156 protein-coding genes and 2 tRNA genes are annotated in these 185,194 nt (G+C 61.1%); 74 read left to right on the forward strand and 84 right to left on the reverse strand.

Annotated features, from left to right (window positions below; all coding sequences use genetic code 11):
* Nucleotides 1-1,480 precede the first annotated feature (1,480 nt).
* The 5 genes from CAG47_RS18030 to CAG47_RS18050 all read right to left on the reverse strand — a co-directional run bounded on the left by CAG47_RS18030 (nucleotide 1,481) and on the right by CAG47_RS18050 (nucleotide 8,145).
* On the reverse strand, nucleotides 1,481-2,767 hold the full coding sequence (locus tag CAG47_RS18030; RefSeq protein ID WP_085726199.1) for an FAD-binding oxidoreductase: 1,287 nt from the start codon (nucleotides 2,765-2,767) through the stop codon (nucleotides 1,481-1,483).
* 3 nt (nucleotides 2,768-2,770) lie between these two features.
* Nucleotides 2,771-4,348, reverse strand: a complete 1,578-nt coding sequence (locus CAG47_RS18035) for an aldehyde dehydrogenase (NADP(+)) (protein WP_085726200.1) — start codon at nucleotides 4,346-4,348, stop codon at nucleotides 2,771-2,773.
* Between the two features lie 173 nt (nucleotides 4,349-4,521).
* Nucleotides 4,522-5,469 (reverse strand): dihydrodipicolinate synthase family protein, encoded by a 948-nt coding sequence (locus tag CAG47_RS18040; protein ID WP_085726201.1) that lies wholly within the window; start codon nucleotides 5,467-5,469, stop codon nucleotides 4,522-4,524.
* 57 nt (nucleotides 5,470-5,526) lie between these two features.
* Nucleotides 5,527-6,453 carry a 4-hydroxyproline epimerase gene (locus tag CAG47_RS18045; RefSeq protein ID WP_085726202.1) on the reverse strand — a complete coding sequence of 309 codons (927 nt, stop codon included), beginning with the start codon at nucleotides 6,451-6,453 and terminating at the stop codon, nucleotides 5,527-5,529.
* A gap of 45 nt (nucleotides 6,454-6,498) precedes the next feature.
* Complete coding sequence (locus CAG47_RS18050; RefSeq protein WP_085726203.1) at nucleotides 6,499-8,145, reverse strand: APC family permease; 1,647 nt, start codon at nucleotides 8,143-8,145, stop codon at nucleotides 6,499-6,501.
* Between the two features lie 189 nt (nucleotides 8,146-8,334).
* Between CAG47_RS18050 and CAG47_RS18055 the strand changes: the two genes are divergently transcribed.
* The 3 genes from CAG47_RS18055 (at nucleotide 8,335) to CAG47_RS18065 (ending at nucleotide 11,805) form a co-directional block, all read left to right on the forward strand.
* On the forward strand, nucleotides 8,335-9,129 hold the full coding sequence (locus CAG47_RS18055; protein WP_143515881.1) for an AraC family transcriptional regulator: 795 nt from the start codon (nucleotides 8,335-8,337) through the stop codon (nucleotides 9,127-9,129).
* Nucleotides 9,130-9,205: 76 nt separating this feature from the next.
* Entirely contained in the window at nucleotides 9,206-9,586 is a 381-nt protein-coding gene (locus tag CAG47_RS18060; RefSeq protein ID WP_007980523.1) for a RidA family protein, read from the forward strand.
* 230 nt (nucleotides 9,587-9,816) lie between these two features.
* The gene (locus tag CAG47_RS18065) at nucleotides 9,817-11,805 is read left to right on the forward strand and encodes a U32 family peptidase (protein ID WP_085726205.1); all 1,989 of its coding nucleotides are present in this window, start codon (nucleotides 9,817-9,819) and stop codon (nucleotides 11,803-11,805) included.
* 41 nt (nucleotides 11,806-11,846) lie between these two features.
* Here the strand turns inward: CAG47_RS18065 and CAG47_RS18070 are convergent, their stop codons facing one another.
* Nucleotides 11,847-12,404, reverse strand: coding sequence for a hypothetical protein (locus CAG47_RS18070; RefSeq protein WP_085726206.1), 558 nt, complete (start codon nucleotides 12,402-12,404; stop codon nucleotides 11,847-11,849).
* 137 nt (nucleotides 12,405-12,541) lie between these two features.
* Nucleotides 12,542-12,970, reverse strand: a complete 429-nt coding sequence (locus CAG47_RS18075; RefSeq protein ID WP_085726340.1) for a hypothetical protein — start codon at nucleotides 12,968-12,970, stop codon at nucleotides 12,542-12,544.
* Nucleotides 12,971-13,292: 322 nt separating this feature from the next.
* Here CAG47_RS18075 and CAG47_RS18080 point away from each other — a divergent pair.
* Nucleotides 13,293-13,367, forward strand: a tRNA-Gln gene (locus CAG47_RS18080).
* Between the two features lie 96 nt (nucleotides 13,368-13,463).
* Here the strand turns inward: CAG47_RS18080 and CAG47_RS18085 are convergent.
* Together CAG47_RS18085 and CAG47_RS18090 are read right to left on the reverse strand one after the other, a co-directional pair.
* Nucleotides 13,464-14,126: a glutathione S-transferase family protein gene (locus tag CAG47_RS18085; RefSeq protein ID WP_085726207.1), complete on the reverse strand. Its 663-nt coding sequence runs from the start codon at nucleotides 14,124-14,126 to the stop codon at nucleotides 13,464-13,466.
* 117 nt (nucleotides 14,127-14,243) lie between these two features.
* Nucleotides 14,244-14,750, reverse strand: coding sequence for a DoxX family protein (locus tag CAG47_RS18090; protein WP_085726208.1), 507 nt, complete (start codon nucleotides 14,748-14,750; stop codon nucleotides 14,244-14,246).
* A 375-nt stretch (nucleotides 14,751-15,125) separates the two neighbouring features.
* On the opposite strand from CAG47_RS18090, the gene CAG47_RS18095 reads away from it, so the two are divergent.
* Complete coding sequence (locus CAG47_RS18095) at nucleotides 15,126-16,628, forward strand: aldehyde dehydrogenase family protein (protein ID WP_085726209.1); 1,503 nt, start codon at nucleotides 15,126-15,128, stop codon at nucleotides 16,626-16,628.
* A gap of 100 nt (nucleotides 16,629-16,728) precedes the next feature.
* Here the strand turns inward: CAG47_RS18095 and CAG47_RS18100 are convergent, their stop codons facing one another.
* The 3 genes from CAG47_RS18100 to CAG47_RS18110 form a co-directional block, all read right to left on the reverse strand.
* Nucleotides 16,729-17,058 carry a hypothetical protein gene (locus CAG47_RS18100; RefSeq protein WP_085726210.1) on the reverse strand — a complete coding sequence of 110 codons (330 nt, stop codon included), beginning with the start codon at nucleotides 17,056-17,058 and terminating at the stop codon, nucleotides 16,729-16,731.
* A gap of 524 nt (nucleotides 17,059-17,582) precedes the next feature.
* A complete protein-coding gene (locus tag CAG47_RS18105; protein WP_085726211.1) occupies nucleotides 17,583-18,086 on the reverse strand; it encodes a GNAT family N-acetyltransferase in 504 nt (167 codons plus the stop codon).
* Nucleotides 18,087-18,165: 79 nt separating this feature from the next.
* Nucleotides 18,166-20,115 (reverse strand): DNA topoisomerase III, encoded by a 1,950-nt coding sequence (locus tag CAG47_RS18110; protein WP_256577471.1) that lies wholly within the window; start codon nucleotides 20,113-20,115, stop codon nucleotides 18,166-18,168.
* A gap of 261 nt (nucleotides 20,116-20,376) precedes the next feature.
* Here CAG47_RS18110 and CAG47_RS18115 point away from each other — a divergent pair, with 261 nt between their 5' ends.
* Entirely contained in the window at nucleotides 20,377-20,745 is a 369-nt protein-coding gene (locus CAG47_RS18115; protein WP_085726213.1) for a DUF427 domain-containing protein, read from the forward strand.
* 49 nt (nucleotides 20,746-20,794) lie between these two features.
* On the opposite strand, the gene CAG47_RS18120 is transcribed toward CAG47_RS18115, so the two are convergent.
* Both CAG47_RS18120 and CAG47_RS18125 read right to left on the reverse strand, forming a co-directional pair.
* Entirely contained in the window at nucleotides 20,795-22,417 is a 1,623-nt protein-coding gene (locus CAG47_RS18120) for an MFS transporter (protein ID WP_085726214.1), read from the reverse strand.
* A 139-nt stretch (nucleotides 22,418-22,556) separates the two neighbouring features.
* Nucleotides 22,557-24,206 carry a GMC family oxidoreductase gene (locus CAG47_RS18125; RefSeq protein ID WP_085726215.1) on the reverse strand — a complete coding sequence of 550 codons (1,650 nt, stop codon included), beginning with the start codon at nucleotides 24,204-24,206 and terminating at the stop codon, nucleotides 22,557-22,559.
* A 132-nt stretch (nucleotides 24,207-24,338) separates the two neighbouring features.
* Here CAG47_RS18125 and CAG47_RS18130 point away from each other — a divergent pair, with 132 nt between their 5' ends.
* Nucleotides 24,339-25,229 (forward strand): LysR family transcriptional regulator, encoded by an 891-nt coding sequence (locus tag CAG47_RS18130; protein WP_085726216.1) that lies wholly within the window; start codon nucleotides 24,339-24,341, stop codon nucleotides 25,227-25,229.
* Between the two features lie 130 nt (nucleotides 25,230-25,359).
* Here the strand turns inward: CAG47_RS18130 and CAG47_RS18135 are convergent, their stop codons facing one another.
* Nucleotides 25,360-26,457 carry a DNA alkylation repair protein gene (locus tag CAG47_RS18135; protein ID WP_085726217.1) on the reverse strand — a complete coding sequence of 366 codons (1,098 nt, stop codon included), beginning with the start codon at nucleotides 26,455-26,457 and terminating at the stop codon, nucleotides 25,360-25,362.
* Nucleotides 26,458-26,596: 139 nt separating this feature from the next.
* Nucleotides 26,597-28,405 carry a monovalent cation:proton antiporter-2 (CPA2) family protein gene (locus CAG47_RS18140; protein ID WP_085726218.1) on the reverse strand — a complete coding sequence of 603 codons (1,809 nt, stop codon included), beginning with the start codon at nucleotides 28,403-28,405 and terminating at the stop codon, nucleotides 26,597-26,599.
* A gap of 157 nt (nucleotides 28,406-28,562) precedes the next feature.
* On the opposite strand from CAG47_RS18140, the gene CAG47_RS18145 reads away from it, so the two are divergent.
* A complete protein-coding gene (locus CAG47_RS18145) occupies nucleotides 28,563-29,477 on the forward strand; it encodes a LysR family transcriptional regulator (protein ID WP_085726219.1) in 915 nt (304 codons plus the stop codon).
* Here CAG47_RS18145 and CAG47_RS18150 read toward each other — a convergent pair.
* From CAG47_RS18150 to CAG47_RS18160, 3 genes are all read right to left on the reverse strand, one after another.
* A complete protein-coding gene (locus tag CAG47_RS18150; RefSeq protein ID WP_085726220.1) occupies nucleotides 29,467-30,243 on the reverse strand; it encodes a substrate-binding domain-containing protein in 777 nt (258 codons plus the stop codon). The two genes, CAG47_RS18145 and CAG47_RS18150, sit on opposite strands and share 11 nt — an antisense overlap.
* Before the next feature lie 26 nt (nucleotides 30,244-30,269).
* Nucleotides 30,270-31,574 (reverse strand): MFS transporter, encoded by a 1,305-nt coding sequence (locus CAG47_RS18155; RefSeq protein WP_085726221.1) that lies wholly within the window; start codon nucleotides 31,572-31,574, stop codon nucleotides 30,270-30,272.
* Nucleotides 31,575-31,726: 152 nt separating this feature from the next.
* The gene (locus CAG47_RS18160; RefSeq protein ID WP_085726222.1) at nucleotides 31,727-32,800 is read right to left on the reverse strand and encodes a sensor domain-containing diguanylate cyclase; all 1,074 of its coding nucleotides are present in this window, start codon (nucleotides 32,798-32,800) and stop codon (nucleotides 31,727-31,729) included.
* 173 nt (nucleotides 32,801-32,973) lie between these two features.
* Here CAG47_RS18160 and CAG47_RS18165 point away from each other — a divergent pair, with 173 nt between their 5' ends.
* The 3 genes from CAG47_RS18165 to dmeF all read left to right on the forward strand — a co-directional run bounded on the left by CAG47_RS18165 (nucleotide 32,974) and on the right by dmeF (nucleotide 34,703).
* Complete coding sequence (locus tag CAG47_RS18165; RefSeq protein WP_085714702.1) at nucleotides 32,974-33,312, forward strand: FKBP-type peptidyl-prolyl cis-trans isomerase; 339 nt, start codon at nucleotides 32,974-32,976, stop codon at nucleotides 33,310-33,312.
* Between the two features lie 169 nt (nucleotides 33,313-33,481).
* Complete coding sequence (locus CAG47_RS18170; protein WP_046037323.1) at nucleotides 33,482-33,757, forward strand: metal/formaldehyde-sensitive transcriptional repressor; 276 nt, start codon at nucleotides 33,482-33,484, stop codon at nucleotides 33,755-33,757.
* Between the two features lie 13 nt (nucleotides 33,758-33,770).
* Nucleotides 33,771-34,703 (forward strand): CDF family Co(II)/Ni(II) efflux transporter DmeF, encoded by a 933-nt coding sequence (dmeF, locus tag CAG47_RS18175; RefSeq protein ID WP_085726223.1) that lies wholly within the window; start codon nucleotides 33,771-33,773, stop codon nucleotides 34,701-34,703.
* Between the two features lie 225 nt (nucleotides 34,704-34,928).
* Here dmeF and CAG47_RS18180 read toward each other — a convergent pair whose 3' ends face one another.
* From CAG47_RS18180 to CAG47_RS18200, 5 genes are all read right to left on the reverse strand, one after another.
* Complete coding sequence (locus CAG47_RS18180; RefSeq protein ID WP_085726224.1) at nucleotides 34,929-35,948, reverse strand: branched-chain amino acid aminotransferase; 1,020 nt, start codon at nucleotides 35,946-35,948, stop codon at nucleotides 34,929-34,931.
* Between the two features lie 257 nt (nucleotides 35,949-36,205).
* Complete coding sequence (gene lpdA / locus CAG47_RS18185) at nucleotides 36,206-37,588, reverse strand: dihydrolipoyl dehydrogenase (protein WP_085726225.1); 1,383 nt, start codon at nucleotides 37,586-37,588, stop codon at nucleotides 36,206-36,208.
* A gap of 3 nt (nucleotides 37,589-37,591) precedes the next feature.
* On the reverse strand, nucleotides 37,592-38,863 hold the full coding sequence (locus CAG47_RS18190; RefSeq protein ID WP_085726226.1) for a dihydrolipoamide acetyltransferase family protein: 1,272 nt from the start codon (nucleotides 38,861-38,863) through the stop codon (nucleotides 37,592-37,594).
* Nucleotides 38,864-39,922: an alpha-ketoacid dehydrogenase subunit beta gene (locus CAG47_RS18195; protein ID WP_085726227.1), complete on the reverse strand. Its 1,059-nt coding sequence runs from the start codon at nucleotides 39,920-39,922 to the stop codon at nucleotides 38,864-38,866.
* A gap of 1 nt (nucleotide 39,923) precedes the next feature.
* Complete coding sequence (locus CAG47_RS18200) at nucleotides 39,924-41,159, reverse strand: 3-methyl-2-oxobutanoate dehydrogenase (2-methylpropanoyl-transferring) subunit alpha (protein ID WP_085726228.1); 1,236 nt, start codon at nucleotides 41,157-41,159, stop codon at nucleotides 39,924-39,926.
* Between the two features lie 185 nt (nucleotides 41,160-41,344).
* Between CAG47_RS18200 and bkdR the strand changes: the two genes are divergently transcribed.
* Nucleotides 41,345-41,833: a Bkd operon transcriptional regulator BkdR gene (gene bkdR / locus CAG47_RS18210; protein ID WP_007976593.1), complete on the forward strand. Its 489-nt coding sequence runs from the start codon at nucleotides 41,345-41,347 to the stop codon at nucleotides 41,831-41,833.
* A gap of 117 nt (nucleotides 41,834-41,950) precedes the next feature.
* Here the strand turns inward: bkdR and CAG47_RS18215 are convergent, their stop codons facing one another.
* A complete protein-coding gene (locus CAG47_RS18215; protein WP_085726230.1) occupies nucleotides 41,951-42,814 on the reverse strand; it encodes an MBL fold metallo-hydrolase in 864 nt (287 codons plus the stop codon).
* 103 nt (nucleotides 42,815-42,917) lie between these two features.
* On the opposite strand from CAG47_RS18215, the gene CAG47_RS18220 reads away from it, so the two are divergent.
* The 6 genes from CAG47_RS18220 to nahK all read left to right on the forward strand — a co-directional run bounded on the left by CAG47_RS18220 (nucleotide 42,918) and on the right by nahK (nucleotide 50,770).
* Entirely contained in the window at nucleotides 42,918-43,259 is a 342-nt protein-coding gene (locus CAG47_RS18220) for a helix-turn-helix transcriptional regulator (protein ID WP_007976596.1), read from the forward strand.
* 166 nt (nucleotides 43,260-43,425) lie between these two features.
* Nucleotides 43,426-44,670 (forward strand): FAD/NAD(P)-binding oxidoreductase, encoded by a 1,245-nt coding sequence (locus tag CAG47_RS18225; protein WP_085726231.1) that lies wholly within the window; start codon nucleotides 43,426-43,428, stop codon nucleotides 44,668-44,670.
* Nucleotides 44,671-44,679: 9 nt separating this feature from the next.
* Nucleotides 44,680-45,486, forward strand: coding sequence for a sulfite exporter TauE/SafE family protein (locus CAG47_RS18230; RefSeq protein WP_085726232.1), 807 nt, complete (start codon nucleotides 44,680-44,682; stop codon nucleotides 45,484-45,486).
* A gap of 209 nt (nucleotides 45,487-45,695) precedes the next feature.
* Nucleotides 45,696-46,880, forward strand: coding sequence for a porin (locus CAG47_RS18235; RefSeq protein ID WP_085726233.1), 1,185 nt, complete (start codon nucleotides 45,696-45,698; stop codon nucleotides 46,878-46,880).
* 154 nt (nucleotides 46,881-47,034) lie between these two features.
* On the forward strand, nucleotides 47,035-48,198 hold the full coding sequence (gene nosP, locus CAG47_RS18240; RefSeq protein WP_085726234.1) for a nitric oxide-sensing protein NosP: 1,164 nt from the start codon (nucleotides 47,035-47,037) through the stop codon (nucleotides 48,196-48,198).
* Entirely contained in the window at nucleotides 48,128-50,770 is a 2,643-nt protein-coding gene (gene nahK / locus CAG47_RS18245; RefSeq protein ID WP_085726235.1) for a hybrid sensor histidine kinase/response regulator NahK/ErcS', read from the forward strand. The genes nosP and nahK overlap by 71 nt, the downstream gene beginning before the upstream one ends.
* 90 nt (nucleotides 50,771-50,860) lie before the next feature.
* Here the strand turns inward: nahK and CAG47_RS18250 are convergent, their stop codons facing one another.
* The 6 genes from CAG47_RS18250 to CAG47_RS18275 all read right to left on the reverse strand — a co-directional run bounded on the left by CAG47_RS18250 (nucleotide 50,861) and on the right by CAG47_RS18275 (nucleotide 56,072).
* Nucleotides 50,861-51,526, reverse strand: coding sequence for a response regulator transcription factor (locus CAG47_RS18250; protein ID WP_085726236.1), 666 nt, complete (start codon nucleotides 51,524-51,526; stop codon nucleotides 50,861-50,863).
* Nucleotides 51,527-51,582: 56 nt separating this feature from the next.
* Nucleotides 51,583-52,140 carry a PQQ-dependent catabolism-associated CXXCW motif protein gene (locus CAG47_RS18255; protein WP_085726237.1) on the reverse strand — a complete coding sequence of 186 codons (558 nt, stop codon included), beginning with the start codon at nucleotides 52,138-52,140 and terminating at the stop codon, nucleotides 51,583-51,585.
* A 241-nt stretch (nucleotides 52,141-52,381) separates the two neighbouring features.
* A complete protein-coding gene (locus tag CAG47_RS18260; RefSeq protein WP_085726238.1) occupies nucleotides 52,382-53,173 on the reverse strand; it encodes an ABC transporter permease in 792 nt (263 codons plus the stop codon).
* Nucleotides 53,170-53,901: an ABC transporter ATP-binding protein gene (locus CAG47_RS18265; protein ID WP_085726239.1), complete on the reverse strand. Its 732-nt coding sequence runs from the start codon at nucleotides 53,899-53,901 to the stop codon at nucleotides 53,170-53,172. The genes CAG47_RS18260 and CAG47_RS18265 overlap by 4 nt, the downstream gene beginning before the upstream one ends.
* Nucleotides 53,898-54,857 carry a YVTN family beta-propeller repeat protein gene (locus CAG47_RS18270; RefSeq protein WP_085726240.1) on the reverse strand — a complete coding sequence of 320 codons (960 nt, stop codon included), beginning with the start codon at nucleotides 54,855-54,857 and terminating at the stop codon, nucleotides 53,898-53,900. The genes CAG47_RS18265 and CAG47_RS18270 overlap by 4 nt, the downstream gene beginning before the upstream one ends.
* 30 nt (nucleotides 54,858-54,887) lie before the next feature.
* The gene (locus CAG47_RS18275; RefSeq protein WP_085726241.1) at nucleotides 54,888-56,072 is read right to left on the reverse strand and encodes an ABC transporter substrate-binding protein; all 1,185 of its coding nucleotides are present in this window, start codon (nucleotides 56,070-56,072) and stop codon (nucleotides 54,888-54,890) included.
* Between the two features lie 227 nt (nucleotides 56,073-56,299).
* On the opposite strand from CAG47_RS18275, the gene pedF reads away from it, so the two are divergent.
* From pedF to CAG47_RS18340, 13 genes are all read left to right on the forward strand, one after another.
* Nucleotides 56,300-56,761, forward strand: coding sequence for a cytochrome c-550 PedF (gene pedF / locus CAG47_RS18280; RefSeq protein ID WP_085726242.1), 462 nt, complete (start codon nucleotides 56,300-56,302; stop codon nucleotides 56,759-56,761).
* A gap of 3 nt (nucleotides 56,762-56,764) precedes the next feature.
* The gene (locus tag CAG47_RS18285) at nucleotides 56,765-57,640 is read left to right on the forward strand and encodes an ABC transporter substrate-binding protein (protein ID WP_085726243.1); all 876 of its coding nucleotides are present in this window, start codon (nucleotides 56,765-56,767) and stop codon (nucleotides 57,638-57,640) included.
* 9 nt (nucleotides 57,641-57,649) lie between these two features.
* On the forward strand, nucleotides 57,650-58,411 hold the full coding sequence (locus tag CAG47_RS18290; protein ID WP_085726244.1) for a quinoprotein dehydrogenase-associated SoxYZ-like carrier: 762 nt from the start codon (nucleotides 57,650-57,652) through the stop codon (nucleotides 58,409-58,411).
* A gap of 16 nt (nucleotides 58,412-58,427) precedes the next feature.
* Nucleotides 58,428-59,354, forward strand: coding sequence for a quinoprotein relay system zinc metallohydrolase 1 (locus CAG47_RS18295; RefSeq protein WP_085726245.1), 927 nt, complete (start codon nucleotides 58,428-58,430; stop codon nucleotides 59,352-59,354).
* 239 nt (nucleotides 59,355-59,593) lie between these two features.
* Nucleotides 59,594-61,369, forward strand: coding sequence for a PQQ-dependent methanol/ethanol family dehydrogenase (locus CAG47_RS18300; RefSeq protein ID WP_085726246.1), 1,776 nt, complete (start codon nucleotides 59,594-59,596; stop codon nucleotides 61,367-61,369).
* A 282-nt stretch (nucleotides 61,370-61,651) separates the two neighbouring features.
* The gene (locus tag CAG47_RS18305; protein ID WP_085726247.1) at nucleotides 61,652-63,172 is read left to right on the forward strand and encodes an aldehyde dehydrogenase family protein; all 1,521 of its coding nucleotides are present in this window, start codon (nucleotides 61,652-61,654) and stop codon (nucleotides 63,170-63,172) included.
* A 246-nt stretch (nucleotides 63,173-63,418) separates the two neighbouring features.
* Nucleotides 63,419-63,490: a pyrroloquinoline quinone precursor peptide PqqA gene (gene pqqA / locus CAG47_RS18310; RefSeq protein WP_003253598.1), complete on the forward strand. Its 72-nt coding sequence runs from the start codon at nucleotides 63,419-63,421 to the stop codon at nucleotides 63,488-63,490.
* Nucleotides 63,491-63,545: 55 nt separating this feature from the next.
* The gene (gene pqqB, locus CAG47_RS18315; protein ID WP_085726248.1) at nucleotides 63,546-64,460 is read left to right on the forward strand and encodes a pyrroloquinoline quinone biosynthesis protein PqqB; all 915 of its coding nucleotides are present in this window, start codon (nucleotides 63,546-63,548) and stop codon (nucleotides 64,458-64,460) included.
* Nucleotides 64,461-64,603: 143 nt separating this feature from the next.
* A complete protein-coding gene (pqqC, locus tag CAG47_RS18320; RefSeq protein ID WP_085726249.1) occupies nucleotides 64,604-65,356 on the forward strand; it encodes a pyrroloquinoline-quinone synthase PqqC in 753 nt (250 codons plus the stop codon).
* A complete protein-coding gene (gene pqqD / locus CAG47_RS18325; RefSeq protein WP_085726250.1) occupies nucleotides 65,353-65,625 on the forward strand; it encodes a pyrroloquinoline quinone biosynthesis peptide chaperone PqqD in 273 nt (90 codons plus the stop codon). The genes pqqC and pqqD overlap by 4 nt, the downstream gene beginning before the upstream one ends.
* Entirely contained in the window at nucleotides 65,603-66,745 is a 1,143-nt protein-coding gene (gene pqqE / locus CAG47_RS18330; protein WP_085726251.1) for a pyrroloquinoline quinone biosynthesis protein PqqE, read from the forward strand. Before pqqD ends, pqqE begins: the two co-directional genes overlap by 23 nt.
* 214 nt (nucleotides 66,746-66,959) lie before the next feature.
* Nucleotides 66,960-68,123 (forward strand): alcohol dehydrogenase-like regulatory protein ErcA, encoded by a 1,164-nt coding sequence (gene ercA, locus CAG47_RS18335; protein ID WP_085726252.1) that lies wholly within the window; start codon nucleotides 66,960-66,962, stop codon nucleotides 68,121-68,123.
* On the forward strand, nucleotides 68,107-69,843 hold the full coding sequence (locus CAG47_RS18340; RefSeq protein ID WP_085726253.1) for a NahK/ErcS family hybrid sensor histidine kinase/response regulator: 1,737 nt from the start codon (nucleotides 68,107-68,109) through the stop codon (nucleotides 69,841-69,843). The genes ercA and CAG47_RS18340 overlap by 17 nt, the downstream gene beginning before the upstream one ends.
* 61 nt (nucleotides 69,844-69,904) lie before the next feature.
* Here the strand turns inward: CAG47_RS18340 and CAG47_RS18345 are convergent, their stop codons facing one another.
* From CAG47_RS18345 to copC, 5 genes are all read right to left on the reverse strand, one after another.
* Complete coding sequence (locus CAG47_RS18345) at nucleotides 69,905-70,792, reverse strand: SMP-30/gluconolactonase/LRE family protein (protein ID WP_085726254.1); 888 nt, start codon at nucleotides 70,790-70,792, stop codon at nucleotides 69,905-69,907.
* A gap of 35 nt (nucleotides 70,793-70,827) precedes the next feature.
* Complete coding sequence (locus CAG47_RS18350; RefSeq protein ID WP_085726255.1) at nucleotides 70,828-71,652, reverse strand: NAD(P)-dependent oxidoreductase; 825 nt, start codon at nucleotides 71,650-71,652, stop codon at nucleotides 70,828-70,830.
* 403 nt (nucleotides 71,653-72,055) lie between these two features.
* On the reverse strand, nucleotides 72,056-73,351 hold the full coding sequence (locus CAG47_RS18355) for an OprD family porin (RefSeq protein WP_085726256.1): 1,296 nt from the start codon (nucleotides 73,349-73,351) through the stop codon (nucleotides 72,056-72,058).
* Between the two features lie 182 nt (nucleotides 73,352-73,533).
* Entirely contained in the window at nucleotides 73,534-74,391 is an 858-nt protein-coding gene (gene copD, locus CAG47_RS18360) for a copper homeostasis membrane protein CopD (RefSeq protein WP_085726257.1), read from the reverse strand.
* A 3-nt stretch (nucleotides 74,392-74,394) separates the two neighbouring features.
* Complete coding sequence (gene copC, locus CAG47_RS18365; RefSeq protein ID WP_085726258.1) at nucleotides 74,395-74,760, reverse strand: copper homeostasis periplasmic binding protein CopC; 366 nt, start codon at nucleotides 74,758-74,760, stop codon at nucleotides 74,395-74,397.
* 135 nt (nucleotides 74,761-74,895) lie between these two features.
* On the opposite strand from copC, the gene CAG47_RS18370 reads away from it, so the two are divergent.
* Nucleotides 74,896-75,516: a TetR/AcrR family transcriptional regulator gene (locus tag CAG47_RS18370; RefSeq protein WP_085726259.1), complete on the forward strand. Its 621-nt coding sequence runs from the start codon at nucleotides 74,896-74,898 to the stop codon at nucleotides 75,514-75,516.
* Between the two features lie 124 nt (nucleotides 75,517-75,640).
* Here the strand turns inward: CAG47_RS18370 and preA are convergent, their stop codons facing one another.
* The 3 genes from preA to hydA all read right to left on the reverse strand — a co-directional run bounded on the left by preA (nucleotide 75,641) and on the right by hydA (nucleotide 79,879).
* Complete coding sequence (preA, locus tag CAG47_RS18375; protein WP_085726260.1) at nucleotides 75,641-76,915, reverse strand: NAD-dependent dihydropyrimidine dehydrogenase subunit PreA; 1,275 nt, start codon at nucleotides 76,913-76,915, stop codon at nucleotides 75,641-75,643.
* Complete coding sequence (locus CAG47_RS18380) at nucleotides 76,916-78,283, reverse strand: NAD(P)-dependent oxidoreductase (RefSeq protein ID WP_085726261.1); 1,368 nt, start codon at nucleotides 78,281-78,283, stop codon at nucleotides 76,916-76,918.
* 156 nt (nucleotides 78,284-78,439) lie between these two features.
* Nucleotides 78,440-79,879 (reverse strand): dihydropyrimidinase, encoded by a 1,440-nt coding sequence (gene hydA, locus CAG47_RS18385; protein ID WP_085726262.1) that lies wholly within the window; start codon nucleotides 79,877-79,879, stop codon nucleotides 78,440-78,442.
* A gap of 433 nt (nucleotides 79,880-80,312) precedes the next feature.
* On the opposite strand from hydA, the gene CAG47_RS18390 reads away from it, so the two are divergent.
* The 4 genes from CAG47_RS18390 (at nucleotide 80,313) to CAG47_RS18405 (ending at nucleotide 86,681) form a co-directional block, all read left to right on the forward strand.
* A complete protein-coding gene (locus CAG47_RS18390) occupies nucleotides 80,313-81,797 on the forward strand; it encodes an NCS1 family nucleobase:cation symporter-1 (protein ID WP_085726263.1) in 1,485 nt (494 codons plus the stop codon).
* Between the two features lie 134 nt (nucleotides 81,798-81,931).
* The gene (locus CAG47_RS18395) at nucleotides 81,932-83,212 is read left to right on the forward strand and encodes a Zn-dependent hydrolase (RefSeq protein ID WP_085726264.1); all 1,281 of its coding nucleotides are present in this window, start codon (nucleotides 81,932-81,934) and stop codon (nucleotides 83,210-83,212) included.
* Between the two features lie 104 nt (nucleotides 83,213-83,316).
* Nucleotides 83,317-84,813, forward strand: coding sequence for a helix-turn-helix transcriptional regulator (locus CAG47_RS18400; protein ID WP_085726265.1), 1,497 nt, complete (start codon nucleotides 83,317-83,319; stop codon nucleotides 84,811-84,813).
* 524 nt (nucleotides 84,814-85,337) lie between these two features.
* Nucleotides 85,338-86,681: a hypothetical protein gene (locus CAG47_RS18405; protein WP_085726266.1), complete on the forward strand. Its 1,344-nt coding sequence runs from the start codon at nucleotides 85,338-85,340 to the stop codon at nucleotides 86,679-86,681.
* A gap of 184 nt (nucleotides 86,682-86,865) precedes the next feature.
* Here the strand turns inward: CAG47_RS18405 and CAG47_RS18410 are convergent, their stop codons facing one another.
* The 5 genes from CAG47_RS18410 to CAG47_RS18430 form a co-directional block, all read right to left on the reverse strand.
* Nucleotides 86,866-87,633 carry an SDR family oxidoreductase gene (locus CAG47_RS18410; protein ID WP_085726267.1) on the reverse strand — a complete coding sequence of 256 codons (768 nt, stop codon included), beginning with the start codon at nucleotides 87,631-87,633 and terminating at the stop codon, nucleotides 86,866-86,868.
* Nucleotides 87,634-87,785: 152 nt separating this feature from the next.
* On the reverse strand, nucleotides 87,786-88,853 hold the full coding sequence (locus CAG47_RS18415; protein ID WP_085726268.1) for a phosphotransferase family protein: 1,068 nt from the start codon (nucleotides 88,851-88,853) through the stop codon (nucleotides 87,786-87,788).
* A 144-nt stretch (nucleotides 88,854-88,997) separates the two neighbouring features.
* A complete protein-coding gene (locus tag CAG47_RS18420; protein ID WP_085726269.1) occupies nucleotides 88,998-89,963 on the reverse strand; it encodes a 2-hydroxyacid dehydrogenase in 966 nt (321 codons plus the stop codon).
* 147 nt (nucleotides 89,964-90,110) lie between these two features.
* A complete protein-coding gene (locus CAG47_RS18425) occupies nucleotides 90,111-90,722 on the reverse strand; it encodes a TetR/AcrR family transcriptional regulator (RefSeq protein ID WP_085726270.1) in 612 nt (203 codons plus the stop codon).
* A 28-nt stretch (nucleotides 90,723-90,750) separates the two neighbouring features.
* A complete protein-coding gene (locus CAG47_RS18430) occupies nucleotides 90,751-91,134 on the reverse strand; it encodes a tautomerase family protein (RefSeq protein ID WP_085726271.1) in 384 nt (127 codons plus the stop codon).
* A gap of 371 nt (nucleotides 91,135-91,505) precedes the next feature.
* On the opposite strand from CAG47_RS18430, the gene CAG47_RS18435 reads away from it, so the two are divergent.
* Nucleotides 91,506-92,786, forward strand: coding sequence for a serine/threonine transporter (locus CAG47_RS18435; protein ID WP_085726272.1), 1,281 nt, complete (start codon nucleotides 91,506-91,508; stop codon nucleotides 92,784-92,786).
* Nucleotides 92,787-92,880: 94 nt separating this feature from the next.
* Nucleotides 92,881-94,521: a SulP family inorganic anion transporter gene (locus CAG47_RS18440; protein WP_085726273.1), complete on the forward strand. Its 1,641-nt coding sequence runs from the start codon at nucleotides 92,881-92,883 to the stop codon at nucleotides 94,519-94,521.
* Between the two features lie 185 nt (nucleotides 94,522-94,706).
* On the opposite strand, the gene acnB is transcribed toward CAG47_RS18440, so the two are convergent.
* Nucleotides 94,707-97,307 carry a bifunctional aconitate hydratase 2/2-methylisocitrate dehydratase gene (acnB, locus tag CAG47_RS18445; protein ID WP_085726274.1) on the reverse strand — a complete coding sequence of 867 codons (2,601 nt, stop codon included), beginning with the start codon at nucleotides 97,305-97,307 and terminating at the stop codon, nucleotides 94,707-94,709.
* Between the two features lie 455 nt (nucleotides 97,308-97,762).
* Between acnB and CAG47_RS18450 the strand changes: the two genes are divergently transcribed.
* Nucleotides 97,763-98,233 carry a DUF1289 domain-containing protein gene (locus tag CAG47_RS18450; protein WP_007937731.1) on the forward strand — a complete coding sequence of 157 codons (471 nt, stop codon included), beginning with the start codon at nucleotides 97,763-97,765 and terminating at the stop codon, nucleotides 98,231-98,233.
* Between the two features lie 97 nt (nucleotides 98,234-98,330).
* Here the strand turns inward: CAG47_RS18450 and CAG47_RS18455 are convergent, their stop codons facing one another.
* The gene (locus tag CAG47_RS18455) at nucleotides 98,331-99,194 is read right to left on the reverse strand and encodes a universal stress protein (protein ID WP_085726275.1); all 864 of its coding nucleotides are present in this window, start codon (nucleotides 99,192-99,194) and stop codon (nucleotides 98,331-98,333) included.
* Nucleotides 99,195-99,355: 161 nt separating this feature from the next.
* Between CAG47_RS18455 and CAG47_RS18460 the strand changes: the two genes are divergently transcribed.
* Nucleotides 99,356-99,964 (forward strand): tRNA-(ms[2]io[6]A)-hydroxylase, encoded by a 609-nt coding sequence (locus CAG47_RS18460; protein WP_085726276.1) that lies wholly within the window; start codon nucleotides 99,356-99,358, stop codon nucleotides 99,962-99,964.
* A 105-nt stretch (nucleotides 99,965-100,069) separates the two neighbouring features.
* Here CAG47_RS18460 and CAG47_RS18465 read toward each other — a convergent pair whose 3' ends face one another.
* Nucleotides 100,070-100,558: a GFA family protein gene (locus CAG47_RS18465; RefSeq protein ID WP_085726277.1), complete on the reverse strand. Its 489-nt coding sequence runs from the start codon at nucleotides 100,556-100,558 to the stop codon at nucleotides 100,070-100,072.
* A gap of 71 nt (nucleotides 100,559-100,629) precedes the next feature.
* Entirely contained in the window at nucleotides 100,630-102,132 is a 1,503-nt protein-coding gene (locus CAG47_RS18470) for a serine protease (RefSeq protein ID WP_158091320.1), read from the reverse strand.
* A 270-nt stretch (nucleotides 102,133-102,402) separates the two neighbouring features.
* Between CAG47_RS18470 and CAG47_RS18475 the strand changes: the two genes are divergently transcribed.
* The 3 genes from CAG47_RS18475 to CAG47_RS18485 all read left to right on the forward strand — a co-directional run bounded on the left by CAG47_RS18475 (nucleotide 102,403) and on the right by CAG47_RS18485 (nucleotide 105,597).
* Nucleotides 102,403-103,287 (forward strand): LysR substrate-binding domain-containing protein, encoded by an 885-nt coding sequence (locus tag CAG47_RS18475; RefSeq protein ID WP_085726279.1) that lies wholly within the window; start codon nucleotides 102,403-102,405, stop codon nucleotides 103,285-103,287.
* A gap of 100 nt (nucleotides 103,288-103,387) precedes the next feature.
* Entirely contained in the window at nucleotides 103,388-104,497 is a 1,110-nt protein-coding gene (gene aguA, locus CAG47_RS18480) for an agmatine deiminase (protein WP_085726280.1), read from the forward strand.
* A gap of 2 nt (nucleotides 104,498-104,499) precedes the next feature.
* Nucleotides 104,500-105,597 carry an extracellular solute-binding protein gene (locus CAG47_RS18485; RefSeq protein WP_085726281.1) on the forward strand — a complete coding sequence of 366 codons (1,098 nt, stop codon included), beginning with the start codon at nucleotides 104,500-104,502 and terminating at the stop codon, nucleotides 105,595-105,597.
* 110 nt (nucleotides 105,598-105,707) lie between these two features.
* Here CAG47_RS18485 and CAG47_RS18490 read toward each other — a convergent pair whose 3' ends face one another.
* Both CAG47_RS18490 and CAG47_RS18495 read right to left on the reverse strand, forming a co-directional pair.
* On the reverse strand, nucleotides 105,708-106,325 hold the full coding sequence (locus tag CAG47_RS18490) for a DNA-3-methyladenine glycosylase (RefSeq protein WP_085726282.1): 618 nt from the start codon (nucleotides 106,323-106,325) through the stop codon (nucleotides 105,708-105,710).
* Between the two features lie 40 nt (nucleotides 106,326-106,365).
* On the reverse strand, nucleotides 106,366-107,448 hold the full coding sequence (locus tag CAG47_RS18495) for a bifunctional transcriptional activator/DNA repair enzyme AdaA (RefSeq protein ID WP_085726341.1): 1,083 nt from the start codon (nucleotides 107,446-107,448) through the stop codon (nucleotides 106,366-106,368).
* Between the two features lie 205 nt (nucleotides 107,449-107,653).
* Here CAG47_RS18495 and CAG47_RS18500 point away from each other — a divergent pair, with 205 nt between their 5' ends.
* On the forward strand, nucleotides 107,654-108,799 hold the full coding sequence (locus CAG47_RS18500; protein ID WP_085726283.1) for a sensor histidine kinase KdpD: 1,146 nt from the start codon (nucleotides 107,654-107,656) through the stop codon (nucleotides 108,797-108,799).
* Nucleotides 108,800-108,858: 59 nt separating this feature from the next.
* Nucleotides 108,859-110,415 carry a sensor domain-containing diguanylate cyclase gene (locus tag CAG47_RS18505; protein WP_085726284.1) on the forward strand — a complete coding sequence of 519 codons (1,557 nt, stop codon included), beginning with the start codon at nucleotides 108,859-108,861 and terminating at the stop codon, nucleotides 110,413-110,415.
* 87 nt (nucleotides 110,416-110,502) lie between these two features.
* On the opposite strand, the gene gfa is transcribed toward CAG47_RS18505, so the two are convergent.
* From gfa to pcaQ, 4 genes are all read right to left on the reverse strand, one after another.
* Nucleotides 110,503-111,081 carry an S-(hydroxymethyl)glutathione synthase gene (gfa, locus tag CAG47_RS18510; RefSeq protein WP_085726285.1) on the reverse strand — a complete coding sequence of 193 codons (579 nt, stop codon included), beginning with the start codon at nucleotides 111,079-111,081 and terminating at the stop codon, nucleotides 110,503-110,505.
* 203 nt (nucleotides 111,082-111,284) lie between these two features.
* Entirely contained in the window at nucleotides 111,285-111,887 is a 603-nt protein-coding gene (pcaG, locus tag CAG47_RS18515) for a protocatechuate 3,4-dioxygenase subunit alpha (protein ID WP_085726286.1), read from the reverse strand.
* 12 nt (nucleotides 111,888-111,899) lie between these two features.
* A complete protein-coding gene (gene pcaH / locus CAG47_RS18520; RefSeq protein ID WP_085726287.1) occupies nucleotides 111,900-112,619 on the reverse strand; it encodes a protocatechuate 3,4-dioxygenase subunit beta in 720 nt (239 codons plus the stop codon).
* A gap of 126 nt (nucleotides 112,620-112,745) precedes the next feature.
* The gene (gene pcaQ / locus CAG47_RS18525; protein WP_085726288.1) at nucleotides 112,746-113,669 is read right to left on the reverse strand and encodes a pca operon transcription factor PcaQ; all 924 of its coding nucleotides are present in this window, start codon (nucleotides 113,667-113,669) and stop codon (nucleotides 112,746-112,748) included.
* A gap of 273 nt (nucleotides 113,670-113,942) precedes the next feature.
* Here pcaQ and kynB point away from each other — a divergent pair, with 273 nt between their 5' ends.
* Entirely contained in the window at nucleotides 113,943-114,596 is a 654-nt protein-coding gene (gene kynB, locus CAG47_RS18530; RefSeq protein ID WP_085726289.1) for an arylformamidase, read from the forward strand.
* Between the two features lie 80 nt (nucleotides 114,597-114,676).
* Here kynB and antC read toward each other — a convergent pair whose 3' ends face one another.
* Genes antC through antA form a run of 3 tightly spaced genes read right to left on the reverse strand, consistent with a single transcriptional unit; the run spans nucleotide 114,677 to nucleotide 117,600 of the window.
* The gene (gene antC / locus CAG47_RS18535) at nucleotides 114,677-115,699 is read right to left on the reverse strand and encodes an anthranilate 1,2-dioxygenase electron transfer component AntC (protein ID WP_085726290.1); all 1,023 of its coding nucleotides are present in this window, start codon (nucleotides 115,697-115,699) and stop codon (nucleotides 114,677-114,679) included.
* 18 nt (nucleotides 115,700-115,717) lie between these two features.
* Nucleotides 115,718-116,209 carry an anthranilate 1,2-dioxygenase small subunit gene (gene antB, locus CAG47_RS18540; protein ID WP_085726291.1) on the reverse strand — a complete coding sequence of 164 codons (492 nt, stop codon included), beginning with the start codon at nucleotides 116,207-116,209 and terminating at the stop codon, nucleotides 115,718-115,720.
* Nucleotides 116,209-117,600, reverse strand: coding sequence for an anthranilate 1,2-dioxygenase large subunit (gene antA, locus CAG47_RS18545; RefSeq protein ID WP_085726292.1), 1,392 nt, complete (start codon nucleotides 117,598-117,600; stop codon nucleotides 116,209-116,211). Before antA ends, antB begins: the two co-directional genes overlap by 1 nt.
* A gap of 374 nt (nucleotides 117,601-117,974) precedes the next feature.
* On the opposite strand from antA, the gene CAG47_RS18550 reads away from it, so the two are divergent.
* Nucleotides 117,975-118,997, forward strand: coding sequence for a helix-turn-helix domain-containing protein (locus tag CAG47_RS18550; RefSeq protein WP_085726293.1), 1,023 nt, complete (start codon nucleotides 117,975-117,977; stop codon nucleotides 118,995-118,997).
* Nucleotides 118,998-119,332: 335 nt separating this feature from the next.
* Here CAG47_RS18550 and CAG47_RS18555 read toward each other — a convergent pair whose 3' ends face one another.
* Nucleotides 119,333-119,806, reverse strand: a complete 474-nt coding sequence (locus CAG47_RS18555) for an Lrp/AsnC family transcriptional regulator (RefSeq protein WP_085726294.1) — start codon at nucleotides 119,804-119,806, stop codon at nucleotides 119,333-119,335.
* A 212-nt stretch (nucleotides 119,807-120,018) separates the two neighbouring features.
* Between CAG47_RS18555 and kynU the strand changes: the two genes are divergently transcribed.
* The 5 genes from kynU (at nucleotide 120,019) to CAG47_RS28595 (ending at nucleotide 125,406) form a co-directional block, all read left to right on the forward strand.
* Entirely contained in the window at nucleotides 120,019-121,269 is a 1,251-nt protein-coding gene (kynU, locus tag CAG47_RS18560; protein ID WP_085726295.1) for a kynureninase, read from the forward strand.
* 100 nt (nucleotides 121,270-121,369) lie between these two features.
* The gene (locus CAG47_RS18565; protein ID WP_085726296.1) at nucleotides 121,370-122,683 is read left to right on the forward strand and encodes an OprD family porin; all 1,314 of its coding nucleotides are present in this window, start codon (nucleotides 121,370-121,372) and stop codon (nucleotides 122,681-122,683) included.
* 86 nt (nucleotides 122,684-122,769) lie between these two features.
* Nucleotides 122,770-124,170 (forward strand): amino acid permease, encoded by a 1,401-nt coding sequence (locus CAG47_RS18570; protein WP_085726297.1) that lies wholly within the window; start codon nucleotides 122,770-122,772, stop codon nucleotides 124,168-124,170.
* A gap of 314 nt (nucleotides 124,171-124,484) precedes the next feature.
* The gene (locus tag CAG47_RS18575; RefSeq protein WP_085726298.1) at nucleotides 124,485-124,904 is read left to right on the forward strand and encodes a glycine zipper domain-containing protein; all 420 of its coding nucleotides are present in this window, start codon (nucleotides 124,485-124,487) and stop codon (nucleotides 124,902-124,904) included.
* Between the two features lie 331 nt (nucleotides 124,905-125,235).
* Nucleotides 125,236-125,406: a hypothetical protein gene (locus CAG47_RS28595; protein ID WP_158091321.1), complete on the forward strand. Its 171-nt coding sequence runs from the start codon at nucleotides 125,236-125,238 to the stop codon at nucleotides 125,404-125,406.
* A 61-nt stretch (nucleotides 125,407-125,467) separates the two neighbouring features.
* On the opposite strand, the gene CAG47_RS18580 is transcribed toward CAG47_RS28595, so the two are convergent.
* The 3 genes from CAG47_RS18580 to mexE are packed head-to-tail and all read right to left on the reverse strand — an operon-like array spanning nucleotide 125,468 to nucleotide 131,334.
* The gene (locus CAG47_RS18580; RefSeq protein ID WP_085726299.1) at nucleotides 125,468-126,889 is read right to left on the reverse strand and encodes an efflux transporter outer membrane subunit; all 1,422 of its coding nucleotides are present in this window, start codon (nucleotides 126,887-126,889) and stop codon (nucleotides 125,468-125,470) included.
* Nucleotides 126,889-130,068 carry an efflux RND transporter permease subunit gene (locus CAG47_RS18585; RefSeq protein WP_085726300.1) on the reverse strand — a complete coding sequence of 1,060 codons (3,180 nt, stop codon included), beginning with the start codon at nucleotides 130,066-130,068 and terminating at the stop codon, nucleotides 126,889-126,891. Before CAG47_RS18585 ends, CAG47_RS18580 begins: the two co-directional genes overlap by 1 nt.
* A gap of 12 nt (nucleotides 130,069-130,080) precedes the next feature.
* Complete coding sequence (gene mexE / locus CAG47_RS18590; RefSeq protein WP_085726301.1) at nucleotides 130,081-131,334, reverse strand: multidrug efflux RND transporter periplasmic adaptor subunit MexE; 1,254 nt, start codon at nucleotides 131,332-131,334, stop codon at nucleotides 130,081-130,083.
* A gap of 449 nt (nucleotides 131,335-131,783) precedes the next feature.
* Here mexE and CAG47_RS18595 point away from each other — a divergent pair, with 449 nt between their 5' ends.
* On the forward strand, nucleotides 131,784-132,791 hold the full coding sequence (locus CAG47_RS18595; protein WP_085726302.1) for an Ldh family oxidoreductase: 1,008 nt from the start codon (nucleotides 131,784-131,786) through the stop codon (nucleotides 132,789-132,791).
* Nucleotides 132,792-132,894: 103 nt separating this feature from the next.
* On the opposite strand, the gene abaF is transcribed toward CAG47_RS18595, so the two are convergent.
* The 9 genes from abaF to CAG47_RS18640 all read right to left on the reverse strand — a co-directional run bounded on the left by abaF (nucleotide 132,895) and on the right by CAG47_RS18640 (nucleotide 142,176).
* A complete protein-coding gene (gene abaF, locus CAG47_RS18600) occupies nucleotides 132,895-134,292 on the reverse strand; it encodes a fosfomycin efflux MFS transporter AbaF (RefSeq protein WP_085726303.1) in 1,398 nt (465 codons plus the stop codon).
* 73 nt (nucleotides 134,293-134,365) lie between these two features.
* The gene (locus tag CAG47_RS18605; RefSeq protein WP_085726304.1) at nucleotides 134,366-135,283 is read right to left on the reverse strand and encodes a dihydrodipicolinate synthase family protein; all 918 of its coding nucleotides are present in this window, start codon (nucleotides 135,281-135,283) and stop codon (nucleotides 134,366-134,368) included.
* A gap of 127 nt (nucleotides 135,284-135,410) precedes the next feature.
* The gene (locus CAG47_RS18610) at nucleotides 135,411-136,439 is read right to left on the reverse strand and encodes a proline racemase family protein (RefSeq protein ID WP_085726305.1); all 1,029 of its coding nucleotides are present in this window, start codon (nucleotides 136,437-136,439) and stop codon (nucleotides 135,411-135,413) included.
* Between the two features lie 124 nt (nucleotides 136,440-136,563).
* Nucleotides 136,564-137,286, reverse strand: coding sequence for an amino acid ABC transporter ATP-binding protein (locus tag CAG47_RS18615; protein ID WP_085726306.1), 723 nt, complete (start codon nucleotides 137,284-137,286; stop codon nucleotides 136,564-136,566).
* Complete coding sequence (locus CAG47_RS18620; protein WP_085726307.1) at nucleotides 137,279-137,929, reverse strand: amino acid ABC transporter permease; 651 nt, start codon at nucleotides 137,927-137,929, stop codon at nucleotides 137,279-137,281. Before CAG47_RS18620 ends, CAG47_RS18615 begins: the two co-directional genes overlap by 8 nt.
* A 10-nt stretch (nucleotides 137,930-137,939) precedes the next feature.
* Complete coding sequence (locus CAG47_RS18625; RefSeq protein WP_085726308.1) at nucleotides 137,940-138,605, reverse strand: amino acid ABC transporter permease; 666 nt, start codon at nucleotides 138,603-138,605, stop codon at nucleotides 137,940-137,942.
* On the reverse strand, nucleotides 138,598-140,376 hold the full coding sequence (locus tag CAG47_RS18630) for an aconitase X (RefSeq protein ID WP_085726342.1): 1,779 nt from the start codon (nucleotides 140,374-140,376) through the stop codon (nucleotides 138,598-138,600). Before CAG47_RS18630 ends, CAG47_RS18625 begins: the two co-directional genes overlap by 8 nt.
* 10 nt (nucleotides 140,377-140,386) lie before the next feature.
* The gene (locus CAG47_RS18635; protein WP_085726309.1) at nucleotides 140,387-141,205 is read right to left on the reverse strand and encodes a transporter substrate-binding domain-containing protein; all 819 of its coding nucleotides are present in this window, start codon (nucleotides 141,203-141,205) and stop codon (nucleotides 140,387-140,389) included.
* A 287-nt stretch (nucleotides 141,206-141,492) separates the two neighbouring features.
* Entirely contained in the window at nucleotides 141,493-142,176 is a 684-nt protein-coding gene (locus tag CAG47_RS18640; protein WP_177409031.1) for a GntR family transcriptional regulator, read from the reverse strand.
* A gap of 275 nt (nucleotides 142,177-142,451) precedes the next feature.
* Here CAG47_RS18640 and CAG47_RS18645 point away from each other — a divergent pair, with 275 nt between their 5' ends.
* The gene (locus CAG47_RS18645) at nucleotides 142,452-142,694 is read left to right on the forward strand and encodes a hypothetical protein (protein WP_085726310.1); all 243 of its coding nucleotides are present in this window, start codon (nucleotides 142,452-142,454) and stop codon (nucleotides 142,692-142,694) included.
* 142 nt (nucleotides 142,695-142,836) lie between these two features.
* Here the strand turns inward: CAG47_RS18645 and CAG47_RS18650 are convergent, their stop codons facing one another.
* The 8 genes from CAG47_RS18650 to argH form a co-directional block, all read right to left on the reverse strand.
* A complete protein-coding gene (locus CAG47_RS18650) occupies nucleotides 142,837-144,015 on the reverse strand; it encodes an MFS transporter (RefSeq protein WP_085726311.1) in 1,179 nt (392 codons plus the stop codon).
* Between the two features lie 158 nt (nucleotides 144,016-144,173).
* Nucleotides 144,174-145,523, reverse strand: a complete 1,350-nt coding sequence (locus CAG47_RS18655; RefSeq protein ID WP_085726312.1) for an MmgE/PrpD family protein — start codon at nucleotides 145,521-145,523, stop codon at nucleotides 144,174-144,176.
* Nucleotides 145,520-146,422: a polysaccharide deacetylase gene (locus tag CAG47_RS18660; RefSeq protein WP_085726313.1), complete on the reverse strand. Its 903-nt coding sequence runs from the start codon at nucleotides 146,420-146,422 to the stop codon at nucleotides 145,520-145,522. Before CAG47_RS18660 ends, CAG47_RS18655 begins: the two co-directional genes overlap by 4 nt.
* Nucleotides 146,415-147,263 (reverse strand): polysaccharide deacetylase, encoded by an 849-nt coding sequence (locus CAG47_RS18665; protein ID WP_085726314.1) that lies wholly within the window; start codon nucleotides 147,261-147,263, stop codon nucleotides 146,415-146,417. Before CAG47_RS18665 ends, CAG47_RS18660 begins: the two co-directional genes overlap by 8 nt.
* Nucleotides 147,264-147,412: 149 nt before the next feature.
* Nucleotides 147,413-148,237 (reverse strand): ABC transporter substrate-binding protein, encoded by an 825-nt coding sequence (locus tag CAG47_RS18670; RefSeq protein WP_085726315.1) that lies wholly within the window; start codon nucleotides 148,235-148,237, stop codon nucleotides 147,413-147,415.
* Nucleotides 148,238-148,276: 39 nt separating this feature from the next.
* Nucleotides 148,277-149,041, reverse strand: a complete 765-nt coding sequence (locus tag CAG47_RS18675; RefSeq protein WP_085726316.1) for an amino acid ABC transporter ATP-binding protein — start codon at nucleotides 149,039-149,041, stop codon at nucleotides 148,277-148,279.
* 20 nt (nucleotides 149,042-149,061) lie between these two features.
* Nucleotides 149,062-149,940: an amino acid ABC transporter permease gene (locus CAG47_RS18680; RefSeq protein WP_085726317.1), complete on the reverse strand. Its 879-nt coding sequence runs from the start codon at nucleotides 149,938-149,940 to the stop codon at nucleotides 149,062-149,064.
* Between the two features lie 164 nt (nucleotides 149,941-150,104).
* A complete protein-coding gene (gene argH, locus CAG47_RS18685; protein WP_085726318.1) occupies nucleotides 150,105-151,532 on the reverse strand; it encodes an argininosuccinate lyase in 1,428 nt (475 codons plus the stop codon).
* Between the two features lie 296 nt (nucleotides 151,533-151,828).
* Between argH and CAG47_RS18690 the strand changes: the two genes are divergently transcribed.
* Both CAG47_RS18690 and CAG47_RS28760 read left to right on the forward strand, forming a co-directional pair.
* Nucleotides 151,829-152,794, forward strand: coding sequence for a LysR family transcriptional regulator (locus CAG47_RS18690; protein ID WP_085726319.1), 966 nt, complete (start codon nucleotides 151,829-151,831; stop codon nucleotides 152,792-152,794).
* A 127-nt stretch (nucleotides 152,795-152,921) separates the two neighbouring features.
* Nucleotides 152,922-153,080 carry a hypothetical protein gene (locus CAG47_RS28760; protein ID WP_177409032.1) on the forward strand — a complete coding sequence of 53 codons (159 nt, stop codon included), beginning with the start codon at nucleotides 152,922-152,924 and terminating at the stop codon, nucleotides 153,078-153,080.
* A gap of 74 nt (nucleotides 153,081-153,154) precedes the next feature.
* Here CAG47_RS28760 and CAG47_RS18695 read toward each other — a convergent pair whose 3' ends face one another.
* The gene (locus tag CAG47_RS18695) at nucleotides 153,155-154,069 is read right to left on the reverse strand and encodes a LysR family transcriptional regulator (protein WP_053160139.1); all 915 of its coding nucleotides are present in this window, start codon (nucleotides 154,067-154,069) and stop codon (nucleotides 153,155-153,157) included.
* A 270-nt stretch (nucleotides 154,070-154,339) separates the two neighbouring features.
* Between CAG47_RS18695 and CAG47_RS18700 the strand changes: the two genes are divergently transcribed.
* From CAG47_RS18700 to pgm, 4 genes are all read left to right on the forward strand, one after another.
* Complete coding sequence (locus CAG47_RS18700) at nucleotides 154,340-155,362, forward strand: zinc-dependent alcohol dehydrogenase family protein (RefSeq protein ID WP_085726320.1); 1,023 nt, start codon at nucleotides 154,340-154,342, stop codon at nucleotides 155,360-155,362.
* A 554-nt stretch (nucleotides 155,363-155,916) separates the two neighbouring features.
* Nucleotides 155,917-157,407 carry a hypothetical protein gene (locus CAG47_RS18705; RefSeq protein WP_085726321.1) on the forward strand — a complete coding sequence of 497 codons (1,491 nt, stop codon included), beginning with the start codon at nucleotides 155,917-155,919 and terminating at the stop codon, nucleotides 157,405-157,407.
* A 40-nt stretch (nucleotides 157,408-157,447) separates the two neighbouring features.
* The gene (locus CAG47_RS18710; RefSeq protein WP_085726344.1) at nucleotides 157,448-158,848 is read left to right on the forward strand and encodes a PLP-dependent aminotransferase family protein; all 1,401 of its coding nucleotides are present in this window, start codon (nucleotides 157,448-157,450) and stop codon (nucleotides 158,846-158,848) included.
* Between the two features lie 101 nt (nucleotides 158,849-158,949).
* Nucleotides 158,950-160,596: a phosphoglucomutase (alpha-D-glucose-1,6-bisphosphate-dependent) gene (gene pgm, locus CAG47_RS18715; protein ID WP_085726322.1), complete on the forward strand. Its 1,647-nt coding sequence runs from the start codon at nucleotides 158,950-158,952 to the stop codon at nucleotides 160,594-160,596.
* 230 nt (nucleotides 160,597-160,826) lie between these two features.
* On the opposite strand, the gene CAG47_RS18720 is transcribed toward pgm, so the two are convergent.
* Nucleotides 160,827-161,522, reverse strand: coding sequence for a pirin family protein (locus CAG47_RS18720; RefSeq protein ID WP_085726323.1), 696 nt, complete (start codon nucleotides 161,520-161,522; stop codon nucleotides 160,827-160,829).
* A 278-nt stretch (nucleotides 161,523-161,800) separates the two neighbouring features.
* Between CAG47_RS18720 and CAG47_RS18725 the strand changes: the two genes are divergently transcribed.
* Nucleotides 161,801-164,275: a UvrD-helicase domain-containing protein gene (locus CAG47_RS18725; protein ID WP_085726324.1), complete on the forward strand. Its 2,475-nt coding sequence runs from the start codon at nucleotides 161,801-161,803 to the stop codon at nucleotides 164,273-164,275.
* A 212-nt stretch (nucleotides 164,276-164,487) separates the two neighbouring features.
* Here the strand turns inward: CAG47_RS18725 and CAG47_RS18730 are convergent, their stop codons facing one another.
* Nucleotides 164,488-164,760 (reverse strand): DUF1652 domain-containing protein, encoded by a 273-nt coding sequence (locus CAG47_RS18730; protein WP_085726325.1) that lies wholly within the window; start codon nucleotides 164,758-164,760, stop codon nucleotides 164,488-164,490.
* 267 nt (nucleotides 164,761-165,027) lie between these two features.
* On the opposite strand from CAG47_RS18730, the gene CAG47_RS18735 reads away from it, so the two are divergent.
* From CAG47_RS18735 to CAG47_RS18750, 4 genes are all read left to right on the forward strand, one after another.
* Entirely contained in the window at nucleotides 165,028-165,843 is an 816-nt protein-coding gene (locus CAG47_RS18735) for an AraC family transcriptional regulator (protein ID WP_085726326.1), read from the forward strand.
* A 50-nt stretch (nucleotides 165,844-165,893) separates the two neighbouring features.
* Nucleotides 165,894-167,300, forward strand: coding sequence for an FAD-binding oxidoreductase (locus CAG47_RS18740; RefSeq protein ID WP_085726327.1), 1,407 nt, complete (start codon nucleotides 165,894-165,896; stop codon nucleotides 167,298-167,300).
* A 43-nt stretch (nucleotides 167,301-167,343) separates the two neighbouring features.
* Complete coding sequence (locus CAG47_RS18745) at nucleotides 167,344-167,685, forward strand: cupin domain-containing protein (RefSeq protein ID WP_008050088.1); 342 nt, start codon at nucleotides 167,344-167,346, stop codon at nucleotides 167,683-167,685.
* 71 nt (nucleotides 167,686-167,756) lie between these two features.
* Entirely contained in the window at nucleotides 167,757-168,842 is a 1,086-nt protein-coding gene (locus CAG47_RS18750; protein ID WP_085726328.1) for a polyamine ABC transporter substrate-binding protein, read from the forward strand.
* Between the two features lie 45 nt (nucleotides 168,843-168,887).
* Here CAG47_RS18750 and CAG47_RS18755 read toward each other — a convergent pair whose 3' ends face one another.
* Nucleotides 168,888-169,547 carry a lysozyme inhibitor LprI family protein gene (locus CAG47_RS18755; RefSeq protein WP_085726329.1) on the reverse strand — a complete coding sequence of 220 codons (660 nt, stop codon included), beginning with the start codon at nucleotides 169,545-169,547 and terminating at the stop codon, nucleotides 168,888-168,890.
* Nucleotides 169,548-169,666: 119 nt separating this feature from the next.
* Nucleotides 169,667-169,894, reverse strand: coding sequence for a YgdI/YgdR family lipoprotein (locus CAG47_RS18760; RefSeq protein ID WP_085726330.1), 228 nt, complete (start codon nucleotides 169,892-169,894; stop codon nucleotides 169,667-169,669).
* Between the two features lie 168 nt (nucleotides 169,895-170,062).
* Here CAG47_RS18760 and CAG47_RS18765 point away from each other — a divergent pair, with 168 nt between their 5' ends.
* Both CAG47_RS18765 and CAG47_RS18770 read left to right on the forward strand, forming a co-directional pair.
* Nucleotides 170,063-171,715 carry a VRR-NUC domain-containing protein gene (locus CAG47_RS18765; protein WP_085726345.1) on the forward strand — a complete coding sequence of 551 codons (1,653 nt, stop codon included), beginning with the start codon at nucleotides 170,063-170,065 and terminating at the stop codon, nucleotides 171,713-171,715.
* The gene (locus CAG47_RS18770) at nucleotides 171,712-173,982 is read left to right on the forward strand and encodes an ATP-dependent DNA helicase (protein ID WP_085726331.1); all 2,271 of its coding nucleotides are present in this window, start codon (nucleotides 171,712-171,714) and stop codon (nucleotides 173,980-173,982) included. Before CAG47_RS18765 ends, CAG47_RS18770 begins: the two co-directional genes overlap by 4 nt.
* A 265-nt stretch (nucleotides 173,983-174,247) precedes the next feature.
* On the opposite strand, the gene CAG47_RS18775 is transcribed toward CAG47_RS18770, so the two are convergent.
* Nucleotides 174,248-175,402: a MalY/PatB family protein gene (locus CAG47_RS18775; RefSeq protein WP_085726332.1), complete on the reverse strand. Its 1,155-nt coding sequence runs from the start codon at nucleotides 175,400-175,402 to the stop codon at nucleotides 174,248-174,250.
* 319 nt (nucleotides 175,403-175,721) lie between these two features.
* On the opposite strand from CAG47_RS18775, the gene fdnG reads away from it, so the two are divergent.
* From fdnG to CAG47_RS18815, 7 genes are all read left to right on the forward strand, one after another.
* Nucleotides 175,722-178,787, forward strand: a complete 3,066-nt coding sequence (gene fdnG, locus CAG47_RS18785) for a formate dehydrogenase-N subunit alpha (protein ID WP_143515885.1) — start codon at nucleotides 175,722-175,724, stop codon at nucleotides 178,785-178,787.
* Nucleotides 178,788-179,723 carry a formate dehydrogenase subunit beta gene (gene fdxH / locus CAG47_RS18790; protein WP_085726335.1) on the forward strand — a complete coding sequence of 312 codons (936 nt, stop codon included), beginning with the start codon at nucleotides 178,788-178,790 and terminating at the stop codon, nucleotides 179,721-179,723.
* Nucleotides 179,720-180,385 carry a formate dehydrogenase subunit gamma gene (locus tag CAG47_RS18795; RefSeq protein WP_085726336.1) on the forward strand — a complete coding sequence of 222 codons (666 nt, stop codon included), beginning with the start codon at nucleotides 179,720-179,722 and terminating at the stop codon, nucleotides 180,383-180,385. The genes fdxH and CAG47_RS18795 overlap by 4 nt, the downstream gene beginning before the upstream one ends.
* Nucleotides 180,386-180,388: 3 nt before the next feature.
* A complete protein-coding gene (gene fdhE, locus CAG47_RS18800; protein WP_085726337.1) occupies nucleotides 180,389-181,315 on the forward strand; it encodes a formate dehydrogenase accessory protein FdhE in 927 nt (308 codons plus the stop codon).
* 51 nt (nucleotides 181,316-181,366) lie between these two features.
* Complete coding sequence (gene selA / locus CAG47_RS18805; RefSeq protein ID WP_085726338.1) at nucleotides 181,367-182,797, forward strand: L-seryl-tRNA(Sec) selenium transferase; 1,431 nt, start codon at nucleotides 181,367-181,369, stop codon at nucleotides 182,795-182,797.
* Complete coding sequence (selB, locus tag CAG47_RS18810) at nucleotides 182,794-184,701, forward strand: selenocysteine-specific translation elongation factor (protein ID WP_085726339.1); 1,908 nt, start codon at nucleotides 182,794-182,796, stop codon at nucleotides 184,699-184,701. Before selA ends, selB begins: the two co-directional genes overlap by 4 nt.
* 19 nt (nucleotides 184,702-184,720) lie before the next feature.
* Nucleotides 184,721-184,816 (forward strand) — tRNA-Sec (locus tag CAG47_RS18815).
* Nucleotides 184,817-185,194 lie beyond the last annotated feature (378 nt).

Raw genomic sequence — 185,194 nt, forward strand, 5'->3', positions numbered from 1 at the left:
ATCGAGCAGTTGTCATCAAGAACCATGCTGGCAGCACGTTGCTTGAACTCGCGGGTATAGGTCTTTCGCTCTTGCATGGAACCTCCTGATTGGGCGAATCATATCGCCCTTAAGAGGTGTCCGGGATCATTAGGCCAGTTCATGCTCGCTCCTACAGGGGACGCGTAGCGGCTCACGGCTATGGCGACGTGTGTCTCCCGCGTTCGCCTGGTGCAGTTCAGCCAAGAAAACAGGGTCGACTGTAGGAGCGAGCACGCTCGCGATGGTCGTTAACGAAAACGCGGGCTTACTGGCTAGACGCGGCGTTCTTGAGTCCATCGCGAGCTTGCTCGCTCCTACAGGGGGACGCGTAGCGGCTCACGGCTATGGCGACGTGTGTCTCCTGTGTTCGCCTGGTGCTGTTCACACAAGTAAACAGGGTCGACTGTAGGAGCGAGCACGCTCGCGATGGTCGTTAACGATAACGCGGGCTTACTGGATAGACGCGGCGTTCTTGAGTCCATCGCGAGCATGCTCGCTCCTACAGGGGACGCGTACCGGCTCACGGCTATGGCGACGTGTGTCTCCCGCGTTCGCCTGGTGCTGTTCACCCAAGAAAACAGGGTCGACTGTAGGAGCGAGCACGCTCGCGATGGTCGTTAACGATAACGCGGGCTTACTGGCTAGACCCGGCGTTCTTGAGTCCATCGCGAGCTTGCTCGCTCCTACAGGGGGACGCGTAGCGGCTCACGGCTATGGCGACGTGTGTCTCCCGTGTTGGCCTGGTGCTGTTCACCCAAGAAAACAGGGTCGACTGTAGGAGCGAGCACGCTCGCGATGGTCGTTAACGAAAACGCGGGCTTACTGGCCAGACGCGGCGTTCTTGAGTCCATCGCGAGCTTGCTCGCTCCTACAGGGGGACGCGTAGCGGCTCACGGCTATGGCGACGTGTGTCTCCTGTGTTCGCCTGGTGCTGTTCACACAAGTAAACAGGGTCGACTGTAGGAGCGAGCACGCTCGCGATGGTCGTTAACGATAACGCGGGCTTACTGGATAGACGCGGCGTTCTTGAGTCCATCGCGAGCATGCTCGCTCCTACAGGGGACGCGTACCGGCTCACGGCTATGGCGACGTGTGTCTCCCGCGTTCGCCTGGTGCTGTTCACCCAAGAAAACAGGGTCGACTGTAGGAGCGAGCACGCTCGCGATGGTCGTTAACGATAACGCGGGCTTACTGGCTAGACCCGGCGTTCTTGAGTCCATCGCGAGCTTGCTCGCTCCTACAGGGGGACGCGTAGCGGCTCACGGCTATGGCGACGTGTGTCTCCCGTGTTGGCCTGGTGCTGTTCACCCAAGAAAACAGGGTCGACTGTAGGAGCGAGCACGCTCGCGATGGTCGTTAACGAAAACGCGGGCTTACTGGCCAGACGCGGCGTTCTTGAGTCCATCGCGAGCATGCTCGCTCCTACAGGGGCGCGTACCGACTCACTGCTGTGGCAACGTCAGAAACGATCCAGCCTGTACGGCGCAGTCGCCGGCAGGCTGTGGGGCTGGGTGCCGGTCAACGGGGTGGCCATTTGTGCAATCATTTCTGCCGTGACCGCGGCCTGGGTCAATCCCAGATGCTGATGGCCGAAGGCGAGCAGGACCTTGCCGTCGCACACCCGGTCGATGATCGGCAGGGAGTCGGGCAGGGAGGGGCGGAAACCCATCCAGGGTGTCGCTGCTTCGGCACTCAGATCTTGCTTGAACAGGCCTTTGCTCAGGCGGTGCAACTGCCAGGCGCGTTCCATGGTCGGCGGGCATTCCAGGCCTGCGAATTCAACGGTACCGGCCAGTCGCAGACCCTCGCTCATTGGCGTCATGATGAACTTGCGCTCCAGTGAGGTGACGGCAAACGGCAGGCGCTCGTGTTCGTGGGGCAGCATCAGGTGATAGCCGCGTTCGGTATCCAGCGGCACCTTCTTGCCGGTCAGCGCGGCGGTGAGCTTCGCCGAATGGGCACCACAGGCAATCAATACCTGGCGGCTGCTGAAACGGCCTTGATCGGTGACCAACGACACGCCGTGTTCATCCAGTTGCCCGCCCTCGACCCGCTGCTTGAGGAACTGCACGCCGCTGCTTTTGGCTGCGTGGACCAGTTCACCGACCACCCGGAAGGGATCGAGAAAATGCCCGGTGCGCGGGAAAAACAAACCACCGCGAATCTGTTCGCTGAGTTGCGGCGCCACATCGCGGACGGCCCTGGCCTGCCAGAAGTCCACCGGAACCTGCTGCTGGCGCATGCGCGACTGTAGCGCTTCGATCGCCTGCTGCGAATCGGGACGCTCGAACACCAGCAGCGAACCGTCTTCTTTCATCAACCCTGGACGGTCGATGGTCTCCAGCAACCGGTGCCAGGCACCCAGGCTGCTTTCATTGAGCGCACGGATGCCGGCCACGGTGCGCTGGAACGGTGCCGGACGCAGGTTCAGCAACAGGCGTGCGAACCAGGGCAGGGCCCGGGGCATGTATTTCCAGTCCAGGCGCAGCGGGCCCATCGGGTCCAGGAGCATGGCGGGCAGGCGTTTGAGGATCGACAGGTCGGCGATGGGGAACACCTGCTCCGTGGCGAGGTGCCCGGCATTGCCGAACGAGGCGCCACGACCGGGTTCCTGCTGATCGATCACCACCACCCGCCGGCCCTGACGGGCCAGGCGCAGGGCGCTGGCGACGCCGATGATCCCGGCGCCGATCACGGCAACGTCCGCCGCTGCGTGGGGAGGGTTGAAATGGGATTGGTTGGACATGGCCTAGGCTTCCCTCTGGCCGTCGAGCAGGCGACGCAACTGCAACGGGTTGCCGTGCTTGAGCGCGGCCGGCAGCAAGGCGTCCGGGAAGTCCTGATAGCAGACCGGGCGCAGGAAACGCAGGATGGCGGCGGTGCCGACCGAGGTGCTGCGCGCATCGGAAGTCGCCGGGAACGGGCCGCCATGGACCATGGCATCGCACACTTCGACCCCGGTCGGCCAGCCATTGACCAACAGGCGCCCGGCCTTGCGCTCGAGGATCGGCAGCAACGCCCTGGCGCTCTCCACGTCGCCATCGTCCAGGTGCAGGGTGGCGGTCAACTGGCCTTCGAGGTGTTCGATGACCTGGCGAATCTGCTCGTCGCTGGCACATTGCACGACCAGTGATGCCGCACCGAACATTTCCGCCTGCAACGCCGGGTTGGCGAGAAACTCGCTGGCCCGGGTGACGAACAGGTGGGCCTGGCACTGGTTAGGCGTTTCGCCTTTGAGGCCGACAGCCACTGTTTGCGCGTGGGCATGCTCGGCCAGCGCACCGACGCCAGCCTCGTAGGCGTTGAAAATGCCGGGGGTGAGCATGGTCTGCGCCGGGCTGCGCTGTAGCAGTTGCGCAGCCGACTGGATGAAGCGCTCAAGGTCAGGGCCCTGGCGGGCAATTACCAGACCCGGGTTGGTGCAGAACTGGCCGGCGCCCTGGGTGAGGGAGGCGACGAAGCCTTGCGCCAGCGCTTCGGCGCGCGATTGCAGGGCTGCCGGGAACAGTAGCACGGGATTGATCGAGCTCATTTCCGCGTACACCGGGATTGGCTCGGGACGCGCCTGGGCTGCGTTGCACAGGGCGATGCCGCCGCTGCGCGAGCCGGTGAAACCCACGGCCTTGATGCGCGGATCGGTGACCAGGGCGATGCCCACTTCGCGGCCGGAGCCGTACAGCAGCGAGAACACGCCTTCGTGTAGCCCGCACAGTTTGACCGCACGGGCCACGGCTCGGCCGACCAGTTCGCTGGTGCCCGGATGCGCGCCATGGGCCTTGACGATCACCGGGCAGCCGGCAGCCAGCGCCGAGGCGGTGTCACCGCCGGCCACCGAGAAGGCCAGGGGAAAGTTGCTGGCACCGAACACCGCCACCGGGCCGAGCGGCACCTGACGCTGACGCAGGTCCGGGCGAGGCAGGGGTTGACGCTCCGGCAGTGCGGAGTCGACCCGCACATCCAGCCATTCGCCGGCGCGCACGGTACGGGCAAAGGTGCGCAGTTGCTGGCAGGTGCGGCCCCGTTCACCCTGGATGCGCGCACGCGGCAGACCGGTCTCGGCCACGGCGCGATCGATCAATTCGTCGCCGAGGGCTTCGATTTCGCTGGCGATGGTTTCGAGGAATTCGGCGCGGGCCTCCAGGGACGTCGCGCGAAAGCTGTCCAGGGCAGTCCACGCCAGGGCGCAGGCCTGTTCGACGTGCTCGCTGCCGCCACCGCGGTAAGCCGGTTCAAGTGCAAGATTGGTGGCCGGATCAATGCCGCGAATCGCTTCGCGGTTACCGGTGATGGCCTGCTGGCCGATCAGCATGTTGCCTGTCAGTGTCATGGTCGTACCTGAAAAAAAGAGAGTAGGGCGTTGGCGAAAATAAAAGCGGCGCGCATTGGCTAATGCTGATCAGTTGAACGCCGCAATCCTTGTGGGAGCAAGCTCGCTCCCACAGGTTTAGCTCGTTAACTGATCGGCATTACGCAACCTGGCACGCCGCTGTGTTGGCTGAATCAGGCGAAGTTCTGCTCGGCCGACCATTGCTCGTACCACTGGCGGAACAGCGCGTACTGGTTCTCGGCATAACGACGCTGGGCATCGCTGAGCGCATCGGTCTCGTTGAAGTGCAGGCTGTATTCCTTGTCGCCATTGAGCACCATCAGGTGCTTGTAATAGAGCACCAGGTCGCAGCCCTCATCGAAGGACGACAGCACCGCGAGTGCGGATTCCAGCTCCCGGGCCTGGCGACGCGCCTTGGCATCGCCCTTGGCCGCTTGTTTGCTCAAGGCCACCAGGCGCAACACTTCGCGCGGCAGTGCGTTGCCGATGCCGGTGATGGCACCGGTGGCGTTGCAGTTGACGAAACCATGCACCACCTGGGTGTCGACACCGACCATCAGGGTCACGTCATCGTCCCTGGAGGTGATGTGTTCGGCGGCGTAGCGCATGTCGGCGGCACCGCCGAATTCCTTGAAGCCGATCAGGTTCGGGTACTCGCGACGCAGTTCGAAGAACAGGTCGGCGCGGGTGGCGAAGCCGTAGTAAGGGCTGTTGTAGATCACCGCCGGCAGGCCTGGAGCGGCTTCGAGGATCGCGGCGAAGTGGGCTTTTTGCGCGGTGGCCGAAGCGCCGCGGGACAGCACGCGCGGGATGACCATCAAGCCATGGGCGCCGACTTTAGCCGCGTGTGCCGCATGGGAAACCGCCTCGCGGCTGTTGACCGCACCGGTGCCGACGATGGTCGGAACGCCGGCGGCCACCAGGCGCGCCACGCCTTCCTGACGTTCGGCCTCGGTCAGCAGCGGCCAGTCGCCCATGGAGCCGCAATACACCACCGCGCTCATGCCGATGTCGATCAGCTCGCGACCCTTGGCCACCAGCGCGTCGAAGTCCGGCTTGCGCTCGGCGGTGCATGGAGTCATCAGTGCAGGGATGCAGCCAGTGAAAATGTTGTCGCTCATGTTGTCGTCACTCCTGGAAGCGTTCATTCAGATCGGGTTGGTTAACAGGCGCGGGGCTCAAATGCCCCACGCAAAGGGGTCTTGTTCGTCGATCAGCAAGGTGCTGTCGGCGGTCATGTAGGCGCGGCCGGTGATGAAAGGGATGATGCGTTCGCCTTGCCATTCATAGCGGCCGACGAACTGGCTGGCGGTGATGCTGGCCTGGACCCAGCGTTCACCGGCGGCCAGTTTTCCGTCGGCCGCCAGGCACGCGAGCTTGGCGCTGGTGCCAGTCCCGCAGGGCGAGCGGTCGTAGGCCTTGCCGGGGCACATGACGAAGTTGCGGCTGTCGGCGTGGTCGTCTTCGGCAAACAGTTCGATGTGGTCGATCAGCGCGCCGTCTTCACCCTGGATGCCTTGGGCCTCAAGTGCCTTGAGCATTGCCCAGGTGTATTCGGTGAGGAACTCGACGTTGTCCATCTGCAAGGCCTGGCCGTGGTCGGACACCAGGAAAAACCAGTTGCCGCCCCAGGCGATGTCACCGTATACGCGGCCATGTCCCGGCACTTCGACCGCAACCTGTTTGCGGTAGCGGTAGGCGGGCACGTTGCGCAGAGTGACATTGCCGTCCTCGTGCAGCGTGGCGCTGACCGGACCCACCGGCGTATCGATCTTGTGCTCGCCAGGCTGGATATGCCCCAGGTGATGCAGCGAATTGACCAGGCCGATGGTGCCGTGTCCGCACATGCCGAGGTAACCGGCGTTGTTGAAGAAGATCACGCCGCAGGTGGCATCCGGCGACACCGGTTCGCAATACAGCGCACCCACCAGCACATCGTTGCCACGGGGTTCCAGCAGGCAGGCGCGACGCCATTGGTCATGCTGTTCGCGCAGGGAATCGCGCTTCTCGGCCATGGTCCGGCCGGACAACTGGGGCAGGCCCGACATCACCAGGCGAGTCGGTTCGCCGCCGGTGTGGGAATCAATGACATGTACTTTTTTCATAAACCTTCCCATTAGAGTAGTTCGCAGGCTTTGCAGGCCTGAATGTCAGCGAGAGGTCTGGGCGACCACACCGATCGGACGCTGTCTTGTGGTCGTGCCGCTGTAGACGGGATCGGCTTCAGCTTCACCGTCGTCGTCTTCCAGGCGAACCAGATGCGCCGGCACGCCGGTGGCCGCGCCCCAGTAGTAGATGCCCATGGCGCAGGCCGCCACGGCCAGGGTGTCGAAAGGATGGGTGAGCACGCCCATGCCGCCGAAACTGCCGAGCCAGGACAGCACGATGGTCACGGCGTAGAAGCCGATCAGCCATGCCGAAGAGCGCACTTGCCGGGCCAGGCTCAGGTGTTGGGTCGGCACGAAGCGTCCGCACAGCAGGTACACCACGAACATCAGGATCTGCAGGCCGAGCAGCCAGGACACAGTGCTCCAGCCGGACCAGTAGACGATCAGCGCGGCGATGATGAACGACACCGGACCGAGGACAGCCATGCGCTTGACCTTGAACGGGCGCGGCATGTCGGGTGCATTGCGACGCAGGGCGGCCACCGACACCGGGGCCACGGCGTAGCTCAATACCAGCGCGGCGGAGACCACGTTGATCAGGGCTTCCCACGAAGGGAAGGGCAGGGTCCAGAACACCGACAGGGCAAAGGTCAGCCACAGCGCCGGACGCGGGATGCCGGACTTTTCGTCAATGCGGGTGAAGACCTTGAAGAACGTACCGGTCTGCGCCCAGCCATAGATCACCCGCGGGGTGGCGTTCATGTAGATGTTGCCGCAACCGCTGGGAGAGATCACCGCGTCGGCCACCACCAGATACGCCAGCCAACCCACACCAAGGGCCAGGGCGATGTCGCGGTAAGGCAGGGCGAGTGCCTTGGAGACGCCGGCCCAACCGTTGGCGAGCATTTCGGTGGGCACGCCGCCGAGGAATGCCACTTGCAGCAACACATAGATCGCGGTGGACAGCAGTACGGAGAGGATCAGGGCAATCGGGATGGTGCGTTGCGGATTCTTTACTTCGCTGGCCACCGAGATGATCGGTGTCAGCCCCAGGTAGGCGAAGATAATGCCGCCGGCGGACACCGCCATCTCGACACCGGACAGCCCGAACGGCATGAAGCCCTGGGACTGGAAGTTCTGCGGTTTGAAGAAAGTGAACAGCACGCCAATGACCAGCAACGGCACGATGAACTTGAACATGCTGATCAGGTTGTTGGCCTTGGCGAACGTTTTCACGCTGTAGTAGTTGAGCATGAAGAACAGGCACAGCAGGCCGAACTGAACCAGCCAGCCAAGCGCCGTCGGATTGCTGGATCCGGCCTGGGTCAATGCGGGAAACCACGCAGCGGCATACTGGCGCGCGGCGACCACTTCGATGGCGACCAGGCTGGAAAACGCGATCAGCGTGATAAAGCCCATCAGGTAACCCAGCAGCGGGCCGTGGGAGTAGACCGGGTAGCGAATCACACCGCCGGCGCGGGGCAGTGCCGCGCCGAGCTCGCAGTAGACGATGCCCAGCAGCAGCACCGCAAAACCGCCCAGCAGCCAGGAAAAAATCCCCGCCGGCCCGGCGATGGCGGACACGTGACTGGCTGCGAACAGCCAGCCGGAGCCGAAGATAGCCCCCAGTCCGATAAACGTAAGGTCTATCAATGAAAGTTGTTTTTTGAACTTGCCTTGGCCTGACATTACATCGCCTTCTTGTGAGTTATTGGATAGGCAGGTGTGCACTTCAAGTCGCCCCCTTTTCGCTTTTGCCGAGGAGGGCGGTGGCCATAGAGTGAACTTGGCGGCGTGCTTGCGATTGATGTTTTCCTTGGGTGTCGATGACGAAATCAGCACAATGGGCAATGTCTGATTTTTGCGAGGGATGGGTACGTGACTCAGGATGCGTTTGCGTTGATGTGCCAGGGCGACGACTCGAACCGCCCCGAATCCATCGAGCACCTGCTGGCCGGTGTGGCGCTTTTGCTGCCCATGCTCGATGTCATTCCCAATGCGGCGATCTTCATCAAGGATGTGCAGGCGCGCTATGTCATGGCCAATCGCACGCTGGTGCAGCGCTGCGGTTTGAAGCAACTGCAACCGCTGCTGGGGAAAACCAGCGCCGAGGTGTTTCCCGAGCAATTGGGGCCTGGCTATACCGAGCAGGACAGGCGGGTGCTGGAGCAGGGCCTGGTGCTGGAAGACCAGCTGGAGTTGCATCTGTACGGCAGTCGCGAGCCGGGCTGGTGCCTGACCCATAAACGACCGTTGTATAACCGCCACAATGAAATCATCGGTCTGGTGGGTATCTCGGTCGACCTGCAATCGGCCAGCGATACCCACCCGGCGTACCAGCGCCTGGCGGCGGTGGACGAACACATTCGCGCGCATTTCCACCGTCGCATTACCCTCGGCGAGTTGACGCGCATCGCCGGGATTTCAGTGGCGCAACTGGAACGCTACTGCAAGCGTGTGTTCCACCTGACGCCCCGGCAGATGATCCAGAAGGTTCGCCTGGAGCATGCGCATCGGTTGCTCCATACCGATGTGCCCATCACCGAGGTCGCCCTGCAATGCGGCTATACCGACCACAGCGCGTTCACCCGACAGTTCAAGGCCCTGACCGGTTTCACTCCGCGCCAGTACCGCCAGGCCACCGGTCACGAGCCACCGTCCGCTCTGGATTAGCGACGCGCCGGGCACGGCCCTGTAGACTGGCGGCGCACCAGGCACCTGCCTCACCACTTCAAGCAAGAGAGCTCCCATGGCAAACCACGACCTGACCTTTACCCCCGACCTCGATGCCGATTCGATTTCCTCCGACGTCGTCGGTTTCGGCGGTGTGCTGGTCTCCACCCAGATCCCCACCCGCGCCGACGGCAGCCTGGAACTGGGCGACATCACCCTGCAAAGCGAATGCACCCTGCAAGCGCTGAAAGTCGCGCTGGAGCGTGCCGGCAGTTCCATGGACCGCGTCATGCACCTGACCATCTACCTCACCGACATGGCCGACCGCGCCGCGTTCAACGAGGTCTACAAGCGTTACTTCGCCAAACCGTGGCCGGTGCGCGCCGCCGTAGGCGTGGCGTCCCTGGCGGTTGAAGGCATGCGCGTGGAAGTGACTGCGATGGCGGCCAAGGCCTGATCTGCGCCAGGCCTGCGCACAACCCTGTAGGAGCGAGCATGCTCGCGATAGCGGCGGGTCAGTCAACATTGATTCTGACTGATACACCGCCATCGCGAGCATGCTCGCTCCTACAGGGATTCAGGCAGGCCAGATCTACTCAATGCGCCATCGGGCAGCGCACGGGTGCCGGTCAGGCGTTTCGCCGGTACAATGCACGGCTCGACCGTGACAAGCCTGACTAAAAAACTATGTCTTTGCCCAAACATCACCTGGAACTGCTCAGCCCCGCACGCGATGTCGACATCGCCCGCGAGGCCATCCTGCATGGCGCCGATGCCATCTACATTGGTGGTCCGAGCTTCGGGGCTCGCCACAATGCCTGCAACGAAGTGAGCGATATCGCCCAATTGGTGGAATTTGCCCATCGCTACCATGCGCGTGTGTTCACCACCATCAATACGATCCTGCACGACAACGAACTGGAACCGGCCCGCAAGCTGATCCACCAGTTGTACGACGCCGGCGTCGATGCGCTGATCGTCCAGGACCTGGGTGTGATGGAGCTGGACATTCCGCCGATCGAACTGCATGCCAGTACCCAGACCGACATCCGCACCCTGGAGCGGGCGAAGTTCCTCGATCAGGCCGGCTTCTCGCAACTGGTGCTGGCCCGCGAGCTGAACCTCAAAGAGATCCGCGCCATCGCCGACGAAACCGATGCGGCCATCGAGTTCTTTATCCATGGCGCGTTGTGCGTGGCGTTTTCCGGCCAGTGCAACATTTCCCACGCGCAGACCGGGCGCAGCGCCAACCGTGGCGACTGCTCCCAGGCTTGCCGTCTGCCTTACACCCTCAAGGACGAAAAGGGTGGCGTGATCGCTTACGAAAAGCACCTGCTGTCGATGAAGGACAACAACCAGAGCGCCAACATCCGCGCCCTGGTCGAGGCCGGCGTGCGTTCGTTCAAGATCGAGGGCCGCTACAAGGACATGGGCTATGTGAAAAACATCACGGCCTACTACCGCCAGCGCCTCGACGCCGTGCTCGAGGACCGTCCGGATCTGGCCCGTGCTTCCAGCGGTCGCACCGCGCACTTCTTCCTGCCCGACCCGGAAAAAACGTTCCACCGTGGCAGCACCGATTACTTCGTCACTGACCGCAAGATCGATATCGGCGCCTTCGACTCGCCGACCTTCACCGGTCTGCCGGTTGGTGTGGTGGAGAAAGTCGGCAAGCGTGACATGCAGGTCGTCACCCATGAACCGCTGTCCAACGGCGACGGTCTCAACGTGCTGGTCAAGCGTGAAGTGGTGGGTTTCCGCGCCAACGTCGCCGAAGCCAAAGGCGAGTTCGAGGAAGAGGGCGAGAAGCGCTATCGCTATCGCGTCGAGCCCAATGAGATGCCGGAGGGGATGTACAAGCTGCGCCCCAACCATCCGTTGAACCGCAATCTGGACCACAACTGGCAACAGGCCCTGCTGAAAACCTCCGCCGAGCGTCGCATCGCCTTGAGCTGGGTCGTTCGCCTGCGTGAAGACCAGCTCGAACTGACCGCCACCAGTGAAGAGGGCATCAGCGCCAGCGTCGCCCTGGCTGGCCCGTTCGGCACCGCCAACAAGCCGGAACAGGCGCTGGAGCAATTGCAGGACCTGCTCGGCCAGTTGGGCACCACGCAGTACCATGCCATCGACATCAAGCTGGACGCGCCGCAGGCATACTTCATTCCGAACTCGCAGCTCAAGGCCTTGCGCCGTGAAGTCATTGAAGCCTTGACCCAGGCGCGGATCGCCGCGCACCCGCGTGGCGGCCGTAAAGCCGAAACCACGCCGCCGCCGGTATACCCGGACTCGCACCTGTCGTTCCTGGCCAACGTCTACAACCAGAAGGCCCGCGACTTCTATCACCGCCATGGCGTCAAGCTGATCGATGCGGCGTATGAGGCCCATGAAGAGCCGGGCGAAGTGCCGGTGATGATCACCAAGCACTGCCTGCGTTTCTCCTTCAACCTGTGCCCGAAACAGGCCAAGGGTGTCACCGGCGTGCGTACCAAGGTCGCGCCGATGCAACTGATTCACGGCGATGAAGTGCTGACGTTGAAGTTCGACTGCAAGCCTTGCGAGATGCACATCATCGGCAAGATGAAGGGCCACATCCTCAACCAGCCGCAGCCGGGAAGCGTGGTCGGGCACATCAGCCCCGAAGACCTGCTCAAGACCATCCCGCGCGCACCGCACTGAGTGACCGGTGAGCGCGCTGCAACGGCGCGCTCACCTGTTGTTCAAAACCCACTGTAGTTGAAGTAGACGACGGCCACGGCAACGGCGAAGCCAAGCGCTGCCAGGGCTTTCGTTTGTACGGTTGCCTGAAATTCGCTTGGCGCTGGCTCATCGGGTTGCGAGTACGTGGCGGCGTTCCGGCGGCGCTGCAGTATGGCCCGATAGCTGTAGCGCAAGCCGATCAGCAGGGACATGGCCATCAGGCCGAGGATCAGCCAGCGTATCGTTGCCGGTTTTTTAGTGGCGGCCAGGCTGTTCTCGTGCTCACAGATCGCGCTATCGAACTCGAGGACAGTAATGGGCTGGTAGATTGTCGAGGGCTGCTTGGCGTCACTGGGCATCTGCGCCATTTGTTCCAGGTCCAATGCCTGATACTTCCAGAGTGTCGTCGATCCTTCCCGGCAATAAGTGAACGAAACGGGGTTTGAGGCACCGATGATGCACGCGTCGTTGATGCCGATTGTTTTCAGGGTTTGCGTCGCCGACCGTGTGAAGTCCAGTTCGAGAACAGGAATGACGCAGTTGGCAGACGCCGCGACCGACACCAGCAGGCTTGCCATGGCGCAGAGGATGGGTGTTTTCAAAGTCGGGCCTCCTCGTTTTCAGTCGTTTTCTTGTTATAAACGCGGAGTCTGTTTGCTATGGGCTTGTGCTGGAGTCTAGACGCTGGCGACAAACCTGGAGTTGGCGCTCGACACTATCCACAGGTGTCGGCGACGGCTTTTTCGGCCCGTTTGAATTCCTGTTTGATGTCGGTGGGGATGCGTTGCTTCTTGAGTTCCTGGCCGAGGAAGGGTTGATCGCCCCGGGACTGCACTTCTGCATCTTCGGCTGATATCTGCGCTTCGATGGCGGCGGCGTGCTTGTCGATGACGGCATTGACCTCGGCTTCATCCTTGGCCGTATCAAGTGCCAGGACCAACTGGCCGGCCTCGGCTTTTTCGGCTTCGGCATAGGCTTCGACCGTCAACCCGGAAGCCATGGCCCGCGCCTGGGTTTCCAGGCCGTTGAGATGCTCCCGGGCGGCCTTGCAGACAGCTTCCTGTCGCTGGCTCTGGATGTGCTCCCAGGTGTTGAGCCCATAAATCGCAGCCCCGACCACCAGCAGCGTTGCAAAGGTGCCCATCAATTTGCCTTTCACATTTGGCGCCCTCAAATGGCAAAGGAAGGGGGTGCGCATTCGATTTCCGACTTCATTCCTTAATGAAAAAGCGTAGCAGACGAGGTCGGGCTGAACGTGCGCTGATCGCTCCTCCAGGATTCGACTCGGCACTAAGCGTCTGTTTTAAAAAAACAAATTCTTTTAAAGGGGCTTCCCAGGCGAGAAAAAAGTTGGTAAATTGCGGCCCATTCTTGCACAGGCCCTCAGGGAGCCTGTCACGCAAGCAGGCAACCGCGTTTGTTGCCACTCCAGCAAGCGAGTGCCAGGCACTCATCGCAACAGATACAGGGGCGTCGCCAAGCGGTAAGGCAGCAGGTTTTGATCCTGCCATGCGTTGGTTCGAATCCAGCCGCCCCTGCCATTTTTCTTCCCGCGCAATCAGATAACATTCGACCGACGGCCATTATTCGTCGACTCGCTGTTTTTTTGCGTCCCGTTCCCCAGTTGTCCGTTGTCACTACCGAAACCGCTCCGGGATGGCCTCGGCAAACGGATACCAGGAAAACCAGGGCCTTGCCTCGTCGATGACTCGCGCGACCGAGGGTCTGTGGGTCAACCTGTCGAAATAAGCGCTCAAGTGGCGATGATCGTCGGCAAAGGGTACGAGGGTACTGGCGTAGAAGAGCGCCGGGGCGGCGGCGCAATCGGCCATGCTGAACGCCCGGCTGGCCACCCAGGTTCTTGCCGTCAGATGACGTTCAAGCATGCCGTACGCGGTTGTCAGCGCTGCCCGTTCGCGGCTCAGGTCGCTGTTTGCGGCATTTATTCGGTCAGCGACGATCTTCTGCATCGGCACCTGCACGTGAAGGTCGAAAAAGCGATCCCACAGTCGTACTTCCAGGGCGGCCTCCCAATCGTGCGGAATCAACTGCGCCTGTCCGCCATGCAGGTGGTCCAGATATTCAATGATCACGCTCGACTCCGGTACATCTTTTTGCCGGGCGTGATCGCGCAGCACCGGGAACTTGCCGATCGGCCACAGCGCTTGAAGCTCGGCCCGGTCGGCGTCGTTGCCCAGGTCGATGATCCGTTTTTCAAACTCGATATCCAGTTCATAGAGCGCGATCAGTGCTTTGTGGCAGAACGACGAGAGCGGATGGAAATAAAGAGTCAGCGACATCCTTCAAGTCCTCGGTGAGATGCAAACCACTTCATTATCGGTCGCCATCGGCCAGAGCGCGAGGCGCTCCATCCGGGGGACTTGCGTTGCAATCCAAGCCGCGTTGCCGATTTCCTTTCAGCGACGCCAGAAGTAGCGAGCCAACAGCGCATCGATGCTGAGCTTGCCGCCACCGGACAGCAACAGCGGCATGAAGGCTACAAGGTAGATCAAAGGCAGCTTGAAGTTGCCGTAACCCTTGTTGCTGATGGCATAGCCCTGGGCAAGTTCGCTCAGGGTGTGCCAGTCGGCGGGCCAATGGATGGCGGCGGTGGCGACGAGTGTCACCACCATCAGGCTCAACGCCGAAAAACGCGTGCCCAGGCCCAGCAGCAAGGTCATGGAAAAGACCAGTTCGGCCCACATCGACAGTTCCCAGTTCAGGGTCGCTGGAAGGTGGTCGAAGGGAAACGGGAAGCGTTGCTGGATATCGGCGAACCAGTTCTGCCCGTTGAATTTCTCCAGGCCGGACTCAAGGAATTCCCAGGCGAGGAACGCCCGCAGCGCCAGGGGTGCAACCCAGTCGCCGGCACGGTCGAGGTTCAGGTGCAGGCCTTTGACGGCCGAAGAAATGGAGGTGCTCATGGGCGTTGATCTCTTTCAGGTCAGGGATACGGGGACAACGGCATGCCCCGTGAGTTGAGCGCTTCGAACGGCTTGGCCAATCGACAGGCGAATTTGATCAGTGGGGTGTATCTGCGGTGTGTCGTCGTGGCGGGGGTTTTGAGTGTGGGATGTGTCAGGGGCGGGGCTGTATACATTGAGATACGTGACCATGAGATTTTTCATCCAATGCACAACCAGGGTGGGAGCGGCGGTGCGGCGATCCGACTTGCTCGCGAAGAGGGCGTTCCACCCAACATCAATAGCGCCTGACACTCCGCCATCGCGAGCAGGCTCGCTCCTACAGGGAAATTGCTATACATTTTCCGGCCGCCCATTGCATGGTGTAACCGCTTCATGTCTCTTGCGCTCGAACGTCTAGTCGCTGGCACGCCCATTCCTTTCGCCGGCAACCGTGTCACTGTCGTCAGCCCCGAACTGGCGCAACGCTTCCAGCCCGGCGACCACCTGCTGGTGGAGCAGGTCAGCGGCGAGTTGCTGTTGATCCCCGTGGCGGACCAGCAGGCGGCCAACGTCGCGATCGAGCGCGCCCAGGCGGCGTTTACCGCGCTGTCGGCGGTTTCCGATCAAGCCATCAGCGCCTTTTTCGACCTGTTTGCCCAGCGCCTGGAAACCCCGGAGTGTTGGTCGCTGATCGAGGCCGCCAACCTGGCGGACATCGAGCGGGCCAAGGCGCGCGGTCGCTCGACCACCCGCCTGCTCGCCGATGAGCGCATGCGTCGCGACATGATCGCCGGCCTGCGCGCCTGGCGTGATGCAGCGGCCAGCCGAGGCAAGGTGATCAGTTGCGTCGAGCACGATGGCTGGAAAGTCGAGCAAGTGGTCTCGCCGCTGGGCATCGTCGCGTTCGTCTTCGAAGGTCGGCCGAATGTATTTGCCGATGCGGCCGGGGTGTTGCGCACCGGCAACACGGCGGTGCTGCGCATCGGCAGTGATGCGTTGGGCACGGCCCAGGCGATCGTTACCCACGCACTGAACCCGGCACTGGCCGACGCCGGCTTGCCGGCCGGTGCGGTGTCGCTGGTGGAAAGCGTCAACCACGCCGCCGGTTGGGCAATGTTCGCTGACCGGCGCCTGTCACTGGCGGTGGCCCGTGGTTCGGGACGCGCGGTCAGTCAGTTGGGCAGCATCGCGCAACAGGCCGGCACGGCGGTCAGCCTGCACGGCACCGGTGGCGCGTGGCTGATCGCCAACGCCGATGCCGATGCCCGGCGCTTTGCCGCCGTGGTGCGCAATTCCCTGGACCGCAAGGTCTGCAACACCCTGAACGTCTGCCTGATTCACCGCGATCGCGCCGCTGAGCTGGTGCCGCTGTTCCTCGAGGCATTGAAGCTAGCCGGCACCGCACGGGGGCAGGGCTGCAAGCTGCACATCGTCGAAGGCAGCGAGTCGCACCTGCCGCAAGACTGGCTGAGTGCATCCGTCGAGGTGTACCGCGCCGAAGGCTATCAGACCGAGGCGCAGGCCGAGCCCTTGCCGGAAGAGCAATTGGGCCGCGAGTGGGAGTGGGAAGAAACCCCGGAAGTCAGCCTGAAGATCGTCGACGACCTGGACGGCGCCATTGCCTTGTTCAATCGCTACAGCCCGCAATTCACCGTGTCCTTGATCAGTGAAAGCGCCGAGGCTCAGGAGCGTTTCTACAACGCGGTCAATGCGCCTTTTGTCGGCAATGGCATTACTCGTTGGGTCGACGGCCAGTACGCGCTGAACAAGCCGGAACTGGGGCTTTCGAACTGGGAGAGCGGGCGCCTGTTTGCGCGCAGTGCGATTCTTTCGGGTGATGGCGTGTTCACCATCCGTAGCCGCATGACCCAGATCGATCTGGGCGTCAAACGCTGACTTTTGAATCAGGTGAGTCGAAGTTCGCAACATAAAAAAGGGCCTGCTCTTATCAGGAGCAGGCCCTTTTTATTTATTAGTCAGCGATGACTCAATTCAATCAGTAGAGCCGGTCAATCACCTGAACTTCGTTCTGACCCTGCATCGAGGCCCAGGCCTGTTTCAGGGTTTGCAGAACGTTACCGATGAAGTCCTTGTCGGCCGCAGCCTTCTTGCCGACATAGCCCTGGCCGCGACGGTACATCTTCAGGCGGGCCAGCAGGTTCTGGTTGTTCTGCTCGAACTCTGCCTCATGGGCATGCGGCGACAGGCAGTCGATACGAACCTGGCCACACTTGCTGATCCAGAGAATATGGTTGTCGAGGCTGTCTTTTTTAGCAGCGAAGATACGAGCCAGTTCATCGATAGTTGGTTGATTGTTCAGATTCATCATAAAGCCCCTTGACCAATTGGTGATCTTTCAAAGTTGATTCGCTAATACAGGTAGCCCATCGGTTAGTTGATCCCTGGCACCGAAACCAGGACGTCGGCATTCGACCGCCTTATCGGGCGGGGTCCTGCGTCTGTTGCATGTAGTCGTGTTGAATAACTGCTACGCAATAGCGTCACAACGAAGAGAAGCGGCGAAAACCTTAAGGCCACTGCCAACGCTTTCAGGGTCGGCCACAAGCTTCATGAGGATTGCTCGCCAAGACTTCTCGCCCTTGTACTGGACGTTCAGGCCAGGTCAGCTTCTTCAATCTGCCTTGTGGGCAGCGTGTATCCGGAAAAAACAGCTCGGCGGTCAGACGAGCTTGCTCAAACGTGTTGCCTGTACTCCCGATCGGGGAGACGTCTGCATCATGCAAGGGCAAATCGGAGGCGTCAACGGTTTTGTAGTGAATATTTTTAGTCACTACATATTGTCGGACAAAGCCGTTCGGAATTAGGGCGCGGATTCGGGGGGGGGGGCGGTCAAGACGACAGAGGCGGACACTCAAAGCGGTAAAAGGTGCAGGGATGACGGTCAACCTCCTGCTGATGCAAGGTGAGCCCGCCAATGTCGAGCCCCGGCATCACGGCGGCCCAGAACAGTCGTGCCGGCTGGTTCGCGTCGATATGGAAAATCTGCCATTGGCCGGGGAACCGGCTCAAGAGGGTGGATACGACAAATCGCGCGACGCCCCGGCCACGAAAGCGTCGGCTGACAAACAGATAGCCAATGTTGTAGTCGGCACCGGGGAGATGGGTCCGGTTATCCACGGTCACGAAGCCGGCCAGTTCTGTGTCGACCTTGATCAGGAAGGGGCGGGTGGCCGGGTTTCGCCAGTAGTCGGGCATGGGCAGGATGTCGAAGAAACCGTATTCCCCCAGTTTCAGCGGCAACCATTCGCTGAAATCGTAGGTGTAGAACTGCATCAGGTTCTCGATGGTATCCAGCTCATCGCGTTGGGCTGCGTGCAGTTCTATCGAAGGCATACCAAGTGGTTCCTGATCGGCCAGGGGACACGATTGATTATGGCCCGTATCTCCCTCGCCACAGGTTTCACTGCAAGGTTTAAATATTGCTTGCCGGTTTTGCCTTGCGCCTGGTGCCGCTCGCCGGTTTGCGTGCAGTGCCCTTGCGCTTTTTCTTCCAGGGGGCGGCCGCGGCGCTGCCGGTGGGCGGCGGACCGCTGATGGACAGGCTCAGCCCGGCGCAGCGACTGACCTGCTTGCTCATCCACGCCGCCTGTTTGGTGACGAACTCTTCCAGGCTCATTTCCCCGCTTTGCACCATGTCCAGGGCCTGCTCCCAGATCGCCGTGGTGCCCGGATCGGCGATGGCCCGTGGCACGGCGTCGATCAGGCTGAACGCCGCCGGTGTCGCGGCCAGAGCCTTGCCGTTCTTGACCAGATAACCACGGTCGAGCAGGCCCTGGATGATCGAGGCGCGGGTCGCTTCGGTGCCGATGCCGGTGGTGTCCTTGAGCTTTTGCTTGAGCAGCGGGTCTTCCACCAGTTTGGCGACGTTCTTCATGGCCTTGATCAGATCGCCTTCGGTGAACGGCTTCGGTGGTTGCGTCCAAAGGTCCTTGAGTCGCACGTCGGCCACTGCGCACTCGATGCCTTCGACCAGGTTGGGCAGTGTCTGCGGCGCGGGAGCTTCGCGCCCCCTGGCCGGAGCGAGTGCCTCGGGCAGGGCGCGTTTCCAGCCCGGTTCGATGATCTGCTTGCCCACAGCGCGCAGGGCCTGGCCTGCGCAATCGAAATCGGCCTGGGTGCGATCGTATTCGTGATCGGGCAGGAACTGCGCCAGGTATCGGGCGCGGATCAGGGTATAAACCGCGCGCTGTTTGCCCGCCAGCCTGTCGAGATTCTTCGCTGCGGCGGTGGGGATGATGCCGTGGTGGGCACTGACTTTGGCATCGTTCCAGGCCCGTGAGCGTCGTTGCGGGTCCAGGTGATCGTGCAAGGCGTTCAACGCCGGATCGGCCTGGCGCAGCGCCGCCAGAATTTCCGGCGCCTCGCTGTGCTGGCTGAGGGGCAAATAGCCGCAATCGCTGCGCGGATAAGTGATGACCTTGTAGGTTTCGTACAGCGCCTGGGCAATGTCCAGGGTTTCCTGGGCGCCGAGGCCGAGTTTCTTCGAGCAGACCTCCTGCAGGGTGCCCAGGTCGAACGGCAGCGGGGCCACTTCGCGCATCCGTTCGGTGCGCAGCTTGATCACCCGCGCACTGGCCGCGCCGCCCATGGCCTCGGCTGCCTGTTGTGCCAGCGACTGATTCAGGCAGCGCTCCTGGTCGTCACAAAACTCGGATGCCGCGCGCCACTGCGCGGTGAACGCGGTGCCATTGTGCAGTAGCTGCACATCGATGGCCCAATAGGGAACGGGTACAAAGTCGGCAATGCTGCGATCGCGATCCACCACCAGGCGCAGGGTCGGCGTTTGCACCCGGCCCACCGGTAACACGCCTTGATAGCCAGACTGCCGCCCCAGCAAGGTGAACAGCCGACTCATGTTCATGCCGATCAGCCAGTCCGCCCGGGAGCGGCCCAGGGCCGAGTGATAGAGGCTGAAGGTTTCGTTGCCCGGCTTGAGTGCCGCGAGGGCCTTGCGGATTGACGCATCGTCCAGCGCCGACAACCACAACCGGCGGATCGGCCCGCGATAGCGGCAATGCTCCACCAGTTCCCGGGCGATCATTTCGCCCTCGCGGTCGGCGTCCGTGGCAATGATCAGTTCGGACGCTTCGCCAAGCAGGCGCTTGACCGCCTTGTACTGGCTGGCGGTGCGTGGTTTGACGGTCATTTTCCATTTTTCCGGAATGATCGGCAGGTCGGCCAGCACCCAGCGCTTGTAGCGCGCGTCGTACGCATCCGGTGGCGCGGTTTCCAGCAGGTGGCCGATGCACCAGGTCACCGTGACGTCTGTGCCCAGCCAACAGCCATCGCCCCGGCGCCTGGCGCCGAGTACCGTCGCAATGTCCTTGGCCTGGGAAGGTTTTTCACAGAGGTACAGCCGCATATCCACCATCGTCGATCAATGTGTCAGAGGTGCACAGGATGGCGGTTGATGGGCGATGGAGCAATCTTTATCTGTATGGATGTACAGTTTTATGTGTCGCTCCCGTTCGGCTGCGCAGCAGTCGCGAGGGCGAAACTTGGGTTATACCTGATGAATCGTGGTCTCAGGCTTTGGGGCTGCTGCGCAGCCCATCGCGGGCAAGCCACGCTCCCACATCATCACCGATTAGCAGGTCCGTCACCGTCATGAGGAACGTTTTCCATGAAAAGCTCCGGTCCTAGTCCTGTCATCACCATCGCCGAGCAGCCTGGCTGCCTGCTGGTGAAGTTTCACGGTATTCAAGTGGCCGCCTCGGCGCGGGCCCTGGTGTTGCTGGAGGCCAATTACCCCCCGGTGTACTACGTGCCGCGAGAGGATATCGACGAAAAATATTACGCACGCACCGACCACACCAGCTATTGCCCCTACAAGGGCGATGCCAGTTATTTCAGTTTGCAGGTGCCGGGGCATGAAAGCGCCAACGCGGTGTGGAGTTATGAGGATCCCAAGGTGTCGGTGGAACAGATCCGCGGGTATCTGGCGTTCTATCCGGACCAGGTGAAGTTCGAACTGCTTGACGACGAGGTTTGATGTCGATCGCCGCTACGAGGGACTCGCTCCCTCGTCGCGAGCAAGGGTCTCAGTTCTTGTCCAGGTCCACGTTTCGGGTTTCCCGCAGGCACAGCATCCCCACCACCAGGCTCACCCCGGTGATCACCACCGGGTACCACAGCCCGTAGAAGATGTCCCCGGTGTACACCACCAGCGCGAACGACACCGTCGGCAGGAAGCCGCCGAACCAGCCGTTGCCGATATGGTAGGGCAGGGACATCGAGGTGTAGCGGATGCGGGTCGGGAACAGTTCGACCATCAACGCCGCGAGCGGGCCGTAGCACATCGCGGAGATGATGATCAGCGCGACAATCAGTGCAACGATCATCGGTTTGTTGATTTGCTGCATGTCCGCCTGTTGCGGGTAACCGGCGAGGGTCACCGCGCCGCGCAAGGCGGCTTCGTCGAAACCATCGATCTTCACGTCACCGACACTCACCTGTACGCCGCTGCCGGCCGGGGCCGTTGCGCTCTCGTACGGCAGGCCCTGCTTGACCAGGAAGGTCTTGACCTTGTCGCACGGGCTGTCGAATTTCGCCTTGCCCACCGGGTCGAACTGGAACGTGCAGGTGGCCGGGTCGGCCATCACGGTGATCGGCGCCTGGCGGCTGGCCTGGTCGATGGCCGGGTTGGCGTAGTGGGCCAGGGTCTTGAAGATCGGGAAGTACAGCGCGGTGGCCAGCAGCAGACCCAGCATCAATACAGGTTTGCGCCCGACCTTGTCCGACAGCCAGCCAAAAAAGATGAAGAAAGGGGCGCCAATGGTCACGCTGACAATCAGCAAGCCGTTGGCCACCGCCGGGTCCATTTTCAGGAACTGGGTGAGGAAGAACAGCACATAGAACTGCGCGGCGTAGAAGGTCACCGCTTGCCCGGCATTGATGCTGAACAGCGCGATCAACACCACCTTGAGGTTTTCCCACTTACCGAAGGAATCGCGAATCGGCTGTTTGCACAGCTTGCCTTCTTCTTTCATTTTCACGAAGACCGGCGACTCGTGCAGGCTCAGGCGAATCCAGGTCGAGATGCCCAGCAGCACGATGGAAAACAGGAACGGAATGCGCCAACCCCAGACTTCGAACTGGTCACCGGTGAAGTAGCGGCAACCCAGCACCACCAGCAGCGACAGCAGCAGGCCCAGGGTCGCGGTGGATTGAATCCAGCTGGTGTGGAAGCCGCGCTTGCCGATGGGCGCGTGCTCGGCGACGTAGGTCGCGGCACCGCCGTATTCACCACCCAGGGCCAGGCCCTGAAGCATGCGCAGCACCACCAGGATGATCGGCGCAGCGATGCCGATGCTGGCGTAGGTCGGCAGCAGCCCGACGCAGAAGGTCGCCAGGCCCATGAGGACGATGGTGGCGAGGAAGGTGTACTTGCGCCCGATCATGTCCCCCAGGCGCCCGAATACCAGCGCGCCGAACGGCCGCACGATGAAGCCGGCGGCGAAGGCCATCAGGGCAAAGATAAACGCCGTGGTGTCGTTGACCCCGGCGAAGAACTGCTTGCTGATCACCGCCGCGAGGGCGCCATAGAGGAAAAAGTCGTACCACTCGAAGACCGTCCCCAGGGACGAGGCGAAGATGACTTTCTGGGTTTCCTGGCTGGTGCCTGCGCTGCGCACGGCTTCCAGGGTCTGAACGCTTTCTGACATACCGGTATCCCTCACAGTGATTGTTTTTGTTGTTCCACTGGTGTTGCGTGTTCCATTTCAGCGGTAATGCTGTAGGAGCGGGTGCCCGCTTGCGGCTTGCTCGCGATAGCGGTGGGTCAATCAACGAAGATGTTGACTGTCATTGCGTCATCGCGAGCTGGCTCGCTCCTACAGGGATTGTGTTTGCAGCGGAGTCGAGGATCATCTGCGCAGCCTTCTCGGCAATCATCAGCGTCGGCGAGCAGGTGTTGCCCGAGGTGATGCGCGGCATGATCGAGGCGTCGGCAATGCGCAGCCCCGGGATGCCGTGGACTTTCAGTTGCGCATCGACCACGGCGTCGGCGTCGTTGCCCATGCGGCAGGTGCCCACCGGATGGAAAATCGTGGTACCGATCCGCGCGGCGGCTTCGTGCAGTTGTTCCTCGCTTTGCAGGCTGTCGCCGGGCAGGTATTCCACCGGATTGAACGCGCGCAGGGCCGGGGCTGCGACGATGCGTCGGGTCAGGCGAATGGCGTCGGCGGCGACTCGCAGGTCTTCGGGGTGGCTGAGGTAGTTGGGCTGGATCAGCGGTGCCTGTTGCGGGTCGGCCGAGCGGATATCCACCCGGCCACGGCTTTGCGGACGCAAATCACAGACCGATGCGGTGAACGCCGGGAACCCGTGCAGCGGTTCGCCAAAGCGTTCCAGCGACAGCGGCTGCACATGGTATTCAAGATTGGCGCGGGTCTGTTCCGGACCCGAGCGGGCAAAGGCGCCCAACTGACTCGGTGCCATGGACAGCGGGCCGCTGCGGTCATACAGATAACGCAGGCCCATGCCCATCTTGCCCCACAGGCTGCCGGCGATCTGGTTCAGGGTGCGGGCATTTTCCAGCTTGTAGATCAATCGCAGTTGCAGGTGATCCTGCAGGTTGCCGCCCACACCGGCCAGCTCATGGGCGACGCCGATGCCCAATCGCTCCAGCAACGGACGCGGGCCGATGCCGGAGCGTTGCAGGATGCCCGGCGAACCCACCGAGCCTGCACAGAGGATGATTTCCTTGCGCGCCTTGAAGGTTTTCGCCTGGCCTTGCCAGCGGGCGCTGACCGCGCAGGCGCGGCCATTGTCCAGCAGCACGCGGTCGACTTCGACACCGGTCAGCACGGTGAGATTGGGGCGCTGGCGCACCGGTTTGAGAAACGCCTTGGCCGCGTTCCAGCGGATGCCGGCCTTCTGATTGACCTGGAAGTAGCCGCAACCTTCGTTGTCACCCTGGTTGAAGTCATCGATGCTGGCGATGCCGTTTTGTTCGGCGGCACTGCGAAAGGCGTCGAGAATCGGCCATGACAGGCGCTGGCGTTCGACCCGCCATTCGCCCGCAGCGCCGTGAAATTCGGCGGCGCCGGCAAAGTGATTTTCACTCTGCTTGAACAGCGGCAACACGTCCTGCCAGCTCCAGCCAGGGTTGCCGTCGGCGGCCCAGCGGTCGTAGTCGGCGGCCTGGCCGCGCATGTAGATCATGCCGTTGATGGAGGAGCAGCCGCCCAGCACCTTGCCGCGCGGATAGCTCAGGGCGCGACCCTGCAGGCCGGGTTGTGCTTCGGTCTTGAAGCACCAGTCGGTGCGCGGGTTGCCGATGCAGAACAGGTAACCCACGGGGATGTGAATCCACGCATAGTTGTCGCGGCCACCGGCTTCGAGCAGCAACACCCGATGTTGCGGGTTGGCCGACAGCCGATTGGCCAGCAGACACCCGGCCGGTCCGGCCCCGACCACGACGTAGTCGTATTCATCCAGGGAAGTCTGCATCCTTGACCTCGTTTTGTTGTTCTTGTTGTCTGTCATCCTAGTTGTTAGCTTTCGTCAAAAGAATGTTTGTTTTTGCGCAGCCGCTGTGCGTTTTTAAACAGCATCCCATACGCCAATGAACAAGGACGATTCATGTTCGACTGGAATGACCTGCGGTTTTTTCTCGAGTTGCAGCGCAGCGGGCGTTTGCTCACGGCTGCCCGCCGCCTGAACACCACCCATGCCACCGTGGCGCGGCACATCGAGGCCATCGAAAAGAGCCTCGGTACGGCGTTGTTCGTTCAGCATGCCCAGGGCTACGAGTTGACCCCGGCCGGCGAGGCGCTGCTCAAACACGCCGAAGCGATGGAGAACGTGGCGCTGCTGGCTCAGGAGGAAATCACCCAATCCACCGCGCCGCTGGGCAAGATCCGCGTCGGGGTGACCGAAGGCCTGGGCATCATGTTTCTCGCCAGCCGCATGAACGGTTTGTTCGAGCGTTATCCGGGGCTGGAAGTGGAATTGGTGGCAGTCCCGCGTTTTGTCAGCATCCTCAACCGCGAGGCGGAAATCAGCATTCACCTGGAGCGCCCGGCCGCCGATATGCTGGTCACCCGCAAGCTCACCGACTATCGCCTGGCGCTGTACGCCAGCCAGGACTACCTCGACCGTTCGCCGCCGTTGCGCAGTCGCGAGGACCTGGGGCGCCACGCCTGGATCGGTTACGTCGATGACCTGCTGTTCAGCCAGGAACTGATGTTCCTCAACAGTTTCTGCCGCAACCCGCAGGTGGTGTTCCACAGCACCAGTGTGATCGCCCAGCAACAGGCGGCGCGCTCAGGCCTGGGAATTGCCGTGTTGCCGTGCTACATGGCCAGCGCCGACCCGGCCCTGGTGCCGCTGCTGCCGGACGAAAGCATCCAGCGCAGCTACTGGATCAGCACCCGCCGCGAGCTGCACAAGTCGGTGCGACTGCGGGTGTTGTGGGATTACGTGATGGAGTTGTGTGAGCGGGAGCAGGGGTTGTTGTTGGGCGGTGTCTGAACCGGCGCCTTCGCGGGCAAGCCCGCTCCCACATTGGATCTGCTGCGCTACACAGTTGGTGTGAACAGCACAAAACTTGTGGGAGCGAGCCTGCTCGCGAAGGCGGCACAGACAGAATTGATCTTATGGATTAACCGAGAATCTCGAATGCGGTGCTGGCCAGCCGTTCGCCATTGACCATGATATGCACCGCATGACGCCCCGCGTAATGTTTGCGGGTGGTGAGTTCCTTGATGTGCTGACCTCGGCTGACGGCTTCGCTGGCGTTACCGGGCAGGGTCAGGGCCTTGAGCTTGAACACCTTCGCCGAGGTGCTGCCATTGGCCTTGACGTAATCGATGGCATAGTCGATCACCAGGCGCTGGCTGCCTTCTACGGTGGATTTGACGGTAAACGACAGGGCGATTTTTTCGCCCAGGCCAATCACCGGCGGTTCGACCTTCACATCGACGATCTCCACTTCAGGCTTGCCGCCTGCACCGATAATCGCCAGTGCCCGCGGGTTGCCCTGTTTGATCAGGCTGCGCAGGGCGTGCCTGGCGATCCATGCGCTGTGCCGGTTGTCCAGCGACCAGCCTTCGATCAGGTCCAGCACCCAGTCGGGGTGATCCTTGGTGATGTCGTTGAGGTGGTTGGCCACGGATTTGCGCACGTACGGGCTGGTGTCGGCCTTGAGGTTGTCGAGGATTGTCGCGGCAAGTGTCGGATCGGCCTGAACGGGCTCCAGCCGGAATGACCAGGGCAGGCGTGGCCGGCAGCCTTCACTGGCCAGGCGCCGTACATGTTCATTGTCATCCAGCGACCAGTCGTGCATCCGTTCGAGCGTACGCTCGAGGTCGCTGCGCAGGAAATGGCGGATCGCGAACTCCGAGGAGCCGAAGGCAGTGAAGTACTTCAGCGCGTCCATCGACTGATCGAACGCATGGGCGCCGTAGCGGGCGACGTAGTGCGGCAGGCACATGCTGACGAAACCGCTGTTCAGGCGCGGGGCGAGGGCGCGCAGCACCTGTAGCGACGCCTCATAGTCCAGGGAAAGTACGGCGTGCAGGCACTCGCTGACCCGGGCCATGCGCTGCATGACGCTGAGGTCTGCCAGGCCGACCTGGGCCAGTTTCAGGAATTTTTTGCCGTCGAAATCGGGGTAGACCGCCGTCATCTCCGTGGCGATGTGCTTGAGACGCTCGGTGTTGAAGATTTCCTTGAGGGCGGGGGTCGGTTGGTCGGTCATGGGGGGTTCCCTGGTCGTTGTTGATCTGTCACACCGCGTTATCGTTTTTCGCGAGCAGGCTCGCTCCCACACTGGATCTGTGTTCACCGCAGAACTCTGTGGGAGCGAGCCTGCTCGCGAAGGGGCCCTCACGGTCGCCTCAATTCTTGCCCGCTTGCTCTTCCAACTGATCCGACTCAAACAACTTGGCCAATTCGACCCGCGCTTCCTGGGCTGTCTGCATCACTTTCACTGCGTCGTCATACACCGCATGCTGGGCTTCGAGCACTTCTTCGTCGTGCTGCTTGAAGCGTTTGATCCGCGCATCCGCCTGGGCCTGGGTCAATCCCAACCCGATCAGGGTTTGCCGGCTCATTTCCAGGCTCGAATAAAAGGTCTCGCGCACGGCGTGGGCGCCAACGTCCATCAGCCGATGCACATGCTGGCGGTTGCGGGCACGGGCGATGATCTTCATGTCCGGATAGAGCTTGCGTACAAGCTCGGCGGTCTTGATGTTGGTGTCCGGGTCGTCGGTGGCGATCACGAAATACTCGGCTTCCCCGACCTTGGCCGCATTGAGGATTTCCGGGCGCATCGGGTCGCCGTAGAACACTGGCACGCCACCAAAGCTGCGGGACAGTTCGATGGTTTCCACCGAGGTGTCGAGGGCCACGAACTTGATGTTCTGCGCGCGCAGAATCCGCGCGACGATCTGGCCCATGCGGCCCATGCCGGCGATCACCACCCGTGGCGCGTCGGCATCGATTTCGCGGAAATTCTCCGGTACTTCCACCGGTTGCACTTTCGGGCTGACCAGGCGTGCGCAAACCAGCAGCAACAGCGGCGTCACGGCCATGGACAGGGTGATGGTCAGCACCAGCAGGTCATTCAGTTCTGCCGCGAACAACCCGTGATCGCGACCGATCTTGAACACCACGAAGGCAAATTCACCACCGGCCGCCAGCACGATACCCAGGCGGATCGCGCTGACATTCTTCAAGCCGCCGCCCAGGCGACCGACGATAAACAGCAGCGGCAGTTTGATTGCGATCAGCAGCAGGGTCAGGCCCAGCACCGCGAGCGGCATGCTCAGCAGCAGGCCAAGGTTCGCGCCCATGCCGACGCTGATGAAAAACAGCCCCAGCAACAGGCCTTTGAACGGTTCTATCTGGGCTTCCAGTTCGTGGCGATACTCGGAGTCCGCCAGCAGCAGGCCGGCGAGGAAGGCGCCCAGGGCCATGGAAATGCCGGCCAGTTCCATCAACCACGCGGTGCCGATCACCACCAGCAACGCCGTGGCGGTGGAGACCTCCGGCAACGCGGTTTTGGCCACCACGCGGAACACCGGTCGCAGCAGGTAGCGCCCGCCGATCACCACCACCGCGATACTGAGCAGCACCTGCAAGCCGTGGTTGATGTCTTCACTGGCGGTGGTGTTGTGGTCGCCACCGGCCAGCAACGGCACCATGGCGATCAACGGAATGGCGGCGATGTCCTGGAACAACAGGATCGCGAACGCCAGCCGCCCGTGGGGGCTGGTCAGTTCCTTGCGTTCAGCCAGGCTTTGCAGGCCGAATGCCGTGGACGACAGCGCCAGGCCCAGACCCAGGACAATTGCAGTGTTCACCGGTTGGCCAAAGCCCCACAACGCCACCACGCCAATCACCGCACCGGTGAGCAACACTTGCGCCAGGCCCACGCCGAACACGGATTTGCGCATCACCCACAAGCGCCGCGGCGACAGCTCCAGGCCGATGATGAACAGCAGCAGCACCACGCCGAGTTCGGAAATGTTCGCGACACTTTGCGGGTTGTCGATCAGGCCCAGCACCGACGGGCCGATGATCACTCCAGCGAACAGGTAACCCAGCACGGCCCCCAGTTGCAGGCGCTTGGCCAATGGAACGGTGAGCACGGCCGCGAACAGAAACACGACTGCGGCTTGTAGCAGGTTGCCTTCATGGGGCATGGGCGAAACTCCAGGACTCGGGACTGCGGGGGTGACAAGAATAAAGGTTGAGCCTTTCGACGTCAGCAAAGCGCTCGGGTTCAGATGTTACAATTTGCATTAATTAGTTACATTCATAGCGTTAGCTGATCAATCAGCTTCATTGCCGAGTCATGCCATGGCGATCAACTTTGACCTCAATGACCTGCAAGCCTTCCGTGCCGTGGTCGAGCAGGGCAGCTTTCGCAAGGCCGCCGATGCCGTGCGTATTTCCCAGCCCGCCTTGAGCCGGCGCATCGAAAAGCTCGAAGACGCCCTCGGTGTGCGGCTGTTCGAACGAACCACGCGCAAGGTCAGCCTGACCCAGGCCGGACGCGGTTTCATGCCCAGCGTCGAGCGCCTGCTGGACGATCTGGACGTGGCGTTGCTGGGCATCAGCGAAGTCGCTTCGACCCGCCTTGGCCACGTCACGGTCGCCTGTGTTCCGTCGGCGGCGTATTACTTCATGCCGCGGGTGATCGCGCACTATCACCGCCAGTTTCCGCGGATCAAGGTCAAGGTGCTCGATTCCAGTGCCCACGACGTGTTGAGTGCGGTGGTCAATGGCGAAGCGGATTTCGGCCTGAGTTTCATGGGCACCCTGGAAGCCGAAGTGGATTTCGAGCCGCTGGTGCAAGAAGGGTATGTGGTGGCGTGCCGGCGCGATCATCCGCTGGCGGGGCGTAGCAGTGTGACCTGGGACGAGTTCTATCAGCAGGATTACATCTCGCTGGATAAAACCTCCGGCAATCGTTTTCTGCTGGACCAGGCGCTGACCGGGGTGGTGCCGCAGCGGCCGAGTATCTGCGAAACCCGGCATGTGACCACCATGATCGGTCTGGTGGAGGCCGGGTTGGGCGTGGCGGCGGTGCCGCTGATGGCGATGCCGGCAGAGGATCATCCGATCCTGACGCGGGTGCCGTTGACCGATCCGCAGGTGATGCGCAGCGTCGGCCTGATCAAGCGCCGGGGTCGAACCTTGACCCCGGCGGCACTGGAACTGGAACGGCTGGTGGTGGAAATGAAAGTCGTGCAGCCGTCGGTCAACGGCTGACCGAGTCCAGCCCGGTCGCTTTCACATCCGCTTGAGCCTGGGCCGAGGCCAGGTATTGCAGCAAGGCCTTGGCTTCGGCCGGGTGCCGGGCACCTACCGGGATACCGGCGGCAAAGCGGGTCACCGATTGCACGGACTCCGGAATCTTCGCCACAAAACTCACGCCCGGCACCGGCAGCAATTCGCTGACCTGCTGGAAGCCCAATTGATAGTCGCCGGTGGCAACCACCGAGCCCACGGGGATTTTCGGCACCATCGTCGATTTCGGCTTGAGTTGGTCTTCGATACCCAGGCGCTTGAACAGCTGCTGCTCGATATACACACCGCTGGCGCTGTCGGAGTAGGCCACCGATTTGGCCTCGAGCAGAGTCTTTTTCAGGCCCTCGACGTTGCTGATATCCGGTTTCGGCGCCCCTTCGCGCACCACCAGGCCAATGCGCGAATCGGCCAGTTCGACACGGGAAGCCGGGTCGACTTTGCCTTGTTTGATCAACTCGTCGAGGGCGTAGCCGACCATGATCACCACGTCGGCTTGCTCACCGCGGGCCAGGCGATTGGGAATCGCCTCCGGGGCCTTGCCCATGGAGGGGCCGAGCGCGGTGTCGAGGGTGTTGCCGGTGGCGGCGGCGAACTTCGGACCGAGGAGCTTGTAGGCTGCCGTAAAACCGCCGGAGGTCATCACGCGAATCTCTTCAGCCTGGACCAGGTTGCTCAAGCCGAGGGTGGCCGCCAACACGAGGGCGCCGATTTTGAACGGTTTTTTCATGGTCATGTTCTCGATAAAGGGCAGGTTCACGACGCCAGCGGTTGCAGGTGATTCGAAGCTCGGCGATAGAGCATCAGCGTCGCGCACAGCGCACACAGTGCGGCAAAGCTCATCCAGTAACCGGGCGCGGCCTTGTCGCCGGTGTACTGGATCAGCAAGGTCGACATGGCCGGGGTGAACCCGCCGAACACCGCGGTGGCCAGGCTGTATGCCAGCGAGAACCCGGCGACTCGCACTTCGACGGGCATGATTTCCGTCAGGGCCGGGATCATCGCGCCGTTGTACAGGCCGTAGATGAATGACAGCCACAACAGCACCAGCAGCATGTGCATGAAGCTGGGCGCGTTGACCAGAAAGGTCAGTGCCGGATAAGTGCTGGCGATGGCCAGCAAGGCCATGGCGATCAGTACCGGGCGTCGACCGATACGATCCGAGAGAGCGCCGCCGATCGGCAACCAGATGAAATTCGAAACGCCGACCAGCAAGGTCGCCAACAGCGCATCGGAGGTGCTCAGGTGCAGTACGGTCTTGCCGAAAGTCGGTGCGTACACCGTGATCAGGTAGAACGCGGTGGTGGTCAGGGCGACCATCATCATGCCGGCGAACACGATCAGCCAGTTTTGCCCCAGGGTGCGGAACACTTCGCTCATGCTCGGGCGGTGTTTGCGGGTGGCGAACTCTTCGGTTTCTTCCAGATTGCGGCGCAGCAGGAAGATGAAGGGCACGATCATGCAGCCAACGAAGAACGGAATCCGCCAGCCCCAGTCGGCAATCGCACTCGGCGTCATCCACTGGTTCAAGGCGTAGCCCAGCGCTGCGGCGACGATGATTGCCACCTGCTGGCTGCCCGACTGCCAGCTGGTGAAAAAGCCCTTGTGCCCGGGTGTGGCGATTTCGGCAAGGTACACCGACACGCCACCCAGTTCCGCACCGGCGGAAAAGCCCTGCAGCAGCCGTCCGATCAGGACCAGGGCCGGGGCGAACAGGCCGATGGTTTCGTAACCGGGCACCAGCACAATCAGGATGGTGCCGCTGGCCATGATCGACAGGGTCACGATCAAGCCTTTGCGCCGGCCCACGTCATCGATATAGGCACCCAGGACCACCGCACCCAGCGGACGCATCAGAAAACCAGCACCGAACACGGCGAAGGTCATCATCAGCGAGGCGAATTCGCTGCTGGCTGGAAAGAACACGGCGGCGATCTGCGTGGCATAGAAGCCAAAAAGGAAGAAGTCGAACTGTTCGAGGAAATTGCCCGAGGTGACCCGGAAGATTGCGCTGGCCCGGGAGCGACCGGCAGTCGCGGGCCGTTGGATCGATGCTGTCATTGAGCTGTACTCCACCGCTTTTATGACGTGCGCCGGCTGGACGCGGCACACGGTTCTTATTGAGGCGGATAGTGGAGCAGGGGCATCGATATGTTAATTGCATTGTTGGCATGCATTGATGCGTGAGGTGGATCAATGCGTCCAAACAGCCATTACGGGCTGTGCGCCCGCACCACGCTTTCGGTGCCCAGGCGATACTGGTTGTTCCCGCTGCGCTTGGCTTCATACATCGCCAGGTCGGCAATGTGCAGCAGGCGGTCGATGCTCGGCGCGTGATCGGGGAATACCGCGACGCCCAGGCTGGTGCCGATGTGGCGTTGGTCGTTGCCGATGGCGACGGGCGGAGAGAGCTCGACGAAGATTTTCTGGCAGAGGGTGCGCGCTTCGTCCTGCAGGCTTTCACCTTGGGGCAAGTCCTGGAGAATGACCACGAATTCGTCGCCACCGATCCGGGCGACGGTGTCCGTGCCGCGCAGAATGCGCTTGAGCCGTGTGGCGGTCGTGACCAGCACGCGGTCGCCGGCCGCATGACCATAGCGGTCATTGATGGCCTTGAAGCCATTGAGGTCGACAAACACCAGCGCCACTCGCGTGGCGCTGGCGCGCGCCAGCTCCAGCGCTTCGGACAGGCGCTCTTCGAGCTCCAGGCGATTGGGCAGGCCGGTCAGCGGGTCGAAATGGGCCAGGTGCTTGAGGTAGCTGGCCGAGGCCTTTTCTTCGGTGATGTCACGAACCACGCCCATCATCTTGATCGTTTCGTCATGGTCGTTCTTGACCACGTTGCCGGTTTCCCGCAGCCAGCGGATCGTACCGTCGGGCCACACCACGCGGTATTCCTCATCATGGTTTTCGCCGGTTTCCAGGCAACGCAACTCGCCGGCGCGAACCCTGAGCCGGTCGTCCGGGTGCACGCAGGAGCAGAACAGGGCATAAGAGGGGGTTACTTCGCCGATCTTGAAGCCGAACATGCCGAAAATGGCATCTGACCAGTACAAGCGGTCAGTGTCGACATCCCAATCCCAGGTGCCGATGCGAGCGAAATACTGGCTGCGCTTGAAGCGCTCGGCGTCGCCATCCTGATGGATGTTCCGGCTTTCGGACAGGTTGTCGATGATCGTGCGGTATTGCGCCAGTTGCTTTTGCAGCGAGCGTTCGCGCCAGATCAACACGACGATCAGGGCAAGCGCTATTGAACCCAGGATGATACTGGTCCAGAGCATGATCATTCGGGGATGGCCATCAGGGCGTTGAACCGTACGGGTAATAGTTGTTCATTTCAGTTCAGTAAACAGCTTTAAACGCCGCAGGCGGGGACGTCAATGGTTGCCAATCACGGGCAAATCTGGGAAAACGGCGCCCATCAGGCCCTTGAGGGCGAGTGAGCATACGAGTGAATTCAATGAATGACGAGCTTCAGGTAATCGATCTTCAGCCGGGTGACGGAAAAGCCGCCGTCAAGGGCGCACTGATCACCACCCAGTACCGTGGCTGGCTGGAAGACGGGACAGAATTCGATTCCTCCTACAGCCGTGGCAAACCCTTCCAGTGCGTGATCGGCACCGGGCGGGTCATCAAGGGCTGGGACCAGGGCATCATGGGCATGCAGGTCGGTGGCAAGCGCAAGCTGCTGGTGCCGGCGCACCTGGCCTATGGCGAACGCACCATGGGCAAGATCACGCCGAATTCGAACCTGATCTTCGAGATCGAATTGCTGGAAGTGCTGACGCGGGATGATTGACCTTCAGGCTCGGGGTTTCAGGCCGCGCTCGATAGGCTGGACCCGGTTTGAAATCGCGGCTTGAAGAGCAGAGGGCTGGTGTTCTGGCCGACCGACTATCTGCTTGTGCCTTGCCGCGCTCCACTCTATCGGCGATCATGCGCGCCATATAGGGGTAGGGGGTATGGGTATGTCGCACATTCACGAACACAAAGATGACCTGATCAAGCGGGTCAGGCGTATTGCCGGTCAGGTGGAAGCCGTGGAACGCGCGCTCGAGTCCGATGCCGATTGCGCCAAGACCCTCCATCTGGTGGCCGCCATCCGGGGCGCGGTCAATGGTCTGCTGGAGCAGTTCATCGACGCTCACGCCCGTGAGCACGTCGCCCATCCAGACCTGAGCGACGAAGAACGCGCCCAGGGCGTGGAAGACTTGTTGCTGGCCATCCGTCGTTATGCCAAATAGAGGCCTGAATCCCATGACACTGACACCCCAGGCTTCGCGTTTTTCCCACCATCATGTGTTTCTCGGCGCCTCCCATGATGAAAACGCCCGCCGCACCTTATGGGTGGTGGCACTGACGTTTGTGATGATGATTGGCGAAATTGCCGCCGGTTACATCACCGGTTCCATGGCGTTGCTGGCGGACGGCTTTCACATGGCCACCCACGCCGGGGCCTTGGGCATTGCGGCGGCGGCCTACGGGTTCGCACGGCGCAATGCCAATAATGCGCGCTACAGCTTCGGCACCGGCAAGGTCGGGGATCTGGCGGGTTTTGCCTCGGCCATGGTGCTGGGGCTGGTGGCGATCGGCATTGCCGGTGAGTCGGTTTTTCGCCTGTTTCAGCCCACCACGGTGGCGTTCACCGAGGCGACGGTGATTGCAGTGGTGGGGCTGGCGGTGAACATCGTCAGTGCCTGTTTGCTGGCGGGCGGCCATGGCCATCATGGCCACGATCACGGGCACAGTCATGACCACGGCCATCATCACCATCACGACAACAACCTGCGCTCAGCCTATGTCCATGTGATGGCCGACGCCTTGACTTCGCTGCTGGCGATTGCCGCATTGCTGGCCGGGCGGTATCTGGGGTGGGTGTGGCTGGACCCGGTGATGGGCCTCGTGGGCGCCATCGTCATCGCGAAATGGGCCGTTGGCCTGATGCGTGACAGCGCTGCAGTGTTGCTCGATGTCACGGATGCACAGGTTGCCGATGAGATTCGTGAACTGCTCGAGTCGTCGGACGATGTGCGTATCAGCGATCTGCATGTGTGGCAGGTCGGCCCGCAGGCGCGGGCGGCGATTGTCAGCGTTGTGGCGGCGGCCGACGTCAGTGCCGACGCCATTCGCGAACGCCTGGCGCCGGTCCATGAGTTGTCTCACCTGACCGTCGAACATCGCACGGCTTGAGCGGCTTTCGGGGCAGGATGCGATCTGTGGCTGTCCATGCCGAGCCAGGGGATATTCCCTAAAACATCTGTTGCAGTGTTCCAGTCATATCTACGTTGTGTTTGCTGCCGTCATCGCGAGCATGCTCGCTCCTACAGGTGGGAAGGGTGGATTGGTCAGTACAATGCAAACAAAAAGCCCCCCACCGGTTACCCGATGGGGGGCTTTTGTGCGTCTGGCGTCAGGTCAAACCTTGACGATCCAGCCCGCTGGCGCTTCGATGTCGCCGGTTTGCACGCCGGTCAGCTCTTTGTAGAGCTTCTGGGTGATCGGGCCGACTTCGGTTTCGCTGTGGAACACGTGCAGGTGGTCTTTGTAGCTGATGCCGCCGATCGGCGTGATCACGGCCGCAGTACCGCAAGCACCGGCTTCCTTGAAGTCCGAGAGCTTGTCGATCAGCACGTCGCCTTCGATCACTTCCAGGCCCAGGCGGGACTTGGCCAGTTCGATCAGCGACAGACGGGTGATGCCCGGCAGTACCGATGGCGATTTCGGGGTCACGAACTTGTCGTCGTGGGTGATCCCGAAGAAGTTGGCCGAACCGACTTCCTCGATTTTCGAGTGAGTCATCGGGTCCAGGTAGATGGCGTCGGCGTAGTGCGCCTTCTTGGCCTGGGAGCCCGGCATCAGGCTGGCGGCGTAGTTGCCACCGACCTTGGCGGCACCGGTGCCTTGTGGCGCGGCGCGGTCATAGCTGGAGATGATGAAGTTGTGCGGGGTCAGGCCGCCCTTGAAGTAGGCGCCGACCGGGATGCAGAAGATCGAGAAGATGAACTCCGGCGCGGTACGCACGCCGATGTTGTCACCCACGCCGATCACGAACGGGCGCAGGTACAGCGCGCCGCCGGTGCCGTACGGCGGAATGAAACGCTCGTTGGCGCGAACCACGGCCTTGCAGGCTTCGACGAACTGTTCGGTGTCGACCTGCGGCATCAGCAGGCGGGCACAGCTGCGCTGCATGCGCATGGCGTTCTGATCCGGGCGGAACAGGTTGATCGAGCCGTCCTTGCAACGATAGGCCTTCAGGCCTTCGAAGCACTGCTGACCGTAGTGAAGGGCAGTGGAGCCTTCGCTGATGTGCAGAACGTTATCTTCGGTCAGGGTGCCTTTGTCCCACTCGCCATTGCGAAAGTGCGACAGATAGCGCTTGTCGGTCTTGATGTAGTCAAAACCCAGCTTGTCCCAATTGATGCTTTCGTTACCCATGACACCCTCTATCACTTAACAACCGCCGAAACGGTTCAAGGTTTCTGACGTTTTCTGGATGGGGACAACAATACTTCATTCTTGGGCTAAATCGCAGCCCGGACTATCGGATGACAGACAGATAAATTGTGTTGTCCTTGAGAATTCGCGAGCAGCGGACCGCCGCCCGGGCTGCTCCCACATTGAAATGCATTCCACCCTGTGGGAGCGAGCCTGCTCGCGAAGAGGCCAGCACTGCCGCCATCAATCACTCAGAATCACAGGTGCAACGCATGCCCCAACGCACGCAACGCGGCTTCCTGCACCGCTTCACCCAGCGTCGGATGCGCATGGATGGTGCCGCCGATGTCTTCCAGCCGCGCGCCCATCTCCAGGCTTTGCGCGAACGCGGTCGACAACTCCGACACACCGACGCCCACCGCCTGCCAGCCGACAATCACATGATTGTCACGACGGGCGACCACGCGCACGAAGCCGCTTTTCGACTCCAGCGTCATGGCCCGGCCATTGGCGGCGAACGGGAAGCTCGACACGATGCAGTCCAGGCCTGCGGCATTGGCTTCGTCCGGGGTCTTGCCGACCACCACCAGTTCCGGGTCGGTGAAGCACACGGCGGCGATGGCGGTCGGGTTGAACTCGCGGCTCTTGCCGCTGATCAGCTCGGCAACCATCTCGCCCTGGGCCATGGCCCGGTGCGCCAGCATCGGTTCGCCACTGAGGTCGCCGATGGCATAGACGTTGCGCATGCTGGTCTGGCAGCGGTGGTCGATCTTGATCGACGAACCGTTCATGTCCAGGTTCAGCGCTTCGAGGTTCCAGCCCTGGGTGTTCGGCTTGCGACCGACGGCCACCAGCACTTGATCGGTTTCCAGGTTCAATGTCGCGCCGTTCGGGGCCAGAACTTGCAATGTATTTTCTGTTGAATCAAAGCCTTGCACGCTATGGCTCAAGTAAAGTCTTACGCCGAGTTTTCTCAGTTCGTCGTGCACCGGCTGGGTCAGTTCGGCGTCGTAGGCCGGCAGGATGCGCTCCTGCGCTTCCACCACGCTGACATCGACGCCGAGTTTGCGATAGGCAATGCCCAGCTCCAGACCGATATAACCGCCACCGACCACGATCAGGCGTTTCGGCACGGAGGTCGGCGCCAGCGCTTCAGTGGAGGAAATGATCGGCCCGCCAATCGGCAACATCGGCAGGTTCACGCTTTTCGATCCGGTGGCCAGCACCAGGTGTTCGCACTGGATGCGCGTGTCGCCGACTTCCACGGTCTTGCCGTCGATGACCCTGGCCCAGCCTTGAATGACCTGAACCTTGTTCTTTTTCAGCAGTGTCGCGACGCCGGTGGTCAGGCGATCGACAATGCCGTCCTTCCACTCGACGCTCTTGGTGATATCCAGGGTCGGCGCCGAAACGCCGATGCCCAGGGTCGAAAGCTGGTGGTGGTGCCGCGTCTGATGAAATTGCTCGGCGACGTGAATCAGTGCCTTGGACGGAATGCAGCCGATGTTCAGGCAGGTGCCGCCCAGGGATTGGCCTTCCACCAGGATGGTCGGGATGCCCAACTGACCGGCACGGATCGCTGTGACATAACCGCCAGGACCGCCGCCGATGATCAACAGTGTGGTGTTCAACGTTTGCATGACTTACTCCACGAACAAGGTGGCGGGTTGTTCGAGCAAGCCACGAATGGCCTGGATGAATAGCGCCGCGTCCATGCCGTCGACCACGCGGTGATCGAAGGAGCTGGAGAGGTTCATCATCTTGCGGATCACGATTTGCCCTTTGATCACCATTGGCCGTTCGACGATCTTGTTGACGCCGACAATCGCCACTTCCGGCAGGTTCAGCACCGGCGTGCTGACGATGCCGCCCAAGGCGCCGAGGCTGGTCAGGGTGATGGTCGAGCCGGACAGTTCATCGCGGCTGGCCTTGCCATTGCGCGCGGCGCTGGCCAGGCGGGCGATTTCCGCCGCGCTGTCCCACAGGCTGCGGGCTTCGGCGTGACGCACCACCGGCACCATCAGGCCGACGTCGCTCTGGGTCGCGACGCCGACGTGTACGGCGCCGAGGCGGGTGATGACCTGGGCTTCGTCGTCGTAGCGGGCGTTCATTTGCGGGAAGTCGCGCAGGGCGACAACCATGGCGCGGACCAGGAACGGCAACAAGGTCAGCTTGCCGCGCGTCGCGCCATGTTTTTCGTTGAGGTGCGCGCGCAGCTCTTCCACGGCGGTGACGTCGATTTCTTCGACGTAGCTGAAGTGGGCGGCGCGCTGGGTGGCGTCCTGCATGCGCTGGGCAATCTTGCGGCGCATGCCGATCACCGGGATCTGCTGTTCATCGGTGCGCTGGGTGTAGGCGCTGCTGATCGTCGATGCATTCGACTGACCCTGGGCCAGGTAGGCGTCGAGGTCTTCATGCAGCACGCGGCCGGCCGGGCCGCTGCCACGGACCAGGCGCAACTGGATGCCGAGGTCCAGCGCGTGCTTGCGCACGGCCGGGGAGGCCAGTGGGCGTTCGTCCGCTGCACGAGCGACCATCGGGCCCTGGCATGCGGCAACTTTCGGCGCTGGGGCAGCGACCGGTCTGCTTTCCACCACGGCTTCGACTTTCGGCGCTGCGACGGGGGCTTCTTTCACCGGGGCCGGTTGCGCCGATTCCTTAACGTTGCCCGCGCCTTCGACTTCAATGCTGATCAGCACACTGCCGACCGCCATGACTTCACCGGGCTGGCCGCCCAGCGCGATGACCTTGCCGTGAACCGGCGACGGAATATCGACCATCGCTTTATCGGTCATCACATCGGCCAGCACCTGATCTTCGACGACCATGTCGCCGACCTTGACGTGCCATACCGACAATTCAACTTCTGCAATGCCTTCACCAATGTCCGGCATTTTAATGACGTGCGTGCCCATTCAGACCTCCATGACCCGTTTCAATGCCGCGCCCACTCGGGACGGGCCTGGGAAATACGCCCACTCTTGCGCGTGCGGGTAAGGGGTGTCCCAACCGGTGACGCGTTCGATCGGAGCTTCCAGGTGGTGGAAGCAATGCTCTTGCACCAGCGACACCAGTTCGGCACCGAAACCGCAGGTACGAGTCGCTTCGTGCACGATCACGCAACGCCCGGTCTTCTTCACCGATCTGGTGATGGTTTCCAGGTCCAGTGGCCACAGGCTGCGCAGGTCGATGACTTCGGCATCGACACCGGTTTCCTCGGCGGCCACTTGCGATACATAGACGGTGGTGCCGTAGGTCAGGACGGTCACGTCCTTGCCCGGACGGGCGATCGCGGCTACGTCCAGCGGTACGGTGTAGTAACCGTCCGGAACCTGTGCGGCGGGGTGTTTCGACCACGGGGTTACCGGACGCTCGTGGTGGCCGTCGAAGGGGCCGTTGTACAGGCGCTTGGGCTCAAGGAAGATCACCGGGTCATCGTTTTCGATGGAGGCGATCAGCAGGCCTTTGGCGTCGTAGGGGTTGGACGGCATGACGGTGCGCAGACCGCATACCTGAGTGAAGAGTGCCTCGATGCTCTGGCTGTGGGTCTGGCCGCCGTAGATGCCGCCGCCGCAGGGCATGCGCAGGGTCAGCGGCGCGGTGAACTCGCCGGCCGAGCGATAACGCAGGCGCGCGGCCTCGGAAATGATCTGGTCGTAGGCCGGGTACACGTAGTCGGCGAACTGGATCTCCACCACCGGGCGCAGACCGTAGGCACCCATGCCCACGGCGGTGCCGACGATACCGCTTTCAGAGATGGGTGCGTCGAACACCCGCGAGGTGCCGTACTTGTTCTGCAGGCCTTCGGTGCAGCGGAACACGCCGCCGAAGTAGCCCACGTCCTGGCCGAAGACCACGACGTTGTCGTCACGCTCTAGCATCACATCCATGGCCGAGCGCAGGGCCTGGATCATGGTCATGGTGGTCGTCGTCATGGCGGTTTCCAGCTCGATATTGTTGTTGTGATCGTTCATGTCAGATCCCCAACTCTTGACGCTGGCGCTTCAAGTGCTCCGGCATCTCTTTGTAGACATCTTCGAACATGGTCGCGGCGCTCGGAATCTGGCCACCGGCGAGGGTGCCGTACTGTTCGGCTTCTTTTTGCGCGGCGATCACCTGGGCTTCCAGTTCGGCGCTGACGGCGGCGTGTTCCTCTTCGGACCAGTGGCCGACCTTGATCAGGTGCTGCTTGAGACGAGCGATCGGATCACCCAGCGGGAAGTGGCTCCAGTCATCGGCAGGGCGGTATTTCGACGGATCATCGGAGGTCGAGTGCGGACCGGCACGGTAGGTGACCCATTCGATCATGGTCGGGCCAAGGCCGCGGCGCGCGCGTTCGGCGGCCCAGGCGGACGCGGCATACACCGCATAGAAGTCGTTGCCGTCGACCCGCAGGGAGGCAATGCCGCAACCGACGCCACGACCGGCGAAGGTGGTGGCTTCACCGCCGGCGATCGCCTGGAAGGTGGAGATCGCCCACTGGTTGTTGACCACGTTGAGGATCACCGGGGCGCGGTACACGTGGGCGAACGTCAGGGCGGTGTGGAAGTCCGATTCAGCGGTAGCGCCGTCGCCGATCCAGGCCGAAGCGATCTTGGTGTCGCCCTTGATCGCCGAGGCCATGCCCCAGCCCACACCCTGGATGAACTGGGTGGCGAGGTTGCCGGAGATGGTGAAGAAGCCGGATTCCTTGACCGAGTACATGATTGGCAACTGGCGTCCCTTGAGCGGATCGCGCTCGTTGGACAGCAGTTGGCAGATCAGGTCGACCAGCGGTACGTCCCGGGCCATCAGGATGCTCTGCTGGCGGTAGGTCGGGAAACACATGTCGTCGATGTTCAGGGCCAGGGCCTGGGCGCTGCCGATGGCTTCTTCGCCAAGGCTCTGCATGTAGAACGACATTTTTTTCTGACGCTGGGCGACCACCATGCGGTTGTCGTAGATGCGCGTCTTGAGCATGGCGCGCATGCCCTTGCGCAGGATCTCGACCGGCACGTTTTCGGCCCACGGCCCAAGGGCATTGCCCTGGTCGTCGAGCACGCGAATCAGGCCACGGGCCAGGTCAGCCGTGTCAGCCGGTTCAACGTCGATTGGGGGTTTGCGCACCGTACCGGCATCGGTCAGATGCAGGTAGGAGAAGTCGGTTTTACAGCCGGGACGGCCCGAGGGTTCGGGGACGTGCAGGCGCAGCGGTTCATACGCTTGGGTCATGGCTTCTACGCTCGATCTTGTGAATTTCTTGTAGTGAGCTGACAGATTTCATTCGGTAAATGAAATCTTGTCCTACAACAATCATAGGCCCGCCCAAGAAGAATATTTCTCTCTGTTTCGTTGCGCTAAAGATCATTTGCAGATAGAAAACCTGCATAAACAAAAAAAACAGGTGTTTTTGTCTCATGCGCAAACTGGACCGTACCGATATCGGCATTCTCAACAGCCTTCAGGAGAATGCGCGCATCACCAACGCCGACCTGGCGCGCTCGGTGAACCTGTCGCCGACCCCGTGTTTCAATCGGGTCAAGGCCATGGAAGAACTGGGAGTGATTCGCGAGCAAGTGACGTTGCTGGATGCCGACCTGCTGGGGCTGCACGTGAACGTGTTCATTCACGTCAGCCTGGAAAAGCAGGTAGAGGAGGCGTTGCAACATTTCGAAGAGGCGATTTCCGATCGCCCCGAAGTGATGGAGTGCTACCTGATGGCCGGCGACCCGGACTATCTGATCCGGGTGCTGGTGCCGACCATTCAGTCGCTGGAGCGTTTCATGATGGATTTCCTGACCAAGGTGCCGGGGGTGGCGAACATCCGTTCGAGCTTTGCGCTCAAGCAGGTGCGCTACAAGACCGCGCTGCCGTTGCCGGCCAATGGCCTGACTTTGGGCAACTGACACGATCACTCTGTAGGAGCGAGCAAGCTCGCGAAAAACCTGAGGGCGCCGGGGGGTGTCAGGCTTGCCGCGTTTGTCGTTGGCGTTTTTCGCGAGCCTGCTCGCTCCTACACAGGGTCAGAATTTGTTCAGGGGGATCTTCAGGTAAGTCACGCCATTGCCCTCGGCCGGCGGCAGATTCCCCGCCCGCACATTCACCTGGATCGCCGGCAGCAACAGCGTCGGCATGCCCAGCCCCGCATCACGCCGCGTACGCATCTCGACGAACGCGGCTTCGTCGATCCCGTCATGCACGTGAATGTTGCTTTTGCGTTGTTCGCCGACGGTGGTCTGGCATTGTGCCGATCGGCCGGCCGGTGGGTAGTCGTGACAGACGTAGAGCTTCACGCTGGCGGGGAAGGCCAGCAATTTCTGGATTGAAGCAAACAATTGATGAGCGTTGCCGCCGGGAAAATCGCAGCGGGCGGTGCCGACGTCGGGCATGAACAGTGTGTCGCCGACGAGGATTTGCTCACCGTCGATCAGGTAAGCCATGTCCGCCGGGGTATGGCCGGGCACGTGCAGGGCGGTCGCCTTGAGATTGCCGATCATGAACGATTCGTCGGGGGCGAAGAGTTGATCGAATTGCGAACCGTCGACGCGAAAGGCGGGTTCCAGATTGAACAGCGCCTTGAACACGTCCTGCACCTTGCTGATCGACTCGCCAATGGCGATCTTGCCGCCCAGCTCCCGGCGCAGATAGGGCGCGGCGGACAGGTGATCGGCATGGGCGTGGGTTTCCAGCAGCCATTGCACTTGCAGTGTGTGGGCGCGGACGAAGGCGATGATCCTGTCGGCCTGGGTGGTCGCGGTACGCCCGGCCGCACCGTCGTAATCGAGCACGGGGTCGACAATCGCACACTGCCCGCCATCGGCCTCGTAGACCACGTAGCTGTAGGTCGAGGAGGCGGGGTCGAGGAAAGCTTCAATCAGCGCGGGCATGGACACGAACCTGTGCAGGGTTGGAAAAGTCAGTCATGGGTTGCAACACTTTATGTAAAGACATAATGTTCGCAGCTTAAGTGACGTTGAAGGCATCCTGCAAATGCAATCCAGTCTGACCGAATGTGAGGTCGCTCAACTGCGCGCTTCGGCCTCCAAGGCATGCGCGCTGCTCAAGGCCCTGGCCAATGAGGATCGCCTGTTGATCCTGTGCCAGCTCACCCAGGGCGAGCGCAACGTTGGCGAGCTGGAGAAAATGACCGGCGTGCGCCAACCGACCCTGTCCCAACAGTTGGGCATCCTGCGCGATGAGGGATTGGTCGCGACCCGTCGTGAAGGCAAGTACATTTTTTACGGTCTCGCCAGTCACGAAGTGATCCAGGTGATGAAAACCCTCTCCGGGCTGTATTGCGGGGCGGTACTTAAAAGCTGGGTTCAACCTTAAATGCCAGTCAACACACAGAACCTGTGGGAGCGAGCCTGCTCGCGATGACGGCAGTACATTCAGCACGAGTGTTGGCTGATCTACCGCTATCGCGAGCAGGCTCGCTCCCACAGTTGTTTTGTGTTGAAACTGGCAACATCCCTGCGTGCAGCAAAAGGAACAAGCAATGAACGATCAACACTGGGGCCCATCCATCAGTGCAGATATCGTGGTCATCGGCGGCGGCACGGCGGGTATCGGCTTTGTCGCCAGCCTGCTCAAGCGCAGCCCGCACCTGAACATCACCGTGATCGAGCCCGAATCCCGGCACTACTATCAACCGGCCTGGACACTGGTCGGCGGTGGTGCCTTCAACGTGGAAAACACCGTGCGGCCCATGGCATCGGTGATGCCGCGCGGAGCCAATTGGCTGCAGGCTGCCGTAACGGGCATCGATCCCGACCAGCGCCAACTCACCCTCGGTGACGATCGCACGGTCAGTTATCAGCACCTGGTGGTCTGCCCCGGTCTGCGCCTGGCCTGGGAGAAAATCGAAGGCCTGGAGCAAACCCTCGGCCAGCACGGCGTGACCTCCAATTACAGCTACCGGCACGCGACCTATACCTGGGATCAGGTGCGGAAATTGCGCGGCGGCAAGGTGCTGTTCACCCAGCCGGCCATGCCGATCAAATGTGCCGGAGCGCCACAGAAGGCGCTGTACCTGTCCTGCGATCACTGGCGCAAGACCGGTGTGCTGGGCAACATCGACGTCGAATTCAATCTCGCGGGCGCGGCACTGTTCGGTGTGGCGACCTTTGTTCCGCCGCTGATGAAGTACATCGAGAAGTACAAGGCCCGGCTGGCCTTCAACGCCAACCTGGTCAAGGTCGACGGCCCGGCGAAAACCGCGTGGTTCGACGTTAGGGACGCCGATGGCAATGTCACCCGCCAGGCAAAGACCTTCGACCTGCTGCATGTCGTGCCGCCTCAGGTGGCCCCGGATTTCGTTGCCCGCAGTCCCCTGGCCGACGCCGCCGGCTGGTGCGAGGTCGACCCCCACAGCCTGCAGCATCCGCGTTATCCGGAGGTCTTCGCGCTGGGCGATATCTGCGGCACCAGCAATGCAAAAACCGCCGCGGCGGTGCGCAAGCAGATCGTGGTGGTGGCCGAAAACCTGCTGGCCTTGCGCAAGCGCCAACCACTGCCGCTGAAGTACGACGGCTATGGTTCCTGTCCGCTGACGGTGGAGAAGGGCAAGGTGATCCTTGCCGAGTTCGGTTACGCCGGCAAGTTGTTGCCGACCTTTCCCCTTGACCCGACGATCCCGCGCCGCTCGGCGTGGTGGCTGAAGGCGACATTGCTACCGTGGTTCTACTGGAACGGTATGCTCAAGGGCCGCGAGTGGCTGACACGTGTGTCCAGGGTCGACTGAGAACTCCCTATGTTGCTGGCAAGTCTGTTTGGCGTAGTGATGGGGTTGGTGCTCGGCTTGACCGGCGCCGGCGGCGGTATCCTTGCGGTCCCGGCCCTGGTTTTGGGGTTGGGCTGGAGCATGACCCAGGCCGCTCCGGTGGCGTTGTTTGCGGTGGGCAGTGCGGCAGCGGTCGGCGCCATCGATGGCTTGCGCCATGGCCTGGTGCGTTATCGCGCGGCGTTGTTGATCGCCGCGCTCGGCGCGGTGTTCTCGCCGGTGGGTATCTACTTTGCCCATCGGTTGCCGGAAAAAATCCTGATGATCCTGTTCAGCCTGTTGATGGTCATGGTGGCCTGGCGGATGTTGCGCCGTGAACGCAAGGACGAAGGTCCGAGTGACCACGGTCACGCCAACTGGGGCCAGAAGAACTGCATGCTCGATCAACAGACCGGACGGTTTTCCTGGACCGCCAAATGCACCGCGACCCTCGCCGCGCTCGGGGCAGTGACCGGTGTGGTCTCGGGACTGTTGGGGGTGGGCGGCGGTTTTCTGATCGTCCCGGCGTTCAAGCAACTGACCGATGTGCAAATGCGCGGGATCATCGCCACCTCGCTGATGGTGATCAGCCTGATTTCCGCCATCGGCGTGATCGGCGCGTTCCATGCCGGGGTGCGCATCGACAGTGTGGGCGCGACCTTCATCGGCACCAGCATTATCGGCATGATCGTCGGCCGCAAGCTGTGTGCCCTGGTCCCGGCGCGGGCGTTGCAGGTCGGGTTTGCCAGTGTCTGCGTCGTGGTCGCCATCTACATGCTGTTGAGGACCAACGCCTAGCCGGTACCGGCTCCTGTGGATGCCACTCGCGTCCACAGGCTTACACCCTAAGTGGCGAGCCACGCCGACAAGCGGTCGTACACCATAGTGGTCACGCACCGCCGGTCCATCCAAAGCACCTGAAAACCGGCCCCAAGGCAGCGTATGGCACCGCCTGTCAGGTTTCGATAATCGCCTCCGACACTCAGTCCCCCGTATCGGAGCGCGCCATGTACAACAATAAGAACGTCACGCATCGTTTTCTGCCTGCCTTCATCGCCAGCCTGTCTGCCCTTGGCCTGAGCCAGGCGGCCGAGGCGGATATCATGCTGTACGACAAGGACCAGACCACGTTCTCCACCGACGGCTACATCAACGCCTTCTACGTGAACAGCGATGTCGACCGCGCCGGCGAGCAGTTCGACCGTCGGCAGTCGCGGGTCAAGATGGGCTTTTTGCCCAACTACCTGGGGTTCAACATGGGCAAGCAGGTAGATGATCTCAAGCTCGGTGCCCGCGCCTCGTTCTGGGTCACCATCAACGACAGCCAAACCAACGGCACCGACACCGCCATCGATGTGCGACAGTTCTTCGGCACCGTGGCCAACCCGGAATGGGGCGAAGTGCTGATCGGCAAGGATTTCGGGCTGTTCGCCCGTTCCAACATCCTGCTCGATGAAATGCTCGCCGGTTACGGCCAGGTCAGCGATACGTTGGGGCTGGTGGACGGTGGCGGGGTGTCGTTCGGCAACATCGGCACCGGTTACCCGTACCCGTTCCCGACCTCGCAGATTACCTATCGCACCCCGGTGATGGACGGTCTGCGCGTGGCGGTCGGCATCATGGACCCGGTGGACACCAACGACAGCAGCCCGACGGGCAAGGCCTATCAGGAAAACCCGCGTACCGAGAGCGAAGTCACCTATCAGTTCGACCTGGCCGGGGCCAGTATCTATAGCTGGGTCAACGGCAGCTACCAGACTTCGGACAACACCGATTCCACGGTCGAGACCGTCACCTCCAAGGGTGTCGGTTATGGCGTGCAGGCGAAGATGGGCGGCTTGTCCCTTACCGGGTCCGGTTTCCAGGCCAAGGGCATCAACCCGTTTTTCACCAACAATGCCGGCGAGCCGACCCTGCGCAACGTCGACAGCGACGGCTACCTGTTGCAGGGCTCCTACAAACTGGGCAAGAACCGCCTGGCCTTGTCCTATGGCAAGACCAATGACGATGGCAACGGCGTGGTCGGCAGCGGCGCGGACTACGAGACCCGCGGCATCGCGTTGTTCCATGACGTGAACGACAACCTCAAGCTGGTGGCCGAGTACAACCAGTTCGAAATCAACGGGCACGACACCGACGAACAGAACGAAAACACCGACACCTTTGCGGTGGGGGCGGTGCTGACCTGGTAACCCCGGGAGGTGGCCCCGGCCGTGCGCATCGCGGCGGGGGTCGCCACCCGTCTCATCCCATCGAAGCGGCTACCCGCTACCCAAGTAGCATTCGTCGCACCAAACAGACTTCGTACACTCGTGCCTCATACACACGCACCTGCGGGAGGCGATGATGCAGTCGGTCCAGAACGAAGGAATCGTCAGCGCGATGTCCCAGGCCATCGATGCCCGGCAAGTCGCACAGGAACTGGCACGACAGTTGTTGCACCCGCACCTGGGGTTCGTGCTGTTCTTCTGTTCCGCCGAGTACGACTTGCAGGTGTTGGGCCAGGCCTTGCAGCAAAGCTTCGGCGGCATTCGCCTGGCGGGCTGTACCAGCGCCGGGGAAATCACTCCGCTGGGCTACGGACGCAATTGCGTGACAGCGGTGGGTTTCGATCACCGGCATTTTTCCATTGCGATCGAGCTGATCGACCAGATGGAGCACTTCAGCCTGATCGACGCCCAGCAAATGGTCGAGCGCCTGGTCAGTGGCTGTCGCAGCAACACCCTGGCCCCGATCAAGGGCAACAGCTTTGCCCTGACCCTGCTCGATGGCCTGTCCAGTCGCGAAGAAATGGTCCTGGCGGCCTTGAGCGCGGCATTGGGCGATATTCCGCATTTCGGCGGTTCGGCCGGCGACGATAACTACCTGACCCATACCCATGTGTACTTCGATGGCGAGTTCCACAGCGGCGCAGCCGTGGTGATGCTGGTCAATACCTGGCTGGATTTCGAGGTGTTCACCACCCACCACGTACTGCCCCGCACGGAGAAACTGGTGGTCACCGGGGCCGACAGTACCTTGCGCCGGGTCTTCGAACTCAATGCCGAGCCGGCCGCCGCCGAGTACGCCCGTCACATCGGCGTGCCGGTGGCGCAACTCGATCACCGGGTCTTCGCCGCGCACCCGTTGGCGGTGCGGATCAACCAGCAGTACTACGTGCGGGCCATCCAGCAGGTGCACCCGGATCTGAGCCTGAGTTTCTACTGCGCCGTGGAGAACGGCATCGTCCTGACCGCCATGACCCCGGGGCCGATGCTGCCGAACCTGCAGAGCCTGTTCGAGGGGTTGCAGGAGCGCCTGGGCGATTTGCTGCTGACCATCGGTTGCGACTGTTTCCTGCGGCGTCTGGAGCTCGAAGACGACGGCAGTCTTGATCGGATCGGCACGTTTTTGCGCGAGCAACGGGTGATGGGGTTCAACACCTACGGAGAACAGTTCAATGGCATGCACATCAACCAGACCTTCACCGGCGTCGCCATTGCCCGTGGCCGTGCCCCAGGACATCGCTGAGCTGCAGGCCGAACTGGCCAGGCTGCGCCAGGAAAACCATAAACTGCAGCGCATCAACGGTGCGCTGATCGAACGGGTCGAATCCGGGGTGACCCGGGGCAACGACCCGTACGCCGCGTTCCAGCATTCGGTGGTGCTGGCCGAGCAAGTGCGCGAACGCACCGATGCCCTGAACCAGGCCATGGCCGAACTCAAGGCCGGTAATCATTTGCTCAGCGAAGCCCGCTTGCGCGCGGAAACGGCGCATCGACACCTGATCGATGCCATCGAAAGCATTTCCGACGCCTTCGTGCTGTTCGACGCCGAGCAACGCATCGTGCTGTTCAACAGTCGCTTCAAGGCGTTCTGGAGCAGCAGCCGGGTGCGGATCAATGCCGGCATGCGCCTGACCGAGGTCAAGCGACTGATGATGAGCAACGGCCTGTTCACCGAAGAGCCACGTGGGCATGCCGACGAAAACCTGCTTTATCGCCTGCAGGACGGGCGCTGGCTGCAAGTCAGCGAGCGGCCGACCCAGGAAGGTGGGCGGGTGATTCTGTTCACCGACATCACCGACGTCAAACTCAGTGAAACCGTGCGCCGTGAGCAGGCGGTGGCGCAGAAGTCGCACCTGTTGCAACGGGCGGTCGACAACCTTTCCCAAGGGGTGGCGATGGTCAGCGCCGAGGGGATTCTGGAGTTGTGGAACCGGCGTTTCCTGGAGTTGAGCGGCCTGGCGCCGGTGGCGGCCCATCGTCCGTTTGCCGAAGTGATCGCCGACAGTGAGTTGAGCCTGCTGACCCCGGCCAGCCGCGATGGCAACGGTCGACCGATACGCGAATGCGAACAGCGCCTGTACGATGGCCGGGTCCTGGAAATCCGCACCCATCCGTTGCCCGCCGGCGGTTTCGTCAACACCTTCACCGACATTACCGAACGCTACCAGCACGCCGAGGCATTGAGTGAAAGCGAACACTGGATTCGCCTGATCACCGATCACGTTCCGGCGTTGATTGCCTACCTCAATGCCGATCTGGTCTACGAGTTCACCAACAAGGTCTACGAAGAGTGGTACTGCTGGCCCCGCGGGGTGATGCTCGGCCAGAGCCTGCGCGAAGTGCACAGCGAGCAGCACTACCAGCGGCTGGAATCCTATGTGGCCAGGGCGCTGGCCGGCGAGAGCGTGACGTTCGAGTTCGCCGAAACCAACGTCAACAACCAGGAGCGCTACATGCTGCGCTCCTATGTGCCCAACCGCCTGCCCAGTGGCGAGGTGGTGGGGATTTTTGTGCTGATCCGCGATATCACCGAACGTCGCCGCACCGCCGAAGCACTGCATCAGGCTTATCAGAACCTGGAACTGCGGGTATGCGAGCGCACGGCGGAATTGACCACCCTCAACGACCAACTGTTGCGCGAGATCGATGAGCGTCGCCTGGTCGAGTCACGCTTGCGCGAGGCCAAGCAGGAAGCCGAGCAGGCCAACTTGTCCAAGACCAAGTTTCTCGCCGCCGTCAGTCACGACCTGTTGCAACCGTTGAATGCCGCGCGCTTGTTTACCAGTGCCTTGCTGGAACGGCGCGAGCCGATGTCCAGCGAGATTCTGGTGCGCAACGTGAGCAATTCCCTGGAGGACGTGGAGAACCTGCTCGGCACTCTGGTGGACATCTCCAAGCTCGACGCGGGGGTGATCAAGGCCGACATTGCGCCGTTCGCCCTCAGCGAACTGCTGGACAACCTGGCCGCCGAATACACCCAGGTGGCCCGCAGTGAAGGCCTGCAACTGCACTTCATCCGCTGTTCGGCGCTGGTGCGCAGCGACATCCAGTTGCTGGCGCGGATTCTGCGCAATTTGCTGAGCAATGCGATTCGCTATACCTGCAGTGGTCGCGTGGTGCTCGGTTGTCGGCGGCATCGCAAGAGCCTGACGATCGAGGTCTGGGACAGCGGCATGGGGATTGCCGAGCATCGCCTGGAGGAAATTTTCCAGGAGTTCAAGCGCGGAGATGTGCAGCGGCCCGATCAGGATCGCGGCCTGGGCCTGGGCCTGGCGATCGTCGAGAAAATTGCCGGCATCCTCGGGCATCCCATTCATGTGCGCTCGTGGCCGGGGCGGGGCTCGATGTTCTCGGTCGAGGTGCCGTTGAGCGCCACCGCGCCGAAACCGCCGCCGACGTTGCAGATCAGTGAGCCAATGCTTGAGCGTCTGCGTGGTGCACGGATATGGGTGCTGGACAACGACGCGACCATCTGTGCCGGCATGCGCACCTTGCTGGAGGGATGGGGGTGTCGGGTGGTGACGGCGCTGTCGGAGGAGGACCTGGCGCGGCAAGTGGACGACTATCAGGCCGAGGCCGACCTGCTGATCGCCGACTACCACCTGGACAACGAGCGCAATGGCGTCGACGCCGTGGCCCGAATCAATGCCCGGCGCGCGTCACCGCTCCCGGCGATGATGATCACGGCCAACTACAGCAATGAACTCAAACAGCAGATCCGCGAACTGGGCCACACCCTGATGCACAAGCCGGTGCGGCCGATGAAGCTGAAGACGGCGATGAGTCATTTGCTCGGCCAGGGCACCCCCCTGTAGGAGCGAGCATGCTCGCGATGGACGTGAGAACACCGCGGGGTGTCAGGCACCCAGCGTCATCGTTGACCACCATCGCGAGCATGCTCGCTCCTACCTCCGCAGGTAAGCCCCGAAATCGATATCCCCGGCACTCAGGATCGCCTGCACCCGGTTGTGTACGTTGAGCTTGCGCAGGATCGCCGATACGTGGGCCTTGACCGTGGTCTCGGCGATTTCCAGGGTGTAGGCAATCTGCTTGTTCGACTCACCCTTGGTCATGCGCTCCAGTACCTGCAGTTGCTTGCGGGTCAGGGCCTGGAGCAGTTCGGGCGGGAAGCCCGGGGTATCGTTCATTCGCCGGTGGGTGCTGCTTTTGGCGGTGCGGATGATGTCCGGGGGCAGGTAGACATTGCCATTGAGAATCTGCTGGATGGCATCGGTCATCTGGGCGCGGGGTGACGACTTGGTGATAAACCCCACCGCACCATAGGTGATGGCTTGCAGCACGATCTGTTTGTCCTGCTCGGCGGAGACAATGACCACCGGAATGGTCGGCGCTTCGTTACGCAAGTTGACCAGGCCATTGAGCCCGTGCATGCCGGGCATGTTCAGGTCGAGCAGGATCAGGTCCAGGTCATCGTGTTCCCGGGTCAGGGCCAGGGCGCTGTCCAGGTCGGCGGTTTCCATCACTTCGCTGCCGGCAAAACCGTCGCTGACGACGTTGTGAATGGCTTCGCGAAACAGCGGGTGATCGTCGGCAATCAGGATTTTGTACATGGCCTTTCACCTCATTATTTTGATTATGGTGTGGCAACAGCACGCTCGCGTAAAGCTCAGGGAAAGGGTTCGGGCAGGGCTGGCGAAACCGGCAGATTGGCCGCTTGCCAGGCGTCCAGGCCATCGCGATACCAATACAGGGTCTTATAGCCCATGGTGGCTGCGCGCTTGACCGCATTCCAGCTCAACCAGCAGTCGGAGCGACAGTAAAAGACCAGCGGTTGCGTCGGGTCGCCGGCGGTCAGCTTTTTCAGGTTTGCGGCGAAATAGTCCTGCCATTGCGGCGTCAGCTCACCGTCGCCGGTATTGGCCAGCCAATGGCTGCCTGGCAGGTTTTCATGGGGCTGGTCTTCGATGAATTGCCCTCGCAGCCACTGACGGCGGTAGACGTCGATCAGCACCGGGCGCGGGTTTTGTTCAAGCAGGGCCTGCAGGGCGGGTGTGTCGACGATGGTCGCGCCTTGCAGCTGGTCTGGCGTCGGGCTGCGGTACAGGCTGATGCGATAGCCGTCGGCGGAGAACAGCGTTGTGTCAGCCTGCGCGGTACCCAGCAGCAGGTTTAGCGACAGGGCGGCGAGAGCAGGGCGCAGCAGGCAACGTCGGGCACGCGGCATGGGTTCGATCCTTATAGTTATGAACCTATTACATGCCAGTCGTGGTGCGTTGGGAATGCGACGTTAGACAGGTAAAACCAGTACTAAAGTCGTAATTTCCGCCGCTTGATCAAACCCGGCCCCCTGTAGGAGCGAGCATGCTCGCGATGGTCGTCAACGATGACGCGGGATATCTGGCTCCCCGTGGCGCTCTCAGGTTCATCGCGAGCATGCCGCAAGCGGGCACCCGCTCCTACAAGGTTCAGGTGGATTTGCGCAGGGCCGCGTGTTGCGGGTTGAAGGTCAGCACGGCCAGCAGGGCGAACAGCAGCGTCAGTCCCATGCACACCGCCAGCGCCAGCGGATTGAAGCGTTCATACAGGGCAAAGCGCACCAGCTCTACCGCATGGGTAAACGGATTCACCGCGCACAACCAATACAACCATTCGCTGGCCTCACGCATCTTCCACAGCGGATACAGCGCCGAAGACAGGAAAAACAGCGGGAAGATCACGAAATTCATCACCCCGGCAAAGTTCTCCAGCTGGCGGATCGCGTTCGACAGCAACAGGCCCAGCGCGCTGAGCATCAGCGCCACCAGCAGCAGGGCCGGCAATGCCAGCAGCAGCCCCATGGCCGGTGGCCGCACGCCGTAGACCCAGGCAATCGCCAGGAACGCATAAACCTGCAACAGCGAAATCAGCGAGGTGGCCAACAGTTTGCTGCACAGCAGAAAGATCCGGGGCAAAGGGCTGGTGAGCAGCACGCGCATGCTGCCCATCTCGCGGTCGTAGACCATCGACAGTGACCCCTGCATGCCGTTGAACAGCAGGATCATGCAGGCCAGGCCGGGGATGATGTAGACCTCATAGGGAATGTAGGTGTCGTAGGGCTCGATGATCGCGATCCCCAGCGCTGCGCGGAAACCGGCGGCGAACACCAGCAGCCACAGCAACGGTCGCACCAGGGCGCTGAGAAACCGCGTGCGCTGCAACACAAAGCGCAGCCATTCGCGCAGCACGATGCCGCGCAAGCATTGCCAGTAAGCGGTCATTGCAAGGCTCCCGTGGAGGTCAGGCGGGTGAAGGCCGAGCGGAGGTCACCGCCGTGCCGCTGGCTCAGGGCATCGGCTTGTCCGCTGGCCACCAGCCGGCCTTGATGCAGGATCAGCAAGTCATCGCTGGGCTGCACTTCGTCGAGCAGGTGAGTGGTCCAGAGCACGCTCATGCGCTCCTCGCGACACAGGTTGCGGATGTGCTGGTTGAGCGCCAGGCGACTCGCCGGGTCGAGGCCGACACTGGCTTCATCGAGCAGCAGCAGGCGCGGCTCATGCAACAGGGCGCGGGCGATTTCCACCCGGCGACGATGGCCGCCATTGAGTTCACGTACTCGCTCGCGGCGGCGTTCGGTCAGAGTCTGGCGGGCCAGTTCGGCGTCGACCCGAAGGTCGCTCTGACGCCGGGACAAGCCATGCAATGCGGCGTGATAACGCAGGTTCTGCTCGACGCTGAGGTCCAGGTCCAGGGTGCTTTGCTGGAACACCACGCCCAATTGCCTGAGCGCCGGACGTGCCGCGCTGCGCAATGAACAGCCACCGACGCGGATCTCGCCGTGCTGCAGATCATAGAGCCGGGTCAGCAGGGCAATCAGGGTCGACTTGCCCGCGCCGTTGGGCCCCAGCAGCGCAGCGAAACGTCCGGGCTCCAGGCTGAAACTCACCTTGCGCAAGGCCTCTCGGGCGCCGTAGGCAAAGCTCAGGTCGCTGACTTCAAGGGCGTTCATGGCGTCACCACCACACCCCAGGGATAACGCCCGACCTTCACCGATTTGCTCACCTTGAGGCTGTCGACATCGATCACCGAGACATCGCCGCTGACGCCGTTGGTGGCCAGCAATTGCTTCTGATCCGGAGTGAAAGCCATCTGCCAGACCCGTCGGCCCACCAGCAGGTAATCGAGAATCTCGAAGGTCCTGGCATCGATCACCGCCACATGGTTGGCCGGGCCAAGGGCGACGAAGCCGTATTTGCCATCGGCGCTGAGCTTGACGCCGACCGGCTGGACCTTGTCCGGATGCACGCCCTTGATCTGGAAGTTCAGGGTCTTGAGCACGGTGCGGCTGGCCACATCGAGAATGGTCACGGTGCCGCCGATTTCCGCCGAGGCCCAGAGCTGGGTGCCATCGGGGGAGAATTCGACGAAGCGCGGGCGCTGGTCCACCAGGGTGCTGTCGGCCAGGGTCTGGGTGCTGGTGTCGATCCAGTGCAGCATGTTGGTGGTTTCGCTGGTGTTGACCGCCCATTTGCCGTCGGGGCTGACGGCCATGCCTTCGGGCTCGACGCCGACGTTGATCTGGCCGAGCACCCTGGAGGTCTCGGTGTCGATCACCGTGACCAGCGCATCGTCTTCGTTGGAGACGTACAGCCAGCGATTGTTGGGGTGCAGGGCGAATTGCTCGGGGTCTTTGCCCGAGGGCAACTCCTTGATGATCTTGCGCGTGGCCACGTCCATCACCTGGACCCGGTCCGAGTCACTGGCGCAGATGTACAACAGCTTGTTGTCATGGGACAGCAGCAGGCCGCGGGGGCGCTGGCCGACGGGCAGGGTATCGGTGACTTGCAGGGTCTGCAGGTCGATCAGGCTCAGGTTGTTGTCCTTTTCGTTGGAGACCCAGGCAGTGCTGGCAACGACATGGCCAGCGGCGAGCAGCAGGGCGCATGAAAGCAGGGTGCGGCGCATGGCGGATTCCTTGTTGTCTTGATTATCGGATCAGGGAAAGCGGCAGCTGACCTCGGGTTTGTCGTAGCCCAGGCTGTCCATCTCGTTTAACGGGTGCAGAAAACCGTCCTGAGGAGAAGTGCTGACCAGCGCCCGGGGCTGGACGATGGGGATCGGCTGGCGCAATTGGCCGTTCCACGGCCGATAACTGAGCTTGCGGCCCTTGAAACCGTCGAGCGGCAACTGGTCGCTGATCTCAAGCGCACGGATCGCCATCGGGTCGGCCTGGCGCAGTTTGCTCACGGCGCTGGCGATACTGCGCACGGCCATCCAGGCGGCGAAATCGCGGTCGTTCATCCAGCGACCGGCGAGGGTCTCGAAGCGTTTTTGCAGCTGCGCGGCGCCGAAGGTTTCCACGGTCTTGTGCCAGCCCACCGGGGTCAGGCCCTGGGTGCCGGCGACCGGGCGCGGGTACCAGGTCTGGTAGGGCACGTATTCACCGAAGTCGCCGCGTTCATCGGCCACCAGCACCACGTCGTACTCGGCGGTCTGGGTGAACAGCGGCATATCGGCCTGGGCGCTGCGGCGCTGGTCGTTATCGAAGCTCCAGGGTTTTTCCGCCACCCATTGCAAGCCGAAGCGCTTGGCCGCGCGGCGCAAGGCGGCGGCATAGGCTTGATCGTCCGGGGTCGGGCCGACAATCAGCAGCGCCCGCTGCCATTTGCGCAGCACCAGGAACTGCGCCAGCGCATCGGCGAGCATCGCCCGGCTCGGTAGGGTGTGCAGCACGTTCGGCAGGCAATCGGTGGTGCGCAGGTTGTCGTCCGGGCTGCCTGCGTTGAACAGCAGGCTGTCGGGCAGTGCGGCACTGAGTTGGCGCAGGTTGCCTGCAGGTGCGTTCACCACAAACAGGCGCAGGCCTTGTTCGTGCTGAGCCTTCGCCGCTTCGAGCAAGGCCTCGGGGCTGTCGACACTGGCGCTGACCAGGCTGTAGCCGTGATTGAGAAAACGCCCGGTGCTGTTGCTGTCGGTGATCGCCAGTTCGGCGCCGCGCAGTCCGGCATCGGTGGGCTCGGGGATGACGTTCGACAGCAGCGGGCCGGGGTCGGGGCGATAGCCCAGGTAGCCGATCCGCACCTGCAAGGGTGCATCGGCGGCCTGGCTTTGCGTGGCCACGCCAGCGGCGCAGGCAATCGCCAGCAGATACATCAGGGCGTAAGCGGCAAGCTGGCGCATAAGGCTCTCCATTACAGGTAGCGCCAGCATAGGAAGCCCGTGCGAACGTGGAAATATGCAGAAAGTACCGGTGGGGCAGTACCAAGGTAGTAGCTCGCCACAAGCACTACGACCAAGGGAGGAGGCGGCGACCACCAAAGCAGCATGGGGTCTGGGCGAGGCGCTTTCTAAGATTACCGCCATAGCCTCTGCCAAGAGGTTTTGCGTGCAATCTTGAGGGCAAAACAATGACAACAAAACGCAACGCCTTGCTCGTCGCCGGACTGCTGGCCGGCTTTATCAGTGCAGGTTCCGTATGGGCCCATGGCAACGTGGTGCCTCAGGCCGTCGAAACCAAGGGACTGACGCCGATCAAGGATGCCGGCGTGAAAGTCGATGCTGATGGCTGGGCCGCGGCCAACCCTTATCGCAACTCCCCGGAGCACGACAAGGCCGTGGAAATCGGCTCATCGGCCTATAACCAGAACTGCGCGGCCTGTCATGGCCTGGAGGCCAAGTCGGGCGGTATCGCGCCGGACTTGCGCATGCTCGATGCCGGCGACGCGGGTGACGAATGGTTCGTCGAACGGGTGCGCAATGGCGCGGTACGCGACGGCCGGGTGTACATGCCGAAGATGGCCGACTACCTGAGCCAGGAAGCGCTGTGGGCGGTTCGTACTTATCTGGATAGCGTCCGCGTCGAGGAGTGATCCATGCGCCTGCTCGCGGTGTTGATCAGCGCGGTGTGGCTGTGCTGCCAGGCGGCGCAGGCGCAGGTCCGCAACTACGACGAAATGATCGCCGCCGGGGAGCTGAAGGTGGCGGTCTACAAGGATTTCGCCCCCTACAGCTTTGAACGTGACGGCAAACCCCAAGGGGTCGATGTCGAACTCGCCGAGGCTCTGGCCAAGGCACTCGGCGTGCGCCTGACGTTGATCTGGGCGCCGGCCGGGGAAAAGCTCGACGACGACCTGCGCGATTACATCTGGCGTGCCAGTGCCTTGCACAACCAGCAGTTGGCCGACCTGATGATGCGTGTGCCTTACGACAAGGATTACGCGCAGAAGCGCAACGAGTTCGGCGAACTGGTCAACGGCCAGGTGGTGATGTTCGGGCCGTACCAGACCGAACAATGGCAAGTGGCCTACGACCGTCGGCGTCTGGACAAGGTCGCCAGCGTCGCGGTGTTCGAGCAACACCCGATTGGCGTCGAAGTCGACAGCGTGCCGTCGTTCTACCTGACTTCGGTGTTCAACGGCATGCTCGCCGGCAAGACCCATCACTATCCCGGCGTGCCCCAGGCGTTTGCCGCGATGAAGGCGGGCGAAGTCGACGCGGTGATGGCCATGCGCGGCGAAATCGACTGGCAGGTCCATGAAGCGGCTGACCCGCAAGTGGCGCTGGCCGAGAACGCCTATCCGAACATGGGCAAGCAACGGTGGGAAATCGGCATGGCGGTGCACGAAAGCAACCGGCAGTTGGCCTATGCCGTGGATGAAGCACTCGAAGGTCTGATCCGCGAGGGTGCGGTGAAGGCCATCTACGGCCATTACGGCCTGCGCTACGACGTGCCCGAGATGTATCAATAGGAGCAGGCGATGAAATGGCGAGGGAGTTGTCTGTTGGTCTGCTGGCTGAGCCTGGCGGCACAGGCTGACGCGATCGATCCTGGTAAAGACCCGGTGCCTTCGGTGATGTGGGCTTTCTATCGGCAGCAATTGCTGGGCAATGCGCCGTTCGTTTTCGACGAACGGATCAAGCTGATCGCGCCGCCTTTTGCCGAAGATGCCCGGCAGGTGCCGCTGGAAATCGATGCCCGGGCGTTCAAGGGTGAGGTGGTGAAAATTCTCGCCTGGGCAGAGCTGAACCCGTTGCCGAAGATCGTCGACTTCCAGCCGCTGGATTCGGTTCTGCCCTGGCTGTCGTTGCGCATTCGCATCGAACAGGCCACGCCCTTGCGCGCGGCGGTGTTGACCCGCGACGGCGTGTGGCATGTCGGATCGACCCTGATCGACGCTGCCGGTGGCGGCTGCACCGCGCCGAGCGTGGTGCGGACTCAACCGGGCTGGGAAGAACACATCGGTGAAGTGCTGGGCGGTCGTTATCCTCGGGGTGAATTCAGCCGCTTGCGTTTGCAGGTGGCCCATCCCATGGACAACGGCATGGCCAGCGGCATTCCGGAATTCTTCATCAACCATGCCGAGCTGCGGGACCACAACGAGCAAGTGTTGGCCAGGCTGGAACTGTTTCCCGCGGTCAGCGAAAACCCCAGCCTGGCCTTCGACATCGAAGGGGCAGGGCAAACGCGCCTGCTGCTGCGGGACAACAGCGGCAATGAATTCGATGCGTTGATCCCCTGACCCCAAGGAGCGTGGCATGCGCTGGATCCTGTTGATGGTGTTAAGCGTCAGTCTGCCGGTCCTGGCCGATCTCGAGTACTCGCTCAAGCCCCGGCAGATCGCCCAGGACACCTGGCTGCTGGAAGGCAGCACCGATAATTTCGCCAAGGCCAATGGCGGCAACATCGTCAACACCGCGTTCATCGTCACCGAACGCGGCGTGGTGGTGATCGACACCGGGCCGTCCAGGCGCTACGGCGAAGCGATGCGCAAGGCCATTGCCGCCACTACCGACAAGCCGGTGATCGAGGTCTTGCTGACCCATCACCATCCGGACCATGTGCTGGGCAACCAGGCCTTCAGTGATGTGCCGATCGGCGCCTTGGCCGGCACCACCGAGCTGTTGCACCGGCAAGGCGATGCCATGGCCGAGAATATGTACCGGATGGTTGGCGACTGGATGCGTGGCACCGAAGTGGTGTTGCCGACCCGGACGCTGACATCAGGCCTGAAAAGTTTTGGGAATCACGATCTGCGCCTGCTGAGCCTGGGTGGGCATACGGGCGCGGATCTGGCTATTCTCGACCAGCGAACCGGTGTGCTGTTTGCCGGGGACCTGGTGTTTTATCAACGGGCGCTGACTACGCCCAACAGTCCCGGGCTGTCAGTGTGGCTGGCGGACCTGGCAACCCTGCAAGGCTTGCCCTGGACACTGATCGTGCCGGGGCATGGGCCGGTGTCGAGCGATCCACATCCCTTCGAGCAAATGCGCGATTACCTGACCTGGCTCGATCAGTTGATGCGCGAGGGTGCCGCCAATGGCAGTGACATGGCCGAGATGATCCGCAACCCCATCCCCGAACGCTTCGCCTGCATCAAGTTGAGCCGCTACGAACTGATCCGCAGCGTCAGCCACCTGTACCCGCGTTACGAGCGCGAGCGGATGACGCGGGTCGATCGATAACCACACCGCCCCCTGTAGGAGCGAGCATGCTCGCGATGGACGCGAGAACACCGCGGTGTGTCCGGCATCCAGCGTTAACGTTGACGACCATCGCGAGCCTGCTCGCTCCTACAACCCCTACCAAGGAACTAGAAAACTCCACATTGCGGCCAATTGTTGCCAGCGCGGCGGCGCTCAAGAATCTGCACCAGACCGGGAAAATTTCCCGGACATAACAACAATCCGCAGAGGAAGCCGTCATGACTCAACCCGCACGTCGCCAGCCCTTCGTCTTGAGCCTGTTACTCAGTGCCATGCTGTTGTCCGGCCAGGCAATGGCCGGCGTTTCCGACCAGGACATTCTCCAGGATCCCAAGAACCCGGAACAGATCGTGACCAACGGCCTCGGCGTTCAGGGGCAGCGTTACAGCCCGCTGGATATTCTCAACGTCGACAACGTCAAGGACCTGCGTCCGGCCTGGGCGTTTTCCTTCGGCGGTGAAAAACAGCGTGGCCAGCAGGCCCAGCCGGTGGTCAAGGACGGCGTGATGTACATGACCGGCTCCTACTCGCGGGTGTTCGCCGTGGATGCCCGCACTGGAAAGAAACTCTGGCAATACGACGCACGCCTGCCCGATGACATCCGCCCATGCTGCGATGTGATCAATCGTGGTGTCGCGCTGTATGGCGACCTGGTGATTTTCGGCACCCTCGACGCCAAGCTCGTGGCGCTGAACAAGGACACCGGCAAGGTGGTCTGGAGCAAGAAAGTCGCCGACCACAAGGAAGGCTACTCGATCAGTGCCGCGCCGCTGGTGATCAACGGCAAGCTGATTACCGGCGTGGCCGGTGGCGAGTTTGGCGTGGTGGGCAAGATCGAGGCCTACGACCCGAAAAACGGTGATCTGCTGTGGACCCGGCCTACGGTCGAAGGGCATATGGGCTACGTCTACAAGGACGGCAAAGCGGTGGAGAACGGCATCTCCGGCGGCGAGGCGGGCAAGACCTGGCCGGGCGACCTCTGGAAAACCGGCGGCGCGGCCCCCTGGCTTGGCGGCTACTACGACCCGGAAACCAACCTTCTGCTGTTCGGCACCGGCAACCCGGCGCCGTGGAACTCGCACCTGCGCCCTGGCGACAACCTTTATTCGTCGTCGCGCCTGGCGCTCAATCCGGACGACGGCACCATCAAGTGGCACTTCCAGAGCACGCCCCACGACGGTTGGGACTACGACGGCGTGAATGAGCTGGTGTCCTTCAACTACAGCGAAGGCGGCAAGGAGATCAAGGCGGCGGCCACGGCCGACCGTAACGGTTTCTTCTACGTATTGGATCGCACCAACGGCAAGTTCATCCGTGGCTTCCCGTTCGTGGACAAGATCACCTGGGCCACCGGCCTGGATAAGAACGGCCGGCCGATCTACAACGAAGCCAGCCGCCCCGGTGCCCCGGGTTCCGAAGCCAAGGGCAGTTCGGTCTTCGTGGCGCCGGCGTTCCTCGGCGCGAAAAACTGGATGCCGATGGCCTACAACAAGGACACCGGGCTGTTCTATGTGCCGTCCAACGAATGGGGCATGGACATCTGGAACGAAGGCATCGCCTACAAGAAAGGCGCGGCGTTCCTCGGCGCCGGGTTCACCATCAAGCCGTTGAACGAAGACTACATCGGCGTGCTGCGGGCCATCGATCCGAAAACCGGCAAGGAAGTCTGGCGCCACAAGAACTATGCGCCGCTGTGGGGCGGGGTGCTGACCACCAAGGGCAACCTGGTGTTCACCGGCACACCGGAGGGTTTCCTGCAGGCGTTCAACGCCAGGACTGGCGAAAAGGTCTGGGAATTCCAGACCGGCTCCGGCGTACTCGGCTCACCCGTGACCTGGGAAATGGACGGCGAACAGTACGTCTCGGTGCTCTCCGGCTGGGGCGGCGCGGTACCGCTGTGGGGCGGCGAAGTGGCCAAGCGGGTGAAGGACTTCAACCAGGGCGGCATGCTCTGGACCTTCAAGCTGCCCAAGGACCTGGTGGCCAAGCACTGACCCCGACTACACCGCTACCCCCCTGTAGGAGCGAGCAAGCTCGCGATGGTCGTCAACGAAGACGCTGGCTGCCTGACACCCCGCGTCGCCCGCGAGTTCATCGCGAGCATGCTCGCTCCTACAGCAACTACATCGCATAACCCCCTGTAGGAGCGAGCAAGCTCGCGATGGTCGTCAATGATGACGCTGGCTGCCTGACACCCCGCGTCGCTCACGAGTTCATCGCAAGCATGCTCGCTCCTACAGAAAACACACCGTATCGACCCCGACAGAGGCCTCATCATGATCTACGCACAACCCGGAACCCCAGGCGCCGTCGTTACCTTCAAACCGCGCTACGGCAATTTTATCGGTGGCGAGTTTGTCGCTCCGATCGATGGCGAGTACTTCACCAACACCTCGCCGGTCAACGGTGAAGTGATCGCCGAATTCCCGCGCTCCCGCGCCGCCGACATCGACAAGGCCCTCGACGCCGCCCATGCCGCTGCCGACGCCTGGGGCAAGACCTCGGTGCAGGAGCGCTCCCAGGTGCTGCTGAAAATCGCCGATCGCATCGAGCAGAACCTTGAAGTCCTGGCCGTCACCGAAACCTGGGACAACGGCAAGGCCGTACGCGAAACCCTGAACGCCGACGTGCCGCTGGCGGCCGACCACTTCCGTTACTTCGCCGGCTGCATCCGCGCCCAGGAAGGCGGCGCCGCCGAGATCAACGAGCTGACCACGGCCTATCACTTCCATGAGCCGCTGGGCGTGGTCGGGCAGATCATTCCATGGAACTTCCCGCTGCTGATGGCCGCCTGGAAACTCGCCCCGGCCCTGGCGGCAGGCAACTGCGTCGTGCTCAAGCCTGCCGAGCAAACGCCGCTGTCGATCATGGTCTTCGCCGAGCTGATCGCCGACCTGCTGCCGGCGGGCGTGCTGAACATCGTCCAGGGCTTCGGGCGCGAGGCCGGCGAAGCCCTGGCCACCAGCAAGCGCATCGCCAAGATCGCCTTCACCGGCTCGACTCCGGTCGGCTCGCACATCATGAAATGCGCGGCGGAAAACATCATCCCGTCCACCGTCGAACTCGGCGGCAAATCGCCGAACATCTTCTTCGAGGACATCATGAACGCGGAACCCGCGTTCATCGAAAAAGCCGCCGAAGGTCTGGTCCTGGCGTTCTTCAATCAGGGCGAAGTCTGCACCTGCCCCTCCCGGGCGTTGGTGCAGGAGTCCATCTACGAGCCGTTCATGGCCGAGGTGATGAAGAAGATCGTCAAGATCAAGCGCGGCAACCCCCTGGACACCGAGACCATGGTCGGCGCCCAGGCGTCCGAGCAGCAATACGACAAGATCCTCTCGTACCTGACCATTGCCCGGGAGGAGGGCGCCGAGCTGCTCACCGGCGGCGCGGCCGAACGCCTGGAGGGCGACCTGTCCAGCGGCTATTACATCCAGCCGACCCTGCTCAAGGGACACAACAAGATGCGCGTGTTCCAGGAGGAAATCTTCGGCCCGGTGGTGGGTATCACCACCTTCAAGGACGAAGCCGAAGCCCTGGCGATTGCCAACGACAGCGAGTTCGGCCTGGGCGCCGGCCTGTGGACCCGCGACATCAACCGCGCCTACCGCATGGGCCGGGCGATCAAGGCCGGGCGCGTGTGGACCAACTGCTACCACCTGTACCCGGCGCACGCGGCGTTCGGGGGCTACAAGAAGTCCGGCGTCGGCCGTGAAACCCACAAGATGATGCTCGATCACTACCAGCAGACCAAAAACCTGCTGGTAAGCTACGACATCAATCCGCTGGGGTTCTTCTGACCTCTCAAGAACACTGAAAAATCTGTGGGAGCGAGCCTGCTCGCGAAGAGGTCAGCACATTCGCTATTGATGTCGACTGTCAGACCGCTTTCGCGAGCAGGCTCGCTCCCACATGAATTTGTGCGGTACGCACACCCCCTACCAAATCACCCCGCAAACTCCTTCGAAAGTAGCATTCGGGCACTCGATGCCCCGTGCATTAATGGCACTACCGGAATCACCCGGACACAAGAAGAGGAATGACCCATGTGGACTAAACCCGCGTTTACCGATCTGCGCATTGGCTTCGAAGTGACGATGTATTTCGCCAACCGTTGATTGACCACCCGGCCAGCCGTTGTGTTGGCCGGGCCAGCCTTCTGGAGCATCCGCCATGTACATCCGCGTTCTCGGTTCCGCCGCTGGCGGTGGCTTCCCCCAGTGGAACTGCAACTGCCGCCAGTGCACCGGTGTGCGCAATGGCAGCCTGCGGGCACAGCGCCGTACGCAGTCGTCGATTGCTCTGAGTGACGACGGCGTGGAGTGGGTGCTGTGCAATGCGTCACCGGACATTCGCGCGCAACTCGAGGGTTTTGCCCCGTTGCAACCGGCGCGGCGCCTGCGTGACAGCGCCATCGCCGGCATCGTCCTGCTGGACAGCCAGATCGACCATTGCACCGGTCTGCTCAGCCTGCGCGAAGGCTGCCCCCATGCGGTGTGGTGTACCGAGCGTGTGCATCAGGACCTGAGCAGCGGTTTCCCATTGTTCAACATGCTTGAACACTGGAGCGGCGGATTGCAGTGGCAACCGGTCGGTCTCGACCGCCAGCCGTTCGGCATTCCGTCTTGCGGGCATTTGCAATTTCGCGCGATTCCCCTGGTGAGCAACGCGCCGCCGTATTCGCCCAATCGCGGCAACCCGCAGCCGGGCGACACCATCGGCTTGTTCATCGAGGACCTGCGCAACGGCGCCTCGTTGTTCTATGCCCCGGGCCTTGGCCGAATCGACGATGAAGTGCTGGGCTGGATGCAGCGTGCCGATTGCCTGCTGCTGGACGGCACCCTGTGGCGCGACGACGAGATGCGTATCTGCGAAGTCGGCCAGAGCCTGGGCAGCGAAATGGGGCACCTCGCCCAAAGCGGCCCCGGCGGGATGCTTGAAGTGCTGGAGGGCTTGCACCGCCAGCGCAAGGTGCTGATCCACATCAACAACACCAATCCCATTCTCGATGAAGACTCGGCCGAGCGGGCTTTGCTGGAGCGGCGGGGGATCGAAGTGGCTTATGACGGCATGAGTATCGAGCTGTAGCGGCTGGCCCCTTCGCGAGCAGGCTCGCTCCCACAGTGGATTTCTGCTGTACATGAAATTTGTGTTCACACCGAACACCTGTGGGAGCGAGCCTGCTCGCGAAGAGGCCAGCGCAGACACCGCAGAAATCCATGGAGAACAAAATGACTGACAGCCCCATGTCCCCCAGTGAATTCGAAGCCGCCCTGCGCGCCAAGGGTGCCTACTACCACATCCATCACCCCTTCCACCAGGCCATGTACGCCGGCCGCGCCAGCCGTGAACAGATCCAGGGCTGGGTCGCCAATCGCTTCTACTACCAGATCAACATCCCCCTGAAAGACGCCGCGATTCTCGCCAACTGCCCGGACCGCGACGTGCGCCGGGAATGGCTGCAGCGGATTCTCGACCACGACGGCGCTCCCGGCAGCGAGGGCGGTATCGAAGCCTGGCTGCGCCTTGGTGAAGCCGTGGGGCTGGATCGTGAGCAGATTCTGTCCCAGGAATTGGTGCTGCCCGGCGTGCGTTTTGCGGTGGACGCCTACGTCAATTTCGCCCGTCGCGCCTGCTGGCAGGAAGCGGCCAGCAGTTCGTTGACCGAACTCTTTGCCCCGCAGATCCATCAATCGCGCCTCGACGCCTGGCCGACCCACTACCCGTGGATCGACGTCGCCGGCTACGACTATTTCCGCACGCGCCTGAGCCAGGCGCGGCGCGATGTCGAACATGGCTTGCGTATCACTTTGGCGCACTACGTGACGGCCCAGGGACAACAACGGATGCTGGAGATCCTGCAGTTCAAGCTCGACGTGCTGTGGAGCATGCTCGATGCGATGAGCATGGCCTACGAGCTTGCGCGACCGCCGTATCACACGGTCACCGACGACAATGTCTGGCACCGGGGGATCGCCCTGTGAGCCTGATCGATCGCCGGCAGTCACCGGCCTTGCGTCGCGGTTTTCGGCTGCAATGGGAGCCTCGCCAGGAGTGCCACGTACTCCTGTACCCCGAAGGCATGATCAAGCTCAACGCCAGTGCCGCTCTGATTCTCGAGCTGGTGGATGGCCAGCGCAGCGTGGCGTCGATCATTGAAAGATTGAACGCCAGTTTCCCCGGGGTACCCGGGATCGACGAAGACGTTCTGGCGTTTCTGGAGGTGGCCCATGCGCAGTTCTGGATCGAGTGAGACGCTGCCCGGACCGCCACTGTGGCTGCTTGCCGAGCTGACCTATCGCTGTCCGCTGCAATGCCCCTACTGCTCCAATCCACTGGACTTTGCCCGGCACGGCGAGGAGCTGAGCACGCAAGAATGGATTCGTGTATTTCGCGAAGCGCGGGACATGGGCGCCGCGCAACTGGGCTTTTCCGGTGGCGAGCCGCTGGTACGCCAGGACCTCGCCGAACTGATCAAGGCTGCCCGGGACATGGGCTACTACACCAACCTGATCACCTCGGGCATCGGCCTGACCGAGCAGAAGGTGCATGACTTCAAGGTGGCCGGGCTGGACCATATCCAGATCAGCTTCCAGGCCGCCGACGAGGCGGTGAACAACATGCTCGCCGGATCGCGCAAGGCCTTTGCCCAGAAACTGGCGATGGCCCGTGCGGTGAAAGCCCAGGGCTATCCGATGGTGCTGAACTTCGTCACCCATCGGCACAACATCGACCGGATCGCGCAGATCATCGAGCTGTGCCTGGAACTGGAAGCGGATTTCGTCGAATTGGCCACCTGCCAGTTCTATGGCTGGGCCGAACTCAACCGCGTCGGCCTGTTGCCCACCCGCGAGCAATTGCAACGTGCCGAACGCATTACCAACGAGTACCGCCAACGCCTTGAAGCCCAGGGCCACCCGTGCAAGCTGATCTTCGTCACCCCGGACTACTACGAGGAACGCCCCAAGACCTGCATGAACGGCTGGGCCAACCTGTTTCTCGACATCACCCCCGACGGCACGGCGTTGCCTTGCCACAGCGCCCGGCAGTTGCCGGTAGCGTTTCCCAATGTGCGCAAGCACAGCGTCGAGCACATCTGGAACGACTCGTTCGGCTTCAATCGTTTTCGCGGCGATGCCTGGATGAAGGAGCCGTGCCGCTCCTGCGATGAAAAGCACAAGGACCTGGGCGGTTGCCGCTGCCAGGCCTTCATGCTGACCGGCGATGCCGGCAATGCCGACCCGGTGTGCAGCAAATCGCCTCACCACGGCGTGATCCTCGAGGCCCGCAAGCAAGCGCAGGCGCCGGGGTTGGGGATGGAGCACCTGACATTGCGCAACGAGAAGGCTTCGCAGCTGATCTATCGCGGCTAGCCTGGCGACACAAATCCCCTGTAGGAGCGAGCATGCTCGCGATAGCGGTTGAACATTCAACATGTCTGTGACTGACACTCCGGCATCGCGAGCATGCTCGCTCCTACAGGGATTGCGGTGGATTCGAATGGGCTACCCATTGGTCTGATTGCATTCACAGCTGGATGGTTTAGTGTGGTTTGCACCTTCCAAAACAATAAAAACAGGCTTTCAAATGAGCCAGAGTCTCAACCAGCTGCGCAAGTTCGTTTCCCCTGAGATCATCTTCGGTGCCGGTAGCCGGCACAATGTCGGCAACTATGCCAAGACCTTTGGCGCGCGCAAGGTCCTGGTGGTCAGCGATCCCGGCGTGATCGCCGCCGGCTGGGTCGCCGATGTCGAGGCCAGCCTGCAAGCCCTGGGCATCGAATACTGCCTTTACACTGATGTCTCGCCCAACCCGCGGGTCGAAGAAGTGATGTGCGGCGCCGAGATGTACCGGGAAAACCACTGCGACGTGATTGTCGCCGTCGGTGGCGGCAGCCCGATGGATTGCGGCAAGGGCATCGGCATCGTCGTTGCCCACGGGCGCAGCATTCTCGATTTCGAGGGCGTGGACACCATCCGAGTACCCAGCCCGCCGCTGATCCTGATTCCGACCACCGCCGGCACCTCGGCCGACGTCTCGCAATTCGTGATCATTTCCAACCAGCAGGAACGCATGAAATTCTCCATCGTCAGCAAGGCCGTGGTGCCGGACGTTTCGCTGATCGACCCGGAAACCACCCTCAGCATGGACCCGTTCCTGTCGGCCTGTACCGGCATCGACGCCTTGGTGCATGCCATCGAAGCCTTCGTGTCCACCGGCCACGGGCCGCTGACCGATCCCCATGCGCTGGAGGCGATGCGCCTGATCAATGGCAACCTGGTGCAGATGATCGCCAACCCGACCGACATCGCCCTGCGCGAGAAAATCATGCTCGGCAGCATGCAGGCCGGGCTGGCGTTTTCCAACGCCATCCTCGGCGCCGTGCATGCCATGTCCCACAGCCTCGGCGGCTTTCTCGATCTGCCCCACGGCCTGTGCAACGCGGTGCTCGTCGAACACGTGGTGGCCTTCAACTACAACTCGGCGCCGGATCGCTTCAAGGTGATCGCCGAGACCTTCGGCATCGACTGCCGAGGGTTGAATCACCGGCAGATCTGCGGGCGCCTGGTCGAACACCTGATCGCCCTCAAGCACGCCATCGGCTTTCACGAAACCCTCGGTTTGCATGGCGTCAGGACCTCGGACATTCCGTTCCTGTCGCAGCATGCGATGCACGACCCGTGCATCCTGACCAACCCGCGCGAATCCAGCCAGCGTGATGTCGAGGTCGTCTATGGCGAAGCCCTCTGACGAGCAACAACGAGCCCTGGCCGGCCTGCTGGGGCTGGGCAGCCATTCGGCGCGCAAGAGTCATTACCCGGAACTGGCCGCGCGCCTGGATGACCTGGAAGCCGAGCGCAACCGCTACAAGTGGCTGTTCGAAAACGCGGTGCACGGGATCTTCCAGGCCAGCCTGCACGATGGCATGCGCGCGGCCAACCCGGCGCTGGCACGCATGCTCGGCTACCAGGACCCGCAGGAGGTGCTGTTCTCCCTGACCGACCTGGCCAGCACCCTGTTCGTCGACGGCGCGCAAGAACTGGAAACCATCGGCGAAATCCTCAGGCAGCAGCGCAGCCTGCACGGTTATGAAACCCGCTTGCGCCGCAAGGACGGCAGTCACCTCGATGTATTGATGAACCTGCTGCTCAAGCCCGGCCAGGAAGGGCTCGTGGAAGGGTTTGTCTCCGATATCACTGAGCGCAAACTGGCCCAGCAACGTCTGCAGCAACTCAATGACGAACTGGAACAGCGCGTCGTCGCGCGCACCGATGAATTGCTCGAAGCCAACCGTAACCTTCAGCAGCAGATCACCCAGCGTAAACAGATCGCCCGGGCCTTGCGCGACGCCCGCGATGCCGCCGAGGCCGCCAATCACAGCAAGGACAAATACCTCGCTGCCGCCAGTCACGACCTGCTGCAACCGCTGAACGCCGCGCGGCTGCTGATTTCGACCCTGCGCGAACGCAAATTGCCGGAAGCCGAACAGGTGCTGGTGGAGCGTACCCACCAGGCACTGGAAGGGGCCGAAGACCTGTTGACGGATCTGCTCGACATTTCCCGGCTCGATCAGGCCGCGGTCAAACCCGATATTGCCTCGTACCGCCTCGACGAACTGCTCGGGCCGCTGGTGTCGGAGTTCCAGTCCGTCGCCCAGGCGGCCGGCTTGAACCTGCGGGTGCGCATGGCCGATTACGCCATCAGCACCGACTTGCGCCTGATGACGCGGATCCTGCGCAACTTTCTCAGCAATGCCTGCCGCTACACCGATGAAGGCAGCATCCTGCTGGCGGCAAGGCGTCGGGGCGAGATGCTGCGCCTGGAAGTCTGGGACACCGGGCGTGGCATCGCCGCCGACCGGCTCGATTCGATCTTCCTCGAGTTCAACCAGTTGGACGTCGGGCGCGCCGCCGACCGCAAGGGCGTAGGCCTGGGGCTGGCGATTGTCGAGCGTATCGCCAGGATCCTGGGCTACAGGATCGGCGTGTACTCGTTGCCGGGGCGTGGTTCGATGTTCAGCATAGAGGTGCCGATATCCGACGAGGTTCCCTTGCCAGTGAGCCATGCGCTGCCACAACCGGGCACCGGCAATCCACTGCCGGGCCGCCGTTTGCTGGTGATCGACAACGAAGTGAGCATTCTCGAAAGCATGAGCGCGTTGCTCGGGCAGTGGGGCTGCGAAGTTGTGACAGCCACCGATGAAGCAACTGCGCTGGCGGCGTTACGCGGGCAGGCACCGGAACTGATTCTCGCGGACTATCACCTCGATCACGGGGTGGTCGGCTGTGAGGTGGTGCGACATTTGCGCGAGCATTTCCACCATGACATTCCCGCGGTGATCATTACCGCCGACCGCACCGACCATTGTCGACGCGCGTTACAGCGGCTCAATGCACCCTTGCTGAACAAACCGGTGAAGCCCGGTAAATTGCGAGCGGTGTTGAGTCAACTGTTGGGGGTATCGGCCTGAAGCGGCGGGCAGGTAGTGCGCGTTGGTCTATCCCTCGCCACAGAAGCGCCCCCAACGTCACTCAATCGTTGCAGTGTGGTTCCGGCAGACCGTTGACGCCGGGGGCGAGGGCGAACACGCCACCGGCCAGTGATTGCGGGTCGTGGTCGTCAGCGGGGCGGATCGAGGTCACGAACAGCGTGTCCAGTCGAGGGCCACCGAAGGCGCACATGGTGGGTTTCTTCACGGGTACGGCGAGGGAGCGGTCGAGTCGGCCATCGGGGGTAAAACGGTGGATGAGCCCGGCGTCGTTGGCGCAAATCCAGTAGCAGCCATCGGCGTCGACCGCGGCACCATCGGGGCGACCTTCGTGCTGGTTCATGTCGACGAACACACGACGATTCGAAGGCGTGCCGGTTTCGATGTCGTAGTCGAACGCCCAGATCTGCTGGACCTGTGGATGAGAGTCGGACAGGTACATCGTGCGCCCATCCGGACTGAAGCCCAGGCCATTGGGCACGATGAACCCGTTCAGTCGGGCGTCGAGCGGCCCGCGTTGCCCGGCGCTGTAGCGATACAAGGTCCCGACGGCGGCGTTGGCACCCATGTCCAGGACCATGCTGCCGGCCCAGAAACGCCCCTGCCGATCGCAACGGCCGTCGTTCAGGCGCATGTCGGTGCGGGCATGAACGACGTGGGCCAGCGGTTCACTGTCGAGACTGCCGTCATTGCGCGGATGCAGGCGGAAGAACCCGCTTTCCATCCCGGCGACCCAGCCGCCGTCAACATGGCGTGCAATACAGGCGAGCATCTCCGGGGTTTTCCAGGCATCCAATTGCCCGGTTTCGGCACTCCAGCGTTGCAGAGCGCCGGCGGGAATATCCACCCAGTAAAGGGCGTTTTCCTCAGGCACCCAGACCGGGCTTTCACCGACCGCGTTGCGGGCATCGACAATCAATTCGGCTTGCATGGCGACTCATTCCCTGGGTTTTTGTTGTGGAGTGTTCAGTCGCCGAACGGGCCGGCTGCGCAAAAGGCTCCGCCCTGGTACAGCCGGGCCGGATCATCGGCGGCGGGCATCGGCTGGGCTTCGATTTTTTCGCGGAACACTTCGGAGCTGTCTTGCGGGGTAAAACCCAGGACCGAGGCATAGCGGTTGTCCCACCAGATATCCTTGTTGTCGGACATGCCGTAGACCACGGTGTGGCCGACGTCCGGGGTGTACAAGGCGCGTTCGAGCAATTGGGTCAGGTCGCCGAAGCTCAGCCAGGTGCTCAGCATCCGGCGGTTGTGCGGCTCCGCAAACGACGAGCCGATGCGCACGCTGACGGTCTCGATACCGTAGCGGTCGAAATAGAAGGTGGCCATGTCTTCGCCGTAGGACTTGGACAAGCCGTAGTAGCTGTCCGGGCGGTGAGGGGAGTGGGCGTCAATGACTTCGTCCTGCCTGTAGAAGCCGATCACATGATTGGAACTGGCGAAGATCACCCGTTTCACGCCGTGGCGACGCGCGGCTTCGTAGATGTGGAACACACCGCAGATGTTGGCGCCGAGGATTTCTTCGAACGAGCGCTCGGTGGACACGCCGCCAAAGTGCAGGATCGCGTCAACACCTTCGACCAGTTGATGCACCGCTTGCTTGTCGGCGAGATCGCAGGGCATCACTTCTTCGCTGTCATCGATGGCCGGGGCGATGTCGGCGATGTCCGACAGGCGAATCACCTTGGCGTAAGGGCGCAGGCTTTCACGCAGGACTTTCCCCAGGCCACCGGCGGCGCCGGTCAGCAGCAGGCGGTTGAAAGGGATGCGGGCGGTTGCAGTGGTCGTCATGGGAATCCTGGGCACGCGGTTGTTGTTATTGGTTTGTTGTAGGTTGTCGTACGACTATGGAGAATATTGTTAGGGTTTCCGGAGCTTGTCAACGCGACACGGGTGGAAATTGACGGAGGGTCGTTTTTTCCAGTTGAAACAAATCTCCCTGCTGACCCCGAACCTGTAGGAGCGAGCAAGCTCGCGATGGCGGAGTGTCAGCCAGCATCAATATCGACTGATCCACCGCCATCGCGAGCATGCTCGCTCCTACAGGGGATCTTTGGTGAACAGACGGTTTTTTGCATGACAGACATTTAACTGTAGGAGCGAGCAGGCTCGCGATTGCGGAGTGTCAGCCAGCATCAATTTCGACTGATCCACCGCTATCGCGAGCATGCTCGCTCCTACAGTTGCTCTGTGTTTACAGCAGGCTGATCGGATAGCTGATGAACACCCGGTTTTCGTCAAACTCGTTGGTGCTGAAGCTCCTGCGAATAGTTGCGTTACGCCATTTCACGTTGAGGTTTTTCAGCGCACCGCTCTGCACCGTGTAGGCCAGTTCCGATTCGCGACCCCATTCCTCGCCGTCGGTGATTTTCCCGGTGTGCACGTTGTCACCACTGATATAGCGGTTCATCAGGGTCAGGCCGGGAATGCCGAGGGCGACGAAGTTGTAGTCGTGGCGCACCTGCCAGGATTTTTCCCGGGCGTTGTCATAGCTGGAGTTGTAGCTGTCGTTGGCCAGGGTGCCGCCGCTGGTGCCGTTGACCCGCATCCAGACGTCGTCACCGGTGAGTTTTTGCAGGCCGACGTAGAAGGTGTTGCCGCCATGTCTGGCCGAGAGCAGGGCGAACGCGGTCTTGTTGTCGAGGTCACCGGCCTTGGCGCTGCCGTCTTCCTTGCCGATGAAGTAACCCAGGTTGGCGCCCAGGGTCCAGTCGCCGACGGGCTGGCTATGAGTCAGGTTGAAGTACTGCTGCTGGTAGATGTCACTGAGTTCCGAGTACCAGACGCCGACCTGCGTACGCTTTTCATTGAACGCATATTCACCGCCACCGAAGTTGAAACGGTCCGAGGTGAACGCCGCTTTGCCGTTCATGAACATGTCTTCCATGCTCGCGTCGTTGCGCGGGCTGTTTTTCTGGAATTGACCGCCGTACAGCGTCAGGCCACTGATTTCGCTGGAGGTCACCTGGGCGCCCTGGAAGGTCTGTGGCAACGAGCGACCATCGTCGGAGCGCAGGATCGGCAACACCGGCATCCATTCGCCGACCTTCAATTCGGTTTTCGAGACCTTGCCTTTGAGCGCCACGCCCAGCCGGCCGAAATTGTCGGCGGGGCGGCCGTCGTCGTGGATCGGCAACAGCTGCGTGCCACCGGTGCCTTTGCCGCCATCGAGCTTCTGCGAGTAAAGGCCCAGTACATCGATGCCGAAACCCACGGTGCCCTGGGTGAACCCGGACCTGGCGTCGAGGATGAAGTTCTGCGTCCACTCTTCAGCCTTGCCCTGGGGGTAGGCCGGATTGATGTAGTTGCGGTTGAAGTAGGCGTTACGCAGATTCAGCGTGGCCTTGGCGTCGTCGGTGAAACCTTCGGCCTGGCAGGTCATGGGCAGGACGAGGGCCAGGCTGCCGCAGCCGATCAGGCTCAGGGCATGACGACGGGAAAAGTCTGGACGCGAAGAACGGGTGGACGAATGGCGGACGAGCTTGCTCACCGTGAGGCTCCCTTGTTTCTTGTTTTTATTAGTGTCATACGTCGTCGTACAACATCGGCGGCGATATTTGCCGGATTTTTACGAGTTGTCAATCGGAAGTTATACGATGACTTGTGTGGTAGGGACTGACGCCGAAGAAACTAATGTGGGAGCAGGCCCGCTCCCACAAAGGGAATGGATTTTTAGTTGGATATCATGGGGGGCAGGGTGCCCAGTAGCGAGACCGCCGCCACTGCGCCAAGCCCCAGTATCCACTCCAGCATCACACTGGCGCGCAGTGTTTGCAGACGCTGCTCGCAGTCATCGATGCGCAGTCGATTGAACAACGCCAGACCCAGCATCGCCGCTACCAGTGAGGCCTTGACCAACAGGATCAAGGCAAAACCGGTGAACAGCGGCGTTGGCCAGAATGCCCCGGTGAGCACCCGCACATTGATCAGGCCGGTGATCAGCAGTCCGGCGACCAGGCCGTAGCCGACACCGCTGAAGCGTTGCAACATCACGCGTATCGAATGCCCCGCAGGCGCCCGCAGAATCATCACCAGCAACATCAGGCCGCCGAGCCAGGCCCCGACGCAGATCAAGTGAATGAGTTGATTGAGTATCAGCCACTGGCCTGCGGTGCCATCGAGCATGGCGCCGTGACCGACCGGGGCCAGGGTGGCCAGCAACAGGCCGCTGAGGGTCAGGCGCAGGGCAAGGCTGGCGCGCAGTGGGGCCAGCAGCAGTGCCAGCAATACCAGGTTAATCAGCAGATGCCAGCGCCAGACCTGGCCGAAAAAGGTGTTACCCAGCACCAGGCCCAGGGTCGACGGATCGAAGGCCGCGTCCCAGGCACCGGCCATGCTCGCGGTAATCAGCGACAACCAGCAGACCCCGCTGAACAGCGCCACGACAGCCAGCCAACGGGTGGTCCGTGCCAGGCGCTGATCCAGCATGGTCTCGCCATTTGAAAGCAGCGGCCTGAACACCCAGGCCCCGAACAGCATCAACACCACGATGAAATGCAGGAAGCGGCACAGCACCAACGCGCTCGCCATGAACTACTGGCCAACCTTGAAGGCATAGGCACCTTCGCTTTTGTGGGTGTCGACGGACACGGCGTGCCATTCGACTTTGTAGGTGCCGGCGGTCAAAGGCGCGGCGGGGGTGACGATCAGGGTCTTCTTGTCGCTGTCGTCGGTGGTCAACGCTTTCACCGCCACCGGTGCGCCATCCCGGGTCAGGGTGACTTTGCTGAAACTGGCCTCGACACCCTCGGAGAACTCCAGGCGCAATTGCGTTGGCGCGGCCACGGTGCTGTCGGCGGCCGGTGTCTGGCTTTTCAGGTGGGCGTGGGCAAGCACCGATGAAGCGGCGAACAGCGAGCCAAGCAGGGCTGTGATGGTCAGGGTTTTCTTGAGCAGCATCGTGAGTACCTAGGGCAGTTTCCAAGTGCGCTGAGTTTAGCTTTGCGACAGCGGCTGTACGAAGTTTCGTTTTCCTTTGTCGCCGCAGTCCAGAGCGGATGCTAGTCTTGCTCAAGGTTGTTGTCGGGGACCCGCATGGGCAATCACAAGATCGAGATTCGTCGCAGTAACGTCGAGAAAATTCTGCTGGGGGCGGAAAAGGTCTTCGCTGAAAAGGGCTTCGGCAGCACGGCCATGGCCGACATCGCCGCTGAAGTGCAACTGCCGCGCTCCAACCTGCATTACTACTTCAGCACCAAGACCGAGTTGTACAGCGCCGTGCTGTTCGACTTGCTGGAGGTCTGGAAGCAGGACGCGCTGTGTTTCGAGATGTTCGACGACCCGCGGGTGGTGCTCAGCAGTTACATCCGCGCCAAGATGAACCATTCCCGCAGCCGGCCTTATGGTTCGAAAGTCTGGGCCAACGAAATCATCCACGGCGCGCCGACCCTCGGCGCAACGCTGGACGCGAGCCTGTACGACTGGGCCAAGATGAAGGAAGCGAAAATCCGCCAGTGGGTGGACGACAAACGCATCCTGCCGGTGGAGCCGTCGAGCCTGCTCTACATGATCTGGGCCTCGACCCAGCACTACGCCGACTTCGATCACCAGGTGAACATCCTGAACGACCACCAGCCACTGTCGGACATGCAGTTCGAAAAGGCGGTGCAGACGGTGACCAGTGTGATTTTGCGGGGGATTGGGTTGGAGCCTTGATTTTTGTGGAGTAGCGGCTGGCCTATTCGCGAGCAGGCTCGCTCCCACAGTGGATCTCGGCGTTTAGACAATCCCTGTGGGAGCGAGCCTGCTCGCGAAGGCGTCAGTTCAAGCTCAGCCAATATCAAGAGCTGACGTGATACGGATTCCTCGGATCATGATTCCAGTCCAGGAACGGCTTGCCCGTCTCCACCGGCACCATCTCGATGCAGTCCTGCACCGGGCAGGTGATCTGGCACAGGTTGCAGCCCACGCACTCCTCTTCGATCACCTGGTACTTGTGGGTGCCGTCCGCTTGCTTGAGGCTGGCCACGGCCTGGTGCGAGGTGTCCTCACAGGCGATATGACAACGACCACAACCGATGCAGGCCTCCTGGTCGATTTTCGCGATCACCTGATAGTTGATGTCCAGGTATTTCCAGTCCGTGGTGTTGGCCACTGCGCGGCCGGAAAACTCCGCAATGCTGGCGTAGCCCTGACTGTCCATCCAGCGTGACAAGCCATCCTTCATGTCCTCGACAATCCGGAAACCGTGCAACATTGCCGCCGTGCACACCTGCACCGAACCGCTGCCCAATGCAATGAACTCCGCAGCATCGCGCCAGTTGCCGATGCCACCGATGCCGCTGATCGGCAGGCCCCGGGTCTGCGGATCACGGGCGATTTCGGCCACCATGTTCAAGGCAATCGGCTTGACCGCCGAGCCGCAGTAACCGCCATGGGTGCTTTGGTTGCCGACCATGGGGTTGGCGACCATGCGTTCGAGGTTGACGCTGGTGATCGAGTTGATGGTGTTGATCAACGACACCGCATCGGCGCCACCACGATGGGCGGCGCGGGCGGCGACACGGATGTCGGTGATGTTCGGCGTGAGCTTGACGATCACTGGCAGCGAGCAATACGTCTTGCACCAGCGGGTGACCTGTTCGACGTATTCCGGCACCTGGCCGACCGCCGAGCCCATGCCCCGTTCCGGCATGCCGTGGGGACAGCCGAAGTTCAGCTCGATGCCATCGGCGCCCGTGGCCTCCACCAGCGGCAGGATGTTTTTCCAGGACTCTTCGGTGCAGGGCACCATCAGGGACACGATCAGCGCGCGGTCCGGCCAGTCCTTTTTGACCTGGGTGATTTCCCGCAGGTTGACCTCCAGCGAGCGGTCGGTGATCAGTTCGATGTTGTTGAAGCCCAGCACTTCACGGTTCGGGCCGAAGTGCGCCGAGTAGCGTGACGACACGTTCACCGCCGCCGGGTCTTCACCCAGGGTTTTCCAGACCACGCCGCCCCAGCCGGCCTCGAAGGCGCGGACCACGTTGTAGGCTTTGTCGGTGGGTGGCGCGGAGGCCAGCCAGAACGGATTGGGCGCTTTGATGCCAGCGAAGACAATCGACAGATCGGCCATTTACGCAGCCTCCACGTTGAGCATCAGTTGAGCGTTGATCGCCTCGGCGGCGCGCTTGCCGTGTTGCACCGCTTGCACCGTGAGGTCTTGATCGAGGTTGGTGCAGTCGCCGCCGGCATACACGCCGGGGATACTGGTACGCAGCTGTTCATCGACTTCGATGCGCTCGCCCTGACGCTTGAGTTCACGGGCCAGCGGATCGGCGAGGGCGCTACTGTCGAAGGCCTGGCCAATGGCTTTGAAGATTGCATCGGCAGCCAGTTCGAAGGTTTCGCCGGTGGTTTGCAGGCGACCTTCGACCAGATGGGTGCGGGCGAAACGCATGCCGCGCACACGGCCGTGGTCATCGAGCAGCACTTGCTCCGGTTGCGCCCAGGTCATCAGCCGCACCTGATTGGCCTTGGCGATCTCCTGCTCGTGATGGGTGGCCCCCATGTCTTCGGCGCCGCGCCGGTACACCAGATTCACGTCATGGGCACCGAGGCGGGCCATTTGCACGGCCATGTCGATGGCGGTGTTGCCTGCGCCAAGGACAATGCAGTGGTCGGCCAGGGGCAGTTGGCTCAGGTCATCGGCCTGGCGCAGTTCGCGGATGTAGTCGGTGGCGGCGAGCAGGCCTGGCGCGTCTTCGTGGGCCAGGCCCAGTTGTTTGCTGGCATTGAGCCCGAGGCCGAGGAACACCGCGTCGAACTGTTGCTGCAGTTCGCCGAGGGTCAGGTTGTCCCCGAGTTTCTGCCCGTGGCGGATTTCGATTCCGCCGATCTCCAGCAGGAACTCAAGTTCCCGTTGCGCGTAGTCGTCCACCAGTTTGTATTTGGCGATCCCGTACTCGTTGAGGCCGCCGGCCTTTTCCCTTGCCTCGAAAATCACTACGTCATGCCCGTGCATGGCGCTGCGATGGGCGCAGGACAAACCGGCCGGACCGGCGCCCACCACGGCGATGCGTTTACCGGTGGCGGCAGCGCGCTCGAAGGGGTGCGCGCTGAAATGGGCGTTATCCACGGCGTAGCGCTGCAACAGGCCGATCATGACCGGCGCGCATTCGTGGGCGTTGTTGCGCACGCAGGCTTGCTGACAAAGGATTTCCGTCGGGCAAACCCGGGCGCAACTGCCGCCGAGGATGTTGGCCGAGAGGATCTTCTGCGCGGCGCCTTGCACGTTGTCCTGCTGGATGTTGCGGATGAACGAGGGAATGTCGATCTCGCTCGGACAGGCATTCACGCAGGGCGCGTCGTAGCAATACAGGCAGCGTGAGGCTTCGAGATGGGCCTGGCGCTCGTTGAGCGGCGGCGCCAGGTCGGTGAAGTGGCCGGCGAGGGCGGCCGCGTTCTCAACGGGATGCGGGAGGTGGTCCAGGGTCTTGATCACGGTTTTAGCCTCACGGTGATTTGAGGTGCTGCCTCTGCATGGGCATGTTTTTTTGTGTTGTCTGTACCGGCCTCTTCGCGAGCAGGCTCGCTCCCACAGGGGAATGCATTTCAAATGTGGGAGCGAGCCTGCTCGCGAAGGCCGAAGGCCTCGATGTCAGCGTTTCACAGCCTTCGGCTTGTGCATCTCAGCCCGCTTGCTCAGCAAATCAAACACCGCCGGGTACGCCGGCCGTTCGATGTAGCGCCCGGCGCCACGCTCGGCCCGCAGGTCGCCATCGGCCCAGACCACGCGGCCCTGGCTGATGGTGTGGCTCGGCACGCCGCGCACGGTCTTGCCTTCGAAGATGTTGAAGTCCACCTGCTGGTGGTGGGTCTTGGCGGAAATGGTCCGCGTGCCTTGCGGGTCCCACAGCACCAGGTCGGCATCGGCACCGACGCGGATCGCGCCTTTGCGTGGGTAGAGGTTGAAGATCTTCGCTGTGTTGGTGGAGGTCAGCGCGACGAATTGCTGCATCGAAAAGCGTCCGCTGTTCACGCCTTCATCCCACAGCACCGCCATGCGGTCTTCGATGCCGGCGGTGCCGTTGGGGATCTTGCTGAAGTCGTCGCGGCCAGCGGCTTTTTGTTCGGCGCAGAAGCAGCAGTGGTCGGTGGCGGTGGTGTGCAGATTGCCCGATTGCAGGCCATGCCAGAGCGCCTCCTGATGGCCGCGAGGGCGGAACGGCGGGCTCATCACATAACCGGCGGCGGTTTGCCAGTCCGGGTGACGGTAGACGCTGTCGTCCAGCAACAGGTGCCCGGCCAGCACTTCGCCGTACACCGGCTGGCCCTTGCCCCGGGCATAGGTGATTTCGTCCAGGGCTTCCTTGGTCGAGACATGCACCAGATACAACGGCGTACCCAGGGTTTCGGCAATGCGGATCGCACGGCTCGCGGCCTCGCCTTCAACTTGCGAAGGCCGCGACAGCGGATGCGCTTCCGGCCCGGTGATGCCCTGGGCCATCAGCTTGCGTTGCAGGTGAAACACCAACTCACCGTTTTCCGCGTGGACGGTCGGTACCGCGCCCAGCTCCAGGCAGCGTTCGAAACTCGCCACCAGGGTGTCATCGGCGGCCATGATCGCGTTCTTGTAGGCCATGAAGTGCTTGAAGCTGTTGACGCCGTGCTGGCTGACCAGTTCGGCCATTTCCTCGCGGACCTGTTCGCTCCACCAGGTGATGGCGACATGAAAACCGTAGTCGGAGGCCGACTTCTCGGCCCAGCCGCGCCACTGATGGAAGGCTTCGAGCAAGGATTGCTGCGGATTGGGAATCACGAAGTCGATGATCGAGGTGGTGCCGCCGGCCAGGCCCGCCGCCGTGCCGCTGTAGAAGTCTTCGCTGGCCACCGTGCCCATGAACGGCAGTTGCATGTGGGTGTGCGGGTCGATGCCGCCGGGCATCAGGTATTGGCCGCTGCCGTCGAGCACTTCGGTTTGTGCAGGAATATCGAGGTTTTCGCCGATGGCCTTGATCACGCCGTCTGCGCAATACACATCGGCGCGATAACTTTCATCATGGGTAACAACGGTGGCGCCACGAATCAACAGAGACATTCCGAGTTCCTCGCAGGCAATGACCGGTTTATGCCGGTTCTAGGTGTTCTATATGAAAACAGCCGGTACGGAACAAATCCTGTCACTGCTGTCAGGAATAAACGCTAGCTGCACTTTTTCGAATCGGCAAGAATATTTTTCATAAGCTTATTCTTGTATTAACTAATTGATAATTAACGATTAAATGGAAATTTCAGGAAAGTTGTGAGACCGCTCATCATTTTGACGCACTTGACAGGAACCAAATATGGTCAAGATTTCCATGTGAAATCAGCTGTTTGAGTATGGTCTATGGTTGATGCGCAGCCATTGAAACAAGACCAACGCACCAGATTGAGTCCTGACTGTTTCGACAACTTGCCTGGCACTCGGCACGTTTATTGAAGCCGAGTGCCCCTGATGAACAATAATCAAAAAGAACAGTGGAGCGGCCATGCAACAGATCAGATCGCAAGTGACCGAGTGCGACGGCTTGTTTGAGCTGGAAGCCGGCAGCGATGTCCTCGACAGTCCCCGTTACAACCACGACATCGCGCCGACCAGGGTGCGTGAACGCACCTGGAACAAATGGCACATCACCGCGCTGTGGGTGGGCATGGCGATTTGCGTGCCGACCTACACCCTGGGCGGAGTGCTGACCGCGTACTTCGGCCTGACCGTTGGCGAAGCGTTGCTGGCGATTCTGTTCGCCAACATCATCGTGCTGATTCCCCTGACACTTAACGCTTTTCCCGGCACCAAGTACGGCATTCCCTTTCCGGTGTTGTTGCGTTCGTCCTTCGGCGTGCTCGGTTCCAATATTCCATGCCTGATTCGCGCCCTGGTGGCGTGCGGCTGGTTCGGTATCCAGACCATGTTCGGCGGGTTGGCGATTCACCTGTTCCTCGGCTCGGTGTTCGAGGGCTGGAAGTCCCTGGGCGGCACTGGCGAGGTCATCGGCTTCATGGTGTTCTGGGCGCTGAACCTGTGGGTGGTCATCCGTGGCGCAGAGTCGATCAAGTGGCTGGAAACCTTGTCGGCGCCACTATTGGTGCTGGTGGGCGCGGGCCTGCTGGTCTGGGCGATGCCCAACGTGTCGATGACCGAATTGCTGGCGATTCCGGCCAAGCGTCCCGAAGGCGCCAGCGTAGCGAGCTACTTCGCGGCCGGGTTGACGGCGATGGTCGGCTTCTGGGCCACGCTGTCGCTGAACATTCCGGACTTCAGTCGTTACGCGAGAAGCCAGAAGGACCAGATTGTCGGGCAGATCATCGGCCTGCCGCTGACCATGTTCCTGTTTGCGTCCCTGGGCGTGGTGATGACCGCCGCGTCGGTGAAACTGGTGGGGGTCACGGTGTCCGATCCGGTGACCCTGATCGGTCATATCCAGAACCCGGTCTGGGTCGCACTGGCGATGGCGCTGATCATCATCGCCACGCTGTCGACCAACACGGCGGCCAACATCGTGTCGCCAACCAATGACTTCCAGAACATCGCGCCCAAGCTTATCAACCGCACCAACGCTGTGTTGCTTACAGGGTTTGTCGGGTTGGCGTTGATGGCGCATGAGCTACTGAAAAAGCTTGGCCTGATCGTCTCGGACCTCAGTCTGGAAACCGTCTATTCCAACTGGCTGCTCGGCTATTCCAGCCTGCTGGGGCCGATCGCCGGGATCATGGTGGTGGACTATTTCCTGATCAAGAAACAGCAACTGGACCTTGCCGGCCTGTACCGCGATGACGTGTATCCGGCGTGGAACGGGTGCGGGTTCATTGCTTTCGGTGTGCCGGTGGTGTTGACGCTGCTGTCCCTGGGCAGCGATGCGTTCAACTGGTTCTACAGCTATGGCTGGTTCACCGGCTCGGCCCTCGGAGGAGTGATTTATTACGGGTTGAGTGTGATGCGGCCCAGTCCGTCTGTTGCGAAATCTGCGGTGTAGGTGATGACCCCTTCGCGAGCAGGCTCGCTCCCACAGGGGAATGCACTCCAAATGTGGGAGCGAGCCTGCTCGCGAAAGCGCTGGCACAAACACCGACGAATTGCCTGAAGAAAGAACCACCTGAGGAGATCATCATGAACGCGGCCGTAGACGTTCTGCAGTCCAGCCATCAGCACATCAACCGCGACCGCCTGTGGCAATCGCTCATGGAACTGGCCAGGCTCGGCGCCACGGTCAAGGGGGGCGTGTGTCGCCTGGCCCTGACCGACCTCGATCGCCAGGCCCGGGATCTCTTCGTCAAATGGTGCAAAGAGGCTGGCTGTACTGTCGACATCGATGCCGTCGGCAATATCTTCGCCCGTCGTCCCGGGCGCAATCCCGACCTGCCACCGGTAATGACCGGCAGCCATATCGATACCCAGCCCACTGGCGGCAAGTTCGACGGCTGCTTTGGCGTGTTGGCCGGCGTCGAAGTGCTGCGCACCCTCAATGACCTCAACATAGAAACCGAAGCGCCGCTGGAAGTGGTGGTCTGGACCAACGAAGAGGGCTCGCGCTTTGCCCCGTGCATGATGGGTTCCGGTGTGTTCGCGGAAAAATTCACCCTCGAGGAAACCCTGGCCAAGGTCGACGCCGATGGCGTCACCGTGGGACAAGCGCTAAACGCCATCGGCTACGCCGGTCCGCGTCAGGTCACCGGTCATGCCGTGGGCGCCTATTTCGAAGCCCACATCGAGCAGGGCCCGATCCTTGAAGACGAACGCAAGACCATTGGCGTGGTGATGGGCGCCCTCGGGCAGAAATGGTTCGACCTGAAACTGCGCGGTGTCGAAGCCCACGCCGGCCCGACGCCGATGCACCTGCGCAAGGACGCCCTGGTCGGCGCCGCGGTGATTGTCGGAGCGGTCAACCGCGCCGCCCTTGGCCATCAACCCCATGCCTGCGGCACCGTCGGTTGCCTGCAAGCCTATCCGGGCTCGCGTAATGTCATCCCCGGCGAAGTGCGCATGACCCTGGATTTCCGCCATCTGGAGCCGGCACGCCTGGACTCGATGATCGCCGAGGTGCGTGAAGTCATCGAAACCACTTGCGAAGAACACGGCCTGACTTTCGAACTCACGCCAACGGCCGACTTCCCGCCGCTGTACTTCGACAAGGGCTGCGTCGAGGCGGTGCGCGGCGCAGCCCAGGGCCTGGGCCTGTCGCACATGGACATCGTCAGCGGAGCAGGGCATGACGCGATCTTCCTCGCCGAACTCGGTCCGGCCGGGATGATCTTCGTGCCGTGCGAAGGCGGCATCAGCCACAACGAAATCGAAAACGCCGCCCCGGATGACCTGGCGGCCGGGTGTGCCGTGCTGTTGCGAGCGATGCTGGCGGCATCGGCGGCGGTCGCCAAGGGCCAGTTGGCCTAACACCCGACCGGTCAATCCGCTGCAATCGATCCCACAGGTTTTCGCACGATCCGACACGCCTGCGGTCGTACTCTTCACAAGGCCAAAATGCTTGTGGAGGCGCAATGAACCAGGACGTGCTGGCCACGCAAACCCATCGTCGCCAGTTGCAGCAGATCATCGCCGGCCTGTCCGACGGGGTGATTGTGCTCGACCCGGACCAGAGCATCCTGTGGGCCAACGAGGCGGCGCTGACGATGCATGGTGTCGAACGGGCCAGCGATCTGGGGGCCAACGCCGAGGCGTATGCCAAACGCTTCGCACTGCGCTATCGCAACAAACATGGGGTGCCGGTCGACAGCTACCCGATCAGCCGGGTAGCGCGCGGCGAAACGTTCAGCGACGTGCTGGTGGAGGTCACCCCGGCGGAGGACGCAGAGCGTTGCTGGGTCCATCGCGTGCGCAGTCTGGTATTGGCCGACAACCACGGTGAGCCGGAATCGCTGGTGCTGATCATGGACGATGTCACCGACTGGGCCAGCGCCGAGCAGCGCTTCGAGAAAACCTTCGCCGCCAACCCGGCACCCGCGCTGATCTGCCGCCTCCGTGATTTGCGCTACATCAAGGTCAATCCCGGCTTTCTTGAAATGACCGGCTATGCGCGCGACCAGGTGATCGGCACCTCCGCCTATGAGCTGGACGTGCTGGAACAGGCCGAGAATCGGGAGCTTGCCAAACAGTGTCTGCGCGAAGGGTCGACCATTGCACAGATGCGGGCCGAGTTGCGCTTGCCCGATGGCGGCAGCAAGCACGTGATCGTGGCCGGCCAGCCGCTGGAGTTAAACGACGAAGCCTGTATGTTGTTTTCCTTCGTCGACATGGCACTGCGGCACAAAGCCGAAATCGCCCTGCGCCAGAGCGAAGAACGTTTTGCCAAGGCCTTTCGCCTGTCCCCAGTGCCGATACTGATATGCCGCGCGGTTGATCGTCTGGTGCTGGATGTCAACGAAGCGTTTCTCGATACCTTGGGTTATCCCAGTGAAGAGGTGCTCGGGGTCAGCATTGGGCAGATCGATTTCATCGACGATAAAAACGCGCGCGCCCGCCTGTTCGCCGCGCTGGAGAAAACCGGCAGCCTGGATCGCATCGACGTGCGTGTGCGTAGAAAAGATGCGGGACTGATCGATTGCGCGGTGTCGGCGGGCGCCGTGACCATTCAGGACCGCCGGTGTTATCTGCTGGTGTTGGTGGACATCACCGAACGCAGGCGCAGCGAGCTGGAACTGGTGTCGGCCATCGAGGAAGTGATGAAGGATGCCTCGTGGTTCAGCCGCACGCTGATCGAAAAACTGGCGAACGTGAAGAGCGTCAATTCTGCGCAATTGCCCGGCAGTTCCTTCACCGACCTGACCGCCCGTGAGCGCGATGTACTGGGCCTGATTTGCGAAGGCCTGGCCGACAAGGAAGTCGCCGCGCGTCTGAAACTCGCACCGAATACGGTGCGCAACCATGTGGCTGCGGTCTATTCCAAGCTCGATTTACATAGCCGCAGCGAGGCGATTGTCTGGGCGCGGGAGCGGGGATTGTTTTCCAGCGAGTGGCGGCCCAAGGGGCAGGGTTAAGGTGCAATCGCACTAAGGAACAGCCCGCCATGAGCCAGTTGCTGGGCCATGAATGATTCGCAGATATCCATTTTTGTGACAGGTGTGCGGATTTTACGGGCAGGTGGTGTTGTCACAAAAAATGTGTCTATCACTTCTCGCGGGTCAACCTATGAAAATTCCTGGGAAACGCGTTATCTCACCGTTGTCGCTGGTATTGTGCGTGGCGATTCTCGGCGGCTGCTCCAGTCCACCCCCACCTCCAACAGTCACACCACCGCCTCCTGAACGTACCTGTCAGGCCATGGATAAAACCGATGTCCTGGGCGATGTACGGGGTGAAGACGGGCAGAAGACGCGCATCACCACCACGACTCGGTGCGTGACCCAGTAAGCCAGTGTGACGGCCGCGTTGTCGGATGGCGCGGCCATGCACAATGGTCAACCAGGCAAACCTGTCATTTGTGATTGTTTTCGGTGCGTCGATTTTTCCTGATAGTTCACGGGCTGTTTTTTAAGTCCAACGCTGAAAAGGAAACGTCTTCATGACCACCGAATCAAACGCTGCAGCCGCAGCACCAAGTCCTTGGGAACAAGTCACGCTGTTGATCAACGGCAAGAAAGTGGAACGGGGGGCGGAACTCGTTTTGTTCCGCGGGCAGGAGAGCGAAGTGACAGTGGAGGCACCCCCGGCGATCGCCAGGGCGCTCAACCTGGGGCTGGTTGAAAATGGCGGTTTGGAGCCTGTTGCATCGCCCGAGTTTGGCGCTTGGGTGGCTCCCGTCAATGGCAAGTTCCATTGGAAGATCAAGCCGGACGCTGGCAAGAGCGGTCGTATCACCCTGGTGTTTTTCAGCCGGGAAGTGGTGGAGTCGTGGGAGCACCGCAGCCTGGTGATCTCGAGCAACCTGGCGGATGAGGCCGATGTGAGGGTTGGCGGATTCAGTGTGCCTGCCGGAGGCAATTGGTTTATTCGGGATAAGGCGCAAACGGTTACTTTGCACCCCAAATCACGCAGCCCGCTGGCCGGTCTTCCGGTCACACTGACCTGCACCATCAAGGGTGGGCTGGATGTCGCCAACGTCGTGAGCGCACCAGTCTTCGGCAGTGAACAAACAACGTATAGCTGGGCCGTCACGGGGAGGACAAAAAGCGGAACGTTCCAATTGGAGCTGGCGGGCAAAGGCATGACCACGCCGATTACCTTGGCGATCAGCAAACTGGTATCGAGCAACCTGGCGGATGAAGCAGACGTAATGATTGGCGGCGTCCCTGCACTAGCCGAGGGCAATTGGTTTATTCGTGGTAAGGCTCAAACACTCTCCTTGATCCCTAAACAAGGCAGCCCGTTGGCCGGTTTTCCGATCGGGCTGTCGTGCGCTTACAAAAGCGGACTGGATTATGCCAACTTGGTTTGCATTCCAGCCTTCGGTAGTGAGCGATCCACGCATAGCTGGGTCCTCACCGGGAACACAAAAAGCGGAACGTTCCAGTTATCACTGGAGGGCAGGGGCATGACCACGCCTATTACCTTGGCTATCAGCAAGTTGATATCGAGTAACTTGTCGGATGAGGCAGAACTTTATGTCGACGGGAATTTGCCACCCGCAGGTGACGTTGAGTTGCAAAGAGGCGGCGCTCGTCGGACCATCTCCTTAAGGGCAAAAGCCAATAGCCCGATAGATGGCTATCCATTGATGTTGATCTTCAATCGTGGCGAAATTTTACCCGAGGATGTCAGCTGTACTCCACGACTTGGGGAGGTGACAACCAGTCATTCCTGGCTTGTGGGCGCTAAGAGCAGGAGTGGGCGATTTGAATTGGCGGTGACGGACAAAGTTGGAGAAGAGATTCCTACTCAACTAAAGCTGCCTTGCCGAAACGTATAAAAAAGTTCGAGTGTCAGAACAAGGCCAAATGAAACAAAGAAAGGCAGCAATCGGCTTGATGCCGATCAGTCAAGGAAATTGTAGGAGCGTGCCGCAAGCGGGCACCCGCTCCTGCAGGTGATCTTCTTCGCTTAACTGACTGGCATTAGCCAATCGGCTGCCTTTCTTTCATTCGCAAAACGTATCAGGACAAGAAACCCCCATCCACATTCAACGAAACCCCGGTGGTATAGCTTGAAGCATCGCTGGCGAGGTAAAGCACCGCGCCGGCCATCTCGCTCGGATCCGCCACGCGCTTGAGCGGAATCTGCTGCAGCGCGGTATTGAGGATCGACTCGTTCTTCACCAGTGCCGAAGCGAACTTGGTATCGGTCAAACCCGGCAACAATGCATTGCAACGGATCCCGAACTGGGCGCATTCCTTGGCGAACACCTTGGTCATGTTGATCACCGCCGCCTTGGTCACCGAGTAGATGCCCTGGAAGATCCCTGGCGAAACGCCGTTGATCGAGGCGACGTTGATGATGCTGCCGCCGCCGTTTTCGCGCATCAGCTTGCCGGCTTCCACCGACATGAAGAAGTAGCCGCGGATGTTCACGTCGACGGTTTTCTGGAAGGCGCCGAGGTCGGTGTCCAGCACGTTGCAGAACTGCGGATTGGTCGCGGCGTTGTTGACCAGGATGTCGAGGCGACCGAACTGTTCCTTGATACCGGCGAAGACCTGGCTGATCTGTTCCATTTCGCCGATGTGGCAGGCAATGGCGGTGGCTTTGCCACCAGCGGCGATGATCGCGTCGGCGACGTGCTGGCAGCCGTCGAGTTTGCGGCTGGAGACGATCACATGGGCACCTTGCTGGGCCAACAGTTTGGCGATGGCTTCACCGATGCCACGGCTGGCGCCGGAGACGAAAGCGATCTTGCCGTCGAGGTCGAACAACTGAGTCTTGGACATGGGATTCCCCTCTAAAAAGTCTTGTTATCGAGTCAAATGCCGGGGTGACGCTGAGGTTGTTTTGCAGGGCGTCTTGCTGCGTTTGGTCAGAGAACCTGCGTCATCGTTGAAGACCTTCGCGAGCAGGCTCGCTCCTACAGGAGCGGGTGCGGTCAGAGGCTGGATTTCTGGATGACCTGCAAGCTCATCTGCTCCAGCAACTTGTTCATGTGGATGAACTGCGCGAAGCGTTTGTCCTGGGTCTGGCCGTGGTAGAAGCGGTAGTAGATCTGCTGCACGATGCCGGCCAGGCGGAACAGACCGTAGGTGTAGTAGAAGTCGAAATTGTCGATGCGGATGCCCGAGCGTTCGGCGTAGTAGTCGACGAACTCGCGGCGGGTCAACATGCCTGGCGCGTGGCTTGGCTGGCGGCGCATCATCTGCACCGGTGCCGGATCATCGGCTTCGATCCAGTAGGCGAGGGTGTTGCCCAGGTCCATCAACGGGTCGCCGAGGGTGGTCAGCTCCCAATCGAGCACGCCGATGATCTGCATCGGGTTGTTCGGGTCGAGGATGACGTTGTCGAAGCGGTAGTCGTTGTGCACGATGCTGGAGGTCGGATGGTCGGCCGGCATCTTGTCGTTGAGCCAGGCTTTCACCGTTTCCCAATGCGGCGCGTCGGGAGTCAGGGCCTTTTCGTAGCGATCGCTCCAGCCTTTGATTTGCCGTGCCACATAGCCTTCGGGTTTTCCCAGGTCACCCAGGCCGTAGGCGTTGTAGTCGACGCGATGCAGTTCCACGAACTTGTCGATGAAGCTCTTGCACAGGGCTTCGGTTTTCGCCGAATCCAGGCCCAGCTCCGGTGGCAGGTCCGAGCGCAGGATGATGCCGTTGACCCGTTCCATGACATAGAACTCGGCACCGATCACCGATTCGTCGGTGCAGTGCACGTAGGCTTTCGGGCAATACGGAAAACCATCGCGCAGTTGATTGAGGATGCGGAATTCGCGGCCCATGTCATGGGCGGACTTGGCCTTGTGACCGAACGGCGGGCGACGCAGGACGAACTCCTGTTCGGGGTATTCCAGCAAGTAGGTGAGGTTTGAAGCGCCGCCCGGAAACTGGCTGATCCGTGGCAAGCCGCTGAGCCCGGGAATATGGGCCTTGAGGTATGGATCGATCAGGCTGGCATCGAGCTCTTCGCCGGTGCGGATACGGGTGGACTGATCATTAAGCGCCATGCTTATCCCTTCTGCTTATTCTGGAGGCCTGAAACTATTGGCTAATCTAATGCGCACTGGGCGCCCCCACAACCGCGAACGGCTCTTATAGGTGAGCGTGTTGCCGGCCAATCATTGTTTTTGATACAGGTGTTTGAATCGCCGTCACTGGGCGACCTGGCTCATGGTGGGCGGCAAGTCGATCGGCGTCAGCACCGGTAGATTGGAGAAAAACGCCACGAGGTTCTTGCCCACCAACTCGACGGTGCCCTGGGTGGCTTCCGGAGACAGTCCGGCGACATGGGACGTGAGGATCACGTTGCTCAGGGTCTTGAGCGCATTCGGCACTTGCGGTTCGTGATCGAACACATCCAGTGCCGCACCGGCGATCCGGCGTTGCTCCAGGGCGGTGATCAGGTCAGCGGTGGCGACCACGCTGGCACGGGCGATGTTGACGATAAACCCATTGGGTCCCAACGCGTCGAGTACCTGGCGATTGATCAGGTGCTTGGTGCCCAGGCCGCCGGGCGTGGCGACGATCAGGAAGTCCGAGGCGCGCGCCAGTTCGGTCGGGGTCGAGCAGAACGTGTAGGGCACGTCGCTGCGATGCTGGCGGTTGTGGTAGCTGATGCTCATGTCGAAACCGGCGCCGGCACGCTTGGCGATGGCCATGCCGACCGCGCCGAGGCCGAGGATGCCCAGGCGTTTGCCGGCGAGGGAAGGGCGCATGATCTTCGGCCACTCGCCGCGCCGCACGGCGGCATCACAGCGGGGTACGTCGCGCACCAGCGACAGCAACAGCGCCATGGCATGGTCGGCGACAGAAGAGGCATTGACCCCGGCACCATTGGTGACGGTGATGCCCCGGTTGGCGGCGGCCTGCAGGTCGACGTGTTCATAGCCGGCGCCTATCACGCAAATGATCTTGAGCTTGTGCAGCGCGGCGATTTCATCGGCATACAGCCCCAATGGGCCACGGGTGAGGACGGCGTCGATCTGCCCGGCGTGGCGGGTGATGGCTTCGGCGCGCTCGGCGGGCGTCGGGGCCAGGATCAGGTGGAAGCCCTGATGCTCGAGGATAGGCAGGTAATCATTGATGGTTTCAACCAGTACCAGAACGGTGACAGGCATGCTTGGCTCCCTGTGGGCATCGAAAAATCGGCTCGGACGTGATTTGAGGTTGCTGATTCAAGGATAGCTTGGCAGACACTACAGATCGCAGCCTGCGGAAGTTGCCAGGCACGACATCGCGCAGGCTGTGGCAAAGCAGGCGGATTTTTACTGCGCGCCCTGCCTGTCGCCTGGTTTCGATGGCATGAGAGTGGCACGTGCGGCCTGGAGAATCTCGTCCGACAACGGATCGCCGCGGGTGGCCCGGGACAGCATCAGCGCGCCGAACATCAGCGAATATTGCACCAGTACCTGCTGCCGATTACTGGCGGCATCCTCTGTGTCCAGCAGCGTAGCCAGTGAGTCGAGCAGGTTGTTCAGGCCGTGCAGGTAGGTTTGACGCAAACCGCTGTCGGCGGCTTCGTGGCACATATCCCCGGCGAAGGCCACCACCGGGCAGCTGTCGCCCGGGTTGTCCCGGCTCTCGCGAGACAGGTAGGGGTCGACCACGGCGCGGCGGGCGGCGTCCTTGCTGTCATGCTCGGCCACCCGCGCTTGCCAGCGTTGCGCGGCCTGTTCGAAGGCCCGGCCACTGGCTTCCTGCGCCAGGGCCTCCCTGGATTGGAAATGCCCGTAGAAACCGCCGTGGGTCAGGCCCGCGGCAGCCATCACATCGACAACACTGATCCCGTGCAGGCCGCGTTCGCGAAACAGCCGCGTGGCGGCTTCGACGATGGTCTCGCGATTGAGGTCGGCTTGTTTGCGGGAAACTCGGGGCATGGGTTTTCTCGGGGCTGCGGGTTGAAGATCAGAGTGCGTATTGGGCAATTCCGTTGCCGAACGACCAGTTTTCCTTTTTGACTTCCACCAGATTGATGAAAACGTCCTCCAGGCGCACGGCCAGTTCTGTATGAAGGCTTTCGGCGATGGTCTTGTAGAGGAGTTTTTTCTGCTCGATGGTTCGGCCTTCGCTCATGGTGATCTGGATCACCACCAGTTGGTCGGTGCGGCCGATGCCCAGATAACCGGGATCAAAGATGAAGTGCTGCTCATCGTGTTCGGTCAGGATCTGGAAATTATCGTTCTGCGGCACTCCGATGGTGCTGTGCATGGCGGCGTAGATCAATTGGCCGATGCGCTTGGCGTGGGTGGGGTCCTGATGTTTTTTGATGTCGACGCGAACCAATGGCATGGGAAGACTCCAGGAAAGATGCAGGTCAGTTAAAAATACATGACGTCTGACCTTTATCAAGTGCGGACTGCGCTTTGCCGATGGGCCGCAAATCCTTGTGGGAGCGAGCCTGCTCGCGATGGCTGCGGCACATGCAACATGTTCTCCGGCGGATACACCGCTAAAGTCGGAGCGCCGCCCGGAGCAATCTCCCACGGGGGGGGCTCGAGGGATTTTCATCTGTCTGGTACCACCGTTCCTCATCTAAGTCTTTGCTTCTGTTCACTAATCCTCCAGAATCGCGCCCCTGTTTCGGCCAGGGCGCTGCCTGTCGGGTATTCCGACGCGTTCTGGCCGGGTGGCAAGTGACCGGAATGTGGAGATCCCACCGGATGAATGATCAGGCCAATAGCGTCAACAAACGCTATGTAGATGCGACCCCCGCGACGCTTTCGAGCTGGAATCGCCAAGACACCACCTGGATGCTGGGCCTGTTTGGCACGGCGATTGGCGCCGGAACCCTGTTTTTGCCGATCAACGCAGGCCTGGGCGGTTTCTGGCCGCTGCTGATCCTGGCGTTGCTGGCGTTCCCGATGACCTTCTACGCACACCGCGGGCTGACCCGTTTTGTGCTGTCCGGTCGCGAAGGTGCCGACATCACTGAAGTGGTGGAAGAGCATTTCGGCATCAAGGCCGGTGCGCTGATCACCTTGCTGTACTTCTTCGCCATTTTCCCGATCCTGCTGATCTACAGCGTGGCGCTGACCAACACCGTGGGCAGCTTCCTCGAGCATCAACTGCACATCATGCCGCCACCGCGCGCCGTGCTGTCGCTGGTGCTGATCCTCGGCCTGCTGGCGGTGGTGCGTTGCGGCGAACAATTGATCGTCAAGGCCATGAGCCTGATGGTCTATCCATTCATCGTCGCGCTGCTGTTCCTGGCGGTGTACCTGATTCCCCACTGGAACGGCGGCATCCTGACCACCGCCAGCAGCGTGCCGGCACCCTCGGCGCTGTTGCACACCCTGTGGCTGGCGATCCCGGTGATGGTGTTCTCGTTCAACCATTCGCCGATCATTTCGGCGTTCGCCGTGGACCAGAAGCGTCGCTACGGTGAGCAGGCCGAGGAGCGCAGCTCGCAGATCCTGTCTCGCGCCCACTTGCTGATGGTGGTGATGGTACTGTTCTTCGTCTTCAGTTGCGTGCTGACCCTGTCGCCAGCGCAACTGGCTGAAGCCAAGGCGCAGAACCTGTCGATCCTGTCCTACCTGGCCAACCACTTCAGCAATCCGACCATCGCTTTCGCGGCGCCACTGATTGCCTTCGTGGCCATCTCCAAATCGTTCCTGGGCCACTACATCGGCGCCAGCGAAGGCCTCAAGGGCCTGATCGTGAAAAGCGGCAAGCGTCCGTCGGCCAAGACCCTGGACCGCATGACCGCCGCCTTCATGCTGGTGGTGTGCTGGATCGTCGCCACGCTGAACCCGAGCATTCTCGGCATGATCGAAACCCTGGGTGGCCCGGTGATCGCGGCGATCCTGTTCCTGATGCCGATGTACGCCATCCGCAAGGTACCGGCGATGGCGCGCTATCGCGGCCAGGCATCCAACGTCTTCGTGACGGCGGTGGGCCTGGTGGCGATTACCGCGTTGATCTACTCCTTGGCGGCGTGATCGACCGGCCTGCTCGCGCAGCACCGGATTGACAGCTAAAGTGGCCGCTGCACGTGATACGTGCAGCGGCTTTTTTTCGTCTGGAGACACCGGATTGTCGAGCGCCCCAAACGCTGATCCCACCGAGCAACCCAACCGCTGGCAGGACCTGCTGGCCGGATTGTCGATCGCCGGTTTGTTGTTGCCTGAGGCCGTGGCCTACTCAAGCATTGCGGCGTTGGCACCCCAGGCCGGGGTTATCGCCTTGTTTGCCGGTTTGTTGTGCTACGGACTGCTGGGTACCAGCCGTTTCGCCATCGTTTCGGCGACGTCCTCGTCGGCCGCGGTACTGGCGGCGGCGACTGCGATGCTGTCCAATGGCGATCCCGGGCTGCGCTCGACGCTGGCCATCGGGCTGGTGTTGGTGACTGGGGTTTTCTTTGTGCTGGCGGGGCTGTTCAGGCTCGGCAGCGTGACGTCGTTCATCGCCAAACCGGTGCTGCGCGGTTTTGCCTTTGGCCTGGCCCTGACCATTATTCTCAAACAGTTCGCCAGCGTGGTCGGCGTGCATTTGACCGATGCCAACCTGGTGCGCTTCCTGCCGCAATTGCTGGAACAGCTGCCGCAATGGAATTGGGCGGCAGCGGCGGTGGGCGCCGTGTCTCTGGTTTTGCTGTGGCTGTTCGCGCGGTTTCGGCATCTGCCGGGTGGTTTGTTGGTGGTTGTGATCGGTATTGCGGCAGGGCAGTGGCTGAACCTGCCAGCCTATGGCGTGAAGCTGATCGGCGTGATCGACCTGAGCCTGGAGGTGCCGAAGTTACCGGTGCTGCCGTTCGCCGACTGGTTGCGCCTGGGTGAGCTGGCGTTCGCCATGGTGATGATTCTGTACGCGGAGTCTTATGGCTCGATCAGTGCCTATGCGCTCAAGCACGGTGATCGTGTTGCCTCGAACCGGGATTTGCTGGCGCTGGGTGCGTCCAACCTGCTGTCCGGCCTGTTCCACGGCATGCCGGCAGGAGCGGGTTATTCGGCCACGTCGGCCAATGAGGCGGCGGGGGCCACTTCGCGCCTGGCCGGTATCGTGGCGGCGCTGGTGGTGCTGGTCATCGTCCTGACGGTGCTGCCTTACCTCGCTCTTACTCCGGAACCGATCCTCGCTGCCATTGTCATCCATGCCCTGGGGCGCGGCTTGAGCCTGCAGCCACTGGGGCGGTATTTCATCTGGCGCCGCGACCGCTTGCTGGTGACCTGCGCCGTAGGCGCGGTGCTGGTGCTGGGCGTGCTGGACGGCTTACTGGTGGCGGTGGCGATCAGTGTGTTGTTGATGCTCAAGCAGATGTCGGCGGCGGATATCCAGATTCTGGGGCGCATCGATGGCGGTCACGATTTTGTCGACCTGCAGCGCCATCCCATGGCGCAAACGGTGCCAGGCGTGTTGATTGTCCGGCCGGGTGAAGCGTTGTTCTTTGCCAACGTCGAGCGGATTCTTGGCGGTACATTGCGTCTGATCAGGCATTCGCAAGCGCCGATTCATTCGGTGATTCTCAGTCTGGAGGAATCTCCCGACCTGGATGGCACCAGCATCGAGGCCCTGCAAGAGTTTTTTCTGCGGGTGCATCAGACCGGTGCGCGCTTGATTCTGGCGCGCCTCAAGGACGGTGCGCAAACTGCATTGGCGGCGTTGCCGGAGGTGGAGGCCAACGGTGTGGTGTTGAGCGGACTCAGTGTCGATGGCGCGGTGCAACAGAACACATAACCCCTGTAGGAGCGAGCATGCTCGCGATGGCGGTATGGCAGTCAACGAATTGGTTGGAACTGACGGCCTCATCGCGAGCATGCCGCAAGCGGGCACCCGCTCCTACAGGGGATCGTGGTGAATCACAGGCATAAAAAAACGCCGCTCATCTCGCGATGGGCGGCGTTTTTCATTGCGTTGCAACGTTAGGCTTGAACGACCGGGATGTTGGCGTTCGCAGCAGCTTCACGGAACTCGGCGATCTGGTCGAAGGACAGGTAGCGGTAGACATCGGCCGCCATGCTGTCGATCTTGCCAGCGTATTCCATGTACTCCTCGACGGTCGGCAGGCGACCCAGGATGGAAGCCACGGACGCCAGCTCGGCCGAAGCCAGGTAGACGTTCGCGCCGTCACCCAGACGGTTCGGGAAGTTACGGGTCGAAGTCGAAACTACAGTCGAGTTCGGCTCTACACGTGCCTGGTTACCCATGCACAGCGAGCAGCCTGGCATTTCCATACGGGCGCCAGCCTTGCCGTAGATGCCGTAGTAGCCTTCTTCGGTCAGCTGGTGAGCGTCCATCTTGGTCGGCGGCGACAGCCACAGACGGGTTGGCAGCTGGCCCTTGACCTGATCCAGCAGTTTGCCGGCAGCGCGGAAGTGACCGATGTTGGTCATGCACGAACCGATGAACACTTCGTCGATCTTCTCGCCAGCAACGCTGGAGAGCAGGCGAGCGTCGTCCGGGTCGTTCGGCGCGCAGAGCACAGGCTCCTTGATGTCGGCCAGATCGATTTCGATGACTTCGGCGTATTCGGCGTCCTTGTCCGCTTCCATCAGCTCAGGGTTGGCGATCCAGGCTTCCATCGCTTGAGCGCGACGTTCCAGGGTACGTGCATCGCCGTAGCCTTCGCCGATCATCCAGCGCAGCAGGGTGATGTTCGATTGCAGGTACTCGGTGATCGACTCTTTGGACAGCTGGATGGTGCAACCGGCAGCCGAACGTTCAGCCGAGGCGTCGGACAGTTCGAACGCTTGCTCGACGGTCAGCTTGGGCAGACCTTCGATCTCCAGGATGCGACCGGAGAAGGCGTTCTTCTTGCCTTTCTTCTCTACGGTCAACAGGCCTTTCTGGATCGCGTAGTAAGGGATGGCGTGGACCAGGTCACGCAGGGTGACGCCTGGCTGCAGTTCGCCCTTGAAGCGAACCAGGATCGACTCAGGCATGTCCAGCGGCATGACGCCGGTGGCAGCGGCGAAGGCTACCAGGCCGGAACCGGCCGGGAACGAGATGCCGATCGGGAAACGGGTGTGGGAGTCACCACCGGTACCGACGGTGTCTGGCAGCAGCATGCGGTTCAGCCACGAGTGGATGATGCCGTCGCCCGGACGCAGGGACACGCCGCCACGGGTCATGATGAAGTCAGGCAGGGTGTGGTGGGTGGTCACGTCGATCGGCTTCGGATAAGCCGCGGTGTGGCAGAAGGACTGCATCACCAGATCGGTCGAGAAGCCCAGGCACGCCAGGTCTTTCAGTTCGTCACGGGTCATTGGACCGGTGGTGTCCTGGGAGCCCACGGTGGTCATCTTCGGTTCGCAGTAGGTGCCCGGACGGATGCCGGTCACGCCGCAAGCCTTGCCGACCATTTTCTGCGCCAGGGTGTAGCCCTTGGTGCTTTCAGCCGGTGCTTCAGGCTTCTTGAACAGGGTCGAAGGTGGCAGACCCAGTTCGGCGCGCGCCTTCTCGGTCAGGCCGCGGCCGATGATCAGCGGAATACGGCCGCCGGCGCGAACTTCGTCCATCAGGACCGGGGTCTTCAGTTCGAAGGTGGTCAGGACTTCGTCGGTGCCGTGCTTGCAGACTTTGCCAGCATGCGGGTACAGGTCGATCACGTCGCCCATGTGCATGTTGGAAACGTCGAATTCGATCGGCAGTGCGCCGGCATCTTCCATGGTGTTGTAGAAGATCGGAGCGATCTTGCTGCCGAAGCAGAAACCGCCGCCGCGCTTGTTCGGCACGTAAGGCACGTCGTCGCCGAAGAACCACAGTACGGAGTTGGTCGCCGATTTACGCGAAGAACCGGTACCGACCACGTCACCCACGTAGGCAACAGGGAAGCCGCCGTTGCGCATTTCTTCGATCTGCTTCATCGGACCGGTGACGCCTTGTGCGTCCGGCACGATGCCGTCGCGAGCCATTTTCAGCATGGCCAGGGCGTGCAGCGGGATGTCGGGACGGGACCAGGCATCCGGAGCAGGGGAGAGGTCGTCGGTGTTGGTTTCGCCGGTGACCTTGAAGACGCGCAGGCTGATCTTGTCGGCCAGGGTCGGGCGCTTCACGAACCACTCGCCGTCAGCCCAGGATTGCAGCACGGCCTTGGCGTGAACGTTGCCGTTCTTGGCGCGCTCGGCAACGTCGTGGAAGGCATCGAACATCAGCAGGGTGTGCTTGAGTTCTTCGGCGGCAACTGGCGCCAGTTCGGCGTCGTCCAGCAGGGTTACCAGAGTCACGATGTTGTAGCCGCCCTGCATGGTGCCGAGCAGTTCAACAGCGCGCTTCTTGTCGATCAGGGGGGATTTGGCTTCGCCTTTGGCGATGGCGGACAGGAAGCCGGCCTTTACATAGGCTGCTTCGTCCACTCCAGGCGGAACGCGATTGGTGATCAGGTCAACGAGGAATGCTTCTTCGCCAGCCGGGGGATTTTTCAGCAGCTCGACCAGGCCTGCAGTTTGTTCGGCGTTTAGCGGCTGGGGAACGATACCCAGTGCTGCGCGCTCTTCGATATGTTTGCGGTAGGCTTCAAGCACAGTATTACCCTCATCAGTGGTCCCAAATGGGTGTCCGGGACGCTCATCCCGAAATTGCCGTACTCATGCGCTGCATGGCGTTGTGAGCCACTTAGCCAGAATTACCGACAATTCCTTACAGAAGCTGCTTTCAAAGTTTTACGCCTGCAGAACGGGAGCTGATGAGGGTTGGCGTTGGGCTTTTCCCCGCTGGAAAAACCCCTCGCCAACACCGCTCTGAAGGAACGACTGTGCTCGTGACGCTTTGAAAACAGCTTCTAACGGACATTGGCGCCTAAAAAGGCAGGCTGATTCTACGGCAAAAAAAAATTAAAGGTAAGTCAGGTTTTATTGGACTTTGGTGGTGACGGTCAGCGGACCCCGATTCGCCAAAGGCCCTGAACGTTGAGGGTGATCAATGGCGGACAAAGGGCTAACATGCCGGCCTGTTTTGCTTTTTCGCGTTTTGCCTACCTATGCCCAATCAGACCATCAAGACACCTTGCGTCGGCCTCTGCTCCACTGTTTACGGTGACCTGGTGTGCCGTGGCTGCAAGCGTTTCCACCACGAAGTGATCCATTGGAACGGCTACAACGAGGAAGAAAAGCGCGCGGTATGGCTGCGTCTTGAGCAGTTGCTGTCCCAGGTGATGGCCGCCAAGGTGGAAATTTTCGATCCGGCATTGCTGCGAATGCAACTGGAGCAGCGCAAGATCCGCTTCGTGCCCCACCAGTCGGAGTATTGCTGGGCCTACCAGTTGATTGCCCGGGGCGCGCGGGTGATCAATAACCTGGAAGCCTACGGGATGGTATTGCTGCCGGAGTTTCGCGACTGGAACCTGCCGGAACTGCGCGATGCCATTGATCGGGAATTTTTCCTGCTCTCCGAAGCCCACTATCAGCGCTACATTGCGCCGGGTTTCCTGAAAGACGCGTTTGGAGGCTGAGTTTTAAAAGCTTCGCGAGCAGGCTCCCACAGTTGAAATGCATTTCCTTGTGGGAGCGAGGCCGCTCGCGAAGGCGCCCTGACAGTCGCCACAGATTTCAATGCCTGCCGGCAATCTCCTCGAGATGATCCTCGATCTCCTGAGGCTTGAGCACCAATACGTCACTTTCTACCGCATCGAGCACCACTTCGGCCGTATTGCCGATCAGGGTCCCGGACAATCCGCTGCGCGCCACGGTGCCGATGACCGTTACTGCCGCCTGCAGCTTGTGCACCATGAACGGAATCAGCACATCCGCCGGGCCTTCCTCGATGTGCAGGTGCTCATCGTCGATGTCGAATTCGGCCTGGAACGACTTGCATTGCTCGCGGTAGCGTGCCTGGATGGTTTCGCTGAGTTGAAAGGTCGGGTCGGCCGACGACAGCATCGGCGACGGGTGGGCGCTGATCACGTGCAAGTGCGCCCTGGCGAGGGTGGCGATGTCATAGCCATGATCGATGATGGTGTCGTGCAGGTGGCGGTGTTCGGGGTCGCTGTTACCGACATCGACGGCGGCCAGGATCACTTTGTCTCTCCATGAGCCGGCGGTTTTCACCAGCAGTACCGGCGAAGGGCATTGGCGCAGCAGTTTCCAGTCCTCGGGTGTCAGCAGGGCCTTTTTCAGCGCGCTGTCGGGAAAGTGCTGCTTGACCACAAGCCCGCAGCCTTCGGCTTGCTGAACATCGATGATGGTTTGATGAAGGCTCTGGTTCCAGGCTTGCTCAGTGGTGACGCTGTATCCGTCTTGCACTAAAGCGGCCTTGAGCACGCTCAACATGCCATTGTGATCATGCTTGGGATCGCCTACCAGCAAATGCAGATGCGCCTGGGTCACGCCGGCAATCAATTTGGCCCGTTTGAGTGCCAGGCTTTCGGAGTGTTCGGGGTCGATGACCACCAGAATGCTGCGTACGGCTTGCATGATCGGGATCTCCTGAAAATAAAAAGGCACGGCGTTGCACAACTATAGTTGCTGCCTGCGAATCGGGGACTTGATGCATATCAACGGTTGGCGACTGGTGGTCTGCGGGCAGGCCGGTATAATCGGCGCCCTTCGTTTTGAACCTATTTTCCGTGAGCCCCATGATCCTTCCCGAAATTCACGAGTTCCTTGGCTGCCGCACCCCCGACGGCTGGATTCAGGCCGCGCTGGCCGATCAGGAAACCCTGCTGATCGACCACAAGAACTGCGAATTCAAGGCGGCCAGCACTGCATTGAGCCTGATCGCCAAGTATCACTCTCACGTCGATCTGATCAACATGATGTCGCGCCTGGCCCGGGAAGAACTGGTGCACCACGAACAGGTCATGCGCCTGATGAAACGCCGCAAGATCGAATTGCGCCAACTGTCGGCGGGGCGATATGCCTCGGGTCTGCGCAAGGTGGTGCGCAGTCACGAACCGGTGAAACTGGTGGATACCCTGGTGGTGGGAGCGTTCATCGAGGCCCGCAGTTGCGAGCGTTTCGAGGCGCTGGTGCCGCATCTGGACGAAGAGCTCGGCAAGTTCTATTTCGGCTTGCTCAAGAGCGAGGCCCGGCATTTCCAGGGGTATCTGAAGCTGGCTTACCAGTACGGGGACGCCAAGGATATCGCCCAGGTCATCGCTAAAGTCCGTGCCGCAGAACAGGACCTGATTGAATCGCCGGACGTGGAATTCCGTTTTCACAGTGGTGTGCCAACAGCCGCCTGATCCGGATTCCTGCAGGAGCGAGCACGCTCGCGATGAACGCAATGACACCGCGGGGCATCAGGCTCCCAGCGTCATCGTTTACGACCATCGCGAGCGTGCTCGCTCCTACAGGGTAAGCCCCAAACGTTCATGCCACTGGGCGATGGACTCTTCAGGGTAACCGTCGAACTGTTTATCGTTCGGCTGGATTTCCACCTCCACCCAAGGTGCCTTTGAACCGAGCAGCAAATGCGTGTGCTGCGGCGGCACTGGCAGCGGTGTGTCAATGGCCGAGGCAAAGGGGTGGATCAGCTCCGGCCACTCGGGGCTGAACAGCCACAAACCCGAACCGCACACCGAACAGAAATGTCGCTCGGCACTGCTGCGGTGGGCACGCGCTTCGCCTTCACCCTTGAGCAGCGCATGGTAAATCGCGATGTTTTTGCGCCCTCGTACTTTCAGGCTGTCGGCATCGCCTGCGATGTTGATCGCATAACCGCCACCGCCCTGGGTCTTGCGGCAGATCGAGCAATAGCAACGCTGATAAGGGTAGGGGTGGGCGCTGGTCAGGCTGAACGAAACGGCGCCGCAGTGGCAGGAGCCTTCGAGATGCATGGTGGCCTCCAATGGTATGTGAGATCAGGTTCAGCCTAGAAGACAGCGGGGCGAGCGTGGGCGATCAACCGTTATGGCAGCGCCAACAAATCGGTTCGCACATCCGAGTAGCGGCCACTCAAATCTTCATTTCTGCTGCACAGTCTCAACGGCAACTGTTCGGCTCTGAATGTCACCTCTTCAAAGGTTTTCTTGTATTCAGAAGTTTTTATTGCGTCGCAGTCCGTACTCGCCGCCGGACCGGAGTAATAAAGCGTGCCGAAGTAGAGTGGAAGCAAATAGCGCCAGTTGATGGTGTAGTTCCAGTCGGCGCCCAGGGTAATGGTTGGCTCTGGCAAACGAACCGGTGTTCTCTCTACCAGTTGTGCCGGGGTTATCCAGGCGTTTTTCATTAAAGTGGTCGTCGGTCTTTCTTCTGCAGATTCGACACCGATGACGCACAAGTAATGCATGCCAGGTTCACGGCTCAGCGGTGCATCGAGGACTGCATCCCTGGCATGAAGAATACCGCTGTAGTGTCGGGGAGATCTGCATTGCTCGGCTTCCCGTACGGTCTTGTAACGGTAGTAGGTAGTGTTTAACGAGAAATGTGCATTGATTACAGGGTCGGGGCTGGTTGCATCTTTAGGCATGGTCAGATATTGGGTTGGCCAATACTCCAGACTCATGAGTTTGAATGTGGTATCGGATGTACACATGTTCAAAGTATTGGTAAAGACACCGTTCTTGAAGCAGTTCATCAAAAAATCGATTGGATGGGCGTAGTGCGTATCGGGCGACCAGGTTATTTGACCGTTCTTTACCTCGCAGGGCGAATTCTCAAAGCACTGCGTATCCGCTGTTTCACCGTAGGTGCTTGTCGACAGGACACTGAGAATTTCACCGCTTTGTCTGCCAAGTACGGGGCCTCCAGAAGATCCGGGGCGTATGTCGCGACAATCGTTTTTCAAGGTGGCGAGAAAGACCTGCTCGCCCTCGACCAGGGTTGCGCCGGTTGCCTCCTGAGTGCAGGCCGCCAACCGTAGGCCGGTTTGCTCCAGTCTATCGGGAGCCCCGACAATCAGAACATCGGAAGCGGCCTTCGACCATTCGGAGGCGAGAGAAAGCGGGGTAATGCCTTCCTTGATCAAGACCGCCAGTGCGGTATCCAACTCCATGATAGCCAAGTCCGCCTGATGGAAATCCTTCCACACGGTGTCCTTGATTGCGTAAGTTTTATAGGCAGTGGCGGTGTCGTTGAAATAATTGAATTTCACCGTGTCTTTTTCAGTGGGGGCCAGTGGCCGTCGGATAACACCAGGAGCACAATGTGCTGCAGTCAACAAGTAAGCCGGGCCAACGGCTTGATTGTTTTCGTCACGGGTGTCCAGAAGGCTGGCGGTGCAGATGGGTTTATCGTTGAGGAATATTTTCCCAATGCCATTCCAGTGTTTGTAGTCGTTATTCTGGTTTTTCAGTAAAACCGCGTCGGACCCATTTGTGAGTCCTTCTCCAAGATCCGTTGCAAAACTGGCTGTAGATAAAATCAATGTGGATATTAATGTGTATGAGGTATTAAGCAGTATCTGTTTCATAACCATTCCTTGGTTGTAGTGATAGATATCCAAGTGATGTTGCGGTAGTGGAATTCATTGCATGAAGCACATTAAAAGTGCCCGGTATTCGCAGCAAGTTAAAAGATTGAAAAACGACCTTAATTAATTTTGAATTATTGCAAGGGGATAGGGGTGTATGGCGTGAATTGAAATTGTGCAAAGGTATCAAGACCAGACATACCACTATCCCACTGGACGCCCATCGCCCGGCGGGTCAGCATGAGCGCCTCGAATCCCGGACCTGACCCGATGCGACGATTACCTTCCCTGGCAGCCCTGCGAACCTTTGAATGCGCCGCCCGCCACGCCCATTTCGGTCGGGCGGCGGCGGAGTTGTGCGTTACTGACAGCGCGGTCAGCCATCAGATTCGTCAGCTGGAAGAACAATTGGGAGTGTCGCTGTTTGTCCGTGAAGGCCGGCAGATCCGCCCGACAATGGCCGCCGGACGCCTGATGCAAAGCTTGCAGCAGGCGTTCGAGCTGATCGGTGATGCCTGCGATGAATTGCGCGACCCATCGTCCCTGGCGGTATTGCGGCTGGCGGTCACGGCGGAGCTGGCGCAAAAGTGGCTGATGAGCCGTCTCACGGATTTCTATGCGCGCTATCCGCACATCACCTTGCATCTGTACGAGCAACCGATCGACGCCACGGCGCCCGGGGAAGACATCGACCTGGCGATCACCTATGGCACCGGCCCCGTGGACAGCACGGCGTATTTCGTCAGGCCTCTGCCAGCCTTGCAGTTCTTCCCGGTGTGTAGCCCTGGCCTGTTCAATCAGGGTTCGCTCAAAACCCCCAGAGACCTGGCCCGCCATTGCCTGTTGCACGATGACCAGGACGGCAAGACGTGGACCGCATGGCTCACCAGCCATGCCGGTGACCAGCGCCCCGACCGGCAGCTGTACTTCGCCCACGCCGGGCTGGCACTGGAGGCAGCCGCCCAAGGGCAGGGCGTAGCCATGGGCGACAACCTCACGGCCCAGGAGGATTTGCTCAGCGGTCGGCTGGTCCGTCCGTTTACCTCGAGCATGACCGCACTGGGCCAATACGCCCTGGTGTGCGAACGGGTGCGGCTGGAGCGTCCGGCGGTGGCGCAGATGCTGGATTGGTTCAACGATCAGTTGCTCGATTGATGAATTGAATTCAAGTATTCCGAAATAATCATCGTTGGCGGGCCGGTCGCCAACGCCCTTAGCCTGTGGTCATTCCAATCCCTGCCGAAGAGGTTTGACCATGGCCCGTTTGCTCGACACCACTCCCAAACAGGACGGTTTCCGTCTGCCAGGCGAGTTCGAAACCAAATCCGGTTGCTGGCTCGGCTGGCCGGAACGCACCGACGTCTGGCGCAACGGCGCCAAGCCCGCGCAGAAAGTCTGGGTGCAGATCGTCACGGCCATTTCCATGAGCGAGCCGGTCACCGTCTGCGCCTCGGCGGCACAGTTCGCCACCGCACGCCGGCAGTTGCCGCCGCAAGTGCGCGTGGTGGAAATGACCTGTAACGACACCTGGTTCCGCGACAGCGGTCCGTGTTTTGTGGTCAACGACCAGAGCGGCGAAGTACGCGGCGTCGACTTCGAATTCAATGCCTATGGCGGTCTCGATGGCGGCCTGTACTACCCGTGGGACAAGGACGACCAAATCGCGAGCAAAATTCTCGAAATCGAACGTTTCGACCGCTATCGCGCGCCGTTGATCGCCGAACTGGGCGGCATCCAGAGCGACGGCCAGGGCAGCATCCTGACCACCGAGCAATGTTTGCTCAACCGTAACCGCAACCAACACCTGGGCAAGGACGAAGTGACCCGTCGCCTGACCGATTACCTTGGTGCCGAGCAGGTGATCTGGCTGCCCCGGGGCTGCAAGTTCGACGAAACCGATGGCCATGTCGACGATCTCGCGTGTTTCGTGCGCCCCGGTGAAGTGGTGCTGCAATGGACCGATAACCGCGACGATCCACAGTGGGAAATCTATCAGGAAGCCTACGACATCCTGCGCAGCACCCGCGACAGTCGTGGCCGCGAGTTGATCGTGCACAAACTGCCGCAGCCGGATGTGCTGGAATGGACCGCCGAAGAAGCCGAAGGCCTGGACCGGCAGGACAGCACCCATACCCGCCAGGCCGGGACGAAAATCTGCGCGTCGTACATCAACTACTACGCCGGCAACAGGTCGATCGTGGTGCCGCTGTTCGGTGATCGCAACGACAAGGTGGCGCTGGCGACCCTGGCCGAGCTGTTCCCGAATCACAGCATCGTCGGCATTGAAAACTCCCGGGAAATCCTCCTCGGCGGCGGCAACGTCGCCTGCATCACCATGCCGCAGTACGCCGGCAAAGGCGTCTGACCATGGGCCTGCACAAACTGACTCAAGCAATACTGCTGGTGCTTGCACCCCTGTGTGTGCAGGCCGCCGATACCGCCAAGCCGGTGGTCAACCTGTACATCTGGGGCGAGTACCTGGCTCCGGATACCCTGAAGAACTTCGAGGAAAAAACCGGCATCCATGTGGTGGCCGACCACTTCGATTCCCTGGAAACCGTGGAGACCAAGCTGCTCACCGGACGCAGTGGCTACGATCTGGTACTGACGGCGGGGCAGCATCTGTCGCGGGCCATCGAGAGTGGCGCGGTGCAGGCGGTGGACAAACAACAGCTGCCGCACTTTGCCGGGGTTGGCGAGGAGTTCCGCCAGCACATGGCGGTATTCGATCCGGGCAATCGTTATGCCGGGATCTACGCCTGGGGCACTACGGGCGTGGGTTATCAGGAACAAGCCGTCAAGCAGCGCCTGCCGGATGCGCCGACCGACAGTTGGGCGATGTTGTTCGATCCGGCCGTGGTCTCGAAATTCGCCGATTGCGGGGTCAGTTTGCTCAACGATCCCAACGAAGTGTTTGCCGCGGTCATGAAATACATGGGCCTGGACATCAACCGCCAGAGCCTCGATGACCTGAAACTGGCCGAGCAGCAACTGGCAAGGATCCGGCCGTACATTCGCTACTTTGACAACGACCTGAACATCAGCGACCTGGCCAACGGCAACACCTGCGTGGCGATGTCGTGGAACGGCAACGTGGGCATCGCGGCAGGCCAGGCCGAGGCAGCCGGCAAGCCGTATTCGCTCAAGTACCGGATTCCGAAGGAGGGCACGTTGATCTGGTTCGATGCCATGGTCATTCCCAGGGATGCGCCACACCCGAAGGCCGGTCTGGCATTGATGGACTACCTGATGACCCCGGAGGTGATCGCGCCGATCACTGACACCATCCATTACGCCAATGCGATCACGGCGGCGGACGCTTTGATCGACCCGCAGATTCGCAATGATCCGGGGACCTATCCGCCCACCGCGGTCAGGGCGTCGCTGTACAGCAAGAATGACAATGGCAAGGCGTTCAACCGGGCGTTGATCAGGGCGTTCAGTCGGCTGAAGTCGGGGTTGTGACAGGCTTTGGGTTTGTGTTGTCGGTAAGGACGCCATCGCGAGCGTGCTCGCTCCTACAGGTTTTGTAGACCTGTAGGAGCGAGCACGCTCGCGATGAACGATAACGCGGTCTACCGCCCGGGCACCCGCCACAAATACCAGGAGGCCACCGTCCGATGCGGGCTCCACGCCGCCCCGATCTCGATCATCTGCTTGCGCGTCGGCTGCACCTGAAGCCCCTTGAGCCGTCGATAACCCTCACGCACGCCAAAGTCGTCGGCTGGCAGGATGTCCGGCCGCTCCAGGCTGTAGATCAGCAGCATCTCCACGGTCCAGCGACCCACGCCGCGCAACGTGACCAGACGCTCGATCAGTGCTTCATCATCCATGGCCAGCGCCGTGGTGTAGTCCGGCACCACGCCGTCCAGCGATGCCTGGGCGATTCCCTGAATGGTCGCGATCTTGCCCGCGGAAAACCCGCAACTGCGCAACCTGTCGAAATCTGTGCTGACGATCTGTTCAGGCCTGGGGAACGCACCCGAACCGAACAGCGCCAGCAGCCGGCCGACAATCGCATCGCCGGCCCTGGCGTGCAGTTGCTGATAGGCAATCGCCCGCACCAGCGACTCATACGGGTCGCGGGCCGCATGCGGCTGGTGCAGGCACGGGCCAATGGCGTCGATGTGGCGGCACCAGTCGTCATCGAGGGCGGCCAGGAATTCAGTGGCCGCCAGATAGTCGTCAACCATGGGCTCCTGGCTTCCTTCCTTTTGAAAAAGACGTGGGGGATCAGAACGCCAGCTGCTCCGTGAGCTGCACCGCCGCGTTCTCCAGCCTGAGCAAAAAAGCCTTGCGCGGCTGGCCTCCAGCGTAGCCGGTCAACGAACCGTCGGCGCCGATCACCCGGTGGCAGGGCACGACAATCGATAAGCGGTTATGCCCGTTGGCCAGGCCCACCGCCCGGCTGGCGCCGGGCTTGCCCAGGCTCGCCGCAATGGCGCCGTAGGTGGTGGTCCGACCGTAGGGGATTTTCGCCAGTTCGGCCCAGACCCGACGGGAGAACTCGCTGCCGGGCATGTGCAGGGCAACGCTGAACTCAGTGAGCGCGCCGGCAAAATAGGCGGACAATTGCACTTCGATCTGCTGCAGATGCAGGTTGTGCCCCGGTGCCACGGCATAGCCGAAACGGTTTTGCAGCGCTTCAACTTCCGGGCCCAGAGAGGCCTGATCGAGAAACTCGAGCAATACCAGCCCGCGGCGTTCAGCCATGGCAATCATCGGCCCCAGTGGCGTGGTCAGGCGCGTGAACAGCAGTGGCTCGCTGTTGGCGGCGCGGCCCGGGGTGATGTGAAACGACTTCTGAAAAGCATCGCGGAAACCGCTCAGGGACTCGTAGCCGGAATCGAAAGCAGCGTCGTCAATGGAGTCGCCCTGTTTGATTCCACCCAACGCCATGCCCAGTCGCCGGGCGCGCAACCAGGCGTGGAAGGTCATGCCGAAGTGCAGTTTGAACCAGCGGCGCAGTTTCAACGGTTCGATGCCTTCGGCCAGGAGCTGGGCGTCGGTCCAGCGCTGATCTCTGCCTGCGTCTACCGCCTTGAACAGTGTCTGCACCCAGTCCGGCGCGCTGGCGGCGGTGTCCAGCGGTTTGCAGCGCAGGCAGGCGCGGTAGCCCGCCGCCAGGCACTGTTCGGCGCTGGCAAAGAACTCGACGTTCGCAGGTTTCGGACTGCGGGCGGTGCAGCCGGGGCGGCAGAAAATGCCGGTGGTCTTGACCGCCGTGAAAAACACTCCCTCGTAGGAGGTGTCTCGCTCGAGCATGGCGCGAACCATCTCGGCATGGGGCGGAATCAGCGTTTTATGTAGGTTCATGGGCGCAGCATAGATGGCGTCATGGTTGGTCTCCACCGGAAAATCGACAGCGAATTCTTGCTGATGGCCGATCCGAGCCCTGTCGGATAACGCGATTTTTTGAGCGCTGCCAGCAGGACAAGCGCTGTCCCCGAGCTACGCTGGAGTAATCAGCTTATCCCTCACCTCTATTCTTCGCGGGTGCCAGGAGCAGTCAGGAATCGACATGAGATTGTCAAAATTCATCATCGGGAATCTTGAGCCTATTCTGAAAGAGTGGGAAAGATTTGCCCGGACTATCGATACTTCCAAGCAAGCACTTGATTCGAACGGCTTGAGGAACCATGCCGAGTTCATTCTCAGGGCTATTGCACTGGATATGGACACGCCGCAATCGGCGAGTGAGCAAGCAAAGAAATCCCAAGGCCTCGCGCCGGAGAGTCTTGAGCAGACGGCGGCTCAATTCCATGCCTTGACGCGCCTGGCTGCGGGATTTTCGTTGAACCAGATGGTGTCCGAGTACCGGGCACTCAGGGCAAGCGTGCTCAGTTTGTGGTTGAGCCAACAATTCTCCGGGGAACCCCACCAAATAGCCGACATGATGCGTTTCAACGAAGGGATCGATCAGGCACTTACCGAGTCGATTTCTTCGTTTGAAAGCGCGTTGGACGAAACGCGCAACGTGCTTTTGGGGATCCTCGGTCACGACCTGCGTACCCCGCTGGGTGCCGTGTTGATGGGCGCGGATTTGCTGCAGCGATCCGACCAACTGGATGATCGGGAAAAGCGGATATCCTCACAGATATCGGCCAGCACAAGGCGTGCCAATCAAATCGTGAATGACTTGCTTGATCTGGCCCGGTGTAATTTGGGGGCAGGCATTCCGATCAAAAAAGAACTCATTTCACTCAGCGGTGTGTGCCAGATCACCGTCAACGAAGTTCGAGCCTGCCATCCGGAGGCGACGATAACTTACAAGGACAATGGACCGGTAGAGGGCCTGTTTGACCCATTGCGGATGGGGCAGGCGTTCACCAATTTGCTCAGTAACGCGGTGCAGCACGGAGACCCGCAGCGGGCTATCAGCGTGACCCTGGAGGTGACGGCCAACGACGTTTGTTTCACGGTCCATAACCACGGCAATCCGATACCAGCGGAGGTTATGCCCTTGCTCTTCAGTCCAAACGAACGTTACTCGCAATTTTCCGAAAGCGAGCATGGTCCGGCGGCTGGTTTGGGTCTTGGGTTGTTCATAGCGTCTGAAATTGTCGCCGGCCACGGAGGCAGGATCGAGGTCGAATCGACGCTGGAGCGAGGCACAATCTTTCGGGCGAGGTTGCCCGCATCCGGGCAGCGTCTCAAGGAAGAGTGACGGGCCAGCAAGATTCCAAAGGGTCCCGGTGAGTGCCGTCAAAGGAAGTCGAATCGTTCATGAGTAGAATCAACGCGTCGTGGATCGGCCTGCGTGGCCTGATACTGATATTCGTCCTGCTCGCCGTTCTGGCGACCTTGTGCAACAGCCTGTTCGTCGCTTACGGCGTGCAACGTGATGCGCTGGTGCACTCAGCGCTGGAAGCCAATCGCGCCTATGCGTTCAAGGTGGCTTCAAGCATTGATGGGTTCCTGCGTTCAGTGCATGAGCGTTTAAGCTACAGCAGCCAACTGATTGGCCGCGAGTTTCTCGACCGGCAGCTGGTCAAGGCTGAAGCCATCCGCCTGCAAACTCAGGATTCGGAACTCGATACTGTGCTGGTGGTGGACGCTGGGGGCACTATCCTGCAGTCGTACCCCGAGACCCCTGAGATCGGCACGAAAATCAGCTCCGGGGAGTTGCTCCAGGCATTGGAGCAGCAGCGTCCTATGGTCAGCCACGCTTACATGGCCGGGGGCAAGCTGATCGTCTTTATCTCGCAGCCGATCTTCAGCCCCACGGGACTATACCTTGGCATGATCGGTGGGGCGGTTCAGCTCGAGCAGCGCGGAGTCATGTACAGCCTGATGGGTGAACATCAACTTGGCGGTACCTTCGCTTTGGTAGCCGATGACAATCGCCGTATTTTGTATCACCCGGAACAACAGCGGATCGGCGAATCAATCAATTTCAGTGCCACCGTGGATGCTGCCCTGCGCGGCGAACACGGTCATATGCAGGCCATCAACTTCCAAGGCGTGCCCATGTTGTCCGGGTATGCCCAGGTCTTTGATGCTCACTGGGCCGTCATCGCTCAGCAGCCTCGCGATGAAGCTCTGGCACCGTTGCACAAGCTGATGCGCGATATGCTGGTTAAAATCGTTCCGGCGGGGGCGATCGGACTGCTGTTGATCCTCCTGGGAGCCATGTTCATCACACGCCCACTGCGGCAATTGGCTCGGTCTGCGTTGGACCTGTCAACGCCAGAGTCCAATGCGCAACTCACCCATATCAAGGCGTGGTACGTCGAAGCCGCGGCCATACGCCAGGCACTGCTCATCAGTGTGCAACTGCTCCAGCAAAAGATCGTTACCTTGAATCAGGCAGCCGACAGCGACGCACTCACAGGTCTGGCCAACCGTCGCGCGATGGATGCGGCCCTGAAAGCACTCGATGAGGCCGGCACACCCTATGCCGCATTGGCGCTCGACATCGATCGCTTCAAGCGGGTCAACGACACCTTCGGCCACGATATCGGTGACGTGGCGCTCAGGCACATTGCGCAGATCATCGCGGGATGTTCCCGCACCGGTGATCTGGCCTGCCGTGCGGGCGGTGAAGAGTTTTGCCTGCTGCTGCCGGACACGTCTCTGGAAAGCGCCCGGGATATCGCCGAGCGCATACGGTCGCTCATCGCCGACACGCCGATCGAACCAGTCGGCAAACTGACTATCTCGATCGGCGTGGCCTGCCAGGGACTGGATACGCCGGATGCCGCGAGCATTCTCAAACGGGCGGATGAGCGCCTGTACCTTGCCAAGCAACGGGGACGTAATCGTGTAGTGGCGCAAGATTAAAAGGGCCATCGGCGTTGTTATGGGACACACAACATCGACGGTGTATCGGCGCCGCGGTCCGGTATGGAAACCGCGGCGCCCGATCAATCAGGTGGCGGGGAGCAGGCCTTTCTGTTTGGCGACATGGGTCGCCAGTGCGTCCATCAAGTCCGGGGACAGGCAGTCATAGGGTTCCAGGCCGATCGAGCGCAAGCGGTCGCGGATGGCCTTCATGTGCGCTGGCGGTGTGCCGGTTTCGATGATGGAGGACACGAACGCGGCGAATCCCGGCGCTGACCATCCACTCTGTGGCGACAGTTCGGTGTGGACGAAGTCCAGGCCATAAAACGCATGGTCCCTGTTCTCGATGCGTCCAAAGAGATGAGCGTGACACTGCTTGCAGGCGTGGCGCTGGATGGTGGCGGATTCGTCGACAATCGCCAGTTTTTCGCCGTGGGCGATGACGCTGACCTTGTCTCGCGGCACCACGGCGACGACGGAAAATAGGGCGTTTTGCGGTTTCCAGCATTTGCTGCAGCCGCACGCATGGTTATGCAGGGTTTGTGCGTCGATCCTGACCTCGACCTTGTCGGTCGCACACAGGCATTGCAGGGTGCCACCGGTGAAATTCGCTGCGGCGGGTTGGATACCATTGTCCAGGGCAGGGTGAAGTTGCAAGGTGCTCATGCTGGCGTCTCCGTTTCAGGGTGACAGAGAAAAGTGCCTGGGGCGGTGCCCCAGACCGTCGTTCATCAATTCGCAAAGGACACAGTGCGTAGACGAATGGCCTCCTTCGGTGCGACCGGTCGGTTATCCAGATCAAGAATAGTCTGCGATGACCCCTTGAGCGCGGCCTGGGCCAGCGCGCAGGGGGTAGATGTTCTGCAGCGTCAGAAGTCGAAGAACACGGTTTCCGCTTCGCCTTGCAGGTGAATATCGAAGCGGTAGGCCAGCTTTCCATCGACCGTGCAGCGCCTGGCTATCAGGGATTCACGCCGATGTGGCTGCTCGATCAAATTCAATACGGGGTCCACTGCATTCGCCTCGGGTTCGTCGTCGAAGTACAGCCGCGTCTGCAAGTGGATGTTGATGCCCCGGGCGAACAGCGACACATTGATATGCGCTGCCATGGGCACGCCCGAGGCATTTTTCACCAGGCCTGGCTTGACGGTTTCGACCGTCCATTCACCGACATCGGTAGTGGCGGTACGGCCAAAGCAGTTAAAGGGTTTTTCCAGATCGAAACCGTGGTCGTAGTGGCCTTCGTGGTTGGCCTGCCAGAGCTCCAGAAACGCGTCGCGAATCAAGTGACCGTTACCGTCGTAAACGTGGCCCATCAATAGAATGTGCTCACCGGGCGCGCCAGGTTTTGCCATGACGTTCCAGATTTCCTGCTCGCGCGGCGGGTTGCCGGCCGCCTCCAGTGCCAGTCCGATATGGACATAGGGGCCGGCTGTTTGCGAAGGGGTTTCAGGCAGAAGTTGAACGGGCATATGCAGGCCTCCTCAGCGGTTTTCGAAGTGGGTCTTGCGCTGGCCGCGCAGGACGATATCAAAGCGATAAGCCAGGCAATCCATAGGATTGGCCATGCTCATGTCGAGCCTGGCGATCAGACTCTGCACCGCCTCCGGGTTGGCGATCGACTTGACGATCGGGCACATGGGGATGAGCGGATCACCTTCGAAATACAGCTGGGTAATCAGGCGCGTGGCAATCGACGGGCCACTGACGGAGACATGGATATGGGCCGGCCGCCAGTCGTTGGGGCCGTTGCGCCATGGGTAGGGGCCAGGCTTGACCGTGCGGAAGCTGTAGTTGCCATCGCGGTCGGTCAATGCACGGCCGACGCCGCCGAAATTCGGATCGAGGGGCGCCAGGTAACTGTCTTTTTTATGCCGGTAACGGCCACCGGCATTGGCTTGCCACATTTCCACCAGGGTATGGGGAATCGGCTTGCCGTATTGATCGCAGACCCGACCGGCGACGATGATGCGTTCGCCGATGGGCAGGCCGCCGTGATTGAAGTTCAGCAGCAGGTCGTTATCGTGCCGGCCCAACTTCAGATGAGAAAAGTCCGGGCCGCTGGTTTCCGAGACAGACTGGGGAATGCTCACCAGTGCCTGGCGTGGGGAACGCAGGATCGACGTCTTGTAGTCAGGTGTCAGGGCTTTGGGATGCCAGTTACGGTCACGAATGGCGAAGCGGCTTTCATGCGCATCAGACATGTCGTTTTTCCTGTTGTCATGGTTGGACGGAGGCCGGCACTGCGTTGGCAGTGGCGCGTAACCCAGTGTCCTCTTGTGCGATCCAAGCCAAAATTGAAAAAACCGACTTGTTACATGTCCAAATGGTTATGGATATTTCCCTTCGCGATACTCTTGCCCGACCTCGCGCAAGGCCTCCACGCACCACTGGGCCGCAGGTGTCACCGGCAACACCGGATTTGTGCAGAGCCCCACGGAACCACCGGCTTCACGCATTCCCAGTTCCACCAACTCACCTAGCTTCAAGTCTTGTCTGACCGCGTCAAAAGGCGCGACCCAGATGGCCTGGCTGCGTTGTATGTAGCGCCGGCTCAGGGCTACCGACAGGGTTTCCAGGCGTTGGCGCGAAGGTGTGATGCCGTGCTGCACGAACAGGCTGTCGGCGAATTTGCGGATCGTCGTCCCCGCCAGCGGCAGTACCACGGGATAGTCTTCGAGGTTTTCATGCCCCAGTGGATCGGCCAGCAGCGGATGGCCGTTACGTACCACCAGGGTCATGGACTCGCTGTAAAGGTGCTCGAACGCCAGCCCGTGAATCGATGGGCTATCGGTCATTCTGCCCACGACCAGGTCCAGCTCGCCGACCCGCAGTTGCGACAGCAGGTAGGCGCTTGGCCCGGTCACGACACTGACCGCCAGGGCGGGATGGCGCTCGTGCAGACGGCAGACGACTTCTGGCACCAACAGGCTTTCGACGGTGGATAGCACGCCGAGTCGCACGGCAATCGGCTCATGTACGCCGGAACGCAAGCTGCTGACGCCTTCACGCAGCGATTGCACGCTCGGCCCCGCATAGCGCAAAAAGGCCACCCCGGCCTCGGTCAGCGTCGAGCCCTTTTTGCTTCGCTCAAACAGCCTGGCGTCCAGCAGGGATTCCAGCTCCTTGAGGGTTTTCGACAGTGCCGGCTGGCTGATTGCCAGCTTGTCGCAGGCCCGTGCCAGGCTGCCCTGGCGTGCTACTTCGAGAAAACACACCAGATGACGGAATTTGATTCGGGTATCGATGTTCAATCGGCTGCTCCGCCTTCGGGGTGTGGCGATTTGAGTATGAGCGCTATTGGCCGCCGGCTCGTGTCTTCACTGCAACGGCATCGGCCACCGCGGCGAACAATAACAAAGATCAATGTGCAAACGCAGTGACGCCCGCTTTGAAATTTCCTGCCGAAATCGCGCTCATCCATGACGGATTGTGCGAAATTTCGAGCGGTTACCCAGGGTTTTTGCACGAATATTCACCGCGGCCGCTCGTATCATTTCACTCGGTAAAAACGGCGAGCATTTGCGATGACAAAAAATTCAACCTTGTGGGACATCAGCCCGTTCCTGAGTACCGAAACACCGACCTGGCCAGGCGATACACCTTTCCAGGAAGAGCGCGTCTGGACCTACGGCCCCGAGTGTCCGGTGAATGTCGGACGCATTACCCTGTCGCCGCATACCGGCGCCCACGTCGACGCACCGCTGCATTACAGCGCTGACGGCGCGCCGATTGGCGAAGTGGCGCTGGACGTCTATATCGGGCCTTGCCGGGTTTTGCACTGCCTGGACAGCGGTGAGTTGGTGCATCCCGAACAACTGCAAGGGCGTCTGCACGATGTGCCCGAGCGAGTACTGCTGCGAACCTATCGCCAGGCACCGCTGACCGCTTGGGATTCGGGGTTCACGGCCGTTGCCGGGGAAACCATCGACTTGCTGGCGAGCCTGGGTGTGCGCTTGATTGGCATCGATACGCCGTCACTGGACCCGCAGCAATCCAAGACCATGGACTCACACCGTGCCGTGGCCCGCCATCACATGGCGATCCTTGAAGGCATCGTGCTGGACGATGTCCCGGAAGGTGACTATGAGTTGATTGCCTTGCCGCTGCGGTTTGCGCATCTGGACGCCAGTCCGGTCAGGGCGATTCTGCGACCGTTGAGCAGGTCGCAACGCGGCTGAAGTGGACGCCGGAAGCGGGCGCCCGGTTCCGGCGCCCGGTTCCGGCACCCGGTTCCGGTGCCCACTTCCGGTGAGGGGTGTCAGGTATTGCTCTCGGTGAATTTTTCGTAGTACAGGTGCACGCTGTCCGGAGCCTGGGCCTGCAGCCAGGTTTTGATCGACTCGACCATCGGCGGTGGCCCGCAGACGTACATATCGACCTCGCCATCGCGCAGTTCAGCGGCGTCGAAGTGCTCGGCAATGTAGCCGCGCTTGCCAGTCCAGTGTGGCGATGGATCGCTGACCACCTCGGTGTAGCGAAACCCCGGGATGCGTTGCCCATAGGCCTGGATGCGCGCCTGTTCGCAGAGGTCGGCCGCATCGCGCACACCATAGTACAAGTGCACGGGTTGCTCGCAGCCGCGCTCCGCCAGTTCGTCGAGCATGCCCAGCAATGCGGAAAGCCCGGTCCCACCGGCCACCAGGATCAGCGGCCTGGTGACGTGTCGCAGGTAGAAAGCCCCCAGTGGTGCCTCCAGGGCGATTTGATCCCCCACCTGGCAGCGCTCTCGGATGTAGTTGCTCATTACTCCGTCGGGCAACAGGCGAATCAGGAACTGCAACTGATTGCTGACGCTCGGCCGATTGGCGAACGAGTAAGAGCGTTTGTTCCCGGTTCCAGGAATCAGCAGTCGGGCGTATTGCCCAGGCAGGAAGTCCAGTGTTGGCCCGGCCTGACCCAGATCCAGGTGCAGGATCGCGGTGCTGTCCGACACCTGTTTGACGGCGCTGACCGTGGCCGTGAGTTGATCAGGGCCGGCGGCATTGCACAGGCTGGAGGCGAAGTCGAAATAGAACGCCGCGTCGGATTTGACCCGTGTCTGGCAGGTGAGCATTTTGCGTTGTTGCAGGTCCTGGCTGGAGAGGGCTTCCTCATCCACGTAGTCCTGGCTGTAATCGCCTGACTCGCAGCGTCCCTGGCAGGTTCCGCAGACGCCTTCTCGGCAATCCAGGGGAATGTTGATGCCATTGCGCAGGGCGGCGTCGAGGAGGATTTCGTTGGGTTGTACGGGAAAGAACAGCGTTTTGCCGTCGGCAAAGCTGAACGCGACCTTATGGTTCATGCCCCGGTCTCCTTGGATTCAGAGGTGGTAGAAATCGAGTACCGAGTTGATGGTGTCGTTGAGCAGCAGCACATGCTTGCGGGTGATCAACCAGCTATCGGCGTGGGGCTTGAGGTGATAGGTCGCACGGCCATAGAACTGCTCGGATGTCGCCAGACGGTAGTACAACGTCTGCCAGTTCAGGCGCACCTCCAGTTCCCCGTCTGCAAGCGTGTCGATGCGCACGTTGTCGATCTGATGCAGGGTGCGCGGCATCGGCGTCGAGGAGGCGGACTTGCCGGTGCGCAGGCGAAACACGCGGTCTTCCAGGCCAGAACGATTGGGGTAATAGATCAGTGACATTTCACGCTTGGGGTCGCGGGTGTAGACGTGTTCGGAGTCCCATTGCGGCAAATGGAACTCGCTGTGCTCGGCGAACAGCTGGAGGTAGGCGTCCCAATCCTGGGCATCGCACAGTTCGGATTTGCGATAGAAGAACTGTTCGATCTGGTACTGCAATTGCGCATTCATCATTGCACCTCACGGAGTTTCAGGGATTTTGCGTCCAGGCCATCGAGCAGGAATTGCTGCCAGTTGCGGTGCTGGTTGACGTAAAGCCCTTCGTGGGTGAATTCGGTGCCGGTCATGGCCGGGGCGATGCCGATGGCTTCACTGTTGGGCGTGGCGCCAGTGGCCCAGCGGTGACTGCCGCGGGAAATATCGCTCCAGCGTTCCAACCGTGCCTGGAAACCGCGCTGGGCTTCACGGAACTCCACCAGGTCATCCGGAGTGCCCAGGCCCGAGACGTTGAAGAAGTCCTCGAACTGGCGAATACGGTTTTCGCGGTCGGCATCGGACTCTCCCTTGACGCCGATGCATTGGCTGACGATTTCCGTCTTGTTCCACGCCACCGGGCGGATGATGCGCAACTGCGAGCTGATCTGATCGAGGAAAAACAGGCTCGGATAGATGTTCAGGTTGCGCAGGCGATGCATCATCCACTCGGCCTTTTGCTGGCCGTGTTCTTCGATCAGGCGCGGCATGATCGTCGCGTAGCCCGAGCGAACCGAAGGGTTGGGCATGTCGCTGAACAGCACGCTGTGGCCATTGTCGAACGCGAACCAGCCGTCATCGGTATTGGCATCGCCGGCGCCGAGCTTGCTGTAGTCGAGGGTGTCGCTGGCGGCGGTGCCGTTCTGGCTGTTGACCTGCTGGCGATGTTGCACCGTGGCCACGTAGTTATAGTGCACCGTGCTGACGTGATAACCATCGAGACCGTTTTCGTTTTGCAGCTTCCAGTTGCCGTCGTAGGTGTAGGCCGACTTGCCGGGCAGAACCTCCAGCTCACCGGTCGGCGACTGGGCGACCATCATGTCGAAGAACACCCTGGCATCGCCGAGGAAGTCTTCCAGGCTGTTGTCGGCGGTGACGTCGAGGCTGATGAACACGAAACCCTTGTAGCTTTGGATGCGTGCCTTTTTCAGGCCGCGCGTGGCTTTGTCGAAGCCTTCCGGGTACTCGCCGGGAGCCTTGACCTTGACCAGGCGGCCGTCGCTTTTGTAGCACCAGGCATGGAAGGGGCAGGTGAAGGTCGACTGATTGCCCTTGCCGACGCGGGTCAGCGTCGTGCCTCGATGCTGGCAGGCATTGATCAGTGCGTTGAGCTGGCCGTCACCGTCGCGGGTGATGATCATCGGTTGGCGGCCGGCGCGCAGGGTCACGAAGTCGTGGTTGTTGGCCAGCTCGCTTTCGTGGCAGGCGTAGATCCAGTTCTTCTCGAAGATCAGTTCCATCTCCAGGTCGAACAACTGCGGCTCGGTGAAAATATCCCGGGCGATGCGGAATACGCCCTCTGCCGGGCGGAAATCCAGGCAGCTTTGGATAAACGCTTTCCACTGCTCGACGTTTTTTTCGCCACTCATGGTGTGCACCTTTTTTATTGGGCTAATCGGTGTGCTCATTAGAGAAGCGAGGCGGGTGGCGGTCTATCCGATAAGTTGGCGAAGGCAGTCCGTAAAATTGTGTGGCGGGTAACAGTCTGTTGGGCAGCGATGACACACATTGCGCACCAGGTGATGAACGGCTGCATCTGATTGCGCCAATCGGATACTGTTTTGCAATGCGTCGAGTGCGCATCGAGTGTTTTTTCGGCGGCCCCGACCATGCCTTATCCGCATAGTTGTCGATCACTATCCGTTAAGTGGGCGCCGGCTTTTCATGGCGTGGAAGTTGCTCATTTACCGCCTGTTACGCGCCGTCAGAGCGCGCTGAAAATATTGCCTGTGAGTGCACCCTGATGAGTAGCAAAGTTGATCCGCAGTTTCGCGACATTCGCGTCGACAGCGATGACCTCGAGGCCGCCAGAAGCTGGATGTCCGGTATCTGCGGACCCCATCGACTGGTGAGCGCGACCCCCGAGCGGATCCGCTTTCATCACAGCGCCAACATGCTCAAATCGATGGCCACTACCCTGGGTACTATCGAATACGGGACCGATGTCACCATCGATATCGAAGACGCCGAGCACTTCAGCAGTTACAGCCTGAGTTTGCCGCTGGTGGGCCAGCAGGAGCTGAGCAAGGATGGCAGCGTGATCCGCTCCGACCGCGATCAAGGGGTCATCGTTTCGCCCAATGAAAACCAGCTGCTGGCGATTTCCGGTGACTGTCGCAAGGTTCAGGTGGTGATTACCCGCAACGCGATGAGCGAAGCCCTGGAGGGGATGTTGCAACGGCCCCTGGATGTGCCGCTGCGCTTCGAGCCGGTGATGGATGCGATCGAGGGCGCATCGGCGTCCTGGTGGCGCATGGCGCGTTATTTCATCGACGAGCTGGAGCGCAGCAGCGAACTCTTCGAACAGGTGGTCTTCACCCGAGACATCGAAAGCTCACTGATCAAAGGCTTGATCCTCGCCCAGCCCAACAACTATTCGCAGGAACTGCGGGACGCGCTGGGCGTGAAGTTGCCGCACTACCTGATCAGGGCTCGACAGTACATCCACGACAACGCCCGCGAAGCGCTGCACCTGGAGGACATCGAGGCCGCCGCCGGCGTTTCGCGCTTCAAGCTGTTCGATGCGTTCAAGAAGTACTTCGGCATGTCGCCGATGGTCTACCTGAAAAAATACCGCTTGAACGCCGTGCGCCAGGAGATTCTCGAGCACGGATCGGCCCGCAATATTTCCGGTATAGCCATGGGCTGGGGGTTCATGCACCTGGGGCGTTTTTCCAGCGAGTACCGCAAGCTGTTCGACGAAACGCCGAGCATGACATTGCAGCGCCATGAGGCGCGGCGTTTGCATGGAACGCTGTTCACTTGATGTGTCGTGGCGGTAGTGGTGAAGCGCTCGGGTGTACGCCGAGCTGCCTTTGCCCTGCACCTCTGTAGGAGCGAGCATGCTCCGGGCGGCGTTCCGACGATGGATTCAAGAACACCGTAGGGTGTCAGGCAGCACGCGTTATCGTTGACGTCCATCGCGAGCATGCTCGCTCCTACAGGTGGAAGCAGTCAGCCATCAGGGCCGCTGTAGGAGCGAGCACGCTCGCGATGAACGAAAAAACACCGCGGGGCATCAGACTTCCCGCGTTATCGTTGACGTCCATCGTCGGAACGCCGCCCGGAGTATGCTCGCTCCTACAGGGTTCGTCCCCGGCCTTACTTGCGCACCACCAGATCCAGCAACTCCTCGCGCTCCTTGATCTTTTGCAGGACGATTTCCGAACGTATATCGGTGACGCCGGCGGTGCGGTTGAGGTGGTTGACGATGAAATCCGAGAAGTGCTTGAGGTTGCGGGCCTGGACCCGCAGCACATAGTTGCTCGCCCCGGTGATGACATACGCGGTGACCACTTCCGGCCACTGCTGAACCTTCTTGATGAAGGTCTCGTGCCAGTCCTCGACGTCCTGTCGCAGCGACACATGAACGATGGCTTCCAGTTCAATGCCCAGCCGCTCGGCGTTCAGCACCGCGCGATAGCCGGTGATGATTCCTTCGCTTTCCAGCAGGCGCAACCGGCGCAGGCAGGCCGAGGGTGACAAGGCGACTTTCTCCGCCAGTTCCTGATTGCTGATACGGCCATCCTGTTGCAATTGATGCAGGATGCGCAGGTCTGTCGAGTCAAGGTTCATGGTTTGAATTAATCCGCGTTTTTTTGGCTTTGATTCGAATAATCTGCGAGATAACTACTACAACGATGCTCGCTTTGCACGAAAATTCTCTGAAGATTCGTTCATTATCTCTCCATCGAAAGGCGGGCGAGTTGCCCGGATTGAGGGCGCCCTCGGGGCAGGTTAGTGCAGCTTGCCCCGAAAGCGCCGCATAACAAAAAACAGGACACCCAATGACCACAAGAAACGATTGCCTGGCGCTTGATGCCCAGGACGCGTTGGCGCCCCTGCGCCAGCAATTTGCGCTCCCCGAAGGGATTATCTATCTCGATGGCAACTCCCTGGGCGCGCGCCCGGTCGCCGCGTTGGCGCGTGCTCAAGCGGTGGTCGCTGAAGAGTGGGGCAATGGCTTGATCCGCAGCTGGAACGGTGCAGGCTGGCGTGAGCTGTCCGAGCGCCTGGGCAACCGTCTGGCGGGTTTGATCGGGGCAGGGGACGGTGAAGTCGTGGTGACCGATACCACGTCGATCAACCTGTTCAAAGTGCTCAGCGCTGCCTTGCGCGTACAGGCCAGCCGATCGCCGCAGCGGCGGGTGATAGTCAGCGAGTCGAGCAATTTCCCCACCGACCTGTATATCGCCGAGGGCCTCGCGCAAATGCTCCAACAGGGGTACACCCTGCGCCTGGTCGACAGCCCTGAACAGTTGCCGCAAGCCATTGACCAGGACACGGCGGTGGTCATGCTCACCCACGTCAATTACAAGACTGGGTACATGCACGACATGCAGGCCCTGACCGCGCTGACCCACGAATGTGGCGCGCTGGCGATTTGGGACCTGGCCCATTCCGCAGGCGCGGTACCGGTCGATCTGCATCAGGCGGGTGCCGATTACGCCATTGGATGCACCTACAAATACCTCAACGGCGGGCCGGGTTCGCAGGCCTTTGTCTGGGTGTCGCCGCAGTTGTGCGATCTGGTACCGCAGCCCTTGTCCGGCTGGTTCGGCCATTCGCGGCAGTTCGCCATGGAGTCGCATTACGCGCCGAGCAGCGGTATCGCGCGCTATCTGTGCGGCACCCAGCCGATTACCTCTCTGGCGATGGTCGAGTGCGGCCTGGACGTGTTCGCCCAGACCGACATGGCCAGCTTGCGTCGCAAATCCCTGGCCCTGACTGACCTGTTCATCGAATTGGTCGAGCAGCGTTGCGCGGCTCACGAACTGAAGTTGGTCACTCCGCGTGAGCACGCCAGGCGAGGCAGTCACGTCAGCTTCGAACACCCCGATGGTTATGCGGTGATCCAGGCCCTGATCGACCGTGGCGTGATCGGTGACTACCGCGAGCCGCGCATCATGCGTTTCGGCTTCACCCCGCTGTACACGACCTTCACCGAAGTCTGGGATGCCGTGCAGATTCTCGGCGAGATCCTCGACCAGAACACCTGGTCGCAAGCCCGATACCAGGTTCGCCACAGCGTGACCTGAACCTTCCGGCGTCCTGGTCCGGCCGCGGGCATTTTCCCGCGGCGGGCTTTCGCTCGCCCAAACACCAGTTCTGCAAACACAATAATAAGGAGCACGCAGAATGAAACTGTCCCTCTGGCCCGCCTTGCCGCTCGCCATTTCAAGTTGTCTTGGTCAAATGGCCTGTGCCGCCACTGATAACGGGTTTGTCGAAGACAGTAGCCTGACCCTGACCAACCGTAACTTTTACTTCTACCGCAATAACCTCAACAATCCGGGCGGCCAGAACTATCGGGACGAGTGGGCCCACGGGATCATGCTCGATTACCGCTCTGGCTACACCCAGGGAACGGTGGGGTTCGGGGTCGACGCCTATGCGCAGTTGGGCATCAAGCTCGACAGTGGCAAGGGCCGCACGGGCACGGGCTTGCTGCCGGTCGATGGCGATGGCCGCCCGGAGGATGAATACTCCGAAGCCGGTGGTGCGGTGAAAGCGCGGGTATCCCAGACCGAGCTCAAGTACGGCAACCTGACCCCGCTCAATCCGGTGTTCGGCACCGGCAATGCGCGACTGTTCACCAGTTCCGCCACCGGCTTTCAGCTGACCAGCAATGAGCTCGAGGCGTTGAAACTGGACATCGGTCATTTCACCGCCGGCAACGACAATAATTCGACCAATGCCGATGGCGCGCTCAAAGCGCTGTACGCCGGCGTGGAAACCCGCAGCGTCGATTACCTCGGCGGCAGCTATGCGCTGAGCGATCAGTTGAGTGTCAGCCTCTATGGTTCGCAATTCACCAATATCTGGCGGCAGTACTACGGCAACGCCAACTACAGTTTTGCGCTGGGCGAAGGCCAGGCGCTGAACCTGGATTTCAATCTCTACCGCACCAACGATACCGGCGACAGTCTGGCCGGCAGGATCGACAACACCACCTGGTCGCTGTCCTCCGCCTACACATTCGGCGCCCATCGCCTGACCCTGGCGTACCAACGGGTCGATGGCGACGAGCCGTTCGATTACCTGGGCTTCGACCAGCAGCCGGGCACCTCGATCTTTCTCGCCAACTCGATTCAGGTCCTCGACTTCAACGCCCCCAACGAGCGCTCATGGCAGCTGCGTTATGACCTGGACATGGCGCCGTTCGGTATCCCCGGCCTGAGCTTCATGTCGCGCTACGTCTCTGGTGACCACATCGATGACAGCCATTACGACGGCGGCCCCAATGGCGCCTATGGACGTTACGGCGATGACGGCAAGCGCTGGGAACGCGACATCGAAGCGCGCTACGTCGTGCAATCGGGCAAGGCCAGGGACCTGTCGTTGCGGATACGCCAGGCCAGTGTGCGTTCCACCGCACAAGTCGCCCGCGCCGACACCACGGATAACAACGAAGTGCGCGTCATCATCGAGTATCCACTGAGTATTTTCTGATCCGTGTCCTGCTGTGCGTGGCTGATCCCCACGGCAAAAAACAACAACGTGCTCTTCAAGAAAGACAACATTCAGAGGACATACAAATGACCGACAACGCCGGTTTCGAAACGATATCCAACCGTGAACAAGGCCTGCGACGTCAGCTGACGTCGGGGCAGATGAGCATGATCGCCATTGGCGGTGCGATTGGCACCGGGCTGTTCATGGGCAGCGCCTATGCCATAGGTTATGCCGGGCCGAGCGTGCTGCTCAGCTATGCCATTGGCGCAATCATCACCTTGCTGCTGATGGGCTGCCTGGCGGAAATGACCGTGGCCCATTCGACCTCGGGTTCGTTCGGTGCCTACGCCGAATTTTATGTCAGCCCGCTGGCCGGATTCCTGGTGCGCTATGCCTATTGGGCGGCGATTGTGCTGGCGGTCGGCACGGAGGTGACGGCGGTGGCGATGTACATGAAGTACTGGTTCGCCAACGTACCGGAGTGGATCTGGATCGTCTCGTTCTCCAGTGTGTTGATCGTGCTCAATGCCATCAGCGTGAAGACCTTCGGCACCTTCGAGTACTGGTTCTCGACCATCAAGATCGGCGCGATTGTCGGCTTCATCATCCTGGCGGTGTACGTGGTGTTCGGTTCCGGCAACCCCGAGTACGGCATGCACAATTACAGCGCCCATGGCGGTTTCTTCCCCAACGGTCTGCAAGGGATGTGGATCGCGGTGATCGTGTCGATCTTCAGCTACCTGAGCGTGGAGATGATCGCGGTGGCTGCCGGTGAGGCGAAAGACCCGGAACAAGCGGTCAAGAAAGCCTTTCGCGGGACCATCGTGCGCCTGGTGGTGTTCTACCTGCTGACCCTGGCGTTGATGCTGGCGATCGTGCCTTGGGTCCAGGCTGGCAAAGCCCAGAGTCCGTTCGTCACGGTCATGCAAGCCATCGGCATTCCCGGCGCCACCGGTGTGATGAATTTCGTGATCCTGATTGCCGCGTTGTCAGCGATGAACAGCCAGTTGTACATCACCACGCGCATGATGTTCAGCCTGTCCCGTGCCGGCTATGCGCCAAAATCCATGGGTGTGTTGAGCAAGACCGGAATCCCGTTGAACGCACTGTTGCTCTCGAGTTCGGGTATCGCCCTGGCGACGTTGCTCAACATCCTGTACCCGGAAAGCTCGTTCACCCTGATGATGGCGATCTCGATGTTCGGCGCGATCTTCACCTGGTTCATGATCTTCCTCACCCACTACTGCTTCCGTCGTTTTCACGAACGTAACGGCAACCGCAAGCTGTCGTTTCGCATGCGTCTGTTTCCCTACAGCACCTTGCTGGGGTTGCTCCTGATGGGGGCGGTGATGATCACGACCTACTTCACTGAAGCCTTCAAGATGACCCTGGTGTTCGGCGTGCCGTTCCTGCTGGTGCTATCGATTGTCTATGGCGTTTTCTTCAGGAAAACCAGGGCCGTTGCGACACTGAGTCCTCTGTAGGAGCGGGTGCCCGCTTGCGGCATGCTCCGGGCGGCGTTCCGACGAAAAACGCCAGGACAACGCGGGCATTCAGACAGCCCGCGTTATCGTTGACGCCCATCGTCGGAACGCCGCCCGGAGCATGCTCGCTCCTACAGACAGCAGCCCGATCCGCGCTGCGTTAAAGCCTGCAAGTAAGTCTTTTGGTCGTAGACGGTGCTGGTTTTCCAGCACCGATTGGCTGATCCAGATTACTGCTCGGTCGAATATCTGTTGACCTGATCGTTGCGTACCAACAGACTTTTCGCTTTTTTGTACTTCCAAAGGTCTGATTGATGCGTAAAACATTCACTGTCGTTGCACTGAGCCTGCTTGTATCGCAGTACTCCCTCGCTGGCGAAACGACCAACACGGCTATCGGTGGCGGTCTCGGCGGCGCCCTTGGGAGCGTGGTCGGCCAGGCTGTGGGAGGCAGCACTGGCGCTGCGATCGGCGCTGGCGTAGGTGGCGCGGCCGGGGGCGCGATGACTGCCAAGAGTGGCAAGAAGACCGAGTCGGCTATTGGCGGTGGTCTCGGTGCAGCGGGTGGCCAGGTCATCGGTAACAGTGTCGGCGGTTCCACCGGTGGACTGATCGGCGCAGGCCTGGGTGGCGCGGCAGGTAGTGCGGTCGGCAACAATATGGCCGATGACGATGACCACCACGACTCCGACTACAAGCACAAACATAAACACAAGCACAAACACCACGACTGATCGCCGGTGCCCCCTGTAGGAGCGAGCACGCTCGCGATGGCGGAGTGTCAGGCGACATCGATGTTGAATATGCCGGCCTCATCGCGAGCATGCCGCAAGCGGGCACCCGCTCCTACAGACAGTTCATTGCCTGCGCAAAGCCGTCTGTCGGCTTTCTCCTGCGCGTATTGACCCTGAGCCAAAAAAGACTAACTTACATTGCGTGGGAAAAAATCCCACGCCAAAAATTCAAGGTCGATTGTAGGTTTGACGGGTTACTCCCATGCCGCTCCCGGATCGCAACGTGAACTGCGTTGGTACTGCTCGCGGTAAATCACCAGGAGAATGCACGATGAACACTTACCTGCTTTTCAAGAGAGGCTTGCTGGCGCTGGCCGTCGGTGGCGTCCTCTCGGCTTCCATCGTTTTGCTGCCAGACTCCATTTCCCATGACTCGAGCGCCTATGCCAAGGATGGTGGTGGTGGTGGTGGTGGATTCAAAAAAAGCCCCGCGACCGAATGAGACGCAGGGCTAAAAAATTGGTTGGTTGCGGCCAACCAAAGGAGCGCTTGAAAACTTTGGGTCAGTTACTCGCGATCGTCTCCGGCTGCCAGCCACCGCCCAGGGCCTTGTAGATCGCGACGATGCCGCGATACAGGTCGACCTCGGCCTGGGCCTGGGTGTCTTCGGCCGCCAGGCGTTCACGCTGGGCGTCGAGCAGTACCAGGAAATCGGCGGTGCCTTCGCGATAGCGAATTTCCGCCAGGTCGGCGGCCGAGCGGCTGGACTCGCTCTGACGGATCAACGAAATCAGACGCTGCTGGCGTTTGCCATAGTCGCTGAAAGCGTTTTCCGACTCCTCCAGGGCCAGCAACACTTGCTGTTCGTAGGTCGCCAGGGCGCCTTCGGCATCGGCGTCGGCACCGCGAATGCGCGCTTTCACGCTACCCAGGTCAAAGGCGGCCCAGGTGATGCTCGGACCGAGTGCCCAGGCGTTGGCCGCCGAGGAACCGATCTGCGAACCCCGTGAGGCGGTCCAGCCGAGGAAACCGCTGAGACTGACCCGTGGGAACAGATCCGCCTTGGCCACGCCGATCCGCGCGGTGGCCGAAGCCAGTTTGCGTTCGGCACTGAGGATGTCCGGACGGCGTTGCAGCAGTTCACCCGGATCACCGATCGGCAGGGCCTTGGCGATCGCTGGCAGGTCTTTCGGGCTCAGGTCCACGGTCAGTTTGTCCGGACGTTCACCCAGGAGCGTGGCGATACGGTTTTTCTGCCGAACCTGTTCAGCCTGCAATTGCGGCACGCTGGCTTCGACCGCGGCCAGGCGCGCATCGGCGCGCTCGACATCGAGCTGATCGCCGACGCCGGCATCGCGCAGGCTGATGGTGATCTTGCGCGACTCCTGCTGGTTCTGCAGGTTGGCCAGGGCAATTTTCTCTCGCAGTTGAGCGCCGCGCAGTTGACCGTAGGAATCCACCAGTTCGGCAATCATGGTGACTTGCAGTTGGTAAAGATCGGCCTCGAACGCCTGTTGCTCGGCGTTGGCCGACTCCAGGTTGCGCTGGATCCGGCCAAACAGGTCGACCTCCCAGGCCATGTCCAGGCCCAGGTCGTAGCGTTCGCTGTTGACCCGGTCGGTGGTCTGGCCCGGAATCTGGCCTTTGCCCAGGTCACTGCTGACGCGGCTGGTGATGGTTGGCATGGCGTCGTTGCTGACGTCATCGCGGATCGCCCGCGCGGCTTTCCAGCGGGCGAAGGCGACGCGCAGATCACGGTTGCCTTGCAAGGATTGCGTCACCAACTGGTTGAGGGTCGGGTCTTCGAACTGCTGCCACCAGATGCCTTCGAAACGCGAACGGTCAAAGTTCTTCTGGCCGGCGGCGCCATCGGTGGCGGCCGTGATATTGGCCGCCTCGGTGTCTGGCGTCTTGTAGTCCGGGCCGACGGTACAGGCACTCAGGGCCAGTACCAGCAGGCTCGGCAGGAAGGCTTTCAAACTCATCAGTGCGACTCCAGGTTCAGGGTGGCCTTGGATGCCTTGCGTGCCTGACCGCGCTCGACAAAGTTACGAATCAATACGTAGAACACGGGCGTCAGCAACAGACCGAAGAAGGTCACCCCGAGCATCCCGGAGAACACCGCCACACCCATGGCATGACGCATTTCGGCACCGGCACCGCTGGAGAACACCAGAGGCACCACACCCATGATGAACGCGAAGGAAGTCATCAGGATCGGCCGCAGACGCAGGCGGCAAGCTTCCAGGACCGCCGCCAGCGGGTCGAGGCCTTCGAGCTGCTTGTCCTTGGCGAACTCGACGATCAGGATCGCGTTCTTGCACGCCAGGCCCACCAATACGATCAGGCCGATCTGGGTGAAGATGTTGTTGTCGCCACCGGAGGCAATCACCCCGGTGATGGCCGACAGCAGGGTCATCGGTACGATCAGGATCACCGCCAGTGGCAGGCTCCAGCTTTCGTACTGGGCCGCCAGTACCAGGAACGCCAGCAGTACGCAGAGCGGGAACACGAACAGCGCAGTGTTGCCGGATAGGATCTGCTGGTAGGTCAGGTCGGTCCATTCGTAGGTCATGCCGTTGGGCAGTTCTTCCTTGAGCAGTTTCTCGATGGCTTTTTCGGCCTGGCCGGAGCTGTAGCCGGGGGCTGCCGCACCGTTGATTTCAGCGGTGATGAAGCCGTTGTAGTGCATCACGCGGTCCGGCCCCGAGGTGTCGCTGACCTTGATGAAGGTCGCCAGCGGGATCATCTCGCCTTTGTTGTTGCGTACCTTCAGCTGGCCGATCTGGTCGGACTCAAGGCGGAACTGCTGCTCGGCCTGGACGTTGACCTGATAGGTGCGTCCGAAGCGGTTGAAGTCGTTGGCATACAGCGAACCCAGGTAGATCTGCAGGGTGTCGAAGATGTCGCTGACGGCCACGCCGTGGGTCTTGGCTTTTTCCCGGTCGATGGCGGCATCGACCTGCGGCACGTTCACGGTGTAGCTGGTGAACAGGTTGGCCAGTTCCGGCACGTCATGGCTCTTGGCAATGACGTTCATGGTCTGCTTGTACAGCTCTTCGTAGCCCAGGTTGCCCCGGTCTTCGATTTGCAGGCGGAAACCGCCGATGGTGCCCAGGCCTTGTACCGGCGGTGGCGGGAAGATCGCCATGTAGGCTTCCTGGATCCCGGCATACTGGCCGTTCAGGGCACCGGCAATCGCACCGGCGGACATGCTCGGGTCTTTACGTTCGTCGAACGGTTTGAGGGTCACGAACACGATGCCGGCGTTCGGGCTGTTGGTGAAACCGTTGATCGACAGGCCCGGGAACGCTACAGCGCTTTCCACGCCTGGCTGTTTCAGTGCCAGATCGGACATGCGTTTGATCACGTCTTCGGTACGGTCCAGGCTCGCGGCGTCCGGCAGTTGCGCGAAAGCCACCAGGTATTGCTTGTCCTGGCCGGGTACGAAACCGGTCGGAGTGCTGGAGAAACCGAAGAAAGTCAGCACCATCAGGCCGGCGTACAACAGCAGGGCGATGCCGCTGGAGCGGATGACCCGGCGCACGGTGCCGACGTAACCATGGCTGGCTTTTTCGAAGAAGCGGTTGAACGGACGGAACAGCCAACCACCCAGCAGTTTGTCCAGTACACGGGAGAACCGGTCTTTCGGTGCATCGTGGCCCTTGAGCAGTACCGCGGCCAATGCGGGCGACAGGGTCAGCGAGTTGAACGCCGAGATCACGGTCGAGATCGCAATGGTCAAGGCGAACTGCTTGTAGAACTGACCCGTCAGGCCGGAGATGAACGCTGCCGGTACGAACACGGCACACAGCACCAGTGCCGTGGCAATGATCGGGCCGGTCACTTCACCCATGGCTCGCTTGGTCGCATCGAACGGGTTGAGCCCCAGCTCGATGTTGCGCTCGACGTTCTCCACCACCACGATGGCGTCGTCCACCACGATACCGATCGCCAGTACCAGGCCGAACAGCGACAGGGCGTTGAGCGAGAAGCCGAACAGGTGCATCACCGCAAACGTACCGATCAACGATACCGGCACCGCCACCAACGGAATGATCGAGGCGCGCCAGGTCTGCAGGAACAGGATCACCACCAGCACCACAAGGATCAACGCCTCGAAGAGGGTGTGAACCACCGCTTCGATGGAGCCGCGCACGAAGATGGTCGGGTCATAGACGATGCTGTAGTCCATGCCTTGCGGGAAGCCTTTCTTCAACTCTTCCATCTTCGCCCGAACCTCGTTGGAGATGTCGATGGCGTTGGAACCTGGACGCTGGAAGATCGGAATGGCCACGGCTGGTTGGTTGTTGAGCAACGAACGCAGGGCGTATTGACTGGAACCCAGTTCGACCCGGGCGATGTCCTTGAGGCGAGTGATTTCACCGTTATCGCCTGCGCGAATGATGATGTTCTCGAACTCTTCCTCACTGACCAAACGGCCCTGGGTGTTGATCGACAGCTGGAAGCTCTGGGCATTCGGGGCAGGAGGCGCGCCCAATTGACCGGCAGCGACCTGGCGGTTCTGTTCGCGAATGGCGGTGACGACATCGGTCGCGGTCAGGTTGCGCGAAGCGGTCTTGTTCGGATCGAGCCACACCCGCAGCGAGTAGTCACCCATACCAAACAATTGCACATCGCCGACGCCGCCCAGGCGCGCCAGCTCGTCCTTGATGTTGAGGATCGCGTAGTTGGACAGGTAGAGCATGTCGTAGCGTTTGTCCGGCGAGGTCAAGTGCACCACCATGGTCAGGTCGGGCGATGCCTTGTCCACGGTGATACCGATGCGCGTCACTTCCTCGGGGAGTTTCGGCTCGGTCCGGGTCACGCGGTTCTGCACCTGCACCTGGGCATTGTCCAGGTCGGTACCCAGGGCAAAAGTGATGGTCAGGGTGATCTTGCCGTCAGCGGTGGATTGCGAGGACATGTACAGCATGTTCTCGACGCCGGTGATGGCCTGCTCCAGCGGAGCGGCCACGGTTTCGCCGATGACCTTGGGGTTGGCACCCGGGAAGTTGGCGCGGACCACCACGGTCGGCGGCACCACTTCCGGGTATTCGCTGATCGGCAACTGGAACAGCGAGATCGCACCGGCGATCAGGATCAACAGCGATAGAACCGCTGCGAAGATCGGCCGCGAAATGAAGAACTGGGAAAAATTCATCGTAAAAATCCCTTAGTCGCGTGGGGTCGTGGCAGCCAGTTTCACAGCCGTGCCCGGTGCGACCCTGGCAGGCGCGACTTGGGGCAGGTTGCTGGCTTCCAGCGCCTGGCGTTGTTGTGCGAGTGCCGCGAGGGTCTGTTCACTGGCCATCGGAATCACTTCAGGGGTGACTGGCGAGCCAGGGCGTACCCGTTGCAGGCCCTTGACGATGATGGTGTCGTCCTTGTTCAGGCCGCTGCGCACGATGCGCAAACCTTCGATCTTCGGACCCAGTTCCACCGCACGATAGGCAGTGTTGTTATCGCCATCCATCACGATCACGAACTTCTTGCCCAGGTCGGTGCCGACCGCTTCATCATTGATCAGCATGGCGCTGTAGGTGCCGCTGCCCACCAGTTTCAGGCGTGCATAGAGGCCCGGGGTGTAGCTGCCATCGCTGTTGTCGAACACGGCGCGGCCGCGGATGGTGCCGGTCTTGGGGTTGACCTGGTTGTCGATGAAGTTCATCTGACCCAGGTGCGGGTTGCCGTCTTCATTGGACAGGCCCATGTACACCGGGGTGGTGTCGCCGCGTTTGCCCTGGCGTGCGAGTTGGGTGTACTTGAGGAACACACGTTCGTCCGCGTCGAAGTAGGCGTATACCTTGTCGGTGGAGACCACGCTGGTCAGCGCGGTGGTGTCGGCGGTCACCAGGTTGCCGGCGGTGATTTCAGCACGGCTGACGCGGCCGGCGATTGGCGCGGTGACACGGGTAAAGCTCAGGTTCAGCCGCGCCAGATCAAGCTGCGCTTGCAGGGCGCCGACAGCGGCGCGGGCTTCCTGGGCAGCACTGGTACGCGAATCGGCCAGTTCGGCGGAAATGGCGTTGCTGGTGCGCAGGCGCTCACCGCGCTGGGCTTCGTTTTCGCTGCGGGTGGCGTTGGCGCGCGATTGTGCAACCAGCGCTTCGAGGCGGCGGACCTCAGCCTGGAACGGACGCGGGTCGATCTGGAACAGCAGGTCGCCTTTCTTGACCAGTGCACCTTCGGTGAACGCCACTTCATCGATCTGGCCGGAGACCCGTGGACGAATCTCGACGGTTTCCGGGGCTTCGAGGCGGCCGGTGAATTCGTCCCATTCGTTGACCGGTTGTTCCAGCACCCTGGCCACGCTGACCTTGGCCGCTGGCGGGGTGGCGGCGGTTTCCGGGGCCTTGCCGCAGGCGCTCATCACCACTACGGCCAACAAAGCCAAGGGGAAGCGCAAATGTTTGAGTGACTGTTCCATGGATGCATCCGCCAATGTGTTGAGATTGGCGAATGATGCGCGGCGGGTTTGTATCTCACGAATCGAATGGGGCGAAGGTAACTATCATTCGGAATGATATGAGAGCCCAGGCCAGCTCTCTAGCCTGCGCCTTACGCAGAGGACTATCAATCAGGTCGATGGCAATTCTGTGTTGCCGCAATAGCAACAGTCGGGCTTGAAACAGAGGTGTGGCCTTCGCGAGCAGGTCGAATCGTCACACCGTCGCTCCCACAGGTTCAATGCGAACCTTGTGCGAGCCTGCTCGCGAAGAGGTCATCTGCCTCTATACATCGTCAGGATCAGGCCACGCTATCCGGCCCCCCGAATGCCTGCGATCTATGCCAATTTCGTCTCCACCAATGCCCAAACCCATCAAGCCACAACGCCTCGGATAGACCACTCTGACCGGTCTTTCCAAGGAGAAGACCATGATCCGACTGACCCTGATCGAAGCCCGTGAATTGGCCGAATCGATCCTGTTGCACAACGGTTTCAATCTGGCCCATGCACAAGCGGTGGCGGCGACGGTGCTTGTTGGCGAACGTGATGGCTGCGCCTCCCACGGTTTGTACCGGATTCTGGGGTGTGTGAGTTCCCTGCGGGCCGGCAAGGTGTCAGCCGATGCCGAGCCACAGGTGATCGATCAGGCGCCGTCGATTGTGCGGGTGGATGCTGGCGGCGGGTTTTCGCAATTGGCGTTTCAGGCGGGGTTGCCGTTGCTGGCGCAGAAAACCCGGGCCAACGGCATTGCGGCGTTGGCCATCAACCACTGTGTACATTTCTCGGCGCTGTGGGTGGAGATCGAGCAGCTGACTGCTGCCGGTCTGGTGGCACTGGCGTGTAATCCCAGCCACGCCTGGGTGGCGCCGGCAGGAGGACGACTGCCGGTGTTCGGCACCAATCCCATTGCCTTCGGTTGGCCGCGTGCGGGGCAAGATCCGTTTGTGTTCGACTTCGCCACCAGCGCGATTGCCCGTGGTGATATCGAACTGCATCGGCGTGCCGGCAAGGCGATTCCCGAAGGTTGGGGCGTCGACGCCCAAGGCCGGCCGAGCACCGACGCCAACGTGGTGCTCGACAGTGGCGCGATGCTGACGTTCGGCGGGCACAAGGGTTCGGCGCTGGCGGCAATGGTGGAGTTGATTGCCGGGCCGCTGATTGGTGACCTGACCAGTGCCGAGTCGTTGGCTTACGACGGGGGCAGCAAGTCGTCGCCGTACCATGGCGAGTTGATCATCGCCCTGGACCCTCGGCGCTTTCTGGGGGGCGCCACTGAAGAACATCTGGCCCGGGCCGAAACCTTGTTCCAGGGTATTGAAGGGCAGGGAGCACGCTTACCGTCGCAACGACGTTACGCGGCGCGGGCCCGCAGCCTGGTGGAAGGCGTGCAAATTCCCGAGGCGCTGTACAACGACCTCAAGGCCTTGCTCGCCTGATCGAATCAAAGTGCTCGCTCCTGCGGGAACGGTGTCGATCCGTTAATGACCGGTGAAAGCGGTCGGTGCAGGAGCGGGCCAAGCCAGCGAACTTTCAGGGCCATCAAGCCAAAGAGTCACCCCGGCGCGGGGTGGCTGGCACGCCGGTGTCCACGGCAGCAACCCGCGCCGCCGACTCGGCATCCACCAGGCGCAATGACTTGCCGCGGGTCTCGCGGGTCAGGCCGACAGCCACCACGGAAATCAGCGCGGCGCCCACCAGATACCAGGCGATCGGAGTCGAGTTGTTGTACTTGTTGAGCAAGGTGATGGCGATCAGCGGTGCCAGGGAACCGGCGAAGATCGGCGCCACCTGGTAGCACAGGGACAATGCGGTATAGCGTACGTGGGTCGGGAACAGTTCAGCCATCAGCGCAGAGTAAGGCGCATAAGTCATCGACTCGATGGCCAGGCCGAGGACGATGGCGGCCATGATCATCCAGTCGTTGCCGGTGTCCATCATCGGGAAACCGATGAAACCCCAGAACGCTGTGAGCACCGCGCCGGTCAGGTAGACCGGCTTGCGCCCGACGATGTCCGACAGATAGCCCATCAGCGGGATCAGGAAAAAGTGCACCAGGTGCGCGCCGAACATCAGCAGCAGAATTTGCGAAGTGTCCTTGTGCACCACCAGTTTCAGGTAGGTAATCGAGAACGTCACCACGGTGTAGTAGAGGATGTTCTCGGCAAAGCGTGCGCCGATTCCCACCAGCACCGAACGCCAGTGATGACGCAGCACTTCCACCACACCGAGCTGTTGCTGTTTGGTCTGTGCCTGACGGGCCTGGGCTTCCTTGAAGATCGGCGCGTCATCGACGCTGGTGCGAATCCAGTAACCGATCAACACCACTACCGCCGAGAACCAGAATGCCACGCGCCAGCCCCAGGCAAGGAACTGCTGCTCTGACAGGTTCGACGACAACAGCAGCAGGGCAACCGTGGCCACCAGGTTGCCGGCCGGTACCCCGGCTTGCGGCCAACTGGCCCAGAAGCCCCGACGATTGTCCGGGCAGTGTTCGGACACCAGCAGAATCGCGCCGCCCCACTCGCCACCGAAAGCGAAGCCCTGGATCAAGCGCAACAGCACCAGTAGCACCGGCGCTGCGTAACCGATCTGGTCGAAGCCAGGCAGGCAACCCATCAGGAAGGTGGTGATGCCGACCACTACCAGGCTCAGTTGCAGCAGGCGTTTGCGGCCGAATTTGTCACCGTAGTGGCCGAACACCAAACCGCCCAACGGCCGGGCGAGAAAGCCGACCGCGTACAAGGCGAAGGCGGCGATGATGCCATCTATGGGGTTGTCGGTCTGGCGGAAGAACAGCTTGCCGAAAACCAATGCCGAGGCGGTGCCGTAGAGAAAGAATTCATACCATTCGGCGACGGTGCCAGCCATGGCGGCGGCCACTACGCGTTTAAGTCCCGATGGTGTGGTTGCGCTTTGCGTGTGTTGAGGATTCGACATGCTGACGTACCTTGTTAAGGCGCAAAAAAACGGGCAGCCGGGTCGGGTCGGTAAAGGCCCGACGGGCAATCATTCAGAGACCGACGTCCGGCAGCTCCGGGCGGTTGGCCAACGCCTTGGCCATGATCTGCTCGACGAATACGCGGTCGGCTTCCGGCAGGGCCAGGCGTGGCGGACGGGTCAAGGCGCTGCCGCGACCGGCGATGGCTTCGCACAGTTTGATGCACTGCACCAGGTCGGCACGGGCATCGAGGTGCAGGATCGGCATCAACCATTCGTAGATCGGCATGGCTTCGGCGAAACGACCGGCCTTGGCCAGGCGGAAGATGGTTTCGCCTTCTTTCGGGAACACGTTGGACATACCCGAGACCCAACCTTCGGCACCCACGGCGATACTTTCCAGCACCACGTCGTCGAGGCCGGCGAACAGCACGAAACGGTCACCGACTTCGTTGCGCACGTCGATGAAGCGGCGGGTGTCGCCGGACGAATCCTTGAAGCACACCACGTTGTCGCAGTCGGCCAGGGAAATCAGGATGTCCGGGGTGACATCGTTCTTGTAGATGGGCGGGTTGTTGTAGACCATCAGCGGCACGTCGACGTTTTTCGCCACATAGCGGTAATGCTCGGCGGTCTCGAACGGCTTGGAACCGTAGACCAGCGCCGGCATCAGCATCACCCCATCGACGCCGACCCGGCGTACGGCATTGGCGACCTTGGCCGCTTGCAGGCTGGTGAACTCGGCCACGCCGCAAATCACCGGTACGCGACCACGGGCGGCATCGACAGCCACCTCAGTCACGGCGATTTTCTCTTCGGCGGTCAGCGAGGTGTTTTCACCCACCGAGCCGCAGACGACCAGGCCCGACACGCCGTCGCGGATCACGTTGGAAATCACCTGATGGGTTTTTTCCAGGTTGATAGAGAAGTCATCGTTGAATTGAGTGGTCACCGCTGGGAAGACGCCACTCCAGTTAATGTGCTTGCTCATTGTTGCCTCCGGTTGGTTAATAGTATTTCGTATACGAAGCTTGAGATGACAATGCTCGGCCAGTGCTTCTTTTACTTCTCAGGTTTTTTTTACCGGTCGTTGGTCTGGGGGTTCAGGGATTGCGTGATCAGGCGCCGGGCCAAGTGTCGGACAGGCGATAGCCTTGTGGCCAGGGATCGCTTGGGTCGAGCAGCAATTGATGGGTGCCGGTGATCCACGCCCGGCCGGAAACACACGGGTAAATCGCGGCACGGCCGGCGACTTCGGTCAGCGAATCAATGCGGCAGTGGAACTCGGAGCCGATAATCGAACGGCCGACAAAGCGCTCGCCAACCTGCATCAAGCCTTTGGCCTGCAACACCGCCATGCGCGCCGAGCAACCGGTGCCGGTGGGGGAGCGGTCGATCTTGCCCGGTTGAATCACCACCGCATTGGCGCCGGTGGCGATGCCATTCTCATGGATGATGGGCGCGGCAATCTGGCAGAAGGAAATGTGCGACCACTCGGGATTCAGCGGATGCACGAAGCCCAGTTGTTCGTTGGCCGCTCGAGTGATTTTCAGCCCGACTGCCACCAGATCGGCCGCTTCATCCGGGCGGATGGAGAAACCCAGGCCTTTGGCATCGGCAATCACGAAACTGTCGCCACCATAAGCGGTGTCGACCTTCAGCGAGCCGATGCCTTCGACTTCAATCCACGCATCCAGGCGGTCGGCGAAGGACGGCACGTTTTTCACTTCCACCCGTTGCACCTTGCCATCCCGGCAGTCGGCCACGGCTTCGATCAGGCCGCCGGGCGCTTCCAGCACCAGGCGGGTTTGCGGCTCGGTCATGGGCAGAATGCCGCTGTCGAGCAATACGGTGGCGACGCACAACGAGTTGGAGCCGGACATCGGCGGGGTGTCCGCCGGTTCCATGATGATCCAGGCCATCTGCGCCCGTGGATCCTTGGCCGGGACCAGCAGGTTGACGTGGCGGAACACGCCGCCGCGGGGTTCGTTGAGGACGAAGTTGCGCAGGGTTTCGTCCCGGGCGATCCAGCGCGACTGTTCCCACACGGTGGCGCCGGGCGGCGGGGCGACACCGCCGACGATCACGTCGCCGACTTCGCCTTCGGCGTGGCAGCTGACTACATGAATGACTTTTGATGAACGCATTGCCTGCTCCTTGTTTCGTTTGTTAAGGCCTCATCGCGAGCAGGCTCGCTCCTACAGGGTTTTGTGGTGTATCCAACGACGCAGGTCACTGTGGGAGCGAGCCTGCTCGCGATGGGGCCATCGGTTATTTCACTGATTTCAGAAACGCCGCAGTCTCCGCATGCACCGGATTGCCAATCACCTGATCCGGTGAACCAATCTCGTGCACCAGACCATTGCGGAAGAACGCCACACGGTCGGAAACGTCCCGGGCAAAGCGGATTTCGTGGGTCACCAAGACCATGGTCATGCCGTCTTCGGCGAGCATGCGCATGGTGTCCAGCACTTCACCGACCAACTGTGGATCGAGGGCCGAGGTGGCTTCGTCAAACAGCATGTAGTCCGGTGACATGGCCAGGGCGCGGGCGATGGCCATGCGTTGTTGCTGTCCACCGGACAGCTTGCCAGGGAAGGTCTTTAGCTTGCCGCCCAGACCGACGTGGGTCAGTTGCTTCACCGCCAGCTCTTCAGCTTCAGCCTTGCTTTTGCCCAGCACTTTGCGCGGCGCGAGCATGACGTTTTCCAGCACCGTCAGGTGCGGGAAGGCATTCCATTGCTGGAACACAATGCCGATTTTCTGCCGCAGGCGATTGAGATCGGTGGCGCGGTGATGGACCTCGATACCGTCAACGCGGATATTGCCTTTCTGGATCGGTTCCAGGCCGTTGATGCACATCAGCAAGGTCGATTTGCCGGAGCCGGAGCCGCCGATGATCGACACCACTTCGCCCTTGTTCACCGTCAGGTTGACGCCCTTGACCACTTCGAGGTTGCCGAAGGATTTATGTACGTTGTCGATCTCAATCATTTTCTTGCCACCTTCTTTCCAGACGAGCGCCCAGGCGTGCGACCACCAGGCTCATGACGTAATAGATAAGGCCCGCGATGCACAGCACCAGCAACGGTTCCTGAATGCGCGTGACGATGGTTTGCGAGGCGCGCAGCAGTTCGACGATGCCGATCCACATCACCAGCGCGGTGTCTTTCATTACCCCGAGCACCAGGTTCAGCCAGCCGGGGAACGCTACTCGTGTGGCCATCGGCAGGACGATCCAGCGCAAGTCCTGCAGGAAGCTCAGCCCCAGCGAGCGGCTGGCCCGGCGCACGGTGAACGGCACCGCCAGCACGCCGGCACGCACGATCTCGGTGAAGTACGCCGCAGCGTAAACCCCCAGCACAATGCAGCCGACGCTAAAGGCGCTGATGTTCAATCCGATGATGCTTTTGAATGAGTTGAACAGTACGAACTGGATCAGCAACGGCACGCTGCGAAACACGTCAAGCACCCAGGCCAGCGGCTGGCTGGCCCGTGGCAACAAGGCCCGCAGCAGGCCGAAGAACAACCCGGCCAAGGAGCCGAGAATGATCGACCAGAACGTCAGTTGCATCGTGACCCACGCGCCGTTGAGCAGGAACATCAGGTCATTCGAGGAAAAATCGGTGGAAAACATGGACAGCTCCTCAGTAACGGAACAACCGCCAGGCCATCAGCCGGGCTGCCGCGACGATCGCCTTGGCAATCACGTAATACAGCACCGCTGCGATAGCGAAATACTCGAAGGTGCGGAAGGTCTTGACGTTGTATTCCTGGGTCACACCGGTCAGGTCATTGTTCAGCCCGACGATCACCCCCAGCGACGTCATCAACACCGCCCAGACCATCTGATTGGTCAGCGGGTAGAACACGATCCGCAGCAGTTGCGGGACGATGATCAAGCGGTAGGCCTGGAAGGCACTCATGCCCAGGGAACGCGCCGCACGCACCTGCGTGTCAGGCACGGCCTTGAGGCCGCCGCGAAAGTTCTCCGCCAGATACCCGGCATTGTTGAAGGTGATCCCGGCCAGCAGGGCGAACCAGGAACTGACGTGCAGGTCCAGCGAGCCGAGGCCGAAGTAGAGGATGTAGATCTGGAACAGCGACGGGGTGTTGCGGGCTATCGATACCCAACCGTTGGCGAACCCGCGCAGCAATGGGTGTTTGACCTCGCGCATCACCGTCAGGGCCAGGGCGATCAGCACGCCGAAGATCATCGACAGCGCGGCGGTTTCGAAGGTGACGATGGCGCCGGCAAGCATGTCCGGCAGGGCGCGCAGGGCGGAGCGCCATTGGAAGCTGTAGTCAAACATGCGCAGGGCTCTCCAGTAGGGCAGCAGGTTGTAACCAGGCCGGCAAACGTCCACTGGCCGTTGCGGTGCAGGCCGCGTCGACGCATTCGGCAAGGCTGGCGAAGTGCACCTTGCGGCCGACCAGGCCCGGTGCGTAGTGGGCGTATTTGCCCGAGTTGGTCATCAGGGTTTCAGCCGCCTTGGGGATAACGGGTTCGCCGAGCATGCACCAGCAGGTGTCGGTGACCAGGGTCGCGCCAAACGCTTGGATCACGGCGATGTGCCCGGCCTCGCGGGCCTGCTCCAGCACGGCACGGCCGCAGGTGATGGCAAGCACTACATCCGGGTGTCTTTGCCGCCCCCGGCACAGTCGCGCCAGGTGAGCGAACTCGCTGAGGGAAAAGTGCGGGTTACCCAGCGACACCACATCCACTCGGTTATCGCGAGCACTGTTGAGTTCGCGCCAACTCGGCAGCAGGTCCTTCAGGCGGATTTTTTCCACGGCAATGGAAGTGTCCGCATCCAGCACCTGCGCCGGGTTGATGGCCTCCGGGGTGACCCCGGCGATGTGGAACAGTGGCGCCGCAGAGGTGGTGGCGAAGGCCGCGCCAAAGGCTTTGAGGTCGTCCAGGCTCGGCTTGCGTTTTTCCAGCCCCAGTACCAGCGGTACGCGACTGCCGGCCAGGGCACCAATGTGGTAACCCAGCAGCGGGTAGAAGGCATCGTCCAGTTCACCGAGGGCAGGCAACTCGATCTGCAACCGGGCCTTGCGTTGCGCGTCCAGGTGGCAGCCGATCAGCGGGGCGCGACCAGTGAGGGCGATGCAGATGTCCAGGTAATCCGGGTATTTCAGGGTGCGTGCACCGAGCACACTGTTGGCGTAGACCACGGCGTTGGATTCCGCCCAGACGATTTGCTCGCCAGCCTTCGGTGCAGTGTCGAGCAGGTACGGCGCGCAGGTGAAGCTCAGCTGTGCGCCCATCGCCATATAGGCATCGCCCAAGGCACTGGCCGGTTCACCCAGTGCCGGGTCGATACCCAGTTCGCGCCAACGGCGATGGTCGACGGATATTGAATTGAGGGTGGTGGGCACTCGTACTTTCGCTCCCCATTGCACCAGTTGCCTGGCAAAGCGCAGGCTCGCAGGTCCCGTGTAAATGCAGCCGTCGATGTGTGCTTGAGTGACATCCACCAAGTGCTCGGCACCCTGCAGTTCGGCCATGCGCAGGACGATTTGCATGGCCATTTGCGCGGCCTTGCCATGCAGGCCATCGAGCAGCGCCCGATCATGCTCGGTGAGCCTGATCGAGGCCGTGCCGCCAGCGTTTGGTGATAGGCTGTCGAGTGCCTGCCAGGCGTCGCCCGGCAGGTGATCGAACAGACTCAATGTTGAATTTTCGACCCGGGCGAAGGCCTGGCCGCGCAAGGCGGCGAAGGCCTCCCGACCGATGCAGAGCACCGGCAGGGAACGGGCAAACATAGTCTGTGCCACCAGCACGCCCAAGGTCAGGATCTCGTCGGCTTCGGCCAGCACCAATGCCGCCGGTGCATGGCCGTTGCTGATCAGTTCCATCAACACACTGCTGCCGGTGCACGAGCCGCGACCACTGGGAATCGCGAGCACGCGGCCGGCCAGGTGCTGGCCGCTGAGCGGATGATGACGATCGATGACTTCACCCGTGCCGGGATCGACTCCGCCCCAGAAGCTCAAGCCGACATCGGCGAACAGCAGGACGCCTTGCGCGGCACCCGCCACCAGGCTGCGCCCGCTCAGAGAAATTGGCCCAGGCATGCCGGACATCTCAGTAGTAGACCTGAGGCACGGTCAGGCTGGTCGGCGGGATCTCGGTGCCGACCCATTTGACGAACAACTCCTTGTAGCGACCGGTGCGCACCTGTTGGTTGACGAACAGGTTGAGGTAGTTGATCAGGCCGAACTCGCTGCGCTTGGCGCCCAGGGACACGTAGTCGATGACGTACGGGGCGTTACCGGCGACTTTCAGGTTTTTGTATTTGCCCGACTTGAGGGTGGCGGCAGCCACGGTGTTGGTGACCACGGTGGCATCGATGTGGCCTTGGGCGACGGCCAGCAGGGTATCGCTCTGTGACTGGTAGGCTCGGAAACTGCCCGAGCCCCAGTTCTTCACGTCTTTCTCCAGGGCGATGGCCTCATAGGTGCCGCTGGTGTTGCCCACGGCTTTGCCCTTGAGGTCGTCGAAGCTGTTGATGCCGGTATCGTCGCGGGTCAGCACCACCATCTGGAAGGCAAAGTAGGGCACGGTGAGGCCAACGGTCTTGGCACGCTCGAGTGTGTCGGAGGTGGACGCGACGATCACGTCGGCCCGCCCGGAGACCAGTGCGGGAATGCGATCCGGGAACGGCGTTTCCACCACTTCGGCCTCGACCCCGAGGATCTTCGCCAGGTCGTGGCAATAGTCCACATCGAAGCCGGCCGGCGAGTTGCTGGCATCACGGAAGCCCATGGGCGGGAAATCCAGGGTTACGGCGCAGCGCAGCTTGCCCGAACCGATGATGTCGTCGAGCTTGTCGGCCTGGGCAGTGGCGATGAAGGAGGTACTGAGAACAGCGCTGAGGGCTACGGCAAATGCGGGGTTTTTCATAGAGGCCTCGTTGATGTGAAGTGCTGTTGAATATCGTATTGGGGATTTCGTATACGATATTAACGATAGCAATCAACGTGCCCGATTCAAGTTCTGATGGTGAATAAATCGCGAGGCCTTGAAGTAGAGGTCTTGCAGGGGAGCAACGGGCGGGAGGGTGGACGCCTGGGCAAACGATGGCAGTGTTACAGATGGGAGCAATGGGTGTGTGGGCGCACCTTTAAGGAACACTGGCAGTTAAAGGTGCGTGCCTGTTTATTTGTTCGTGGCGGGTTTTGCGTTGAATGTCAGCGGGTGTGGGGCAGGTGCTCGAACAGCGTCGTGCAGACGCCGGCAATGTGCTCGTCCAGAAGCTTCACCGCCAGGTCCACATCCCCGGCGCGGCAGGCCGCCAGGATCTCGCGGTGTTCGTGATCTGCCCGTTCCTTGCCGGCCGACAAGCTCATCTGCATGCGTAGGTAACGCTCCAGCTTGTCGTTGACCGAACGGATCAGACTCACCAGAAACGGTCGCTGCGCCGGTTCGTACAGGCACGAATGCAGCTCCCAGTTGAGCTCGGCCCAGCGTCCCACGTCGTCCTCGCCGATGAACTCCTGACAGATGCGCTCGGCGCGGGCGAACGTCTCTTCGGTCATGTTCGGAATGGCCAGGCGCAGAATCTTGTCTTCCAGCAACATCCGCACTTCGAACATCTGCGCCAGTTCCGCATCGGAAACCCGCGTGACCATCGCCCCGCGATTGCGCTGGAACATCACCAACCCTTCGGCCTCCAGCCGCTTGAGGGCTTCGCGCACCGGGATCTTGCTGACATTGAACTGACGGGCGATGTCGTCCTGGCGGATCGGCTCATCCTCGGCAAAATGCCCGGCGACAATCGCATCCCGAAGATGGCGGGTAATGATTTCCGAAGTCGAAGGCGTGTTGCCAAGGTCGGGTGCGTTGAGTTTGGGTAGGTTCACGGCGGCGGTCATTTGGAGTGAGATAGCGCTAGGGTATACGAAATTCTTTTGCTGATCTTCCCCGGTTCGGCGTCGATGCACCCGTTTTATTTAGATGAGGTGCTCGGGGGCGAGGCCCGCCAGTGATAGCGCCGCCGAAGTTTCCCGCCCGGTGGCAGGCAAATACTTTGACCTTTATTTCGAAGCCCATGGTCACAGGTTCATCAGCAGGTGAAAACGGGCCGAAATGGAGGCATCAGGTTCGGCTCTCCTGCGCCAACTTGCTCGCCGATCAGAGGTAGCACGCCATGTACTCCCACTATTCACCAGAGCAGCGCCTGGCCTGCCGACGTCTCGCGATGGAGCAGAACGCAAGACTCTTCGAGCAAGCCAATGCACTCAGTCGTTACGCCTCGGGCCTGCTCGATCAACCGGATTTCGACAGTGAGAAATTCCTCGAGTATCTGCAGCAGCGGGGTAAGGCGGACGCCTTGTTTCGTCAGGCTCTGGAACACATTGTGCTGCTCAATGAGCAGTTTTCTGATCTGTAGGAGCGAGCATGCTCGCGATGGTCGTCAACGATAACGCGGGCGGTCTCGATGCCCATGTTGTATGGGCGTCTTTTCGCGAGCATGCTCGCTCCTACCACCTGCCCGGCAAACTCAGGCGTCCTTGAATGCGGGGATCTGGTGACTATTGTTGCACTTTAGCCACCCGCCGACCGCTCATGAAGCACAGGGACCCACCCAGCGCGGTCAGTGCGCTCAAGGCATAGAACATTGTGGGCGCGGGGGTATGCATCAATAGAAAGCCACAAATCACCGGGCTCAGGGCGCCACCGAGGGCCGCCAGGTTCTGGGCGCCGTAGTAGCTGCCGCGCAGCTCTTCCGGGGCCAGGGTGTCGACGAAGAGGAATTCGGCCGGGTAAATGATCATTTCACCGAGGGTGAAGATGAACATCGCCACGCACCAACTCAACATGCTGTCGGACAGGCTGAAGCCGATCAGGCCAAGGATGAACAGGCTGGTGCCCGCGGCAATCCAGTAGCGCAGCTTCTCGCGATTGAGGAACCGGCCGATCTGGTACTGCAGCAGGATCACGCTGATGGCGTTGCAGGCGAGCAGGGCGGCCATGATTTCCAGGGCGCGTTTGGAATCGTGGGTCACCAGCAGGTATTGCGACAGATAGAGGGTGTAACGCCCGTGCACCACGGTACTGAGCAGGCAGCCGCACGTGAACATGATCAGGGTGCGGTCGTTTTTCAGGGTGACCAGGGTTTTCAGGAAACTCTGGGGTTGCCCAATGGCGGGTGTCTGCGCCGAATCCCTGGGAATACCTGTCATCAGGAAGATGCTGAAAAAGGCGATGGCACCGGCAATCAGGAACGGTGCGATCGGATAGACCCCGGCAATCACCACGCCGAGCATGGGGCCTGTGGCATAGCCGACGTTGGTCAGCGTGTAGCGCAGGGAAAACGCCTTGGCCCGCTGACCCATGGGCAGGTTCTCGCTGAGGATCGCTTTGGAGCCGATGAGAAACAGCGCTGACGCGGTCTCGGTGATCACCAGGGTGGCGGTGGTCAGGTAGAGATTTTCGGCAAAGGTCAGCAGCACGAAGCCGATGGCGCTGGAGAGCATCGCCAGGATCAGCAGTCGGCGCTTTTCCAGGCGATCGATGATATAGCCGCCGTAGAGAGCCAGCAGGGTGGCGATAAACACCGCGATACCGAGCAGCAAGCCAACGTCCTGTTGGTTGAGGCCCAGCTTGTTGCTCAGGAACAGCGTGAGCAAGGGGCTGGTGATGGCACGGCTGACCACGATGGTCAGTGACACGATCATCAAGCGGCGGATAACGAGTGAGTAAGTGGCCACGGTAGGTGCAAATGTCCTTATTCAGATTTTTGGGGTGAGCCTGTGTACCGGGTCGCTGCCAATCGCGAGCAGGCTCGCTCCCTCAGGGGATTGCATTGCAAATGCGAGAGCGACGGTGCGACCTGCTCGCGATGAGGTCCGGCCGGGCGCTACAGTGCTCAAGCCAGCCACCGATCCAGCGTACGAACCGATTCCAGTTCTTCAATCCGCCACAACTGTCCGAGCAGTTCCTCAACCCGCTCCCGGGCCAAGACCCGTATCGCCAAACTGAAAAACTTTTCCTCCAGTGCTGCATCGCTCAGCGGATTACCCGGCGCGCCCAATGGCACTTCAACGCACAGGCTCGCTTGCCGACCGTCCACGGTCCGCAGCGTCACCAGGGGCTCGCCATCGTTGGACAGTAGCGGGTCCACTTCAAGGTGAATGCGTGACATCCACCGAACAATGCGTGGATCGTTGCGCGCTTCAGGGTCATAGGCCGGCAATCGACAATGGCCATGTACCAGTCGTGCCGCCAGTGCATACGCCAGGCTCATCTGTGCCGCCGCGTGGGTGCCGACATCCTGGCCGCCGCACATGTCCTTGAGAAAACTGCACAGCGAAACCTGTATGTTTTCGACTTGATCGACTGACACATTCAATTGGTCGAGCAAAAGCCCCAACGCATCGATGGCCGAATGTGTGCCACGGCATGCGGCATAAGGTTTGATCGAACAGCGCGCCAGTTTCCAGACCTGACCCAGTCCGGCATTCAACGCATCCGGCTGTGCGCTGCCTGGTGCGAGCGTCTTGAGAAACCCACCCCACACATCGTCAAACAGCACCGACGGTCCGCTGACGCCTTCACGGGCAAAACGCGCAGCGAGCAACCCTCCTTCCGCCGCACGGCCGCTGTGCAGTTTTTTGCTTTGCGAGCCGTCATGGATGAACGCCCACAACCCGCCGCTGAAACTGCCGGCGATGCCCAGCGCCGACACTGTCTGCGCTGCATCCAGGGCAAGGATCCGCGCACAGGCCGCCGCCGCGCCAAACACGCCGCAGGTGGCGGTGGAGTGCCAGCCGGCGCCATTGTGCGCCGAATAGCTGCCACAGGCTTCCAGCACCCGTCGGCAGATTTCGTAGCCGATCACCACGGCGGTGATGAACTCGCGACCGTCCACCGGTCGATCCACCAGGGACAGCGCCGCCATCACCGCCGGCAACACCACGGCGCCGGAATGATCGCAACCGCCGGTGTCGTCCAGCTCCAGGGCATGGGCGGCGATGCCGTTGAGCAAGGCCGCATGTCCTGCGCCGACGCGCAATGATGCGCCCCAGACCAATGCGGTGCCGGGCTCGGCACCGAACACTTGCCGCGCCTGAAGCGCCACCGCGCTGTCGGCCCCGGCCAGCGCCGCGCCAAAGGTATCGAGAATGTGTCGCTTGGCCTGTTCCACCAACGCCGGGGGTAAATCTTCAAATCGGGTTTCGACGCAAAACCGCGCCAGTTGCTGCATGCGTTCGGTCATGCCAGGTAGTCCCGATAATGGCGTTCATACACCGACGCCGGATGATCCTGCGCGACCTGCGTCGCCGATTGCGCCCACCATTGCGCGACCTCGGCGCCGGTGGCGATCCACACGTCATCATGCTGTTGAATGCCTTGCAGCAATTCACGCAGCACACCGATGCGTCCCGGGGTGGCGATGATTTCAGGGTGCAGTCGCAGCACATAGCACAGGCCGAAACGGTAGAACCCGGCGAAGTCCATTTTCAGGTTGCCCAGGGTGTGCCCGTAGGAAGCGATCCGCGATTGCGCCGGCGGTACGGCCGGGCTCAGGTTGAAGGCGAAGTAGGGTTCGTCTTCCAGTTCATAGTGCAGCGGCAACTCGATCACTTGCGGCGCAGTCGGATGGGCGAACGGCAGATCGTCTCCACGCCATGAGGACGACCAGTGGATGACGTGCTCTTTCAAGGCTTCGATGAATCCCGGGGCACCGTTACCCGCGGGAACCCGGAAGCCGGTGGGGCGCTTGCCGGTCTGCGCCTCCAGCACCGCGCAGCCTTTGGCCATATCGGCACGTTGTGCCGCCAGATCCAGCGTGTCGTAGTCCTGATGGCGGTAGCCTGCGCAGGCGATTTCATGACCGTCAGCCAGAATCGCGGCAAGGTGCTGCGGGTTTTCCTCGGCGACGATCCCGGGCACGAACCAGCTGCTGCGCACGCCGAGTTCCCTGAACAGTCCGAGCAGGCGCTCGACACCCCGTTGCGTGCCATAGCGCCAGACCGAGAGTGTCTTGTCGCGCCCGGCGACTTCCGGAGCCTGGGTAAGAATGCCGTGGATGTCGTTGTAGTCGACGGTCAGCACCACCGCGCAGCGCTTGCCGACCGGCCAGACCCTATCTGGCAAGGCAGTGAAATCAGCCATGGTGATGCTCCTTCAGCCACCAGCGGGCGACGTCACGGCACGTGGCGAACCACACGTCATCGCGTTGGCGCATGTGTTCGAAGAGTTTTTCCAGCAACAGGATGCGCCCTGGCTTGCCGGTGATTTTCGGGTGGAACAGGGTGGTCAGGCACAGGCCTTCTTCCATCGCGCCGTCGTACTCGCGCTGCCAGTTGTCGAGGGTCAGTTCATAGCTGGCGGTGCGGTCGAGCCCGGAGGGGAAGTTCGGCGCGCGGGTATAGGCGAGGGAGGCGTAGTCGTCCATTTCCCAGCGGCCGGGGATTTCCACCAAGGGCGTGTCGTGGCCAGGGACGTTGACCAGGTACGGGCGATCATCGCCACGCATGCTGCTGGAATAGATGACGCCGTTGTCGGCCAGCATTGCCGGGGTCTCGGCGCGCCAGTCGCCGGACGGGGTGCGAAAGCCCTCGGCGCGGATATGCAGGTATTGCCAGAAGACGTCTCTGGATTTGTCCATCACGGCCTGCTGCTGATCCAGCGTCAGCGCGTAGAAGGACTCATGCTTATAGCCGTGATAGGCGACTTCATGGCCGCGCGAGACGATGGCCTGGCATTGTCTGGGCCAATTCTCCACGACCCAGGCGGGGACGAAGAACGTGGTCGGAATCTTGAAAGCATCGAGCAGATCAAGCAGGCGTGGCAAGGCGCGGTAGGGGCCGTAGCCGCCGAAACCGAAGTATTCGGGTTTGTGCCAGATCGAGCCGTTGAGCATGGCGTCGCCGGTCGGGCCGTCGAGGTCGAAGGCCAGGGCGAGACAGGCCTTGTGCCGGTCGGGCCAGGTGGGTCGGGATGAGGAGGACATCAAGGGTGCTCCAACTGTCTGAAAGTGGACACCTGACCTGTGGGAGCGAACCTGCTCGCGATGAGGCCGGCACATGCACATTGATGTCGCCGGTCGCTCCGTCATCGCGAGCAGGCTCGCCCTCAGATGGGGTCGCGGTGCCTGCAGGGTTACTTGCCGGCGTTGATCGTCACATCCTTGATTGCACCGAGTTCCAGATCCCACTTCTTCAGAATCGCGCCATAGCTGCCGTCATCCACCATGCTCTGCAACGCGACCTTCACAGCCTCACTCAGCTCAGGCTTCTTCTTGCTCACGCCAAGCCCCGTGAACTGCACCGAGATCGGCTGGCCGACCGTCTTGTACATGTCCTTTTCCTGGGTCTTGAGGTACGACAGGGTTTCGCTGCCTTGCATTGCCGCATCTATGCGGCTCTGGCGCAGTTGCGCCCGAGCATCGGCCGAGCCTTCGGTGCCGATCACGTTGATCGCCGGTTTGCCGGCGGCCTCACAGTTGGCCTTGCTCCATTCGGCGATTTCAGCCGGGAAGGTTGTGCGGCGGCTGGTGCCGACTTTCTTGCCGCACAGGTCGATGATCTCGTTGGTCGCAGTGTTTTTCTGCAAGGTGTAGAACTGCGGACCACTGGTGAAGTAGTCGACGAAGGTCACGCTGGCCTGGCGCTCGGCGGTGTCGGTCATGCCCGACAGGACCATGTCCACGCGGTCGGTGGTCAGGGCGTTGATCATTTGCTCGAAGCCGGTTTCCTGCCATTTGATCTTCACCCCGAGGCGCTCGGCCAGGGCGTTGCCCAGGTCGTAGTCCAGGCCGGTGAGTTTGTTGGTGGCCGGGTCCTTGAAATCCATCGGTGGATAGTTGGGCATGATCGCGACGACGATCTCGCCCTTTTCCTTGATGCTGGCCGGCAAATCCGCGGCCACCGCGAAACCGCAAGACATGAGGGAGGTGAGTACTGCTGGTATGACGAAGTTCTTCATGGACGCTCTCTTATGAGTATTGTGGAGGCCAAAGGGGCCTCAGGTTCGAACGGCAGAAATGAAGCTTTGGGTGCGCGGGTTTTGTGGACTTATCAGTATTTCTTCGGGGCTTCCAGCCTCCACGATCTGCCCGCCGTCCATGAACACCATGCGGTTGGAAACCTCCCGGGCGAAGCCCAGTTCATGGGTGACGACGATCATGGTCATGCCGGTCTGCGCCAGATCGCGCATCACCGACAGCACCTCACCGACCAGTTCCGGGTCGAGTGCCGAAGTGGGTTCATCGAACAGCATCAGCTTCGGTCGCATGGCCAGGGCCCGGGCAATCGCCACCCGTTGTTGCTGACCGCCCGACAGTTCGATCGGGTAGCTGTTGCGTTTGTCGGCCAGGCCGACCCGGGCCAGCAGTTCCAGGGCTTCTTCTTGCGCTTCCTTGGGCGAGCGCTTGAGCACCTGGCACGGGCCTTCGATGATGTTTTGCAGCACAGTCATGTGCGGAAACAGGTTGAAACGCTGAAACACCATGCCGGTGGCCAGGCGCTGGCGGGCGATCTGCGTCTCGGTGAGTTCGTGCAGCTTGTGCCCGACGACGCGGTAGCCGACCAGCTCGCCATCGACCCAAAGGCCGCCCTTGTCGATTTTTTCCAGCTGATTGACGCAACGCAGCAGGGTGCTCTTGCCCGAGCCGGACGGGCCGATGATGCACAGCACTTCGCCTTGCTCGACCTCGATGTTGATGTCCTTGAGCGCGTGGTAATGGTCGTAGTATTTGTTCAGGGCCACAGCCTTGACGATGCTTCTCATGTTCGATTCTCCTGCGCGGCTTACGAGCGCTTGCCGGCGCCGCGAGCGAAGCGACGCTCCAGGCGGCTTTGGCCAAAGGACAGCACGGTGACGGTGGCCAGGTACCAGATACCGGCGACGATCAGCAGCTCCATGACCCGGGCGTTGGCGTAGTAGATGTTCTGGGCGTTGTAGAGCAGTTCCGAGTACTGGATCACACTCGCCAGCGAGGTCATTTTCACCATGCCGATGAACTCGTTGCCGACCGGTGGAATGATTATCCGCATGGCCTGGGGCAGGATGATCCGGCGCAGCGCTTGCAGACGCGGCATGCCGATCGACTTGGCCGCTTCGTATTGGCCGGTGTCCACCGACAGCAGGCCGGCACGCACCACTTCGGCGGTGTAGGCGCCCTGGTTGATGCTCAAGCCAAGCAGGGCGGCCACGAATGGCGTCATCAGGCTCACGGTGTCGAGTTCGAACAGTCCGGGAATGCCGATGGTGGGGAAGATAAGCGCCAGGTTGAACCACAACAGCAGTTGCAGAATCAGCGGCGTACCGCGAAACAGCCAGGTGTAGGTCAGCGCCACGTAGCGCAGGATCGGATTGGCCGACATGCGCATGATCGCGGTGATCACCCCGAACACGATGCCCAGCACCATGGCCAGTACCGCCATGACGATGGTGTTGAACAGGCCCCACATGATCGCTTCCGAGGTGAGGAACTGGCCGATGTAAGACCATTCGATCTTGCCTGCGGCGAAGGCCCGCACCAGGCCGATGATCGCGATGACGATCACGCTGGCGAAGAAAATCCGCCCGTAGTAGCGCCGTGGCACATGCTCGTACTGGGTGATGTCGAACTGGTTCTCCGCCAGTTTACGCTCCGCCTGGAGTCGTTCTGCCTGAGTCTGGCTCATGGTGTTTCTCCGTACACATTATTCGGGTCAAACACACCGCCCCCTGTAGGAGCGAGCACACTCGCGATGGTCGTCAACGATGACGCTGGAACCCTGACACCCAACGGCGCTCTCGAGTCCATCGCGAGCATGCTCGCTCCTACAGGATCGGAAGTTGCGTTGCTTCAGAGGCGGAACCCCTGATAGTCCTCGGTCCATCGCTGCTGGGCGGCGAGGGCGGTTTTCAGTCGGCCGATCTGCTCGCGCACTTGCTGCGGCGCGGTTCCGCCCCAGCCATTGCGGGCGGCGATGGCGGCTTCCAGCGTCAGGCTGTCGCGCACATCGTCGGTCAGGCGCGGGTCGATCTCGGCCAGCAATGCCGGCGAGGCTTCCCATAACTCGATCCCGTGTTTTTCGCAGGCCTGCACCAGCGCACCGGTGATTTCATGAGCTTCCTTGAACGGCACGCCGCGCACTGCCAGCCAGTCGGCCACTTCGGTAGCAAGGGTGAAACCCAAGGGCGCCTGACGCCGCAGTTCCTCTACGTTGACGGTCATGGTTGCGACCATCCCGGCCATCGCCGGCAACACCAGCAGCAGGGTGTCAACGCTGTCGAGCACGCCGTTCTTGTCTTCGCTCAGATCGCGGTTGTACGACAGCGGCAGGGATTTGAGCGTCGACAGCAGACCGGTCAGGTTGCCGATCAGCCGCCCGGCCTTGCCTCGTGCCAGTTCGGCGATGTCGGGGTTTTTCTTCTGCGGCATGATCGAACTTCCGGTGGCGTAGGCGTCATCCAGGTCGACCCAGCGGAACTGGCGCGACGACCACAGGCAGAACTCTTCGGCCAGGCGCGAGATGTTGATCCCGAGCATGCTGGCGATGAACAGAAATTCGGCGACGTGATCGCGGCTGGCCACGGCGTCGATGGAGTTCTCGCAGACCCCGGCGTAGCCCATTTCCCTGGCCGATTGTTGCGGCTGGCGAGCGATCGCAGAGCCGGCCATCGCCGCCGCACCGAGTGGCGACAGCGAAGTGCGGGCATCCCAGTCCACCAGTCGCTGCACATCACGCAGCATCGATTGCGCATGAGCCAGCAAGTGATGGGCAAAAACGATCGGTTGCGCCTGCTGCAAGTGGGTGAAGCCCGGGCAAATGCTTTCGACGTGCTGTTCGGCCTGGTCCACCAGCGCCTGTTGCAGGGCCAGTACTTCCACCGCCAGGGTACGAACGTGATCACGCAGGAACAGGCGCAGGTCGTTGGCAGTCTGGTCGTTGCGTGAACGACCGGCGCGCAGTTTGCCGCCCAGTGCCCCGAGGCGCTCGGTCAGCAGGCGTTCGATGAAAGTGTGAACGTCTTCGTCATCCAGGGTCGGGGCAATGCGCCCGGCGCGGAAGTCGGCACCGATGCCGTTCAGGGCATCGATCATCGTGCGGGTTTCCTGCTCGTCCAGCAGGCCGGCACGTTGCAGCTCCCCGGCGTGGGCCCTGGAGCCTGCCAGATCGTACGGTGTCAGGCGGAAATAGCGCTCAGGGCAACGGGACAGGGCCGCCAGGGCTGCCGAAGGGCCGCTTTTGAAACGAGCACCCCAAAGACGGTCGGTGGTTTGAGACATTGTTGTTTTCCTCGTCGGTAATGCGAACTGAAATCGGTGTGCAGGGCCTCGAACATCACGCTGAACAATCAGCGGACGGCATCAGGCAAAGCAGTTTTCAAGAGGGCAGTTGCAAAGAAACATGAGCTGATCGAAGTGTCAGCTTTTAATGTTTGGCGATCAGTGAGTTGGCACTGATATTCGGGATTTTTTGGCGGTTGCCAAGGCCTGTTTTCTGTGGTCATTATTATTAGCCGGCGATGTTTTTGTTGTTGGACACAGATTGTTGAACATTGCGCCAGAGGTAAATCAGCATTATGGAAACCCCACTTTCCAATTCCGGAAACCCACCGATCAAAACCGCTCAGCGGGCACCTTTGGCCCTCAGTGGACTGGATTTCAAACTACTCAAGGTATTCAAGGCCGTGGTCGAAGCCGGCGGCTTCAGCGCCGCGCAAAACGAACTGAATGTGGGCTTGGCCGCCATCAGCAAGCAGATCTCCGACCTGGAAATCCGCATCGGCATGCGCCTGTGCACCCGGGGTCGCGAAGGGTTTCACCTGACCGAAGAAGGGCGTCTGGTGTATCAGGCGTCGATTGATCTTTTTGCCTCGGTCGACAACTTTCGGGATCGGCTTAGTTCGGCGCAGAACGAACTTATTGGTGATCTCGGAGTGGGGGTCATTGATAATACAATCAGCGACGTTAATTCACCGTTAGTTGCGGCGATTAAAAGGATAAATGAAGAGTATCCGAAGGTGAGATTTCAGCTGCAGACGGCCCAGTTGGATGAGGTGGAAAGAGGTGTTGTAGAGGGTCGGTTAGTTGCCGGAATAGTACCGGTTTATCAAAAACGCGAGGAGTTCGACTATTTCGCATTATATGAAGAACGCTCGGAAGCTTACTGCGCCCTCGGCCATCCACTGTTCGACATGCCGCAGGAGCAGATGGGCGGCAACGTGTTGCAGGACTACGAGTGCATTAACCACCGCTACGCGATCCATCGCGATAAGCTCAACTTTGCCCGCTACGACAGTTTTTCCGCCTCGGCGACCCAAGTCGAAGCCGTCGCGCTGCTGATCAAGACCGGGCGCTTCGTGGGGTTTCTACCGCAGCATTATGCCGACACGCTGGTGGCCGCCGGGCAGTTTCGCGCGGTACGCCCGGACCTGATCAATTTCGTCACGCCGTTCAGCCTGATCCTGCGCCACAACACGGTGCGCAGCCCCTTGGTGAAGGCCTTTGCCCAGGCACTGGGCGTGGATTTGAAAGTCTCGGTTTGATTGTTCACCGCGTTGAACACTAACTGCTGCTTGATCAAGGGTGAGCGCATCATTGTTTCTTGATCGTTGACTGAAGGAAGGGATCTGCATATACAGTCCATTCTTTCTATTGTTGGTTCGAAAACTTATGAGCGAAGAACGAGATATTCCCGAGCCCGAGCACGACCACCTGCTCGATCACGAATTCCATGATGAGCAACCATGGGGCGAAGAGGACGCTCAAGCAATTTTTGACGAAGAAGAGGATGACGTTGATTTTCTTGATCAGATAGATCAAGAGGACTGACACGGCGGTATTTAACGGCTTCACGACGCGCCACTCGCCTGAATGGCCCGTCTATCCGCAGTCATGGCGTTCCATTACAGACTATCCGGATCCCCGAAGAACATCTGAATCCGCGACCGCAACCAGCGCTCTCCCGGATCATTGTCCTGCGATCCGCGCCAGGCCATGTGCAGTTCGAAGCTGCGCACCGGCAACGGTGGGTCTTCGGCCCGCACGCCGCCCGCGGCGGTCAGCGCATCGGCGGTGTAGTCCGGCACGGTGGCGACGATGTCAGTACCGGCCAGCAAGGTGCTCAGGCCGTTGAACTGCGGCACCGCGAGCACCACGTGACGCTTGCGTCCGAGCTTTTCCAGTTCTTCATCAATAAAGCCGCTGAGGTCGCCGGCGAACGACACCAGTGCATGGGGACGAGCGCAGTAGTCGTCCAGGCTCAATGGCCCCGGCACCGTGTCGGCGCGCAGCAGCTTGGGTTGGCTGCGGCGCAGTACCTTGCGTTTGGCATTGGCTGGCAGGTCGGTGGTGTAACTGACGCCGATGGAAATCTCACCGGATGCCAGCAACCCCGGCATCAGGATGTAGTTGACCCTGCGCACCACCAGCACGATCCCCGGCGATTCGGCGCGCAGGCGCTTGAGCAGCATCGGCAACAATGCGAACTCGACGTCGTCCGAAAGGCCGATGCGGAATACGGCGGTACTTGTGGCAGGATCGAACTCGGCCGCACGGCTGACCGCGGTGGAAATCGAATCCAGTGCCGGAGAGAGCAGGGCGAAGATCTCGATCGCACGGGCGGACGGCTCCATGCTGCGGCCGGTACGCACGAACAACGGATCATCGAACAACCCGCGCAGGCGCGAAAGCGCCGCACTGATGGCTGGCTGGCCGAGGAACAGTTTTTCCGCAGCACGGGTCACGCTGCGTTCGTGCATCAATGTTTCGAAAACGATCAACAGGTTCAGGTCGACACGACGCAGGTCATTACGATTCATCTGGAGTCCTGGCAGAGTCAGCAAACTTGACGTGGGCGGCCATATGAGAACAATGGCCAGCAGGAATATTACGGGGAAAGGCTGGTACTCTGCACCGGGTAATTCAGTTTTTCCTACATGGACTGCTTCGGTTTCTTACGACATTTGACGATGTTGCCGCCGCTGCGGAATCAATGACAGGCATGTCGACTATTAATAGCCACAGATAGTGTTGGGTTGAAAGCCCAGCTAGAGTTCAAGGCATTAGAGGTTCAATTGGCGAGGTTTGCGATGTCCCGCACGATCCGTTTTCACAAGTTTGGTCCAGCCGAGGTGCTCAAATGCGAAGAGCATGCGGCGGCTCTGCCTGCGCCGGGCGAAGTGCAGGTGCGCGTCGAGGCGATAGGCATCAGTTGGTACGACACTCTGTGGCGTCAGAACCTGGCCCCGTCCCATGCCCGCCTGCCTTCGGGCCTTGGCCAGGAGATGGCGGGTATCGTCACCGCTGTCGGTGACGGCGTAGATGACCTGGCGGTCGGTGACAAGGTTGCCAGCTTTCCGGCCCAAAGCCCGAACGACTATCCGGTCTACGGCGAGCAGATCGTCCTGCCACGCTCGGCGGTCACCCGTTATCCGGATGTGCTCAGCCCGATTGAAGCGAGTGTGCACTACACGCCGCTGTTGATTGCCTATTTTGCTTATGCCGATCTGGCCCGGGTCAAGCCCGGGCAGTTTGCCCTGGTGACCGACGCCAGCCATTGCGCCGGACCTTCGTTCGTACAACTGGGCAAGGCGCTGGGTGTTCGAGTGATCGCCGCGACCAAGAGCGCGGAGGAGCGTGAGTACCTGTTGTCACTGGGTGCCGACAAAGTCATCGTCACCGAGGAAGAAGATCTGCTGATGCGGATCAACAAAATCACCGACAACCGTGGCGTGGATGTGGTGTTCGATGGTTTGGGCGGTCCACAGATGTCGTTGCTGGGCGATGTATTGGCGCCTCGCGGCAGCCTGGTGTTGTACGGGCTGCAGGGCGGTAACCAGACGCCATTCCCGGCCTGCGCGGCGTTCCAGAAGAACATCCAGTTCTTCGTGCACTGCATCGGCAACTTCACGGGCAAGCCGGAACTGGGCATCACCCAGGACCAGGCCGCGCTGCAACGCGCCTTGCGCGACATCAACCAGCTGACCGCCGATCGCGTTCTGCTGCCCCTCAGAACTCGGGTCTTCCCGTTTGCCGAGTTTGTCGAGGCACACCGCTACATGGACGAATGCCCGTGTCACGAAAGGGTCGCGCTCCAGGTCGAACCCGCTTAGCGCCAATCCAGAAGTCCACCCAGGAATCCGTGCTCGCACGGATTTCTGGGTTTCAGCCCCCCCGAAACCCGTCGAGCCGCAAGCCGGTCCAGCAACTGAACTGGTTTTTGCCCGTAATCTGTAGCTTCTAATCAGCCACTAAGCCCTGATAATTGAATGATTACTTTCATCTCAAGGAATGAGTCATGGCTGGTTGTCAGGCTGAAACTTTTCAATGGGCGCCCCCGGTGCACATCTCCAAATTAGTTAGTTGCTGCTTAGTTGCCAAAAAGACAGCGATAACTTCCTTCTCTATTTTTTGTGTTAAGTGTCTGTGGGACTCTGTCAGACATTTCCTAGGACTCTGGTTTTTATTGAACAAACCCTTGATGGCTGGGCGTCACGGCCTCGTCATTGCTGTTCACCAGAAGAGCTGCCGCGATCGTTTCAAATGATTTCCAGAGAATTCAACTGTTAGCATTTGGCAATAAAGTCAATGACTCCATTCGTACAGGCAGTCCAGCGAAATTGGCTGTCTGCGCGATATTGAACTTACGAGTACCAGGTAAATAAAGATGACCAGCATCCATGACCAAGCGATGAACTATGTCTATCAACAAGTGCTGCAGCGTTTGCTGGGTTTCTTCTCCCGCGCTGAACGCACTGCATTGCAGTTGTTGATTCAGCGTCTGGCGGTCGCGGCGGGGGGGATGGAGCGTATTGGCGATTACAAGGTGTTGGCGATCCAGACCGGAGCCCGCGACAACTGCTACACCCTGGCACTGTTGCGTGCCGCGCAACTGACCATCGCCACGCGGTCGCCGGTGACATTCCAGTTGCGCATCGCCTCCTTGCGGTTGAATGGGGCTAACGGGGCGGCCGTGGAAAACATGCACCGGACCAACAGCGCACTGTTTGTCTATGACGATCCCCGGGTCGAGATGTTGATGGTCGATGATCGGGAAGTCTTGCCGTTCAATCACCTGACGCCGATCTCCGAAGCCGGTCGCGAGTCCAGCCGCCTGAACCTGCTGATGATCGGCCATCGCCGGGAGTGGCGCGGCGGGTTTGACCTGTGGGACGACGGTTATCTGGCCACGGGAGAGTTCTACGGGCAAATCGCCCGCTGGGAGGGTGGAGTGGACGCTTTGCTGATCGGTGACACGCCGCGTCAGCAGAAACAGTTCATCGACGGCTTGAAGCGTGCCGCCAGCAAGGCCGGGCTTGCGCCTTCCCATGCGGGCGAGGCCGGTTTTACCGGGTTGTTCGCTTTGCTCGATGAACTGGGTAGCGATTGTTATCACGCGTTCTATGCAGATTACGGCCAGGCTCAATGGCGCCCGCAAGAGCGCTTTGAGACCTGTCGTCGTACGGCTTGCATCGACATTCACGACCTGCTGGTCAGTAACCTGGAGGAGCGCTGGGCATTGCTGACTGAATTTCTCGGGTTCCAGCCTGACGAACTGTCCGCACAGATCAGCGATAACGAATTCGTCAGTCCGTCGATTTCGGCGCACGTCCGGGGGTTGCACGCCAGCTTTGTGCTGGGGCGCGATTACGCGGCTGGCGTTGCGCAATACCTGCAACACGCCTTGGTGATGATGCGCCGCAAACGCTTGCCCGAGCGCTTGTGCGAGCAGGCCATGGAGGTGTTCGGCAACCCGGCGACGCTCAATGAGCAGCGCGCCCGGGCGGCGGCCGAGGCGCAAAGGGACCTGGGACTGAGCGAAGCACAACTGGTGTGCCTGCTTTACTCGCCCTTTATCAACAAAGGTGCGGAGCTTGAGCGTTTTCTGCGTCAGTGCCATCCGGGGATGCTCGTGGCCATGCCCGAGTTGCACCGCGCCATGCAGGGGCACCCGGTCGCCGAGCAGATCATGCAATGGATGGTGGATGTCAGCGGACTGCCCGTCGCGCTGATTGGCCAGCTTTATCGCATGGAATGGATGCCGGAAAGCGATAACGAGGCGCCTGAAACACTCATCCAGAGGGTCGCGTTGCAGGAAGCCGAGGGCGATCCTGGCGCTGGCGTGACGTTGGTTGATGAATGGTCAGCGGGTCACTGAGCGTGGTCGTGTTTTCAGCCAGTGCGGTCAGCCCTCAGCCATGAAAGGTCCACGAGAAACGGATTTCGCCTATCAGGCGGTTTATCGATACCTGGCCAGCCTGATCATTGAGTCCGAAGGGGATACGCGCATCCGCCTGCCGTCGCTGCGACAGCTGGCGGATCGCCTCAATGTGTCGATTTCAACCATTCAGTACGCTTATTCGCTGCTGGAAAAAGAAGGGCGCGTCTATTCGGTGGCCAAGTCCGGTTACTACGCGTTGCCAGTGACATCATTCAACCCGCTCGATAGCGGCAGCGACCTGCTGGAAGCCGTCTACGTCAATGCCCGGCGCCCGGGGATGTTGGTCCTGAGCGCCGATGAGCCGGCATTGCTGCAACCTCTGGACAGTCCACTGTTACTGCTGGAACGCGAGTTGCTGCGCCAGTATCCCCGCCAGCCGCAGTCGCCTTCGCAACCCTGCGGCGAGCTGGAACTGCGCACCGCCCTGGCGGCACGCTACACCACGTCCCCCATGCGTTACTGGCACGCCGATGATGTCTACATCGGCGCCGACCTTCGCGGAGTACTGGAAATCCTGATTGCCGTGCTGGGCTTGAAGGATGCCACGGTGGTGGTCGAGTCGCCGTGCGACTGGGCGATCCTGCGTTTGTTTCAGGCCGCCTGTGTGCGGGTGATCGAGTTGCCCGTGCAAGCCGATGGCGGCCTGGATCCGCACCGGCTGAAAATGCTGCTCGATACCGAGCCGGTAAGGCTGGTGATGCTGTCATCGGCGCTGAACATGCCCCGAGGCAGCCTGGTGCCTGACGACAACAAGCAAGCCATCGCAGGGCTTTTAGCCGCACATGACAGTTGGGTGCTGGAAAACGACTGTTATGGCGAGCTCGGATTTGACCCGGGCGGCGTGCGCTTTCGTGACTTGCTGGACCCTGAACGACTGATGGTGTTTTCCGCGTTCGAGAAAACCATCGGGCCTGAAGCACCGTACGGTTACCTGCTTTCAAGGCATTTGAGTGCCGAGCTGCAACGGCACTTCCTGCTGCGTTCCTTTCGTCTCTCGCCGATACGCCAGAAAGCCATCGCCCGCTTGTACAGCAGCGGCCGCATCGATCAACACCTGCTGGTGCTGCGACGTCTGCTGAAGGAACGTAAAAGCCAAATGACCCAGTTGCTGCAAGAGCGGCTGGGCGATGCCTTGCATTTCGTCGAACCGCAAGGAGGGGCAACGATTTGGCTGCGCTCGTTGCGTCGAGTCAATGTCCGCCGGGTGTTCCAGCGTTTGCTGGCGCACCAGGTGGTCATCGCGCCGGGCGAACTGTTCAGCCTGCAGGGTCTGCACGGGCAGCATTTGCGCCTGAGCCATACCTACGGTGGCGATTACAACCTGGAGGCAGCGCTGGGATTGCTGGGGGATGCGCTGCGTCTGGAACTGATCGAGTGAGCGAGACAAAAATTAACATTGGATCGATCCCATCGATTTGCGGTCAAACTGCCAGTAAACTGCGATCCAATTCCTGAACCACTCTATTCCAGAGGTTTTGCATGACACTCAGTCCTTTTGCGGGCAAACCGGCACCGGCAGAATTGTTGGTCGATATCCCGCGACTGGTAACGGCCTATTACACCGGCCAGCCTGATGCCGCCATTTCGACCCAACGCGTTGCCTTCGGCACGTCCGGGCACCGCGGCAGCTCGTTTGACTTGAGTTTCAACGAATGGCACGTGCTGGCGATCAGTCAGGCAATCTGCCTGTATCGCGAAGCTCAAGGCATCGATGGCCCGCTGTTTGTCGGTATCGACACCCACGCGCTGTCCACGCCGGCCGGCGCCAGTGCCCTCGAAGTGCTGGCCGCCAACGGCGTGACCGTCATGATCGCCGCGGGGGACGAGTACACGCCGACGCCGGCTGTCTCCCATGCGATTCTCTGCTACAACCGTGGACGCACGACGGGCCTGGCGGACGGCATCGTCATTACGCCATCCCACAACCCGCCGCAAAGTGGTGGCTACAAGTACAACCCAACCAACGGCGGTCCGGCCGATACCCACATCACCAAGTGGATCGAAGCCAAGGCCAACGAACTGCTGGCGAACAAGCTCGCCGGGGTCAAGCGCATCAGTTACGAGCAGGCACTGAAGGCCAGCACGACCCATCGGCACGATTACCTCAATACCTATGTCGCCGACCTGATCAACGTGATCGACTTCGATGCCATCCGCGCTGCCGGGTTGCGCCTGGGCGTCGATCCGCTGGGTGGAGCGGGGGTGCGCTACTGGTCGGCGATTGCCGAGCATTACCGCCTGGACCTGGATGTGGTGAACAAAGAGGTCGACTCGACTTTCCGTTTCATGACTGTCGACTGGGACGGCCAGATCCGCATGGACCCGTCGTCCAGCCACGCCATGCAGGGCCTGATCGGCCTGAAAGAACGCTTCGACGTCGCATTTGCCTGCGATCCGGACCACGACCGCCATGGCATCGTCACGCCGTCGGGCGGTCTGCTCGCGCCGAACAACTACCTCGCCGTTGCCATCGACTACTTGTTCCAGAACCGTCCGCAATGGCGCGCCGATGCCGCCGTGGGTAAAACCGTGGTCAGCAGCGGCCTGATCGATCGCGTTGCCAAACGCCTGGGTCGTCGCCTGTACGAAGTGCCGGTTGGTTTCAAATGGTTTGCCGATGGCCTGTTCGATGGATCCTTGGGTTTCGGTGGCGAAGAAAGCGCCGGTGCTTCGTTCCTGCGCAAGGACGGTGGCGTCTGGAGCACCGACAAGGACGGTTTGATCCCGGTCCTGCTGGCGGCCGAGATGACGGCCCGTACCGGTCGCGACCCGAGCCAGGCCTATCGCGCCTTGACCGACGAGCTGGGTGAACCGTTCTCGGTGCGAGTCGACGCCAAGGCCAATCCGGAGCAGAAAGCGCTGTTGAGCAAGCTGTCGCCGCAACAGGTCACCTCGACCCAACTGGCCGGCGAACCGATCCAGAGCATCCTCAGCCACGCACCGGGCAATGACCAGGCCATTGGCGGCCTCAAGGTCATGACCGAAAACGGCTGGTTCGCGGCGCGACCGTCGGGCACCGAAGACATCTACAAGATCTACGCCGAAAGCTTTGTCAGCGACGACCACCTCAAGCAACTGGTGGCCGAGGCGCAAACGCTGGTCGATGGTGCCATTTCCTCGAAGTAATTACAGGCTTCTGTGGTGAGGGGCACTGTGGCGAGGGGGCTTGCCCCCGTTCGGCTGCGCAGCAGTCGTAGATTCAAGCGATGCGGCGCTTCAGGAAAACCGCGTTTGCCGGTGTCAGGGTCGCTGCGCAACCCAACGGGGGCAAGCCCCCTCGCCACAAAGGATCTCAAGTATCGAAAAAAGGGGCGACCATTCACGGTCACCCTTTTTTTGCAATTGCATTCAGCGAATCACGCCAGATCCACCAGAACGATCTCGCTGTCCTCGATGGCCGTCACCCGCAGCAGGGTTTCATCGGCAACCGCTACACCATCTCGAGCTTGTGCACGCAAACCATTGACTTCAATGCTCCCGGTGGCCGGCACCAGATAGGCACGACGGCCGTTGTCCAAATGGTATTCAGCAGACTCGCCGGCCTTGAGATTGGCCGCTACCAACCGGGCATCGGCGCGGATGCGCAGACTCTGCTCGTCGCCTTCCTTGCCGCTGGCCAGGGTGACGAAACCTTCGCGATCGCCTTTCGGGAAGGGCTTGGCGCCCCAGGAAGGAGCCAGGCCGGATTCATTCGGGATGATCCAGATCTGGAAAATCCTGGTCGGCGTCGCTTCCAGGTTGTACTCGCTGTGGGCGATCCCGGTACCGGCGCTCATGACCTGGACGTCACCCGCTACGGTGCGGCCCTTGTTGCCAAGGTTGTCCTGGTGGGTGATCGCGCCTTCGCGGACATAGGTGATGATTTCCATGTCGCGGTGCGGGTGTTGCGGGAAACCGCTGCCGGGGGCGATCACGTCGTCATTCCAGACCCGCAGGTTGCCCCAGTTCATGCGCTTGGGATCGTAGTACTCGGCGAACGAAAAATGGTGGTGAGCATCCAACCAGCCGTGGTGAGCACCGCCGAGCGAATTGAAAGGTCTGAGTTCGAGCATGATCGTCTCCTGAAAGGTTCGTCGTGGGGCAAATCGCCTGAGCCACAAAGCGAGACCGGTAAGTGATGAGGGCCATCATCCAACAGGTAATAATCGATAAAAAGCGTAAAAAGTGCAGCATTCTTATCGAATTTATAGATATTAAATGGCGTCGAAATTCTCTCGTCCAACCTTCAAATCACCGCATAAGCCAATGAGTCATAAGCAATTGACTAGAACTCAAGGGCAAATGCAGACACCATAGCGTTCAACAGCCTCACAGCCTGGAGTCAGTCCGCGTGCCGCAACACACCCCCGATCTTCCGCCTGAACTACGCCCCCTGGCCGAGATGCCGCTGATCAAGCGATTGCTCGCCCGGTTCTTCGGTTACAGCCTGAGCCGCCTGCATGCGCAGCACCGGGCATCGTGGTTGCACGGCCAGGCTGACGGTTTTCGCAGCGGCCACACCGCTGGCGTCGATTACGGCTACAAGGAAGGCAAGCTCGAAGGACTGGAGGAGGGGCGACAGGTCCTGCTGATCCGCGACTCGCGCTCCACCGAGCACCGACCACCGAATGTCGATGACCTGTTGTTCGACGATTGGCGCCTGCCGTTGAACGCCGAGTTGAAGAAGCGCATGAAGGCTGATGTCGCCCGGTTGTTGCCGGCCCATGCCCAGCCCAGTGCGGCCCAGTGGAAAATGATCTTCAGCGATACGCCGTCCACCTCGGTGATCGCAGGGGCCGGTGCAGGCAAATCGACCACGCTGGTGCTGCGTATCCTGCTGCTGACCCATTACCTTGGCTTCGAGCTGAGTTCGATGACCGTGGTGACCTTCACCCGCGAGTCGCGCAAGGACTTCATCAACAAACTGACCGAACTGTTTGCGCTCTGGGGGCGCGCGATCAGTTTCAAGGACGCGCGGGACCTGGTGCGCACCTTTCACTCGCGGATCTTGCCGATGGTGCGCAGTCTTCCGGGGTTCGAGCGTTTGCAGGCTTTCGAGAACCTCAGCCTGCGGGCCGTACAGGGTGACGAGGAGGTCGACAGCAATCCGTTCGACCTGCGCATCAACGACGCGCAACGGCAACAACTCAATGCCTGCTATCACCGACTGCACCGTGACAATGAGCGTTTTCGCGAGCTGATCAAACCGTTGTCGCGGCACGCCTTGCAACTCAAGGAGCTGGAACGGGATCACCCGGATGTGCAAAAGCGCGTGGGCGTTACCGAACTGGCGGCCAAGCGCGATGAAGAATTGTGCGACATCCTCGAGGACTTGTGGATTCGCGCGGGCGCCTGGCCTATCAAGGGTATCGAGCCGAATCGCCAGTCGTTCGAGATCAATGGCTCGACATTTCATTGTCACGGCTACATTCCATCCCTGGATGCCTGGGTGGTGCTGGGGTTCGATCCTCGGGAAAGCCCGCAGTTGGCCCGGCCAAACGCCAAGCTGTCGGTGCGCGCAGAGTGGGCGGTAAAACGCACCCTGTTTCAAGCTTTCTGTCGTAAGCCATTGATATGGCTAGATAGTTACGAGTCATCAAGACGTGTTTTGGCTTCGCTTGCGGGCGATGCGAGTGCCGGGCCGGGCTTCGATTACAAGGTCAAGGGCGAACTCGCCTGCGCACCGCTGCTCGATTGCTTTGTCGCCGCTGCCGGGTTCATTGAAAACCTCGGCCTGGATGTGCCGAGCGCGGTGGGCCAGATGAGTTTCGCCAAGGACGATCCCGACCGGTTCTTCTTTGAGGCGTTGAGCCTCTATTGGCGGGCGCTGGAAGATCATTTGCTCGATCAGAAACCGCCGATCATGACCTACAACCGAATGTTCGCCCTGTTCAGCGAACATTCGCCGGAGAATCTCAAACTGCTCGGCGATGAACTGCTGCGACCGTTGTCGCACCTGATGATCGACGAATTCCAGGATGTCTCCCCGCAAATCGTGTCCTGGATCAGGGCCAGCCTGGCAGAGATCCGCAGTCGCGGACCGGCCATGCACGTCGGCCGGGGCGCCCAGCGTTCCTCATTGCTTTGCGTAGGGGATGACTGGCAATCCATCTATGGATGGCGCGGCAGTTCGCCGACCTACTTCATGGAATTCAACAAGGAATTCCCGTCGCCAGGCACCACCAGAGTCATGCTCAGTGACAACTACCGCAGCCACCAGCACATCATCGATGCCGCCGAGCACATCGTGCGTGCAGCACCGGCGATTGCCGGGAAGAAAGCCAAGGCCAGCGGCGAACCCAAGGCATTGCTGCCGGTGAATGTGCTCGACCGTGATGACCAGGGCATGGCCCAGCGTCTGATGGAGCATTACCGAAAGGGTGATTCAATTTTGATGCTTTATCGAAAAAGTAGCGATAAGTCATTGATAGAAGAGCATATTCAGTCTGTAGTTAATGTTGATTCGAGCTTGCCGTATGAGGCCCGCAGGCTCAAGCAACTGACCTATCACAGCGCCAAGGGTCTCCAGGCCGATGCGGTGTTCCTGCTCGGCGACTGCCAGCACCTGACCAGTTCGCCTTACAAGAATCAGGTTTACCGGATGGCGGGCCTGGGCAAGGCTGGCGACAGCGAACCCTACGACAACGCCCAGAAGGACGAGATCCTGCGGTTGGCGTATGTCGGGATTACTCGTGCGGTCAGCCATTGCTACTGGTACGTCGATGGGCAAGACACCCAGGCTGCGAACATGCCCAAGGCATCCGACCGGATCGGCAAGGGCAAGGCGTTCTTTGTCGATCATCGCGCAAGCCAAACCACCGGCTGATCCTGAATCGACGCTTTGACGCTTTGACGCTTTGATGTTTTGACGTTTGTAGGAGCGAGCATGCTCGCGAAAAACTCAAGGGCAACGCGTTGATTCAGGCAGCACGCGTTATCTTTGACGTCCTTCGCGAGCATGCCGCAAGCGGGCACCCGCTCCTACAGGGGACAGCGCCCAACAAAAAGCCCACGTGAAGTGGGCTTTTAATCGAGCCTTCAGGCATAACTTCTCAAGGCCTGCGGCGGAACGAAGGTCTCAAGCTCGTCCTCCACCGCTTCGATGATGAGTTCTACATCCGCGGCATTCATGACGGTGGCGCAAGGAATACCGGCAATGGCGATCATGGTCTCGCCAGTGGCTCGATCAAAAAGACGGGCAATCATGCTGCCCGGTGCGTCCATGCTCGCCTCGAAACCCATGGGATGAAAATGCCAGCGCATCAGCTGGCAGGCGTTTGGAAACGTGACCTTACTGAACCCATTGTTCATGTGTTGCCCGCCTTCATTTTCGAGCGCTTCCCTTGGCTCATGGTAGGAGGGAAGAGCCGTCAATGGCTCAACCGGTGACAGATTTTTAAAAGTAGCATCCTGATGTGAAAAGAATGTGGATTTTTCAGGCCATTTGGCGATTGCCGCCGTTGTTTTGATTCAGGTCATGCTTCGTTCCCATCGGCGGCCAAGGGGCCGTTATCCGTTTAGTCGTTGAAGACAAAACGCAAGTTGGGCAAGCTCGGCCTTTTCCCGTCGAGATTTTCAATGCACGCCGAAGATGATGGCCCCCTGCAGACCCAGGCCACGGCCGAGACGGTCATGCGCTATCACTTGCGCTGGAAACACCGGGATCTGGATGGCGTCATGGCGCTCTATCACCCTGAAGTCCAGTACAACGATTTTTTCCAGAACCGGGTCATGGGCCTGGACCAATTGCGCGACTATGTGCGCAGCAGCATGCCTCGGGATCCGGATGAGGCGCTTGAGCACTCCGACCGCATTCGACTGGACGGCAATACCGCCTTCATCCAGTACCGCATCACCTTGCGCGGCGGTGAAGGACTGGTGTCGTTCCGCGCCAGCGAAGCGATTACCGTCAAGGACGGGCTGATCTGGCGGGTCAACGAATACGCCTCGCTGGTGCATGAACAAGCCGCCAGCAAAGCTTGCGGCAACCAGCGCCCGGCCGTCAGCCGGCTTGGTCTGTCGCCGCGTCAATTGAGCTTCATGGCCGATGACCTGCAACAGTACTTCAAGCGCCAGCAACCGTATCTCGACCCGGAGCTCGATCTGCAACGGGTGGCGAAGGAGTGCGGGTACAGCCGCAATCAAATCTCCTATCTGTTGAACCAGGTGCTGGGGCAAAGCTTCTACCGCTACGTCAACCAGGCGCGCCTGCAACATTTGCTGGCCGCGCTGGATGCCGCCACGCCGCCGCTGCGTATCGATGAGCTGGCCTTCGCAGCCGGGTTCAATTCGCTGTCGGCGTTCTACAGCTGTTTCCGCCAGCACACCGGCCAGTCTCCCAAGGCCTACGTCAAACAAATTTCTTTGCGTGCACGCGCGCAAGACAGCACCTGAGCCCACGCACTAGGATCGACGCCATCGAAGTTTGAGTGGCGGAGTCTTGCATGCCAGCGTGGCGCACGATCAGTTTGTGGATGGACCAGCTCGACGAGCCTCTTTTGGCGCGTCCGGCGCTGGAGCGGGACCTGGATGTGGACGTGGCGATTATCGGCGCAGGCTATACCGGACTCTGGACCGCGTACTACCTCAAGCGGCATAAACCGGACCTGAGCATCGCCATTGTCGAGGCGCAAACCGCAGGTTTCGGCGCGTCAGGGCGCAATGGTGGCTGGTTGATGGGCAATTTGCTGGGTGAAGATCGCCTGCTCGCCGATCTGCCGGCCGAAGAGCGTCGCGCGTCCTACGACATGTTGCATAGCATTCCGGATGAAGTGGCGATTGTCCTCGAACGCGAGGGCATCGACTGCGATTACCGTAAAGGCGGGGTGCTGTATTGTGCCGCGCGCTATCCGGAGCAGGAGGCCAGCCTGCGTCACTATCTGGACGATCTCCATCGCCAGGGCCTCAACGACAGCCACTATCGCTGGCTGAGCCCGGAACAACTGGCGCAACAGATCAGGGTCGCCAAACCCTATGGCGGTATCTACGCGCCCCACGTGGCGACCATCCACCCGGCCAGGCTGGTACGCGGTTTGGCCCGGGCAGTAGAGCGCCTGCGGGTGAACATCTACGAAAACAGCCCGGTCACCCATTGGCAGCCAGGCAGCCTGCGCACGGCGAAGGCTTTGGTACGCAGCCGCTGGGTGGTTCCGGCGGTGGAAGGCTACTCCGTCACCTTGCCGCCATTGGGTCGTTATCAGATGCCGGTGCAGAGCCTGATCGTCGCGACCGAGCCGTTGTCGGCGGCCACCTGGGACGAAATCGGCCTGAGTCGCGGCCAGGCGTTCAGCGAGGCCAGCCGCCAAGTCACCTACGGCCAGCGCACCGCGGATAACCGTTTGATGTTTGGCGCCCGTGGCGGCTACCAGTTCGCCGGCAAGCTGCGCCACAACTTCGACCTGACCACGGATGAACAAGAGCTGCGGCGCTATCTGTTCGGCGAGCTGTTCCCGCAGTTGAAGCACGTACAGATCACCCATTCCTGGGGCGGCAACCTGGGTATGTCCCGGCATTTCAAGCCGCACATGCTCTGCGACCGGGCCAACGGCATTGCCTTGTCGGGCGGCTATGGCGGGGAGGGTGTCGGCGCCAGCAACCTGGGAGGACGGACACTGGCCGACCTGATCCTGGGGCGCGATACCGAACTGGTGCGCCAGCCGTGGGTCATCCCGCAGCGGGGCCTGGACGCGCTGCGGGCCTGGGAGCCGGAGCCGATCCGCTGGCTCGGCTACAACGCAATCATTCGCAGCTTTGTCCATGAGGACCAGACCCTGGCCAACCCGGCTACCGCGCCCTGGCGGCGCAAGTTGGCCAGCGGGGTCGCGGGTTTCATGGAAGGTTTCATGCACTGAACGGCACGCCCTTCATCTACAGGCTACATCGACAGGTATTCCCATGAGCATCACGCAATTCAAGAACACCGCAACCCTGAAGCTGGACGAATCCAATCCGGTCGCCGTGCCGCTCGGAACTCCGGTGGCCGTGGCTTCGACCACCAGCGTCGAACGCGACGACGGCGTCGAGACCGGCGTCTGGGAGTGCACCCCGGGGCGTTGGCGGCGGCAGATCGTCGCCCAGGAATTCTGTCACTTCATCCAGGGCCGTTGCACTTTCACGCCGGACGGCGGCGAACCGCTGCACATCGAGGCCGGCGACGCGCTGATGTTGCCGGCCAATAGCCTCGGTATCTGGGACATCCAGGAAACCGTACGCAAGACCTACGTGTTGATTTTTTGAAGGCTTTCGAGAGTTGAAAGCCGATCTTCTGATTGCCTGCCAATAACAATAACCCCTACAGGAATCGACTCATGATCCGAAAGACCCTGACGCTGGCTCCGCTGATGCTGGTTGCATCCATCAGCCAGGCCGCCGAAACCGTCAAAATCTACAACTGGTCGGATTACATCGCACCGGACACCACGAAAAACTTCCAGAAAGAAACCGGCATCGGCTACACCTATGACGTCTATGACAGCAACGAGACCCTCGATGGCAAGCTGATGACCGGCAACTCCGGGTACGACGTGGTGTTCCCGTCCAACCATTTCATGGCCCGGCAGATTGAAGGCGGCGCACTGAAGAAACTCGACAAGAGTCAGTTGCCGAACTGGAAGAACCTCAACCCGGTGTTGCTCAAGGCCTTGCAGGCCAACGATCCGGGCAACGAGCACGGTTTCCCGTACCTGTGGGGCAGTACTGGCATCGGCTACAACATTGCCAAGGTCAAGGCTGTGCTGGGCGATAACGCCCCGGTGGACTCCTGGGACCTGATCTTCAAGCCCGAGAACATGCAGAAGCTGCAGAAGTGCGGGGTGGCCATCCTCGACAACGGCCCCGAACTGCTGCCGGCGGCGTTGAACTACCTCGGTTTGCCCCACCACAGCAAGAACCCGGAAGACTACAAGAAGGCCGAGGCCCTGCTGCTGAAAGTGCGGCCGTATATCAGCTACTTCCACTCGTCCAAGTACACCAGTGACCTGGCCAATGGCGATATCTGCGTGGCGGTCGGGTTCTCCGGCGATATCCTGCAGGCGGAAAACCGCGCAAGGGAAGCCAACAATGGCATCGACATCGGTTATTCGATTCCCAGGGAAGGCGCCGCGATCTGGTTCGATATGGTGGCCATGCCCGCCGACGCTCCGGATGAAAAGGCCGGCTACGCCTTCATGGACTACCTGCTGCGTCCCGACGTCATGGCCGGTGTCAGCAACTACGTGCATTACGCCAATGGCAACGAGCAGGCCGACAGCCTGATCGACCCTGCGATCAAGAACGACACCAAGGTTTACCCGAGTCCTGAAATGATGGGCAAGCTGTTTGCGCTGGAGGCCATGCCGCTGAACATCGATCGGGTACGTACCCGGGTCTGGAACAAGATTCGCACCGGCAGCTAAAGCACAGAGCGGCCATCGGGACAGGACGTCCCGATGCCATCGTCCTCAGCCGTCCGGCTCGGCTGCGCAACTCATCTGGCCTGAGCCGGGTATCTGCAAAAACACGTCATTGCCGATTTGCCGGAAGCTGTAGCTGCCTTTGTAATCCTTGCCCGTGTACTGGGTTCCGTAACTGCTCGGCACCTGGTTCAGGGTGACGGAGCCGTTCGCCCATTTCAGGAACACCACGCCCGGTTCGACGGTAAAGAACGTGGCGGAAATCAGCGGGCTGAAGCCTGCGCAACGATAGGCAAGGGGGCCTTCGGTGCGCCTGCTTGGGTCCCTGGTCCTGGCAATGGCCGAGCCCTGGCGCAGTTGATGGGCGCGTTCGGCATAACTGCGAATGACGCATGCCCTGGCTTGCGGGCCGCTGCCACACTGATTGCGCGCGTCGATCCAGAATCGCTGGTCAACTTCTACCTTATCCGGGCGCGGCACCGAATGGTCATCCGTGAGCGCCAGCAGATAAAGGCGATTGAGCTCGAGGTCCATCTGCGCCAGTTGGGCGTCGTGGCAGATGAGCTTTTCGACGGACACCCGGCTGCCGGCGCAGTCGAAGCTGGTTTTGTAGGTGGGCAAAGGTTTTTTGGCAGCCGCGCAGAGATCGGCTGTCACGCACGCGCTGACAGCAAGGATCGAGACCAGAAGTGGCTTGACCATTTTCATTTCGGCTTTACCTGAATCATGGCGTGATGCCCCCGGTCTACGCAGTGTAAGGCAGCGTTGAAAACCCGCCACCTGTAGGAGCGAGTGCCCGCTCCTACAGCAATTGCATTAGCCAGGGTTCAGTCATCTTCCGTGCGAATCGTCGCCACGTCGTCGGCCCTGACTCTCACTGTCGCACCGGAAATGTCCTCAAACTCGAAGAACCCGTCCCTGGTCTTGGTTTTCGGCATGTCTTTGGTCAGGTATTGAGTGCCGTTCTGCAGGGTTACCACCGTGGGCGTCGAACAACCTGCCAGGGTCAGCAGTGCTGCTACCGCCAGGGGCAAGCCCAAAGTCTTGATGTCCATAATGACCTCCGTACGTTCTATGGCGGTTGGTGCCGCCAAGGGACAGAAAGTTCTACGGCCCGGAAAAATTTCGTACCGCGCCGCCTTTTATCCTTTTCCCATTGCACCGGGCAGGGTGGAACTGGTATCTGTATGCATAACCAGTACTCGCTTGCCGTGGCCTATTCTGTGACTGCAAATCCTCTCGACGACCCTTTCTATTACCTCAACAACTTCATGCAAGTGCTTGATTGGCTTGAACAACGCTTTGCCGATGTCCTGAGTGTCGAAGAACAGTGTTTCATTCAAGAGTTTAAGCGGTTGCCCCGTGAGTCGCAGGCACTGCTGGTCAGGATGGTCATGCGCAAAGGTGTTCATTTCAGGGCGAGCAAGCTGCATTACGACGAAATCGGCGATATCGTCAGCGCCGCTGGCCCGCTGCTGAAACTCGGTTGGCTCGATGAGCGAATGCCAATGGCCGTGCAGGCGTTGTTCGAACTGCTGCTCAAGGGCGAAATCCTCCAGACCTTTGGCCCTGTCATCGATCAACCCAAGGGCAGGAAAGCCGATTGGTTGCCAGCGCTGTGCGAGCGATTTCCCCAGGCGCAAAGCTTCAACGACTGGTGCCCGTGGCTGGATGAGCGCCTGTTCAGCCTGACCATCATGGAGATGTGCGATCGCCTGCGCCTGATGTTCTTCGGCAACCTGTACCAGGACTGGTCGGAGTTCGTGTTGGCCGACCTGGGCATTTATACCTACGAAAAAGTCGAGTTCTGCGCCGAGTCCCGTGGATTGCGCAGCCGCGAAGACGTGGATGCCTGTGTCCTCCTGCATGCCTGCCAGCAGCAATTCGAGGCCGGTGAAGCGCTGGAGGAAGTGGCCGGGCGGATCAAGGAACTGGCGCTGGACAATCCGTGGTTGCAGCGCCGGCGCGGCAAGCTGCTGTTCCAGATGGGACAGTACTGCGAACGCATCGCCGATTTCGCCATGGCCCTGAACTTCTACCGCGAATGTGCCTATCCCGGCGCGCGTTCGCGGCTGATTCGCGTGCTGGAACGCAGTGGCGAGTTTGAATTGGCCCTGGAGCTGGCGGCACTCGCCGAACAGGATCCGGAAAGTGCCGCCGAACACCAGCAGTTGCTCCGTGTGCTGCCACGCCTGCGGCGCAAGCTCGGCGGACCGCCCATCAAGCGGGCTGCGCCTCGGCAAATGCAGCGTCTGGACCTGCAATTGCCCAGGACTGACCCGACGTTATCGGTGGAGTCCTGCGTACAGGCACATTTGGCGCAAGCGTCGGCGCCGGTGCATTACGTCGAAAACAGCCTGATCAATTCACTGTTCGGACTGTTGTGCTGGCCTGCGATTTTCGCGCCGTTGCCGGGAGCTTTTTTTCACCCGTTCCAGCGCGGGCCGGCGGATCTGCTCAACGAAGACTTCCATGAACGCCGGGCCGAACTGTTCCAGGCCTGTCTGGCCGAGCTCGAAGACGGGCGTTACCGGCAGACCATACGCGAGCGTTATGCCGCCAAGTGGGGTGTGCAGTCGCCGTTCGTGTTCTGGAGCGTGCTCAGCGAGGAACTGTTGGCGCAAGCCCTGGATTGCCTGCCGGCCGAGCACCTGCGGCACTGGTTCAACCGCCTCTTGCTGGACATCAAGGCCAACCGCGCCGGTATGCCGGACCTGATCCAGTTCTGGCCGCAACAAAAGACCTACCGCATGATCGAGGTCAAGGGCCCTGGCGATCGCCTGCAGGACAACCAGTTGCGCTGGCTCGAATTCTGTCATGAGCACCAGATGCCGATTACCGTGTGCTACGTGCAATGGGCGGAGCAGGAGGCTTGAGCTACAGCATTGCGGTGCGGGCGCTGTGTGAGTTCACCGCCAAGGCCGGTGATCTCGATCTGCGTTTTACGCCGTCACCGACCGCGCTGGAGGGCATCGTCGGGCACCGCACGGTGGCGTCGCGGCGCAGCGAGGGCTATCAAAGCGAAGTCGCCCTTGAAGGCCAGTATCAAACCCTGACGGTCAAGGGCAGGGCGGATGGCTATGACCCCGGGCAAAACCGCCTCGAAGAGGTCAAGACCTACCGCGGTGACTTGAGCAAGCAACCGGCCAACCACCGTCAGTTGCACTGGGCCCAGGCAAAAATCTACGGCTGGCTGATGTGCCGCAAGCTGGATCTTGCGCACATCAACCTGGCGCTGGTGTATTTCGACATCGTCAGCGAAAAGGAAACCTGTCTGGTCGAGCCTTTCGAGGCCGCGCAACTGCAACAGTTCTTCGAGCAGCATTGCGCGCGTTTCCTGCTATGGGCCGAGCAGGAAGTCGCCCATCGTGACGGGCGCAATCGCGCGGCACAGCACCTGGCCTTTCCCCACGCCGATTTTCGACCGGGGCAGCGGCATCTGGCCGAATCGGTGTTCAAGGCCGTCAGCACGGGGCGCTGCCTGATGGCCCAGGCGCCCACGGGCATCGGCAAGACCCTGGGCACCTTGTTCCCCATGCTCAAGGCCCTGACGCCCCAGCGACTGGACAAAGTGTTCTTCCTCACGGCGAAAACCCCGGGACGCAAGCTGGCCCTGGACGCCGCGCAAGTGATGCTCGCCAGCGCCGATGCGCCACCGTTGCGGGTGCTGGAGCTGATCGCCCGGGACAAAGCCTGCGAACACCCGGACAAAGCCTGTCACGGCGAGTCGTGCCCATTGGCCCGGGGATTCTACGATCGCCTGCCCGCCGCACGGCAGGCGGCCAGCCGACTGAGCCTGTTGAACCAGAGCGCCCTGCGCGAGGTCGCCCTGGGCCACGATATCTGCCCGTATTACCTGAGCCAGGAAATGGCCCGCTGGGCCGACGTGGTGGTTGCCGACTACAACTACTACTTCGACTTCAGCGCCTTGCTGTTCGGCTTGGCCCAGACCAACAACTGGAAAGTGGCGGTGCTGGTCGACGAAGCTCATAACCTGGTGGAGCGCGGCCGGCAGATGTACAGCGCCAGCCTCGATCAGGCGACTTTCAACGGCGTGCGCAAAACGGTGCCTGATGTGTTGAAAAAGCCGATGCAGCGCGTCAATCGCGAATGGAATGCCCTGCATAACGCGCAAACCGGCGCCTATCAGGCCTATGACAAGGCACCGGAAAAGTTGCTCCAGGCACTGTCATCGTGCAGCGCCAGCATCGGCGACTACCTGAACGATCACCCGCAAGGCCTGGATAGCGCACTGCAGGGTTTCTACTTCGACATGCTGCATTTCTGCCGGGTGGCCGAACTGTTCGATGAGCAATTCCTGTTCGACATCAGCAAGCGCGACCTTGAGCGCAAGCGCAACCTCTCGCAGTTGTGCCTGCGCAATGTGGTTCCCGCCGGGTTCATCCGTCCGCGCCTGACCGCCGCGCGCAGCACGGTGCTGTTTTCCGCAACCCTCAGCCCACGGCAGTATTACGCCGATCTACTGGGGACGCCGGCGGATACGGTGTGCATCGACGTCGAGTCACCGTTTCATGCCGATCAACTGCAGGTGCACATCGTCAATCAGATCTCTACGCGGTTCGTGCATCGCCAGTCATCCCTCGAGCCGATCGTGGACTTGATCGCCAGACAGTTTTGCGCACGCCCAGGTAACTACCTGGCGTTTTTCAGCAGCTTCGATTACTTGCAGCAAGTGGCGCAGTTACTCGCCGAAAAGCATCCACATATCAGTCTGTGGTCGCAGTCCCGAGGCATGGACGAAGCGCAACGCCAGCAGTTTCTCGATCAGTTCCACGCCGATGGCCAGGGCGTCGGCTTTGCGGTGCTGGGCGGGGCCTTTGGCGAAGGCATCGATTTGCCCGGTGCCAGGCTGATCGGCGCATTCATCGCCACCCTGGGGTTGGCCCAGCTCAATCCGGTGAACGAGCAAATGAAGCGGCGCATGGCCGCCATTTTTGGCGCCGGTTACGACTATGCCTATCTGTTTCCCGGCATACGGAAAGTGGTGCAGGCCGCTGGACGGGTGATCCGCACCCAGCAGGATCAAGGGGTGGTGATGCTGATCGATGACCGATTTGGCCAGAGCAAGGTCAAACAACTGTTGCCGCGCTGGTGGGCTTTCAGGCGAAGTTCGGTTGAGTGAACAGTTTGACAATGGATGTGGACATGCCGGCCTCCAGCGATCCGGTTGTATACGGTGTGGAGCGGAGGAGGACGTCGCGGGTTCAATTTTTCGACACCCTTACAGGATCGGTTTGCGCCGGTGACGCCATAACGCTGACGTACACCTTTGTAGGAGCGAGTGCCCGCTTGCGGCATGCTCGCGAGAAACGCCGGGGCAACGCGGGCATTCAGGCATCCCGCGTCGTCGTTGGCGTCCATCGCGAGCCTGCTCGCTCCTACAGGTGTCAGGCGTTGAGATGGCGCAAGCTACGCTCCATCCGCGCAATACCTTCTTCCAGCAGCGACCGTGGGCAGCCGAAGTTCAGTCGCACGAACTGCTTGCAGTCATCGCCGAAGTCCAGACCGGCGCTCAACCCGACTTTGGCCTGTTCGAGGAAGAACTGTTGCGGGTTGTCCAGGCCCAGGGCCGTGCAGTCGAGCCAGGCGAGGTAGGTGCTTTGTGGCAGGTTCATGGTGACGCCCGGCAGGCGGGTGCGCACGGCCTCGGCGAGGAAGTCACGGTTGCCTTGCAGGTAGGTCTTCAGCTCGGCCAGCCATGGAGCGGCTTCACTGTAGGCAACGCGGGTAGCTTCCATACCCAGCGGATTGACACTGTCGACCATGCCGCAACGGGCGTGGTTGACCTTCTCGCGCAGGTGGCGGTCCTGGATGATCATGAACGAGGTCTTCAGGCCGGCGATGTTGTAGGCCTTGCTCGCCGACATCAGCGTGATGGTGCGCTGGGCCACTTGCGGGCTCAACGTGGCCATCGGAATGTGCGTGCGTCCATCGAAGCACAACTCGGCGTGGATTTCGTCGGAAATGATCCAGGCATCATGCTCAAGGCATATGTCGGCAATGGCTTGCAGCTCTGCGCGGGGGAAGGCCTTGCCCAGCGGATTATGCGGATTGCTCAGCAGCAAGGCGCCGCCACCTTGCAACGACTGGCTCAAGGTATCCAGCGGCGTGGAGTAGGTGCCATCGGCTTGCGCATCGAAACTCAGTTCGACCTTGTTCAGACCCCAATGCCCGGGTGCGTGACGCAGCGGTGGGTAGTTGGGCACCTGTACCACGACGTTCTGCGGTGCCTGCACCAGGGCCTTCAATGCCATGTTGAAACCCGACTCGACGCCCGGCAGGAAGATCAGTTCCTGGGGTTCGACGCGCCAGGCGTACTTGTTCCAGAGGTTGGCGACGATCGCCTCGCGCAGGTCGTCCTGGGCCACGCTGTAGCCGACCATTGGGTGCTCCAGGCGTTTTTGCAGGGCCTGGATGATCACCGGTGGCGCGGCAAAATCCATGTCGGCGACCCACATCGGCAACACATCGGCTGGGTAGCGGCTCCACTTGGTACTGCCGGTGTTGTGACGGTCGAACACCTGATCAAAATCGAAGGTCATGCGCAAATCTCGTAAAGGCCGGTTAATCATGCCCGCCATGATAAGCGCCAATCCCTGTAGGAGCGAGTGCCCGCTTGCGGCATGCTCGCGATGGACGTCAACGATAACGCGTGCTGCCTGATTGCCTGCGTTGTCCTGGCGTTTTTCGCGAGCATGCTCGCTCCTACAGGGGGGTGTATCTGGAGGCCGACGGTCGGCTGTCATGGTGAATTCGACAGCATTGACTACAGTTTTTAATGTCGGCAGCCAGACTGCCGCGACCGTGGTTGTTGAAAAAATCCCGGCCATGTACCGGGTTCCACCTGATCAGGAGTGCACGATGGATCTCAGCCGTCGTCAGTTCTTCAAGGTCGCCGGTATCGGCCTTGCAGGCTCTAGCCTGGGTGCGTTGGGCATGGCCCCGACGCTTGCCTTTGCCGAACAGGTGCGTCATTTCAAGCTCGCCCATACCCATGAAACCCGCAACACCTGCCCGTATTGCTCGGTCGGTTGCGGCGTGATCATGTACAGCCAGGGCGATGCAGCCAAGAATGTCGCGCAAAACATCATCCATATCGAAGGCGACGCCGACCACCCGGTCAACCGCGGCACTCTATGCCCCAAAGGTGCGGGCCTGTTGGACTTCATACACAGTCCCGGGCGCCTGCAATATCCGCAGGTGCGCAAACCCGGCAGCACCGAGTGGACCCGCATCTCCTGGGATGAAGCGCTCGATCGCGTCGCCGACCTGATGAAGGCCGACCGTGACGCCAATTTCATCGAGAAGAACGCCCAGGGCCAAACGGTGAACCGCTGGCTGACCACCGGTTTCCTCGCGGCCTCGGCGGCGTCCAACGAAGCCGGCTACATCACCCACAAGGTGATCCGCAGCCTCGGCATGCTGGGGTTCGATAACCAGGCGCGTGTCTGACACGGCCCGACGGTGGCAAGTCTTGCCCCGACGTACGGCCGTGGTGCCATGACCAACCACTGGACCGATATCGCCAACGCGAATCTGGTTCTGGTGATGGGCGGCAACGCAGCGGAAGCGCACCCGTGCGGCTTCAAATGGGTGACCGAAGCCAAGGCGCACAACAAGGCGCGGCTGATCGTGGTCGACCCGCGCTTTACCCGCACCGCCTCGGTGGCCGACTTTTACGCGCCGATCCGTACCGGCACCGACATCGCCTTCATGGGCGGGTTGATCAATTACCTGCTGACCGAGAACAAGATCCAGCACGAATACGTGCACAACTACACCGACGTGTCGTTCATCGTCAAAGCCGGCTATGGCTTCGAGGACGGGATCTTCAGCGGCTACGACGCGGCCAAGCGCCTCTACACCGATAAATCCGGCTGGGGCTATGAAATCGGCGAGGACGGCTTTGCCAAGGTCGATCCGAATCTGCAGGATCCACGCTGCGTCTATCAGTTGATGAAGCAGCATTACAGCCGCTACAACATCGACCTGGTGAGCCAGATTTGCGGTATGCCGGTCGATGCCATGAAAAAGATCTGGGAGGAAATCGCCACTTGCTCGCAACCGGGCAAGACCATGACCATCCTTTATGCGCTGGGCTGGACCCAACACTCGATTGGCGCGCAGATGATTCGCAGCGCGGCGATGGTGCAACTGTTGCTGGGCAACGTCGGCATGCCCGGTGGTGGGGTGAATGCCTTGCGCGGCCACTCCAACATCCAGGGGTTGACCGACCTGGGGCTGTTGTCCAACTCGTTGCCGGGCTACCTCACGCTGCCGGGCGATGCCGAACAGGATTACAACGCCTACATCGTCAAGCGCACGCAAAAACCGTTGCGTCCGGGGCAACTGTCCTACTGGCAGAACTACGGCAAGTTCCACGTCAGCCTGATGAAAGCCTGGTACGGCGCCAACGCCACGGCCGAGAACAACTGGGCCTATGACTACCTGCCGAAGCTGGACATCCCCCAATACGACATCCTCAAGGTGTTCGACCTGATGGGCCAGGGCAAGGTCAACGGCTACATGTGCCAGGGCTTCAACCCGATTGCCGCACTGCCGGACAAGCACCGGGTGACTGCGGCACTGTCCAAATTGAAGTGGCTTGTAGTGATGGACCCGCTGGCCACCGAAACCTCGGAATTCTGGCGCAATGTCGGGGTGTACAACGATGTGAAGAGTGCCGATGTCCAGACCGAGGTGATTCGCCTGCCCACTACCTGCTTTGCCGAGGAGGACGGTTCGCTGGTCAACAGCAGCCGCTGGCTGCAATGGCACTGGAAGGGCGCCGACGGGCCGGGTGAAGCGCAGACCGACATCCGCATCATGAGCGAGCTGTTCCTGCGCCTGCGTCAGCGCTATCAGGCCGAAGGCGGCAAGTACCCCGATCCGCTGCTCAAACTGTCGTGGCCGTACAAGATCCCCGACGAGCCTTCGCCGGAAGAACTGGCCAAAGAAATCAACGGCTATGCCACCACCGACTTCACCGATGCCACGGGCGCGGCGATCAAGGGCAACTCGCAACTGGCCGCATTCGCCCAGCTCAAGGATGACGGCAGCACCGCGTCCGGCTGCTGGATTTTCTGTGGCAGCTGGACCGAGCAGGGCAACCAGATGGCCCGCCGCGACAACAACGACCCCTATGGCATGCACCAGCATCAAGGTTGGGCGTGGGCCTGGCCGGCCAACCGGCGGATCCTCTACAACCGTGCCTCGGCCGACCTGCAAGGCAAGCCGTGGGACCCGAAAAAACGTTTGGTGTGGTGGAACGGCAAAGCCTGGAGCGGCACCGATGTGCCGGACTACAAGGCCGATGTGGCGCCGGAAGCGGGGATGAATCCGTTCATCATGAACCCCGAAGGCGTGGCGCGATTCTTCGCCGTCGACAAGATGACCGAGGGCCCGTTCCCCGAGCACTACGAGCCGTTCGAAACGCCGATCGGCATCAACCCGCTGCACCCGCAAAACAAGAAAGCCACCAGCAACCCGGCGGCGCGGATATTCGATTCGGTCTGGGATTCCCTCGGCGTGGCCAAGGACTACCCGTACGCCGCCACCAGCTACCGACTGACCGAGCATTTCCACTTCTGGAGCAAGCACTGCAAGCTCAATGCGATTGCCCAACCGGAGCAATTCGTGGAAATCGGCGAAGTGCTGGCCAAGGAAAAAGGCATAGTCGCGGGCGACCGGGTTCGGGTCAGCAGCAAGCGTGGCTTCATAGAAGCGGTCGCGGTGGTGACCAAGCGGATTCGTCCGTTGCAGGTCAACAACCAGGTGGTGCACCAGATCGGCATTCCGCTGCATTGGGGGTTTACCGGCCTCACGCGGCACGGTTACCTGACCAACACCCTGGTGCCGTTCCTCGGCGATGGCAACACCCAGACCCCGGAATCCAAGTCATTCCTGGTCAACGTGGAGAAAGTCTGAATGGCCAGCCAAGACATCATCGCCCGTTCGGCCACCACCACCCCCGCGCCCTCGGTGCGCGGGATGGAGGAAGTCGCCAAGCTGATCGACACCACCAAATGCATCGGCTGCAAGGCGTGCCAGGTTGCCTGCTCGGAATGGAACGAGCTGCGTGACGAGGTCGGTCACAACCATGGCACCTACGACAACCCGCAGGACCTCACCGCAGAAACCTGGACGCTGATGCGCTTCACCGAGCACGAGACCGACGCCGGCAACCTGGAGTGGCTGATCCGCAAGGACGGCTGCATGCATTGCGCCGAGCCCGGTTGCCTGGCGGCGTGCCCCAGCCCCGGGGCGATCATCAAGCACGCCAACGGCATCGTCGACTTCGATCAGGATCACTGCATCGGCTGCGGCTACTGCATCACCGGGTGTCCGTTCAACATTCCACGGATTTCGCAAAAGGATCACAAGGCCTACAAATGCACCCTGTGCTCGGACCGGGTGGCGGTAGGGCTGGAGCCGGCCTGCGTGAAAACCTGCCCGACCGGTGCCATCGTGTTCGGCTCCAAGGACGACATGAAGGAACACGCCGCCGAGCGTATCGTCGATCTTAAAAGCCGGGGCTTTGATAACGCCGGTCTGTACGATCCCGAAGGCGTCGGCGGCACCCACGTGATGTATGTGTTGCACCACGCCGATACGCCAAGACTTTACGCCGGATTGCCCGATCACCCGGCGATCAGTCCGTTGGTAGGGCTGTGGAAAGGCGTGAGCAAACCGCTGGCACTGCTGGCCATGGGCGCAGCGGTGCTGGCCGGGTTCTTCCACTACGTGCGCGTCGGCCCGCAAATCGTCGAAGAGGATGAGCATCCGGAGCCGCCGGACAACGCCGTGCATGAAGTCGATCCGTCGGTGCATACCTTCGATCCCCGTGGGGAGGGCCGGCCATGAGCAGCAAGACCATCCTGCGCTACACCCGCAACCAGCGCACCAATCACTGGCTGGTGGCAATCCTGTTCTTTATGGCGGGCTTGTCCGGGCTGGCGCTGTTCCACCCGGCGCTGTTCTGGCTGAGCAACCTGTTCGGTGGCGGGCCGTGGACGCGCATCCTGCATCCGTTCATGGGCGTGCTGATGTTCCTGCTGTTCCTCGGTCTGGTGGTGCGTTTCTGGCGCGCCAACTACTTCATCGCCAACGACCGCCTGTGGCTAAAGCGCATCGACCGGGTGATGCTCAACCAGGAGGAGGGCGTCCCGCCCATCGGCAAATACAACCCCGGGCAGAAGCTGCTGTTCTGGACTTTACTGCTGTGCATGCTGGTGCTGCTGTTCACCGGGCTGGTGATCTGGCGTGCGTATTTCAGCGAGTATTTCGGCATCACTGCGATTCGCTGGGCGATGTTGCTCCATGCGCTGGCCGGTTTCGTGCTGATCCTGAGCATCATCGTGCACATCTACGCCGGTATCTGGATCAAGGGTTCGGTCAGCGCCATGGTGCACGGTTGGGTCAGCCGCGGCTGGGCAAAGAAACACCACGAACTCTGGTACCGCCAAGTCACTCAAGACGAGACTCGCGACGAAGCTCCCAAGCGACCGATCACCAAAAAGGGCTGACATTTGCCAACCATCCTCGAACCTGGAGAAATCGAAGCGGCGGCCAGTTCGCCGCCGTTTCTGCACATGCCACCGCACAATCTGTTCAGCCTGCGCGCCCAGCGCCTGGAAGCCCTCGCCGAAGGGCACGCGCTGGCCGATTACCTGCGCCTGATCGCCGGGTTGTGCCGGGTGCAGCAACAGGTGCTGGACGACCCGCCGCCAGGCGAGCCCCTGGACCGGCAGCGCATCGAGTTGTGCCAGCAACACGGCTTGCCGCCGTTCGCGGCCGACAGCCTGGCTCGCGAAGACGATTGGCAGCCTTACCTCGATGCCTTGCTGCAACGCTATGGCGCACCGTCGCCTTCCGCCGTGGCCGATGCCCTGCAAACCCTGCGCGTGGCCGATGCCGGGCAACGCCGGGCGTGGGCGGTGGCGTTGGTCAGCGGCCAGTATTCGCTGGTGCCGGCAGCGCTGGTGCCGTTTCTCGGTGCCGCGCTGCAAACGGCCTGGAGTCATTGGCTGCTGAGTACGCCGAACCTGGCGTTGACGGCCGGCGACAGCCTCAGCCAGTGCCCGGCCTGTGGCTCGCCGGCCATGGCCGGGGTCATCCGCCATCGCGGCAGGCACAATGGCTTGCGTTATCTGGTCTGTTCACTGTGCGCCTGCGAGTGGCACGTGGTGCGGGTCAAGTGCGTGTATTGCGAACAAAGCAAGGGCCTGGAATACCTCAGCCTGGAAGATGACCGCCATGCCGCCAATCAGGCGCCGTTGCGCGCCGAAGTCTGCCCCGACTGCAACAGCTACTTGAAGTTGCTCTATCTGGAGAACGATGCGGATGCCGAAGCCTTGTCGGCGGACCTGTCCAGCCTGATGCTCGATATGCGCCTGGCGCAGGATGGTTATCAGCGTCCGGCACCGAATCTGTTGCTGGCACCGGGAGACGAGTGACCATAGCGTCTACACTCTGGCGCGACGGTCATTCGTTATCAGGAGCGCCAGATGCCTGCACGCAGTGCCAGCCAACCCCTGCGTCTACCTTCCATTGACAGTCTGTTGCGTCACCCGGCGTGCCAACCCTTGGCCGAGCGTTATGGGCGCGACACCTTGCTGACGGCCTTGCGGCTATTGCTCGATGAATTGCGCGAAGAGGTGCTGCAGGGTTTGCTCGAACCTGCGCTAGTCAGCGAGCAAGTGCTGGCAGGCAGGGTCGGCGAGCGATTGGCAGTGCAGCATCGCAGCCATGTGCGCCGGGTGTTCAACCTCACCGGCACGGTGCTGCACACCAACCTCGGACGGGCACTGTTGCCCGAGGAAGCGATTGAAGCGGTGCAAACGGCCGCGCGCTATCCGCTCAACCTGGAGTTTGACCTGTGCAGCGGCGAGCGCGGCGACCGCGACGACCTGATCGAAGGCTTGGTCCGCGAACTGACCGGCGCCGAAGCGGTGACTGTGGTCAACAACAATGCCGCCGCGGTCCTCTTGACCCTCAACAGCCTGGGCGCGCGCAAGGAAGGGATTATTTCCCGGGGCGAACTGATTGAAATCGGCGGCGCGTTCCGCATCCCCGACATCATGGCCCGCGCCGGGGTGAAGTTGCATGAAGTCGGCACCACCAACCGCACCCACGCCCGGGACTACGAGGCCGCCATCGGTCCGCGCAGTGGTTTGATCATGCGTGTGCATGCCAGCAACTACAGTATTCAAGGTTTCACCACGAGTGTGCCAACGGCGGAGCTGGCGCAAATTGCCCACCGACAAGGACTGCCGTTGCTCGAAGACCTCGGCAGCGGCAGCCTGCTGGACCTGACCTGCTGGGGGTTGCCCGCCGAACCGACGGTGCGTCAGGCGCTGCTCGATGGCGCGGACATCGTCACTTTCAGTGGCGACAAACTGCTCGGTGGGCCACAAGCCGGGCTGATTGTCGGTCGCAAGGAACTGATCGCCAGGATCAAGAAAAACCCGCTCAAGCGTGCGCTGCGGGTCGATAAAATGACCCTGGCTGCCCTGGAAGCGGTATTGGGTTTGTACCGCAACCCGGACCGACTGGCCGAGCGCTTGCCGAGCCTGCGCCTGTTGACCCGGCCGCAAGCCGATATCCTCGCCCAGGCCGAGCGTTTGCAACCAGTGCTGGCCCAACGGCTCGGTGACGGCTGGAGCGTCAGCGCCATGCCCGCACTGGGCATGATCGGCAGCGGCAGCCAACCGGTGGCGCGGCTGGCCAGCGCGGCGCTGTGCCTGCGCCCGTTGACCTCCAAACGCTTGCGCGGGCGTTCGCTGCTGACCCTGGAAGAGGCCTTTCGCGCCTTGCCGATTGCGGTCCTGGGGCGTATCGACGATGACGCCCTGTGGCTGGACCTGCGCCAACTGGACGATGAAGCGGCATGGCTGGCGCAACTCGATCAATTACAGGTGGAGGGCCGGGCAGGGTGATTGTCGGCACCGCAGGGCACATTGACCATGGCAAGACGGCACTGCTCCAGGCACTGACCGGGCAGGCTGGCGACCGGCGCCGGGAAGAGCGTGAACGCGGCATGACCATCGACCTCGGCTATCTGTATGCCGCGCTGGAGCCGGGAGCGCCGTTGACCGGTTTTATCGATGTTCCGGGCCATGAGCGTTTCACCCACAACATGCTCGCCGGTGCGCAGGGCATCGATCTGGTGTTGCTGGTCGTGGCCGCCGATGACGGGGTGATGCCGCAGACCCGCGAGCACCTGGCCATTGTCGAGTTGCTTGGCATTCCCCGGGCGTTGGTGGCGATCACCAAGTGCGACCGGGTCGACAGCGACCGGGTGCAGGTCGTGCGCGATCAGGTCCGTACCTTGCTGGCCCCCGGGCCGTATGCCGATGCACCGCTGATTGCGCTGTCGAGTGTGACCGGCGAGGGCATCGAAAGTCTGCGCCAACAATTGCTCCATGCCCAGGGTGAAGTTCAGCAACGCAGCACCGAAGGCGGTTTTCGCCTGGCCATCGATCGGGCTTTCAGCGTGGCCGGGGCCGGTATCGTGGTGACCGGTACGGCGCTGTCCGGCCAGGTCGCGGTGAGCGATACCCTGAGGTTGGGCCCTCAAGGCAAACCGGTGCGCATTCGCGGCCTGCACGCGCAGAACCAGGCCGCCGAGCACGCCTTTGCCGGCCAACGCGTGGCATTGAACCTGAGTGCCGAACGGCTCGCCCTGGAACATATCCATCGCGGCCACTGGTTATTGGCCGACAGCCTGTATGCGCCGACCCAGCGCCTGGACATCGACCTGCGCTTGCTTGCCGGCGAATCCCGGGCCCTGGAACACTTTCAGCCGGTACACGTGCACCTCGGCACCCAGGATGTCACCGGCCGAGTCGCCTTGCTGGAGGGCGCCAGCCTGGCGCCTGGTGGGAGGATGTTTGCGCAACTGTTGCTCAATGCACCCGTGCATGGGGTCAAGGGCGATCCGCTGATCCTGCGTGACCAGAGTGCCCAACGTACGTTGGGCGGCGGCCGGATACTCGATCCTTTTGCACCGACACGTCAGCGTCGCAGCCCCGAACGGCTCGCACAGCTGGCCGCGCTGGCGGACAGCGCAGACCTGGAAGAGGTGTTGCCGGCCTTGTTGGCCCATAGCGACACCGGGCTCGACCCGCAGCGCGTGGAGCGGCAATTCAACCGCCCGCGCAGCCGTTGGGTGTTGCCCGCTGACGTGCGCTTGATCGACACCCGCCAAGGCGCCGTGCTGTTCAGCGCCAGCCGTTGGCAAGCGTTGCAGGCAGCAGTGCTGGAGCACCTCGCACGCTTTCATCAGCTTGAACCGGATCAGATGGGGCCAGACCGGGATCGCCTGCGCCGATTTGCCGGCAGCCCCCTGGAACGCTCGACCTTTATCAGCCTGCTCGAAGAACTGTTGGCCAGTGGCGCTATTGCCAGCAGAGGGCCGTGGTTGCACCTGCCCGAACACCAGGTGCGCTTGAGCGAAGAAGATCAAGCCTTGTGGCAACGATTGCAGCCGATGTTCGACCAAGCCGGATTCGCTCCGCCCTGGGTGCGCGACCTGGGGCATGAGGAGGCAACTGTCCGTGCATTACTGCTCAAGATGGCTCGGCTGGGGCTGCTCCATCAAGTGGTCCGCGATCTGTTTTACACCGACAGCATGATCCAGCAATTGGCGGCTATGCTGTTGCAACTGGCGGACGCCAATCCGGTGATTCAGGTGGCGGCGTTTCGTGATGCGGTAGGCCTGGGGCGCAAACGCAGTATTCAGATACTGGAGTACTTTGATCGTATCGGCCTGACGCGGCGCTTCGGTGATCGACGGCAAATTCGCCCGGACAGTGCATTGGCCCGGCGCACAGAGCCTTGATCGAGGGGCATGATTTCAAGGAAGGCAATCGCGCCCGGTGGCGCGGCCGGGCTTCAAACCCGGTTGGGGACGGCATCCGTTCCCGGGCAGGTTCGACTCCGGCTGCCTTCCGCCAATTCCCCCCGACTCAACCCAACCCCCTGTAGGAGCGGGTGCCCGCTTGCGGCACGCTCGCGATGGAAGCACAGGCACCGCGGGGTGTCAGACAGCCAGTGTCATCGTTGACGACCATCGCGAGCTTGCTCGCTCCTACAGGCACAGATCCTCTGTAGGAGCGAGCATGCTCGCGAGGGCGGCACAGGCACCGCGGGGTGTCAGGCCGCCAGTGTCATCGTTGACGACCATCGCGAGCTTGCTCGCTCCTACAGGCACAGATCCACCGTAGGAGCGAGCATGTTCTGGTCAAGTTTTTCCGGACACCGATTACGGTGATCAAGCCGCCTGCTGCTCCATGGCTATTGGCGACAGGTAGTTGTTGTAGCTGTGGAGCCTG

The sequence above is a fragment of the Pseudomonas sp. R37(2017) genome, from assembly GCF_002113375.1.
GTDB lineage: Bacteria > Pseudomonadota > Gammaproteobacteria > Pseudomonadales > Pseudomonadaceae > Aquipseudomonas.

Bases quoted from the DNA above. Each gene is read 5' to 3' on its own strand.
- CAG47_RS18750 (WP_085726328.1), top strand. From the start codon at position 167,757: ATGATCCGAAAGACCCTGACGCTGGCTCCGCTGATGCTGGTTGCATCC.
- CAG47_RS18640 (WP_177409031.1), bottom strand. From the start codon at position 142,176: ATGACCGCCGCCGTGAACCTACCCAAACTCAACGCACCCGACCTTGGC.
- CAG47_RS18610 (WP_085726305.1), bottom strand. From the start codon at position 136,439: ATGCGTTCATCAAAAGTCATTCATGTAGTCAGCTGCCACGCCGAAGGC.
- CAG47_RS18230 (WP_085726232.1), top strand. From the start codon at position 44,680: ATGTTGCTGGCAAGTCTGTTTGGCGTAGTGATGGGGTTGGTGCTCGGC.
- CAG47_RS18235 (WP_085726233.1), top strand. From the start codon at position 45,696: ATGTACAACAATAAGAACGTCACGCATCGTTTTCTGCCTGCCTTCATC.
- CAG47_RS18625 (WP_085726308.1), bottom strand. From the start codon at position 138,605: ATGTTTGACTACAGCTTCCAATGGCGCTCCGCCCTGCGCGCCCTGCCG.
- CAG47_RS18580 (WP_085726299.1), bottom strand. From the start codon at position 126,889: ATGAGTTTGAAAGCCTTCCTGCCGAGCCTGCTGGTACTGGCCCTGAGT.
- CAG47_RS18145 (WP_085726219.1), top strand. From the start codon at position 28,563: ATGGCGATCAACTTTGACCTCAATGACCTGCAAGCCTTCCGTGCCGTG.
- hydA (WP_085726262.1), bottom strand. From the start codon at position 79,879: ATGTCTCTGTTGATTCGTGGCGCCACCGTTGTTACCCATGATGAAAGT.
- CAG47_RS18260 (WP_085726238.1), bottom strand. From the start codon at position 53,173: ATGACCGCTTACTGGCAATGCTTGCGCGGCATCGTGCTGCGCGAATGG.
- CAG47_RS18095 (WP_085726209.1), top strand. From the start codon at position 15,126: ATGTCTCTTGCGCTCGAACGTCTAGTCGCTGGCACGCCCATTCCTTTC.
- CAG47_RS18270 (WP_085726240.1), bottom strand. From the start codon at position 54,857: ATGCGCCGCACCCTGCTTTCATGCGCCCTGCTGCTCGCCGCTGGCCAT.
- CAG47_RS18680 (WP_085726317.1), bottom strand. From the start codon at position 149,940: ATGAGCCAGACTCAGGCAGAACGACTCCAGGCGGAGCGTAAACTGGCG.
- CAG47_RS18500 (WP_085726283.1), top strand. From the start codon at position 107,654: ATGAGATTGTCAAAATTCATCATCGGGAATCTTGAGCCTATTCTGAAA.
- CAG47_RS18645 (WP_085726310.1), top strand. From the start codon at position 142,452: ATGTACTCCCACTATTCACCAGAGCAGCGCCTGGCCTGCCGACGTCTC.
- CAG47_RS18345 (WP_085726254.1), bottom strand. From the start codon at position 70,792: ATGCAAGCCGAATTGATTGTCGATGCCCGCAACGCGGTCGGTGAAAGC.
- CAG47_RS18120 (WP_085726214.1), bottom strand. From the start codon at position 22,417: ATGTCAGAAAGCGTTCAGACCCTGGAAGCCGTGCGCAGCGCAGGCACC.
- kynU (WP_085726295.1), top strand. From the start codon at position 120,019: ATGACCACAAGAAACGATTGCCTGGCGCTTGATGCCCAGGACGCGTTG.
- antC (WP_085726290.1), bottom strand. From the start codon at position 115,699: ATGAACCATAAGGTCGCGTTCAGCTTTGCCGACGGCAAAACGCTGTTC.
- fdxH (WP_085726335.1), top strand. From the start codon at position 178,788: ATGGCCAGCCAAGACATCATCGCCCGTTCGGCCACCACCACCCCCGCG.
- CAG47_RS18710 (WP_085726344.1), top strand. From the start codon at position 157,448: ATGAAAGGTCCACGAGAAACGGATTTCGCCTATCAGGCGGTTTATCGA.
- CAG47_RS18635 (WP_085726309.1), bottom strand. From the start codon at position 141,205: ATGAAAAACCCCGCATTTGCCGTAGCCCTCAGCGCTGTTCTCAGTACC.
- CAG47_RS18275 (WP_085726241.1), bottom strand. From the start codon at position 56,072: ATGCGCCAGCTTGCCGCTTACGCCCTGATGTATCTGCTGGCGATTGCC.
- CAG47_RS18620 (WP_085726307.1), bottom strand. From the start codon at position 137,929: ATGTTTTCCACCGATTTTTCCTCGAATGACCTGATGTTCCTGCTCAAC.
- CAG47_RS18165 (WP_085714702.1), top strand. From the start codon at position 32,974: ATGAATGACGAGCTTCAGGTAATCGATCTTCAGCCGGGTGACGGAAAA.
- CAG47_RS18615 (WP_085726306.1), bottom strand. From the start codon at position 137,286: ATGATTGAGATCGACAACGTACATAAATCCTTCGGCAACCTCGAAGTG.
- CAG47_RS18605 (WP_085726304.1), bottom strand. From the start codon at position 135,283: ATGAGCAAGCACATTAACTGGAGTGGCGTCTTCCCAGCGGTGACCACT.
- CAG47_RS18630 (WP_085726342.1), bottom strand. From the start codon at position 140,376: ATGCCTGGGCCAATTTCTCTGAGCGGGCGCAGCCTGGTGGCGGGTGCC.
- nosP (WP_085726234.1), top strand. From the start codon at position 47,035: ATGCAGTCGGTCCAGAACGAAGGAATCGTCAGCGCGATGTCCCAGGCC.
- CAG47_RS18660 (WP_085726313.1), bottom strand. From the start codon at position 146,422: ATGGCTGATTTCACTGCCTTGCCAGATAGGGTCTGGCCGGTCGGCAAG.
- CAG47_RS18045 (WP_085726202.1), bottom strand. From the start codon at position 6,453: ATGAAAAAAGTACATGTCATTGATTCCCACACCGGCGGCGAACCGACT.
- CAG47_RS18340 (WP_085726253.1), top strand. From the start codon at position 68,107: ATGGCGAAGCCCTCTGACGAGCAACAACGAGCCCTGGCCGGCCTGCTG.
- CAG47_RS18675 (WP_085726316.1), bottom strand. From the start codon at position 149,041: ATGAGAAGCATCGTCAAGGCTGTGGCCCTGAACAAATACTACGACCAT.
- CAG47_RS18155 (WP_085726221.1), bottom strand. From the start codon at position 31,574: ATGACAGCATCGATCCAACGGCCCGCGACTGCCGGTCGCTCCCGGGCC.
- CAG47_RS18415 (WP_085726268.1), bottom strand. From the start codon at position 88,853: ATGGCGCTTAATGATCAGTCCACCCGTATCCGCACCGGCGAAGAGCTC.
- CAG47_RS18300 (WP_085726246.1), top strand. From the start codon at position 59,594: ATGACTCAACCCGCACGTCGCCAGCCCTTCGTCTTGAGCCTGTTACTC.
- CAG47_RS18225 (WP_085726231.1), top strand. From the start codon at position 43,426: ATGAACGATCAACACTGGGGCCCATCCATCAGTGCAGATATCGTGGTC.
- CAG47_RS18760 (WP_085726330.1), bottom strand. From the start codon at position 169,894: ATGGACATCAAGACTTTGGGCTTGCCCCTGGCGGTAGCAGCACTGCTG.
- CAG47_RS18420 (WP_085726269.1), bottom strand. From the start codon at position 89,963: ATGCCTGTCACCGTTCTGGTACTGGTTGAAACCATCAATGATTACCTG.
- ercA (WP_085726252.1), top strand. From the start codon at position 66,960: ATGAGCCAGAGTCTCAACCAGCTGCGCAAGTTCGTTTCCCCTGAGATC.
- lpdA (WP_085726225.1), bottom strand. From the start codon at position 37,588: ATGCAAACGTTGAACACCACACTGTTGATCATCGGCGGCGGTCCTGGC.
- CAG47_RS18125 (WP_085726215.1), bottom strand. From the start codon at position 24,206: ATGCAGACTTCCCTGGATGAATACGACTACGTCGTGGTCGGGGCCGGA.
- CAG47_RS18795 (WP_085726336.1), top strand. From the start codon at position 179,720: ATGAGCAGCAAGACCATCCTGCGCTACACCCGCAACCAGCGCACCAAT.
- CAG47_RS18105 (WP_085726211.1), bottom strand. From the start codon at position 18,086: ATGCCTTCGATAGAACTGCACGCAGCCCAACGCGATGAGCTGGATACC.
- pqqB (WP_085726248.1), top strand. From the start codon at position 63,546: ATGTACATCCGCGTTCTCGGTTCCGCCGCTGGCGGTGGCTTCCCCCAG.
- CAG47_RS18370 (WP_085726259.1), top strand. From the start codon at position 74,896: ATGGGCAATCACAAGATCGAGATTCGTCGCAGTAACGTCGAGAAAATT.
- dmeF (WP_085726223.1), top strand. From the start codon at position 33,771: ATGACACTGACACCCCAGGCTTCGCGTTTTTCCCACCATCATGTGTTT.
- copC (WP_085726258.1), bottom strand. From the start codon at position 74,760: ATGCTGCTCAAGAAAACCCTGACCATCACAGCCCTGCTTGGCTCGCTG.
- CAG47_RS18595 (WP_085726302.1), top strand. From the start codon at position 131,784: ATGATCCGACTGACCCTGATCGAAGCCCGTGAATTGGCCGAATCGATC.
- CAG47_RS18085 (WP_085726207.1), bottom strand. From the start codon at position 14,126: ATGTCGCTGACTCTTTATTTCCATCCGCTCTCGTCGTTCTGCCACAAA.
- CAG47_RS18655 (WP_085726312.1), bottom strand. From the start codon at position 145,523: ATGACCGAACGCATGCAGCAACTGGCGCGGTTTTGCGTCGAAACCCGA.
- CAG47_RS18735 (WP_085726326.1), top strand. From the start codon at position 165,028: ATGCACGCCGAAGATGATGGCCCCCTGCAGACCCAGGCCACGGCCGAG.
- CAG47_RS18670 (WP_085726315.1), bottom strand. From the start codon at position 148,237: ATGAAGAACTTCGTCATACCAGCAGTACTCACCTCCCTCATGTCTTGC.
- CAG47_RS18350 (WP_085726255.1), bottom strand. From the start codon at position 71,652: ATGACGACCACTGCAACCGCCCGCATCCCTTTCAACCGCCTGCTGCTG.
- kynB (WP_085726289.1), top strand. From the start codon at position 113,943: ATGACAAAAAATTCAACCTTGTGGGACATCAGCCCGTTCCTGAGTACC.
- pqqC (WP_085726249.1), top strand. From the start codon at position 64,604: ATGACTGACAGCCCCATGTCCCCCAGTGAATTCGAAGCCGCCCTGCGC.
- CAG47_RS18740 (WP_085726327.1), top strand. From the start codon at position 165,894: ATGCCAGCGTGGCGCACGATCAGTTTGTGGATGGACCAGCTCGACGAG.
- CAG47_RS18700 (WP_085726320.1), top strand. From the start codon at position 154,340: ATGTCCCGCACGATCCGTTTTCACAAGTTTGGTCCAGCCGAGGTGCTC.
- CAG47_RS18030 (WP_085726199.1), bottom strand. From the start codon at position 2,767: ATGTCCAACCAATCCCATTTCAACCCTCCCCACGCAGCGGCGGACGTT.
- CAG47_RS18585 (WP_085726300.1), bottom strand. From the start codon at position 130,068: ATGAATTTTTCCCAGTTCTTCATTTCGCGGCCGATCTTCGCAGCGGTT.
- preA (WP_085726260.1), bottom strand. From the start codon at position 76,915: ATGGCCGATCTGTCGATTGTCTTCGCTGGCATCAAAGCGCCCAATCCG.
- pqqE (WP_085726251.1), top strand. From the start codon at position 65,603: ATGCGCAGTTCTGGATCGAGTGAGACGCTGCCCGGACCGCCACTGTGG.
- CAG47_RS18470 (WP_158091320.1), bottom strand. From the start codon at position 102,132: ATGAAACAGATACTGCTTAATACCTCATACACATTAATATCCACATTG.
- CAG47_RS18215 (WP_085726230.1), bottom strand. From the start codon at position 42,814: ATGCCCGCGCTGATTGAAGCTTTCCTCGACCCCGCCTCCTCGACCTAC.
- mexE (WP_085726301.1), bottom strand. From the start codon at position 131,334: ATGGAACAGTCACTCAAACATTTGCGCTTCCCCTTGGCTTTGTTGGCC.
- pcaH (WP_085726287.1), bottom strand. From the start codon at position 112,619: ATGTCTGATGCGCATGAAAGCCGCTTCGCCATTCGTGACCGTAACTGG.
- argH (WP_085726318.1), bottom strand. From the start codon at position 151,532: ATGTCTCAAACCACCGACCGTCTTTGGGGTGCTCGTTTCAAAAGCGGC.
- selA (WP_085726338.1), top strand. From the start codon at position 181,367: ATGCCTGCACGCAGTGCCAGCCAACCCCTGCGTCTACCTTCCATTGAC.
- CAG47_RS18195 (WP_085726227.1), bottom strand. From the start codon at position 39,922: ATGAACGATCACAACAACAATATCGAGCTGGAAACCGCCATGACGACG.
- bkdR (WP_007976593.1), top strand. From the start codon at position 41,345: ATGCGCAAACTGGACCGTACCGATATCGGCATTCTCAACAGCCTTCAG.
- CAG47_RS18550 (WP_085726293.1), top strand. From the start codon at position 117,975: ATGAGTAGCAAAGTTGATCCGCAGTTTCGCGACATTCGCGTCGACAGC.
- antA (WP_085726292.1), bottom strand. From the start codon at position 117,600: ATGAGTGGCGAAAAAAACGTCGAGCAGTGGAAAGCGTTTATCCAAAGC.
- CAG47_RS18485 (WP_085726281.1), top strand. From the start codon at position 104,500: ATGGGCCTGCACAAACTGACTCAAGCAATACTGCTGGTGCTTGCACCC.
- CAG47_RS18090 (WP_085726208.1), bottom strand. From the start codon at position 14,750: ATGAGCACCTCCATTTCTTCGGCCGTCAAAGGCCTGCACCTGAACCTC.
- CAG47_RS18100 (WP_085726210.1), bottom strand. From the start codon at position 17,058: ATGAATCTGAACAATCAACCAACTATCGATGAACTGGCTCGTATCTTC.
- CAG47_RS28760 (WP_177409032.1), top strand. From the start codon at position 152,922: ATGAGCGAAGAACGAGATATTCCCGAGCCCGAGCACGACCACCTGCTC.
- CAG47_RS18455 (WP_085726275.1), bottom strand. From the start codon at position 99,194: ATGCAAGCCGTACGCAGCATTCTGGTGGTCATCGACCCCGAACACTCC.
- nahK (WP_085726235.1), top strand. From the start codon at position 48,128: ATGGCATGCACATCAACCAGACCTTCACCGGCGTCGCCATTGCCCGTG.
- CAG47_RS18050 (WP_085726203.1), bottom strand. From the start codon at position 8,145: ATGTCAGGCCAAGGCAAGTTCAAAAAACAACTTTCATTGATAGACCTT.
- CAG47_RS18190 (WP_085726226.1), bottom strand. From the start codon at position 38,863: ATGGGCACGCACGTCATTAAAATGCCGGACATTGGTGAAGGCATTGCA.
- CAG47_RS18040 (WP_085726201.1), bottom strand. From the start codon at position 5,469: ATGAGCGACAACATTTTCACTGGCTGCATCCCTGCACTGATGACTCCA.
- CAG47_RS18250 (WP_085726236.1), bottom strand. From the start codon at position 51,526: ATGTACAAAATCCTGATTGCCGACGATCACCCGCTGTTTCGCGAAGCC.
- CAG47_RS18255 (WP_085726237.1), bottom strand. From the start codon at position 52,140: ATGCCGCGTGCCCGACGTTGCCTGCTGCGCCCTGCTCTCGCCGCCCTG.
- CAG47_RS18410 (WP_085726267.1), bottom strand. From the start codon at position 87,633: ATGTCCAAGACTCAGTTGTTCGACCTCGACGGCAAGATCGCTTTCGTC.
- CAG47_RS18200 (WP_085726228.1), bottom strand. From the start codon at position 41,159: ATGACCCAAGCGTATGAACCGCTGCGCCTGCACGTCCCCGAACCCTCG.
- CAG47_RS18465 (WP_085726277.1), bottom strand. From the start codon at position 100,558: ATGCATCTCGAAGGCTCCTGCCACTGCGGCGCCGTTTCGTTCAGCCTG.
- CAG47_RS18575 (WP_085726298.1), top strand. From the start codon at position 124,485: ATGCGTAAAACATTCACTGTCGTTGCACTGAGCCTGCTTGTATCGCAG.
- CAG47_RS18150 (WP_085726220.1), bottom strand. From the start codon at position 30,243: ATGAAAAAACCGTTCAAAATCGGCGCCCTCGTGTTGGCGGCCACCCTC.
- CAG47_RS18430 (WP_085726271.1), bottom strand. From the start codon at position 91,134: ATGCCATTGGTTCGCGTCGACATCAAAAAACATCAGGACCCCACCCAC.
- pgm (WP_085726322.1), top strand. From the start codon at position 158,950: ATGACACTCAGTCCTTTTGCGGGCAAACCGGCACCGGCAGAATTGTTG.
- CAG47_RS18665 (WP_085726314.1), bottom strand. From the start codon at position 147,263: ATGTCCTCCTCATCCCGACCCACCTGGCCCGACCGGCACAAGGCCTGT.
- CAG47_RS18495 (WP_085726341.1), bottom strand. From the start codon at position 107,448: ATGAACCTACATAAAACGCTGATTCCGCCCCATGCCGAGATGGTTCGC.
- CAG47_RS18290 (WP_085726244.1), top strand. From the start codon at position 57,650: ATGAAATGGCGAGGGAGTTGTCTGTTGGTCTGCTGGCTGAGCCTGGCG.
- pcaG (WP_085726286.1), bottom strand. From the start codon at position 111,887: ATGCCCGTTCAACTTCTGCCTGAAACCCCTTCGCAAACAGCCGGCCCC.
- CAG47_RS18570 (WP_085726297.1), top strand. From the start codon at position 122,770: ATGACCGACAACGCCGGTTTCGAAACGATATCCAACCGTGAACAAGGC.
- CAG47_RS18475 (WP_085726279.1), top strand. From the start codon at position 102,403: ATGCGACGATTACCTTCCCTGGCAGCCCTGCGAACCTTTGAATGCGCC.
- CAG47_RS18435 (WP_085726272.1), top strand. From the start codon at position 91,506: ATGAATGATCAGGCCAATAGCGTCAACAAACGCTATGTAGATGCGACC.
- CAG47_RS18400 (WP_085726265.1), top strand. From the start codon at position 83,317: ATGAACCAGGACGTGCTGGCCACGCAAACCCATCGTCGCCAGTTGCAG.
- CAG47_RS18220 (WP_007976596.1), top strand. From the start codon at position 42,918: ATGCAATCCAGTCTGACCGAATGTGAGGTCGCTCAACTGCGCGCTTCG.
- CAG47_RS18285 (WP_085726243.1), top strand. From the start codon at position 56,765: ATGCGCCTGCTCGCGGTGTTGATCAGCGCGGTGTGGCTGTGCTGCCAG.
- CAG47_RS18305 (WP_085726247.1), top strand. From the start codon at position 61,652: ATGATCTACGCACAACCCGGAACCCCAGGCGCCGTCGTTACCTTCAAA.
- CAG47_RS18295 (WP_085726245.1), top strand. From the start codon at position 58,428: ATGCGCTGGATCCTGTTGATGGTGTTAAGCGTCAGTCTGCCGGTCCTG.
- CAG47_RS28595 (WP_158091321.1), top strand. From the start codon at position 125,236: ATGAACACTTACCTGCTTTTCAAGAGAGGCTTGCTGGCGCTGGCCGTC.
- CAG47_RS18140 (WP_085726218.1), bottom strand. From the start codon at position 28,405: ATGCCCCATGAAGGCAACCTGCTACAAGCCGCAGTCGTGTTTCTGTTC.
- CAG47_RS18405 (WP_085726266.1), top strand. From the start codon at position 85,338: ATGACCACCGAATCAAACGCTGCAGCCGCAGCACCAAGTCCTTGGGAA.
- CAG47_RS18135 (WP_085726217.1), bottom strand. From the start codon at position 26,457: ATGACCGACCAACCGACCCCCGCCCTCAAGGAAATCTTCAACACCGAG.
- CAG47_RS18565 (WP_085726296.1), top strand. From the start codon at position 121,370: ATGAAACTGTCCCTCTGGCCCGCCTTGCCGCTCGCCATTTCAAGTTGT.
- CAG47_RS18730 (WP_085726325.1), bottom strand. From the start codon at position 164,760: ATGAACAATGGGTTCAGTAAGGTCACGTTTCCAAACGCCTGCCAGCTG.
- CAG47_RS18070 (WP_085726206.1), bottom strand. From the start codon at position 12,404: ATGGCAAGCCTGCTGGTGTCGGTCGCGGCGTCTGCCAACTGCGTCATT.
- CAG47_RS18460 (WP_085726276.1), top strand. From the start codon at position 99,356: ATGATCCTTCCCGAAATTCACGAGTTCCTTGGCTGCCGCACCCCCGAC.
- CAG47_RS18170 (WP_046037323.1), top strand. From the start codon at position 33,482: ATGTCGCACATTCACGAACACAAAGATGACCTGATCAAGCGGGTCAGG.
- CAG47_RS18720 (WP_085726323.1), bottom strand. From the start codon at position 161,522: ATGCTCGAACTCAGACCTTTCAATTCGCTCGGCGGTGCTCACCACGGC.
- CAG47_RS18065 (WP_085726205.1), top strand. From the start codon at position 9,817: ATGTCTTTGCCCAAACATCACCTGGAACTGCTCAGCCCCGCACGCGAT.
- antB (WP_085726291.1), bottom strand. From the start codon at position 116,209: ATGAATGCGCAATTGCAGTACCAGATCGAACAGTTCTTCTATCGCAAA.
- CAG47_RS18755 (WP_085726329.1), bottom strand. From the start codon at position 169,547: ATGAAAATGGTCAAGCCACTTCTGGTCTCGATCCTTGCTGTCAGCGCG.
- CAG47_RS18705 (WP_085726321.1), top strand. From the start codon at position 155,917: ATGACCAGCATCCATGACCAAGCGATGAACTATGTCTATCAACAAGTG.
- CAG47_RS18775 (WP_085726332.1), bottom strand. From the start codon at position 175,402: ATGACCTTCGATTTTGATCAGGTGTTCGACCGTCACAACACCGGCAGT.
- CAG47_RS18425 (WP_085726270.1), bottom strand. From the start codon at position 90,722: ATGCCCCGAGTTTCCCGCAAACAAGCCGACCTCAATCGCGAGACCATC.
- CAG47_RS18690 (WP_085726319.1), top strand. From the start codon at position 151,829: ATGGAAACCCCACTTTCCAATTCCGGAAACCCACCGATCAAAACCGCT.
- CAG47_RS18505 (WP_085726284.1), top strand. From the start codon at position 108,859: ATGAGTAGAATCAACGCGTCGTGGATCGGCCTGCGTGGCCTGATACTG.
- CAG47_RS18450 (WP_007937731.1), top strand. From the start codon at position 97,763: ATGCCCAATCAGACCATCAAGACACCTTGCGTCGGCCTCTGCTCCACT.
- CAG47_RS18490 (WP_085726282.1), bottom strand. From the start codon at position 106,325: ATGGTTGACGACTATCTGGCGGCCACTGAATTCCTGGCCGCCCTCGAT.
- CAG47_RS18130 (WP_085726216.1), top strand. From the start codon at position 24,339: ATGTTCGACTGGAATGACCTGCGGTTTTTTCTCGAGTTGCAGCGCAGC.
- CAG47_RS18035 (WP_085726200.1), bottom strand. From the start codon at position 4,348: ATGACACTGACAGGCAACATGCTGATCGGCCAGCAGGCCATCACCGGT.
- CAG47_RS18390 (WP_085726263.1), top strand. From the start codon at position 80,313: ATGCAACAGATCAGATCGCAAGTGACCGAGTGCGACGGCTTGTTTGAG.
- CAG47_RS18395 (WP_085726264.1), top strand. From the start codon at position 81,932: ATGAACGCGGCCGTAGACGTTCTGCAGTCCAGCCATCAGCACATCAAC.
- aguA (WP_085726280.1), top strand. From the start codon at position 103,388: ATGGCCCGTTTGCTCGACACCACTCCCAAACAGGACGGTTTCCGTCTG.
- copD (WP_085726257.1), bottom strand. From the start codon at position 74,391: ATGGCGAGCGCGTTGGTGCTGTGCCGCTTCCTGCATTTCATCGTGGTG.
- CAG47_RS18075 (WP_085726340.1), bottom strand. From the start codon at position 12,970: ATGGGCACCTTTGCAACGCTGCTGGTGGTCGGGGCTGCGATTTATGGG.
- CAG47_RS18695 (WP_053160139.1), bottom strand. From the start codon at position 154,069: ATGAATCGTAATGACCTGCGTCGTGTCGACCTGAACCTGTTGATCGTT.
- CAG47_RS18160 (WP_085726222.1), bottom strand. From the start codon at position 32,800: ATGATCATGCTCTGGACCAGTATCATCCTGGGTTCAATAGCGCTTGCC.
- CAG47_RS18110 (WP_256577471.1), bottom strand. From the start codon at position 20,115: ATGCGGCTGTACCTCTGTGAAAAACCTTCCCAGGCCAAGGACATTGCG.
- gfa (WP_085726285.1), bottom strand. From the start codon at position 111,081: ATGAGCACCTTGCAACTTCACCCTGCCCTGGACAATGGTATCCAACCC.
- CAG47_RS18180 (WP_085726224.1), bottom strand. From the start codon at position 35,948: ATGGGTAACGAAAGCATCAATTGGGACAAGCTGGGTTTTGACTACATC.
- CAG47_RS18060 (WP_007980523.1), top strand. From the start codon at position 9,206: ATGGCAAACCACGACCTGACCTTTACCCCCGACCTCGATGCCGATTCG.
- CAG47_RS18265 (WP_085726239.1), bottom strand. From the start codon at position 53,901: ATGAACGCCCTTGAAGTCAGCGACCTGAGCTTTGCCTACGGCGCCCGA.
- abaF (WP_085726303.1), bottom strand. From the start codon at position 134,292: ATGTCGAATCCTCAACACACGCAAAGCGCAACCACACCATCGGGACTT.
- pedF (WP_085726242.1), top strand. From the start codon at position 56,300: ATGACAACAAAACGCAACGCCTTGCTCGTCGCCGGACTGCTGGCCGGC.
- CAG47_RS18115 (WP_085726213.1), top strand. From the start codon at position 20,377: ATGAAAAGCTCCGGTCCTAGTCCTGTCATCACCATCGCCGAGCAGCCT.
- CAG47_RS18555 (WP_085726294.1), bottom strand. From the start codon at position 119,806: ATGAACCTTGACTCGACAGACCTGCGCATCCTGCATCAATTGCAACAG.
- CAG47_RS18745 (WP_008050088.1), top strand. From the start codon at position 167,344: ATGAGCATCACGCAATTCAAGAACACCGCAACCCTGAAGCTGGACGAA.